This window comes from Pseudomonas sp. FH1, from assembly GCF_000510895.2.
Classification (GTDB): domain Bacteria; phylum Pseudomonadota; class Gammaproteobacteria; order Pseudomonadales; family Pseudomonadaceae; genus Aquipseudomonas; species Aquipseudomonas azotoformans_A.
Genome location: NZ_AOHM01000058.1, coordinates 227084 through 416177, shown reverse-complemented (window position 1 = coordinate 416177; position 189094 = coordinate 227084). Strand labels below are relative to the sequence as shown.

At 61.3% G+C, this 189094-nt stretch carries 164 protein-coding genes, 1 tRNA gene and 2 pseudogenes (1 of these 167 only partly in view); 84 read left to right on the top strand and 83 right to left on the bottom strand.

The features are described 5' to 3' along the window. Positions 1-391: pseudogene (locus tag H096_RS34130) on the top strand (hypothetical protein); the annotation flags it as partial. 111 nt (positions 392-502) lie between these two features. Here the strand turns inward: H096_RS34130 and H096_RS19790 are convergent. Next, entirely contained in the window at positions 503-2341 is a 1839-nt protein-coding gene (locus tag H096_RS19790) for an ATP-binding protein (protein ID WP_033901073.1), read from the bottom strand. Positions 2342-2477: 136 nt separating this feature from the next. Further along, positions 2478-3389: a tetratricopeptide repeat protein gene (locus tag H096_RS19785; protein WP_082461667.1), complete on the bottom strand. Its 912-nt coding sequence runs from the start codon at positions 3387-3389 to the stop codon at positions 2478-2480. Positions 3390-3605: 216 nt separating this feature from the next. Here H096_RS19785 and H096_RS19780 point away from each other — a divergent pair, with 216 nt between their 5' ends. From H096_RS19780 to H096_RS19770, 3 genes are all read left to right on the top strand, one after another. Then, positions 3606-3905 carry a hypothetical protein gene (locus H096_RS19780; RefSeq protein WP_025999745.1) on the top strand — a complete coding sequence of 100 codons (300 nt, stop codon included), beginning with the start codon at positions 3606-3608 and terminating at the stop codon, positions 3903-3905. 25 nt (positions 3906-3930) lie between these two features. Then, entirely contained in the window at positions 3931-4293 is a 363-nt protein-coding gene (locus tag H096_RS19775) for a hypothetical protein (protein ID WP_033901071.1), read from the top strand. 69 nt (positions 4294-4362) lie between these two features. Then, positions 4363-5610: a hypothetical protein gene (locus H096_RS19770; protein ID WP_033901069.1), complete on the top strand. Its 1248-nt coding sequence runs from the start codon at positions 4363-4365 to the stop codon at positions 5608-5610. Here H096_RS19770 and H096_RS19765 read toward each other — a convergent pair whose 3' ends face one another. Further along, entirely contained in the window at positions 5611-6198 is a 588-nt protein-coding gene (locus tag H096_RS19765; RefSeq protein ID WP_033901068.1) for a TetR/AcrR family transcriptional regulator, read from the bottom strand. Between the two features lie 108 nt (positions 6199-6306). Between H096_RS19765 and H096_RS19760 the strand changes: the two genes are divergently transcribed. Continuing rightward, positions 6307-7545 carry an epoxide hydrolase gene (locus H096_RS19760; protein WP_033901067.1) on the top strand — a complete coding sequence of 413 codons (1239 nt, stop codon included), beginning with the start codon at positions 6307-6309 and terminating at the stop codon, positions 7543-7545. A gap of 67 nt (positions 7546-7612) precedes the next feature. After that, the gene (gene solA / locus H096_RS19755; RefSeq protein WP_033901065.1) at positions 7613-8788 is read left to right on the top strand and encodes an N-methyl-L-tryptophan oxidase; all 1176 of its coding nucleotides are present in this window, start codon (positions 7613-7615) and stop codon (positions 8786-8788) included. Positions 8789-8800: 12 nt separating this feature from the next. Here solA and H096_RS19750 read toward each other — a convergent pair whose 3' ends face one another. Both H096_RS19750 and H096_RS19745 read right to left on the bottom strand, forming a co-directional pair. Further along, positions 8801-9523: a BPL-N domain-containing protein gene (locus H096_RS19750; RefSeq protein ID WP_033901063.1), complete on the bottom strand. Its 723-nt coding sequence runs from the start codon at positions 9521-9523 to the stop codon at positions 8801-8803. A 116-nt stretch (positions 9524-9639) separates the two neighbouring features. Next, positions 9640-10266, bottom strand: coding sequence for a glutathione S-transferase family protein (locus H096_RS19745; protein ID WP_033901062.1), 627 nt, complete (start codon positions 10264-10266; stop codon positions 9640-9642). A 130-nt stretch (positions 10267-10396) separates the two neighbouring features. On the opposite strand from H096_RS19745, the gene H096_RS19740 reads away from it, so the two are divergent. Continuing rightward, entirely contained in the window at positions 10397-10852 is a 456-nt protein-coding gene (locus tag H096_RS19740) for a VOC family protein (RefSeq protein WP_033901055.1), read from the top strand. Here H096_RS19740 and H096_RS19735 read toward each other — a convergent pair. Beyond that, the gene (locus H096_RS19735) at positions 10830-11456 is read right to left on the bottom strand and encodes a TetR/AcrR family transcriptional regulator (RefSeq protein WP_033901054.1); all 627 of its coding nucleotides are present in this window, start codon (positions 11454-11456) and stop codon (positions 10830-10832) included. The two genes, H096_RS19740 and H096_RS19735, sit on opposite strands and share 23 nt — an antisense overlap. A gap of 136 nt (positions 11457-11592) precedes the next feature. Between H096_RS19735 and H096_RS19730 the strand changes: the two genes are divergently transcribed. Continuing rightward, positions 11593-12033 carry a hotdog fold domain-containing protein gene (locus H096_RS19730; RefSeq protein ID WP_033901052.1) on the top strand — a complete coding sequence of 147 codons (441 nt, stop codon included), beginning with the start codon at positions 11593-11595 and terminating at the stop codon, positions 12031-12033. Between the two features lie 38 nt (positions 12034-12071). Here H096_RS19730 and H096_RS19725 read toward each other — a convergent pair whose 3' ends face one another. The 5 genes from H096_RS19725 to H096_RS19705 form a co-directional block, all read right to left on the bottom strand. Beyond that, positions 12072-13808 carry an OPT family oligopeptide transporter gene (locus H096_RS19725; protein WP_033901050.1) on the bottom strand — a complete coding sequence of 579 codons (1737 nt, stop codon included), beginning with the start codon at positions 13806-13808 and terminating at the stop codon, positions 12072-12074. A gap of 246 nt (positions 13809-14054) precedes the next feature. Next, positions 14055-16112 (bottom strand): methyl-accepting chemotaxis protein, encoded by a 2058-nt coding sequence (locus H096_RS19720; RefSeq protein WP_033901049.1) that lies wholly within the window; start codon positions 16110-16112, stop codon positions 14055-14057. Between the two features lie 220 nt (positions 16113-16332). Beyond that, a complete protein-coding gene (locus tag H096_RS19715; protein WP_033901047.1) occupies positions 16333-16623 on the bottom strand; it encodes a DUF3144 domain-containing protein in 291 nt (96 codons plus the stop codon). 39 nt (positions 16624-16662) lie between these two features. Further along, entirely contained in the window at positions 16663-17358 is a 696-nt protein-coding gene (locus tag H096_RS19710) for a tRNA (adenine(22)-N(1))-methyltransferase TrmK (protein ID WP_033901045.1), read from the bottom strand. After that, complete coding sequence (locus H096_RS19705) at positions 17355-18074, bottom strand: FadR/GntR family transcriptional regulator (protein WP_033901044.1); 720 nt, start codon at positions 18072-18074, stop codon at positions 17355-17357. Before H096_RS19705 ends, H096_RS19710 begins: the two co-directional genes overlap by 4 nt. 339 nt (positions 18075-18413) lie before the next feature. Between H096_RS19705 and H096_RS19700 the strand changes: the two genes are divergently transcribed. Next, the gene (locus H096_RS19700; protein WP_033901042.1) at positions 18414-19775 is read left to right on the top strand and encodes an MFS transporter; all 1362 of its coding nucleotides are present in this window, start codon (positions 18414-18416) and stop codon (positions 19773-19775) included. 19 nt (positions 19776-19794) lie between these two features. Continuing rightward, the gene (gudD, locus tag H096_RS19695) at positions 19795-21120 is read left to right on the top strand and encodes a glucarate dehydratase (protein WP_033901040.1); all 1326 of its coding nucleotides are present in this window, start codon (positions 19795-19797) and stop codon (positions 21118-21120) included. A gap of 1 nt (position 21121) precedes the next feature. Here the strand turns inward: gudD and H096_RS19690 are convergent, their stop codons facing one another. The 3 genes from H096_RS19690 to H096_RS19680 form a co-directional block, all read right to left on the bottom strand. Beyond that, a complete protein-coding gene (locus tag H096_RS19690; RefSeq protein WP_033901039.1) occupies positions 21122-21487 on the bottom strand; it encodes an addiction module antidote protein in 366 nt (121 codons plus the stop codon). Position 21488: 1 nt separating this feature from the next. Continuing rightward, the gene (locus H096_RS19685) at positions 21489-21791 is read right to left on the bottom strand and encodes a type II toxin-antitoxin system RelE/ParE family toxin (protein WP_033901037.1); all 303 of its coding nucleotides are present in this window, start codon (positions 21789-21791) and stop codon (positions 21489-21491) included. Positions 21792-21930: 139 nt separating this feature from the next. Beyond that, on the bottom strand, positions 21931-22854 hold the full coding sequence (locus H096_RS19680; protein WP_033901036.1) for an ABC transporter substrate-binding protein: 924 nt from the start codon (positions 22852-22854) through the stop codon (positions 21931-21933). A gap of 241 nt (positions 22855-23095) precedes the next feature. Here H096_RS19680 and H096_RS19675 point away from each other — a divergent pair, with 241 nt between their 5' ends. Beyond that, complete coding sequence (locus tag H096_RS19675; protein WP_033901034.1) at positions 23096-24340, top strand: acyl-CoA dehydrogenase family protein; 1245 nt, start codon at positions 23096-23098, stop codon at positions 24338-24340. Here H096_RS19675 and H096_RS19670 read toward each other — a convergent pair. The 8 genes from H096_RS19670 to H096_RS19635 form a co-directional block, all read right to left on the bottom strand. Further along, entirely contained in the window at positions 24334-25233 is a 900-nt protein-coding gene (locus tag H096_RS19670) for an MBL fold metallo-hydrolase (RefSeq protein WP_241495518.1), read from the bottom strand. The two genes, H096_RS19675 and H096_RS19670, sit on opposite strands and share 7 nt — an antisense overlap. A gap of 102 nt (positions 25234-25335) precedes the next feature. After that, complete coding sequence (argE, locus tag H096_RS19665; protein ID WP_033901030.1) at positions 25336-26493, bottom strand: acetylornithine deacetylase; 1158 nt, start codon at positions 26491-26493, stop codon at positions 25336-25338. Next, on the bottom strand, positions 26490-27164 hold the full coding sequence (locus H096_RS19660; protein ID WP_033901029.1) for a DUF1028 domain-containing protein: 675 nt from the start codon (positions 27162-27164) through the stop codon (positions 26490-26492). The genes argE and H096_RS19660 overlap by 4 nt, the downstream gene beginning before the upstream one ends. Before the next feature lie 9 nt (positions 27165-27173). Continuing rightward, a complete protein-coding gene (locus H096_RS19655) occupies positions 27174-27905 on the bottom strand; it encodes a class II aldolase and adducin N-terminal domain-containing protein (protein WP_033901027.1) in 732 nt (243 codons plus the stop codon). Between the two features lie 54 nt (positions 27906-27959). Beyond that, positions 27960-28790, bottom strand: a complete 831-nt coding sequence (locus H096_RS19650; protein ID WP_033901024.1) for an ABC transporter substrate-binding protein — start codon at positions 28788-28790, stop codon at positions 27960-27962. 26 nt (positions 28791-28816) lie between these two features. Then, positions 28817-29689, bottom strand: coding sequence for a phytanoyl-CoA dioxygenase family protein (locus H096_RS19645; protein ID WP_033901023.1), 873 nt, complete (start codon positions 29687-29689; stop codon positions 28817-28819). A gap of 26 nt (positions 29690-29715) precedes the next feature. After that, the gene (locus H096_RS19640) at positions 29716-31233 is read right to left on the bottom strand and encodes an amino acid ABC transporter permease/ATP-binding protein (RefSeq protein ID WP_033901021.1); all 1518 of its coding nucleotides are present in this window, start codon (positions 31231-31233) and stop codon (positions 29716-29718) included. Positions 31234-31447: 214 nt separating this feature from the next. After that, the gene (locus H096_RS19635; RefSeq protein WP_033901019.1) at positions 31448-32422 is read right to left on the bottom strand and encodes a LysR family transcriptional regulator; all 975 of its coding nucleotides are present in this window, start codon (positions 32420-32422) and stop codon (positions 31448-31450) included. Positions 32423-32604: 182 nt separating this feature from the next. On the opposite strand from H096_RS19635, the pseudogene H096_RS19630 reads away from it, so the two are divergent. From H096_RS19630 to H096_RS19610, 5 genes and pseudogenes are all read left to right on the top strand, one after another. Then, positions 32605-33027: pseudogene (locus H096_RS19630) on the top strand (RidA family protein). A 17-nt stretch (positions 33028-33044) separates the two neighbouring features. After that, on the top strand, positions 33045-33491 hold the full coding sequence (locus H096_RS19625; protein ID WP_033901017.1) for a type II 3-dehydroquinate dehydratase: 447 nt from the start codon (positions 33045-33047) through the stop codon (positions 33489-33491). 20 nt (positions 33492-33511) lie between these two features. After that, positions 33512-34762: an NAD(P)/FAD-dependent oxidoreductase gene (locus tag H096_RS19620; RefSeq protein ID WP_033901015.1), complete on the top strand. Its 1251-nt coding sequence runs from the start codon at positions 33512-33514 to the stop codon at positions 34760-34762. Positions 34763-34907: 145 nt separating this feature from the next. Then, positions 34908-35423 (top strand): hypothetical protein, encoded by a 516-nt coding sequence (locus H096_RS19615; protein WP_156717502.1) that lies wholly within the window; start codon positions 34908-34910, stop codon positions 35421-35423. 24 nt (positions 35424-35447) lie between these two features. Further along, positions 35448-35894 (top strand): hypothetical protein, encoded by a 447-nt coding sequence (locus H096_RS19610; RefSeq protein WP_033901011.1) that lies wholly within the window; start codon positions 35448-35450, stop codon positions 35892-35894. A gap of 54 nt (positions 35895-35948) precedes the next feature. Here H096_RS19610 and msrA read toward each other — a convergent pair whose 3' ends face one another. Then, a complete protein-coding gene (gene msrA, locus H096_RS19605; RefSeq protein WP_033901009.1) occupies positions 35949-36455 on the bottom strand; it encodes a peptide-methionine (S)-S-oxide reductase MsrA in 507 nt (168 codons plus the stop codon). A 132-nt stretch (positions 36456-36587) separates the two neighbouring features. Here msrA and H096_RS19600 point away from each other — a divergent pair, with 132 nt between their 5' ends. Genes H096_RS19600 through H096_RS19590 form a run of 3 tightly spaced genes read left to right on the top strand, consistent with a single transcriptional unit; the run spans position 36588 to position 39586 of the window. Beyond that, positions 36588-37628, top strand: coding sequence for an alpha/beta fold hydrolase (locus tag H096_RS19600; RefSeq protein ID WP_033901007.1), 1041 nt, complete (start codon positions 36588-36590; stop codon positions 37626-37628). Positions 37629-37666: 38 nt separating this feature from the next. Beyond that, positions 37667-38185 carry a DUF2569 domain-containing protein gene (locus H096_RS19595; protein WP_033901006.1) on the top strand — a complete coding sequence of 173 codons (519 nt, stop codon included), beginning with the start codon at positions 37667-37669 and terminating at the stop codon, positions 38183-38185. Between the two features lie 6 nt (positions 38186-38191). After that, complete coding sequence (locus H096_RS19590) at positions 38192-39586, top strand: PLP-dependent aminotransferase family protein (protein WP_033901004.1); 1395 nt, start codon at positions 38192-38194, stop codon at positions 39584-39586. Here the strand turns inward: H096_RS19590 and panB are convergent. Next, positions 39574-40389, bottom strand: a complete 816-nt coding sequence (gene panB / locus H096_RS19585; RefSeq protein ID WP_033901002.1) for a 3-methyl-2-oxobutanoate hydroxymethyltransferase — start codon at positions 40387-40389, stop codon at positions 39574-39576. The two genes, H096_RS19590 and panB, sit on opposite strands and share 13 nt — an antisense overlap. A 139-nt stretch (positions 40390-40528) precedes the next feature. Here panB and H096_RS33410 point away from each other — a divergent pair, with 139 nt between their 5' ends. Next, positions 40529-40690 carry a DUF2986 domain-containing protein gene (locus tag H096_RS33410; protein ID WP_080642368.1) on the top strand — a complete coding sequence of 54 codons (162 nt, stop codon included), beginning with the start codon at positions 40529-40531 and terminating at the stop codon, positions 40688-40690. Position 40691: 1 nt separating this feature from the next. On the opposite strand, the gene H096_RS19580 is transcribed toward H096_RS33410, so the two are convergent. The 3 genes from H096_RS19580 to H096_RS19570 all read right to left on the bottom strand — a co-directional run bounded on the left by H096_RS19580 (position 40692) and on the right by H096_RS19570 (position 44082). After that, a complete protein-coding gene (locus H096_RS19580) occupies positions 40692-41903 on the bottom strand; it encodes a YeeE/YedE family protein (RefSeq protein ID WP_033900999.1) in 1212 nt (403 codons plus the stop codon). 72 nt (positions 41904-41975) lie between these two features. Next, positions 41976-42770 (bottom strand): DNA/RNA non-specific endonuclease, encoded by a 795-nt coding sequence (locus H096_RS19575; RefSeq protein WP_033900997.1) that lies wholly within the window; start codon positions 42768-42770, stop codon positions 41976-41978. A gap of 94 nt (positions 42771-42864) precedes the next feature. Continuing rightward, on the bottom strand, positions 42865-44082 hold the full coding sequence (locus tag H096_RS19570) for an MFS transporter (protein ID WP_033900996.1): 1218 nt from the start codon (positions 44080-44082) through the stop codon (positions 42865-42867). Positions 44083-44203: 121 nt separating this feature from the next. Here H096_RS19570 and H096_RS19565 point away from each other — a divergent pair, with 121 nt between their 5' ends. Then, entirely contained in the window at positions 44204-44866 is a 663-nt protein-coding gene (locus tag H096_RS19565; RefSeq protein WP_033900994.1) for a TetR/AcrR family transcriptional regulator, read from the top strand. On the opposite strand, the gene H096_RS19560 is transcribed toward H096_RS19565, so the two are convergent. The 7 genes from H096_RS19560 to H096_RS19530 form a co-directional block, all read right to left on the bottom strand. Next, positions 44811-45734 carry a LysR family transcriptional regulator gene (locus H096_RS19560; protein ID WP_016976427.1) on the bottom strand — a complete coding sequence of 308 codons (924 nt, stop codon included), beginning with the start codon at positions 45732-45734 and terminating at the stop codon, positions 44811-44813. The two genes, H096_RS19565 and H096_RS19560, sit on opposite strands and share 56 nt — an antisense overlap. A gap of 36 nt (positions 45735-45770) precedes the next feature. Then, the gene (locus tag H096_RS19555) at positions 45771-47612 is read right to left on the bottom strand and encodes a peptide transporter (protein WP_033900992.1); all 1842 of its coding nucleotides are present in this window, start codon (positions 47610-47612) and stop codon (positions 45771-45773) included. Continuing rightward, positions 47609-50482, bottom strand: coding sequence for a filamentous hemagglutinin N-terminal domain-containing protein (locus H096_RS19550; RefSeq protein WP_033900990.1), 2874 nt, complete (start codon positions 50480-50482; stop codon positions 47609-47611). Before H096_RS19550 ends, H096_RS19555 begins: the two co-directional genes overlap by 4 nt. A 10-nt stretch (positions 50483-50492) precedes the next feature. Continuing rightward, positions 50493-53522, bottom strand: a complete 3030-nt coding sequence (locus H096_RS19545; protein ID WP_033900989.1) for a porin — start codon at positions 53520-53522, stop codon at positions 50493-50495. Between the two features lie 45 nt (positions 53523-53567). After that, the gene (locus H096_RS19540) at positions 53568-54620 is read right to left on the bottom strand and encodes a hypothetical protein (protein ID WP_033900987.1); all 1053 of its coding nucleotides are present in this window, start codon (positions 54618-54620) and stop codon (positions 53568-53570) included. Between the two features lie 99 nt (positions 54621-54719). Further along, on the bottom strand, positions 54720-56045 hold the full coding sequence (locus tag H096_RS19535; RefSeq protein WP_033900984.1) for an MFS transporter: 1326 nt from the start codon (positions 56043-56045) through the stop codon (positions 54720-54722). Between the two features lie 187 nt (positions 56046-56232). Continuing rightward, positions 56233-56886 carry a GntR family transcriptional regulator gene (locus H096_RS19530; RefSeq protein WP_033900982.1) on the bottom strand — a complete coding sequence of 218 codons (654 nt, stop codon included), beginning with the start codon at positions 56884-56886 and terminating at the stop codon, positions 56233-56235. A 172-nt stretch (positions 56887-57058) separates the two neighbouring features. On the opposite strand from H096_RS19530, the gene H096_RS19525 reads away from it, so the two are divergent. From H096_RS19525 to H096_RS19515, 3 genes are all read left to right on the top strand, one after another. Further along, positions 57059-57928, top strand: coding sequence for an NAD(P)-binding domain-containing protein (locus tag H096_RS19525; protein ID WP_033900981.1), 870 nt, complete (start codon positions 57059-57061; stop codon positions 57926-57928). 28 nt (positions 57929-57956) lie between these two features. Beyond that, positions 57957-58598: a 4-carboxy-4-hydroxy-2-oxoadipate aldolase/oxaloacetate decarboxylase gene (locus H096_RS19520; protein ID WP_016976423.1), complete on the top strand. Its 642-nt coding sequence runs from the start codon at positions 57957-57959 to the stop codon at positions 58596-58598. A gap of 186 nt (positions 58599-58784) precedes the next feature. Then, positions 58785-59603, top strand: coding sequence for a DUF3800 domain-containing protein (locus H096_RS19515; RefSeq protein WP_241495517.1), 819 nt, complete (start codon positions 58785-58787; stop codon positions 59601-59603). A 34-nt stretch (positions 59604-59637) separates the two neighbouring features. Here H096_RS19515 and H096_RS19510 read toward each other — a convergent pair whose 3' ends face one another. Both H096_RS19510 and H096_RS19505 read right to left on the bottom strand, forming a co-directional pair. Further along, positions 59638-61089, bottom strand: coding sequence for an aspartate/glutamate racemase family protein (locus tag H096_RS19510; protein ID WP_033900979.1), 1452 nt, complete (start codon positions 61087-61089; stop codon positions 59638-59640). Next, positions 61086-62348 (bottom strand): dicarboxylate/amino acid:cation symporter, encoded by a 1263-nt coding sequence (locus H096_RS19505; protein WP_033900977.1) that lies wholly within the window; start codon positions 62346-62348, stop codon positions 61086-61088. The genes H096_RS19510 and H096_RS19505 overlap by 4 nt, the downstream gene beginning before the upstream one ends. Positions 62349-62521: 173 nt before the next feature. Here H096_RS19505 and H096_RS19500 point away from each other — a divergent pair, with 173 nt between their 5' ends. The 9 genes from H096_RS19500 (at position 62522) to H096_RS19460 (ending at position 68986) form a co-directional block, all read left to right on the top strand. Then, positions 62522-63442, top strand: a complete 921-nt coding sequence (locus H096_RS19500) for a LysR substrate-binding domain-containing protein (RefSeq protein ID WP_033900976.1) — start codon at positions 62522-62524, stop codon at positions 63440-63442. Positions 63443-63564: 122 nt separating this feature from the next. Next, positions 63565-64140 carry a reactive chlorine resistance membrane protein RclC gene (gene rclC / locus H096_RS19495; protein WP_033900974.1) on the top strand — a complete coding sequence of 192 codons (576 nt, stop codon included), beginning with the start codon at positions 63565-63567 and terminating at the stop codon, positions 64138-64140. A 16-nt stretch (positions 64141-64156) separates the two neighbouring features. Beyond that, a complete protein-coding gene (locus tag H096_RS19490) occupies positions 64157-64387 on the top strand; it encodes a DUF2790 domain-containing protein (protein ID WP_033900972.1) in 231 nt (76 codons plus the stop codon). A 90-nt stretch (positions 64388-64477) separates the two neighbouring features. Next, positions 64478-64780: a metalloregulator ArsR/SmtB family transcription factor gene (locus tag H096_RS19485; protein WP_033900970.1), complete on the top strand. Its 303-nt coding sequence runs from the start codon at positions 64478-64480 to the stop codon at positions 64778-64780. Between the two features lie 61 nt (positions 64781-64841). Further along, entirely contained in the window at positions 64842-65822 is a 981-nt protein-coding gene (locus H096_RS19480; RefSeq protein ID WP_033900968.1) for a zinc-dependent alcohol dehydrogenase family protein, read from the top strand. Next, on the top strand, positions 65819-66115 hold the full coding sequence (locus H096_RS19475; RefSeq protein WP_033900966.1) for an antibiotic biosynthesis monooxygenase: 297 nt from the start codon (positions 65819-65821) through the stop codon (positions 66113-66115). The genes H096_RS19480 and H096_RS19475 overlap by 4 nt, the downstream gene beginning before the upstream one ends. A gap of 218 nt (positions 66116-66333) precedes the next feature. Further along, positions 66334-67317, top strand: a complete 984-nt coding sequence (locus H096_RS19470) for a DUF1852 domain-containing protein (protein WP_033900964.1) — start codon at positions 66334-66336, stop codon at positions 67315-67317. Between the two features lie 27 nt (positions 67318-67344). Further along, positions 67345-68373: a methionine synthase gene (locus H096_RS19465; protein WP_191983014.1), complete on the top strand. Its 1029-nt coding sequence runs from the start codon at positions 67345-67347 to the stop codon at positions 68371-68373. A 100-nt stretch (positions 68374-68473) separates the two neighbouring features. After that, entirely contained in the window at positions 68474-68986 is a 513-nt protein-coding gene (locus tag H096_RS19460) for a flavin reductase family protein (protein ID WP_033900960.1), read from the top strand. A 78-nt stretch (positions 68987-69064) separates the two neighbouring features. On the opposite strand, the gene H096_RS19455 is transcribed toward H096_RS19460, so the two are convergent. Together H096_RS19455 and H096_RS19450 are read right to left on the bottom strand one after the other, a co-directional pair. Next, positions 69065-69140, bottom strand: a tRNA-Asn gene (locus tag H096_RS19455). Between the two features lie 60 nt (positions 69141-69200). Then, positions 69201-70097 (bottom strand): LysR family transcriptional regulator, encoded by an 897-nt coding sequence (locus H096_RS19450; RefSeq protein ID WP_033900958.1) that lies wholly within the window; start codon positions 70095-70097, stop codon positions 69201-69203. Between the two features lie 101 nt (positions 70098-70198). Here H096_RS19450 and lldD point away from each other — a divergent pair, with 101 nt between their 5' ends. Then, positions 70199-71329 carry an FMN-dependent L-lactate dehydrogenase LldD gene (gene lldD, locus H096_RS19445; RefSeq protein ID WP_033900956.1) on the top strand — a complete coding sequence of 377 codons (1131 nt, stop codon included), beginning with the start codon at positions 70199-70201 and terminating at the stop codon, positions 71327-71329. On the opposite strand, the gene H096_RS19440 is transcribed toward lldD, so the two are convergent. From H096_RS19440 to H096_RS19430, 3 genes are read right to left on the bottom strand one after another with little or no spacing between them, the layout of a single operon-like run. Next, entirely contained in the window at positions 71326-72558 is a 1233-nt protein-coding gene (locus tag H096_RS19440) for a CaiB/BaiF CoA-transferase family protein (protein WP_033900954.1), read from the bottom strand. The two genes, lldD and H096_RS19440, sit on opposite strands and share 4 nt — an antisense overlap. Positions 72559-72584: 26 nt before the next feature. Next, on the bottom strand, positions 72585-74114 hold the full coding sequence (locus H096_RS19435; RefSeq protein WP_033900952.1) for a 3-hydroxyacyl-CoA dehydrogenase: 1530 nt from the start codon (positions 74112-74114) through the stop codon (positions 72585-72587). 2 nt (positions 74115-74116) lie between these two features. After that, complete coding sequence (locus tag H096_RS19430) at positions 74117-74902, bottom strand: enoyl-CoA hydratase (RefSeq protein WP_033900950.1); 786 nt, start codon at positions 74900-74902, stop codon at positions 74117-74119. 249 nt (positions 74903-75151) lie between these two features. Between H096_RS19430 and H096_RS19425 the strand changes: the two genes are divergently transcribed. The 4 genes from H096_RS19425 (at position 75152) to H096_RS19410 (ending at position 79796) form a co-directional block, all read left to right on the top strand. Then, entirely contained in the window at positions 75152-76009 is an 858-nt protein-coding gene (locus tag H096_RS19425; protein ID WP_033900948.1) for an IclR family transcriptional regulator, read from the top strand. A gap of 69 nt (positions 76010-76078) precedes the next feature. Next, a complete protein-coding gene (locus H096_RS19420; RefSeq protein WP_033900947.1) occupies positions 76079-77233 on the top strand; it encodes an acyl-CoA dehydrogenase family protein in 1155 nt (384 codons plus the stop codon). Between the two features lie 54 nt (positions 77234-77287). Further along, positions 77288-78562 (top strand): MFS transporter, encoded by a 1275-nt coding sequence (locus H096_RS19415; protein WP_033900945.1) that lies wholly within the window; start codon positions 77288-77290, stop codon positions 78560-78562. Positions 78563-78869: 307 nt separating this feature from the next. Further along, entirely contained in the window at positions 78870-79796 is a 927-nt protein-coding gene (locus H096_RS19410; RefSeq protein WP_016976404.1) for a GGDEF domain-containing protein, read from the top strand. A 21-nt stretch (positions 79797-79817) separates the two neighbouring features. Here H096_RS19410 and H096_RS19405 read toward each other — a convergent pair whose 3' ends face one another. The 7 genes from H096_RS19405 to H096_RS19375 all read right to left on the bottom strand — a co-directional run bounded on the left by H096_RS19405 (position 79818) and on the right by H096_RS19375 (position 87514). Then, positions 79818-80618 carry an iron-containing redox enzyme family protein gene (locus tag H096_RS19405; protein ID WP_033900943.1) on the bottom strand — a complete coding sequence of 267 codons (801 nt, stop codon included), beginning with the start codon at positions 80616-80618 and terminating at the stop codon, positions 79818-79820. A 46-nt stretch (positions 80619-80664) separates the two neighbouring features. Beyond that, entirely contained in the window at positions 80665-83127 is a 2463-nt protein-coding gene (locus tag H096_RS19400; protein ID WP_033900941.1) for an EAL domain-containing protein, read from the bottom strand. A 71-nt stretch (positions 83128-83198) separates the two neighbouring features. After that, positions 83199-85001 (bottom strand): ABC transporter ATP-binding protein, encoded by a 1803-nt coding sequence (locus tag H096_RS19395; RefSeq protein WP_033900940.1) that lies wholly within the window; start codon positions 84999-85001, stop codon positions 83199-83201. Beyond that, a complete protein-coding gene (locus tag H096_RS19390) occupies positions 84994-85596 on the bottom strand; it encodes a DsbA family protein (protein WP_191983017.1) in 603 nt (200 codons plus the stop codon). Before H096_RS19390 ends, H096_RS19395 begins: the two co-directional genes overlap by 8 nt. A 36-nt stretch (positions 85597-85632) precedes the next feature. Next, entirely contained in the window at positions 85633-86574 is a 942-nt protein-coding gene (locus H096_RS19385) for a rhodanese-related sulfurtransferase (protein ID WP_033900937.1), read from the bottom strand. Between the two features lie 118 nt (positions 86575-86692). Further along, on the bottom strand, positions 86693-86989 hold the full coding sequence (locus tag H096_RS19380; RefSeq protein ID WP_033900929.1) for a BolA family protein: 297 nt from the start codon (positions 86987-86989) through the stop codon (positions 86693-86695). 6 nt (positions 86990-86995) lie between these two features. Next, on the bottom strand, positions 86996-87514 hold the full coding sequence (locus H096_RS19375) for a DUF2059 domain-containing protein (RefSeq protein WP_010567461.1): 519 nt from the start codon (positions 87512-87514) through the stop codon (positions 86996-86998). A 193-nt stretch (positions 87515-87707) separates the two neighbouring features. Between H096_RS19375 and H096_RS19370 the strand changes: the two genes are divergently transcribed. Beyond that, positions 87708-89090, top strand: a complete 1383-nt coding sequence (locus H096_RS19370; RefSeq protein ID WP_033900918.1) for a class II fumarate hydratase — start codon at positions 87708-87710, stop codon at positions 89088-89090. On the opposite strand, the gene H096_RS19365 is transcribed toward H096_RS19370, so the two are convergent. From H096_RS19365 to pap, 3 genes are all read right to left on the bottom strand, one after another. Next, entirely contained in the window at positions 89087-90043 is a 957-nt protein-coding gene (locus H096_RS19365; RefSeq protein WP_033900910.1) for a DMT family transporter, read from the bottom strand. The two genes, H096_RS19370 and H096_RS19365, sit on opposite strands and share 4 nt — an antisense overlap. A 70-nt stretch (positions 90044-90113) precedes the next feature. Then, the gene (locus tag H096_RS19360) at positions 90114-91298 is read right to left on the bottom strand and encodes a thiolase family protein (RefSeq protein WP_033900908.1); all 1185 of its coding nucleotides are present in this window, start codon (positions 91296-91298) and stop codon (positions 90114-90116) included. A 91-nt stretch (positions 91299-91389) separates the two neighbouring features. Then, positions 91390-92907, bottom strand: a complete 1518-nt coding sequence (pap, locus tag H096_RS19355) for a polyphosphate:AMP phosphotransferase (protein WP_033900906.1) — start codon at positions 92905-92907, stop codon at positions 91390-91392. A gap of 141 nt (positions 92908-93048) precedes the next feature. Between pap and mnmC the strand changes: the two genes are divergently transcribed. Continuing rightward, positions 93049-95037: a bifunctional tRNA (5-methylaminomethyl-2-thiouridine)(34)-methyltransferase MnmD/FAD-dependent 5-carboxymethylaminomethyl-2-thiouridine(34) oxidoreductase MnmC gene (gene mnmC, locus H096_RS19350; protein ID WP_033900905.1), complete on the top strand. Its 1989-nt coding sequence runs from the start codon at positions 93049-93051 to the stop codon at positions 95035-95037. Here the strand turns inward: mnmC and H096_RS19345 are convergent, their stop codons facing one another. After that, on the bottom strand, positions 95038-99651 hold the full coding sequence (locus H096_RS19345; protein ID WP_082461665.1) for an NEL-type E3 ubiquitin ligase domain-containing protein: 4614 nt from the start codon (positions 99649-99651) through the stop codon (positions 95038-95040). It lies immediately after the preceding gene. On the opposite strand from H096_RS19345, the gene H096_RS33985 reads away from it, so the two are divergent. The 5 genes from H096_RS33985 (at position 99650) to H096_RS19320 (ending at position 105204) form a co-directional block, all read left to right on the top strand. Next, positions 99650-99823 carry a hypothetical protein gene (locus tag H096_RS33985; protein WP_156717501.1) on the top strand — a complete coding sequence of 58 codons (174 nt, stop codon included), beginning with the start codon at positions 99650-99652 and terminating at the stop codon, positions 99821-99823. The genes H096_RS19345 and H096_RS33985 overlap by 2 nt on opposite strands. A gap of 375 nt (positions 99824-100198) precedes the next feature. Next, positions 100199-101971 (top strand): N-acetylglutaminylglutamine amidotransferase, encoded by a 1773-nt coding sequence (locus H096_RS19335; RefSeq protein WP_033900903.1) that lies wholly within the window; start codon positions 100199-100201, stop codon positions 101969-101971. A gap of 3 nt (positions 101972-101974) precedes the next feature. Continuing rightward, positions 101975-103708 (top strand): N-acetylglutaminylglutamine synthetase, encoded by a 1734-nt coding sequence (gene ngg / locus H096_RS19330; protein WP_033900902.1) that lies wholly within the window; start codon positions 101975-101977, stop codon positions 103706-103708. A 24-nt stretch (positions 103709-103732) separates the two neighbouring features. Then, positions 103733-104917, top strand: coding sequence for an osmoprotectant NAGGN system M42 family peptidase (locus H096_RS19325; protein ID WP_033900901.1), 1185 nt, complete (start codon positions 103733-103735; stop codon positions 104915-104917). Between the two features lie 59 nt (positions 104918-104976). Continuing rightward, positions 104977-105204, top strand: a complete 228-nt coding sequence (locus H096_RS19320; protein ID WP_003192759.1) for a YheU family protein — start codon at positions 104977-104979, stop codon at positions 105202-105204. An 8-nt stretch (positions 105205-105212) separates the two neighbouring features. Here the strand turns inward: H096_RS19320 and csrA are convergent, their stop codons facing one another. Both csrA and H096_RS19310 read right to left on the bottom strand, forming a co-directional pair. After that, a complete protein-coding gene (gene csrA / locus H096_RS19315) occupies positions 105213-105416 on the bottom strand; it encodes a carbon storage regulator CsrA (protein WP_033900900.1) in 204 nt (67 codons plus the stop codon). Positions 105417-105544: 128 nt separating this feature from the next. After that, a complete protein-coding gene (locus H096_RS19310; RefSeq protein ID WP_033900899.1) occupies positions 105545-106360 on the bottom strand; it encodes an SDR family oxidoreductase in 816 nt (271 codons plus the stop codon). Positions 106361-106688: 328 nt separating this feature from the next. Here H096_RS19310 and H096_RS33405 point away from each other — a divergent pair, with 328 nt between their 5' ends. Beyond that, complete coding sequence (locus tag H096_RS33405; RefSeq protein ID WP_015885095.1) at positions 106689-106841, top strand: DUF3309 family protein; 153 nt, start codon at positions 106689-106691, stop codon at positions 106839-106841. Between the two features lie 52 nt (positions 106842-106893). Here H096_RS33405 and H096_RS19305 read toward each other — a convergent pair whose 3' ends face one another. From H096_RS19305 to H096_RS19285, 5 genes are all read right to left on the bottom strand, one after another. Beyond that, complete coding sequence (locus H096_RS19305) at positions 106894-108981, bottom strand: LTA synthase family protein (RefSeq protein WP_033900897.1); 2088 nt, start codon at positions 108979-108981, stop codon at positions 106894-106896. A gap of 319 nt (positions 108982-109300) precedes the next feature. Continuing rightward, positions 109301-109492 (bottom strand): PLDc N-terminal domain-containing protein, encoded by a 192-nt coding sequence (locus tag H096_RS19300; protein ID WP_003172956.1) that lies wholly within the window; start codon positions 109490-109492, stop codon positions 109301-109303. 68 nt (positions 109493-109560) lie between these two features. Beyond that, positions 109561-110091, bottom strand: a complete 531-nt coding sequence (locus tag H096_RS19295) for a hypothetical protein (protein ID WP_033900894.1) — start codon at positions 110089-110091, stop codon at positions 109561-109563. A gap of 41 nt (positions 110092-110132) precedes the next feature. Then, positions 110133-110648, bottom strand: a complete 516-nt coding sequence (locus tag H096_RS19290; RefSeq protein WP_033900893.1) for an ankyrin repeat domain-containing protein — start codon at positions 110646-110648, stop codon at positions 110133-110135. A gap of 109 nt (positions 110649-110757) precedes the next feature. Next, positions 110758-112584, bottom strand: a complete 1827-nt coding sequence (locus H096_RS19285) for a long-chain-acyl-CoA synthetase (RefSeq protein ID WP_033900891.1) — start codon at positions 112582-112584, stop codon at positions 110758-110760. Between the two features lie 352 nt (positions 112585-112936). On the opposite strand from H096_RS19285, the gene H096_RS19280 reads away from it, so the two are divergent. After that, on the top strand, positions 112937-113215 hold the full coding sequence (locus H096_RS19280) for a DUF3509 domain-containing protein (RefSeq protein ID WP_010208870.1): 279 nt from the start codon (positions 112937-112939) through the stop codon (positions 113213-113215). 60 nt (positions 113216-113275) lie between these two features. Here the strand turns inward: H096_RS19280 and H096_RS19275 are convergent, their stop codons facing one another. The 4 genes from H096_RS19275 to aroC all read right to left on the bottom strand — a co-directional run bounded on the left by H096_RS19275 (position 113276) and on the right by aroC (position 116547). Beyond that, the gene (locus H096_RS19275) at positions 113276-113545 is read right to left on the bottom strand and encodes a helix-turn-helix transcriptional regulator (protein WP_033900889.1); all 270 of its coding nucleotides are present in this window, start codon (positions 113543-113545) and stop codon (positions 113276-113278) included. A gap of 212 nt (positions 113546-113757) precedes the next feature. After that, entirely contained in the window at positions 113758-114288 is a 531-nt protein-coding gene (locus H096_RS19270; protein ID WP_033900887.1) for an acireductone dioxygenase, read from the bottom strand. Continuing rightward, positions 114285-115445: an MFS transporter gene (locus H096_RS19265; protein WP_033900884.1), complete on the bottom strand. Its 1161-nt coding sequence runs from the start codon at positions 115443-115445 to the stop codon at positions 114285-114287. Before H096_RS19265 ends, H096_RS19270 begins: the two co-directional genes overlap by 4 nt. Positions 115446-115455: 10 nt before the next feature. Beyond that, on the bottom strand, positions 115456-116547 hold the full coding sequence (gene aroC, locus H096_RS19260) for a chorismate synthase (protein WP_016976377.1): 1092 nt from the start codon (positions 116545-116547) through the stop codon (positions 115456-115458). A gap of 143 nt (positions 116548-116690) precedes the next feature. On the opposite strand from aroC, the gene H096_RS19255 reads away from it, so the two are divergent. Further along, complete coding sequence (locus tag H096_RS19255; RefSeq protein WP_033900883.1) at positions 116691-117653, top strand: alpha/beta fold hydrolase; 963 nt, start codon at positions 116691-116693, stop codon at positions 117651-117653. 99 nt (positions 117654-117752) lie between these two features. Further along, positions 117753-118559 carry a hypothetical protein gene (locus H096_RS19250; protein ID WP_033900881.1) on the top strand — a complete coding sequence of 269 codons (807 nt, stop codon included), beginning with the start codon at positions 117753-117755 and terminating at the stop codon, positions 118557-118559. 56 nt (positions 118560-118615) lie between these two features. Here the strand turns inward: H096_RS19250 and prmB are convergent, their stop codons facing one another. After that, positions 118616-119524, bottom strand: a complete 909-nt coding sequence (gene prmB, locus H096_RS19245) for a 50S ribosomal protein L3 N(5)-glutamine methyltransferase (protein WP_033900879.1) — start codon at positions 119522-119524, stop codon at positions 118616-118618. A 239-nt stretch (positions 119525-119763) separates the two neighbouring features. Here prmB and H096_RS19240 point away from each other — a divergent pair, with 239 nt between their 5' ends. From H096_RS19240 to H096_RS19220, 5 genes are all read left to right on the top strand, one after another. Continuing rightward, positions 119764-120354: a cysteine hydrolase family protein gene (locus tag H096_RS19240; protein ID WP_010208860.1), complete on the top strand. Its 591-nt coding sequence runs from the start codon at positions 119764-119766 to the stop codon at positions 120352-120354. Positions 120355-120495: 141 nt separating this feature from the next. Further along, positions 120496-120816: a hypothetical protein gene (locus tag H096_RS19235; protein ID WP_033900878.1), complete on the top strand. Its 321-nt coding sequence runs from the start codon at positions 120496-120498 to the stop codon at positions 120814-120816. A 75-nt stretch (positions 120817-120891) separates the two neighbouring features. After that, on the top strand, positions 120892-121449 hold the full coding sequence (locus H096_RS19230; RefSeq protein ID WP_016976371.1) for a Smr/MutS family protein: 558 nt from the start codon (positions 120892-120894) through the stop codon (positions 121447-121449). Between the two features lie 78 nt (positions 121450-121527). Next, positions 121528-122073 (top strand): GTP cyclohydrolase I FolE, encoded by a 546-nt coding sequence (gene folE, locus H096_RS19225; RefSeq protein WP_003442011.1) that lies wholly within the window; start codon positions 121528-121530, stop codon positions 122071-122073. Positions 122074-122174: 101 nt separating this feature from the next. Further along, a complete protein-coding gene (locus H096_RS19220; protein ID WP_033900875.1) occupies positions 122175-122546 on the top strand; it encodes a glutathione S-transferase N-terminal domain-containing protein in 372 nt (123 codons plus the stop codon). Positions 122547-122550: 4 nt separating this feature from the next. On the opposite strand, the gene H096_RS19215 is transcribed toward H096_RS19220, so the two are convergent. The 3 genes from H096_RS19215 to H096_RS19205 are packed head-to-tail and all read right to left on the bottom strand — an operon-like array spanning position 122551 to position 125481. Further along, complete coding sequence (locus H096_RS19215) at positions 122551-122865, bottom strand: hypothetical protein (protein ID WP_033900873.1); 315 nt, start codon at positions 122863-122865, stop codon at positions 122551-122553. After that, positions 122862-124187, bottom strand: a complete 1326-nt coding sequence (locus H096_RS19210) for an acyclic terpene utilization AtuA family protein (RefSeq protein ID WP_033900870.1) — start codon at positions 124185-124187, stop codon at positions 122862-122864. Before H096_RS19210 ends, H096_RS19215 begins: the two co-directional genes overlap by 4 nt. Position 124188: 1 nt before the next feature. After that, on the bottom strand, positions 124189-125481 hold the full coding sequence (locus H096_RS19205; RefSeq protein ID WP_033900869.1) for a citrate:proton symporter: 1293 nt from the start codon (positions 125479-125481) through the stop codon (positions 124189-124191). 111 nt (positions 125482-125592) lie between these two features. Between H096_RS19205 and H096_RS19200 the strand changes: the two genes are divergently transcribed. Beyond that, positions 125593-126477 (top strand): LysR family transcriptional regulator, encoded by an 885-nt coding sequence (locus H096_RS19200; protein ID WP_033900868.1) that lies wholly within the window; start codon positions 125593-125595, stop codon positions 126475-126477. On the opposite strand, the gene H096_RS19195 is transcribed toward H096_RS19200, so the two are convergent. Further along, a complete protein-coding gene (locus H096_RS19195; protein ID WP_016976364.1) occupies positions 126478-127080 on the bottom strand; it encodes a glutathione S-transferase family protein in 603 nt (200 codons plus the stop codon). Between the two features lie 10 nt (positions 127081-127090). Beyond that, positions 127091-128257 (bottom strand): PLP-dependent aminotransferase family protein, encoded by a 1167-nt coding sequence (locus H096_RS19190; RefSeq protein WP_033900867.1) that lies wholly within the window; start codon positions 128255-128257, stop codon positions 127091-127093. An 81-nt stretch (positions 128258-128338) separates the two neighbouring features. On the opposite strand from H096_RS19190, the gene H096_RS19185 reads away from it, so the two are divergent. The 3 genes from H096_RS19185 (at position 128339) to H096_RS19175 (ending at position 130947) form a co-directional block, all read left to right on the top strand. After that, positions 128339-128770 (top strand): MarR family transcriptional regulator, encoded by a 432-nt coding sequence (locus H096_RS19185; RefSeq protein WP_033900866.1) that lies wholly within the window; start codon positions 128339-128341, stop codon positions 128768-128770. 177 nt (positions 128771-128947) lie between these two features. After that, entirely contained in the window at positions 128948-130294 is a 1347-nt protein-coding gene (locus tag H096_RS19180) for an NCS2 family permease (RefSeq protein ID WP_033900865.1), read from the top strand. Positions 130295-130305: 11 nt separating this feature from the next. Beyond that, positions 130306-130947 (top strand): LysE family translocator, encoded by a 642-nt coding sequence (locus tag H096_RS19175; protein ID WP_033900862.1) that lies wholly within the window; start codon positions 130306-130308, stop codon positions 130945-130947. On the opposite strand, the gene H096_RS19170 is transcribed toward H096_RS19175, so the two are convergent. Further along, positions 130922-136099, bottom strand: a complete 5178-nt coding sequence (locus H096_RS19170) for a DUF6543 domain-containing protein (RefSeq protein WP_033900860.1) — start codon at positions 136097-136099, stop codon at positions 130922-130924. The genes H096_RS19175 and H096_RS19170 overlap by 26 nt on opposite strands. A gap of 147 nt (positions 136100-136246) precedes the next feature. Beyond that, positions 136247-136600, bottom strand: a complete 354-nt coding sequence (gene uraH, locus H096_RS19165) for a hydroxyisourate hydrolase (protein WP_033900857.1) — start codon at positions 136598-136600, stop codon at positions 136247-136249. A 345-nt stretch (positions 136601-136945) separates the two neighbouring features. On the opposite strand from uraH, the gene puuE reads away from it, so the two are divergent. From puuE to H096_RS19130, 8 genes are all read left to right on the top strand, one after another. Then, positions 136946-137872: an allantoinase PuuE gene (gene puuE / locus H096_RS19160; protein ID WP_033900854.1), complete on the top strand. Its 927-nt coding sequence runs from the start codon at positions 136946-136948 to the stop codon at positions 137870-137872. Beyond that, positions 137869-138384: a 2-oxo-4-hydroxy-4-carboxy-5-ureidoimidazoline decarboxylase gene (gene uraD, locus H096_RS19155; protein ID WP_033900851.1), complete on the top strand. Its 516-nt coding sequence runs from the start codon at positions 137869-137871 to the stop codon at positions 138382-138384. The genes puuE and uraD overlap by 4 nt, the downstream gene beginning before the upstream one ends. 41 nt (positions 138385-138425) lie before the next feature. After that, a complete protein-coding gene (alc, locus tag H096_RS19150; protein ID WP_010208835.1) occupies positions 138426-139421 on the top strand; it encodes an allantoicase in 996 nt (331 codons plus the stop codon). An 81-nt stretch (positions 139422-139502) separates the two neighbouring features. Beyond that, positions 139503-140006 (top strand): ureidoglycolate lyase, encoded by a 504-nt coding sequence (locus H096_RS19145; RefSeq protein WP_028617272.1) that lies wholly within the window; start codon positions 139503-139505, stop codon positions 140004-140006. A 51-nt stretch (positions 140007-140057) separates the two neighbouring features. Next, complete coding sequence (locus tag H096_RS19140; RefSeq protein WP_033900850.1) at positions 140058-141359, top strand: urate hydroxylase PuuD; 1302 nt, start codon at positions 140058-140060, stop codon at positions 141357-141359. 116 nt (positions 141360-141475) lie between these two features. Beyond that, entirely contained in the window at positions 141476-142822 is a 1347-nt protein-coding gene (locus H096_RS19135) for a nucleobase:cation symporter-2 family protein (protein ID WP_016976352.1), read from the top strand. A gap of 44 nt (positions 142823-142866) precedes the next feature. Continuing rightward, the gene (locus H096_RS33980; RefSeq protein WP_156717500.1) at positions 142867-143235 is read left to right on the top strand and encodes a hypothetical protein; all 369 of its coding nucleotides are present in this window, start codon (positions 142867-142869) and stop codon (positions 143233-143235) included. Positions 143236-143258: 23 nt separating this feature from the next. After that, entirely contained in the window at positions 143259-144044 is a 786-nt protein-coding gene (locus H096_RS19130) for an outer membrane protein OmpK (RefSeq protein ID WP_028617274.1), read from the top strand. 3 nt (positions 144045-144047) lie between these two features. Here H096_RS19130 and H096_RS19125 read toward each other — a convergent pair whose 3' ends face one another. Together H096_RS19125 and H096_RS19120 are read right to left on the bottom strand one after the other, a co-directional pair. Continuing rightward, positions 144048-145172, bottom strand: a complete 1125-nt coding sequence (locus tag H096_RS19125; RefSeq protein ID WP_033900847.1) for a patatin-like phospholipase family protein — start codon at positions 145170-145172, stop codon at positions 144048-144050. A 30-nt stretch (positions 145173-145202) separates the two neighbouring features. Then, a complete protein-coding gene (locus tag H096_RS19120; protein ID WP_033900846.1) occupies positions 145203-146138 on the bottom strand; it encodes a lipid A biosynthesis lauroyl acyltransferase in 936 nt (311 codons plus the stop codon). Positions 146139-146257: 119 nt separating this feature from the next. Here H096_RS19120 and minC point away from each other — a divergent pair, with 119 nt between their 5' ends. The 8 genes from minC to H096_RS19085 all read left to right on the top strand — a co-directional run bounded on the left by minC (position 146258) and on the right by H096_RS19085 (position 154158). Further along, complete coding sequence (minC, locus tag H096_RS19115) at positions 146258-146995, top strand: septum site-determining protein MinC (RefSeq protein ID WP_033900844.1); 738 nt, start codon at positions 146258-146260, stop codon at positions 146993-146995. Between the two features lie 166 nt (positions 146996-147161). Next, positions 147162-147974 (top strand): septum site-determining protein MinD, encoded by an 813-nt coding sequence (minD, locus tag H096_RS19110; protein WP_003175251.1) that lies wholly within the window; start codon positions 147162-147164, stop codon positions 147972-147974. A gap of 3 nt (positions 147975-147977) precedes the next feature. Beyond that, entirely contained in the window at positions 147978-148232 is a 255-nt protein-coding gene (gene minE / locus H096_RS19105; protein WP_003175252.1) for a cell division topological specificity factor MinE, read from the top strand. 96 nt (positions 148233-148328) lie between these two features. Further along, complete coding sequence (locus H096_RS19100; RefSeq protein WP_005789965.1) at positions 148329-148964, top strand: RluA family pseudouridine synthase; 636 nt, start codon at positions 148329-148331, stop codon at positions 148962-148964. A 45-nt stretch (positions 148965-149009) separates the two neighbouring features. Further along, positions 149010-150299 carry a M18 family aminopeptidase gene (locus H096_RS19095; RefSeq protein ID WP_033900839.1) on the top strand — a complete coding sequence of 430 codons (1290 nt, stop codon included), beginning with the start codon at positions 149010-149012 and terminating at the stop codon, positions 150297-150299. 100 nt (positions 150300-150399) lie between these two features. Continuing rightward, the gene (locus H096_RS34260; protein ID WP_010208820.1) at positions 150400-150576 is read left to right on the top strand and encodes a hypothetical protein; all 177 of its coding nucleotides are present in this window, start codon (positions 150400-150402) and stop codon (positions 150574-150576) included. Positions 150577-150628: 52 nt separating this feature from the next. After that, positions 150629-152794 carry a mechanosensitive ion channel domain-containing protein gene (locus H096_RS19090; RefSeq protein WP_033900837.1) on the top strand — a complete coding sequence of 722 codons (2166 nt, stop codon included), beginning with the start codon at positions 150629-150631 and terminating at the stop codon, positions 152792-152794. 17 nt (positions 152795-152811) lie between these two features. Next, complete coding sequence (locus tag H096_RS19085; protein ID WP_033900836.1) at positions 152812-154158, top strand: amidohydrolase; 1347 nt, start codon at positions 152812-152814, stop codon at positions 154156-154158. Positions 154159-154209: 51 nt separating this feature from the next. Here the strand turns inward: H096_RS19085 and H096_RS19080 are convergent, their stop codons facing one another. The 5 genes from H096_RS19080 to H096_RS19060 all read right to left on the bottom strand — a co-directional run bounded on the left by H096_RS19080 (position 154210) and on the right by H096_RS19060 (position 158949). After that, a complete protein-coding gene (locus tag H096_RS19080) occupies positions 154210-154434 on the bottom strand; it encodes an MbtH family protein (RefSeq protein WP_033900834.1) in 225 nt (74 codons plus the stop codon). 82 nt (positions 154435-154516) lie between these two features. Continuing rightward, positions 154517-155911 (bottom strand): aspartate aminotransferase family protein, encoded by a 1395-nt coding sequence (locus tag H096_RS19075; RefSeq protein WP_033900832.1) that lies wholly within the window; start codon positions 155909-155911, stop codon positions 154517-154519. A gap of 141 nt (positions 155912-156052) precedes the next feature. After that, the gene (locus H096_RS19070; protein WP_033900827.1) at positions 156053-156826 is read right to left on the bottom strand and encodes an N-acetylmuramoyl-L-alanine amidase; all 774 of its coding nucleotides are present in this window, start codon (positions 156824-156826) and stop codon (positions 156053-156055) included. A gap of 123 nt (positions 156827-156949) precedes the next feature. Further along, positions 156950-158272, bottom strand: a complete 1323-nt coding sequence (locus tag H096_RS19065) for an ATP-binding protein (RefSeq protein ID WP_033900826.1) — start codon at positions 158270-158272, stop codon at positions 156950-156952. Next, positions 158269-158949 (bottom strand): response regulator, encoded by a 681-nt coding sequence (locus tag H096_RS19060; protein ID WP_010208813.1) that lies wholly within the window; start codon positions 158947-158949, stop codon positions 158269-158271. The genes H096_RS19065 and H096_RS19060 overlap by 4 nt, the downstream gene beginning before the upstream one ends. 161 nt (positions 158950-159110) lie before the next feature. On the opposite strand from H096_RS19060, the gene dsbD reads away from it, so the two are divergent. Genes dsbD through dsbG form a run of 3 tightly spaced genes read left to right on the top strand, consistent with a single transcriptional unit; the run spans position 159111 to position 162421 of the window. Continuing rightward, positions 159111-160838, top strand: coding sequence for a protein-disulfide reductase DsbD (gene dsbD, locus H096_RS19055; protein WP_033900824.1), 1728 nt, complete (start codon positions 159111-159113; stop codon positions 160836-160838). After that, a complete protein-coding gene (locus H096_RS19050; RefSeq protein WP_033900822.1) occupies positions 160839-161684 on the top strand; it encodes a TlpA disulfide reductase family protein in 846 nt (281 codons plus the stop codon). Beyond that, positions 161660-162421, top strand: a complete 762-nt coding sequence (gene dsbG, locus H096_RS19045; RefSeq protein WP_033900819.1) for a thiol:disulfide interchange protein DsbG — start codon at positions 161660-161662, stop codon at positions 162419-162421. Before H096_RS19050 ends, dsbG begins: the two co-directional genes overlap by 25 nt. A 351-nt stretch (positions 162422-162772) precedes the next feature. Here dsbG and H096_RS19040 read toward each other — a convergent pair whose 3' ends face one another. From H096_RS19040 to H096_RS19030, 3 genes are all read right to left on the bottom strand, one after another. Further along, positions 162773-165475 (bottom strand): hypothetical protein, encoded by a 2703-nt coding sequence (locus H096_RS19040; protein WP_156717499.1) that lies wholly within the window; start codon positions 165473-165475, stop codon positions 162773-162775. Positions 165476-165604: 129 nt separating this feature from the next. Next, entirely contained in the window at positions 165605-178495 is a 12891-nt protein-coding gene (locus tag H096_RS19035; protein WP_033900818.1) for a non-ribosomal peptide synthetase, read from the bottom strand. A gap of 54 nt (positions 178496-178549) precedes the next feature. Continuing rightward, positions 178550-179302 (bottom strand): alpha/beta fold hydrolase, encoded by a 753-nt coding sequence (locus H096_RS19030; protein WP_033900816.1) that lies wholly within the window; start codon positions 179300-179302, stop codon positions 178550-178552. 302 nt (positions 179303-179604) lie between these two features. Between H096_RS19030 and H096_RS19025 the strand changes: the two genes are divergently transcribed. Next, positions 179605-180156 (top strand): RNA polymerase factor sigma-70, encoded by a 552-nt coding sequence (locus H096_RS19025; protein ID WP_005789991.1) that lies wholly within the window; start codon positions 179605-179607, stop codon positions 180154-180156. A gap of 46 nt (positions 180157-180202) precedes the next feature. Here the strand turns inward: H096_RS19025 and H096_RS19020 are convergent, their stop codons facing one another. Then, complete coding sequence (locus tag H096_RS19020) at positions 180203-180991, bottom strand: transporter substrate-binding domain-containing protein (RefSeq protein ID WP_033900813.1); 789 nt, start codon at positions 180989-180991, stop codon at positions 180203-180205. Between the two features lie 94 nt (positions 180992-181085). After that, a complete protein-coding gene (locus H096_RS19015) occupies positions 181086-181709 on the bottom strand; it encodes a TetR/AcrR family transcriptional regulator (RefSeq protein ID WP_033900811.1) in 624 nt (207 codons plus the stop codon). Between the two features lie 153 nt (positions 181710-181862). On the opposite strand from H096_RS19015, the gene H096_RS19010 reads away from it, so the two are divergent. The 6 genes from H096_RS19010 to H096_RS18985 all read left to right on the top strand — a co-directional run. After that, on the top strand, positions 181863-183641 hold the full coding sequence (locus tag H096_RS19010; protein WP_033900810.1) for an acyclic terpene utilization AtuA family protein: 1779 nt from the start codon (positions 181863-181865) through the stop codon (positions 183639-183641). Positions 183642-183654: 13 nt separating this feature from the next. Then, on the top strand, positions 183655-184527 hold the full coding sequence (locus H096_RS19005) for an SDR family oxidoreductase (protein ID WP_033900808.1): 873 nt from the start codon (positions 183655-183657) through the stop codon (positions 184525-184527). Positions 184528-184530: 3 nt separating this feature from the next. Next, on the top strand, positions 184531-186147 hold the full coding sequence (gene atuC, locus H096_RS19000; protein ID WP_033900807.1) for a geranyl-CoA carboxylase subunit beta: 1617 nt from the start codon (positions 184531-184533) through the stop codon (positions 186145-186147). Positions 186148-186160: 13 nt separating this feature from the next. Further along, positions 186161-187318, top strand: coding sequence for a citronellyl-CoA dehydrogenase (gene atuD / locus H096_RS18995; RefSeq protein WP_033900806.1), 1158 nt, complete (start codon positions 186161-186163; stop codon positions 187316-187318). Next, positions 187315-188076 carry an enoyl-CoA hydratase-related protein gene (locus H096_RS18990; protein ID WP_033900805.1) on the top strand — a complete coding sequence of 254 codons (762 nt, stop codon included), beginning with the start codon at positions 187315-187317 and terminating at the stop codon, positions 188074-188076. Before atuD ends, H096_RS18990 begins: the two co-directional genes overlap by 4 nt. A gap of 365 nt (positions 188077-188441) precedes the next feature. Further along, positions 188442-189094, top strand: the 5' end (the start) of a protein-coding gene (locus H096_RS18985) for an acetyl/propionyl/methylcrotonyl-CoA carboxylase subunit alpha (RefSeq protein WP_033900804.1). Its footprint extends 1231 nt past the window's final position; 653 of the gene's 1884 nt are visible here — the first part of the coding sequence; its start codon is at positions 188442-188444; the stop codon falls past the right edge of the window.

Genomic DNA, 189094 nt, shown 5'->3' with positions numbered 1-189094 from the left:
GGCGGCTATTTCACCAAATCTGAAAGTCTTTTTCAGAGTTTCCTTAGGTAATTTACAAAAACTATTCTTAAAGGTTCAGAAAGGCCAGCTTACTCCTGATCAAGCAATGATCGCGGCCGAGGTCATTCTTGGCGATGACGTGCTAGACTCTCCAGAATTCATGGCAGAGCTCAAAACATCATTAAAGGAAGTTCCAGCTCTAGCAAAACAATTAACATTGCCATTGGATATTTTTGAGCAAGACACCCTTAGCATTAAGACCATCAACCACGAAAACAAGCCTCGCTTACCCCGTCCTAAACCAGAACCACGGCTAACTCAACAATTTAGAGTAGAAGTTTGGCGCGAATCAAAAAATAAAAAACGTAAATTTCGGATAGTGGAACTGTAAAATATATTTAAAGCCCCTTACAAAAACAGTCATATTAGATTAAACCCAGCAACAAACTTTAGTTACTAACACTATTTTTATTCATGAGCCGAAGTACGCAGAACCAAAAGCCTACCTCCCCAACAACTCCCTAACCCTCCCCCCCAACACCTCCACCGCAAACGGCTTCGTCAACACCCCCATCCCCGCCCCCAACTGCCCATACCCCATCACCGCATTCTCCGCATATCCCGTAATAAACAACGTCTTCAACCCCGGCCGCAATTCCATCCCCGCCTCCGCCATCTGCCGCCCATTCATCCCCCCCGGCAACCCCACATCCGTCACCAGCAAATCAATATGCACATCCGACCTCAACAGCTTCAGCCCTGCCGCGCTGTCGGCCGCTTCAATCACGGTGTAGCCCAGTTCACCGAGGACGTCGGCAAGCAGCATGCGCACCGTGGACTCGTCGTCCACCAACAGCACGGTTTCGCCGTGTTGGGCGACTTCAATATCCACTTGCCCTGGGGCCAATTCATCCCCCGGTGCGGCGCCGTGGTGGCGTGGGAGGTAGAGGGACACGCAGGTGCCTTCGCCCTCGGTGGAGTGCAGGTGCACTTGGCCGCCGGATTGTTGGGCGAAGCCGTAGATCATGGACAGGCCCAGGCCGGTGCCTTGGCCGATGGGTTTGGTGGTGAAGAAGGGTTCGAATACGTGGGCCATGACGTCGGGGGACATGCCGGTGCCGGTGTCGGTGACGCTCAGGCGCAGGTAGGGGCCTTCGGCCAGGTCGTAGGCGCGGGCGGCGGTGGCGTCGAGCCAGTGGTTGCTGGTTTGCAGTTGGATGCGGCCGCCTTGGGGCATGGCGTCGCGGGCGTTGATGCACAGGTTGAGCAGGGCGTTTTCCAGTTGGCTGACGTCGACGAAGGCGGTCCAGGCGTCAGGGGCGCCGGTGGTTTCGATCTGGATGCCGGGGCCGGCGGTGCGTTGGATGAGTTCGGCCATGCCGTACATCAGGGTGTTGACGTTGGTGGCGCGTGGCTCCAGGGTTTGCCGGCGCGAGAAGGCCAGCAGGCGTTGGGTGAGGACGGCGGCGCGTTTGGCCGAGCCTTGGGCGGCGACCATGTATTTGTCGACGTCGCTGAGGCGGCCTTGGGTGATGCGGCGGTTCATCAGTTCCAGCGCGCCGGAGATGCCGGCGAGCAGGTTGTTGAAGTCGTGGGCCAGGCCGCCGGTGAGTTGGCCAACGGCTTCCATTTTCTGCGATTGGCGCAGTTTTTCTTCGGCCTGCATGAGCATGGCGGTGCGTTCGGCTACACGCTGTTCCAGGGTTTCGTTGAGGGCGCGCAGTTTGGCTTCGGCTTCGCGCAGGGCTTCGTCGGCGATGGTGCGTTCCAGCAGGTCGGCGGCTTGGCGGGCGAGGATGTCGAGCAGGCGCAGGTCGCGGTCGGACGGCTGGTGCGGCGTGCTCCAGTGGGTGGAGATCATGCCAAGCAGGCGACCGTCGCGGGACAGCAACGGGGTGGTCTGGGCCGAGCGGATGCCGGTGTTGCGGAAGGCTTGCAGGTCGTCGGTGCCGGCGATGTCGGGCCATTCTTCGAAGTCGGGGATGATGGCGCGCTGGCCCAGTTGCAGGGCCATGGTGCAACTGCTGTAGGCCATAGGGCTCACCCATTGCCAGAACCCGACCGCTTCCGGTGGCAGACCGCGCGAACACAAGAGCTGCAACTGGCCACCATGGCCGGACGGGTGCCCTTCGGGGCACAGCAGCTGCATGGTGCCGAACTGCGAGCCGGTGATGGACACGGCGGCGTCGACGATCTTGCCGTAGAGGGCTTCGAGGTCTTGCTCGCCGATCAGGTCGAGGCTGATGCGGTGCAGGAATTCGATGTCCGACAGGGCGGTTTCCGAGTCACGAGAAACGCCAAGGGGGAAAGCGGCCGGGAAGGCGGTGCGTAGGGTTTTCATGGGGCTACCAAGGGAATGGCATTGAGCTATTAGCAGGTTATCAGCAAAGCTGTGACCACGCGCAATGGGCAGACGTTCGGTGGCGATCGCTGCCAAGTGCCGTTAGTTCACTGGCTTGACGGTCAGGCGTCGATTATCAGCGCGACTTCAAGTGGACATCCGCCAGCACTTCCCAGGTCTTGCGCCCTTGAGGCAATAGCGGCTCGCCCGCAAATCGATATTCGCCCAGCCCCTTCAGCACCGCCTGGTCCATCGCGCTATCACCCGAACCGTGCTCGATGGACAACTGAGGCAACGCAGAACCCTGCTGGTATTGCACTTTCACGATGACATGCCTGGCCTCCGGCCCAGGCTTGAAGACGGCTGACACCTCGTCTTGAACACGCCACATCCTGCGCTTGAGCCGACTCTGCGCGATCCCGACCCAGACTTGGTTGTAACGTTGCTCTTGCTCGGCGCTGAGTGTTACGCCACTCGCGCGTAACCGCTGAATACCCTCCCAGGCTTCGCCGAAACTGGATCGGGTCGCGCTCAGGTAAAGCGCCAGTGCGCCCTGCTGATCTTGCGGGCCGCCCTTGCCTTCTTCCATCAGCTTGGCCAAGCCGAGCTCCGCACTGGCGCTGTCCTTGATGGCCGCTGCGCGCCGGTAAAACTGGCGGGCTTTCACATAGTCCGGCGGCCCGTCGAGACCGCTTTGAGCGAGATCAGCCAAGAAGAGGTAAGCCTGTTCATCGACGTCGGCCACCGCCTGGTAAAGCGCCTTGGCTTTCGGGATGTCTCGCGACACGCCATGACCTCTTTCATAGAGGTTGCCGAGCACGATCTTGCACTTCAAGTTGCCTTTGTCGCTGCGGTCCTGGATGTAGTCAACCTGCTCGCGCGTGATGGAGGCTTCATCCCGGAAGGCCCAGCAACGCAGGCCAGCCATAGGATCATCCTGGGTACTGGTGCTTTGGCAGCCACTCATCAGCGTGGCGAGTGCCAGCAAAACCAAGGGGAAGCGAACGCCAACCCCGAGAACAGCGACGCGATTGATCCAGCGATGCAAGGCTCATCTCCTTATACTTGCGTGAAATTGATTGCATTGTGCCATCTTTCAGCTGATTGGCCTTACCGGAATGTGTGCCTTTGGGCGGCCTTGTCCGCAGCGCGGCGCTCCCTTTCATCCATACGCAGGACCGGGCGTGCTTTCACAGCGCTGAAAAAATAGCCTGGCGGTGTTGTAGACTTCCCGGCCTTCAACCCCCTACTTGAGAACATGGACGTGAAAAAACTACTGCTGCTCGGCTGCATCACCGCAACCCTGACTGGCTGCACCTTCACCGGCGCCAACGAAGTGGCACCGGGCGAATACATGATCACCAGCCATGGCAGCATCTTCAATTCCCGTGAGGGCCTGCTGGAAAACATCAACCAGAAAGCCGCGAAAGTCTGCGACGGCAAGCCGTATCACCTGGAAGGCGACAGCGGCGCGAACATGGTGGTGAGTACCACCACGCATATTGGGCAGACGCCCACGACCGTGCTGGGCTTGAAGGCGGTGTGCGAAGGTCGCAAAGAATAGCGCTCGTCTTCTTTCGGAGGTTTCCATGGCTCAATCCAAACGCGACAGCACCCGCATCGAGCGCCGCCTTGTCGCCACGCTCACCGACGCTTGCGAAACCGCCAAAGCCGAAATCCCAGGGTTTGAATGGCTGACCCACACGGTCAATTACGCCGACTTCCCAGGCAGCCTGCGTATCACCTGGGTCTTCGACACTCGCGCCAGCCAGGCGCAGGCCGTGGCGGCGGGGTTGGACGCGCGTATCCGCGAGTTGACCGCCACCGCACTGCAGGATGCCGAGATCCCGCCCGTGCAATTGGCGCGCTGCGTTCACTTGGACTCGGAAGAAGCCTGCCACGCCCAGCACGGCGGCAATTGGCGTTTGCGCCTGATGCGCTCAGCCAACTAGAGACTGACACCCAACTGCTGGATAATGCCCCCGCCCTGTTCCTCGCCTGTCGATAAGGAAGTCCCTCCAATGAAGTTGCCGTTTTCCGCTGCCCTGCTCGCGTCTGCCCTGCTGGCGCCGTCCTTTGCCCAGGCCGACGATGCCGCGTTGGTCGACACGCTCAAGGCCTTCACCCGTTGTGACGAGACGTTCTTCAGCCGCCTGAACACCCATCGTGACGCCTGGCAGGCCTATGCGCCGCTCAAGCAGCAAAAGGACTTCACCTGGATCGCAGTGCGCGACCGCACCGAACCCAAGGCCTCGGCCGTGCCGGTGAGTGCGCCGGCCATCGCGGGGTTGAAGCTGCTGTCCTATAACGATGAGGTCAGCGATCTTGGCCCGTTGGGCCTGTATTACTTCTGGGGTTTCACGGTGGACGGCACCATTGATGAAGTTGCCCCGCGCCTCGCGGCGTTGCTCGACCAACCCGCTGCGCTGCAAAAAGGCGAGGGGCAATACACGCGCAGCGAGCTGAAAGTGGGCAACAGTTGGCAGGCGATCAAGCCGATGCCGGGCAAGGCGCCGGGGCTGCGCAATGTGGAGCGGGTGCTGATCGTGGAGCCGGAGGGCAAGTATTCCCGTGTGAGCTGTTCGGTGCAGGGTGGCGTGAATGCCGGGCTGCTGGCGCTGTTGCGGCCGGACATCGCGCCAGTGGACTACCCGCGCACCGTGGCTGAAACCAACCTAGGTGATGTGCCGGTGCCACCCAACGTACTCCAGGGCCTCGACGCACCACTGCTGCAACCCAAGTTCAAGACGTTGAGCTACAGCTACCTGTCGAAGAACGCCGCGGGCAAAGACGCGCCGATCACCATCCGCTTCAAGGCCGAAGACGGTTTGCTGGTGAAGAACGAAGCCTACGGCGCCGCCTTCAATGTGGACCGCCTGATGCTGGCGGACCTGATCCAGTTGAAATCAAAAATGAACGGCGTGGGCGAAGGCCAGGTCCTGCAGACACGTGAGGCCGAGGTGAAATTGCCGACGAGTTGGGCGCCGGGCCAGACCCTGAGTGCGCACTTGAAGATGGCCAACGTGCCGGTCAAGCCCACCGACAAACCGCTCGAAACCACCTTGACCTGCAAGGTCGGCGAGCGCTTCCCGGCGCGTCAGGTGTTTGCGTCGCTGACGGGCGATGCCATTCGGTTGGCCTGCGAGCAGGATGGTTATTCGTCCAATCGCGCGTTTATCGAGGACCTGGGCGTGGCGCTGACGCTGGAGTCGACGTCGAGCCAGACCCACTATGTGAATGAAATCCAGACGCTGGACGTGGTGCGCTGACTAAAGCCCCTGCCCCTGCAAAAACGTGTCGACCTGGCGTTCGAAGCCAGTTCGCTCGAACTTCACCAGCGCCATGCGCCACAGGCCTTGCAGGTAGGTAAGGATCACCGTGGCGGTCACCTGCGGGTCGAGGGATGCTGGCAGCAGGCCCTGGGCCTGATCCTCACCCAGGCGCTCGGCCATGATGCCGCGCACCGCTTCCAACCCCTGCTCGGCGCGCTCGCGCAGTTCCGGGTCTGACAACACCACGTCCGTCACCATCGCGGCCACCATGCACAGGGGCGATGGCATCTGTGCGCCTTCCAGGTCATCAAGGATCACGCTGAAAAATGCGCGAATACCCTCGGCCGCCGTGGGCGCCGATACCAGGGCTTCCAGGCGCCGCGCCACCACATCGTCTTCGTAACGCTGCACGCAAGCCAGGTACAGCTGCTTCTTGCTCTTGAGCGAGTTGTAGAAGGAGCTTTCGCCGATGTCCATGACCTTGAGCAAGTCGCGCAGGCCAGTGGCGACGTAGCCGCGCTGCCAGAACAGCACCTTGGCCTTCTCGACGGCCTGGTCGTAATCAAACGCAATTTTTCTCGCCATGGGTCACCTGCCAATTCTGTATCGGCCGATACAATATCATTGACGAGGGATTTCTGCTCAGGCTATTTTGTAGCGATCGTTACAAACCATTGATCCCTGGAGACAGAAATGCCCGCGACATTCGATTTTTCCGCCCATCGCCCCTTGGTATTGCCGCCGGCCACGGAGGCTGTCACCCCGTTTGAGGTACACGTGCCCCAGGCCGCCATCGAGGATTTGCAACTGCGTTTGCGCATGGCCCGCTGGCCTGATCAGGAGTTGGTGGAGGACTGGTCGCAAGGTGTGCCGTTGGATGCCGCGAAGTCGCTGGTGGACTACTGGCTCAACGGTTATGACTGGCGCACGTTTGAAGCGCGCTTGAACAGCTTCCCGCAGTTCCGCACGCGGATCGACGGCGTGGGTATTTACTTCATTCACGCACGCTCGCCGCACCTGAACGCTACGCCAATTCTGCTGACCCACGGTTGGCCCGGCTCGGTGCTGGAGTTCCTGAATGTGATCGAGCGCCTCACCGATCCGGTGGCGTTCGGCGGCAAGGCTGAAGATGCGTTTCATGTGGTGGTGCCGGCGATTCCCGGCTACGGCTTTTCCGACAAACCCACCGAGCAAGGCTGGAACCCGGCGCGCATCGCCCGCGCCTGGGCGGTGCTGATGACGCAGCGGTTGGGTTACAAGCACTGGGTGGCCCAAGGCGGCGATTGGGGCGCGGCCATCACCACCGCACTGGCCGGCCAGGCACCCGAGGGCCTGATGGCGGCGCACGTCAATTTGCCGATGGTGGTGCCGGCGCAATTACCCGCCAACCCGACCGAAGAAGAGCGTCAGGCCCTTGAGGACATCGAGCGTTACGTCAGCGACAAGGCCGGCTACGCCAACCAGATGAACACCCGCCCGCAAACCATCGGCTATGCCCTGAACGATTCGCCGGTGGCCCTGGCCACGTGGATGTATGAAAAATTCTGGGAGTGGACCGACAACAACGGCCGCCCCGAAGACGCCCTCACCCGCGACCAGATGCTCGACGACATCTCGTTGTACTGGTTCACCGGCACCGGCACGTCCAGCGCGCGCCTGTATTGGGAAGGCGTGGGCGCGACCATTCGTGGGGCGGACTTTTTCTCGTCGGCGCGGGGCGGCGTGGAGCGTATCCAGGTGCCGATGGGCGCGAGCATTTTCCCCGCTGAAACCTTCAAGCCGCCACGGGCGTGGGCAGAAGCGGCGTGGGCCAATCTGTTCTATTGGAATGCGGTGGACAAGGGCGGCCACTTTGCGGCGTTTGAACAACCGCAGGTTTTTGCCGAGGAATTGTGGAAGGCGTTCCGGCCGTTTCGCGCAACCTCAGGCTGATCGGCCCCTTGTGTTTTAGCCGTGGCTGCACTCAACTATGTGCCCTCCCCTCTAGCGAGTATCGACATTGGAACGTTATGAATCGCTGGTCATCGGCTTGGGCGCCATGGGTGCCGCCACGGTGTACCAACTGGCCAAGGCCGGCGTGAAGGTCGCCGGGATCGACCGTCATCACCCTCCCCACACGCTTGGTTCCAGCCATGGCGATACGCGGATCACGCGGTTGTCGGTGGGTGAAGGCGCGCAGTACGTGCCCATCGTGCGTAATTCCCATCGCATCTGGCGGGAGTTGGAGGCGCTGTCGGGGGAGTCGCTGTTCGAGCAGTCGGGGTTGCTGGTGCTCACCTCCCGCGAGGACTTCGACCCCAGCGATGCAACCGACTTCACCTTGCGCACCATCGGCCTGGCGCAAACCTACGGTATCGAGCATGAAGTGCTGGACGCGGCGCAGATTCGCCAGCGCTTTCCCCAGTTTGCCCAGGTGGCTGACAGCGCCATCGGCTACTACGAACCGGGCGGCGGGTTTGTGCGGCCCGAGCGCTGCATCGAGGTGCAACTGCGCCTGGCCGAGCAACAGGGCGCGACGTTGTACAAGGGCGAAACCGTGACCCACATCAGCTCGGACGAGCACGGCGTGATGGTGACCACTGACCAACGCACCCTGCTGGCTGACAAGCTGGTGGTCAGCGCCGGTAACTGGGCCGGTGGCTTGCTGGGGGCGCCGTTTGATCGGCTGCTCAAGGTGTATCGCCAGCAGCTGTTCTGGTTCGAAACGGAGCCGGATGCAGCGCTGGTCGGCGCGTCTCCTACGTTCATTTTTACCCATGGGCCGGGCGAGAGTGATACCAACTACGGCTTCCCCGCGTTGCCCGGTGAAGGCAGTTTGAAAGTGGCGACGGCGCAGTACCACACCCCAACCACGCCGCAGACGCTGGACCGCACCGTTTCGCCCGCCCAGGAGCGCGAGATGTACGAGCAACAGGTGCAGGGCCGCATTGCCGGGCTGACGGCCAAAGTGGTCAAGTCAGCGGTGTGCGCCTACACGGTGACGCCGGATCACCACTTCATCATCGACCGGCACCCGACGTTGCAGCACACCTTGGTGGTGTCGCCGTGTTCGGGGCATGGTTTCAAGCATTCGGCAGCGCTGGGTGAGGCGTTTGCGCAGTGGTGCGTGAAGGGCGAGAGCGAGTTGGATCTGTCGTCGTTTTCGTTGAAGCGTTTTGAAGGGCAATCGTTCTAAGAACGAGGGGCTTCAAAAGCTGCGGATCAACGAACCAAACAGATCACCCTCGGGCATTTTGCTCACTGGGATCTCGGCATTCTCGAACCACTGCTGGCTGGCCTCAGGGTGCGGGCCGCTCAGGACCACGACGCCCTTTTCATAGGTATACCGCGCCGCCGCGACGTCACCGTTGCGGTAGGTGGCGATGGTTTTATACGACCCTTTCGGAAAGTAGGGCCCGTCCTGGAAGAAGACGTGATCAGCCTTGCCCGCCCACGTGACTTGTACGGCGGCGTCGGCGCTGCCAGCCACCTCAAAGCCAGGGCGGCCGGCTTCGCCGTCGAGGTCCTGGGGGATCAGGCCAAGGTTGTTGTCATCCGCCAGGTAGGCGCCCATGCACAAGCCCAGGTAGCGGCCACCGTTGGCGACGTAGCCGCGGATGGCCTCGCTGCGCGCATCACCCAGGCTGCGCAGCGCTGCGGGAATGTCCTGGCCGCCGCCAGGTTGTACGTAGAGGTCGTAGCGCGCCAGGGTTTGTGGCGTGATGTCGATCGACTCATCCGCGCCCACAAAATCGATGTGATAGTTGGGATTGAGTCGTTGCAGGGCTTTCGCCACGTTTTCGGAACAGTCATCACAACCCGCCGGGCCCCGGTAGATGGCGACGTGGGTGATAGGCGTCGCGGCCTCGGCCGGTGACGGCAGCAGCAGCGCAAAAGCAAACAAGGTGGCGGCGGTGGCTCGCAGGTTCATGGCGATGGGCTCCAGGGCGGACACCCCAAAGCCTATAGCGATTGCGCCGTTCAATCCGTTAACAGTTGTAAAAACTCGGCGCCTTGCTACCGCCTTAAGGCGTCACGCCAGTGGCTTCATTGGGCAAACGCATACGTCCCGCCCTGCTCCACCGCCTTGCGATACGCAGGTCGCGCCTGGAATTTCTCCACCCACGCCGCCAAGTTCGGGTAGGCCTGCAACTTGCCCTGGGCCCTGGCGATTTCACCGATAAAGCTCATCTGAATATCCGCGCCGCTCAGCTCATCGCCGAGCAGGTAGGCTCTGCCCGCGAGCACGTCGTTCAGGTAACCGAGGTAGTTGGCGACTTCCGATTCGATCCGCGGATGCAACGGTGCGCCTGCCTCGCCCAGGCGGCCGACGTAGAGGTTGAGCATCAACGGCAACATGGCCGAACCTTCGGCAAAGTGCAGCCATTGCACGTAGTGGTCGTAGGTGGCGCTGGCAGGGTCCGGTTGCAGACGGCCCTGGCCGTGGCGGCGGATCAGGTAATCGATGATGGCGGCGGACTCGATCAGCACCAGGCCGCCGTCTTCGATCACCGGGGATTTGCCCAGCGGGTTGATCGCCTTGAGCTCCGGCGGTGCGAGGTTGGTTTTCGGGTCGCGCTGATAGCGCTTGATCTCGTAGGGCAAGCCGAGTTCTTCGAGCAGCCACAGGATGCGTTGCGAGCGTGAGTTGTTGAGGTGGTGGACGATGATCATTGAAGGCTCCGCAGGGCGAGAGGGGTGTCTTGGAAACAGACTACGCCAGCCTTCGGGAGTGCCGACAAATAATTTTCTGCGTGACGGACGCCGTGGTTACCATGGGGATCGATTCGAAAGGAGGCACAGCATGGATCTGAAATTCAGCCACGTCGACATACTGGTCGAAAACCTTGAAGAGGCCTGTGCCTATTACGCACACATTCTCAAGGCACGCATTTCCAAGACATTCGTGTGGGAACGCGGCGGCCTACACGTGCGGTATGCCGTGGTGCTGATGGGGCAAGAACGCTTCATGCTGGTCCAGCCGATCGCCGGCAACCTGCGCGAGCTATTGGACGCCCACGGCGAAGGCATGATTTACCGCCACTGTTACACCACGCCGGACATCGAGATCGCTTATGACGAACTGATCGCCGCTGGTGTGCAGCCGGAGAACGAAAACGGCGTGCCCCTGGCCCGCGAGAACCTGCAATCACCGTCCGGGGGGCGCATTATCTGGCTGCCCAAGCGCTTCGGGCATTTCTCCATGGAGATCCTCGAAGAGGCGACCCTGGAGGCGTTTATTGTGGAGGCGTTTGGCTGATCGAGGCCCACGCCGCCTGCGCCAGCAACGCGGCGTAGTGATTCGGGCTGTGCTTGACCCGGCCGGATAACCACGCACGGGCATAGCTTTCGGCCGCGCCGATGATCAGCGACAGCAGCAGTTCTGCCGGGATATGGCTGAACGCCTCACGGCGGCCTTCGTCGCTCATCCACTCGGTCAATTGCGCGTTGCGCTGTTTGTTACGGGTGAGCAGTTCGTCCTTGTGCGGGCCGTTGGCCACGGCGAAACGGCTCTGGAACATAAAGCGCGCCCATTCGGGTTGCGCATCCACCCACTCCACATAACTGCGCACCAGCGCTTCCACACCAGCCTGGGCGGTTTGCGCCTGTTTGAGGTGTTGCTCCCGCAATGCGGCCTGATCTTCCAGCGCAGCAAAAAACAGCGCGGCGACGATGCCTTCCTTGTTGCCGAAGTGATGGTAAATGGCGCCCACGCTGGTCTCGCACCGCGCACGGATGGTTTCGATATTCGTCGCTTCAATACCTACGTCGTTAAAGCTGGCCAGGGCCTCGCGCAGGATGCTGCGCTTGAGGTCGCTGCGCCGGCCCGGGAAGGTGCGCTCGATCAGATCAGGTGCGTGCATGAAGTGGCTCGCCAAATGTACGGAGTCTATATGGTACGGCCGCCCGCAGAGAAGGCACGGCTTGACATGGCTGGATTTTACGGAATATTGTTCCGTTACAGAATATTATTCTGCAAATCCATTATGAGGACAATCCATGAGCCAGTTTCTCAGCATGTTCAACAGTGTAGGTCCTGCAGCGTTCAGCCAAATGGCCTGCCAGGTGGCGCCCTACTTCAGCACTATCAACCCTGAAATTGCCGAACTACGCCCTGGGCATGCCGTGGTCAACGTGCCGTTTCGCAAGGAAATCACCAACCACCTGGCCTCCGTGCATGCCATTGCGTTGTGCAACGCGGCGGAATTGGCGGGTGGGACGATGACGGACGTGTCGATCCCACAGGGCGCCAAATGGATCCCCAAGGGCATGACCGTGGAATACCTGGCGAAGGCCAAGTCGAACATCCGCGCCGTGGCGGATGGCAGCGGCATTGATTGGTCCACCGCAGGGGACAAGATCGTGCCGGTGGATATTTTTGATGAGGGCGACGTGAAGGTGTTCACCGCGAGGATCACCATGAATGTGAAGATCGCCTGAGGCCCCGGCGGCAGGCTCGGCAACTGCCGAGCCACGCTTCAGTGCACCATCGACCACAGTGAAGCACCTACGCCGGTGATGCTCTCCCCCGCAATCAAGCCGGCGGCGGCAGTAATCGCAAAGCGCTCGGTGAGGCTCGGCCAGCGGCAGCTCACCAACCAGGTCAGTATCGCGCCCAGGGCCATCATCAGCGAGACCGAGGCCGGTAGCACAAAGGCCAGGCCCAGGGCGGCGGCACTCGGGAGGAAGCGGGCACGATGGGCAGGCAAGGTGCTGTCCAGCACACCGAGCAGCACACCCACCAGGCCGCCGATGGCAATTGCCCAGCGGATGCTGGTAGACAGTGAATCCAAGCCATGGGTGAGGGTTTGCGCCACGGCTTTCCAGGTAGCGACCGCCGGGGCCGGCCACTCTTCGGTGAGCAGCATGGTTTGCGGATCCGGGATCAACGCCAGGTAGGCGAAGACACCAACGATACTGCCGATGAAAATCCCCAGGATCTGCGCGATCACCTGCTTATGCGGCGTGGCACCAATGGCCTTGCCCACCTTGAAATCATTCATCAAGTCGGTGCACTGCCCGGCCGAGCCACCGGCCGTGTTGGCGCTCATCAGATTGATCGGTACCTGCCCCGGCGCGACGATGCCAAAGCTCAGCTGAGACAGCTGCCCGATGGCGCCAATAGGCGGAATGCCGGTGGCACCCACGACGCGCGCAGCGACGGCGGCGAGGCAGGTCGCCAAGGGAATGGTGAGCAAGGCCATGCCGAGATTGATGCCGAACAGCAACGCCTGCAAGCTCACCACCAGCACGATCGCCAACGCAAAACCGGCCGCCGGCCCTGGTTTTGGCACCGTCCAGCTTGATCCGCCGCTGGCGTGAGTGGACCGGTACAACGCCCACAAACGAATCGCCAGCGAGGCCAAGGTGGAGCACACCATCAGGCTCACACCCGGCCACAGCAACCACTCCACCAACGCGGCGAACTGCGGGCCGCTGCTGCCCGCCGGCAAGGTCACCAACTGTTGTGCCAACAGCCAGGGGCCCAGGCCACCCCAGGCGAGCAAGGCGCCGAGCAGCAAGGTCAGGCCCACGCGAATGCCGATGATGCCGCCAAACCCCACCAGCAATAGCGAAGGGTCGGCAGTAAACGTCAGACGCTCCAACGGGGCGCTTGGCGACCAGCGCGGGAAGGCCCACATGAAGGTATCCACCCACTTGACCAGCCCGGAGAGCAACGCGGCGCTGAGCAGCACCTTCAAGCGCGTCGCGGCTTCGCGTCCGTGATTGTAGATGTGCAACAGGGTTTCCAGGGTGGCCATGCCCTCGGGGAATTTCAGCGCCTTGTCATTGAGCAGCGAGGGCCGTAGATACCAGGCGATCCAGATGCCCAGGAAACTCACCGAGAACACCCAGGCGATCATCGGGATGGCGTCCAACTGGTTGCCGGTCAGCAAGGTATAGGCCGGGATCGGCGCCACCAACCCACCCGAAATAATCGACGCGGCGGCTGACGCGACGGTCTGGTTGATGTTGCTTTCGTGCAAGGTCCACGGCAGGTGGTCGGTGGAACGCTTGGCCACGCCTTGAAAGATGGCGTAGCCGATCAGCAGCGCGATGATCGACATGTTGAACGACCAGCCGATCTTCAACCCGGCGTACACATTGGACGGCGTGAGCAGGATGCCGAGTACGCTGCCGGTGATGACGGCGCGCAAGCTGAGTTCGCGGGTGACGGGGCCGTGCGGGAGGGTCGTTGGCGGGGCTGAAGTCATGCGGAGTCCTTTCGGCGACGAAACAGAGCGACCTAGTAAGTGAGCCCTGTAGAAGCCGAAGGTTCCTGTGGTGGGAGAGCTTCCTGTGGTGAGCGGGCTTGCCCCGCGTTGGGCTGCGAAGCGGCCCTAAATTCTGGCGACTCGGTTTAACTGACGATGCGCGGTGTTTTTAATGGGGCTGCTTCGCAGCCCAGCGCGGGGCAAGCCCGCTCACTACAGGAAGCCTGATAGCCACAAAAAACCTGCTCAACCCAGGCGAAACCGCGCAGTATTGTCGCTCAATGCCTGGCTGCCTTTGCTCAAGGTGTCGGCCGCCCGGTTCACTGCCCGTGCGCCATCAAGCAAACGCCCGGCCGCCTGGTCCACTTGCTGGATATTGCCGCTCACTTCATCCGCCGTCGCCGCTTGCTCTTCAACAGCGGTGGCGATCTGCGCCAAGGTGTCGGTGACGTGCTGCACCGCACCGGCAATCTCGCCCAAACGCGTGCCCAACCCGGTGACGGATTCAGCATCCGTCAGTGCCTGTTCACACGCGGCGCCCATCAACGTGACCGCCTGGCTGACCGTGGCGCGCAGGCTGTCGACCGTGCCAGCTATCTGCGCCGTGGACGCCTGGGTGCGTTGCGACAGGCTGCGCACTTCATCAGCCACCACGGCAAACCCTCGGCCCTGCTCACCGGCACGGGCGGCTTCGATGGCGGCGTTGAGCGCCAGTAGGTTGGTCTGCTCGGCAATACCACGGATGGTGTCGACCACCGATTGAATCTGCTGGCCCTGCTGGCTGACCTGCTCCAGCGCATCGGCGGTGTCGGTCAGGCGCAGGTTGAGTTGTTGGATGCTGGCCGTGGTGCGCTGGCTGTCGCGGCTGCTGTCTTCGGCGATGCGCCGGGTCTGCTGGGCGCTGCCGGAAGCTTGTTCGCAGCTCTTGGCAACACCCAGGGACGTCGCGGCCAACTGGGTGGCCGCAGCGGCAATCTGGCTGATTTGTTGTTGCTGGTCTTCGACTTCGGTGAGGGTGCTGCCCGACTGGGAGTTGAGGGTCAGTACCGCCGAACCCAGTTGCTGCGTCTCGTGATTGACCCCCAATAGACTGGTGCGCAACTGCACCACCGCCACGTTCAACGCGGTACTGATGGCCGCGAGCTCATCGCGCCCTTCCACCGCCACCTCGACGCACAGGTTGCCGTCCCGCAGCGACTCGGCCAGGGTGGTGATGCCACTGGCGCTACGGCGGATCGAGGCTTGCAGGCAGATGAACAGGTACAACGCGGCCAGCGCCAACAGGCTGAAGGTCGCCGCCACCGGCACGAACTTCTGCAACGAGCGATCACGGTAGTGACCCAGGCGCGCATCCAGCGAATCGAGGGATTGATTGCGCAGCGCGCCCAGGCTGTCGAGCATACCGTCGACACTGGTTTCGAAGGCCGCCGTGTCGAGCTTGATGGTGCCGCCAAACACGCCGTCGTCGAGTACTTTGAGCTCATTGTCCAGGCGTTGCAGGCTGTTGTCGTACTGCACAGTCCAGGGTTCCAGCCCGGCATACTGCTTGGCCTTGAGCGAGGCCGCGGCCTTGACCAACTGGTCCCGCGCATCACCGATGCGGCCGCGCAGGTCACGCATCTGCAAACGGCTCTGCAAGGTGAACTGCCCCGAGGCAATGGACGACTGGCCGACACTGGCCATGCGGCCAATGCGCTCGATCAGGTCGGGGGTGTGCTGGGTGGACATCTGCATCAGCAGGTAGGTTTCCAGCCACGGGTCGAGGATCAACCCGGCGTCCAGGGTGATCTGCTCGCGAAGGGTTTGCATCGCGGTCAGGGCCGAGGTGAAACGGTCGTAACCGTCCGGCCACCAGCCCACGGTGCGCAGGGATTGGGAGTCCATGCCCTTGACTGTCGCCTGCAAGGCGTCGAAGCGCGCGAGGATATCGGCACTGGCGTGCTGGGCTTTGAGCGAATCGCCCAGGGCTTGCAGGCTTTGCAGGATCACCGGGAAGTTGGCGTCGACCTTGTCCATCGCCGCCTTCGCCGCTGGCGTGGGTGCGTGCAGGATGTCCGCCGCCTTCCAGCGTGCGGCCAGGTTGCGCTGGGCTGTCAGCTGGCCATCCAGCACATCCAGGGCCAACAGTTGCCGGACGCCGGACTGCTCGCTGGAAATCACGGTTAATTTGTCGCGATAGTCCGAGCCGATCATCCACAGGCTACCCGCCAGGGGCAGCATGAACAGGAAGAACAGCATCTGGAACTTGCGCGCAAAACCAAAACGCCCCAGCAGGCGAATACCCGGTGACAAAAGGCTGTGCATGTCCGACCACTCCCCAAAAACGACCCACGCGGTGCACCGCGGGGTGAAGCCTTGAAATGACTGACGGCAAAATGCCATGTCATTGATTAGCTTGGCTCAAGCAAGATACGGGCCGCTGTCGGCGTGCCCAAGATAGGCGGCGCGGGAAGCAATCGCGCACGTAACGTGCGCGAAAATGGGGCAAAAGCACTCAAGGTCTGTGCAGAGCTGTAACAGTGGCTTATCGGGTCGACATGTACCGGTCGAAATTATTGATGTGATCATCCAGATTATCCTCAAGCATCATCCGGTACTGGTCACAGAAGTACTTCAACATCGCCTCCCGCGCATCGGCCATTTCCGCGCCGGACTTGAAGTTGCGCGCACTGGCCCAGGCATTGAAGCGCGTGGTGCCGAACATCATCGAGGCGCTGACCTGGCCGAGGTTTTCGTGAACCTGAAGTTGCTCGTTCGACAATTCGATGTGCGCGTCGGCGCGATCGTAGAAGGTGGGGTCAGTGGCGTCGGCCATGGTGGGTGTCCTAGGTCATCAGGTTTGAATGAAGGGGTATCAGGCCAGTAACGCGGTAATCCAGTTGGCCTGCTGGGCAATCTCTTGTCGCTTCTCTTGCGGCACGGCCTGCCGAGCTTGTTCGAAACTGGCCAGGGTCTTGTGCTTTTGGCGCAGCATACGTTGCCACTTCGCGATGAACGCCGGGCTGCGCGCCTGCATTTGCAGCGGGCCGAAGTACAGCTGCTCAGCGGTGTAAACCACCGGCCCGGTGCGCTCGGCGACGATGATTTCGTAGTAGAAGCGGTTCTCGCGCAGCAGCTCTTCACTGAGGATCGAGTAACCGTTGTCCATCAGCCATTGGCGCAGCGGCTGCTCACCGCCATTGGGTTGCAGGATCAACCGTTCCCTGCCACTCAAGTGCCGCTTGCCGCTTTCGAGAATGTCGCGAATCGTCTCGCCGCCCATGCCGCAGACGCTGATCGCAGTGATGCCGTCATGGGCTTCGATGGCCGCCAAGCCATCGGCCAGGCGCACGCTGATCTGTTGCTCCAGGCCGTTGTCGCGCACGGTGCGTTGCGCCGCATGAAAGGGCGTGGTCGCGACCTCCCCCGCCACTGCCGCCGTGATCAGGCCGCGACGCATCAGCGCCACCGGCAAATAACCGTGATCGGAGCCGATATCGGCCAGCCGCGCGCCCGTTGGTACGTTGGCGGCGACGCGCTCCAGGCGCAGGGATAAGGTGTGTTCGTTCAACGCCCCTGCTCCCCCGAAAAACGGTCCCGGCTGTTGGTCAGGTGCAGCACCATGGCGGCGCGGGCGGCGTCCGGGTCCTGGCGTTTGATCGCGTTGAAGATCGCCTCATGTTCCAGGTTCGCCAATTGACCCAACTGGGCAAAGTCGGCGCCGCCACGCTCATCGCCTTTCACCTGGGTACGCGGGATCATCGCATTGCCCAGGTGCAGCATGATTTCGGTGAAGAAGGTATTACCGGTGGCCTCGGCGATCAGTTGGTGGAAGCGCTTGTCTTCCTCCACGCAGCTGTCGTTGTTGGCCAGGGAGGCCTGGTAGTCGTCGAGTGCCTGGCGCATGTGGGCCAGTTGTAGGTCGGTGCGGCGTACGGCGGCCAGTGCGACGGCTTGCACCTCAAGACCCAGGCGCAGTTCGAGCATGTTGCGCACGCTGGCGACCGTGTCCACATGCAGGCGCAAGCCCTGCTGCGCCTGTTGCGCCAGCACAAAGGTGCCGATGCCGTGACGGGTCTCGACCAATCCCGACGCCTGCAATTTGGAGATCGCTTCGCGCACGACGGTTCGGCTCACGCCGTGCTCAAGCACGATGGTGGATTCCGACGGCAGTTTTTCGCCGGGTTTCAACTGGCCGAGCAGGATGCGCTGGGTCAGCGCATCGACCACGCCCTGGGCCAGGTTGGTGGAGCGTTTACGCAGGGGGATTCCACTTTCAATGGGCATTGCAACAGGTCCACGGGGTTGAGCTGGGGGGAGCTTACCACCCAGCCCGGCGTCAGGCCTGGGTTGATTGAAAAAACCCTCAACTTGTATGACAACCAAACTTAACCCCCTCTCTCACAGATACCCCTCTCACGGTACCCACTGGCAAGATCCTCGCTCAAAAATCGGCATAAACCCCAATATATACAGCTTAAATAACCGAAATATCTGTTCTGCACACCGCGTTATAAGAAGAAAAACACTCACCCCCGGATTGCGATCTTGAGAAGCCTACTTGTATGATGTCTATCAACAAGACGCACAAGCCCGCATAAAAATAATCAGGGGGAGTTTTGAATTGTGACCCATTCAATCCAAGTATCTGCCGCACCCGAAAGTGATCCCGTCCTCGCGCGCGCCGTGAGCAAAGTGAAGCGCCATGTGCTCCCACTGTTCGTGATCATGTTCATCCTCAACTACATCGACCGGGTCAATATCGGCTTTGTGCGCACGCACATGGAGCATGACCTGGGCATCGGCGCAGCCGCCTATGGCTTCGGCGCCGGGTTGTTCTTCATCGGCTACGCCCTGTTCGAAGTGCCCTCCAACATGCTGCTGCAGAAGGTCGGTGCGCGTATCTGGCTGACCCGCATCATGTTCACCTGGGGCATCGTCGCCACGCTGATGGCGTTCATCCAGAACGAAACCCACTTCTACATCCTGCGCTTCCTGCTGGGGGTGGCCGAGGCCGGTTTCTTTCCCGGGGTGATCTACTACTTCACGCGCTGGCTGCCCGGCGTGGAGCGCGGTAAAGCCATCGCGATCTTCTTGAGTGGCTCGGCGGTTGCGTCGCTGATTTCCGGCCCCCTGTCAGGCGTGCTGTTGCAGATCGAAGGCTTTGGCTTCCACGGCTGGCAATGGATGTTCGCCATTGAAGGCTTGGCTTCGGTGGTGATTGGCTTCTTTGTATGGTTCTGGCTGGACTCCAAGCCCCACGACGCCCAGTGGATGACCCGCGACGAACAGGACGCGCTGGTCAATGCCATCGACCAGGAACAGCGCGACCGTGAGGCCCTCACCACGGTCAAACCGACCCTCGGCAAGCTGCTCAAGGACCGCCAGATCCTGCTGTTCTGCGCGCTGTATTTCTGCATCCAGCTAACGATCTACGCCGCCACCTTCTGGCTGCCAAGCATCATCAAGAAGATGGGTGACCTCAGTGATGTGCAGGTCGGTTTCTTCAACTCGATCCCCTGGCTGATCTCGATTATCGCCATGTACGCCTTCGCCTCGTTGTCGGGCAAATTCAAGTTCCAGCAGGCCTGGGTGGCGGCGGCGCTGTTGATTGCGGCAGCGGGCATGTTCATGTCCACCACGGGCGGGCCGGTCTTTGCCTTTGTGGCGATCTGCTTTGCGGCCATCGGGTTCAAGTCGGCATCGTCGCTGTTCTGGCCGATTCCCCAGGGCTACCTGGATGTACGTATCGCCGCCGCCGTGATCGCGTTGATCAACTCCATCGGCAACCTGGGCGGTTTCGTTGCGCCCACCACGTTCGGCTTCCTGGAACAGACCACCGGTTCGATCCAGGGCGGCCTCTATGGCCTGGCCGGCACGTCGGTGCTGGCCGCGATCCTGGTGTTCTTCGCCAAGACCACGCCCTCTGCCGTGTTGGCTTCACCGAGCGCTGCGCCCAGCCGCGCAGCCCTCAGCAAACCTCTTTAAGCTTATTCAGGAACTTGCCATGACTACGCCCGTCGTTACTCACTTCCAGGTCATCCCCGTCGCCGGCCACGACAGCATGTTGCTCAACCTCAGCGGCGCCCACGGCCCATACTTCACACGCAATATCGTCATCCTCAAGGACAGCTCCGGCAATACCGGCGTGGGCGAAGTGCCCGGTGGCGAACGCATCCGCGAAACCCTGGAAGATGCCCGCAGCCTGGTGATCGGCCAACCGATCGGCCAGTACCAGCGCATCCTCAACCAGATGCGCAGCACCTTTGCCTCTCGCGACGCCGCCGGCCGTGGCTTGCAGACCTTTGACCTGCGCATCACCATCCATGCCGTCACCGCCATGGAAGCGGCGCTGCTCGACCTGCTGGGCCAATTCCTCGAAGTCCCGGTGGCCGCCTTGCTCGGTGAAGGCCAGCAACGCGATGCGGTAAAAATGCTCGGCTATCTGTTTTATGTCGGCGACCGCAGCGCCACCGACCTCGCTTACCGCAACGAAGCCGACAGCGACGATGAATGGTTCCGGCTGCGCCACGAAACCGCCCTGACGGCCGACGCCGTGGTGCGCCTGGCTGAAGCTGCCAGATCCAAGTACGGTTTCAATGACTTCAAGCTCAAAGGCGGCGTATTGAGCGGCGACGAAGAAATTGAAGCCGTCACCGCCCTGGCCGAACGCTTCCCGGATGCGCGCATCACCCTCGACCCGAACGGCGCCTGGTCATTGAAGGACGCCATCCGCCTGTGCCGAGACCAGCACCACGTGCTCGCCTACGCCGAAGACCCCTGCGGTGCCGAAAACGGCTACTCGGGCCGCGAAGTCATGGCTGAATTCCGCCGTGCCACCGGCCTGAAAACCGCCACCAACATGATCGCCACCGACTGGCGCGAAATGGGTCACGCGATCCAGCTGCAATCGGTGGACATCCCCCTGGCCGACCCACACTTCTGGACAATGCAAGGCTCGGTACGCGTGGCGCAGATGTGCCATGAATGGGGCCTGACCTGGGGCTCGCACTCCAACAACCACTTCGACATTTCCCTGGCGATGTTCACCCAGGTGGCGGCCGCAGCCCCGGGCGACATCACCGCCATCGACACCCACTGGATCTGGCAGGACGGCCAGCACCTGACCAAGGCGCCACTGAAAATCGAAGGGGGTTATGTGAAAGTGCCGAGCAAGCCAGGCCTGGGAGTGGAGATCGACATGGACGCGGTCGCCCAGGCCCATGAGGTGTACAAAGGCATGGGCCTCGGCGCGCGGGATGACAGCGTGGCGATGCAGTTTCTGATTCCAGGGTGGCGGTTCAACAACAAGCAGCCGTGCCTGGTGCGCTGATTCAGATTTTTGTAGGGGCGGGCTTGCTCGCTCCTACAATCGGCCGCACAGTCAACTCAACCCCTAACGCCAGCATCAGCTTCTGGATCGTTTCATAGCGTGTCTTCGAGCCCCCCTTCAAGGTTTTATACAGGCTCTCCCGGTTCACCCCAGCCGCTTCCGCCACCTTGTTCACACCTTGGGCCTTGGCAACCTCGGCAAGCGCCTTCATGAGTACCTGCGGGTCTTGAGACTTCATGCTTTGCGCCAGATACGCACTGATGGTTTGCGGACTGTCGAGGAAGCGCGACGCTTCATAGACGCTAGTGCCGGACGTATCCAGATCGAGGATCGGCATGTCCTCGGGTTTGAATTTCGATTCGCTCATATCATCTACCTCTCAGGGCATCAAGAATCTCTTTAGCCCGCTTGATTCCTCTTTTCTGGTCGGTTTTATCGCTCCCCCACAACATCAGGTAGGCAGTGACTCCCGTACGCACGAAATACATCCTGTAGCCGGGCCCGACAAACACACGCATCTCACTCAGGCCGTCACCTACGGATTCACAATCCCCAAAATTGTTTTCCTCCGCCCGGTCCAAGCGAGCAAGAATCGCCGTTTTCCCCCAAATATCCCGCATACCGTCGAGCCATGTATCAAACTCCGGCGTCCTGCCGATTGAATTAGTCACAGTATCACTTGTAGCCTACTGGCTACTCCTTGTCGATGCCAGTGGAATTTTGTTTCCGGTGAGCGCCGGAGTCAAAAATCCTAGTTCAGCACCTGTACAAACAGCCCGTGGATACTGTGAGCGCTTATTTCCCCCGCGTTTAAAGCACCCGATCAAACAACGGCGCCACGTCATACCGCTGCTTCAACATCTGTGCATCCACCAGAAAATCCGCCGTGGCCTGGGCCTCGCTGATGATCGTCGGCGAAATCGGCAGCACCTTGATCGCATCGCGCTTGAACCACACCTTGGCGATTTCCGGCGCCGATTGGTTGGCCTTGGACCAGGCTTCGGCGTACTCATCCACGTGCGTGTTGCTCCACACCCGAGCGCGCGTCAGGCGGGCGATGAAGTCCTTGATGATCGCGCTTTTCTGCGTCAGGGCCGGCTCGTAGGCGACGATATAGGTCGGTGCGCTCATCAGGCCCTTGGCGTTGCGGATCAGGGTGCTGCCTTCTTTTTCCTGCAGCGACACGTAGGGTTCCCAGGTGCCGAAGGCGTCGATGTCGCCCTGGGTCAGCGCCAGGCTGGCCTCGGCCGGCAGCAGGTATTTGAAGTGGACGCTGCTGCGCGGCACACCGGCTTCATCCAGCGCCTTGTACGCCAGTTGCTGGCTCCACGAACCGTTCCAGATGGCAACGGTCTTGCCCTTGAGATCGGCCACCGACTGAATGCCCTTGCGCGCCACAATGCCCACGCCGTCGAGGCTGGTCTGGGTGCTGGCGACGACTTTGACCGGCGCGCCATTGGCGGCCAGGCTGATCACCGGGGTATCGCCGACGATGCCTACATCCAGCGCACCGCTGGCCACGGCCGAGGCCACCGGGGAGCCGGTGTTGAAGCGTTTGAAGTCGATTTTGTAGGGCAAGTCTTTCAGCTCGCCCGACAGCTCCAGCACGATACGGTTGGAGAAGAACTGGTCCCCCACAGTGAGGGTCAGCGGTTCGGCGGCGCTGGCCGAGGGGCCGTACAGTGCAAGAGAGGCCAGGCCCAGCAAGGACAGCAGTGTTCGACGGTTGATCATGGAAAATCCCACAGGGTTGGAGGGTTGGTTCAACCATCTGTGGGCGTGCAGTCTGGTCGTTTTCCGTAGAAGCTAACGCAATAAAAGCGCGGGGTTTAATACTGTTGGGCACTATCGATAGAACCGTCGTACAGGTCGCTAGCTGCTTTTCGTATTAAAAACTTCGCCGCGCCTGAGTTAGGGTGAGTTCACCAGACCACTGGACCCCAGCACCTGAACCATTTTCTGCAAGGTCCATTGCATGTCGATTCCCGCTTTGAACATCTGGGGCGCACCGCCCACTGCCCGCTACGAACAACTGGCCGCGCCGTTTCGCCCGCTCTTTGCGCAGATTCTCGCGCAGGCGGCCGTGGCGGATCAGACACGCGGCAGCCTCGCCACCGTGATCCAGCAACTGAACACCTTGGGCTTGCCGCGCTGGCGCCTGCCAGCCAGTTACGGCGGCCAGGATGCAACGTTGGTCGAGCTGCTGGCGTTGCTCACGGAACTGTCCGCCGCCGACTCCAACATCACCCAGGCCCTGCGCGGGCACTTCGGTTTCTGTGAGGATGTGCTCAGCGCCAAGGACCTCGACTGGCGCGCCAAGTGGCTGGACCGTCTTGGCCAAGGTGCCCTGCTCTCCCCCGGCAGCACCGAAGTCGGCAACCAGACCCGTGGCGATTTCGAAACCCGCCTGCACCGTGACGAAGCCGGCGCCTTGCGCATCAGCGGCAGAAAGTTCTACACCACCGGCGCGCTCTACAGCGACCTGATCAACACCATCGCCACCGGCGAAGACGGCACGATCTACAGCGTGGTCGTGGACCTCAAGGCGCCCGGCGTGCAAATCGTCGATGACTGGAACGGCTTCGGCCAACGCCTCACCGCCAGCGGCACCTGCCTCTTCGACAACGCGCCTGTGGTGGACGACGAGGTACGCCTCACCCAACAGCGGTTTGGCCACGGCCAGTCGTTCTTCCAGCTCTACCACCTCAGCACCCTCGCCGGCATCGCCCGCCGCGCCGCCCTCAGCGGCGCCGAAGAACTCAGCCAACGCGCGCGCACCTTCACCACCGGCAATGCCGACACCGCCGGCCAGGACGTGCAACTGCTGCAAGTGATCGGCGAAGTCGCCAGCCAGGCCTACGCCGCGCAAGCCATCGCCCAGCAAGCGGCTCAGCGGCTGGAGTTCACCGCGCGGTATGTGATCGCCCATGACCAGCCGTTGCACGATGACGATCCGCAAGTTGCGCTGGCTGAATTGGAAGTGTGCCTGGCAGTGAACCCAGTGGTGGATGCAACACTGGCGGCCACCACGGCGCTGTTCGATGCACTGGGCGCCAGTGCCACCGCCAGCAACAAGGCGCTGGACCGGTTGTGGCGAAACGCGCGGACCTTGGCGAACCACAACCCGCGCGTGTACAAATCGCGGATTGTGGGGAATTACCTGGTGAATGGGATTTTGCCGCCTGCGCAGTGGCGGGTGGGTGTGGCCAAGGATCAGTAATCCCAGAATGCAGCCACCCAACGAAACGCATCCCCCTCCACCACCACCCGCCCCACGGACGGAAACGGCAGGTGGGTAGCCACGAACAACTCACCGCTCGCCGCCGCTTCGTTCATCAGCCGGACGCGCACGCGCACTGACTCTTCGGGGTCGTGTTCGAAACCGTTATGCCAATCCGGATGTTCAAAGGCGACGGGAAACAGCGCGTCGCCGGCAAAGGTCAACCGCTCGCCGCCAGAGGTCACGTACACCACGCTGTGCCCCGGCGTGTGGCCGCCGGTGAGCTTGGCGACGACACCCGGCGCGACTTCATGCTCATCGTCGAAGGTATGCAGATTGTCCTTGTACAACCCCATGAATTGCTGGGCCGTAGCCCGTAGCACGTCCGGCACCGGCGCAGGCATGTCGGTATAGGTGAAGTCCGGCGACGCCCAGAAATCGACCTCGATGGCCGCCACATGAATGCGCACGTCCGCACGCAACTTGCGTTTCACCTCGTCCACCAGCAGGCCGCCGATATGGTCCATGTGCATGTGGGTGATCACGATGTCGGTCACCGAGGACAACGGGATACCGGCCGCTTCCAGGCGCTTGGGAAACTGCCCGGCCCGCGGAAAGCCGGGGAACTGCCCACCCAGGCCGGCGTCGACCAGAATCACCTGCTCGCCACTGCGCACCACCAGCACATTCAGCGCCCAGTCGAACGCGTCCGGGCCGAGGAACATCTCCTTGAACCAAGCCGCGCGGGCGGCGGGGTCGGCGTTGGTGGACATGGTCTGGGTCGGCAGCGGCAGCACGCCGTCACTGATCACCAGCACATCAATTTCGCCGACGCGCACTGCGTAGCGCGACGGCACCAGTTCTTCGGTCGGGGCTTTCATTAGGGTTGTCATGGTCGCTCTCCTGTTGTTTGAAGGCGAATGCATCGCCTGCCAAACAGTGTGCGACGGGGCTACAACGCTCGGAATCCTACCTGGGTATGGGCCGTGTATACCTTAGTTTGAAGGCTGGCTCACAAACCCCAGCACCCGCGCCAGCATCCGATCACAGGCCTGCAACTGCGCCACGCTGATGAACTCGTCCGGCTTGTGCCCCTGCTCCATGCTGCCCGGCCCGCACACCACCGTTGGAATACCGGCTTGGTCGAACAGCCCACCTTCAGTGCCAAACGCCACGGTGCCGAATTCCCGCGAGCCGCAGAACTGCGCCACCCACTCGGCGGCCTGGCTTTCCAGCGACGTGGCCAAACCCGGATAGCTGGACAACTCGCTGAGGCTGATCGCCGCTTGCCCGCTCACCGCCCGCATCGCCGGCAGCAGGGTTTGCTCGGCGTATACCTGCAATTGCTGGACAACCTGCCAGGGATCCTGGGCCGGCAAGGAGCGCACTTCGAAGTCAAAACTGCAATCCTGCGGGACGATATTCAGGGCCTTGCCACCGTTGATCAGGCCGGTCTGCACCGTGGAAAACGCCGGATCAAAGCGTTGATCCAGATGCTGCGGCGCCTTCAGCGCTTCGCCGAGCCGCACTAGCTCGCTGATCAAGCGCGCGGCGTATTCAATGGCATTCACCCCCGCCGGCGCATAGGCCGAATGGCACGCTGCGCCGTGCACATGGCAACGCATTGCCAGCTTGCCCTTGTGGCCGAGCACCGGCTTGAGTTCAGTGGGTTCGCCGATCACGCACAACAAGGGCTTGACCGGCTGATCATGGAATCGCTCGATCAGCGAGCGCACACCCAGGCAGCCGACTTCTTCGTCATACGACAGCGCAATGTGCACCGGCATGCGCAGCGAGGCCTTCACCAAGGCCGGCACACACGCCAACACACACGCGATATAACCCTTCATGTCCGCCGTGCCACGGCCGTACAACTTGCCGTCTTTCTCGGTGAGGTCAAACGGCGCCACGCTCCAGCGCTGCCCATCCACCGGCACTACGTCGGTATGCCCGGACAACACAATGCCGGGCATTTTTGCCGGGCCGATGGTGGCGAGCAGATTGGCCTTGCTCTTGTGTTCGTTGTACACCAGCTCGCAGGCCACGCCGTGGCCCTGCAAATACGTACGCACAAAGTCGATCAAGGCCAGGTTGGATTCGCGGCTGGTGGTGTCGAAACGCACCAGTTGCGCCAGCAGGTCGCGGCTGTTCATCGGTCGTCTCCCGGTACGGCGTAGCCGGGGGCGATCTGTGGGTTGATGGCGCGATCGATGTAGGCCTGCAACTGCCCGCGATAGGCCTGCCAGAGTTGATCGAGGGCGCCGATGGGGTCTTCATCGGCCCAGTCCACGCGCAGATTGACGATGGGCCACAAGAGGTCATCCACCACCACCAGCGCCGCCGAATGCACCGGCCCCGCTTCACCACCGCCGGCCAGACCGGCGTGCATCGCCGCCAGCAGGCGGTCGGCCAGAGGCCCGGAGGCCTGTTCGAAAGCCGCCACCATGGCGTCGATCACAGCAGATTGGGCGAGCATATTCCCCGCCGCCACACACTGCTCGCCACTCACCGCATGGTGGATGCCCAGGGTCTGCGCGCCACTGAAATGTGCGGTGCGGCCCTGGTTATCAATCACCGTGACCTGGCGGTACTCACTGTGATCCTGCCCAGCCAAGGCGGCCAACGCCTCACTTGGCGCCAAGCCCTGCTCCAACAAGTCCAGCACCTGCGGCCCCAGGCTTGGCAAGGTGATGTTCTGCGACGCCACCGCCCCCACGCCGGGCCGCAGCCACGGGCAACGCGCGCCCACGGCAATGCTCGATGAACTGATGGCGATGCCCAACTGGCCCGTCTCGGCGCAGCGGGCGACAACGGAAAACGTCATGTGGAGTCCTCAGTCGAGCACCGAAGGGTCAGCGTCGATCATCAATTGCTTCATTTCTTCAAAGTGCTGGCGCGAGAAATCGGCAATGCCTTCCCAGCCCCGCGCGGTTTTTTCCGCCACTTCATCCGACAACACCCGCAACGGCTGCCCGGTGGACCAGGCGGTGACGAGGATCTGGCAGGCGCGTTCCAGGGTCCAGATATCGTCAAAGGCTTCGCCGATGGAACCCGCCGTGACCATCACGCCGTGGTTGCCCATCAGCAGCCGGCTCTTGCCATCCAGCAACCCGGCCAGGCGTGCGCCTTCGGCCTCGGTGTCGGCCATGCCGCCGTACAGTTCGTCCACCGCCACGCGGTTGAAATAGCGCGCGGTGTTCTGGTCGATCGGCGGGATATGCGGCTTGGCCAGGCACGCCACAGCCGTGGTGTAGACCGGGTGCAAATGCAGCACCGCGCGGGTCTGCGGCAGCAGGCGATGGATCTGCCCGTGAATCGACCAGGCGGTGGCGTCCACGTTTGGGTGATCGGCACAGGACGCATCGTCGGCGTTCAACAGCAGCAGGTCGCTGGCGCGAATGCGCGAGAAGTGCTTCCACTTCGGGTTGAGCAAAAACTGTTTGCCATCGGCCGACACGGCAGCGCTGAAGTGATTGGCCACTGCCTCATGCATGCCCAGGTGCGCGATGATGCGAAAGGTCGCCGCCAAGTCGATGCGCGTCTGTTCTTCGTGGGATAACGCCATGAATCGGTCTCCGCAGGGCGCGGCCGCACGGGTATGCGGCACGCGCTGATGGGTTTACTTCGGCATCAATGCCGCGATGTCGGCATCGGTGGGTGCCTGGAAGTTGTACTTCTTGAGCAAGGCGGCGTATTCCGGCGTGGCGCGGTATTTTTCCAGGCCCTCGATCAGGGCCTTTTTCACCGTGTCATTGCCCTTCTTCACGCCGAAGCCGTTGAGCACCGGGTAGATCAGGGTGTCGGAGGAAATCACCACGCGGCTGCCGAGTTTGTCGATCACGCCACGGGCCACGGCGGCGTCGGTGATCTGCGCTTCAACCGCGTGGGCCAGCAGGGCCTGGGTGGTTTGCGGGTCGGTGCTGTATTCGCTGATCTGGATCGGCTTCAAGCCTTTAGCCACGCAGTACTCGGTGGAAAGTTTGTTCATCTGCGCCAGCCAGGATGTGGCGCCCATGGAGCCGATCTTGTGGCCGCAGAACTCTTCCGGGGTCTTGGGCTGGAAGCTGCTGTCCTTAAGGGTCAGGATCGACTCGCCGCTCTTGAGGTAAGGGATCATGTCGATGACCTTGAGCCGCTCCGCCGTGATGTACATCGACGAGTTGGTCACATCGAAACGCCCGGCTTGCAGGCCGGTAATCAGGTTGGGGAACCGCGTGTCGAGGGTCTCGACCTTGCGCCCCATGACCTTGCCCAGGCCGTCCATGAACTCGATGTCAAAGCCTGCGGGCTTGTTGTTATCCATGTACTCATAGGGGAAGAACGTTACGTCGGAACCGGCGATGATCTTGCCGTCCTGCTGGAACGCCGAAGCCGCCAACGAAGTCATCGCAACCGCTGCGCCCAGCAGGCACACGGCAAGGGGACGAACACTTTTACGAAACGCTGTCATGGTGATTACCTGCAAGGTTTAGGGGGTTAGGCAGTGGCGCAATCTTGTCCCGCCTGTTGCACGAAGAACGAGGCGCCACGCGGCTTTTGCGGCAAGCGCATGTGGTTTTCGGTGGAACGCACCAAGCCGCTTTCTTCACCGGCCACCAGCAGGCCGGCATGTGCACTGGGCAGAGGGTTTTCGCCGAATGGCAGCGCGTCTTCAGCGGCATATACGCTGATGAAGAGGGTGCGCGGCAGTTCGGTCTCGTTGGGGCTGGAAGCATGCAAAAGACGGGTGTGCATGAAGCACACGGAGCCCGCGGGGCCGTAGCAGGCCACCGGTTGCTGGCAGTGTTCTTCGACGACCGCGTCGTCCACCGAGCCGGTGAACCGCTGGTGCTGCCAGTGCGACCACAACGGGCCCTTATGGCTGCCGGGGATCACGTTCAGCGGGCCGTTTTCCGGGGTCACTTCGCTGACCATCAGCAAGGCGGTGACGATGTCGTCGTTGCTGTGGGGCGTGAACAGGAAGTCCTGGTGCCACTTCACCTGGGTCGCGGTGTGGGGCAGTTTCGAGTTGATCTTGCTGTGGTGAAAGCGTGTGCCATGGGCGCCGATCAACTGCGCGGAAATCGCCGCCATGCGTGAGTGCAACGCTATGCGCTCATAGGCCGCTGAAATCTCGGTGGGCGAACTCACCCGGCGCAGCGACGGGTGATCGGCGCGGTGATCGCCCTCCAAGTCAAAGCGCTCGCGGCCATCGACGGTGGCACCCCAACCCTGCTCATGGCTGCGGCTTTCTTCGACCCACTGGTCGAAATCGTGTTGCAACGCGGCCACTTCCTCCGGCGACAACACGCCTTCGACCACCAAGAAACCGTCACGCTGGAATTGTTCGATGTGCGCTTGCTCGATCATTGTGTTTTTCCTGAACGTTGAGGGGGTCACGCCAGCGAGACGTCCTTGAGGAACGCCTCCACGCGTGGGTTGTGGCCGCTGCGCAAGGCGCCCGGCGTGTCGTCGCAGACCACGCGGCCCTTCTCCATGAACACGATGCGGTCGGAGACCTTGAAGGCGAAGTTCATCTCGTGGGTGACGATCACCATGGTGATGCCCTCCTCGGCCAGGGCTTCGATGACTTGCAGCACTTCGTTGACTTTCTCTGGATCGAGGGCCGAGGTGGGCTCGTCGAACAGCATGATCTGCGGGCGCATCATCAGGGCGCGGGCGATGGCCACGCGTTGCTGTTGGCCGCCGGACAGCTGGTGCGGGTACTTCCAGGCGTGATCGAGCATGCCGACCTTGTGCAGCAGCGCGTAGGCCTGTTGCTTGAGCTCGGAGGTCGCGCCCAGGCGATGGTATTTGGGCGCCATCAGCAGGTTGTCGAGTACGCTCAAATGCGGGAACAGGTTGAAGCTCTGGAACACCATGCCGATGTTCAGGCGGTGCTCGGCGTGCTCGATGTACTGGGGTTTCTGCGCGCCGACTTTGTTCAAGTGAATGAATGGCTGGCCATTGATCCTGATCTCGCCGTTGTCCAGTTGCTCAAGGCCATTGAGCAGGCGGATCAGCGTGGTTTTGCCAGAGCCGGAAGGGCCGATCACCGACACCACTTCACCGGGCTGGATCTGCAGGTTGACCGAGCCCAGCACCTCGATATCGTTGTAGGCCTTGTGCAGCCGCGCGGCCTGCAACGCAGGTTCGCCGTTGGTGGCCGGGCGCGCCAAGGCGGTGCGCTGTTGGGTGGCCAGGGCCAGCACCGCCGCATCGGGAACACGGGACACGTTGCGCTGGTTGACGTCGAGAAAGCGCTCCAGGCGTTTGAGCAGGAAGTCGAACACCGTGACGATGAACACGTAGAAGAACGCCACCGCCGCCATGGTCTCGATCACCAGGAAGTTCTGCGAATACAGGCGCTGGCCGACCATCAGGATCTCGGTCAGGGAAATCACCGACACCAACGAGGTGAGCTTGACGATGGAAATGTATTCGTTGGCCAGCGACGGCAACGCCACCCGCAACGCCTGGGGAATCACCACGCGCCATTGCGTGCCGAAGAACTTCAGGCCCAGTGCCCGCGCCGCTTCGCCCTGGCCCTTGGGAATCGAGAGCAGGCCACCGCGATGGATCTCGGCCACGTAGGCGGTCTCGCAGATCACCAGCGCCAGCAGGCCGGACCAGAACGGGTCGGCCAGGACCGCCGAGGTGCCGGGCAACGCTTGGGGCAGGTTGTAGATAAAGATCAGCAGCACCAGCAGCGGCAGGCTGCGGAACAGCCAGATGTAACCGCGCGCCGGCACGCTGAGCAGGCCATGCTTGGACTGCTTGGCCAGCGCCAGCAGAAAGCCCAGGCCGATGCTCAAGACCCAGGTCAGGGTGCTGAGCTTGATCACCGTCCACGTCGCACGCCAGAACTCGGCATCGCCCAGCAAGCCAAACATGTAATTCCAGTCGAATGTCATCGTCGCTGTGCCCTGAGAAGTTGATCTACATCGATGGGTTCAGAGTCGTGGGGGGAGGCACTTAGGGTCAATTCGTAAAAGCCGGGGCACTGGGTAGGCAGAACCTATGCAGCCCAGAAGGCTGTGTGTGACGAGCGGGCTTGCCCCGCGTTGGGCTGCGAAGCAGCCCCAAAAAGACCCGTTCGCCACTTTTTGGTGCGAACACCTGAGGAAATCAGCTCACCCCACTCAAGACCCGCACCGCATGCGGATCAAAAAAGCTCGGCGGCGCCATGCCGGGGATGTACTGGTCGGACACAAACATGCGGCAGCGCTCGGCAAACGCCGACACCACCCGCGACGGCTGCGTGTTGCAGGCAGTGGCGTAGCCCAAGCGCATCGGCCGGTGTGAACCGGCCAGGCGCAGGCGGATCACCCGTTTGCCGTCCTGGGACAGGTTCGATTTGGGCCGCGCATTCGCGAAGGAATAGCCGATGCCGTTGCCCACCATGGCGCGCACCGTTTCGAGGTTGGTGGAGCGCATGATGATGTTCGGCGTGGTGCCGGCCTGGATAAACAGGCTAAGGAAATAGTCGCGGCTCCACGGCGTGTCGAGCAGCACCACCGGGTAAGCCTCAAGGTCTTGCATGCTGACGGCCGGCGAGTTCGCCAGCGGGTGATACTCGCCGACCATCACATACGGCGGCAGCTGGGCCAGGGGCTGGAAGTCGATGTCCGGGCTGGTCACCAGGTCGTAGGTGAGGGCGATATCCAGCTCACCACTGCGCAGCTTTTCCAGCAGTTCCTCATGGTTGCCTTCGGCTTGCGTCAGCCGCACACCGGGAAACGCACGGCCGAAACCAAACACCAGTTCCGGCGTGATCATCGGCGCCAGCGACGCCAGGCAGCCGACCCGCAACGGCCCGCGCACGGTGTTCAAGGACTCCGAGGCGATGGTGTAGAGGTTGGTCATCTGCTCCAGGATCAGCTTGGCTTCCTGCATCACCAGGCGCCCTACCGCCGTGAGGGAAATGCCCTGGGCGTGGTGGCGGATAAACAGCTGGATGCCCAGTTCGGCCTCCATATGGGTGATCGCCGCCGAAATCGAAGGCGACGACACATGGATGCGTTCAGCGGCCGCACTGATGCTGCCCGCCTCTCCCGACGCAACGAAATACTCCAGTTGACGCTGAGTAATACGACTGAGCATCACGCCTGCCCCTCAACAATGACTGTACCGGGTGCGTTGCAGGGTTCGTGCCGGGTCACGCGCAAACCGATGACCTGCACGGGCTTCGGTTTTTCCTAAGCACTACCCCGCGCAAATGCTGGTTTCGTTGCAATCAGGCCGGTGTGAAGCTGGCTGCATCCCGTTTCCCACGAGTTGCCGTTATGCCGACCCACACTCGCATCCGCATGTTCAACACCCAACAGACCTACCCCAACCAGGCGCTGGACAATGACCTGTGCCAGGCCGTGCGCGCCGGCAACACCATCTATGTGCGCGGTCAGATCGGCACCGATTTCGACGGTAACCTGGTGGGCTTGGGCGACCCGCGCGCCCAGGCCGAACAGGCAATGAAGAACGTCAAGCAACTGCTGGAAGAGGCGGGTTCTGACCTGTCGCACATCGTGAAGACCACCACCTACCTGATCGACCCGCGCTACCGCGAGCCGGTGTACCAGGAAGTCGGCAAGTGGCTCAAAGGCGTATTCCCGATCTCGACCTGACTGGTGATCTCAGGCTTGGGCCAGCCGGAGTGGTTGATGGAAATCGACGTGATTGCGGTTGTGCCGGATGACTGGCAGCCCTGAATAACCTGGAGTACGCCATGACCCACTCTGTGTTTTTCCTCAACGGGCCCAACGCCAACCTCTACGGCCTGGACAAAACCGGCACCTATGGCAGCGAGAGCTTCTCCAACATCGAAGCCCGCTGCCAAGACCTCGCCGCGACATTGGGCCTGACCCTGGACTTTCGCCAGAGCAACCATGAAGGCGTGCTGGTGGACTGGATTCAAGAGGCACGCTTGAACGCCGACGCCATCGTGATCAACGCCGCCGGGCTCAGCTACAGCTCGGTGCCGATCCTGGATGCGCTGCTGGCCTTCGACGGCCCGATTCTCGAAGCGCACATGAGCAATATCTGGAAGCGCGAAAGCTTTCGGCACCACTCCTACGTGTCCAAGGCCGCCACCGGTGTGATCGCCGGGCTGGGGGCGCTGGGTTACCAACTGGCACTGACGGCCGTGGCCGAATTGCTGGACCAAACCGCCTAATGACTGTGCAGGAACCGCCTATGTCCGTCGAAAAAATCAACACCCTGGTCGTCGGCGCAGGCCAGGCCGGCGTCGCCATTAGCGAACACCTGTCGCTGATGGGCGTGCCGCACATCGTGCTGGAACGCCACCGCATCGCCGAACGCTGGCGCTCGGAGCGCTGGGATTCCCTGGTCGCCAACGGCCCGGCCTGGCATGACCGGTTTCCCGGCCTCACATTCGAGGGCATCTCGCCGGAAGCCTTTCCTCCCAAGGAACGCATGGCCGACTACTTCGAAGCCTACGTGGACAAGTTGCAGGCCCCCGTGCGCACCGGAGTAGAAGTACAGCAGGTAGAACGTCATGTGGGGCGACCCGGCTTCAAGGTGACGACATCGGACGGCGTGATCGAAGCCGCCAATGTGGTAGCAGCCACCGGCCCGTTCCAGCGCCCTTCCATCCCAAACATCGTTCCGACCACCGCGCCGCTGCACCAACTGCACTCGTCCAGCTACAAGAACCCCGGTCAACTCCCTGAAGGCGCTGTACTGGTCGTCGGCGCAGGGGCCTCCGGCTCACAAATCGCCGAAGAACTGCAAAAGGCCGGCAAGACCGTGTACCTCTCGGTGGGCGAACACTACCGCCCGCCCCGCGCCTATCGCGGCCGTGACTACTGTTGGTGGCTGGGTGCGTTGGGCCTGTGGGATGAAGTCAAAATCCAGCCGAAGAAAAAACACGTGGCCTTTGCAGTAAGTGGCTATGAAGGTGGCAAGACCGTCGACTTCCGCCGACTGGCCCACCAAGGGATTCACTTGGTGGGCGTCACCCAGGATTGGAAAGACGGCGTCATGACCTTCCAACCGGGCTTGGCCGGGAACGTGGCTGAAGGGGATCGCGCCTACTTTGATGTGCTGCGCGATGCAGACGCCTATATCGAGGCCAACGGCTTGCCGTTTCCGCCGGAGCCGCAAGCCTGGGAGTTGTTGCCAGATCCTGAGTGCCTGGTGAATCCGATGTTGAGCCTGGATCTGGCTGAAGCGGGCGTGACCACGATTCTCTGGGCCACTGGCTTCACGTTCGATTTCAGCTGGTTGAAGGTCGATGCATTCGATGAGAAAGGCGAGCCGTTCCACAAACGCGGGATCTCCGCGCAGAGCGGCATCTACTTCCTGGGGTTGCCGAATCTGGTAAACCGCGCATCGTCGTTTATCTATGGGGTTTGGCACGATGCGAAGTACGTGGCGGACCATATCGTGCTGCAGAACGAGTACAGGGCGTACGAAAAGCGCTGATCCCCCATCACTGCGAAGCCGTTTCTTCGGTTAAAGCCCTGTTTGTGTCAACATTGCGCACTGCGCCACTGCCCTGCCAAAGCTGCGCTATGCCCGGCCTCAATGGCCAATGGATTTACCTGGGAAACACCCCAAGGACGTCTCGATGCGAATCACCCTTTCTCTGCTTACGCTGGCCGTGGTTGGCAGCCTCCTCAACGGCTGTGCATCGACCTCGACGCCTCAGGCCCGTTATTTAAGTTCTGCGCAAAGCGTGGTCTCCGATCGAGCGGATATGGACTTCAAGGATGGCAACGTCTATTTCAAAGTGCCTCACAACGTGTCTTCCGCTACACAGTTCAGCGAAAGCCTGAACACCTGTGTTCAATTTCAGGTCGCTACTTACCAAAAGAATGGCCAGGGTGTGCAGGTCTTTCGCTCCCTGGGCTACACCGAAGCGCAAATCATCAATCAGGGCAGCCGCCTATGCATGGAAAGCAAAGGCTGGGCGCTCTACACAGTGGTCAACAACCAAGTGCAACACGTTGACCGCAGTGAGCGGGTTTATGCCGCCATGTCCGAGCGAGAGCTCGAACTCGCCCGCGACCTGCTTGTCGGTCAACGTGCGTGGTACCTCCAATATGCACCGCAGGTCCTGGCCGTCGGGGATTTAGGGAAATAAGTGAAGGGTCAAGGAGACGATAACGTGGCAACAGAAAAAACCAAGAAAGTGTTTTGGTATTCGGCGTGGGGTTTGCTGTTTGTTGGTTTGGCCGGCGTGCTGATAAAACAGGCCTTCGAAGAAACACCTGAGCCTAGTAAACCCAGCTACCTCAGCGACCTGATCATCCTGACCGCGCGAACGACGGCTCGTAATTGGATGGTCAACGAGGACATCAGGTTCGACCGGGCGGAAGCGGCTAACAGCCACGCGATAAAGTTCTATTACACGCTGGTCAATTACGATACCCAGCCCGATAGCTTTGACCTGGACGCGACATTCTCCGACATCACCCAGGTTGTTTGCGCCGCGCAGATGTCTAAAGGCTCGCCAATCCTCACGCTGGGCGGCACCTTGATTTATATTTTTGGCAGCAAAAACGAAAAAGAAGTCGGGCGGTTCGAAATCGACAAGCAGACCTGTGCTGGCTGACCGTGAAGGGGACGGATTGATTCGTCCCCTTTGTTGTTCTGCCGTTGCGCTGTCTTAACCGCGCTTGGGCAACTTCCAGTTCGGCCGGATAAAGTGGCAGGTGTATCCATTGGGAATCCGCTCCAGGTAATCCTGGTGCTCCGGTTCTGCCTCCCAAAATGGCCCCGCTGGCTCAATCTCGGTCACCACTCGGCCCGGCCATAACTTCGAAGCATCCACATCCGCTGCCGTATCCTCGGCCACGTCCCGTTGCTGCTCACTCAGGTAATAGATCGCCGAGCGATAACTCGGCCCACGATCATTGCCTTGTCGATTCGGTGTGCTCGGGTCGTGGATCTGGAAAAAGAACTCCAGAATCTGCCGATAACTGATTACCGCCGGGTCAAACACGATCTCGATGGCTTCCGCATGGTTGCCGTGGTTGCGGTAGGTGGCATTCGGCACATCGCCGCCGGTGTAGCCGACGCGGGTGTGCAGCACGCCGGGGTAACGCCGCAACAGGTCTTGCATGCCCCAGAAGCAGCCGCCGGCGAGGATGGCGGTTTCGGTTGGGTTGGTCATGGTCGGTTCTTCCGCGCAATGAATACAGGCAAGTTATGGGGCTGTATTGGCAAATACCAAGGGTAAAGGGGGGTACCCAGACGATCGGTTTCAGGTAATGATGCGCGACCAAAATCAAGGAAGATAACAACAATGAAAACCGCCTTGCGCGCCCTGCTTGTGTTTTGCCTGACCACGCCCGCCCTCGCGGCCGAAAGCCCCGTCGGCTTCAAAACCACCACCCTGCCCGACGCGCAGACCAGCCGCCCGCTGGAAATGGTGGTCTGGTATCCCGCTGCAAGCACCGCCAAACCCCAACTGATCGCCGACAACGGGGTGTTCATCGGCGCCCTCGCGGTGACAGATGCACCACCAGCTGCCGGTGAGCATCCTTTGGTCGTGCTCTCCCACGGCTACGGCGGTAATTGGGGCAAACAGGTGTGGTTGGCCAGTGCATTGGCGCACAAAGGGTACATCGTGGCGGCGGTCAATCACCCCGGCACCACCACCAAGGACCGTAGCCCGCAGGCCGCCGCTCAGTTATGGAAGCGCCCGGCCGACCTGAGTCGCGCCATTGACGCGGTCCTGGCCCAGCCCAAGCAATTTGGCGCGGTGGCAAACAATCGCATTGCCGCCGTCGGCCACTCCCTCGGCGGCTGGACCGTGCTGGAGATTGCCGGCGCACGCTTCGATCCCGACCTGTTCACCCAAGCCTGCAACGCACACCCCAAGCTCGGCGGTTGCATTGGCTACCATGAGATGAACCCCGCTGGCACGCCCGAAGGCAAAGCCCACCTGGCCGCTGACTTGAGCGACAAACGCGTCACCGCCATTGTGTCCCTGGACCTGGGCCTCGCACCTGGCTTCACCGACGCCAGTCTCGCCGCCCTTCCGGTGCCGGCTCTGGTGATTGCGGGTGGCGTGCCCACAGAGGACATGGACCCTAACCTGGAGTCCGCCGCGTTGGTCAAGCGCCTGCCCAAAGCCTCGACTCAGTACGTGGAGATCGGCGATGCCACTCACTTCACGTTCATGTCGATCTGCAAGCCGGGCGGCATGGAGTTGATTGAAGAAAGCTCGCCGGGCGATGGCATGATTTGCCGGGATGGTGAGGGCGCTCGGCCGAGGGCGCAAATCCAACAACAGGTAATAGAACTGATCACTGCGTTTCTGCGCCAATCGTCCAGCCATTGATCAATTATTCGAAACGTTAGTCACCCACGGAGCGCGACATGCAAGATAGCAAAGATTTAAAGGGGCTAAGCGGCTGGCTCATATTGGTCGGGATAGGTCTGTTCATCTCGATTATCCGCCTGAGCTTTAACCTCCTCACCATTTATTACCCGATTTTCACAAATGGCACATTCACCGCCGTCAGTACGCCGGGATTGCCCCTATATAGCCCACTGTGGGGGCCGATCCTGATTTCAGAAACGCTGATCAACGGATTGTTTGTGGCCACCTACGCTTATTTGGTCTATCTGTTCTTCACCAAGCATTACCTGTTCCCCAAGGTTTATATCGCCACGGTGATTGCATCGGTTGTGTTCGTGCCTCTTGATGCCTGGGCGTGCTCCTTCGTTCTGGTGGATAAACCCATCTTCGACAACGACACCGCAAAAGAAATGGCACGGGCATTGTTCGCCTTGTTTGTATGGGTGCCTTACATGCTGGTATCCAAACGGGTAAAGGCAACGTTTGTCATGCATAAGCCGCAGAGCGCTGACGCGCACGCGACCGTCACCTCTTGAACACGCATGGCTAACCCCAAGCACACCGCTTTCGCCTATCAAGCGGTGTATCGCTACCTCGTCGAGTTGATCGAGGTCAGCCCTGCGCAAACCGAGCAAAAACTGCCGTCGCTGCGCCAATTGGCGCAGCGCCTCGGCGTATCGGTGTCGACGACCAAGTACGCCTATTCGCTGCTGGAGGATGAAGGCCGAATCGTCGCCAAGCCCAAGCTGGGTTATTTCACCCTTTTGACGCCCGCGCCTCTGTCGACTGAACGCTCAGCTAATCTGCTCGATCAGGTCTTCGCCACCTCCCGCCAACCGGGCATGCTGGCCCTGAGCGCCGACGTCCCGGCCATCCTGCTGTCGCTGGAAAACCCGTTGCTGATGATCGAGCGGGAACTGGCCCGCCACTACCCGCGCGCCCTCACACCGCAGTATTTGCCCTTCGGCGAGCCCGAGTTGCGCGCGGCATTGGCCGAACGCTACACCCGTGCCACGGACAACTACTGGCAGGCCGATCAGGTGTACATCGGCGCAGACCTGCACAGCGTGCTGGAGCTATCGCTCAATGCTCTGGACCTGGCGGGCAGCGTGGCGCTGGTGGAGTCACCGTGTTCGTGGGCGATCCTGCGCCAGTTGCAGGCGGCGAACATCCGCGTGATCGAACTGCACCTCGACGCCGACGGCCGCTTCGACCTGCGCGTGCTCAATGAACTGCTCGAACGTGAGCCCATCCGCCTGGCGGTACTGTCATCCACCGTGAACATTCCCCACGGCAGCCGCATGCCGGCCGAGGATAAACAGCAGATCTGCCGGTGGCTGGCGGCACGGGCTATCTGGTTGTTCGAAAACGACACGTACGGCGACTTGTATTTCGCGACCCCGCCGGCGCGCTACCGTGACTTTGCCGATCCGCAGAAACTCTTGGTTTTCTCGACGTTCGACAAGGTGATCGGCTCGGAGGCCCCCTACGGTTATGTGCTGTGCCGTGGGTGTGGGCCGCAGTTGCAGCGTGTGTTCCTGGAGCGGGCGTTTCGCCTCTCACCGATCCGTCAGAAAGCGATCGCCAAGCTGTTCACGTCCAAGCGCATCGACGCGCACCTGCACAAACTGAGGGCCTTGTTGCACGACTGCATGACCCGCATGAAAGCCCTGCTGGACGAGTACGCCAATGGCGCGTTTGAGGGGACGATTCCACAGGGCGGCGCATGCTTCTGGCTTGAGGCCACGCACCCGGTCGACATGCCCCGGGTGTTCGAACGCCTGCTGGCCGAGCGCATCGTGATTGCCCCTGGTGAACTGTTCAGCCAGCAAGGCAGCTGGAAACAGCACCTGCGCCTGAGCTTCACCCTCGATTGGAGCAAGGATATTGCCCAGGCCGTCGAACAGTTGTCGCAGGCGGTTCGTCAGAGCCCGTAGCAGTGCCGCGCCTCAGGGAAACGGCCATGGCGCACGTCTTCGGCAAACCGCTCGCAGGCGTCGCGGATCACTGCTCCCACATCCGCGTACTGTTTGACGAAGCGCGGCAGGTGTTCACCGCCCAGGCCCAGCACATCTTCAGTGACCAGCACTTGGCCGTCGCAGGCCGGTGACGCGCCGATACCGATGGTGGGCATTTTTGAGTCGAGGGTGATCTGACGGGCCACACCTTCAGCCACGCCCTCAAGCACCAGGCTGAACGCACCCGCCTGCAGATTGGCCCGCGCGTCCTCGGCAATCCGCGCGCCGGTTTCGGCGGTGAGGCCCTGGGCCTTGAAGCCGCCCATCACATTGACGAACTGCGGCATCAGCCCCACATGCGCCATGACCGGAATTCCCCGCGCCACCAGGAACTCGACGGTCCCGGCCAAGGCCTGGTTGGCCTCCAGCTTCACCGCATCGCAGCCGGTGCGCGCCAACACCTGCGCGCAATTGCGAAAGGCCTGCTCGTTGGATTCCTGATAACTGCCAAACGGCATGTCGGCAATGACACACGCCAGGCGCGTGCTGTCGACCACAGCGCGGGTGTGGCCGATGATTTCTTCAAGCTGCATGCTCAAGGTCGAAGACCGGCCGTAACCGACCATGGCCGTGGAATCACCGATCAGGATGAAATCGACCCACGGGTCGATCAGCTTGGCGATGGTGCTGGAGTAGGCCGTCAGGGAAACGATCTTCTGCTGGCCCTTCATGGCGACCAATTGCGGGACGGTCAGGCGTTTGGTGCGGGTGTGGAGGCTCATCGAGTGTCTTCCGTTGTGCAGTGGAACACCCGATTATTGGCGAAAGGACAGGCGATTCAATGCACAGATCGGCGCTAAAAAGCGACCCAGTGGGCGAAGCTGGTATCATCCCGAGCCTGAACAACCCGGATAGAACCCCATGAACCGCCAGAAAAAACTCCAGCAGCTCTTCAAGGAAAAAGCCAAGAAGGCCAACGCCAAATTGGCGCCGAAGAAAAAGGATAAATACATCAGCAAGGCGGACCGGGAAAAGCTGGCGGCTGAAGCGGCTCAGGCGCCAGACAGTTCCGTTCAGGACTGACTCAGCAACCGCTTAACGCCACCTGCGGCCGCTCACCCGCGAAGAAAAACGGCCGCAACCGCACGCCCACGCTGTTACCAATGAACGCCGCCACCAGCCATACCCAGCCATGCAGGCTGCCCGAGGCGATGCCACTGAAGTACGCGCCGATGTTGCAGCCGTACGCCAGGCGTGAGCCGTAGCCGAGCAACAGGCCGCCGATCACCGCTGCCACCAGCGAACGCGCCGGAATCTTCAGGCTGGGGGCGAAACGCCCGGCCAGGCCGGCGGCCAACAGCGCGCCGAGGACGATGCCGATGTCCATCACGCTGGTGATGTCTTCCCACACCGGCGCAGCCAGCGCCTTGGCGTTGCCCGGCATCTGCCAGAACGCCCAACTGGCCACGTCCACACCCAGGCCGCTGGCAACTTTGGCGCCCCACAACGCAAACGCCGAGGTAATGCCCCATGGCCGACCCGCCAGTGCCAGGGTGGCGTAGTTGAGCAAGGCCAGGCCGATGGCGCCCCACACCAATGGCCACGGGCCGCGCACGAAGCGGCGCAGGCCTTGATGCTCGCTTTTCACCCCCTCTTCCAATTGACCATGACGAGCCTTCTCCAGCCGCACGGTCACCACTGCAATGATCGCAAACACCACCAGGCTCAGGCCCATCGCCGGCACCACGCCGAAGCTCTTGACGATGGACACCGCCGGGAAGGCCGGCAGCGCAAACCACCAGTCCACGTGGTGCGTAGCGATCAGCGAGCCACAGATAAAGAAGAACAACGTCACCAGCATGCGCGCATTGCCGCCGCCCACGGTGAACAGCGTGCCCGACGCACAGCCGCCGCCCAACTGCATGCCGATGCCAAAGATGAACGCCCCAAACACCACCGACACCCCGGCCGGCGCCACCAGCCCGACCACCGGCTGCCCAAACAAACTGCCCGCCCCCAATGCAGGGAAGAACAGCATCACCGCAATCGCCAGCATCACCATCTGCGCACGCAAGCCGGCGCCACGGCGATCATTGATGAACACGCGCCAGGCCGAGGTGAACCCGAAGGCCGCGTGATAGAGGGTCAAGCCGAGTGCCGCGCCGACCACCAGCAACAACACCTGGTGCGAGCCGACGCTGTTTTGCAGGAACAGGGCACCCAGCACCAGAATGATAAAGGCCACCAACGGCGCGACGGGCGTGCGCGCGGGAGCGAGAGGAACAGAGGTGTTCATGGGATATCTCGGTAGATTTGAATGGGCGCGAGTATAAACCCCAAGGCAAGACATTGTGGTGAGCGGGCTTGGTCAACTCCGCCCCACGGACCCCAACACCGGAAGATCCCCCAACAACCTGAGCCCGGTGCTCTTAACAAACGTCTCATAATCCATCGGTTTTTGAATGCGCGTCTCGGCATTGGGCAGCACATACGCCCAGGCACGTTTGCTGGAAGCGTCGTACACCAGCTTGAACAGGCGCGTCGGCACCCAGACCTTGTTGGCGCCGATGGTGCCGTAGCCAGGGTCGAACAGCGGGCCGGTAAACACGTACACATCGCCACCGGCGCGCAAGGCGAACTTGCGCACGTCAGCCTCGACCTTGCTCCAGATCTTGCGGTTGTTCGTGGGGTCCTGGGGCACCATGTTCGACAGCGCGAACGACTGCGCCATGGCGTTGGCATTCGGCGCGTCGGCGGCTGGGGATTGGTGGCCACGGTCCACGGCGGGATGCTGGGCGCGGTAGTCGCTCAACTCTGCACGGCCACCTTTGGGAATGCGCGGATCGGCGTAGAACTGGTTGGTGCGCTCCTCGCCCTTGGCGTCTTTCAGGAGTGCAGCGTTCAAGCGTTCGACCACCACCAAGGGCGTCTTGCTGGTTTGCGAGTAGAGCACGGCGAAATGGTCGGAACACAGGGCCAGGGGTTTCATTGCGGCCGGCACGGTGGCGGTCTTGATCGGGTCGGCGGGGAACAGGTCGGCGCAGCTGTCGAAGCTGAGCTGTTTTTCCTGCTTGGAATAGAGGTCCGGCAAGCTTCGGGCGTTGGCCCCAGAGGAAAGCAAAACAAGGGCGGTCAGCCCAACGGCAATTTTGCGTAGGTACATGCATTAAATCTTCGAAAGGAAGTGAAGCGACTGGCTCCGCCGAGCGGAGCCAAGTGGATGATATTGCGAGGATTATTGACTAACGAATGTCAGATTAGTGCCCGACCGCTGTAGGTTTTCCCGCATCCCGCGCGCCCGGCGTGAAGCCGTGGGCACTGGCCCCCCAGGCGATCACCAGTGATACGCCGATCAACACCAGCATGGCCCACGGAAACGACGCCACGCCCCAGGTGTCCAGCAACACGCCGCCGACCACACCGCTGCCGGCAATCGCGCTGTTCCACGCCACCACATTCAGCGACAGCGCCACGTCCGCGCCATCCCCCGCCGCATCGGCCAGGGCGGTCTGCAGCAGGGTCGCGGCGCCGCCGAAACTCAGGCCCCACACCGCTACGCCGAAATAGATCACCTCGGGCACATTGCCCAGAAAACCGAACACCAGGCTTATCGCCGCGAAGGTCACCAGGCTCACCAGCACGGTCTGGCGCAGCAGTGGCTCGACCAACTTGGCCGTGAGCCAGATCCCCGCCAACGCGGCCACCCCGAACACCAACAGCACCAGGTCAACCCGCTCTGCCAATCCGGCAGGCGCTACGAACGGCGCGATGTAGGTGTAGAGAATGTTGTGCGCCAGCATCCAGCTGATCACCACCGCCAGCACCGGCCGCACGCCCGGCGTGGTCAACACTTTGCCCAGGGACAGCCGTTGGTGCGCCGGTTGAGGCGCGTAGTCCGGGACTTTCACCAGCACCCACGCAATCAGCACCAGGCTTGCCGCCGACATCAGGCCAAAGGTCGTGCGCCACCCCACCAGCCCACCCAGCCATGTGCCCAACGGCACACCCAACGACAACGCAATCGGTGTACCGACCATCGCCAGCGCGAGTGCCTTGCCCTGTTGGTGTGGCGCAACCATGCGCCGGGCGTAACCGGCCAGCAGGCTCCAGGCCAACCCCGCCGCCACACCGGCAAAGAACCGCGCCACCAGTGTCACGCCGTAGTGAGACGACAACGCGGTGATCGAGTTGAACAGCAAAAAGCCGACGATGGTCAGCAGCAACACATTGCGCCGCCGCCAGCCACGGGTGGCGATGGTCATGGGGATCACTGCCAGCACCGAGCCCAACGCATAGGCCGTGACCATCTGCCCGGCCATCGACGGCGAAATCGCCAATCCTTCGCTGATCAACGGCAACAGGCCCGCCGGCAGGGTTTCGGTGACGATGCAGATGAAGCCGGTCATGGCCAGGGCGAGCAAAGCGCCGATGGGCAAGCGGTCGGATGACGCCGATAACGTAAGTGAGGGTGTCACGGGAAACTCCTTGAGCGGGACTTAGATACTGATCGATATAAATGTTGCAGGCGCGCACATCACGTTGTCAACGACTTATGTATCGACTAGTATTTATCTCGCTATCCACCGGAGACCTGACATGGCACAGATGGGCCGCCCCCGCACTTTCGACCGCGAACACGCCGTGGACCAGGCCTTGCACCTGTTCTGGCAACACGGCTACGACGCCACCTCCCTCGCCCAGCTCAAGGCCGGCCTGGGTGGCGGCATCTCCGCACCGAGTTTTTATGCGGCGTTCGGCTCCAAAGAGGCGCTGTTCGACGAGTGCGTGCAGCGTTACCTGGCGACCTACGCCCAAGTCACCGAATGCCTGTGGGACGAAAGCCTCTTACCACGGCAGGCGGTTGAAACAGCGCTGCGCCAGTCGGCGCGCATGCAGTGCGAAGACGGCCACCCCAAGGGCTGCATGGTGGCGCTGGGGGTGATGAGCGCGCCGAGCCCGGAGAACACAAGGGTGGCGGATGGGTTGACCCAGTCGCGGCGACGCACCCGTGCGGGGATTGTGGCGTGTGTGGAGCGGGCGATCCGTCTGGGGCAATTGCCGCAGACGGTCAACCCGGCGGTGATGGCGACGGTGTTTGACAGCTTCCTGCAGGGAGTTTCGATCCTGGCGCGGGACAACGTGCCCCATGTCACTATCGACGCGGCAATCAGCCAACTCCTGCTGACCTGGGATATCGCGGCCTCTACGGCGCCGCCCATTCGTCCCGACACTGCATCAGGAAATCCACAAACGCCCTAACCCGATGCGGCACATAGCGCCCATGGGGATACAACAAGGTAAACGGCCGCGAACGCCCGCCAAACGGTTGCAATACCTCCACCAGGCTACCGTTTGCCAGTTCCTGTTCGACGATGAACTTGTAGGTCTGAAACAACCCCGCGCCATGCTTGGCCAGGGTCACGCCGCCGAGCACATCGTCGGAACAACTGTACCCCGCCTCCCCCGCATACTCTTGCGGCTTGCCATCCACCTGGAACAACCAGGAGATGCGCCGGCCATTGCTCGGCAGTTCGTACTGGATACATTCGTGGGTGGGCAAATCTTCCAGCGTCTGTGGGATGCCGGCGCGCTTCAGGTAAGACGGCGATGCCACTACTACCAGTTCGCCGTCTTCCAACAGGCGGGCAATCAGCGACGAGTCCGGCTGGGCGCGCACACGGATGGCCAGGTCGTACCCTTCGGCGACAAAGTCGATATTGCGGTTGCTGATGTGGATATCCACCGTGACTTGCGGGTACAGCGCGCGAAACCTGGGCAGCAGCGGCAGCAAGCGGTGATGGGCGTAGGTGGTGGGAATGCTGATACGCAGCAAGCCCGACGGCACGGCCTGCGCGCCCATCACTTCCTGTTGCGCCTCCACCAGTTGGGTCAAGGCCTGGCGGCATTGCTCGAAAAAGGTCCGGCCGCTGTCGGTAAGACGGATGCTGCGGGTAGTGCGCACAAACAGGCGTGAACCCAGGCGTTCTTCCAGGCGCGAGATGCTGCGGCTCACGGCCGCCGGGGTGACACCCGCCACCTGCGCGGCGGCGGTGAAGCTGCTGGCTTCGGCGGCGAGGCAGAAGAGTTCGATACTGCCCAGCTGCAAATCTTCGAAATGGCGCTTCATAGGGGTGACACCGGGTATCCGCTCAAGCCTGCAAAACTATAGCAAGCCCGGCAGGTTGGCCAACAGCGCGTCACTCAAGGCATGGGGCTCACCGCCGAACAGGCGCTGCAGTGGCGCGTCTGTTCCCAGGTGCCGGTATAAATCGGCGCGCTCGGTGTAGTCGCCCGCCAACCGCACCGCCGCCTGCACATAGTCTTCATGGGTGCGCGCTACCGTCCAATCGGGCAACCCCACCCGCCGAAACAAGCCCTCATCGATATGCTCGAACACCTCCGGCCCGGTCTTGCACACACCGGGCAGACCCGCCGTGAAGGCATCGATGATGCCGTTGGTATTGCCGAACGGGAACGGGCTCAGGAACAGGTCGCAGCGGTTCAGGGTGGCCATGTAGTCAGCATAGGGCTGGTGCGGGTACACCGTCGCATCGCCCACATAACGCTCGATCAAGCGCACCAGTTGCGGGAACAACAGCCCTTGGGCCTGGCCTACCAGGAAGTGAAAGCGCACGCGTTTGCCGTAGAGGTGCAACGTGCGCACGGCGATCGCCTGGCAGGCGCGCAGGAAGGTGGGGTTGAGTTTCATCGTGGTGGCGGCGATGGCGATGTTGACCCAGGCGTGGTCTTCACGCGTGACTTGCGGCAAGTCGATGGGGATGGCGGACGGCCGATACGGCTGACCATTGGCCGGCAGTTGCAACAGGCGCTCGGTAAAACACGCCGGGTCACCGACAAAATCTTCCTCCACGCTGATCAGGTCGATATGCCGCGACGCCGTGGTCGCCGGATGCCCCAGCGCGGCCACCTGCAACGGCGCAAAACGCAGGTTACTGGCAAACAGCGTGATCTGGAACATGCCGACGCTGGGCATGTAGAACACCTCGGGGCGGCGTGCGCTGGCAAGCGCAGTGAGCTGGCGCAGGCACGCGAACAGGTCATCCGGCTCGCGCAGCTCGATAAATTCATCGAACACCTCGCGACCCAGCGCATCCACATTTGCCGCATACCCCACGGCCACCACCTGGAAATCCCGACGCGCCGCCTGCAGCGTCAGCGAATGGGTGCGGTAGATCGAATGCCCGCCGGAGAACCATTCCAGCAGCACCAGCATCAGCGGCTTGGCGCGCGGCGGCGCCACGGCGACGGGCACGCTGTGGATGCCCAGGCTGGCGAGCTTGCGTTCGATCAAGGTATTGATCGACGCCTTGATGCGATGGCGCTCGGGCAAGTCGGCGTAACTGCAATGCATGTACACGTCATGCAGCACATTGAGCGGCAGTGCATCCAGGCTGTCGAGTTGTTCCAAACGCCCCGGCAACCACGCCAGCAATGCCTCGCGTTTGGAGTGCGCCGCCGGAGTACCGAGAAAGCGCGGCGACAACAATGCCATGAACAGGGCCGCCGCCAACGTCGGGTTCTGCGCCCACAGCAGGTCAACATCCAGCGGTAACTGGGATTCCGGCGAGTACAGCAGGCAGAACTTCACCAGATTCTGCTCGGTGATGCGGTAGTCGCTGCCCTGCGGCCCGAGCAGGTTCAGCGAGCGCAGGATGTGGTCGCCGTTGATAAAGGCACTGGCGGCAAACAACGACGACAGCCAGCGCTGCAAGTTGATCAACTGGCCAAAGCCTCCGGGGCTGAGGCTGAACGTCGGGTCGGAGAACAGCGCCGTAATGGCGCAGGTCAGCCGCGTCAGCACGTGGCTTTCCAGCTCTCCCGGTGTGAGTGCGGGCGACACGCTCAGGGAAAACTGTTCGGACAACTTGCCGTAGTTGCGGTCGATCAATTGCAGCAGGCGCACGAGTTCGCGCGCGCCGCCTTCGTGGTCGCGGCTGTAGCAAAGGAATTCGAAGGCTTCCAGGGAAAAGGGTTGGTCGGTCATAGCGGTTGCACCACGTCGATGCTCACCTCGTCGGTGGCCGTGGGCTTGAGCACCTGGCTCCAGGTTCCGCCGACCATCTGGCCCTGATGATACTGGCGGGTCGGTTCGCTGGTCGCCTCCAGCAAGCCGTTGTGGATCAACCCGCCCCGATTGATCAACACCGCGCCATTACCGGTGGCGGTAATCGACGAGGTGCCGTTGCTCTGGCTGATGTAATTGCCCGCTGGCGCCTCCAGGTCCAGGCGCAGGGTGCCGTCCACCACTTGCAGGGTGTTGGTGCCGTTGTCGAAGCTCAATGCCGCGCCCCCGGCACTGCGCGCGGTGACGGTAAGGTTGCCGCTGCCGCCGGTCATCACGTTGTTGAAGCCCCGCGCATTGGTGGCGTTGAACGACACCCCCGCCCCCACTCCCAGCGCTGTGCCTTGCAGGCGGATATCACCGCTGCCGGACAGGATATTCACCCCATTGCCCGCCCCGGAGGCGCCGCTGCGGATGCTCAGGCCTGGCGCACTCGACGCCGCGCCGGCCGTGCCGCTCAGGGACAAGCTGCCATCCTGCGTTGTCAGGTTGATCACCGAACCGGTGCCCGTGGAATTCACCACCGTGCCGGAGTCGCCTGCGCTGAAGCCGTCGACAGCGAGAGTGCCACCCGCCCCTGCGCTAAGGGTCACCACGCCCGTGGTGGACGCCGCCAGGAACACGCCCTTCCCGGAATCGGCGGTGCCTTGCACCGTCAAGGTGCCGCTGCCTACGCTCAAGGTTTGCGTCGAACTCGTTGCCGTCGAACACACCAGCACGCCGCTGCCCGACACCGCACTGCCGCGCAGGGTGAGGTTGCCGCTGCCGGTGGCGGCGATGGTGTTGCTGGTGCTGAAGATCCGCGTGCCGTTGCCGCTGCCCAGGTTGGTACTGTCGACGCTGATGGAACCGGCACCCGAGGTTAGAATGTTGCTGCCGCCCGTCAGCACAAACGCATCGCCACTGCCGGTGCTGCTGGCCTGCACGGCGGTGATGCTGATGTTACCGCCGCCCGCGTCCAGGGTACTGCGGCTGATGTTGATTGCGGTGGCCGTGGAGCCTGCGGCCAGGCTCGACGAAGTGGCGCCACGCAAGGTGATGTCGCCGCCGCTGGTACTGATGCGCGTGCCGTTGGTCATCGAAATGCCCACGCCATTGCTGACGTTGGTGCTCGCCCAGGACGTCGCCGGATCCACCGCGCCGCTGATGGTCAGGTTACCGCCGTTGGTGCTGATGCTCGCGTTGCTCAACGCCACCGAGCCGTTGCCGCTGTTGTTGAAGTTGGACACCAGCGACACGTTCAGCGTCTTGCCGGTGCCATTGCTGATGCTGGTGTTGGTCATCACGATATTGCGGTGGGCCTGCAACGTCAGGGTGGCGTTGCCGACGCCCTTGACGTTGGACAGCACGTTGATATCCCCCGAAGTGCCGGCGCCCGACGACGTCGTCACGAGGATATTTGCGCCTTCGGACAACGATGCATTAAGGGTCGCCGAACTCAGGTTGGAACTGGCCCCGGCATTCGGCGTGAACGGCGAACTGGTGGAGGTGCCGGTGCTGGCGCCGTTGGTGATATTGATGTTGAACGGGTCGATCAACCAGCTGCCGCCCTGCCCCGACACCGCACTGAGGTCGACAATACCGGCCACATCCAGCGCATGCCCGGAGGTTTCCACCAGCCCGCCACGCCCCTGGCTGCCGGCGCCGCGCACGCTGATGTCGCCGTAGAACCGGGTGCTGTCCTTGGACCACAGGATGACCTTGCCGCCATCACCGCGGCTCAGGGCATTCGCGCTGATGCGCGCATCGCTGCCCATGAAAGTGCTGTCGGCCTGATGCAGGTTGCCACTGCCCTGGTAGTCGCCGCCCATCAACACGGTGCCGCCGCCAATGTCGCCATCGGCATCGATACGGCCGCTGTCGAACAGGCCGACGTATTGCCCAGTCATCGTCACGTTGCCGCCGCGCTCACCGCTCTGTTTACCCGAGACATCCAGCACGCCGCTGTTGACCACCACGCCACTGTCGCCGCCATCGAGGATGATGCGGCCGTTGCGCTGTTGCAGGCTGCGTGCCTCGATCACACCTTCATTGTTCACCACGTTGCTGAGCATGGCCTGTGAGTCGCGGGCGGTCAGGGTCACCGCGCCGCCGTTGGCACTCAGCAGGCCACGATTGATCACGCTGGCGCCGATGGCCGGGTCGTTGACCTCGACATTGATCAGGCCGTCCCCGGTGAAATCCAGGGTGATCTTTTCCCCACCGCCCAGCACCACCGAGCCCAGCCGCGCGACCACCGTGCCTTCGTTGCGCACCTGGGCGCCGAGCAACGCCACGCTGCCGCCGTCCCGCGCACTGATCGTGCCTTGGTTGACCACCGCACCGCCGCCCTGGCCGGCGAACACGTTTTTGCCGGCCATGAAATCGCTGTTGGAAATGTTCAGCGAACTGGCCACCAGCCCACCCACATCCACCATGGAGCCGGCGCCAAACAACACGCCTTGGGGGTTGATCAGGAATACCTGGCCATTGGCATTCAGGTGCCCAAGGATCTGCGAACCGTCGCTGCCGGTCACGCGGTTGAGCGCCACCGACGACGCGCCCGGTTGCAGGAAATTCACCTGGGCGTTCTTGCCGATATTGAAGGTGTCCCAGGTGGAGATCAGGCGGTCGCTGCCCTGGTTCACCGTGAGAACATTGCCGTTGCTGCTGATGACGCCACTGCCGGCAACCACTTGGCCATTGGTGGGCAACGCGTTGTTGTCCAGCGCCAGCGCGGGCATCGGCACCAGGCCGTAGAGGGCGCAGAGCACGGCAAACGTCAGGGGTTTGAGAACATGGGATTGGCGCATGACCGGCTCCTCAGAACGAATAGTTGATGCCAGTGCCAACGGCGCTGATGGTGGTGCCCACGCCGGGCGAATAGCCGGTGGCGGCGGTCACGCCGGTCAAGGCGAAGTTGTAGTTGGCCAGGGACTGGTTCTTCAGCAACACGTACTGGGAGAACAGGTCGATGTTCTTGGTCAGCTTGTAGTTGAAGCCCATCGCGTACTGGGTGGTGCCCATGCCATGGGTGTCGCACTCCACCGGGGTGGCGCGGATCATCTCGCACTTGCCCGCCAGGGCCTTGCCGTAGCTGGCTTTCAAGGTCCAGGCGCCGATCTTGTGGGTCGCGCCCAGCAGGTAGGCGCGGCGACGATAGTGGGACAGGTCGCTGGTGGCCGTACTGTTGTTGATCACGCCATCTTCGGAGTACGACAGGTCATCGGCGATCACCGAGAGCTTGGTCGCACCGAAGTCATAGGCCAGGCCGTAGCGGAAGCTGAAGTCATCCGAAGAAGTACCGTCGGTGACATGGGTGGTGCTGCCCAGGCCACGGGCGTTGCGCCCCAGGTCGGCAATGCCGAAGTAATTGATGTGCCGCTCGGCCGCGACCACCGCCGTGAAGCCGCCGTTGTTGTAGGTCAGGCTGCTGCCGTAGATATAGCCCTTGTCCACATCGCTGGCGGCGCGCATGCCGTTGTTCGAATACGCCAGTTTGAGTTGCAGGCCGTTCCACACCGGCGTCCAGTATTCCACCACGCCAGCCTGGCGCCGGTTGAACGCCGCGTCGCCGTTGACGGCCGTGTCGTTGTAGCTTTGCGGGCCGTTGACGTTGGTCGACAACCCGGCACTGAACCCCGGCGAACCAATGATATTGAAGTACGCCGCGCTGGTCTTGCCGTTGAACGGATCAAGACTGGTGGTGGACTCTTTCATCGGCATGTCCCACACCCCATACAGCAGCGTGCCGTAGTCGGTGTTGTTGAACGCCGCACCGGTGTTACGCAGCTTGGTGCTGGGCGATGCCGAGGTGTTCAGTGTTTTGTCGTTGCTCTCGATGTAGTTCATCGAGATCCCGTATTCGAGCTGCCACAGCAGTTTCCAATCGTCGGTCAAGCCATAGCCGCCGTGCACGCCGATGGCCGAGACGTTGTCGCGGGCCCGCCAGAAACTGGCCATGTTGCGCCCGTTGGGAGTGGCGAGACGGCTCTGGTCGGCGGGCGCGGCCGGGGTTGAGCCATGGCGGTCGACGTACTCCGGGATAATGCCGATATTGCCGTAGATCACGGTATCGGTCTCGGCGACTTCGAAGTCCTCGCCCTTGGAACCGATGTCACTGGCCAACCCGGCAAACGCTTGGGGCGAGCCGGAAATGGAGAACCACAGGCGCTTGGCGGCGCGGTCGTCGCTGGTGGGGTCTTCGCCGGGCGAGAAGGCCAGGCTGGCGTTCATCACCAGGTCGCGGTGGTAGAGGTTCAGGCCCACGCCGTAGCCGTAGCGCGTCAGGGTGTTTTCGCTGTTGTCCCAGGGGTTCTTGTTGACCGTGACCTTGCCTGCGTCCGCAAACAAGGTGCCCTCGGCTATCGCGCCTTTGAAGCGCCCGAGGTATTTGCGCAGCTCCAGGCGGCCGAGGATGCCTTCGTCACCGGCCACTTCACCCACGGGATAGGCGCGCACGCCATTGGGGCCGCCGAGACTGAGTTTTTCCGACGAATCAAGGTTTTTGTCGGCCCACTGACCGGTCAACGAACCAAACAATGAATAGCCGTTGCCCAGGTATTGCAGGCGACTGAAATTGGCATTGGCTTTCTTGTAGCGTCCGGCTGCATTGGCGGTGAGCGCATCCAGCGCGGCGTCGGCGGCGGTGTTTTTATCCAGGTCGCCGATGCCGTAGGCCAGGCTCCAGCTGTTGTTGCCCTGCCAGGCATCACGCCAGTTGCCATACAGCGTGGCACTGCGAAACACCGCAGATTTGTTCACCGTGAAACCGCCCGCCGAGTCCTCGAAACGCCGATGGTCTTCGGCCAGGTTGAGGCTGATGTTGCTGTCCCGCGAGCGCAGCAAGGCGCTGTTGATAAACACCGAAGACACTTCGGCCGTGCCGTCCGCATCCAGGCCCTTGAGGTTCTTGCCGATGTTGTATTCCAGCTCGGCATAGTTGGCGCCCACCGAGATGCCGGTGGCGCCCAGCGGCTGCTGGTAGCCGACGCCCTTGATGTCCAGGCCTTCGAAAGAGTTCTGTGAGGTGACGGTGAAACTGTCGCCAATCCCCAACGCGTCATTAAGGCTGACGCTGGAGGTCAGGCGGTTGGCGCCAGTGTAGTAGTTGCCGTAGTTGTCGATGGCGGCGCGGGCGGTCCAGGCGGTCATTTCGCTGAGCTTGAGCACGATGTCGGCGGCGCCCGGTTGTTGCGACGGACGCAGGATGGCGTGTACCGAAACCCCGGTGATGTCCGACAGGCGCAGCAGCACGCGCTCCAGGTCCTGCTCGCGAATGATGGTGCCCGCCGGCAAGGCATTGACGAACTGCTGCTGCACGCCAGGACGCAGGCGCACATTGGAATCCGGCAAGGTGCTGACCTGGCCAATCACCCCTTCGGAAACCGCCACGACGACCTGGCCGTTTTGAATATCCTGGGCTGGCAGGTAGGCCCGCGCCACCAGGTAACCCCGCGCCCGGTAAAGCACGGTGACCTGCGCCGCGGCCTCGCGCAGTCCTTCAAGACCCAGCGTCTTGCCCACATAGGGTTGCAACGCCGCCTGCACTTGCCCGTCGTTGAGTTCGCGATTGCCCTTCACCACGAAGCGCTTGACCTGCAGTTGCAGGCTTGAGGTGCTGGCTGTGGGCGCGGGTTCATCACCCTGGCTTTCGATGCGTACGCTGCCGGGGGCCGCCGGTTGCACGTTGTCCGTGGGGCGCAGTACCGAGCGGCTGTTATCGAACAAGGTGCCGGACGAAGGCAGCGTATCGGCCTGGGCCTGGGCAGCGATCAGGGCAGCGGCCAGCAGCGACAACGCGCCAGGCCCCCAGGCGCGGGGCGCCCGGGTGGAGGGGAAGTGTGGGCTCATACAGTTCTCTTATTGTTTTTATCGAGACGCAGCGTGGGGCTAGGCTTAGGGAAACAGCATCCGTGCAACGGCTTTATCGCCGAGCAATCGCGCCGCGTTATGGCCGATTCCGGGGAGGGTGTGCTGTGGATGGCGCAACGGAATCTGCCACTGGCGGGACAGGAACTGCTCGTAGCTCACGTAGTTGAGCTGGCGATCCAACCGCGTCGCGCCTTGGTAATTGGCACCGCAGGAACTATCGAGTACGCGGCTGGTGGGGTTGTTGTCCTGGGCGCCGACCAGGTAGGTGATGTCGCGCGCGGCATAGCGGGCAAACAACTGGCGGCTGCTGAGGTGCTGGTTGAGCAGGTACGCGGGGGCGCCGTCGATACCGTAGCGATAGCGGCTGTAGCTGGGGCACATCACGGTCACGACGGGCTTGAACACGCCGTCCTGCAGGCGGCTTTCTTCGAAATACACGTAGCTCGACGGGCTGGCAACGACGTAGCGGATGCTCAAGCCGTGGGCCTTGAGGCCGCCATCCAGATCATTCACCACCGCGTAGCGCTGCATCAATTGCGCGCCCGCCGAGTGGCTGACCATCACGATTTCCTTCAGCGCCGGGTAACGCTGGCGGTCAGACAGGTAGGCGACCACATCGTCCAGTACCTGGAAGGCCGGGATGCCCTTGTGACCGAATTGGGACTCGATGCCGTGCATCCATTTGTCGCGGGGCCACAGCGGCATGTCGTCGCTGACACCGGCGTCGGTGGGGGTGAGGAAGTTCGGCGCCAGCAACAGGGTGTTTTGCAGGTGGGCGTTGCCGAGCAATTTGCGCCCGGTCTTGAAGTACTGGTCACCGTCACGTTGCACGCCATGCACGATCACCACCGCGCGCTCTATTGTGTTGGGCGGGTTGTAGAGATCAGCGTTGGCGTACACCAGGAACGGGTAGGCACTGCCATCGTGGCCCAGGCGCAGGACCTGACGGGCATCGGCCTCGGGTTTGTCGGCGCTTTCGCTATGCACGTCGACCTTGGCGCAACTGGTCAGCGTGCCCATCAAGGCCAAGGTAGCCAGCAATGTGGTGAAGGGTTTGGTGGACAGGCTTATCGACATGGCCGGGCGCTTCTCTTGTTTTTTTACGAGCCTACCAGTGCTGTCCATCTATGAAAAATATCTAAATAACGGGGTTTGGATACTTTAAAAATATGACTCTCATTGGCTCACCGGCACCGGCTCGGCAATGGTCAACAGCACCAGGAAACTGGCAAAGGAGCCGATCGCCATGAACAGGAACACCTGGGACCAGCCATAACTGTCGAGCAGCAGCCCCACCAGAAACGGCGCTGCCGCACCGCCTAACTGCCCACCCATGTTGACGATGGAACTGGCAATCGGAAAGGTCTTCTTGGTGGCCAAGCCCATCGGGTAAACCATGTAGGACGAGTAACCGATGCTGATCAAGGTGCCGGTGAGGAACAGCAGCGCGGCGTACAAGGTCGGGTCATTCGGTGAGTTGATCAGCGCGTACATGGTGCCGACCGTGGCCAGCGCCGAGAGCATCATGCCGGGCTTGCGCCGCTTGCCCAGCACGCGGTCGGACAGGATGCCACCGAGCAGGTTGCCGCAGATCGCCCCCACCCACGGCGCGGCCGAGACAAAGCCCATGTTCATGATCGAGAACTGCTTGACCGTCATCAGGTAGGTGGGGATCCACGACAACAGCACCATGGTGATGCCCACCTGAAAGCTGTAGCTCAGGGCGCAACCAACCACGTTCCAGGACCGAAACAGCCCGCGACTGGTGGCGATAGGCTCCACCGGCTTGACGCGGATAAAGGCGTCCAGGCGCTTGAAGTGCCGTTGCGCGCCTTCGGTTTTCTGGGTGATTACATTGTTGGTTTCATCAGTGATATGCGCCAGTTCGCCGGCATTCACAAAGCGGCTTTGCGCCGGCTGGTTGGCCACCAGGAAGTACCAGGCAATGGACAACACAATGCCCGGCACGGCGAAGATGTAGAAGATCTCGCGCCAGCCCCACATCGCCACGATCGCCACGCACAACGGTGGCACGATCACCGGGCCGAACTTCACCGCGGCCAGGAAGATACCAGTGGCGGTGCCCTTCTCTTTGGCCGGAAACCATTGGTTGATGGTCGACGCGATACCAATCGGCAGCGGGCCTTCGGCAATCCCCAGGGCAAAACGGTAGATTTTCAAGGCCAGCACCGAATTGACCGTGCCCATCAAGGCGGTGAACACCGAGGTGGCAATCATCGAAAACGAGAAGATCTTGCGCACCCCGAAACGGCTGGAGGCAAAACCCGAGGGAATCTGCGCCAGGGCATAGGCCAGCAGGAACACACTGAGCAAGGCGCCGGCTTCGGCGTTGGTCATCGGGTATTCCTCGCGGATAAACGGCAAGGCCACGCCCAGGTTGGCGCGGTCGGCCGAGGCCACGGTGTACACGAGAAAAAACAGCCCTGCGACGATCCAGCGGAAACGCGACGGTTTTTCAGCGGCGGGGACCTGAATACTCATACGGGATACCTGGTTTTATTATTGGAATGTGCCGTGTGTGTCGAATCCGGGGTGCAGGCTCCCGCTGAGGCAGGTTCAGCCGCCTCAGGTCTGGTGTTTCTTGGGGTCCTTGTGAACGTCAGGCAGGAGTCATTGCCCGGTCTCGTGGCGCCGACTCTAACGCATATTGTTTTAGTTTTGTATTTTTTTATCGACGAACGGGCGACTCACTGCGCCGCGCCATGAAGCGCAGGTAGGCCATGCGGATATGGGTTTGCATGGCGCGCTGGGCCAACTCGCCATCGTTCTGCTCGATGGCATAGGTGATGTCCAGGTGCTGCTGCAGGCTGCGTTCCAGGTCGGCCGGGCGGTAGAGGAAAAACGAACGGGTGATCACCGGCATGTCGATCAAGGTGGCGAGCATCGACTTGAGCCGCTGCGAGCGGGCGATCTCCAGCACCTGGGCATGAAACGCACGGTTGGCCTCCTGCACGCGCAGGGTCACGTCCGGCCCTTTGCTGGCGATGGCGTCCGCCATCAGCGCGTTGATACGGTGCAGTTCAGCCAGGTCCTGCGGGGTCGCGCGCTGGGCGGCGAGCAAGGCTGCGTGGGGTTCGAGCAGCTCGCGCAAGCTGAACATTTCTTCCAGGTCCCACTGGGTCCAGCCAGCGACAAACACCCCACGGTTGGCCTCGATCACCGCTAGGCCGTCGTCCACCAGCTTCTTCAGCGACGCGCGCACCGGCGTGCGGCTCAGACCGAACTCCTTGCCCAGCGGCTCTTCCTTGAGCTGCGTACCGGGCTCGTACTGGCCGGCGATGATGCGGTTTCTCAAGGTCTCGTAGATGAGATCGTTGGCCATGTTTGCCTTCTGTGTCGGGGTGGGTCAGGGCTCTGCCCCGGGGTGTCAACAGCGGATTCTGAGGCTTGTCGCACACCAATGACAGTGTACCGTCCGCGCATTTTGTACAAAAATCGTTTGCAATCACCTAAATTGTATTTTAATTGTATTGCCACCTGAATCCGGAGGCGACATGAAAATAACAATCATAGGGCTCGGCGAAGTCGGCCGTTGCTATGCCCAGGCCTTGGCGTCCAATAGCACCGTGAAGTTGCTGCTCTGCGAGCAACGCATCGCACCGGCGGCACAACGGTTGGCGGACGAATTGGGTGTACAGATCCACCTGGGTGTAGGCGACTGGTTGGCCGAATCGGACTGCGTGCTGTCCTGCGTGGTGGGCACCCAGTCCCTGGAAGTGACCCGCGAATGCCTGGCGTACCTCAAGCCCGGCACGCTGTTTGCCGACCTCACCACCGCCGCCCCCGAGCGCAAGCGCCTGGCCGGTGCCGAGGCCGCACAGCAACGGGTCGACTACGTAGATGTGGCGATCATGGGTGCTATTGCCTACCTGCGCGAAAAGACTCCGCTGCTGTGTTCCGGCGCCAAGGCGGATGCCTTTGTCGAACTGTTGCTCAGCGCCGGGGCCACCGCGCGCGCCTTGCCCGCCAGCCAACCCGGCGATGCAATCACGCTGAAAATCCTGCGCAGCGTCTTCACCAAAGGCATGGAAGCACTCGCGGTGGACGTATTGCTGGCGGCCGAACGTCAACAACTGCGCCCTGCCCTCTATGAAGTGCTCAAGGATATCGACCAGGCACCTCTGCCCGCCTTCCTGGAAATGCTTGTGTCCACCCACGTGGTGCACGCCACACGGCGCTTGCATGAAGTCGAGGATGCCCAAAGGCAGTTGGCGCTGCTCGGCATGGCCAGCAGCGTACTCGGCGGCGTGCGCCAGCGCTTCAGCCACAGCAGCGAAGGCCTGGTGCTGGAACCGATCACCGAAGAACAACCGAGCCTTGCCCAAGCATTGGATTGGCTCGGCCGTCACACCCCAACCGCTTGAACAGCCCTTATAAAAACGGAACGCCACCATGCCTGTTACCCAAGACCAACTCGACACCCTCAAACAACTGGGCACCGCCACCATCCACGAAGCCCAGGGCCAGAAAGGCGCCCTGGACAGCGGCCTGCGCCCGGTCGACCCGAGCCTGCGCCTGGCCGGCCCGGCCTTGACCGTAGACTGCCGCCCCGACGACAACCTGGCCATCCACTATGCCCTGACCAAAGCCAAACCCGGCGATGTGCTGGTGGTGGACGCCAAGGGCTTCATGGAGGCCGGCCCCTGGGGCGACCTGCTGACCCTGGCCTCACAGAAGCTCGGGATTGTCGGCCTGGTGATGAACGGCGCCGTGCGCGACGCCAATGCCATCATCGAAATGGGCTTCCCGACCTTTTCCCGCGGCCTGAGCATCAAGGGCACCAACAAATGCCAGCCGGGCAAAGTCAACGTGCCCATTGTGATAGGCGGCGTGAACATCAACCCGGGCGACATCATCGTCGGCGACCGCGATGGGCTGGTGGTGGTGGAACAGGATCGCGTTGAAGAAGTGATCCGATTGAGCCGTAGTCGGGAAGATAAGGAGGATGGGATTCGGGCGGGGCTGGAAGCTGGGAAAAGTACGGTTGACCTGCTGGGGTTGGCGCCGACGCTGGAGAAATTTGGGATGCGCTGATGCAAGCAGGGCAATTTCCCGATCACGTGTAGGATCTGCCTGATTCTCATCAAACGACTGGAGCCCGCGCCACTTTTTCGCTAGATTCCTTCCCAACGCATATGGGCAACCATGTGCCCACCTTCCGAGGCCCGTTGCGAGAAATCGCACGGGCTTTCGTGTTTCCCATGGATGGGGAAATCGAATTTGACTCAATACATTGCTTATCTGGATGAGTTTGGCCACGTGGGCCAATATGTTTCTCGAAAACATCCGATGTACAAAACCAGCCCTGTATTCGGTCTGGGCGGCATGCTGATTCCCGCCCAAGAGGTTCGCGAATTCGCGATCTACTTCTACAAGCTCAAGTGCCAGTTGCTCGCCTGGGATCTCAAACACAAAAACCCACAACATTTACCGGCCTACCATTGGGAAAAGAAGGGCTCTGCGCTGTTTACTGTGGACAATGTAAGCAAATATAGAGAGCTGAGAAGGTCTTCATTTCGCCTCCTGAGTCATATCCGCAAAATTGGCGGACACATTTTTTACACCGGTGAGCACAAGCCTACCGAACCCAGCGAACACAACTCGACCGAGACATTCAAGCGAGCGCTGCTCCAGTCCATCCGAAAAATCGATCGCTTTTGCACGTTAAACAATGCCTCGTTCATCGTCCTGCTGGATGAGCAGAAAGCCGGAAATGAATGGCGCGAACGAAACGTTGAAGCTTGTACCTTGGCGATGTTTGAAGACCCGTCGGAAAAATGCCGCACACTCATAGAGCCGCCACTTCAAGGTGAGAGCTATCTATTTCAAACCTTGCAATGCGCTGACTGGCTGTGTGGATTGATTGGCCGACTGACGACTTTTACCGTCGCGCCCGACGAGTTCGAAGACTGGCAGCTCTTCGACATGTATTTCGCCGCGCGCATCGCAGACGTAGCCCTGCCCGGCAGCGGTCTGGAACAAAAGAAATGGGTTAAACTTTCCGAGCGGCTCCCTCAGCTGTCAGCAAATGACTGTTAATCATTGGGCGCCCTAACGGCGCCTACCCCAGGTTTCACACAGTGTTGCGACCATCTGAAGACAGACCGATGCAACGTCGCGCAAGAATTGTGGTGGGGTCCACCAAGGCAACGCGATAGTTGCCGACCCCGAACGACTCACTGTGCGCCAACACCAACGGCAACTCCGTACACCCCAAAATCAACACCCTCGCCCCCTGCTCACACAAATGCTCTGCCGCCAGCAGCAATTGCTCGCGGCAGACGCCCTCGGTAAATCCAGCCTTGATACCCCGCTCGCCATAAATCGCTTCCATCACCAGCGCCTGGTAATCGAAACCGGGGGTGATGAGTTGCAACCCCGAACGCCGCGCCGCCTGGTGGTAGACCTGGCTTTGCAGGGTGCCGGAGGTCGCCAGCAGGCCAACCGCCTGGCCACTGCCGTAGGTGCTTACGATCCACTCCACCGTTTCGCTGAGCATGTTGACGATGGGCACGCGCAAGTGCGCCTGGATGCGTTCGACAAACGCATGGGCGGTGTTGCACGGGATCGCGATGGCTTGGGCGCCAGCACTTTCCAGGCGTTTGCAGGTGGCGTACAGCGCCAAGGTGGGGTCGGTTTCGTCGCGCAACAGGTTGGCGGTGCGGTCAGGGATTTGCGGATTCTGCTCCACCACCATCTTGATATGGTCCTGGTCCTTGCCCGCCGGTGTGTGGGCGACCACCTTGCCCATGAAGTCCACGGTGGCCGCAGGGCCGACGCCACCGACGATGCCCAGTTTGAACGGCGGCTGGCGTGTCGGGCCGTCGGCCTGGGTGGCGAACTCGGCATAGATCTGGTTGATGTCGAGCACACTGATGCCGCGCCGCTGCAGGTCGCCGCACACCAGCGACAGCTCGGTCATGCCCGGCACGATCACCGTGGCGCCCTGCCCTTGCAATGACAGGCACGCCTGGTACACCGACTCCAGCGGCACACCGTCGAGGTGGCCGTCCTTGATGCCATTGACGCCATACATTGCCTCCATCAACGCGACCTGGGCGTGGTCCTCCGGATACACCAGGTTGAAGTGCTGGCCGAGGTGTTTTTCAAACAAACCAGCGTGGCGCACGAAGTCCGATGCAATCACGCCCAGGGTGGCACCCGGTGCGACACTGCGCAGGATGTGCCGGACGAGTGCCTGCATCATGTCCAGCACGGGAATCCCCAACTCCTGCTGAATTTCCTCGCGGAAAGTCTGGCTGGCGAAACACGGCAGCAGTACCGCATCCACGCCACTGTCTTCAAAGGTCTTGCACACCTGGAACACATAGAATTTGCGCGCGGTCATGCTCGCGTGGCGGTCCAAAGGCAACAACACATCCTTGAAGGGGTGCTGCTCGAACAGGAAGTGATAGCGGCCCTGGTCCTCCAGCACGACTCTGGATTTGACCAGTTTGTAGAACAGATCGCCGCCCGCCAGCGAGCCGAGCCCGCCGACGATGCCCAATCGAGAAGTGGTGGTCATGTGCGCACCCTTTGCGGCAGCTCAACAGGCTCTTCCTCAGTCTCGGATTTCGCCACCACCGCCGTGGCGATGCTGTTGCCGACCACGTTGGTGGCGGTGCGCGCCATGTCGAGGAACTGGTCGATGCCAATGATCAGCAGCAGCCCGGCTTCAGGCAGGTTGAACATCGGCAAGGTCGCCGCTACCACCACCACCGAGGCCCGCGCCACGCCGGCCATGCCTTTGCTGGTGATCATCAGCGTCAGAAGAATCAGCAGTTGCTGGGTGAAACTCAAGTCGATGTTGTAGGCCTGGGCGATAAACATGATCGCGAACGCCTGGTACATCATCGAGCCGTCAAGGTTGAAGGAGTAGCCCAGCGGCAACACGAAACTGGAGACGCGCTTGGGCGCGCCGAATTTCTCCAGGGCCTCCATGGTTTTCGGGTAGGCCGACTCGCTGCTGGCCGTGGAGAATGCCAGCAGGATCGGCTCGCGGATCAGCTTGCCGAGGGTGAACACCGAACGCCCAAGAAACAGGTAGCCAGCGGCGAACAGCAACACCCAGAGCAACGCAATCCCCAGATAAAACTCGGCGATGAGCTTGGCGTAATCCGCCAGCAGGCCCAGGCCGTTGGTGGTGATTGCCGAGGCAATGGCGGCAAACACACCGATTGGCGCGAAGGCCATGACGTAATCGGTGATCTTGAACATCACCTTGGCCAGTTCGTCGACGGTGTCGGTGATGCGCGTGTAACCGGCACGCTTGACGCCCGCCAGCGCGAAGCCGAAGAACAGCGAAAACACCACGATCTGCAGGATCTCGTTGTTGGCCATCGCCTCGGCAATACTGCGCGGGAACACGTGACTGATAAAGGTCTTGAGACTGAAGTCCCCGGTGTTGACCGGCACCGCCGCCGTGGCGTGTTGCACCACCTGCATGTTCAACCCGGCACCCGGCTGGAACAGGTTGACCAGCGCCATGCCGAGCATCAGCGAGACCAGCGACGCCGTGACAAACCACAGCATCGCCCGCACCCCAATACGCCCCACCGAACGCGAACTGCCCATGCTCGCGATGCCGCCCACCAAGGTGGCGAACACCAGCGGCGCAATGATCATCTTGATCATGCGCAGGAAGATGTCGGTCACCATCGAAAAGTACCCGGCCAGCGCCTTGGCGGCCTGCTCGCTGCCGGCATAGTGGTGACACGCCCAACCCACCAGCACGCCCAGGGCGATGCCGACTGCAATGCGACGGGGGAGTTTGTTCTTGTTCACAGGTACGGCCCTCGGATGGCTTTTGTTGTATGCCGGGGATTCTAGGGACAGCCCCCGACCACCATGATGAGTAATCCGGCTAACCCCATGCGCTTTTGGAATAGTTTGCAAAAAGCCCAGCCCCGCCTGGGCGCTGCGGCATACACTCAGGGCTCATCGCCTGGAGAGCCAGCATGCAGATCAAATGGTTGGACGACCTCTTGGCCATCGCCGAGTGGAAGAACTTTTCCCGCGCCGCCGAAGTGCGCTGCGTGACGCAATCGGCCTTGTCGCGGCGTATTCGCTCACTGGAAGAATGGGTGGGTGTCGAACTGGTCGACCGTGGCACCTATCCGGTGCAACTTACCGCTGCGGGCGTCGCCTTCTGCAGCGAAAGCCGCGACGCCCTCGCCGGCCTGATGCGCCTGCGCGCCAGCCTGCGCGAAGTGGAACGCATGCCGGGGCGCTCGATCCAGGTGACCGCCGGCCACAGCCTGTCGATGACCTTCCTGCCCAAGTGGCTGGCGCAGTTCCAGCGGCACACTGAGCAATTCAATGCACGGGTGGTGGCGGCGAATATTCATGATGCGGTGATTGCGCTGGAAGAGGGCAGCTGCGACCTGATGATCGTCTACCATCATCCGCTGGCGCCGATCCTGCTGGACGCGGAACGCTTCGGCAGCCTGGCCTTGGGGCATGACGCATTCATCCCGCTGTGCGCCCCGGACAAGCGTGGTCGGCCGCTGTATCGCCTGCCGGGCCACACAGGCAAACCCGTCCCGCATCTGGCCTACACCGCCACCACGTTCCTGGGGCGAGTGGCGGAAATCGTAATCAAGAACGGCCCTGCGCCCGCTGTGCTGGAGCGCTGCTACGAAGCCGACATGGCCATGCTGCTGATGCGCATGGCCATCGAGGGCTATGGGGTGGCGTGGCTGCCCCAGAGCGCGGTGGTGGATGAGTTGGAACGTGGGCTGCTGGTGCGTGCTGGGGGAGAGGAATGGAGTACACGGTTGGAGATTCGCTCGTATTGCGCGGTTGAAAACCAGAACCCGACGATGAGGAAGTTGTGGAGGACGCTGGAAGGTTGGCGCGCAGGAGCGCCCGACACTTGATACGCCCCCATCTTTGAGACGATCAGACAAAAACCTGAGCCTTACGCAACAAGGCTCCCCCCGGCAAAACCGCACACTTCTCCCAAGTTCTCACACACCGTGGAATGACTGGAGAAGTCCTCATGTTGCATTCATTCAACGCCGGCCTGCGTGCGGTCGGCAAGCTCGACACCCTCGGCACCCACCTGATGCGCCTGGCGATTGGCATCGTCTTCCTGTGGATCGGCGCGTTGAAGTTCGCCCCCTACGAAGCCGACAGCATTACTCCTTTTGTCGCCAACAGCCCATTCCTGTCGTTCTTCTACCAGCAGCCGCAGGACTATAAGACACACCTGACTCACGAAGGTGAGCTGGACCAGGACAAACGTGCCTGGCAAACGGCCAACCACACTTACGCCTTCTCTTACGGGCTGGGCACGGTGGAAATCCTGATCGGCCTGCTGGTGCTCTCCAACCCGCTCTCGCGCAAGACCGGCCTGCTCGGCGGCGCCCTCGCCTTTGCCACGCCGCTGGTGACCTTGAGTTTTCTGATCACCACCCCTGAAGCGTGGGTAAGTGCGGCGGGCGATGCCCAGCACGGGTTCCCCTACCTCTCTGGCGGCGGCCGGCTGGTGCTCAAGGATGTGCTGATGCTCGCCGGCGCCCTGCCCATCATGGCCGATTCCGCTCGGCGCTTACTGCAAGAACATTCCCTTTGAATCCTGGAGTCTCCTCATGAAAATGTTAGCCGCGCTTTCCCTTGCTTTCGTATTCAGCAACGCCTTCGCCGCACCTGCCGTCGAAAGCGCCCAGACCGGCGTACCGCTGGATGTGGCCAAAACCATCAGCGTCACCGACACCAGTCAGGCCTGCGGCGTGGTTCCCGTGGAGTGGATCTACGATGACTCGCAGGGTGTACGGCATATTGCGAGCTATCTGGTGATGGGGAGCGGATGTACAAACTGAAGGAATCAGGGAAATCCTAGAGGCCTGCATCATTGCAGGCTTTCTACATTTCCAGATTGACATATCGGTAAATCTCGATATCCTCACGCCATGGACCTACTCGAAATATTCAAAGCCCTCTCAAACCGGACTCGACTTGAAATCCTGAAAGGTTTGAAGGACCCCGAAAAGAACTTCCCTGCCCAAGATGAAGGGGACGTTCATACGGTGGGCGTTTGCGTCAGCAGTATTCAGGAAGGCGTCGGGCTGTCGCAGTCGACCGTGTCCGATTACCTGGCAACGCTGCATCGAGCCGGCCTGATCGAAACCCGGCGCATCGGCCAATGGACCTACTACAAACGAAACGAAGCAACCATCAGTGCGCTTGCCGAGATCATTGGCAAGGAGCTGTAATTTTTTAACCCAGGATATCGATAATTCCCGATATCCCTTTTTACCGAAACGAGGTAATGCAATGAAAGCGATGAGGCTTAAATCATTTGGCGGCCCGGATTCGTTCGAACTCTGCGAGGTGCCCACGCCGGTGCCGCACACGGGACAGGTCCTGGTGCGGGTACACGCCACTTCCATCAACCCGCTGGATTATCAGGTACGACGCGGCGACTACTCCGACCTGGTGCCCCTCCCCGCCATCACCGGCCATGACGTCTCCGGCGTTGTCGAGGCCGTCGGGCCCGGCGTGACGAACTTCGTGCCAGGCGACGAAGTCTGGTACACCCCGCAGATATTCGACGGCCCCGGCAGTTATGCCGAATACCACGTGGCGGCCGAAAACATTGTCGGGAAAAAACCGCCCACGCTTAGCCACCTGGAAGCGGCCAGCCTGAGCCTTGTAGGCGGAACGGCATGGGAAGCGCTGACCGTGCGCGCAGCGCTTCGGGTGGGAGAAAGCATTCTGATCCACGGCGGTGCGGGCGGTGTGGGCCACGTCGCGATCCAGCTGGCAAAAGCCATCGGTGCCAGGGTGTTCACCACCGTGCGTGAAGCCAACGCTGAGTTCGCACGAAGTCTGGGCGCCGACGTGATCATCGACTACGAAAAGGAAGACTACGTCGACGTGATCATGCGGGAAACAGAGGGGCGCGGCGTCGATGTGATATTCGATACCCTCGGCGGCAACACGCTGTCGCGCAGCCCTGACGCACTGGCGCAACTGGGCCGCGTGGTGTCGATCGTCGACATTGCCCAGCCACAGAACCTGGTGCAGGCCTGGGGCAAGAATGCGAGTTATCACTTCGTGTTCACCCGGCAAAACCGCGGCAAACTCGACGAGTTGAGCACATTGGTAGCACGGGGTCAGTTGCGTCCACACGTCGGCGCCGTCTATGCACTGGCTGACATCGCACTCGCCCATGCCCGGTTGGAGAGCCCCAACAACGGCCTCCAAGGCAAAATCGCGATCGCCATCGAGCCCACCGCAGGAGCCAAGCCATGATCTACGAGATCGCCTTGCTCCCCGTTCACAAAGAACAGGTTGAAACGTTCAGACAGGCGTTTGCCGAGGTCGCGCCTCTGCTCACCCGCGCAAAGGGCTACCTGGGCCACATGCTCGCCCAAGGGATCGAAACACCTGAGCGCTTCAACCTGATCGTGCGCTGGGCGTCGCTCGAAGACCATACGCCAGGATTCGAAGCCAGTGACGATCACCAGGCATTCATGCAGGGCCTGGAGGCATACTTTTCTGCAGAACCGCAGGTCTACCACATTGAGGGCACGGCCTTCGCCTGAATAAGCCAACAGTAAAAAAAGCCTGCCGCACGGCAGGCTTTTCTTTATCCGCTGTCTCGTCATGAGTAGGGCTAACGATTCAGTGAAATCAATTCATTTTCACTCAAGCAACCCCTCAGCCTAAACTGTTTGTTAATTAAAGACACTGTAAAGACCTCTGAGTAAAACCAGGCGAGACGTTCTTTCAGGTTTATCTCAGACATCAGGGCGCCAGGGTTATGAGCAAAGCATTCACGTTCAGCATTAAGCGAATTCGTTTCGACGAACATTATCAACCGTCCGAAAATACGCGCATCACGACCAACTTTGCCAATTTGGCGAGAGGCAAGCGTCGTCAAGAGAATCTGCGCAATACCTTAAGGATGATTGACAACCGCTTTAATGCCCTGGCGCATTGGGACAACCCCAAAGGCGATCGCTATACGGTCGAACTTGAAATCATTTCTGTTGAGATGAATATCGATGCCAGCTGCACGGGCAACGGCATCCCCCTGATTGAAATATTGAAATCAAATATTATTGACCACAAGACCCATGAACGTTTTGAAGGCATCGTAGGTAACAACTTCTCCTCCTACGTGCGTGATTATGACTTCAGCGTGGTGCTGTTGGGGCACAACAAGGATCAAGCCGAATTCAGCACGCCGGATAACTTTGGCGATTTGCACGGAAAGCTATTCAAGTGCTTCGTCAACTCCGACACCTACAAACAAAACTTCAATAAACCGCCGGTTATCTGCCTGAGTGTTTCAAACACCAAGACCTACCACCGGACTGAAAACCAGCACCCTGTCTTGGGCATTGAATACCAGCAGGATGAATACTCCTTAACGGATGAGTACTTCAATAAAATGGGGCTGAAGGTTCGCTACTTCATGCCGTCCAACAGCGTTGCGCCGCTGGCATTTTACTTTTCCGGTGATTTGCTCAGTGATTACACCAATCTTGAGCTGATCAGCACCATCAGTACGATGGACACTTTCCAAAAGATCTACCGGCCTGAGATTTACAACGCCAACTCGGCAGCCGGGCAATCCTATCAACCGAGCTTGAAGCATCAGGACTATTCATTAACCCTGATTGTTTATGACCGCGAAGAACGTAGCCAACTGGCTATCGAGCAAGGAAAGTTTGTCGAAGAACACTTCATCAAACCGTACCAGGCTGTTCTTGAGCAGTGGTCCGCTCACTGCGCGCTTTGACTTATTTAGAATACAAGGTCACCCATCGTGAAAAAATTACTACCGACTTCAACGGCTGGCAGCCTGCCTAAACCTGCTTGGCTTGCACAACCTGAAACGCTATGGTCCCCCTGGAAACTGCAAGACGAGGAACTGGTTGAGGGCAAACAGGACGCTTTGCGTTTGTCGTTGCAGGAACAACAACAAGCCGGCATTGATATCGTCAGCGATGGCGAACAAACACGCCAACACTTCGTCACCACCTTTATTGAACACCTTGACGGCGTTGATTTTGAAAAGCGTGAAACCGTCCGGATTCGTGATCGCTATGATGCCAGCGTACCGACGGTTGTTGGCGCGGTTTCTCGCCAAAAGCCCGTGTTTGTTGAAGACGCCAAGTTCTTGCGCCAGCAAACCAAGCAGCCGATAAAGTGGGCGCTGCCAGGCCCCATGACCATGATCGACACGCTGTATGACAACCACTATAAAAGTCGCGAAAAACTGGCGTGGGAATTTGCCAAGATCCTCAATCAAGAAGCCAGGGAACTGGAGGCCGCGGGTGTCGACATCATCCAGTTTGACGAGCCGGCCTTTAACGTCTTTTTTGACGAGGTGAATGATTGGGGCGTTGCCACCCTGGAAAGGGCCATTGAAGGCCTTAAATGTGAAACCGCGGTGCATATTTGCTATGGCTATGGCATCAAGGCCAATACCGACTGGAAAAAGACGCTGGGTTCAGAGTGGCGCCAATACGAAGAAGCCTTTCCAAAGCTGCAAAAGTCCAGCATCGATATCATCTCGCTGGAATGTCACAACTCCCATGTCCCCATGGATTTGATCGAACTCATTCGCGGCAAAAAAGTGATGGTAGGCGCCATTGACGTGGCCAACCACACCATTGAAACGCCCGAGGAAGTCGCCAATACCCTACGCAAAGCGCTTCAATTTGTGGACGCCGACAAGCTCTACCCTTGCACCAACTGTGGCATGGCCCCGCTGCCTCGCCAGGTAGCCAGAGGCAAGCTGAACGCGCTGAGTGCAGGTGCGGAAATCGTTCGAAGAGAGCTCTCGAACTAGTGCTGGGCGAAGGCCGGAAGTGGAGCATGGCAGGGAAGAAAATGCCGCACCACTTTAGGCCTTCACGCTTTCGAACAGCACTCACTATTCAGGATTGACTATGTCACGTCCCAATACCGCTATCGAGCCATTGAGCTTTCGCGAAGCGCTCGGACACTACGCATCCGGTATCACGGTGATCACATCCCATGTGGATGACGAGCCCATTGGCTTCACTTGCCAGTCGTTCTATAGCGTGTCAATGAACCCGCCACTGGTGTCATTCAGCGTCATGTCCAACTCGGCCAGCTATCCCAAGATCCGCCAGGCAGGAAGGTTCGCAGTCAATATCCTGTCAGCTGAGCAGGTCAGGATTTCCAACCAGTTCGCCCGTCGAGGCACGGATAAATGGCACGGCATCGAATGGCAGGTATCGCCGCTGGGTAATCCGGTCATTGCCGGGAGCCTGCACTGGCTGGATTGTGAAATCCACGCCGAGCACGTCGCGGGTGATCACCTGATCGTGATTGGTGAAGTGAAAGCGCTGGATTTAGCCAAAGAGGCTGTTGCGACGCGGCCATTGCTGTATTTCAAAGGGCAATATTGCAACATCGCCACGCATGGCGTGGTTTGAATGGCTAACTAGGCTGCTCTCTTTTTTCAACGCAAAAAAAAGCCTGCATCTCTGCAGGCTTCTCTTTATGTTGCTATCTGGCTCCACGACCTGGACTCGAACCAGGGACCCAATGATTAACAGTCATTTGCTCTACCAACTGAGCTATCGCGGAATGCGCCGTATGTTACTGATTAAAAAGGATAAGTCAAGCCTTCTCCGGCATTTGGCGTGATTAAACCGGATGGTCGGTTGAATCGGCGTGTTCCCTGGCCAACTCCAGCCACGCCAGCGCGGCCGGTGGCAGGTGGGCGCTGGTGCGCCAGGCCAGAGCGATGTGCCAGTCGGTGTGGGGTTCGTCCAAGGGAATCAGGGCGATGCCCGCGTGTTGATGCTTGTACGCCAGCATGCGTGGCACAAAGGCCACGCCCAGTCCGGCGGCGACCAGGTCGATGATGAAGTCGATCTGCCCGCTGCGTGCGGTCACCTTGGGGCTGACGCCTTTGCGCTCGCAGGCTGCGAGGATCTTGGCGTTGAGGGCGAAGCCGGCTTCGAACAAGATGAAAGGAGAATCCGCCAGGTCGGTGAAGTCGATGCGGCTGCGTTGGGCCAACGGATGACTGATGGGCAACACGGCCATCAAAGGTTCATTGCGCACGGGCTGGTAATCGAAATCTTCGTCTACCGGCAGCAGCAGCGCCGCCAGGTCGACCTCCCCCGCCTCCAGGCACTCGCGCAACTTTTTGCTGCCGTACTCGGTGAGTTCGATGTCGATATCCGGGTAGCGGCTGCGGTAGGTCGCAAACATCGTCGCAAACAGCACACCGCAACCTACGGGCGGCAGGCCGATGCGCAGCACGCCACGTTTTAAACCACGCAGGTCGTTGATCTCGGCCACCAAATCGTTGCGCTCGGCGAGCAGCACCAAGGCGCGGCGGTAGGCGATTTCGCCGGCGGCAGTGAGTTCGTTGCGATGGCCCAGGCGATTGAGCAGCGGCGTGCCCAGTTCATCTTCCAGGGTCTTGACCGCCTTGCTGACGGTGGATTGGGTCAGTGACACCACCTCGGCAGCCTGGGAAAAACCGCCCTGGCGCACCACTTCGACAAAGGCGCGCAACGTTCTGAGGTTCATCAGTATTCCTTTGGCGACTGGCTGCCAGCGATAAAAGTTGTTTTTATCATGCCAGAGAATTGCCTATCCTGAACCCACCTTGCCTTGTGGAGCCCCCAATAATGATCATCTCGTCCGCCTCCGACTACCGTGCAGCCGCCAAGCGCAAGCTGCCGCGCTTCCTGTTCGACTACATCGACGGCGGCGCCTACGCCGAACACACGCTGCGCGCGAACAGTTCGGACCTGGCCGAGATCAGCCTGCGCCAACGCATCCTGCGCAATGTTGACAATCTGAGCCTGAAGACCACGCTGTTCGGCCAGGCGCTGGACATGCCGGTGATCCTCAGCCCGGTGGGCCTGACCGGCATGTACGCACGACGTGGCGAAGTGCAGGCGGCCAAGGCAGCGGCGAACAAAGGCATTCCGTTCTGCCTGTCGACGGTGTCGGTGTGCCCGATTGAAGAGGTGGCATCGCAGAGCGCGCAGGCGATCTGGTTCCAGCTGTATGTGCTCAAGGACCGTGGTTTCATGCGCAATGCGCTGGAGCGCGCCCAGGCTGCCGGCGTGACCACACTGGTGTTTACCGTGGATATGCCCACGCCCGGCGCGCGTTATCGCGATGCGCACTCGGGCATGTCCGGCCCGTTCGCAGCACAGCGGCGCATGCTGCAAGCCGTCACCAAGCCGCAATGGGCCTTCGATGTAGGACTGATGGGCCGTCCCCATGACCTGGGCAATATCTCCAAGTACCTGGGCAAACCCACACACCTGGAAGACTACATCGGCTGGCTGGCGAACAATTTCGACGCCTCCATCAGTTGGAAAGATCTGGAGTGGATCCGCGAATTCTGGAAAGGCCCGATGATCATCAAAGGTATTCTCGACCCGCAGGACGCCAAGGACGCGGTGAGTTTCGGCGCCGATGGCATCGTGGTCTCCAACCATGGCGGTCGCCAGTTGGACGGCGTGCTGTCCACTGCCAAAGCCCTGCCCCCGATTGCCGATGCGGTGGGTGACGACCTCACGGTGCTGGTGGACTCCGGCATCCGCTCCGGGCTGGACGTGGTGCGCATGCTGGCCCTGGGCGCCAAGGCCTGCCTGCTGGGTCGCGCCACGGCCTACGCGCTGGCCGCCGACGGCCAACACGGCGTGGAAAACCTGCTGGACATCTTCGCCAAGGAAATGCGCGTGGCCATGACGCTGACCGGCGTCACCTCCATCGCGCAGATCGACCGCTCTACCCTGGTCTAACCCTGCTGCTCGACGATCCCACGGGCCTTGAGTTGGGCCAGTTGCTCCGCCGACAAGCCCAACCGCTCACCGAGGATATCGTCGGTGTGCTGCCCCAGCCTCGGCGCCGGCCGCACGTATTCCACGGGCGTGCCGGACATTTTTATCGGGCTGCCGACCATGGCGAAATCCGGGTTCTGCGGGTGTGGAATCTTCACCATCAGGTTACGTGCGATCACCTGGGGTTCTTCCAAAGATTGCGCAATCGAGTTGATCGCCCCCACCGGCACCTTCGACGCATGGATGCACGCCACCCACTCATCGGCGCTGCGCCCCAGGAAGTGGGCCGAGAGCAACGCAACGATCTCTTCGCGATGGGCCACGCGGTCGGCATTGCGACAAAAGCGCGGGTCCTGCGGCAAGTGCGGCAGGCCGATGCTCTGGCACAGGGCGATGAACTGGCTGTCATTGCCGCAGGCGATGATGAAGTCACGGTCAGCGGCGCGGAACACCTGGTAAGGCACGATGTTGGCGTGGGCATTGCCGTAACGCTGCGGCACCTTGCCTGATGCCAGGTAGTTCATGCTCTGGTTGGCCAACGTGGCGACCTGCACGTCCAACAACGCCATATCGATGTATTGGCCAACGCCGGTGCGCTCACGGCTGAGCAATGCGGCCTGGATTGCCACGGTGGAATACAGGCCGGTCATCAGGTCGGAAAACGCCACGCCAACTTTTTGCGGGCCGCCGCCCGGCAAATCATCACGCTCGCCGGTGATGCTCATTAAGCCGCCGATGCCCTGGATGATGAAGTCGTAACCCGGCTCTTCGGCACGCGGCCCGGTCTGGCCGAAACCGGTGATGGAGCAATACACCAAGCGCGGATTGATCTCGGCCAGGGTCGCGTAATCCAAGCCATAACGGGCCAGGGAGCCGGCCTTATAGTTCTCGATCAGTACATCCGAGCTGGCCGCCAATGCGCGTACCAACTCCTGACCTTCGGGCGTGGCCATGTCGATGGCCACGGATAACTTGCCGCGATTGGTCGACTGATAATAAGAAGCCTCACCGGACGATTCGCCGGTGTCGGTCTTCATCCAGGGCGGCCCCCAGGCACGGGTGTCGTCACCGCTTTTCGGGCGTTCGATCTTGACCACTTCCGCGCCAAGGTCGGCCAACACTTGCCCACACCAGGGGCCGGCCAACACACGACTTAAATCCAGCACCCGCAAACCTGTCAATGCACCCATTGTTCTTATCCTGTGAGGTTGGGAAATCAGCCGGCTGTCGGCTCTTCATGGCGCAGGGAAACCCCCAGCATCGCCCGCCGCCGCAGCCAGGGGCTGGGACGGTAACGCGGGTCATGGGTGAGTTCGCTCATGCGCTGCAAAATCGTGAGAATGCGCCGAGGCCCAAGCGCATCGCCCCAAGCCAGCGGACCCTTGGGGTAACCGAGGCCGAGTTGCACGGCCTGGTCGATATCTTCGACGCTGGCGATGCGCTGCTGGGCAATGTCACAGGCCAGGTTGACCACCATCGCCAGGGTGCGCTGGGCGACGAAGCCAACGCTGTCGCCAATCACTGTGACGCCCACGCCGTCCGACGCCAGCAAGGCGTGAGCCGCATCGCGCATGGCGGGCGATGTCAGCGGGTTTTGCATCAGCGTGCGATGGCGCGACAGGTCCGTCAGCAGGTCGATGCACAGGGTGCGCGCAGGGTCGGTATCGAAGCGCACGCAGGCGCTGGTGGCGTCGCGGCCATACGGGGCCAGCAGGCACAACGCCTCGGGCGAAGGTTGCGCAGCGTGTTCCAGGTGGGCGCCCAGGTTGATCACCAGGGCGCTCAAGCGTTCGTAGTCTTCACTGTTTTCCGTGGCGATCCATACCGGCGGTTGTTGTTGCACCGTGGGCACTGGCTGGGGTTGCGGGCCGTTGATGAGCTGGCCGTTTTCATACTGATAGAACCCGTGGCCGGTCTTGCGGCCAAGGCGGCCGCCCACCAGCATCTGCCGGGTCAGGGACGAGGGTTTGTAGCGCGGTTCCTGATAGAACTGGTTGTAGATCGACTCCATCACCGGGTGCGACACATCCAGGCCGGTGAGGTCCAGCAACTCCAACGGCCCCATCCGGAACCCGGCGCCGTCGCGCAGGATGCGGTCGATATCACCGCGCTCGGCAATGCCCTCATCCAGCATCTTCAAGGCTTCGGTGCCATAGGCACGGCCGGCGTGGTTGACGATGAAACCCGGCGTGTCCTTGGCGCGCACACCGCGATGGCCGATGCGTGCAACCAGGGCCAGCAGCGCGTCGCCCACCTTTGGCGCGGTGGCCAAACCATCGATCACCTCCACCACGCGCATCAGCGGCACCGGGTTGAAGAAGTGCAGCCCGGCCACGCGTTCAGGGTGTCGGCAACCGGTGGCGATGGCCGTGACAGACAGCGAGGAGGTGTTGGTGGCGAGGATACAGGTCGGGCTGACGATGCCTTCCAGCTGTTGCAGCAGGCCGCGTTTGGCGTCGAGGTTTTCCACGATGGCTTCGACGACCAGGTCGCAATCGCCCAGGTCATCAATCGCCTCGGCAACCCGCAGGTTGGCCAGCGCCGCCTCCATCGCGGCCTGGCTGATCTTGCCCTTGCTCACCAATTTGGCAAAGGTGCCGCTGAGATTATCCCGAGCCGATTGCGCAGCGCCTTCACGGGCATCGAACAGACGCACCACCACACCGGCCTGGGCTGCGATTTGTGCGATGCCGGCGCCCATGACGCCAGTGCCCACCAGCCCCATCGTATTCAAGGTGTCGGTCATGCTTATTCCCCCCGATAATGCGGCGTGCGTTTCTCGAAGAACGCCGCGGCGCCCTCCTTCTGGTCCTTGGAATCGAACAGCAATTGGAATGCCTTGCGTTCCAGCACCAAGGCGCTTTCCAGCGGCAGGTCGGCGCCGGCCAGCATCACCTCCTTGATCTGCTCCACCGCCAGCGGCGGCAATGCGGCAATCTGCGCGGCCAGCTCCAGGGCGCGGGGCAGTGTCTGGTCGTCGCTGACCATTTCGCTGAGCATGCCGATGGCCAGTGCTTCTTTCGCGCTGACCATGCACCCAGTGAGCGCAATGCGCATCGCCTGGAATTTACCCACCGCGCGGATCAGACGTTGAGTGCCGCCCGCGCCAGGCATCAAGCCGAGCTTCACTTCCGGCTGGGCAAATCGTGCCGACTCGCCCGCCACGATCAGGTCGCAATGCATCGCCAGCTCGCAGCCACCGCCCAGGGCAAAACCGTTGACGGCGGCAATCACCGGCTTGGGGCAACGGCTGATGGCTTCCCACAGGTATTCCGTATGGCGGCGGTACATATCGATCGCGCCCGCACTGGCGAACTCCTTGATGTCCGCGCCGGCCACGAAGAATTGCTCGCCACCGGTCAGCACGATGGCGCGTACATCCTGGCGTCGGGACAACGCGCGGAAGTGCTCGGCGAGGGCTTCGCGCACCTGGGCGTTGAGGGCGTTTTTCACTTCAGGGCGGTGGATACGCACCACGGCCACGCCATTGTCATGGACGTCGAGGGTCACCACGGGTGGGTTAGCGCTGGTCACATTCACTCCTGCTGCACGGTTCTTGTTAGTTGGACTGCATGAGTTTCGCTGTGCGAAATAACATTCCGTATTTGTCGATTAGCATAAGTACCGACCCCGCAGGTGTAAACGAAAAAACCCGAGCAACGCTCAAAACATCGACTAACTCGCTGTTTCAAAGGGATTTATCCTTGGAGAAAATCACAAATCAAAAGGTTGATTAGTTTCGCTGTGCGGAATAGTATTTTGTTTTGTTGATTTTATAAAAAAATGAGGATTACCATGCGCCGTCGAAACCCCGAGCCGGACAGCACCGAAGTTTCCGCTTTCGAGCACGTGTTGATCGACCCGATGAACAACGATGAGGAGGAAGACAAGGACCGCCAGTTCGTCACCGCGCTGGCCCGAGGCCTGGAACTGCTGCGCTGTTTTACGCCGAGCGAGAGCGTATTGGGCAACCAGGAACTGGCGCGCAAGACCGGGTTGCCGAAACCGACGATCACCCGCATGACCCACACCCTGACCCGCCTGGGTTACCTCAAGCACCTGCCGCAGTCGGGCCGGTACCAGTTGGATGTGGGCGTGATGGCCTTCGGTTACGCGATGTTGTCGAACCTGTCGATCCGCGCCGTGGCGCATCCGTTGATGGAGACCATGGCCAAGTACGCCCAGGCGGCCGTCGCGATGGCCACTCGGGACCGCCTCGACGCGGTGTACCTGGACGTGGTCCAGGGCGAAGCGAACATGACCATGCGCCGCCAGGTCGGCACACGGTTGCCGTTGCACTTGAGTTCAGCAGGCCGCGCCTGCCTGGCAGCGATGCCGGAAAACGAGCGGGAGTTCATTCTCGACCATATCCGCCAGCGTCATCTGGAGGACTGGCCGAACATCCGCAAGGGGCTGGAACGCGCCTTCCGGGACTACACCGATTTCGGCTATTGCATGTCGATCGGTGAGTGGCACCGCGATGTCAACGCCATCGCCGTGCCCCTGCGACACGCACAACACGGCTTGCTGGCGTTCAACTGTGGCGGACCGAGTTTCCACCTCTCCCGGGAGAAACTCGAAGACGACATCGGCCCACGCCTCAAGCACATGGTGAACAATATCGAGGCCGCCACCCGCTAGCTGGACCGGTGCATGGCCTCGGCAGATTGACGATAACAGGCCCGCCGAACGGGCCGCTGAGGAATGCACATGATCCGAGACGCACAAACGCTTCATATCCTGGTGGACGCCATTGCGCAGTTCGTCGACGAAGCGCTGATCCCACGGGAAAACGAAGTCGCCGAGACCGATGAAATCCCGGCGGACATCGTCAGCCAGTTCCAGGACATGGGCCTGTTCGGCCTGACCATTCCCGAAGCCTACGGCGGCCTGGGCCTGACCATGGAAGAAGAGGTGACCATCGCCTTTGAACTGGGGCGCACCTCCCCGGCCTTCCGTTCCTACTTCGGCACCAACAATGGCATCGGCTCCATCGGTATCCTGCTGGATGGCACCGACGCCCAGAAAGAACACTACCTGCCGCTGTTGGCCAGCGGCGAGCTGCTCAGCTCGTTCTGCCTCACCGAGCCGGATTCGGGCTCCGACGCCGCCTCGCTGAAAACCACCGCCGTGCGCGATGGCGACCACTACGTGATCAACGGCACCAAGCGCTTTATCACCAACGCGCCCCACGCCGGGATTTTCACCGTAATGGCACGCACTGACCCGGCGATCCGTGGCTCGGCCGGAATCAGCGCGTTCATCATTGAACGTGACACGCCCGGCCTGTCCCTGGGCAAGCGCGACCACAAGATGGGCCAACAAGGCGCCCACACCAGCGACGTGATCTTCGACAACATGCGTGTGCCCGCCAGCCAATTGATCGGCGGTGTGGAGGGCGTGGGTTTCAAGACTGCCATGAAGGTCCTCGACAAAGGCCGCCTGCACATCGCCGCCGTCAGCGTGGGTGCTGCCGAGCGCATGTTGAACGACGCGCTGAACTACGCAATCGAACGCAAGCAATTTGGCCAGCCGATTGCCGAGTTCCAGTTGATCCAGGCCATGCTCGCCGACAGCAAGGCCGAGATCTACGCCGCGCGTTGCATGGTGCTCGACGCCGCCCGCAAGCGCGACGAAGGCCAGGATATCGGCACCGAGGCGTCGTGTTCGAAGATGTTCGCCACCGAAATGTGCGGCCGCGTCGCTGACCGTTGCGTGCAGATCCACGGCGGCGCTGGCTATATCAGCGAGTACGCCATCGAACGTTTCTACCGGGATGTGCGCCTGTTCCGCCTGTATGAAGGCACCACGCAGATCCAGCAACTGGTGATTGCCCGCAACATGATTCGCGCGGCGCAACGCTAGGACTCACCGCACCACCATACCCAATGCCCTAACAACTACAAGCAAGGTATCGCTATGGAAGTCGCCGCATCGGCGGGCGCGTTGTCGCCTGCAAAAAGCAAACTGTGGATCGTCGTTTTCATCTTCTGCTTCCTCGGCCTGTTGATCGATGGCGCGGACCTGATGTTGCTGTCCTACAGCCTCAGCAGCCTCAAGGCCGAGTTCGGCCTGACCAGCGTCGAAGCCGGCAGCCTGGGCAGCTTCACCTTGGCCGGCATGGCCATCGGTGGTATCTACGGCGGCTGGGCCTGTGACCGTTTCGGCCGGGTGAAAACCGTGGTGTGGAGCATCGTGCTGTTCTCCGTGGGCACGGCCATCCTGGGCATGACCCACAGCTATTGGCAGTTTGCAGCCACCCGGTTTTTCGCCTCCCTCGGTCTGGGCGCGCTGTATGTGGCGTGCAACACCTTGATGGCCGAATACGTGCCGACCCGCTACCGCACTACTGTGCTCGGCACCCTGCAAGCCGGTTGGTCGGTGGGCTACATCGTCGCCACCTTGCTGGCGGGATGGATTCTTCCGGAGCACGGCTGGCGCTGGTTGTTCTACGTGGCCATCATCCCGGTGATCCTCGCCGTGCTGATGCAGCGCTTGGTGCCTGAGCCTCAGGCCTGGTTGACCGCACGCGCCGAGCGGGCGAAAGACAAAGCCAACGGCAGCCAGCACGCCCTGAAGAAAAAGCCCGACGGCATGTTCAAGCTGATCTTCAGCGATCCCAAGGCCAGCCGCATGTTCCTGCTCTGGGCCCTGACCGCAGGCTTCCTGCAATTCGGCTACTACGGCGTGAACAACTGGATGCCGTCGTACCTGGAAAGCGAATTGGGGATGAATTTCAAGTCGATGACCAGCTACATGGTCGGCACCTACGCGGCGATGATCTTCGGCAAGATCCTCGCGGGCCTGGCGGCGGACCGCCTTGGACGTCGCGCGGTGTTCGCGTTCGGCGCCCTGGGCACCGCGATCTTCCTGCCGGTGATCGTGCTGTTCCAGAGCCCCGAGAATATCCTGTGGATGCTGGTGGTGTTCGGCTTCCTGTACGGAATTCCCTACGGCGTGAATGCCACCTACATGACCGAAAGCTTCGAAGCGAAGTTTCGCGGTTCGGCGGTGGGCGGTGCGTACAACATCGGTCGTATCGGCGCAGCGGTAGCGCCGGCGGCGATCGGTTTCCTGGCGTCCCATGGCTCCATCGGCATGGGCTTTTTGGTGATGGGCGGTGCGTACTTTATCTGCGGTGTCATACCTGCGTTGTTTATTCGCGATAAGCAGTTCGATCCGCAGAAACAGTAAGGCCACCGCTGAGTTGCCAAATAACTGGCGTCATCGTTCAGCGACTGTTTTTAGCGATAAAAACAGTCGCTTGATTTATAAGGCTTTTTATTAATTTTAAGCCATTTGGCATGAATCTCGCTCTAACCTCATTCAAGCAGGTTAAGCGATGACAAGACGTGCGGCAGCGCCCAGGGGTTATAACCCATTGCAAAGCGGTCTAAACTGTTACTCATGTTTTACGGAACTGACGGAACAGTAAGACGCTTGGCACTCGCCACTCTCATCGAGCCTGTAAGACAGCCAAGTGCTTAGAGGCCGATCGCTTATGAAAACACCTACCCAGACCAACGCAATTGACTTTGACAGTGCCAAATTGCAACGCCTGGGGTTTGGTCAGCCATCCCTCCTCCCACGCCGCCCTACTACCCTTGCTCAACTTCGCCAGCAGTTGGGCCTGCAATTGCAGACCAGCCTGGAGCCGGAGCGCATCCTCGGTGTGTTCTTCCGTGAGATCCAACGCCTGGTGCCCCTGGATGCCTTGCAATACCGTCATCAAGCCAGCGACTTGCGCCTGGAATTCGGCCATCGCGGCCACCACTCAGTGAGCTATAGCCTGAGCCATGAAGGCGAGCACCTGGGCGAGCTGATCTTTCGTCGCAACCAGCGCTTGGCAGAAGAAGAACTCGGCCAACTCGAATCCTTGCTGGCCACCCTGCTCTACCCGATGCGCAACGCCCTGCTCTACCGCGCCGCCACCCGCAGCGCCTTGCGCGACCCGCTGACCGAGACCGGCAACCGCATTGCCATGGACCAGACCCTGCAACGGGAAATCGACATGGCGCGCCGGCACCTCAACCCGCTGTCTTTGCTGATGCTGGACATCGATCACTTCAAGACCATCAACGACACTTACGGCCACGCCGCTGGCGATAAGGTGCTGCGCGCCGTCGCCGGGGCGATCAAGAGCCAGTTGCGTAACGTGGATATGGTGTTCCGGTTTGGCGGGGAAGAGTTTCTGATCCTGCTGTCCAACACGGGTCGCGATGCGGCGGCGATGGTCGGTGAACGACTGCGCCAAGCGGCACAGGCCCAGGACTATTGGGCGGATGACACGCGGATCGAATTGACGGTGAGCCTGGGTTGCTCGACCTTGCTGGCCGCCGAGTCCGCCGAAAGCCTGCTACGCCGGGCCGACAGCGCCTTGTACGTGGCCAAGCGAGAGGGTCGCAACCGCCTGGCAATGGCGGGGTAAAGCCCCGCCACTCCCGTTACATCACGCTTCGCTGGCGACCCGCGCCTGGCGCTCGCGCGCCACGGCTGGGGCTTTTTCTTTCTCCAGGCGCATGCAGCTTTCCAGGAACAGGTACATGTAGTCGTAGCTCTTGCACACGGCCTGGCGCAGCTCGGTCTGCAGTTCCTTGGTCGGGTTCATGCCGGCCAGGGTGCAGATGATTTCCAGCGCTTCCCACGGGTGGGCATCATCGTACTGCGCGTGCATCTTCAGCCACTTCATCGCACGCTTGCGCTCTTCCTCTGGGAAGGCCGCCGCATAGACACCGGTAGAACACACCACGGCAGACCATTCCCCGGTAGCCCCTTCGATCGCATAGTTGGTCGCGGCGATGGCCATGATCAGCGAGTCGGCAGAGCTGGTGTGCCAGCACCAATGGCTCAGTGCATGCAATTCCGGCGGTACGTTCTGGGACTGCAATTCCTCGAGGCTCACGCCGTGGGCACGGGCCCAATGCACCCAATAGTCGGCGTGGTTGAGTTCCACACGAATATTGCGCATCAGCCAGCGGCGCGCCATGTCCTCCCCAGGATGGCGGGCAAATTTGGTCTTGGTGAGGTTCTGTGCCATGTACAAGGCAAACTGTTCCACCACGGGCCATCCACCAATCAGGTAGTGGCGCATGGTCTTGGCGCTGAGGGTGTTGTCGCGCATACGCTGGTACAGTTCATGTTCGACAACGCGGCGCTTGCTCTCGCTACAGTCCAGGATCAGTTTCTGAGCCCAGGCGGGGTAACTGGAGGCTTCCATAAGCGGGCCGGTTCTGATGAATGTGTCGATCACTGTTAAGGCTCCTTTTTAAGTGTGATTGTACAGACCAGCAAATGTTTCAGCGGAATGTGCCGGGCGCCTTGAATAACAGAGGCTGCGGCCGCACAGGTCGACATTGCAAGCTATCAAAGGTAAACAATTGCGGTCGTTCAATCAGGTAGCCCTGAGCGTAATCCACACCAATTTCGAGTAATGCCTGTTCGATTTGCGGTGTCTCGACAAATTCAGCAATTGTGCGCTTACCCATGACATGGCCGATGTGGTTGATCACTTCGACCATCGCGCGGTTAATCGGGTCGTCCAGCATATCCTTTACGAAACTTCCATCGATCTTCAGGAAGTCTACAGGTAAATGTTTAAGATAGGCGAATGAGGACATTCCGGCACAAAAGTCATCCAACGAGAAATGACAGCCTAAGGCTTTGAGTTCATTAATAAAGCGGATCGCACTGCCTAAGTTTGCGATAGCACTGGTTTCAGTTATTTCAAAACAGATCATGCCCGGCGGAATACCGTATGTATGAAACTTCTCACGTAAAAACCCGAGGAAGTCATCGTCACCAATAGTGATGCCTGACAAATTGATCGCACACATGGCCATGGGGCGCCCCGGCCGCTCCTGCATGCATCGGTTGATGATCTTGAACACATTCTCGACCACCCAACGGTCCAGGGACGTCATCAAGCCATAACGCTCGGCCGCCGGGATAAAGCTGTCGGGCAGGATGATGCGACCCGCCTCGTCATGCAGGCGCAACAGGATCTCGATATGCCCATTGCCCGCGTCGGTATGCCCCAGGGGCGAAATCTCCTGTGCGTACAGGCAGAAGCGGTTCTCCTCCAACGCCATGTGCAGACGCTGCACCCAAGCCATTTCGCCAAACCGCAGGGACAGTTCCGAGTCATCGGCGTGGTAAACCTGCACGCGGTTGCGGCCTTTTTCCTTGGCCATGTAGCAGGCCATGTCGGCGGCGCGCAGTGAGGTTTCCAGCGTCGTCGGGGTTTGCCCCAGATGCACCAGGCCAATGCTGACGGTGGTCATGAACGGCCGCCCCTTCCATACAAAGTGCAGGCTTTGCACGGTATGGCGCAGGCTCTCGGCGATCTTTTCCGCCACCGCTGCCGGGCAGTTCTCCAGCAGGATGCCGAACTCATCACCGCCCAGCCGCGCCAGGGTATCGCCCTCGCGCAGGTCCGACTGCAGCAGCGCACAGATATGCCGCAGCAATTCGTCACCGGCCGCGTGGCCACAGGTATCATTGACCAGTTTGAATTGGTCCAGGTCAAGAAACATCAACGCATGCCGCTCGCCCAAATGCTGCGCTGTGGGATGCAGCACCTGTTCCAGACGGAATTCGAATTCGCGGCGGTTGGCCAGGCCGGTCAGGGCGTCGTGGGTCGCCTGCCAGGACAGGTTGGCGATGTATTGACGCTCCTGGGTCATGTCATGCAATACCAGCACCGCCCCCGTGACCTTGCCGGCGCTGCGGATCGGCGCACCCACCAGCGTCACCGAAACCGTGCTGCCATCCAGGCGCTGGATGGTTTTGGAATGCTCGCTGCCGCCACTGAGCTGGCCCTTGACGATGTGTTCAATAAGCGTAAAGCCGTCGGGCTGGGCATTGTCATCCAGCAGGTTGAACAGCCCCGCCAGGGGCAGCCCATGGGCCTGGGCCGAATTCCAATGGGTCAGCGCCTCGGCCGCAGGGTTCATGTAAGTGATGGCGCCGTCGACATCGGTGGTGATCACCCCATCGCCAATCGACTCCAACGTGATCTGCGCTCGCTCCTTCTCTTGCTGCAAGGCGTCGGCAAACGCGTGACGCTGGGTCAGCAGCTTATGGGTACGCAGCAGCGCCAGTACGATCAGGCCCAGAGCCGTGGCCAGGTTGGTGGTGAGCAGCAACCGCAGGATCATCCGCGAGCCTTCGCCCAAGGCATCACTGAACGCCTTGGCCGCCGGTGTCACGCCTTCGTTGATGGCGGTGATATGGGCTTTCCACTGGCGCACGTCGTTGGCGCTCACCTGGTCGCGGGTGATCGCGCCGTGCATCTCACGGGCGAGGTCATCCAGTTGCACCAGGTAGCCATCGCCGACTGTCCATAGTTCGATGGCTTTTTCCAGGTAGCTGAAATGACGGAAATTGAGGTACAGCCAGATCAGGCTGGAGACATCGTCCGGGTGGTTGCCACCTTTGAGGATGCCCAGGCGGGCAGCGCTGAGGTCTGGTGTGGGTTGGTCCAGCGCAACCCGCAATTCATGCCCGCCCTGGGGCACGGCAATCGCCTGCTGGTATTTGAGGTAGGTGGTTTCGTCACGGTTGTCGGCGTAGAGCGTCAGGTAATAGATGGCATCTTTCTGGCCCTTGGACCACAGACTTTCACCTGCCACATAGCCGCGCACTGCCGAGAGCACGTAGAGACTGACGCAGCCTAACAATGCCTGGAACAGTACGACGGCGATAAAAGGCCAGACAATGCCCAACAGCCGTGGCGTTCCGAGAGTCCGCTTTTGCTTCATGAAGCCCCTTGCACATGCACCGCTGGATACGCACGCGAAACACCGCTTCCGATAGCTCAGCCTAGGCTAAATCAACGAACTTGTTGCAAGTGCCCATAAAGTTTGGCGTACAAACCACCGTCAGCGATCAATTGCTGATGGTCACCGTCCTCGGCAATGTGACCGCCGTCGAACACCAATACTCGGTCAGCCTGCTTAACCGCCGACAGACGGTGGGCGATGATCAGTGTAGTACGGCCATTGAGGAACCGCGCCAGTGCCTGGTGCAGGTTGTACTCGGTGGCAGCGTCCAGGGCGGAAGTTGCCTCGTCGAGGATCACCACTTTCGGCTCGGCCAACACCATGCGCGCAATCGCCAGACGTTGGCGCTGCCCGCCGGAAAACCGCACGCCGGAACGCCCCACCACACTGTCCAGGCCCATCGGCAATGCCTTGACGGTAGCATCCAGCTGAGCGATTTCCAGTGCTTGCCAGCAGGCCTGGTCACTGCGTTCGCGCCCCATGGTCAGGTTGGCGCGCACGGTGTCATTGAACAGTGCCGGGTGCTGCAGCACCACGGCAACGTTTTCGCGAATGGTCTCCAGGCCGATTTCCTGCTGGGTGGCACCGCCAAAGCGAATAGTCCCGGCCTGGGGCGTGTAGAGCCCGAGCAACAATTGCACCAGGGTACTTTTGCCGCCGCCGCTGGCGCCGACGATCGCGACCTTTTCACCCGGCGCGATAGCCAGGTTCAACTGATCCAGCACCAAATCTTCGCCATAACCGAAATTGAGGCCGCGCACTTCGATGCCGACGGTCTCACGCCCCACGAAGGGATCTTCGCCCCCGGCGTACTGCGGCTCATCGGCACGCGCCAGCAGTTCGTTGATCCGCGTCAGCGCCCCACCCGCCGCGTAATAGGCGTATTGCAGGTTCAACAACTGCTCCACCGGACCGATCATGAACCACAGGTAGCTGAACACCGCGAGCATCTGGCCGATGGACAGGTCGGAGAACAGCACGGTGAGCATGGCGGCTGCGCGGAAAATGTCGATACCGAACTGAAACAGCAAACCACTGGCGCGGCTGGAGGCGTCGGTTTTCCACTGGGAATGGATAGCGTAGTCGCGCACTTCCTGGGCGCGTTGGCCCAGGCGTCCGAGAAAGAAGCCCTGGCGGTTGCCGGCGCGGACTTCCTGGATCGCGTCCAGGGTTTCAGTCAGGGCCTGGGTAAACCGTGAGGTGCTGTCGTTTTCCAGCTTCTTCAGGTGTTTGACGCGCTTGCCCAACTGCACCGTGGCGTAGATCACCAGCGGGTTGAACAACAGGATCAGCAGCGCCAGTTGCCAATGCATCCACACCAGGATCGCCGAGGTGCCCACCAGTGTGAGCATGGCCACCAGGAAGCGGCTGAGGGTTTCGCCGACGAATTTGTCCAGCGTGTCGAGGTCGGTGACCAGATGAGTCGTGACCGTGCCGCTGCCCAGGCTTTCGTACTCGCCCAGGGAAATGCGCTTGAGTCGCTCGATCAGGCGCACACGGATGCGGTACACAATGTCCTTGGCCAATCGCGCAAACAAGCGCGCCTGCACTACGTTGAACACCAACGCACCACAGCGCAGGAACAGGGTCACCAGCAGCATCAGGCCGATATAGCCAGCCGCCTTCTGCCAGCCCAGCGGCAATGCATGATTCATGACCTTGAGCGCAGCGTCGCCATGGCCCAGCAGGACTTCGTCCACCAGCAGCGGCAACAGCAACGGGATCGGCACGCTGCACAGGGTCGCCAGCACGGCGACGCCATTGGCGATCCACAGGGATTTCTTGTGACGCAGGGCCAGGCGGCGAATTTCCGCCCAGGTCAGGCGATCGGTGCGCTGGGCGGGTTCATGCACAGGTGGCTCGCTCCAGCCATCGGCCCAGTAGAGGCGATAGCTCGGACAGCGGCTGGTAACCGTTGGTCAGCAAGGCCAATTGACCATTGCGCTCGGCCAGCAGCGTCGGGAAACCAGCGATGCCCAAGTCCTGCACCCAGGTGAAATCGGCCGCCGTAGCCGCATGCTGCTCAGCGCGGTCAAACTCGCCAGCAAACTCGATACGCGGGATACCCGCTTGTTCCGCCAGTTCCACCAGCACGCTGGCGAGGGTCACGTCGCGGCCTTCCACATAGAACGCACGCTGGATCAGCCCCAGCAGCTTCCAGGCGCAGTCCGGCGCCAGGCTGCGGGCGGTGACAATGGCCCGGCACGCCGGCTCCGTGTCATACACAAAACCGTCGGGCAACGCGCCTTCGCGCTTGAACGGCTGGCCGGTGGCGTCGGTGACTGCCTGCCAATGTTCCAGGATATAGCGCCGAGTGGTCGGCTCCAGCGCCGCGCCGCTGCCGGTGCGCAAGCCGCCCACCACCAGGTGCACTTCCACGCCGGCCGCCTGGGCCTGCTCCACCAACGCCTCGGCCACCGGGGCAAACCCCCAGCACCAGGAACACATCGGGTCCATTACATAGAGCAGGCGCGCGGACATGGGTCAGGCCTCGGAAGGAGTTTGCTTGTAGTTGAAACCAATCGGGTGCGGCATGTTACGGGCCTTGGCCAGCTCGATCTGCTTCTGGCGGTCGATCGCGCTGCGACGGGTCTTCTCCGGCAGCTTATCCCAGCAATGCGGGCAACTGATGCCAGCCACATAGTGCTCGGAGGCACGGTCTTCGACACTGACCGGTGTGCGGCAAGCATGACATTGATCGTAGTCGCCTTCGCTCAGGTCGTGGCGCACGGTCACGCGATTATCGAAAACAAAGCAGTCGCCCTGCCATTTGGTTTCGGCCTGCGGCACCTCTTCGAGGTACTTCAGGATGCCGCCCTTGAGGTGGTAGACCTCATCGAAGCCTTCGCTGAGCATGTAGCTCGACGCCTTCTCGCAGCGAATACCGCCGGTGCAGAACATCGCGACCTTCTTGTGCTTGGCCGGGTCGAAGTTGGCTTTGATATAGTCGGGAAATTCGCGAAAACTGGTGGTTTTAGGGTCGATCGCGCCTTCAAAGGTGCCGATGGACACTTCGTAATCGTTACGGGTGTCGATCAACAGCACTTCCGGGTCGCTGATCAGCGCGTTCCAGTCCTGCGGGTCGACATAGGTGCCGACTTTCTTGTTCGGGTCGACGCCTTCGACGCCCAGGGTCACGATCTCTTTCTTGAGCTTGACCTTGGTGCGGTAGAACGGCTGGTCGTCGCAGTAGGATTCTTTGTGGTCGATGTCGACCATGCGCGGGTCGTTCTTCAACCAGGCCATCAGGCCGTCAATGCCTTCGCGGCTGCCGGAAACGGTGCCGTTGATGCCTTCTTCGGCGATCAGCAAAGTGCCTTTGATGCCGTTGTCGACCATCGCCTGCAGCAGTGGCTCGCGCAGGGCGACGTAGTCTTCGAGGGTGACGAACTTATACAGTGCCGCCACGACAATCGGTTGAGTCATGGGTGTTCTCTCCAGGTGGCTACCCTCGTAAAGGGTGAACCGGATGCAAAAAAAACGCGCCGGCTAAGCGGCGCGTTGCGGATTCTAACAAATGCCCGGTGTCAGAGACACCCGATCATCAGTCATGTCCGCCAGCGCAGGTCGGCGAGGCCGGGGCTGCGTCGATTTTCGCCCATTCCTCAGGCGTGTAGGTATGCAGCGCCAGCGCATGAAATTCGCTCATCAGGTCACCCAGGGTGGCGTAGACCATCTGGTGGCGCTTGACGCGGTTGAGCCCCTCGAACTGCGGACTGACCAGCACGGCCTTGAAGTGGGTCTGCAACCCACGGCTGTGCATATGGCTTTCGTCCAGCACGCTCAAGTGGTCGGTGCCCAGGGCGGCAAGCGCCGTTTCGATACGCTGTTGCATGGTCATTCCTGCTTACTTCTTCTTGGCCGGAGCGGCGGCTTTAGGCGTCAGCTCGTTGGTCATGTCTTCGAGCAGCTTGTTGACCACTGGCACGGCGCTTTCCAGCTTGGCTTGGGTCATCTGGGCCGATTGCTGGGTCAGCTGCGGCATTTTTTCCAGGACTTTCTTGCCCAATGGCGACTGGTAGAAGGCAACCAGGTCCTTGAGTTCGGATTCGCTGAAGTTGCTGGTGTAGAGCTTGACCATGTCCGGTTTCAGCTTCGGCCAGCCGATAGCCTGGTCCAGGGCGGCGTTGGCCTTGGCCTGGTAGCTGTCCAGTACGGACTGCTTGGCGGCAGGCGCCTTGGTCTGCTCGAAACGCTGGGCGAACATTTGCTGCACTTGCATGTACACCGGGGTACCCAGCTTGTCGGCATGGGCCAGGGTAAGGAAGGCTTCGGCACTGGCGTTGTGGCTGGCGGTATCGGCAAAGACTTGGCCGCTGGCGCAAACCAGAGCAACCGCGGTACAGATGGCACGAAGACGAGTCATCGAGTTTCCTTTTCTAGCAGGCGAGGTCGAACCCCAAGGGCGCCCATTCTGCGCCTAAAAAACCTTATGGCTCAACCCCAAGCCATGTAGGACAAGGATTCTCGAGGGATGAACCCGATGAAAAGTCTTTTAGGGAACCCCACCGGTCGATCAAGGCCTAAACTGCGCAAACAGACCTGAAGGAGTGTGCCCGATGAGCCGTATCGAAACCGACAGCCTGGGAGAAGTCCATGTCCCGGATGACGCTTACTGGGGCGCCCAGACCCAACGTTCGCTGGTGAACTTTGCCATTGGCGAACAGCGCATGCCGCTGGCGGTGTTGCACGCCCTGGCCCTGGTCAAGAAGGCCGCAGCACGGGTCAACGACCGGAATGGCGACTTGCCCGCCGACATCGCCCGCCTGATCGAACAAGCCGCCGACGAAGTGCTCGACGGGCAACATGACGACCAATTCCCCCTGGTGGTGTGGCAGACCGGCAGCGGCACCCAGAGCAACATGAACGCCAACGAAGTGATCGCCGGCCGCGCCAACGAACTGGCGGGCAACAAACGTGGCGGCAAGAACCCGGTGCACCCCAACGATCACGTCAACCGTTCCCAGAGTTCCAATGACTGCTTCCCCACCGCCATGAGCATCGCGGCGGTCCAGGCTGTGCATCAGCGTTTGCTGCCGGCGATTGCCACGCTTTCCGGCGGCCTGGCTGAACAAGCTGCCAAACATATGAAGCTGGTGAAGACCGGCCGCACCCACATGATGGATGCCACGCCGATTACCTTCGGCCAGGAACTCTCGGCGTTCATCGCCCAACTTGATTACGCTGAACGCGCCGTGCGCGCCGCCCTGCCCGCCGTGTGCGAGCTGGCCCAGGGTGGCACTGCGGTCGGCACCGGGCTGAATGCGCCCCACGGTTTTGGCGAGGCGATTGCCTCCGAGCTGGCTGCGTTGTCGGGGTTGCCGTTCGTCACCGCGCCAAACAAATTCGCCGCCCTTTCCGGCCACGAACCGTTGGTGACCCTGCACGGCGCGCTGAAAACCCTGGCCGTGGCCCTGATGAAAATCGCCAACGACCTGCGCCTGCTCGGCTCCGGCCCACGCACCGGGTTGGCCGAAGTGAGGCTGCCGGCCAACGAGCCCGGCAGTTCGATCATGCCGGGCAAGGTCAACCCGACGCAGTGCGAAGCACTGTCAATGCTGGCCTGCCAAGTGTTGGGCAACGACGTGACCATCGGCATCGCCGCCAGCCAAGGGCACTTGCAGTTGAATGTGTACAAGCCGGTGATCATCCACAACCTGCTGGAATCCATCCGCCTGCTGGCCGATGGCTGCAACAACTTCCAGGAACATTGCGTGGCCGGGCTTGAGCCTGACCCTGTGCAGATGGCCGAGCACCTGGAGCGCGGGCTGATGCTGGTGACCGCGCTCAACCCGCACATCGGCTACGACAAGTCGGCGGAAATCGCCAAGAAGGCCTACGCCGAAGGCTTGACCCTACGCGAGGCAGCACTGGACCTGGGCTACCTCACCGATGCGGAGTTCGACCAGTGGGTTCGCCCGCAGGACATGCTCGGTGCCTAGGAGGCCATGCGCAACCGTCGGGCCTTGAGCCCGGCGAGCAACGACGGCGCAAGCGCCACGGTCGCCGAGCCCAACACCACCACAAACGCCCCGGCATAGCCCAGGGCGTTGATCTCTTCGGCCTGCACATAGTCAGGCCACAGCCACGCCGCGAGGGCCACCGCCACGAAAGTCACCAGGGGTGTCAGCGCCAGGGTCGCACTGACCCGCGATGCTTCCCAGTGGGCCAACGCTTCGGCAAAGGCGCCATAGGCCACCAGGGTATTCATGCAGCACGCCAGCAACAGCCAGCCTTGCAGCGGGCTCAGGTCCAAGGCCTCAAGGGGATGCGCCCAAGGCGTGAGCAATAAGGCGCAGGTGAGGTAGATCACCATCATCACTTGCAGCGAATTCCACACCGTCAGCAGTTGCTTCTGGCCCAGGGCGTAGAACACCCAGATCGAAGTGGCCAACAAGATCGTCAGCACGCCGGCGGTATAGGCGCCAAGGGACGTCAGTAACTCCTCCAGGCGCTGGTTGAAGAACAGGCCAAAGCCTGCGATCAACACGAACAACCCGAGCACCTGCCCGCGACTGAACCGCTCCTTGAACACAAACACACTGGCGATCATCAAGAAGATCGGCCCCATCTGCACTACCAGCTGCGCGGTGCCGGGGCTGAGCATCTTCAGGCCCACCAGGTACAACACGTAGTTGCCCACCAGGCCGCACACCGCCATGCCCACCAGCCAACCGCCCTTGGGGCCCAATACCTTGCGGCTGGGCAAGCGTTTGGTCAGCGCCAGGTAGATAAACAGACAACTGCCGGCCACGATCAGGCGAAACCAGGTGACGGTGATCGGGTCCATCACCTGCAGCACTTGCTTGAGTTTGATCGGCAGAATGCCCCAGAGCAGCGCGGTCAGCAGGGTCAGGAGAAAACCGTAGACCCAGCGGCCGGAAGAGATGTGCATGAGTGCCCCAGAAGCCAGAGGAAGTGGAGCCGCATTCTAGGGGCACCCGACGCACTTTGTGTAGCGAAGATCAGCGCACCGCTTCGAACAACCCGGTGGCGCCCATGCCACCGCCCACGCACATGGTGACGATGCCGTAACGCAGATTGCGCCGCTGCAACTCACGTACCAGATGCCCCACCTGCCGCGAGCCGGTCATGCCGAATGGGTGGCCGATGGAGATCGAGCCGCCGTTGACGTTGTACTTGGCGTTATCGATTTCCAGGCGATTACGCGCATACAGACACTGGGACGCGAAGGCTTCGTTGAGTTCCCACAGGTCGATGTCCGCCACTTGCAAGCCCTTGGCCTTGAGCAACTTGGGCACCGAGAACACCGGGCCGATGCCCATCTCGTCCGGCTCGCACCCGGCTACCGTGAACCCACGGAAAAATGCCTTAGGCTTGAGCCCCAATTCCAGGGCTTTTTCCAGGCTCATCACCAGGGTCATCGAGGCGCCGTCGGACAGCTGCGACGAGTTACCCGCCGTCACCGAACCGTCCTCGGCAAACACTGGCTTCAGGCCTTGCAGGCTGGCCAGGGTGGTGTCCGGGCGGTTGCAGTCGTCACGGTCAACCACGCCTTCGAGCACCTGCACTTCACCGGTGTTCTTGACTTCAACCTTGTACTTGACCGCCATCGGCACGATTTCATCGTTGAACAAGCCGTCGGCCTGGGCCTGGGCCGTACGTTGCTGGCTTTGCAGGGCGTAGAGGTCCTGCTCTTCGCGGCTGACGCTGTAGCGACGCGCGACGATCTCGGCAGTCTGGCCCATGGGGAAGTAGATACCCGGCACCTGCTCTTTCAGCAGCGGGTTGATCAGGTTGTCGGTGTTGACGCTTTTCATCGTCAGGCTGATGGACTCGACGCCACCGGCAACGATGATGTCGCTGCAGCCCGACGCGATCTGGTTGGCCGCGATGGCAATCGCCTGCAAGCCCGACGAGCAGAAACGGTTGAGGGTCATCCCGGCCGTGCCGGTGCCCAGTTGCGACAACACTGCCACGTTGCGCCCGATGTTGTAGCCCTGTGCGCCCTCGTTGGAGCCGGCGCCGACGATGCAGTCCTCCACCGTCGCCGGGTCGATGCCATTGCGGGTCAGCAGCGCGTTGACGCAATGGGCCGCCATGTCATCCGGGCGGGTCTGGTTGAACTTGCCGCGAAAGGATTTGGCCAGGCCGGTTCGCACGCTGTCGACGATCACTACTTCACGCATGGGCTACCTCGATCTTGTGATTGTTGGGAGATGGATCGAGGATAGATCCAGCTTTCGTCAACCGCGACGATCATTCACCCTGTGGATAGCCCTACTTCTTCTTGCCTTTCTTGTCGTGCTTGTCGGATTTGTCGAACGCGTCCTCCAGCGCCCGGTTGATGGTGCGCAGCACCTTGACCCGGGCCCAACGCTTGTCGTTGGCTTCCACCAAGGTCCAGGGTGCGATTTCGGTGCTGGTGCGGTCGACCATATCGCCCACGGCGGCGCGGTAGTCGTCCCACTTGTCGCGGTTGCGCCAGTCGTCTTCAGTGATCTTGAAGCGTTTGAATGGGATTTCTTCGCGGGCCTGGAAACGCTCCAGTTGGGTCTGCTTATCGATGGCCAACCAGAACTTGACGACGATCACACCCGCATCACGCAGTTGCTCTTCAAAGTCGTTGATCTCGCCATAGGCGCGCATCCAGTCCGCCGGGGTGCAGAAGCCCTCGATGCGCTCCACCAGCACGCGGCCGTACCAGGAGCGGTCGAACACGGTGAACATGCCCCGCGCCGGGATCTTTTGCCAGAAACGCCATAGATACGGTTGAGCGCGTTCATCTTCACTCGGCGCGGCAATCGGCACGATGTGGTACTGCCGCGGATCCAGCGCCGCCGCCACCCGACGGATAGCCCCGCCCTTGCCCGCCGCGTCGTTACCCTCGAACACCGTGATCAGCGCGTGCTTGCGCATGCGTTTGTCGCGCATCAGCCCGGAGAAACGCGCCTGCTCGGTGATCAGTTGTTCTTCGTAATCGTCCTTGTCCAAACGTTGCGTCAGGTCGAGGCTGTCCAGCAGGCTCTTCTTGTCCACGGAGGCGATCAACGGCGCCGGGTTCATGCCGCTGGCCTTGCCCTTGGGCAGCTTCAGCGCATTTTGCAGGCCTTCGAGCAGCAGCTTGCCCACGGTAAGGCTGCGATAGTTGCTGTCCACCCCTTCGATCACATGCCACGGCGCATAGTCGCGGCTGGTGCGGCGCAACACGCGCTCGCCGAAATGCACGAACTTGTCGTAGGTCTCGGACTGCTGCCAGTCCAACGGGCTGATGCGCCAGCTGTGCAGCGGGTCGTCAGCCAGGGCCTTGAGCCTTGCCTTCATCTGCTTCTTGGAGAGGTGGAACCAGAATTTGAAGATCAACGCGCCTTCATCGCAGAGCATCTTTTCCAGGCGCTCGGCACCGGCAATGGCCTGGTCGAGTCTTGCGTCCTTGATCTGCCCGTGCACGCGGGCCTGCAGCATCTGGCTGTACCAATTACCGAAGAAAATCCCCATGCGGCCCTTGGCCGGCAGTTGCCGCCAGTAGCGCCAGGCCGGTGGCCGCGCCAGTTCTTCGTCGGTCTGCTGGTCGAAAGTGCGCACTTCGATCAGGCGCGGGTCCATCCATTCATTCAGCAGCTTGACGGTCTCGCCCTTGCCGGCGCCTTCGATGCCGTTGATCAGGATGATCACCGGGAAGCGCTTCTGCTGTTGCAGTTCGTACTGCACCTCTAGCAGGGCCTCACGCAGGGCCGGCACTTCGGCGTCGTAGGTGTCTTTGTCGATGGCGTGACCGATTTCGGCGGATTCGAACATGGGCAGCTCCGTTTCAAGATGGCTCAAGACTAGCGGATTGGGCAGCAACACGCGGGAGGAAATTCCATCGGCGCTTGCCGTGGGTCAATTCATTGCCGGTTGATCGGCTAGAATGGCCGCCTTGTGTTTACCGAGCCGCCCATGAACCCCATCACCCACGCCCAGCTCGACTGGGATGACCAAGGTCGCCCGCATTCGCGGGTGTTTGACGACGTGTACTTCTCCGATAAGTCGGGCCTGGAAGAAACCCGTTATGTGTTCCTCGAACAAAACCGACTGCAGGAGCGTTTTGCCGCCTTGCCGGTGGACGGGCGGTTGGTGATTGGCGAGACCGGTTTCGGCACCGGATTGAATTTTCTGTGCGCCTGGCAACTGTTCGAACAGCACGCGGTGGCGGGTGCGCGCCTGCATTTTGTCAGTGTGGAAAAGTACCCGCTGAGCCACGCCGACCTGCAACGCGCCCTCGCCCTCTGGCCAGAGCTGCAATCCTTTGCCGAACAACTGCTGGCGCAGTACATCGCGATCCATCAAGGCTTCCAACGCCTGGTACTGGATAACGGTCGCGTGACCCTGACCCTGTTGATCGGCGACGCCCTGGAGCAACTGCCACAACTGGACGCGCAGGTCGACGCGTGGTTCCTCGACGGTTTCGCCCCCGCGAAAAACCCGGATATGTGGACCGCCGAACTGTTCGCCGAACTGGCACGCCTGGCCGCGCCGGGTTCGACCATCAGCACCTTCACCAGTACCGGTTGGGTGCGACGGCTGATCAACGCCGCAGGCTTCAAGATGAAACGCACGCCGGGCATCGGCCACAAGTGGGAGATCCTGCGCGGCGAGTTCCTCGGTTGGCCCGCCGAAACACCTGCACCGGCCGCCGCCAAACCCTGGTTTGCGCGGCCACCGGCGATTGAAGGTGAGCGCCACGCCATGGTCATCGGTGGCGGCCTCGCCGGTTGCGCCACCGCGGCCAGCCTCGCCGCCCGGGGCTGGCGCGTCAGCCTCCTGGAGCGACATGCCGCACTGGCCCAGGAGGCTTCGGGCAACCCCCAGGGCGTACTCTATTTAAAGCTCTCGGCCCATGGAACGGCGTTATCGCAGTTGATCCTGAGCGGTTTCGGCCACACCCGGCGCCAGTTGGAACACCTGCATCGCGGGGTCGACTGGGATGGTTGCGGCGTGCTGCAACTGGCCTTCGATTCCAAGGAAGCCGAGCGCCAGGCAAAACTGGCCGAAGCCTTTGCGCCTGAGTTGCTGCACGTGTTGGATAAAGATCAGGCCCAGCAACGTGCCGGTATCCAACTGGAACAGGGCGGGTTGTTTTTCCCCGAGGGCGGTTGGGTGCATCCGCCGGCGTTGTGCCAATGGCAAACAGCGCACCCTATGATCAGCGTGCTTCCCCATCACCACGCGGTTGAGCTGCGGCACGTCGATAACCAGTGGCAAGCCCTCGACGGCAATCGGCTGTTGGCCAGCGCCCGCGTGGTGGTGCTGGCCGGCGCAGCCGACATCAAGCATTTTCCGGCGAGCAGCGAGCTGCCGCTCAAGCGCATCCGCGGGCAAATCACCCGATTGGCGCAAACCCCGGCGAGCGAAGCACTGGCGACCGTGGTCTGCGCCGAAGGCTATGTCGCCCCGGCCCGCTTGGGCGAACACACTCTCGGCGCCAGCTTTGACTTTAACAGCGACGACCTCACGCCCACCGCCGCTGAACACGCCGGCAACCTGGAGATGCTGCGGGACATCTCCGAAGACTTGCTGGTCCGCCTGGGCGCCGACCACCTCGACCCCGAGGGGCTGGAAGGCCGCGCCGCCTTCCGTTGCACCAGCCCCGACTACCTGCCCATTGTCGGGCCGCTGGCCGATCTCGCGCTGTTCAACCAAACCTATGCCGTGCTGAGCAAGGACGCCCGGCAAGTGCCGGACACGCCCTGCCCCTGGCTGCCAGGCCTGTACATCAACAGTGGCCACGGGTCGCGCGGACTGATCACCGCGCCGTTGTGCGGCGAATTGGTTGCTGCCTGGATTGATGCTGAACCGCTGCCGCTGCCGGCCAGCGTGGCCGAGGCGTGCCATCCGAATCGGTTTGCCTTGCGCGCGTTGATCCGGGCCAAGTCGACCGCATCTTGATCAACCCGCCGGCGCTTCACACACATGCTGGTCGTCACTGCGCAATGCGCCCTTGGTCAGCCGCTCGATCTCGACGGCTTCGGCCTGCTCCCTTTCCAGCCTGATCTGATTCATCAGGCGCTGGAATTCGGCGCTCGACAGCTCTTCACGTTGCTCATAGACCTCATCGGCGCGCAGGCTGAAGGGGGCGTTCAACGTGTCAAAACGGCTGGCAAAAGCGAGTTTCAGGTAGTGCTCCCAAAACGGCAGCTTGACGATATAGGCCAGTAACTGTGGCGATAATTCAGCACGCTTGAGTTCCAGCTCTGCTTGACTGAGCTTCACTTCGGTGACGCCTGCCAGGTCCGGGAACAACATGCCGCTTGGCTGGCCTGGCAAATAGACCTGACGTGCCAGGCCTGCACGGTAAGCCAGCTCCACTTCCAAGGGGTCGTAGGTCGGATTTTCGCTACTGTGGCGAGCCGCAATTTTGCGCAACTGGTCGAGGCGAAAAAGCCCCTTGGCAACTTTCAACCGGGATCGGGCAGCCAATGGCTCACTGGCGTTCTCGCGGGAAACCTCATCGATCTCCACCAGCACTTCCAGATCACTGAAGTTCATCGCGGTCGAATCGTCGCAATTGAACGGTGCACCGGCCCGCTCAAACACCTCTTTGCGCAGCGCTGCATGGGCAGCCGTGGCATTCAGTACCCGCCATACCCGCCGCTCCAAATCATCACGCACTTTGGTGGCATCCGCGGTATTGACCAACTCGGCGAGCAAATTAAACAGCTCCCCACTGTCTGGCTCATTCTTCAGTCCGGTCCATACCCGGTTCTTCTCGACATAGTCAGCGACACGCTCATCCGCCAACCAGTTCTCCCGCGCCCTCTGTTCGGTCAAACGGGGTATGTCGTCCTCAAGAAACCCCATGCCAACGCCCACGCGGTCAAGATAAACCTTCAGGGCCGCTGCGCTTTCACCCGACAACGCGTTTAGGCGCAGGTTGTAGGCCTGCCCAGCCCGGCGAGGCAGCAGAAACAGCCAATCGGGCAATGTGGTGATCAAATTGCCGCGCAAGTCCACAAGATCCAGATACTGCAGGCCCCCGACACCGACAGGAAACTCCTTGAGCCCGCAATCGCGCAACCGCAACCGGCGCAAATCATGCTGATGCGTCACATCGGGCGCATTGAGCAAAGGGTTATGGGCCAGGTTCAGGGTTTTGAGCCGACGTATCTCACCGAGTTTCTTGCGTGTGTGTTCGGTGAGTTGCAAGCGATTGCGCGGCAAATACAAATATGTCAGGTCAGGCATCAACGACAGGGCTTCGGGCAAGCGCGTGATTTGGTTGTGCGACAGATCAAGGGTGTGCAGATTGTTGAAGTGCTTGAGAAAATACGCCACCTCATCGTTCAAGCCCATGTTACGCAGAGACAACTGTTTGACCTTTTCGAAGCGTATCTGGGCGGGCAAAGTCGGCAGTTTTCCCACGGCCATCTCGTCCAACGCCAGGCTGGGGACACTGCGCTGCTCTGGGTCCCTGAGCATAGTCAGCCCGCGCCAGCTGCATTCGATGGCCTCCCGGACCTGGGAACGGCTGAGGCGATAATCCCAATAAGGGATGACCTCAGGCACATAGTCCGTACGGTCACTGACCCAGCGTTTCAGCGCCTGCTGAAGTGCCTTGAACTCCTGTTCAAGCGCCTTGACCGCCTTGGCACGGCTCAAGTGGTCGGCGCCCGCGTCCTGCAGAAAATGTAAGACTTGCGCGCCATCCATCGCCGGGTAGAGCTTTCTGACTTTGCGCACCAACGCCATTGAAAAATCCGCAAGTACCGGTGCGGCCAGTTCCCGCACCTGCGCGGGTGCGCAAGCCGGCAGTTGCTCCTCTACGGTCGGACGCTGCGTTCGCAAGTAGCGCCGCATACGCGGACGTTCGTCCTGACTCTTAAAGCGTAACTGGCTGCGCAGGCGGTCCACTGCTTGATCGCCCTCCATGCCCATCCGCTTCCTTTGCGCAGTCGACAGGCAATCCACCACCGCCCGAAGCAATCCATCAGGGCCGCTGACACGGGTATTCACATCCTTGCCTTGCTCATCGAAGGCCTGAAAACCCTGTTCATCTCGAACGATGGTGCGTTGCACCGAAGCGCCAGAAGTCCCAACCTGCTCAAGGACATCCCCGGTCACGCCACCTTCACGTAGTTGTATACATATATCCTGCGGCCAATGCGCCAGCCCCCCGAGCAAGCCGAAGATCACGCGTCGCGTTCCGCTACCGGCCAGGGGCGGCCAGGACAAACCCATCAGGGCGTCGTCTTCGTCCATCTGCTCAATCGCTTCGCGACAGCGCTCTTCTAATGTCAACGACACACGATTGTCCTTGCGCAAATAGCGGCGATCCAAGGTGCGCGCTTCGGACAGTTGCTCCCACGCAAATCGGCGCGGCAAGCCCGGAAAGCGCGCGCACAGCGGCGCCAGGTCACCGGTGGCGACGCCGTTATAATCGTCATACAACCGCTCATAAAGGACGCGATGCTGTGCATTCACAGCCTCCAGCAAACGACGCTTGAGCAGCGGCTGGGCGTCCTCTAGCGGTACGCTGGCGCCAAGCAACGTGCTGCGTTCTTCCTCGCCCAAGGCTTGCAGCAACGTCTCCATCACTTGGCCATCCTTGAGTTGCTGCTCGGTGATATGAATGCTCAGGTCTTCATAGTTGAGGGGAGACAGATCCGGGTAGCTCTCAAGGAGGTTGCCGTCAGCGTCCAATAGCTCGAAAAAGCGCCCTTTGGGCCAACTGGGTATCAGCGGCAAGGCGAGCATCTGGCTGCGGGCGGTGGCGGGTGTGAGAGCCTGCTCGGGCTCCAGCGCCTGGATCAGGTCAAGCATTTTGCGGTGCTGGCGAAACCGCGCCACCCCGTCCTGGAAGCGTTCCGGCAGGGCTGTGTGCGCCTGAGCCAGCTGGCGCAACATAGGCAGGTCCATTTGATTAATGGCAGCGATACTTCGTAGGTCGTCCGACGGCACCTCGGCCAGGCCAGGGTCAATGCGATGGAGAATGTTCAACGGCTCAGCCCATTCCCGCGGATGCTCATAATCATGTTGCCAGCCACCCTGGAAATTATGTTGCAACGGCGGCCGATACGCGGTCGGCCGTTGAGGGTGGATGATTCGCCATCGCCCGAGGTTGGCGTCAAAAGCAATGGCATACGGCTCGCCCGCCAGTTGGATATAGAGGCTTTCGTTGGCCAGGTACACTCCCTGCGAATTACGCGTCACCGAATCGGTCATCTCCATCGCTTGGCGATAGGCCGCCAGCCGTGGCCGCCACAACCTTGGTTGGGAATCACGTAGCTTGACGGCCTCGACTTTGTCGAAAAACTCTGCCGACGAGGCCAACTTGCGCTTGAGCGACCCCACCACGCGCCCGCCTGCCGCGAACAGCACCATGGCGGCAAGGTTTTCCGCCACATTGACCAGATGCTTGAGCGCCTCGGCGTTGTCGCCATGCCTCCAGTCCTCGACCCCGTCGAACACCTCCCCCAGCAGTTGACCGATGGCAACACCCATCATCAGTTGCCCGAGTACCGGCACCACGAAGGCTGCAACATTGAGGACATCCAGCCCGAAGTTGAGGTAATCCCACAGGCGCTGTTGCCGCGCGTCTTCATCCACTTGAGCCTTGGGCACGGCCAATACCCGCGCATCCAACTGGACTTTGCCGACGCAGGCGCGGAAGAAAAAATCGCTGAAATTGTCGTTTACCGGTATTGCTTGCAGCGAACCCAGCGCACCACCGGCTTGAAAGTGGTTGAGAAAGTCCACGCGCTCGGATTCATCCAGATAGCGTACGAACGCCTGCCGGTAGGACGCCACTTGCAACTTGAACGTGAGGTAGCGCTTGAAGTCCGCCAGGGTCGGGTATTCGTACCAGGGACGCAGCGGTTCGTCGGGCATGTAGACGATCAGGCTATCCTCGGCCAGCTCACCGGCCTGCGCCTCAGAAAACACCAACACACTCCACAGGCAGGCCTTGTCCAGGTTAAGGCCCTGCCAGATCAGGCGTTTCTGGGTGAACTCCGAATCGGCATGCCGGGCGGCTGGCAAGTCGGCCTTGATCAACTTGAGCAGACGAGCATGGGTGGCCTGGCTGATAGCTTGCCTGGCCAGGGCAAGGTGCAGGTCTGTCAGCATATCGGCGCGCTTGCCCCGCCCCACATCCAGTGCGGCAAGGTTGTAGCTCAGGGGCAGCGCCGATTCGCCTGGGGCAGGCAGGCTGAAGATGTCGCGTAAATGCGCCTGGTAGGCGTTGCCCAGATCCAGATCACGGCAATAGCCCACGAATTGATGCGCAGTGAGACCCGACACAACGCTGTCGTCAGCTCCCCGGCGAATCAGGGACTTTTTAGGCAAGCCGTCGGGTTCGGCCTCGGCTTCGGAAAAATTCTGCATGGCCGCCTGCACCAGGCTGTGTTTTTCCAGAGTGGTCGAAAAAATCGGAATACCGCTCACGTTAGGCGCAATTTCGAACGGTTCGCTCCTGGGGCGCTCCAGATAGTCCTGGCGAACATTCAGCCCCGCATGCCCTTTTGCCGACCAGATATTCCTGCAGTTTTGCCGTGCAGAACTCATGCAACGGCTGCAGCCGGCCAAGGCGCTGCTCAAGGCGTTGGCGCGGGGCCTCACTGTCGAGGTAGGCCTGCTCGACGGCCGCCAGGCTGCCCGGCGGCGCGTCGAGCATCCAGTGCGGCAACGTCTGGTGCAACACCTGTACCTTATCCAGATCGCCGGTCATATCGAGTAAGGCGGCGTCCAGCTCATCGCGCGTTACGGGGGCAACCTCTTCATATAAACCCTGTGTTTCAGTCATTCCAACCCTCCCTGATGCAATCAATGATGGCTGGAGACGATAAACCCGCGGCCCGTGGAAAAAGGTTCAAAAACCGCAGCATTCAAGGGCTGAAACGCCGCAGATTTTGCGGCGAAACCGGCTTCTTGTACCACCACTGGCACGCAGCCCGCGCACGGCCGACAGAGTCCACGCCGAGATTGCGGCTATTTGCCTTATAACTTATCGGTCTAAAACTCCACGAATAGCCCCGTGTCAGTTTCTGGGTACGCGCCCTTCAGGGCGTATTGAGTGTTTCCCCTCCCCAACGGAAAAACCGGTAAGGAATTTATGTGCGGATTAGCTGGAGAATTACGTTTCGATGCCCAACCTGCCGACCTGGCAGCCATTGAGCGCATCACCCATCACCTGGCTCCCCGTGGCCCAGACGCCTGGGGTTTCCATGCCCAAGGGCCGATTGCACTCGGCCACCGGCGCCTGAAAATCATGGACCTGTCGGACGGCTCAGCCCAACCGATGGTCGATTCGCAGCTTGGCCTGTCATTGGCCTTCAACGGCGCGATCTATAACTTCCCGGAACTGCGAGAAGAGCTGGAAGCCCTGGGCTACGCCTTCTATTCCGGAGGCGACACCGAAGTGCTGCTCAAGGGCTACCACGCCTGGGGCGAGGCACTGCTGCCCAAGCTCAATGGCATGTTCGCGTTTGCCATCTGGGAGCGCGATGCTCAGCGCCTGTTTATCGCCCGTGACCGGCTTGGCGTGAAGCCGTTGTATCTGTCGCGCACCGGTCAGCGTTTGCGCTTCGCCTCGGCCTTGCCGGCACTGCTCAAGGGCGGTGATATCAACCCGATCCTCGATCCGGTGGCGCTTAACCATTACCTGAACTTCCACGCGGTGGTGCCTGCGCCGCGCACCTTGCTGGCCGGCATCGGAAAAATGCCGCCCGCCAGTTGGATGCGCATCGACGCCAGCGGCAAGACCGAGCAGAAAGTGTGGTGGACCCTGCCCTACGGCCCACACGACGACGAAAAAAACCTGACCCTGGAAGACTGGACCGATCGCGTGCTCGACAGCACCCGCGAAGCCGTGGCCATTCGCCAACGTGCCGCCGTGGATGTTGGCGTGCTGCTGTCCGGTGGTGTCGATTCGAGCATGCTCGTGGGCCTGCTGCGCGAAGTCGGTGTACAAGACCTGTCGACGTTTTCCATCGGCTTTGAAGACGCCGGCGGCGAAGCGGGCAACGAGTTCCAATACTCCGACCTGATCGCCAAGCATTACGGCACCCGTCACCACCAGTTGCGCATCGCCGAAAGCGAGATCATCGAGCAACTGCCCGCCGCCTTCCGTGCCATGAGCGAGCCGATGGTCAGCCACGACTGCATCGCCTTCTACCTGCTGTCGCGGGAAGTGGCCAAGCATTGCAAGGTGGTGCAGAGCGGCCAGGGCGCAGATGAGCTGTTCGCCGGGTACCACTGGTACCCGCAGGTGGACGGCGCCAGCGATCCGCACGCGGCCTATCGCGATGCGTTTTTCGACCGCAGCTACGACGATTACGCGGCGACTGTCGCGCCAAAATGGCTGACCGCCAATGACGCCGCCGGTGACTTCGTGCGCGAGCATTTCGCCATGCCCGGCGCCGACGCTGCGGTGGACAAAGCCCTGCGGCTGGACAGCACGGTGATGCTGGTGGACGACCCGGTCAAACGCGTCGACAACATGACCATGGCCTGGGGCCTGGAAGCGCGCACGCCGTTTCTCGATTACCGCCTGGTGGAACTCTCCGCGCGGGTGCCGGGTAAGTTCAAGCTGCCCGATGGCGGCAAACAGGTATTGAAAGAAGCCGCGCGCCGCGTGATCCCAAGCGAAGTCATCGACCGCAAAAAAGGCTACTTCCCGGTACCTGGCCTCAAGCATTTGCAGGGCGACACTCTGAACTGGGTGCGTGAACTGCTGCTCGACCCGAGCCAGGATCGCGGCCTGTTCAACCCCGCGATGCTTGACCGTTTGCTCACCGACCCGCAAGGCCAATTGACTCCGCTGCGCGGCTCCAAGCTGTGGCAACTGGCGGCGCTGAACCTGTGGCTCAGCGAACAAGGAATCTGATTGATGAAACCCCATGCAGCGGCTTACAGCCAACGTTTGCTGAAGGGCCAGGCACCGTCATACGAGCGTCTGCAAGCCCGGCTGGCGGAAGATGGCAGCCCATTGGCGGCCGAACCGATTGCCGTGCATTGCGGTTGGGGCCGGTTGTTGATCGGTCATACCTTTCCAGACCCTGCCAGCCTCGCCCAGGAGTTGCTCAACGAGCAGGCGGGCGAGCGGGATATCGCGCTTTACGTCGCGGCGCCCCAGCAGATCCTGGGGATCGACCCGCAGCAATTGTTCCTCGACCCTTCCGACACCCTGCGCCTGTGGTTCACCGACTACCGCCCCGCCACTCGCGTGTTCCGCGGCTTTCGCATTCGCCGGGTGCAGACCGAGGCGGATTGGTTGGCGGTGAACCAGTTGTATCAGGGACGGGGCATGTTGCCGGTCGACGCAGAACGCCTCACGCCGCGCCATCAAGGTGGCCCGGTGTATTGGTTGGCGGAAGACGAAGACAGCGGCGCGGTGATCGGCAGCGTCATGGGTCTGAATCACCAAAAAGCCTTTCACGACCCGGAAAACGGTTGCAGCCTGTGGTGCCTGGCGGTCGACCCGCAATGCACGCGCCCCGGCGTGGGCGAAGTATTAGTGCGCCATTTGGTCGAGCACTTCATGAGCCGAGGCTTGAGCTACTTGGACCTGTCAGTGCTGCACGACAACCGTCAGGCCAAGAACCTCTACGCCAAGCTTGGCTTTCGCGCGCTGACCACCTTTGCGATCAAGCGCAAGAACGGCATCAACCAGCCGCTGTTTCTCGGCCCGGGCCCGCAGGCGGGGTTCAATCCCTATGCGCGGATCATTGTCGAAGAGGCGCATCGTCGTGGTATCGACGTGCAGGTGGATGATGCGGATGCCGGGTTGTTCACCCTGAGCCATGGCGGGCGTCGTGTGCGTTGCCGTGAGTCCTTGAGCGACCTGACCAGCGCCATCAGCATGACCCTGTGCCAGGACAAAAGCCTGACTCACAAAGTGCTGAAAGCGGCCGGTTTGAAACTGCCTTCACAGCAACTCGCGGGCAGCGCGGATGACAACCTGGAGTTCCTCGACGAACACCAGCGCATCGTCGTCAAGCCGCTGGACGGTGAGCAAGGCCAAGGCGTGGCAGTGGACCTGCAGAGCATCGAAGAGGTGCAGCAGGCCATCGAAGCGGCGCGGCAGTTCGACAGCCGTGTGCTATTGGAGAGCTTTCACGAAGGGTTGGACCTGCGCATCCTGGTGATCGGTTTCGAGGTGGTCGCCGCTGCGATTCGTCGTCCTGCCGAGGTGACCGGTGACGGCCACCATTCCATCGGCGCGCTGATCGAAGCCCAAAGCCGGCGCCGCCAGGCCGCCACCGACGGCGAAAGCAAAATCCCGCTGGATGCCGAAACTGAACGCACCTTGAAAGCCGTCGGCGTCGACTACAGCAGCATCCTGCCCCGTGGCCAGACCCTGGCCGTGCGCCGCACCGCCAACCTGCACACCGGCGGGTGCCTGGAAGATGTCACCGGCATCCTCCACCCGACGCTGGTGGACGCCGCCGTGCGCGCCGCCCGCGCCCTGGACATCCCAATGGTGGGTCTGGACCTGATGGTGCCCGCCGCCGATCAACCCGAATACGTGTTTATCGAAGCCAACGAACGGGCCGGCCTGGCCAATCATGAACCGCAGCCTACCGCGGAGAAATTTGTGGATTTGCTGTTTCCCCATAGCTGAACGATCCGAACCCCAGGAGTCTTTATGAGCCGAAACATCCCCGAACCGGATCTGAATTACCTGCAAAAAGTCCTGCTGGAAATGCTCGCCATTCCCAGCCCCACCGGGTTTACCGACACCATCGTGCGCTACGTGGCCGAGCGCCTCGAAGAGTTGGGCATACCATTTGAAATGACCCGGCGCGGCACCATCCGCGCGACCTTGAAAGGCCAAAAAAACAGCCCCGACCGCGCCGTGTCCGCGCACCTGGACACCATCGGCGCCGCCGTGCGTGCGATCAAGGACAACGGCCGCCTGAGCCTGGCGCCGGTGGGCTGCTGGTCGAGCCGCTTTGCCGAAGGCAGCCGCGTCAGCCTGTTTACCGACAATGGCGTGATCCGCGGCAGCGTGTTGCCGCTGATGGCCTCCGGGCATGCCTTCAACACCGCCGTGGATGAAATGCCGGTGAGCTGGGACCACGTGGAGTTGCGCCTCGACGCCTACTGCGCGACCCGTGCCGATTGCGATTCCTTGGGGATTGGCATCGGTGACTACGTGGCCTTCGACCCGCTGCCCGAGTTCACTGAGAGCGGGCATATCAGTGCCCGCCACCTGGATGACAAAGCCGGTGTCGCCGCCCTGCTCGCGGCGCTCAAGGCCATTGTCGACAGTGGCGAGCCTTTGCTGATCGACTGCCACCCGCTGTTCACCATCACCGAAGAAACCGGCAGCGGTGCCGCCGCCGCCCTGCCTTGGGACGTCAGTGAATTTGTCGGCATCGATATCGCCCCGGTCGCCCCCGGCCAGCACTCCAGCGAGCACGCGGTGAGCGTGGCGATGCAGGATTCCGGCGGGCCGTATGACTATCACCTGTCGCGGCATCTGCTGCGCCTGGCGTCTGACAACGAATTGCCAGTGCGTCGCGACCTGTTCCGCTATTACTTCAGTGATGCGCACTCGGCCGTCACCGCCGGCCACGATATCCGCACCGCCTTGCTGGCGTTCGGTTGTGATGCGACCCACGGCTACGAGCGCACCCATATCGACAGCCTCGCGGCGTTGAGTCGTCTATTGGGCGCTTACATCCTCAGCCCGCCGGTGTTCGCCAGCGATGCACAGCCGGCCCAGGGCTCCCTGGATAGGTTCAGCCATCAGATCGAGCACGAGACGCAGATGGAGAGCGACACCCGCGTGCCGTCGGTGGACAGCCTGGTAGGCAACAAGTCCTGAGGCTGGCAACTATGATCCCGGCGCAGTAGCATCGCCGGGATCCATCACCCGAGGCCTGTATGCTGATTCCCTACGACGCACTTGAAGTCGACACCCTGACCCGCCTCATCGAAGACTTTGTCACCCGTGACGGCACCGACAATGGCGACGACACGCCCCTGGAAACCCGTGTGCTGCGGGTGCGCCAGGCCTTGACCAAGGGCCAGGCACTGATCGTGTTCGACCCGGAAAGCGAGCAGTGCCAGTTGATGCTCAAGCACGATGTGCCCAAGCATCTGTTCGACTGAGCGGGTTTTCAGGGGTTGGGCACAGGCACCGGATGGGTTCCGGCGGCTTGGCGTTCGAGAATCTTCTGGTACACATCTGCGCGGTGAACATGCACCCCGAGCGGCGCTTCAACGCCGAACTTCACCTGGTTACCGTTCAACTCAAGGATGTGCACGGCGATGCCATCGCCAATGGAGATGACTTCGCCTACAGCGCGGCTTAAGACCAGCATGGCGGTTGTCCTTTTAACAGTGAAAGGACCTTGACCATGCCCGCAGGGGTGGACCACAGCAATGGCTTGCGGCGAAAACAGGCACCACCTACAAACGTAGGTAAATTGCCTGACAGACTGCTACCTGACTAGCCCTTGGCCGCCTGCGCTTTAGCGCGCATTTTGTCAGCCATGGTGGTCATCTCGTCATAGAGCAGCTGCGGGTTCTTCTGCTTCAACGCCCACGCCATCCGCCCTTGTTCATGGGGCAGGATCATGAACTCGCCTTCTGCCACGCGCTGGTAGATGTAGTCGGCAATGTCCGCCGCAGAAATCGGCGAGCTCTCAAGCAACTTGCCTACCTGGGCCTTCATCGCCGGGGTCGGCCCACGGAACGAATCCAACAGGTTGGTCTGGAAGAATGACGGGCATACCACGTGCACGCCGACTTCCTGGTGCTTGAGTTCCACCAGCAGGCTTTCCGACAGCGCCACCACACCGGCCTTGGCCACGTTGTAATTGCTCATCGCCGGGCCCTGCATCAACGCCGCCATGGACGCGATGTTGATAATGCGGCCCTTGCTCTTTTCCAGCAGCGGCAGAAACGCTTTGCAGCCCTTGACCACGCCCATCAGGTTGATTGCGATCTGCCAGTCCCAATCTTCCAGGGACAGTTCGGCAAAAAACCCACCGGAGGCAACACCGGCATTGTTGACGATCACATCGATGCCACCCAGTTTCACCTCGCAAGCCTGGGCAAACGCGGTGAGCTGGCTGTAGTCGCGCACGTCGCAACGCTGGATAAACCCGTCGCCACCGGCCTCGCGTACTAGCTTGAGGGTTTCCTGCAAGCCGGGTTCACTGACGTCCGACAAGGCCAACTGCCACCCTTCACGGGCCCAACGCAAAGCGATTTCGCGGCCCAGGCCCGACCCGGCGCCAGTGATCATCATGCGATTTTGCATAGGAAGTAGCCTTGTGGTTCACGGAAGAAGTGACCGGCAGTGTAGCGAAGGTCTTTCCTGCCCCCATCCACCATCAGATTGCTGAATGCCCCTGGCAAACCGTCAGCCGGGTCGGAGGTTCGCGTATAGCCTAAGTTCAATATTTTTCAACTAACAACGTATATTTGCGAACGCATTAAAAGAAATAAGCAAGTGTGCGAAATGCTTTAAAAAAATACTGAATTTTCCGCAGCGGGCAACAGTCGGAGTTGTTAAGGCGTTCGTGAATCAACTAGCGGGCCTATCGTTAATAACCGGTCTTTGCAGAAGGCCAATAAGGAAAAAAACCATGAGCCTCATTCTGATCATTATCCTGATCCTCCTGCTGGTCGGTGGTCTGCCAGTATTCCCTCACTCACGTAACTGGGGTTATGGCCCGTCGGGTATTCTGGGTGTTGTGCTGGTCGTCCTGCTGGTGCTGTTGTTGCTCGGCCGGATATAAAAGGCGGACAAAAAAAGAGGCCTTTAAAGGCCTCTTTTTTATTGCCGGTTAATTAGTCCGGCTTTCCGTCAACCACGCCAGCGGTGTTATCCAACAGGCTCTTGGTTGCCGTCTGCAGGAACGACTCCAGTTTCTGCCTTAATGCACCTTCGTCCGGCGATTCTGCGATCACCTTACCGTTCGGGTTGGCGCCCAGCTCATATTCCCACAGCTTCGGCGGCATCTCCTTCGGCAGCACCAGGATGCGATCGCCGGTGACCAGCGCCACCGTCTGGTCGCTGCCCGACGGTTTGATCACGCCAAAGCCCTTGTCGCCTTCCGGCAGGTTCAGCAGGTCGCGGCCCCAGCACTGGTGAAGGGTCTCGCCACCGAGGCGGCCCATGATGGTCGGCACGATGTCGATCTGCGTACCTACGGTGTGGTCACGCTCGCCGAACTTCTCCTGCATGCCCGGTGCAATCATCAGCATCGGCACATTGAAGCGACCCAGGTCCATTTCAGTAATTTGCTGCTCGTTACCAAAACCATGGTCGCCCACGATGACAAACAGGGTTTCCTTGAAGTACGGCTCCTTGCGCGCCTTTTCAAAGAACTGGCCCAGGGCCCAGTCGGAGTAGCGCATCGCCGTCAAATGCTCGTCGAGGCTGCCACGGCCCGTGACCTTCTCCACCGGCAATGGCGTCGGCAAGGCATACGGCGTGTGGTTGGACAGGGTTTGCAGCAAGGCATAGAACGGCTTGCCGCCTTCGCGGGCCTTCAACTCTTCCAGGCCACGGTTGAACATATCCTGGTCGGATACGCCCCACGTCGGGTCGGAGAACACTGGGTCGACGAAGTCGTTACGCCCGATAAAGTTGGTCATGCCCTGGTTGCTGAAGAAGCCCGACTGGTTGTCCCAGGCAAAATCGCCGTTGTAGACATACACGTCGTCAAACTTGCGCGCGCTGAGCAACTGCGGCAGGCCCGACAGCTTGTGGCTGCCTTCCGGGGTCTGCATCAGGTATTCGAACGCCGGCAGGTTCGGGAAGCACGCCATGGTGGCGAACATGCCTTGGTGGGTGTGCGTGCCGTTGGAGAAGAAGCGGTCGAACAGCAGGCCTTCCTTGGACAGTTTGTCGAAGTACGGCGTGATATTACCCGGACGCCCCAGGGCGCCGACCGAGTGACCGGCGAAGCTTTCCATCAGGATCACGACGACGTTCTTGATCGGCAGGGTTTTCTCGGCCGGCGGGGTGAACTCGCGGCGCACGGCGGCGGTGTCGGTATCCACCAGTTTTTCGGTCGGCAGCACCAGCATGTCACGTACGGTCTGGGTTGCCAGCGGCTGCTCCAGCGTGGCTTTCCAGGTGTTATCACGGTGCTCGGAGAAACGTGCCTTGGCCGCGCCGATCAACGACAGCGTGCCATTGAGGCCCAACTGGTTGGCGAAGTTCGAGTCGGTGGTGTACACGTCACCCCAACGCAGCGGCGGGCCCTGGCGCAGGGTGCCGCGAATGGCGACCACGGCGATCAGCAGGCAGACCACAAACACCGCAATACGCGTGTACCACGGCGCCACTTGGCGGGTGCCGATGCTGCCACCGCTGAACGGGCCACGCGGGCGCGTTGCACGGTCGGCGCCTTTGAAGGCGATGCTCAGGATCAGCGTACCCACGGCCCAGGCCAGCAGGTAGCGCACCACCGGGAAACCGTACCAGAGCATGCTCATCACGGTTTTCGGATCTTCCTTCACATACTGGAAGACCAGGCCGTTGAGGCGCTGGTGGAACTCGCGATAGAAGTCCATTTCCATCAGGCCCAGAAACAGGGCAATGCTGGACGCGACGGTCAGCCACAAACGGAAGAACCCACGCGCAGCCATGGCGCGGACGCTGAACAGAGCCAGCAGCAGCGGAACCAATGCGTACATCACAAAGCGGATGTCGAAGCGCGTGCCATTGCCGAACGCTTCCAGGAAGGTCGAAGCCGGCGTGTCAAGGATCATTTCGCGGTTGTACACCAGCAGCGCGAGGCGCAGCAGGGAGAACATCACCATCATGACCAGTGCGCAGAGCAGCGTGTACGCCAGATGGGATTTGACGGTCGGTTGCAGCAAGCGATTTGAAGCGCGCTGCTGATTCAGGGCGTCCGGGTTTGCCATGTCGTTTTAGGACCCATTGGAAGTTTAAGTTGCGAAATATTGCAGCGGCATCCTGCCCACGCCCAAGCGTGTAGGAACAGGGGGGTTAGCGCGTTGGCGCAAATGGTGCCCGATGAATGCCATCAACGCTATTGATTACTGAGGGAAAACACGTCTTTGTGGTGCTTTTCCAGGCCTTTGACAGACCTATCCTACAAGGAAGCAAAGCGAAGGGAATTGTCCAAAACGCTGTGTGAAAATTCTGTGTAGCGAATATTTGGACACAAAAAAATGTGGAAGAAGGCTTGCCCCTCTTCCACATCGATTAAGCGTTGCGGGGTCAGATCCGCACGTTACCGCGCGGCCCGGCGATTGCCCAAATGATCAAGCCCAGCACCGGCAACAACAGGATCAGCAAAATCCACAGCACCTTGGCGCCCGTGCTCGCGCCGCTTTTGAACACGTTGATGATCGCCCAGATATCCAGGGCCAGGATGATCAGCCCGATCAAGCCATTAAAAGTGGAACCCATGGTGTCGCTCCTAAAGTGGGGGCATGCACTTGTAGGATAGCCAGCCCTGGTGGGGGTTCCGTTTTATTTCAGACGTGAACGGCGATCTTCAGCGCTTCCAGGGACGGCTCGCCCTTGATGCCCACCTCGGCGCACAGTTCCAGCACACGCGGCAAGTCGTTGCCATAGACCAGCACGGCCTGGATCTCGTCATCCAGCAGTTGGCTGAAGTTGAGCAGCACATAGCCGCCATCTTCCGGGCTCAGGGCACTCATCTGGATCTGGATGCGGTTCAGCGCCGTGAGGTCCTCAGTCTTCGCCAGCTGCTTGGGCTTGAGGTTGAACGCTACGCCAGGACCGAACGAGGCGACGATTTGCGCGAACAGATCGCCATAGGTGTCGGCCTGGAACAGCACGGTCTCCGGCAGGCTGCCGACGACGACCCACTCGCCCAACGGAATCGGGAAGCTGTCGTCGTAGTTGATATCCGGGTTGGCCGCCAGAAACGCCGCAGGGTCCGCGTAGGCCTGGGTCGCTTCATCGGCAATGCGCGCCACGTCGTCCTCGCTCATGACACCCGCGCTGATTTTGCTGATGAGTTCGACGAGGGCGGTTTTCATGGGTGTGGTCCTGTGGCGGGCGGTTTTCGAGGGCGCGTAGCCTACACCAGTTTTTGCAACTTCGCCGCCGTATCCACTGCACCCATGGTGTGTGCCGCCGCCAACGCGGTTGCGCCTTGGGCGTCAGCGGCCTTGGGATCGGCGCCCTGGCCGAGCAGATAGTCGAGCATTTCCACGCGGTTGAACATCGCGGCCATCATCAGTGCCGTACGGCCATCGGAGGACGACGCGTCCACTGGCACACCGCCTTCGATCAGTGCCTTGACCACCTCCAGGTTGCCTTTGAACGCCGCGCCAGCCATTGGCAGCTGGTTCTTGTCGTTGGCAATCAGCGGGTCAGCCTTGAACTCCAGCAACACTTTTACTGCCTCGACATGACCGTGGTAGGCCGCGAGCATCAGCAAGGTGTCGCCATTGTGATTACGAAAGTTGGCTGGCAAGCCCTTGGCCAGCAGCGCGGCAAGCATGGCGGCGTCGCCTTTGCGGGCGACGTCGAACACCTGTTCGGCAAATTCTGCGGCTTCGTCATCGGTCATTTGTTTGGCTTGGTCTGACATGTGGGGCTCCTTGTCTGGTCCTCTATATGGTGCCCAGTGTCGCGAGGGAGTTCCCACCTGTCATGGCTTTTTTGTCAAAAGCCTCCATAGGCATATTCAATAGCCCGGCCTAATAACGAAAGTGTCCGCCCTGGATCTGCGCCAATAGCTGTCCAGTGACCGGCACATAGCAGTCCGAACCTGGCAACCAGGCATAGACCGGATCATTGCCTGCCCTCTCCGGATCGAATGCCTCCTCCTTGAGTTTCACCTTTTGGTATTTGAACGTGCCGGTGGTCTCCATCTTGACCTTGATGCGCAGGAACAGCGGCACCGCGTAATGCGGCAACTGGCCGTGGGCGAATTGCAGTAACTCGCGCATATCCAACGAGGCCAGCGATTCGCTCGGGGTGATGGCAACCATCCCGGCGCGGCCGTTGGTGTTTTCGATTTCCACACCGTAGGCCACCACTTCAGCGATCTGCGGATGTTGCAGCAGCACGTTCTCCACCTCGGTGGTGGAGACGTTTTCACCCTTCCAGCGATAGGTGTCCCCCAGGCGGTCGACGAACTGCGCATGACCGAAGCCGATGCTGCGCACCAGATCGCCGGTATTGAAGTAGCGGTCGCCTTTCTCGAATACGTCGGTGAGGATCACCTTGCGGTTCTTTTCCGGGTCGGTGTAGCCATCATAGGGCGACTTTTCATCGATCCTGGCCAGCAGCAAACCTTGCCCGCCAGTCTTCACTTTGTGCATGAAGCCATCGCGGCCACGAATCGGCTCGCCGGTGTCGTGGGCGTAGTCCACCAACGCCCAGTGCTGCAGGCAAAAGCCGACGGTGTTGTCGAAGTTCAAGACGTTGGTGAAGCCGATGTTGCCGTCGCTGGCTGCATACAACTCGCAGACATGCTCAACCCCATACCGCGCCTTGAACTGCGCCCACACGCCGGGACGCAGGCCATTGCCGACCATCTTGGTCACGCGGTGATCGCGGTCGTTGAGGTTGGCGGGTTGATCGAGCAGGTAACGGCACAATTCGCCGACATAACCGAGGGTGGTCGCCTTGAAGCGGCGAGCGTCATCCCAGAATTGGCTGGCGCTGAACTTGCGCCGGATGGCGAACCCTGACGCCCCGACAATCGCCGAGCCCCAGCACACGCAAAGGCCGGTGGCGTGGTAAAGCGGCAAGGTGCAATAGAGGACGTCGTCCGGGCCCATGTCCAGGGCGATGCTGCCGAAGCTGACGGCGGTCTTGGTCCAGCGGCCATGTTTCATGATGCCGGCCTTGGGCAAGCCGGTGGTACCAGAGGTGTAGATATAGAAGCAGGGATCGTTGAAGAAGATCTGCGCGCTGCTAACCGGGTTATCCACCGGGGCGTCGGCGCTGGCGGCCATCAGGTCGACATAACCCTCTGGCGTCACAACGGCCTGCGGCTCCGGGATAAACCAGGACCGTGCAGTGGGAATGTCCACTTGATCGCGTACGGCATCATAGGCAGCCACCAATTCCGCGCCCACTACAATCGCCACCGGGCTCACCAGGTTCAGGCTGTGCACCAGCGCCGCTTGGGTCTGCGCCGTATTGAGCATGGCGCAGATGCCGCCCAGCTTGGCCACGGCCAGCACGTTCAGCAGCAACTCGGGACGGTTTTCGATAAACATCGCCACTACATCGCCCTTGCGGATGCCCTGGGCCTGCAAGTGGTGGGCGATACGGTTGGCGGATCGGTTGGCCTCGGTGTAGCTGAGCACGCGGTCGGCGTACAACAATGCGGCGCCATCCGGATTGCGCTGGGTGGCTTGCTCGAAGTGCCAGCCCAGGCCGCAGGGCTGCTGAGGGTCGGTAACGTTGGCGGCACGCATGCCGCGCACTACCCGTGGCAGGGCGCGAACAATGGCGGGCACCTTACGCAGCATCATGCCCCAGGTAATCATGTCGTTTGGCGATTGGCTCATGGGAACATCCTTTTTCTTATTCTTCGTAAACCTTGCAGGAAAGTACGTCAGCCTCTCTTCGGCTGTACACGCAGGATTTGAAAAGTTTTGTATCCCGATGAACGACCGCCGAAAAAAGGAATTCAGCGACGCCAGGTCAGTCTGTAGGAGTAATGGCGGGCCCGTTCGACCCCGTCGGGCCACGCAAAATGCAGGATGCATGATGGCCATTCATGCAAATTGCACGAAATCGAAAATTTGCATTTTTTATATCTTATTGATTTATAACGATATTTTATAAAACCAATAGCTGGCACAATCACTGCACCTATCACTCCATGCTTGCCAACTTGAGCCAACGGAGCTGATAGACATGAGCCTGATCCAAGATAAATTCGCTTCAGTATTCTCCAACTACGACGTCACCACCCAGCCACGTCCCGACGGTGGCATCCTGTTGACCCTGCGTAATAGCGAAGGCAAGCAGGTCAAGCGTTCGATCTCGTACCAGCAGTTGCACACGGCCGACCAATTGACTTGGGTGATCAGCGCCATCCGCCGCGACTTGGCCGAACAAGCCAGCGACCTGCCACAGATTTCGATGCTGCAAAGCCAGAACCGCTTTGCCCTGCCGACTTACCATTCGGCTTAAGTACCTGATAAAGAAAAGGGCCGCGACACACACGGGTGTCGCGGCCCTTTTTTCATGCATTCAGCAAAGCCCCTTGCGCGCCGCTTCATTCATTGCCTGGACGCGGTTACTGACTTCCAACTTGCCGTAGATATTGCGCAGGTGGAATTTCACCGTGGCTTCGGACGTGGCGCGTATCTGGCTGATCTCCCACACGGTCTTGCCTTCCGAGGCCCAACGCAGTATTTCCAGCTCCGTGCGCGTCAGGCTCTTGCCCGCCAGATTAATGCGCCGCCTGACAGCGTTGGGCACCGTATACGGTGCCAGAAACGATTCCCTTGGGCCTCTCATTAGTTTCTCTCCTTTATTATTGGCTGACGCCCTATCACCCTTCGGATTCCTCCTATTGACGGATGATATAAACGCTATTGCCGAAGAGAGTTACATAAGGCGTGGGATTAAGGCGCACCCATGAGAATAAACAGCAAGCCCCTACATAAGCTTAAGTTTATTCCCACAATAACTTCCAACATGCGGGGGTTGAAGTTTCTGATAGCTCGCGATTAATCATCCAATCCGGGAAAACGCCGGGCGATATCGTCACCGGTGAACTCGGGCACCCACCCTTTCTCGGTGTTGTATAAACGCAACGCCACGAAGTGCGGGTTCTCACCCATGTCGAACCAATGCATCACACCGGCCGGGATCACCAGCAGGTCGTTTTTCTCGCAACGTATGGCGTATACGTAATCGCCAATGTGCAGCGCGAACAGGCCCTGGCCGGCAAGGAAAAAACGCGCATCGTCTTCGCTGTAGCGGCGCTCATAGAGAAACTGCCCACGTAATTCGGCGTTCTGCGCGGGGTCGCCGGCATCCCTCATCACCCCGGCTGCGCGGTAGCCGAGCTGATCAATTTGCGCCTGGCAGGCGGCAATCAACTCGCTATCGCTGGCGCCCTTTTCGACCGGGCCGGGCTGCCAGCGCTCAAAACGCACGCCCTGCTCGGCCAGGGTGGCGGCGATGTCGTCAAAATGGGTCAGGACCTTGTTCGGCGTATCCGGTGTAGCGACGGAGTAGACAGCGACATAACTCATTGAAGGGTTCCTTGGTTCTGCTCTTGCAATCGAAAACCGATGATAACGGCGGCTGCCAGGGCGGCGACGCTGGCGATGCTGAAGGTCAGGGTCGGCCCCAACAGGTTCCAACTGTAGCCCGAATACAGGGCGCCCAATGCGCCACCGGTGCCGGCCAACGCGGCATACAGCGCCTGGCCCTGGCCTTGTTGCTTGTCGCCGAAACTGCGCTGCACAAAGGCAATCGCCGCCGCATGGAAACTGCCAAAGGTAGCGGCGTGCATCACCTGCGCCAGCAACAGCACCCAGAAAAACTCGGCAAATGAGCCCAGCAGCAGCCAGCGCAGCGCCGCCAGCAGGAAACTCGCCAGCAGCACCCGGCGTACCGAAAAGCGCGAAAGGATGCGGCTCATGGCCAGGAACATCAGCACCTCCGCCACCACGCCCAACGCCCACAACATCCCGATCACACCGCGGCTGTAGCCCAAATGTTCAAGGTGCAGGGTGAGAAAGGTGTAATACGGGCCATGGCTCATCTGCATCAGCGCCACGCAGGCATAAAACGCCAGAACGCCGGGGCTACGCAACTGTTTGAGGAAGCCCTCGCCCGCCAGGCGATTGCCGTGGCTGGCAGGTTGCGCATTCGGCACCCACAGGCTGGCTCCGATGATGCCGGCCATGATCACCACGACCACCACCGGGTAGATGTCCAGGCTCAGCCAGTCGAATAGGCGACCCATGATCACCACGGTAAGGATGAAACCGATGGAACCCCACAGGCGGATCTGGCTGTAGCGCGAGGTTTGTTTTTGCAGGTGCGCCAGGGTGATGACTTCAAACTGCGGCAGTACCGCATGCCAGAAGAACGCATGCAGGGCCATGACCAGGGCCAGCCAGGCGTAGGTATGGCTGATGAAGATCAGCGAAAAACTCGCCAGGGTGCACACCGCGCCAAAACGTACGATGGCCAGGCGCCGGCCGGTGTAGTCACCCAGCCAGCCCCACAGGTTGGGCGCCACGCAGCGCATCAGCATAGGGATGGCCACCAGCTCGCCGATGCGCGCGCTGGAGAAGCCCAAGTGGTCGAAGTACAGCGCCAGGAAGGGTGCGGTTGCACCCAGGAGGGCGAAGTAGAAGAGGTAGAAGCTGGAGAGGCGCCAGTACGGAAGGGCTGTCACAGCCGAGCCGTCACAGCTGGCCCAGCACCGGCGTACTCACGCGAACATCGGCATTCTGCCCACGATTGCGCAGCAGGTGGTCCATCAACACGATGGCCATCATCGCTTCGGCAATCGGCGTGGCGCGGATGCCGACGCACGGGTCGTGGCGACCCTTGGTGATCACGTCCACCGGGTTGCCGTGCACATCAATCGAACGGCCCGGCGTGGTGATGCTCGACGTCGCCTTGAGCGCCAGGTGCGCCACAATCGGTTGACCCGAAGAAATACCACCGAGGATGCCGCCCGCGTTGTTACTGAGGAAACCTTCCGGGGTCAGCTCGTCGCGGTGCTCGGTGCCACGCTGGGACACACACGCAAAACCGGCACCGATTTCCACGCCTTTCACCGCGTTGATGCTCATCAGCGCATGGGCCAGTTCCGCGTCGAGGCGGTCGAAGATCGGTTCACCCAGGCCAGGTTTCACGCCCTCAGCGACCACAGTGATCTTGGCGCCAACGGAGTCCTGGTCGCGGCGCAACTGGTCCATATAGGCTTCCAGTTCCGGCACTTTGTCCGGGTCGGGGCTGAAGAAGGCGTTGTCTTCGACGCTGTCCCAGGTCTTGAACGGGATTTCAATCGGGCCCAGCTGGCTCATGTAGCCACGGATCACAATGCCTTGGGTCGCCAGGTATTTCTTGGCGATGGCACCGGCCGCCACGCGCATCGCGGTTTCGCGCGCCGAGCTGCGGCCGCCGCCACGGTAGTCGCGCTCGCCGTATTTGTGGTGATAGGTGTAGTCGGCGTGGGCCGGGCGGAACAGGTCCTTGATCGCCGAGTAGTCCTTGGACTTCTGGTCAGTGTTGCGGATCAGCAGGCCGATGGCGCAACCGGTGGTGCGGCCTTCGAACACGCCGGAGAGGATCTCGACTTCATCGGGCTCCTGGCGCTGGGTGGTGTGGCGGCTGGTGCCGGGCTTGCGGCGGTCGAGGTCACGCTGCAGGTCTTCCAGGGACAGCTCGAGGCCGGGCGGGCAGCCGTCGACAATGGCGACCAACGCCGGGCCATGGCTTTCGCCCGCGGTGGTGACAGTGAACAGCTTGCCGAAGGTATTGCCGGACATGCAGGGCGCTCCGTGAAATCAGTTGAATCAAGTCAACCGTAATAACTTAAGGCGGCCAGTATACGCAGGCTAACCGAGTAGTTCATCCTCGAAACCTTAGCGGTAGACCTTGGTCCAACCGGCACCTTCCCAATGATGGCGCGATGATGCTGCGAGTTCTGCTTTTGACCCTCACCCTGTTTTCCAGCCTGGGCTTCGCCGCCTCCCCCGTGGTGTTGCAACGGCCTATCAGCCTGGACACCGGCAGCGGCGAGCTGTTTGGCTCACTCTTGTTGCCTAAATCCGACAAAACCGTGCCGGTGGTGTTGATTATCGCCGGTTCCGGGCCCACCGACCGCAATGGCAACAGCGCCGACGGTGCGCGCAACGACAGCCTCAAGCGCCTGGCCTGGGTGCTGGCGCGGCATAACATCGCCAGCGTGCGCTACGACAAGCGCGGCGTGGCGGCCAGCCTGGCTGCCACCCCCGACGAGCGCAACCTGACCCTGGACGCCTACGTCGCCGACGCCGTGGCCTGGGGCAAACTGCTCAAGGCCGACAAACGCATGGGCCCGCTGATTGTGTTGGGCCACAGCGAAGGTGCACTGGTGGCCGCCCTCGCCGCGCCGCAGCTGGACCCGGCAGGCGTGGTCTCGTTGTCCGGCAGCTCGCGCCCGGTGGATCAAGTGATCCGCCAACAGTTGGCCGATCACCTGCCCCCTGCCCTGCTGCTGCGCAGTAACCAAATCCTCGATCACCTCAAGGCCGGCCAAGTGGATGCGGATGTGCCTGGCCCGCTGGAAGGCATTTTCCGACCCAGTGTGCAGCCATATCTGATCAGCCTGTTTCGTGCCGATCCGTCGGCAGCCTTTGCCAAATTGAACATGCCGGCACTGATCATCCAGGGCACCAACGATATCCAGGTCGGTGTGGGCGATGCCCAGCAACTTAAAAAGGCCAAGCCCGACGCGCAGCTTGTGCTGATTGAGGGCATGAACCACGTGATGCGCATCGTGCCCAACGATGTGAAGCAGCAATTGGCCTCCTACAACGACCCGCAACTGCCCCTCGCCGCCGAGCTGGGCAACCGCCTGGTGCCCTTTATCGACGGACTTCAACCCCGTTAAGCGACAATTTGCCTCCAGTCCTGGGGAAAGCGGCCGATAAGCCCAGAGTCGACAGTAAAAAGACTGTCGACTCGCTGGGCTTGGACAGGATCGCGCCGCATGACAACCACTGAAGCAACACCGGAATCCACCGCCGACACCCCGGCTGACAAAACCGAGGCCGTCGACCCGGCGCCCCTGCCGTGGGCGGATGTCCAGGCTGAGCATTTCAAGATGCTGCGCCTGGCGCCCCTGGCCACCGACCGCGCCACGGGCGTGCGGCCTTTGCGCTTCGTGCAGTTCGGCTATGCCGAGCGCAACGACAAACACCACAGCCTGCTGCGCATGGTCATCCAGTTGCCCGGCCAACGCGTGCGCCGTGAACAGAATCACCTGGATATCTGGGTTGACCACGATAAACATCGTGTGCACTTCGGCCCCGGCAACAGCCTGGAAATCGAACCGGCAAACCGTGGCATCGGGCGCTTCCTGGTGGCCCAAGGCGCTGCCTGGGCGAAAAAGAAATGGTCGCACTACCGCGTCGACGGCGTTGACCTGGCCAACAAAGATGCACTGAACGAAGCCACCCGCCTGCGCCGCGATCACTTCCTGCGCATCCAGGGTTTTGATGTGGCTTACGCCGATGTGCAGCACCTCAAGGGTAACGTGCAGCCGGGCAAGGTCAGTGATGTGCTGGACAGCTGGAACACCGAGAAGGTGCAGTTCGTAGAAATCCTGGAAGCGGCGCAGATGCTGCAACAGGCAGAACAGAACCTGGCAGAGCAGGAAGTGAAGCTGCGCAAGGAAGAGGAAAAGGTCACCAAGTTCAAGCGTGAGGACAGCGGATTGCGCTTTACCATCACCTGTCTGGTGGCATTTACGGTGTTTCAGGCGGGGTTGTTGATCTGGATTGCAACTCACCGCTGAAACACATTCGCACTATGAAATGCGGTCATTGACCGCACTCCTACCGCTAGTACAGGTTAAACGCGGGCAGCAAATGCAGCCTGATGTTGACGGCACTGCTCAGCCGTCAACATGAACACCCCATGGCCGCCGCGCTGGAAGTCCAGCCAGGCAAAGTCCACTTCCGGGTACAGTGCCTCGACGTGCACTTGGCTGTTGCCCACTTCAACAATCAGCAACCCCTTCTCGGTCAGGTGGTCCGCCGCTTCGGCCAGCATGCGCCGCACCAGGTTCAAACCGTCGTCGCCACAGGCCAGGCCCAGCTCAGGTTCGTGCTGGTATTCGTCAGGCATATCGGCGAAGTCTTCGGCATCCACATACGGCGGGTTGGACACGATCAAGTCAAAGCGCTGGCCCGGCAGGCCGTCGAAACCGTCACCCTGCACGGTATAGACACGCTCATCGACGCCATGGCGCTCGATGTTCTGGTTGGCCACTTCCAGGGCTTCGAAGGACAAGTCCCCCAGCACCACTTCGGCGTCCTGGAACTCATAGGCGCACGCAATGCCGATGCAACCGGAACCGGTGCACAGGTCGAGGATGCGTGCCGGTGGCTGCGCCAACCAGGGTTCGAAGCGGTTTTCGATCAGCTCGCCGATCGGTGAGCGCGGGATCAGCACGCGCTCATCGACGATAAACGACATGCCACAGAACCAGGCTTCACCAATCAGGTAGGGTGTCGGCACGCGTTCGTGGATGCGGCGGTGCAACAAGCGTTGCAGGTGGGCGACTTCCTCTTCTTCCAAGTTGCAGTCGAGGTAGCTGTCGGCAATTTCCCACGGCAAATGCAAGGCACCGAGCACCAGTTGCCGGGCATCGTCCCAGGCATTATCGGTGCCATGGCCAAAAAACAGGTCTTCCCCATGGAAACGGCTGACAGCCCAACGGATATGGTCGCGCAAGGTGCGCAGGCGGGAAGTGGTCACGGGGGCAAGCTCCTGGAAAAAACGACTGGCGATTCTAACAGCCTTCACCTGTACCGACGATGTACGAAAACCCGTCGCCACCCGTCGGATTTCATCCAAATTGCCATCATTGTGTTAAACAGGCCCACCTCTTGACATGGCTGCACGTCAACAACGGCGTACCTTACGATGGTAGCGATTCACAGAACCGCTCAGCCAGTGGACAATGTCGCAAAAGCCCCCCTCACAGGAGCCCCAGAATGTCCGTTCCAAAGACGATGTTTCAACTCAGCGGTCGTGGTTACGCAGCAGCGAACCTCAGCCATGCGACCCTCGTGATCATCGACGCCCAGAAGGAATACCTCAGCGGCCCCCTCGCCCTCTCGGGCATGGACGCGGCCGTCGGCAACATCAAGCAACTTGTGTCCGCCGCCCGCAACGCTGGGCGTCCGATTGTACATGTGCGTCACCTGGGCACCGTGGGTGGCCTGTTCGACCCACAGGGCGAGCGTGGCGAATTCATTCCAGGGCTTGAGCCTGAAGGCGACGAAACCATCATCGGCAAGCTGCTGCCCAGCGCCTTCCATGGCACCGGCCTGGAAAAACACTTGCAGGACCTCGGTTCCCTGGACCTGATCGTCTGCGGTTTCATGAGCCACTCCAGCGTCAGCACCACCGTGCGCGCCGCCAAGAACCTGGGCTTTCGCTGCACCTTGGTGGAAGACGCCTGCGCCACACGTGACCTGCCTTACAAAGGCGGCATCCTCAGCGCCGAGCACGTGCAGCAGACCGAAATGGCCATCATGGCCGACAATTTCGCCACCCTGGCGCTGACCAAAGATCTGATCTGATCAACCTTCTGATGAGCGGCGCAGCCTGTTTACGGCCCCGCTCATCCGCAGAGCCCTCTCATTTGGCGCATTTACCCCTCCCCCCGGAACAACCTGTGTATTGTCCGGTCGAAGGGCCGATACCCTGGAGGAAAGGTCGGAATGAAGATATCCGATGGTTTTGACGCTCGTCGCTTGCGCCCCAAGGGCCCGAGCAATTGGCGTCTGCGCCTGGTGGCCGGCATTGCCGCGTTGCTGGCGATAGTTGGTGTGCTGTTGGCTGGCGCTGGTGGTGCCGGTTTGTTGGGTCACTCGCCGGCCCTTGGTGAATTGAATGCCAGTCCTGGTGGCTCGGCGATTCTGTTGGTGATCGGGCTGCTGGTGCTGTGGTTGGGCGTATGGTTATGGCGGCGCAGCCGTCGGAAAATGCGTCAGCCGTTGTCGCTGAACATCGCTTCTCACCTGATGAAAAAGCACGACTGATGGCGCTTGGATAGCGTTTCCTGCGCCCTGGCCGCCGCGATTTAGGTAAACTGCCCGCCCTTCGCGGAGGCCAACATGCAAGACGACGATTTTTCCCTGTTCAAAAACGAGCTGCGCGGCGTCAAGCCGATCAAGCACGACCGCGCCGACACCGGCAAACCCAAGGCCGACCGCGCGCAGATCGCCAAGCTGCGCCAGGCCGCGACCGTGCGCACCGATGCCACCACCGTGGACGGCCTGTCGGACCAGTTCGTGATCGATGTCGGCCCTGAAGACGAGCTGATGTGGGCCCGCGATGGCGTGCAGGAAAGCCAGATGCGCAAGCTCAAGGCCGGCCAGATCCCGTTCGAAGGCAGCCTTGACCTGCATGGCATGAACGTGGAAAAAGCCCGGGAAACCCTGTGGGCCTTCCTGGCCGAAGCCACTAAATTCGAAATCCGCTGCGTACGCGTCACCCACGGCAAGGCCGTGCGGCTGGACGGCAAGCGCCCGATGATCAAAAGCCACGTCAACACCTGGCTGCGCCAGCATGCCCAGGTCCTCGGCTTTACCTCATGCCAGGCCCGCCACGGCGGCGCGGGGGCGGTGTATGTGATGCTCAAGCGTACGATGATGGAAGGGCGCGACGAGTAACAACTGCCATCGTCAGGCTTGCAGCGATGTGCCCGCCACCGTAACCTTGCGCTTTGCGAAAATCCCACAGGTAGTTTCATGTCCCTGGAACAGAATTACACCGCGATCCTCGGCCAACTCGGCGAGGACGTTTCCCGCGAGGGCCTGCTCGACACGCCAAAGCGTGCCGCCAAGGCGATGCAGTACCTCTGCCGCGGCTATGAGCAGACTCTGGAAGAAGTCACCAACGGTGCCTTGTTCAGCTCCGACAACAGCGAAATGGTGCTGGTCAAGGACATCGAGTTGTACTCGCTGTGCGAACACCACCTGCTGCCGTTCATCGGCAAGGCCCACGTCGCTTATATCCCAAGCGGCAAGGTGCTGGGCCTGTCCAAGGTTGCGCGGATTGTCGACATGTACGCCCGCCGCCTGCAGATCCAGGAAAACCTCAGCCGCCAGATCGCCGATGCCGTGATGCAAGTGACCGGCGCCCTGGGCGTGGCCGTGGTGATCGAGGCCAAGCACATGTGCATGATGATGCGCGGTGTGGAAAAGCAGAATTCGTCGATGATCACCTCGGTGATGCTGGGTGAGTTCCGCGAAAACGCAGCCACCCGCAGCGAATTCCTCAGCCTGATCAAGTAACCGGCTGCGGACGAAAAAACCGGCGTTCATCGCCGGTTTTTTTTCGCCTGCAAAATTGAGGTAAGCTGCGGCCCCTTCTTCATGGGCAAGAGGTTTCAGCCATGTTCGTCAAAGCACTTCGAGTGGGCCTCGGCCACGTCATCATCGCGGGCGACTTTCTTACCCGCCCACGCAAAAAGCAGCGTTCCGCCGAGCAACAGGCACAGGTGAATGCAGCGGCCAAGGAGCTGACGCTGTATCAGTTCCACGCTTGCCCATTCTGCGTGAAGACCCGCCGCACCCTGCACCGCCTGAATGTGCCCGTCGCGCTGAAAGATGCGAAAAACAACGAACAGGACCGCCAGACCCTGCTTGAGCAAGGCGGCAAGATCAAGGTGCCGTGCCTGCGTATCGAAGAGAATGGCCAGACCACCTGGATGTACGACTCCAAGGTGATCATTGAATATCTGGACAAGCGTTTCGCCGGGGTTTGACCGCCTACTGCTGAATCGACAGTTCCAGTAGCGCCGAGCCCAGGCACTTGCCATGGGCATCCAGCGCCAGCGAGCGGGTGACTCCACCGCGCAGGATACCCGGCAACACGAAGTTCAGCGCCTGCACATTCGGCAATTCATAGCGCCGCACAGGCGCTGCGTCGGGCTCACGCAACCCCGCGAAAAATTCGGCCACACGTTCGGCGGTCAGTTGCTCGCACAGCAATGGGTAGTCTTCAGCACGATAGGCAATGATCGAAATGTTCGACGTGTCGCCTTTATCCCCAGTGCGGGAATGGGCCAGCCTCTGCAGCTTCATGCTTCGATCCTCGGGTTGACCACATCACGCGGCAGCAACAACGACGCCACCGCTACCACTTGCCGCACGCTTTTGCTCGCGCCGCCGCCGCCCGACGGGCCGTTGGTGTAGAGGGTTTCCACTTCATTGCCGACGCGCACCGCCTCATCGCGCGCCTCACAGCGCGCCGCCACGCGCAGGCGCACTTCCCAGGGCTCGACCGCGCTGCGCGGGCCGTGAAGCGAGTCCATGCCGATCAGTTCGGCACGCACGTCCTGCATCTTCACGCCCATCAACTCAAGGCGCTTGAGGACCACATCCCGCGCCAGTTGCGCCCGTGCGATAGCGCCGGGACCGCCGTAGGACATCTGCCCTTCACCAATCCAACCGTCCAGATAGCCGACGCTGACCTTCAGCTGTTCGGGGCGCGCGCGACCGTCTGCACCTTGGGCGCGAACGCGATCAACGCCCTCCTCCACAAACCCCACCTGGGAAAAGTCCGCCGTCACGTCAGGCGTGAGGTACGCCGCCGGGTCGTGCACTTCATAGATCAGCTGTTCAGTGCAGGTCGCACGGCTGACCCGCCCGCCGGACCCAACCACCTTGGTAATCACTGCCTCACCGTCCGCAGTGATCTCGGCCAGAGGGAAGCCCAGGCGCGCCAGGTCTTCCACATCCTTGAAACCCGGATCGGCGAAATAGCCGCCGCTGACTTGCCCGGCGCATTCAAGCAGATGCCCCACCAGCGTGCCACGCCCCAAACGCTGCCAATCGTCCGCTGCCCAGCCGAATTCAAACATCTGTGGCGCGAGGAACAGCGAAGGGTCGGCCACGCGCCCGGTGATCACCACGTCGGCATCCGCGTGCAATGCCTGCAGAATGCCGTCGACACCCAAGTAGGCATTCGCGGAAATCAGCCGCTCGCCCAAGGAACCGACGGTCTGGCCGTTATCCAGCAGAAAGTCAGGCTTCAACACCTCCAACACGTCATCGCCGACCACCGCGACGACCTTGAGCGCAAGGCCCAGTTCACGCGCAATTCGCCGCACCTCACTGGCCGCCGACACCGGATTGGCCGCGCCCATATTGGTGATCACCCGCAGGCGACGACGCCCGGCCCTTACGCCCACAAACGGCAGCACGCGGCGCATGCGCTCACTCAGCAGCGGGTCGTAACCGCCCTCTGGATCGCTGATGCGCGCCTGTTGCGCCAAGGCAATCGTGCGTTCGGCCAGGCATTCGAACACCAGGTAATCCAGTTCGCCCTGCTCGGCCAGTTCCACGGCAGGTTCGATACGGTCGCCGGAATAGCCGGCGCCGGAACCGATGCGCAAGGTTTTCATTTCAAATTACTCCCAGGAGCAACGCGGTCAGGGTCATCAACACCGACGCGGCAAACAGAAACGGAATGGTGAAGCGCTGGTGATCGGCCAGTTCGATCTTGCACAGGCCCACCAGCAGGAAGGTCGCGGGGGTCAGCGGGCTGACCGGGAAGCCGGTGGTGTGCACACCCAGCAACGAGGCCTGGGCCACTTGCAGCGGATCGACGCCCAGAGCCTTGCCGACTTCGGCGATCACCGGCATCACGCCGAAATAGTAGGAATCCGGGTCAAACAACATGCTCAGCGGCATGGAGATAAAGCCCACCACCGCCGGGATCAACTTGCCGTGGCCGGCCGGAATCTGCGCCACCGCCACTTCGGCAATCGCCTTGAGCATGCCGGTGCCCTGCATGATCCCGGTGAACACCCCGGCGGCGAGCAAGATGCTGGCCATGGTCAGGGCGGTCTTGGCGTGGGCGTCGATGCGGGCGCGCTGAGCGTCGACGTTCGGGTAGTTGATGCACAGCGCCACCACGGTGCCGAGCATGAACATCACCACGGGGTCGACCCAGCCGGCAATCATCACCACCATCACCAGCACGGTCAGGATCAGGTTGACCCAGAACAGGCGCGGGCGACGCAGCTTGATGTCGTCGTCACTCAGTACCCGTTGCGGCACAGCGTCCACGGTGGAGCCGGCGCCGAGGCCCAGGCGTTTTTCTTCGCGACGGCCGAGCCACCAGGCGCAGGCGAAAACGAAGACCAGGCCGACGATCTGCACCGGGATCAGCGGTTGGAACAGGTCTGCCACCGGCACGTGCAGAGCCGCCGACGAGCGCAATACGGGCCCGGTCCACGGCAGAAAGTTGACCCCGGCTGCCATCGCGCAAACACAGGCCAGGATGCGTTTATCGATACCCAGTCGTGTATACAGCGGCAGCATCGCCGGCACCGTCACCAGAAAGGTCACCGCGCCGGAACCGTCCAAATGCACCAGCAGCGCCAGGGTCGCGGTGCCTACGACAATGCGTGTAGGACGCGTGCCGACCGTGCGCAGGATGCGGTCAATGATGGGATCGAGCATGCCGGCATCGGTCATGATCCCGAAAAACAGGATCGCAAACACAAACATGCCCACCACGGGGGCGACGTTCTTGATACCGGTGATGATGAAGGCACTGGTTTGCAGGCCGAACCCACCGAGCAACGCGGCGATGATCGGCAAGGCGATCAGGGCCACCAGCGGCGAGAGGCGTTTGCTCATGACGGCAGCGAGCAGGCACAGGATGGTGATGACACCCAGGGTAGCGAGCATGGGTTACTCCAGAGCGGCCTTGATGGCCGGTTATTGTTTTCCCTGGAGTATTGGAAGCGGGTTAGTCTTTGTAAATTGGAATATTCACCCGCTAGTGTTCGGAAAAACAAAATGAAGAACAGTATCCAACACATTCAGGCATTTCTTGCCGTGGCTCGCACTGGCAGCTTCACCAAGGCTGCCAATGAGCTGCATCTGTCACCTTCGGCGCTGACGGTGCAGGTGCAGCAACTGGAAGACTGGCTCGGCGTCGCCCTGCTCGACCGCAGCCCGCGCCACGTCAGCCTCACCGCCGCCGGCCAGGACGCGCGCGGCCCCATGGAAAAACTGCTGCTGGACCTGGACAACATCGTCACCGGCTCCCGCGACCTTGCCGCCTTGCGCCGGGGCGTGGTCACCATCGCCGCCCTGCCCTCGGTGTGCGCCGGCAGTTTGCCGCCGGTTCTACGCTTGTTTCGCGAGCGCTTTGCCGGAATCGAGGTGCGCCTGCATGACCTGGTGGCCCATCGCATTCATGCCCAGGTGCGTTCCGGCGAGGTGGATTTCGGTATCGGCGTGCGTGCACGGCTCAGTCATGGCCTGGAATTCGTGCCGGTGTTGAACGATCGCCTGTGTGCGTTTGTACCGGTGGATCATCCGCTCACCCGCCATCGCCAACTGACCCTGGAGCAATTGGCCGACCAGCCGATCATCCTTACCGGTCGCGACAGCAGCGTGCGCGAGCAAGTGGATGCACTGTTCGATGAGACGCGCCTGACAATGAACGCCGGGATGGAGGCCAACTACATGTCGACGGTATTGGCCCTGGTGCGCCAGGGGCTGGGAATCAGTGTGCTGCCGGAGTCGGCGGCGGACAGTTTGGAGGGATTGAAGCGCATCAACATCGATCATCCCGGCGTAAACCGGGAGATCGGCTTGATCAGTCGCAGTGGGATGGGCTTGAGCCCGGCAGCGCAGCGGTGTTTCGAGTTATTGAGCAACGAATTGCGCGGGTGATCAATCCAGCATCGCCACATGTTTGGGATGGCTGGCAACACGCTTCAACCACGCCTGCACACCCGGATAAGCCTCCAACTCAAAACCACCCTCATTCGCCACATGGGTGTAGGCATACAAGGCCACATCGGCGATAGAGAACTGATCGCCCACGAGGTAAGGCGTCAGCTGCAATTGGCGCTCCATGACCTTGAGCGCTTTGTAACCGCCCTTGTGCAGCTTCTTGTATTCCTCCAGGCGATCCTCGGGCAGCCCCAGGTAAAACTGGATAAACCGCGCCACCGCAATGTACGGCTCGTGGCTGTACTGCTCGAAGAACTGCCATTGCAGCACTTGGGTGCGCAGGCGCGGCTCGGACGGCAGGAATTCACTGCCATCGGCCAGGAAATTGAGGATCGCGTTGGACTCCCACAGGCAGGTGCCGTCTTCCAGTTCCAGCACGGGGATCTTGCCGTTGGGGTTCTTCGCCAGGAATTCGGCGGTCTGGGTGTCACCCTTGAGGATGTCCACATCGATCCATTGATACGGGATGCCCAGCAGGCTGAGCATCAATTTGATCTTGTAGCAGTTGCCCGACTTGTAATCGCCATAAACCTTGTACATGGGGCTCCCCTTATGCCGCTTGCGCGTGCTGTGCTTGACGGACCACCGCGGCCAGGCGCTTGAGACCTTCGTCGAGGCGGGCCGGGTCGATATGGCTGAAATTGAGGCGCAACGAACCGTGATGGTGGTCCGGCTCGGAAAAGAACGGTTCACCGGGCATGAACGCGACGTTCTGCTCCAGCGCTTGCGCCAACAAGGTGCGGGTGTCGAGTGGCTGTTTCAAGGTCAGCCAGAAGAATAATCCACCTTGGGGCACTTGCCAGTCGGCCAGATCGGCGAAATGACACTGTAGCGCCGCCTGGAATGCATCGCGGCGCTGGCGGTAAAAACTGCGCAGTTCCACCAGGTGCTGCTGGTATTTTTCGCTGCCGATCCACTGCATCGCCTGCCATTGGCCGACGCGGTTAGTGTGCAGGTCAGCCGATTGCTTGAGCTTGAGCAGGTGCGGGAACAGGTCCGGGCTGGCGATCAGGTAGCCGACGCGCAGGCCGGGCAACAGGGTCTTGGACACGGTGCCGGTGTAGATCCAGCTGGCCTTCTTCAGGCGCCCGGCGATGGGTTTGGCACTGCCGCCGTCGAAGGTCAGTTCGCGGTAGGGCTCGTCTTCGATCAGGGTCACGCCGAACTCATCGAGCAACGCGGCGACGGCTTCGCGCTTGGCTTCGCTGTAGCGCACGGCCGACGGGTTCTGGAAGGTCGGGATCAGGTAGATGAACGCCGGGCGATGGCGTTCGAGGCTGGCACGCAACGCGCTCAGGTTCGGGCCGTCGGCCTCCAGTTGCACGGTGAGGCAATCGGCGCCGAACAGTTGGAAGATCTGCAACGCAGCCAGGTAGGTCGGGCCTTCCAGCAGGATCTGCGTGCCTTTGTCGATGTACAGCTTGGCCGCCAGGTCCAGGGTTTGCTGGGAGCCGCTGACCACCAGCACCTGGCTGGCCTGGCACGGCACACCGAGTGCGCGGGCTTCGGCGGCGAGCTGTTCACGCAACTGCGGCTCGCCTTCGCTCATGCCGTATTGGCCGATATTGAGGGGCATGTCGTCCCAGTTCAGCGCGGGCAGCATGGCTTCGGCCGGCAGGCCACCGGCGAACGACATCACTTCCGGGCGCTGGGCTGCCGCGAGGATTTCACGGATCAAGGAGCTTTTGAGGCGCGTAACACGTTCAGAGAAGGCCATAAGGTCACCGGTAGCAAAGCCTGTGGGAAATACGTCAAACTGGTTGACCGAAATTACGACGACTCACACGGATACGTCAATATGCTTGACCTTAAAAAACCCACCGCCCAGCAAACCGCCATGGAAGCGTTCTTCTTCGGCTACCAGGCGTTTACCGCCAAGGCCGATGAGATGCTTGAGCGCCGCGGCCTGAGCCGGGTGCATCAGCGCATCGTGTTTTTTATCGCGCGCTACCCGACCTTGAGCGTGAAGGAACTGCTGGAATTGCTCGGTGTGAGCAAGCAGGCGCTGAACATCCCATTGCGGCAACTGCAGGAAATGCACCTGGTGAACAGCGTTGCGTCCGAGACCGACAAGCGCAAACGCCTGCTCGAATTGACTGAGGAAGGCCTGCGTTTCGAACAGTCGTTGCGCCGTGAACAGGTAAAACTGTTGCAACGTGCGTTCAGCGAGGCGGGCGAAGAAGCGGTGGCAGGATGGCTGGCGGTCAATCAGGCATTGAGCGCGAACTAGCCCTTCGCACCGCTATTCGAAAACATTATTTGCTTTATTTGTATACAAAAGCATAATTCGCCTCGTGCGAGTTCCTGACCTATTGGTCAACAAAACCCGCCAGTACCTCAAAGCGCTGTTGCCCACATCCGTGACCGGCGCTGGAAATAACAATAAAACTCTTGAGGAGTACTCGCTGTGGATAGCCGCAAATCCGAAGCCCCTACGCTGGACATCGCCCCGCCTAATAACAGTTGGCTAGAACGCCTGTTCAAGCTCAGCTTGCATGGCACCACAGTGAAGACCGAGCTGATCGCCGGCCTCACCACCTTCATCACCATGGCCTACATCATCTTCGTCAACCCCAACATCATGGCAGACGCTGGCATCGACCATGGCGCGGCATTTGTCGCCACCTGCATCGCCGCCGCGCTGGGTTGCCTGCTGATGGGGCTGTACGCCAACTGGCCAGTGGGCCTGGCGCCGGGCATGGGCTTGAACGCGTTTTTCACCTACACCGTGGTCGGCACCATGGGCTACACCTGGGAAACCGCGCTGGGTGCGGTGTTTATCTCTGGCGTGCTGTTCATGGGCCTGACCCTTTCCCGCGTGCGCGAATGGTTGCTCAACAGCATCCCCGTGAGCCTGCGTCATGCCATGGGCGCGGGCGTGGGTTTATTCCTCGGGGTGATCGGCCTGAAAACCGCCGGGATCATCGTCGAGAGCCCAGCCACGTTGATCAAGCTCGGTTCGCTGCATGAGCCCGCGCCACTGCTGGCGGCAGTGTGTTTCCTGCTGATCGCCATCCTCAGCTACCACCGCGTGTTCGGCGCGATCCTGATCAGCATCATCGCCGTCACCTTGGCTGGCTGGGGCCTGGACCTGGTGCATTACAACGGCATGGTGTCTACACCGCCGAGTCTGGCACCGACCTGGATGGCCATGGATATCAAAGGTGTATTCAATGTCAGCATGATTAGTGTTGTATTTGCATTTCTTTTTGTACACATGTTCGACACCGCAGGTACACTGATGGGCGTCGCGCAACGGGCCGGGCTGGTCAATGCCGATGGCAAGATCGACAACCTGTCCCGCGCATTGAAGGCCGACAGTGCCTCCAGTGTGTTTGGTGCGATGGTCGGTGTGCCACCGGTGACGAGTTATGTGGAAAGTGCGGCTGGCGTGGCCGCTGGCGGGCGCACCGGGCTCACTGCCGTGACCGTGGGCGTGCTGTTTGTGGCGGCGATGTTTTTTGCGCCGCTGGCAGGGATGATTCCGGCGTATGCCACTGCGGGCGCGCTGATTTATGTCGCGATGCTGATGATGGCAAGCATGGCCCATATCAATTGGGATGAAGCCACCGACAGCATTCCGGCGATCGTCACCGCGATCATGATGCCGCTGACCTTCTCGGTTGCCGACGGTATCGCCCTGGGCTTTATCACTTACGTGGCGCTCAAGGCCGGCACCGGCAAGTACCGCGAGATTTCCGTCAGCCTGTGGGTGCTGTGCGCGATCTTTATCGCCAAATTCATATTTCTATAAAGGAGTAACGGATGAACCTGGAAACCTGGCTACTGTTCAGCGGCGCGGCATTGGTGGTGATCCTGATCCCGGGACCCCTGTCATTGCTGATGATCAGCAACAGTCTCAACTACGGCCTGCGCCGCTCGTATCCAGCGTTTCTTGGTGGGGTGTTTGCCTCGATCTGCCTGTTGAGCGCCTCGGCCCTGGGCCTGGGCGCGCTGCTGCTGGCGTCAGAGCAATTGTTCAGCGCCTTGAAGATCGTCGGTGCGGTGTACCTGTTCTACCTCGCGTGGCAGAGCTGGCAGCAATCACGGCAACCGTCCAAGGCGGCAGAGGTGCCCTACAGCGCACCGGTGCCACGCTTTCGTGCGCTGTTTGGCCGAGCCTTTGTACTGGGCGCCAGCAACCCCAAGGACATCCTGTTTTTTGCCGCTTTCCTGCCGCAATTCCTCAACAGTGACCAGGCCTTTTTGCCGCAGTTGCTGATCATGATCGCCACCTGGACCGCACTCGACCTGCTGTGCAAATTGTTCTACGGCCTGAGTGCCCATGGTGCGGCGCGTTACCTGCGCAGTGGCAAGGGCCAGGGTTGGTTCAACCGCGTCAGTGCCGCCCTTTTCGCAGGGGCAGGCATGATGGCGCTGCTCAAGGCCAGGTCGGGCTCACTTTGACAAAATAGACACTGGGTTCGACGTTGCGCTCGCGAGCCCATTGAATGCCCGCCATGATGCGCTCCAGACGCCCCTCTCGCATGGCGCGCTTGACGCCCGTGAACAGGGGCTTTTGCAGGTTTCTCTCGATAGCGACATTCACCCAGCTATCAACCAGCCGAGTGTCGATGGCGAACGACGGCCTATCAAACCAATGGAGTGCGACGTAGTACATTTTATTGGAGGGTGATTCGGGGTGAACGGCGATCAATTCATAGGTAAAGGTTTTACCCCGCGTCATTGGCACTTCATGAACAATGAAGCCTTGCCCTTCCAACACTTCTCTGACTGCTGCGCGCTGCACCGTGTCTCTCACATCCGTAACCGCTGCGTTGCCGATATTGGACCGCAACGAGCGGTCCAATTTCGGCGCCTTGAAGTCGACGCGGGTAAAGCCCTCTGTCGTACCGTCGTAACCGATATACAGGGCTCTGCCCTTCCTGTGGAGGGACGTTAGCATTTTCAGCAAGTCATCCGTTTGCCCCACCCCCTTGAGCGTGCGGGTCAACCAATTGTCCAGCGTTGCCCGTATGGTGAGCAGATGAGTGGCCGTTGGGTAGCGCGATGAGTTTGCCAGTTGAACCAGCCTGGCGACGACTGCCGCTCGGCTGGCAGTCGTCATGGTGGGGAAAGCTGTTTTTACATACTGCTCCAACGGTTTTTCGAACAGCGGCGTATGCAGTTGCCACTCCCCCGTCAGCGTGCGTGATACCGGGATGGGCTGCTCCGTACGTGCGGTGGTTGTCCAACGTTCAATCTCCAAAAGAGCGGGTAAATCCATCGATTTATCCCTGGTGATAAACGCGATGCCGCTGTGCGGTGCGTTGTCACCTTGCGCAAGCAACCTGTAATACCCGATGCCCGATGCCGTTACAGTGTCGTAGGTTGTACCCACTAAGATGACATTGTAGGAAGCCCCTGGGGGAGCCACCTGCACTTTGAATACCCCTTCATCCGAAAACGTCGATAAACGCTCCGTGGAAACGTCAGCTCTCCATTCAAACCAATAGTTAGCCGGTGCAGAGGACCTGCGAATGCTGCTTTCGGTGCCCGCACGTATTGTGGGTGGCTGCCATTCCCGAAGCACTGGCACCGGTTCGCGCCAAGGGTTGAGCGCGCCCGAACTGGGCCCCGGTTGAGGTGCATCGGCGCCCAGCGACCATTCGCGGTCTTCCCGGATGTAGAGCAGCAGTTCTCCCTCGGCCTCGCCACCCGGGCTCTTTACTCGTAACGCCGACTCATCGCCACGTCGATACACGGGATAGCGGTGCTCGCCGTCAACCAAAAACAGCTCGCCGTTTTTTACATACACGCCCTTCTCTCCCAGCCCTTGCAGCGGTAAGGCGCCTTCGGTGGAAAGGGGCTTGCTGAGGCGCTCCAACACCTTGACCGGGCGCGGCGCCGGCGGCAGTGACAAGTGGCTGCCCCGTCGATGCAGCTGGTTCAACCCACTGCGCACGCCTGCGGTCTTGGACGTTTTGGGCCCCGGTACGAATAAGCTCAGCAGGTCGATAAACACCATCAACGTCAGGAACGCCACTTCCACCGCGTCCTCGGGGCGCCGGCTGTGGTGGTAGCGCTTGGCGGCCAGAAACAGTTCATACAGCCCGATCACCGTGCCAAGCAGTGGCACAAAAGACAGAATGCCACGCAACGAGGCGTTCCATTGATCGCCAAGGCGCTGTTCACGGTAACGCGCCAGCGTCGCACTGGACGTGGCGCGGGCATGGGCGCGTTGTTGGATTTCGAGCATGTGGGCGTGGGCGAGCAGTGCCTGGATATCGCTGTGTGCGGCTGGAACGAAATCCAGCCATGCCGTGGGGGCAGCGTCGATTTGCTCCTGGATATGAGCCTCGATGGCCTGCACGTCGGCAACGGGCAGCGTGTGTTTGATCTTGAATTCGCGGAAAAGCCGGCCAATCGCCTCGACTGCCGCGAGTACGCTGTCGTGAGCCTCAGGCGTGGGCAGAAACCTGGTCAAGTGCCTTGAAGGCATGGGCAAGGCCCCGCGCCCCGGATAACTGGCAAGCGCCTCATGCTCCCAGCCGGGCGCCACCCTCCTTGCCAGGTCTTTGATACCACCAGGCATGGCATTCAATTGATGCAATGCCGTCCTCGCCCGCTCCCACGTGCTGAATTCGGCCAGCACCGGAAAAACCGTCGCAGCCGGCCAATACACCAGACACAGCAGGTTGAGCTGATCGATGATCACCAGCACACCGGCGATATGCCGATCATGTTCCATCGTGTAGCCGCGCAGGCGCACAAAGGACAGGCTGATCTGGTGGCCGTTTTTGTCTAGGTCGGCAGGTGAACGTGCCGACAATCCCGTGTTGAACAGGCTTTGGCCTGCCGACGAGAGGCCTCGCCGCGCGGTCGAATACACCTGCATATAAGCCAGGTGCTGCGTAGCGCGGTCAATCAACGGCCGGAAAAGCCCGGTGGGCGCCGGACTGAATGCGCGCTGGATCAATGCGTCGTAGTGGCCACCAATGTCCAGTGCCGACAATGTCCTGATCAAATAGCGCGGATTCAATCGTTCTTTCCACTCAGGCTGCAGGTAGCGGGCCCGGTTCAAACGCCATTCCGTCCAGGGCGCCAGGGCATCGAGATTATGCAGGGCCAGTTCCATCAGACTAAAGGTGGTGTGTTCAGAGCTGACGATCTTTTTGACGTGACGATCACCCACCACGCATTGACTGGAAAACCAGCCGCAGTATTGAGCGCCGACATCGTCGGGCATATCCAGCAGAGGCTTATCCACATCCAGTTCCGAGAAACCATCCTGTTTGAGTTGGGCCATCAATAACCCGCGAGCAAACGCATGCAACGGCGGCAGGATTTGCCAAAGGCGGCTTTCCAGCGCCAGCGCGCTGGATACATAGCGGCGCTGCAAGCGCTTATAGGGTTTACGCTGGTCCGCCGTGGCGGTGGCAAGCCACGCCGGTTGGCTTTCCCCCTGCTCGGCGGCGAACCGCATGAACGCCACATTGGCCAGGGCCCGCGTGCGGCTCTGATTGATCGGTACGCTCAAATGCTCGCGTAGCTCTTGTGCCAAGAGCTGTCGCCCGAGGGCCACGTCACTCACCTCACTGAACAACCGGCCAGGCTCATCCAGGCGTTTGTGCAGCCGGGCATGGTGTTCGACCTGTGCCTTGAAATCCTCATACAGCACATCGTGGTCCACAGCGCTGTAGCCCACGTGCACCGACTTGGCCAGGCTAAAGCGTGCGGCAGAACGTACATCTCGTCCGATGTAACGCCACAACACCGAACCGTCACGGCTACCGAAGCTGGCGCGCAGCCCTTGGGACAAACGCTCCAGATGCTCGAATACCGCCAGCCCGCCGAACTCGCCGCCCACCACCAGCATGACCGGCTGGCGCAGGTTGGGCTCGGCCAGGGCACGGACAGTGGTGACCACAAACACGCTCATCAGGCGGTAGGCATTGTCTGGATGATTGCCCACTGATACCTGCAACACCCGCGTGTCACTGTTGCCGCGCTGCGTCGCCAAGGGTGTGTTGAGCACCTCCAGCAACCGATCCAGATGCGTCTGCTTGATCAATCCCAATCGGTGTTCAAGTTGCGCCGCTTGACGCAATGCCCGCCGCTGGGCGTTCAGGATCAGTAATGCGCGCTTATGGGTACCGCTGGGGCGCTCAAGCCAGAAGCTCACGTTGAATAACTTCACGTCTTCGCACTGGAGCCATTGGTTCACGATCTCAGCCTGGGCCTGGTGGTCTTTTTCAAGGGCCAGGATGGCTTGGTAGGCCTCGCTGGGCTGGCGCAGATCATTGTTTACCCACAGCGCCAGCACCGCGCTTGCATAACGGCGCAGCTCTCGATCACACGCCTTGAGCGGCAGGTCAGAGGACTGGCTCCCCAATACAATCTCGTGCTGACGGCGCTGGCGGTCCCACTCCAGCAAGGCATCCAGACTCTTTCCGAACGGCAGGCCACGGCTCATGCGCTTGCGGCCCTTTTCGATAAACCCCAGCAACCGTGAGGCCCTGCGGCTCGGCAGCGGGGTTCCCGGCGCTGACGGCGCGGTGTAATCGAGCGACAACACCGCCCCCCATTCATTGTTCCATTGCTCGTCGAGCAAGGCTTGCGCACTGTGCGCCAGGGCGTCCCCCTGCACCATCACACCCGGCTGCAGCGGGATGTTCGCCTGACGCTTGAGCGGCAGGTAGTGCCAGGACTCACTCAGCAACGACCTCTGCACCCGTTCAGGCAAGTCCTGCTGTGCCTGACGCCAGGAACGGAACTCATGAAACGCACACAGCAACCCCGGCAGGTAAATAACCTGGGGCCCGTCCGCCGCCCCCGTTCGGTAAATGTGCAACGCTCCGGGAATCGCCAGCGCACCGACGCTGGCATGGGGCCAGGCCAGCGTCCCCACTTGCACCGTGGCCCAGGCGCCGCCCGCACGCTGCCGCGCTTCGGCGCTGGGCGCGTCCACCAGTTGCTTGACCATCGCGTAGCCAACTGTGGAGAGTTGAAACACCTGGTGGGCGAGAAAAGCCTGGTCGGCAAACGCGGTCTTGCGCAATTCAGCCCAGCGCTCCCCACGTGAGCGCCAGGAGCCAGGGGCAAGATGCTCCCAGTAACCTTTCATGGCGGCGTTGGTCCTGGCTGGCAGATTGAGCTTGCTGACACGGGACAGCGCCTCCCAGGCATTGAAGGGCAATGCGCGCTCGGGATCACCGGCAAGGCTCAGCGCCGTGAAGTGATGGAGGTTGATCGGCACACCTGGGTCACGAAACAGTGCCAGGGTTCGATCCATCAGGTTGTCGACCTGGCGCGCGGGCTGCGGCGGTAGCGGCTCGCGAAACAGCAGGGTGTCCGGGTCCAGGGCAAACGCTTCGCGCAAGGCGTGGCGGATCACCGAGATAATGCGCGGCGCCCGCCCTGCCAGCTCACCCAACTGTTTTGTGGTGTGCAGATAGCGCGCCTGGGTGGCATGCCACTGATTGATCGAGCGACTGGGCTGGGCCGCGCTGTCCGGGCGCCGCGTCAACCGCGTGCGAATCGCCGTCAGGCGTTCGTCCTGGGTAATGTCAGGGTCGTCGAAATCAAAGGGCGCAGGATCGGGTGTTTCGGTGCTCATGGCGGCATCTTCACGGCTGAAAAAAAACCGAGCCTAGGTAATCACCGTTTTGTCGGTGCGTTACATAAGTGCCAGACGAAAAAAAGCCCGCAGTGTGGGCGGGCGAAAAACCAACGAAGAGCTTTGGGGGTGTGAAGCGAGGTGACGCTAGCTACCGCGATAGGTGGAGTAGCTGTAGGGCGAAATAAGGAGCGGGACGTGGTAGTGATCCTGTTCGGCGCTGATGCCGAAGCGCAGAACCACTACATCCAGGAAGGCCGGTTCGGGCAGCTGCACACCACGGGCGCGGTAGTAGTCACCGGCGCTGAATTGCAGTTGGTACACGCCGCTGCGGTAATCATCGTCTTGCAACAAGGGCGCGTCGCAGCGGCCGTCGCTGTTGGTCAGCGTGGTGGCGACCAGTTCCAGCTGCGCGCCTTCAACGCGATACAGCTCAACCTTGATCGCGCTGCCGGGGCAGCCATGTGCGGCATCCAAAACGTGTGTGGTCAAACGTCCCATGGCGTCTACGCGCCTCCCGTAGTCAGTAGAAGAGTGATCCGCACTTTTTCAGGGCAGCGAAAAAGCCGGCGATGACTGATTAAGACACTTTTTAAAAAAATTGTACACAATAAAAATCACAAACCTTTGAAGTCTCCCGGCGCCATTGCTTAATGGAGCAATCGGCCAGTCATCCTTGCTTTTAAACGACCTTTTGTCCATTAGCTGACCAACCAGGCAAGTTTCTTGCTACACCAGTCATCTAGAGCCTTGCAGAAAAAATGCAGAAATGTAGGCTTACAAAGTGCGCGATAAGTTGTATACAATCACTCATCGCTAACACGACGAACAAGAAGGAAGACTGCAGTGAGCGCTGACTACCCACGCGACCTGATCGGTTACGGCAGTAACCCTCCTCACCCCCACTGGCCGGGCAAGGCGCGTATTGCGCTGTCTTTCGTACTCAACTACGAAGAAGGTGGCGAGCGCAATATCCTGCACGGCGACAAAGAATCTGAAGCCTTCCTGTCGGAAATGGTTTCGGCCCAGCCGCTGCAAGGCGCACGCAACATGAGCATGGAGTCACTGTACGAGTACGGCAGCCGTGCCGGCGTGTGGCGCATCCTCAAGTTATTCAAAGAATTCGATATCCCGCTGACCATCTTCGCCGTGGCCATGGCCGCCCAGCGTCATCCGGATGTAATCCGCGCGATGGTCGAGGCCGGTCATGAGATCTGCAGCCACGGCTACCGCTGGATCGACTACCAGTACATGGACGAGGCCCAGGAACGCGAGCACATGCTCGAAGCCATCCGCATCCTCACCGAGCTGACCGGCGAACGCCCACTGGGCTGGTACACCGGCCGCACCGGCCCGAATACGCGCCGCTTGGTGATGGAGGAAGGTGGCTTTCTCTACGACTGCGACACCTACGACGACGACCTGCCCTATTGGGAACCCAACAACCCCACCGGCAAGCCGCACCTGGTGATCCCCTACACCCTGGACACCAACGACATGCGCTTCACCCAGGTGCAGGGCTTCAACAAGGGCGATGACTTTTTCGAATACCTCAAAGACGCGTTCGACGTGCTCTACGCCGAAGGCTTGGATGCACCGAAGATGCTTTCCATCGGCCTGCACTGCCGCCTGATCGGCCGCCCGGCACGCCTGGCGTCGTTGAAACGCTTCATTGAATACGTCAAAGGTCACGAACAGGTGTGGTTCACTCGCCGCGTGGACATTGCCCGTCACTGGCATGACACCCACCCTTTCAAGGGAGCCGCCAAATGACTGCGTTCCAGACCCTGAAACCCTCGACCCTGAGCCGCGACGAATTCGTCGCAGCCTTCGCCGATATCTACGAACATTCGCCATGGGTGGCCGAAAAGGCCTTCGACCTGGGCCAGGATGCTTCGATCGACCAGATCGAAACCCTGCACCAGCGCATGAGCGACATCCTGTTGAGCGCCGATCATGCCAGCCAGCTGGCCCTGATCAACGCTCACCCGGACCTGGCCGGCAAAGCTGCCGTCCAGGGCCAACTCACCCAAGCCAGCACTGATGAACAGGCTGGCGCGGGGATTCACCAATGCACGGCCGAAGAGTTTTCTCGCTTCACCGAGCTGAACGATGCCTACAAGGCCAAGTTCAAGTTTCCCTTCATCATGGCGGTAAAAGGCAGCAACCGGCACCAGATCCTGGCCGCATTCGAAACGCGCATCCACAACTCGGTGGACACCGAGTTCAAGTGTGCACTGGCCGAGATCAACAAGATCGCGTTGTTCCGCTTACTGACCCTCTAAACGACCATCCCCAGCCACTCTCTTTAAGGCAGACAAGAAGAATGAAAGCTTACGCCGTACCTTTCGAAAAGTTCGTCAACCTGGCCGACGCCCGCCTGGGCACCAAGATCATTTCCGTCACCGATGACTGGTTCGCCGACGCCAACCGCCTGTTCCAGCCGACCCCGGCCGTGTGGAAGGAGGGCGTTTTCGATGACAACGGCAAGTGGATGGACGGCTGGGAGTCGCGCCGCAAGCGCTTCGAAGGCTACGACAGCGCTGTGATCCGCCTGGGTGTGCCGGGCAGCATCAAAGGCGTGGACATCGACACTTCATTCTTCACCGGCAACTTCCCGCCGTCGGCTTCCCTGGAAGCTTGCTTCCTGGCTTCGGGCGAGCCGGATGACAACACCCAGTGGGTGGAAGTGCTGTCGGCCGTCGAGCTGCAAGGCAACAGCCACCACTACCACGAGATCAACAACGACCAGGCATTCAGCCACCTGCGTTTCAACATCTACCCGGATGGCGGCGTGGCCCGTCTGCGTGTGTACGGCGTGCCGTTCCGCGATTGGTCCTCGGTGGGCGACAACGAACAGGTCGACCTGGCTGCTGCACTCAACGGTGGTCGCGCCCTGGCCTGCTCCGATGAACACTTCGGCCGCATGAGCAACATCCTCAACCCAGGCCGTGGCATCAACATGGGCGACGGCTGGGAAACCGCGCGTCGTCGTACACCAGGCAATGACTGGGTGATTGTCGCCCTGGGCCATCCGGGCGAGATCGAGAAAATCATCGTCGACACCCTGCACTTCAAGGGCAACTACCCGGACACCTGCTCGATCCAGGGCGCTTTCGTGAAAGGCGGCACCGACAGCCAGATCGAAACCCAATCGCTGTTCTGGCGCGAACTGCTGCCGGCGCAGAAGCTGGAAATGCACGCTGAACACACCTTCGCAGAGCAGATCAAGGCACTAGGGCCGATTACCCACATCCGCTTGAATGTGTTCCCGGATGGCGGTGTGAGCCGCCTGCGGGTCCTGGGCAAGGTCGCCAAGTAAGCGGTGAACCCTGTGGCGAGGGAGCTTGCTCCCTCGCCACAAAAGCACAACCAACAACAGCATTCGGATAAGAAGACAGCCATGCGCACACTGATGATCGAACCCCTGACCAAAGAAGCCTTCGCCCCTTTCGGAGACGTTATCGAAACCGATGGCAGCGATCACTTCATGATCAACAATGGGTCGACCATGCGCTTCCACAAGCTGGCAACGGTGGAAACCGCCAAGCCTGAGGACAACGCCATCATCAGCATCTTCCGCGCCGACGCGCAGGACATGCCGCTGACTGTGTGCATGCTGGAACGACACCCGCTGGGCAGCCAGGCTTTCATTCCGCTGCTTGGCAACCCCTTTCTGATCGTGGTCGCGCCACTTGGCGATGAACCTGTATCGGGCTTGGTCCGCGCCTTCGTTACCAACGGCAGGCAGGGCATTAATTACCATCGCGGCGTCTGGCACCACCCGGTGCTGACGATCGAAAAGCGGGATGACTTCCTGGTGGTTGATCGCAGTGGCACAGGCAATAACTGCGATGAGCATTTTTTCAAAGAGGATGAGCGTTTGATCCTCGCCCCCCACCAATAAGAGAAGGTCTGATCACCCGACAACAAGGGTGACAGGCGAGAGGTAAAGACTGTGGAAGCACATTTGATGGAATGGCTGAACCTGAGCGTGCGCTGGGTTCACATGATCACGGGCGTCGCGTGGATCGGCGCTTCTTTCTACTTCGTCTGGCTGGAAAACAACCTCAATCGCGTCAACCCCAAGAGCGGCCTGGCCGGTGACTTGTGGGCGATCCACGGTGGCGGTATCTACCACCTGGAAAAATACAAACTGGCCCCGCCGACCATGCCGGACAACCTGCACTGGTTCAAATGGGAAGCCTATTTCACCTGGATGTCCGGTATTGCGCTGCTGTGCGTGGTGTTCTACTGGAACCCGACCTTGTACCTGCTGGCTCCGGGCAGCAGCCTCAGTGGTCCGGAAGGCGTGTTGCTGGGCATTGGCTCACTGTTCGCCGGCTGGTTCATCTACTCCTTCCTCTGCGACTCGGCCCTGGGCAAGCGCCCTGCCCTGCTCGGTTTCATCCTGTTCGTGCTGTTGATTGCCGCCGCGTACGGCTTCAGCAAAGTGTTCAGCGGCCGTGGCGCCTACCTGCACGTGGGTGCAGTGATCGGCACCATCATGGTCGGTAACGTGTTCCGCATCATCATGCCGGCGCAACGCGCGTTGGTGGCGGCGATCGCGGAGAACCGCACGCCGGACCCGGCACTGCCGGCCAAGGGCTTGCTGCGTTCGCGCCACAACAACTACTTCACCTTGCCGGTGCTGTTCATCATGATCAGCAACCACTTCCCGAGCACCTACGGCAGCCAATACAACTGGCTGATCCTGGCCGGTATCGCGGTGGCGGCCGTGTTGGTACGGCATTATTTCAACACCCGTCACAACAGCCAGAAGTATGCGTGGACCTTACCGGTAGGCGCGTTGGCGATGATCAGCCTGGCCTACGTCACCGGACCAAAACCGGTGTCGACTTCGCCAGAAGTCGCCAAGGCGCCTGCCGCCATCGAGTATCAGCCATTGCCGGAAACGGCGTTGGGCGGTGGCTTGAAACCTGCTGTGCCTGCCGCACCCGCCGCTCCTGCGGCTGAACCGGTACCGGCCCAGGCCAGCACGGATTTCGGCCAGGTACACAGCGTGATCGAGCAGCGCTGCACCGTGTGCCATTCGGCCAAGCCCACCAGCCCGCTGTTCAGCACCGCGCCGGCCGGAGTGATGTTTGATACACCGGCCCAGATCCAGCAACAGGCCGCGCGTATTCAAGCGCAGGCCGTGGCGAGCCAGATCATGCCGTTGGGCAACATCACCCAGATGACCCAGCAGGAACGGGATTTGATCGGCACCTGGATCAACCAAGGAGCCCGTACTAACTAACGATGTCCTGTAGTGAGCGGGCTTGCCCCGCGCTGGGGGGCAAGCCCGCTCACTACAAAAGCTCCCCGCTACACAATTGTTGAAACAACAAAAATAAAAAAGATCCGAGGTGTTGCATGACCGAGTTAGCCGAACCGCAGATTCCTGCCGCGCCCGCCATGGTGCGGCTGCCCCTCTTGCAACTGATTCTGGTAGGCCTGCAACACGTCTTGCTGATGTACGGCGGCGCCGTCGCCGTGCCCCTGATCATTGGCCAGGCCGCCGGCTTGAGCCGTGAAGAAATCGCATTCCTGATTAACGCCGACCTGCTGGTGGCCGGTATCGCCACCATGGTGCAGTCGTTCGGCATCGGCCCGGTGGGCATTCGCATGCCGGTGATGATGGGCGCCAGCTTCGCCGCCGTCGGCAGCATGGTCGCGATGGCCGGCATGCCGGGCATCGGCTTGCAGGGAATCTTCGGTGCGACCATCGCCGCCGGGTTCTTCGGCATGCTCATCGCGCCCTTCATGTCCAAGGTCGTGCGCTTTTTCCCGCCATTGGTGACCGGCACCGTGATCACCGCAATTGGCCTGTCGCTGTTCCCCGTGGCCGTGAACTGGGCCGGAGGCGGCAGTGCTGCCGCCACATTCGGCTCACCGATCTACCTGGCAATTGCCGCACTGGTACTCGCCACCATCCTGCTGATCAACCGCTTCATGCGCGGCTTCTGGGTGAATATCTCGGTGCTGATCGGCATGGGCCTGGGCTACGCCTTGTGCGGTGCGCTCGGCATGGTCGACCTCAGTGGCCTGGCCATGGCGCCGTGGGTGCAGGTGGTGACGCCGTTGCACTTCGGCATGCCCAAGTTCGAGTTGGCGCCGATCCTGTCGATGTGCCTGGTGGTGGTGATCATCTTTGTCGAGTCCACCGGGATGTTCCTCGCCTTGGGCAAGATCACCGGCCAGGATGTCACACCAAAGATGCTGCGCCGTGGCCTGCTGTGTGATGCCGGCGCGTCGTTCTTCGCGGGTTTTTTCAACACCTTCACCCACTCCTCGTTCGCCCAGAACATCGGCCTGGTGCAGATGACCGGTGTGCGGTGCCGCTCGGTGACGATCATGGCCGGGGTCTTCCTGATTGTGCTGAGCCTGTTGCCCAAGGCCGCCTACCTGGTGGCGTCGATACCACCAGCGGTGCTGGGCGGCGCGGCCATCGCCATGTTTGGCATGGTGGCGGCGACTGGGATCAAGATCCTGCAGGAAGCCGACATCGCCGACCGTCGCAACCAGTTGCTGGTGGCAGTGAGTATCGGCATGGGCCTGATCCCCGTGGTGCGCCCGGAGTTCTTCGCGCAGCTACCGCTGTGGATGAGCCCGATTACCCACAGTGGCATCGCCATGGCCACACTCAGCGCGTTGTCGCTGAATATCCTGTTCAACATCCTGGGCGGCGCTGAACGCCCTGAAGTCGCTCATACGCATTGATTCCTTCGTTCAAACAAAAACAATAACGAAACGGGAATAACCACATGCACACCCTTCACCTGGGGCCGGCCACAAGCCGTGCCCCATTCTCGCCCCACGCGCTCTTTAACAGCGCACTTGAGCCACGGCATAAGAGCCAGTATTCTCCGCGCCCGCTCGAATCGACTCAAAAAAAAACAGCGAATGTAAAAGCTGACTGCAAGGCCAACTTATCCCGGCCTTATGTCTGCGGCCAAAGTGCGCAAACGTCCTCTGAATTCGACTGCATCCGATGCAGCCGACGGGGATTTTTTGGCTTTTTAAACACCTTGGCGCAGCTCTTGCTAAAAGCACTAAAGCTGACCGAACAGACGATTTTTGCAGCGAACCAAAAGGCGCCACACCAGAGCGCCTGCGTAGAAGAAAAACCATAAAACTTTAACTCGGGAGCAACCGAATGAAACCTATGTTCAAAGGCCTGATGCTGGCGGGATCCCTGCTGGCCGGAGGCCAAGCCGTGGCCGGTGACCTGTTGCAGTGGCAGAACAACAGCCTGACTTACCTGTGGGGCAAGAGCTTTACCGTCAACCCGCAGATCCAACAAACCGTCACGTTCGAACATGCCGATGCCTGGAAGTACGGCGACAACTTTATCTTCGTCGACCGCATCTTTTACAACGGCAAGGAAGACGGCAACGTCGGCCCCAGTACTTATTACGGTGAAATAAGCCCGCGCCTGTCGTTCGGCAAGATCTTTGATAAAGACCTGTCGTTCGGCCCGATCAAAGACGTGCTGCTGGCATTCACTTATGAGTTTGGCGAAGGCGATAACGAGTCGTACCTGCTCGGCCCAGGCTTTGACCTGAACATTCCCGGCTTCGACTACTTCCAGTTGAACTTCTACCAGCGCCAGACCGAAGGCAATCGCCCGGGTGACGGCGTCTGGCAGATCACCCCGGTCTGGTCCTACACCATCCCCGTGGGCAACTCAGACGTGTTGATCGACGGCTTCATGGACTGGGTCACGGACAACGACAAGAACGCCCGTGGCACTTACCACGCCAACCTGCACTTCAACCCACAGGTCAAATATGACCTGGGTAAAGCGCTGCATTGGGGCGACAAGCAGCTGTATGTCGGCTTCGAATACGACTACTGGAAGAACAAGTACGGGATCGAAGATTCGGGCGCGTTCAAGACTAACCAGGACACCGCGAGCTTCCTGGTCAAGTATCACTTCTGACCGTCAGGCCAGGCCGAGGAATTTCGACAATTCCTCGCGCTTGGCCAACGCGTCGCGGCGCCCCAACTCGATCAACTCGCTGCAATACCCCGCCTCGAACAGCAAGTAACTCAAGACCCCCGCCCCACTCGTCTTGGTCGCCCCCGGCCCACGCAAAAACAAGCGCAATGCCGCCGGCAATTCCTGACGGTGCCGCGCTGCGATTTCGTCGATCGGCTGGCTGGGCGCAATCACCAGCACTTCTACCGCCGCAACGCCAGGCGCGGCATGGCTGAACTGATTCAAGCGCTCCAGCAACTCGATATCGCTTTCCAGGCTGTCAATGAACGTGCTGTTGAGCATGTGCCCACCAATCTGTGCCAACGTCGGCTCTTGCCCGGTAAAGGTACGTTGCGCCGCCGGCTCATTGCCGCGCGGGTTGCCACTGACCCCAACCACCAGCACACGGCTGGCGCCCAGGTGCAACGCCGGACTGATCGGCGCCGACTGCCGCACGGCGCCGTCGCCGAAATATTCCTGGTCGAGTTTAACCGGGGCGAACAGCAAGGGAATCGCGGAGCTGGCCAGCAGGTGTTCAACCGTCAATTGAGTGGGCATGCCGATACGACGATGGCGCAACCAGGCGTCGATGGTGCCACCGCCCTGATAGAAGGTCACTGCCTGGCCGGACTCGTAACCGAAGGCCGTCACCGCCACCGCGTGCAGATGTTTGTTGCGGATGGCTTCGTCGATGCCGGCCAGGTGCAGTTTGTCTTTGAGCAGCGCCTTCAGCGGCGTGCTGTTGAGCAGCGCCACCGGCACCTGCGCGCCAAGACCGAGCAGGCTGTGAATAAAGAAGCGGCTCGCCTGGCGAATCACCCCCGGCCAATCACTGCGCAGCACCAAGTGGCTGCGAAAGCCCTGCCAGAAGGCGGTCAGGCGTTGGATCGCGGCCCTGAAGTCCGTGGCGCCACTGGCCAGGCTCACCGCATTGATCGCACCGGCCGAGGTGCCGACAATCACCGGAAACGGATTGGGCGCCCCCGGCGGCAACAGCTCGGCAATCGCCGCCAACACCCCCACCTGATACGCCGCTCGCGCCCCGCCGCCGGAAAGAATCAAGCCTGTAACCGGTTCAGCTGGGCGCATTGCGTCACTCCATGTGGGGAAATGTCTGTCTTATCGACGGCGTTTTTCGTACAACTTTGGCTCACCCGGTGGCCGGCTCTTGAAGCGGCGATGGGTCCACAAGTATTGCTCCGGGCATTCACGCACCGAGGCTTCGACCCACTGGTTGATGCGCAAGCAGTCGGCTTCATCGCTCTCGCCGGGAAAGTCGGTGAGCGGCGGATGGATCACCAGGCGATAACCGCTGCCATCGGCCAAGCGTTGTTGAGTAAACGGCACCACCAACGCCTTGCCCAGCTTGGCGAACTTGCTGGTGGCCGGCACGGTGGCGGCCTGGATGCCGAACAGCGGCACGAAGATACTTTGCTTGGCGCCGTAGTCCTGGTCCGGTGCGTACCAGATCGCGCGACCGGCGCGCAGCAGCTTGAGCATGCCGCGCACGTCTTCACGCTCCACGGCCAGGGAGTCGAGGTTGTGGCGTTCGCGGCCACGGCGCTGGACGTAGTCGAACAACGGGTTGCCGTGCTCGCGGTACATACCATCAATGGTGTGCTTCTGCCCCAACAGCGCAGCGCCGATTTCCAGGGTAGTGAAGTGCAGGGCCATGAGGATCACGCCCTTGCCATCCAGTTGGGCCTGCTTAAGGTGTTCCAGGCCTTCGACGTGGGCCAGGCGCGCCAGGCGCTGGCGCGACCACCACCAGCTCATGGCCATTTCAAAGAAGGCGATGCCGGTGGAGGCAAAGTTTTCCTTGAGCAGTTGTTTGCGCTCTTTGGCGGATTTTTCCGGGAAGCACAGTTCGAGGTTGCGCGCGGCGATGCGGCGACGTTCGCCGGCCACGCGGTACATGCCGGCACCCAGCAGGCGACCAATGGTCAGCAGCGCGCGGTACGGCAGCTGGGTGACCAGCCACAACAGGCCGAGCCCCAGCCATAACAGCCAGAAACGCGGGTGAAAAAATACAGCTCGAAAACGCGGGCGATCCATTACAGATTCCGGTAAAGACAAGGGCCGCGCATTCTACAACGGTTCGACTCGGCTTGCGGCGGGTGAGTGTTCTCGTTATAAGTCTCGACACTTTTCGTGACAAGCCGCTTTTGCCGACCATGAGCCAAACCGAACCGCTAGACCAAGATCCCGTGTTCCAGCTGAAAGGCAGCATGCTCGCCATCACCGTGCTGGAACTTGCCCGTAACGACCTCGACGCCCTGGACCGCCAGCTCGCCGCCAAGGTCGCCCTGGCCCCCAACTTTTTCAACAATGCCCCGCTGGTGCTGGCCCTGGACAAATTGCCCGCCGGCCAGGGCAGCATCGACCTGCCCGGCTTGATGCGTGTATGCCGCTCCCACGGTCTGCGCACCCTGGCGATTCGCGCCAGCCGTATCGAAGACATTGCTGCGGCGATCGCTATTGAACTGCCAGTACTGCCACCGTCCGGTGCGCGCGAGCGTCCGCTTGAACCATTGGTCGGTGAAGAGAAGAAAAAACCGGAAAAACCGCCTGAGCCTGCGATCAAGCCTACAAAGATCATCACCTCGCCCGTACGCGGCGGGCAGCAGATTTACGCCCAGGGCGGCGACCTGGTAGTGATCTCCTCGGTCAGCCCAGGGGCGGAACTTCTCGCCGATGGCAACATCCATGTATACGGCCCGATGCGCGGACGTGCCCTCGCCGGCATCAAGGGTGATACCAAGGCCCGTATTTTTTGCCAGCAGTTGACCGCTGAGCTAGTGTCCATCGCAGGCCAGTACAAGGTTTCAGAAGATTTGCGCCGTGATCCGCTGTGGGGGGCTTCGGTGCAGGTCAACCTGTCGGGCGATGTGTTGAACATCATCCGTCTTTAACGGATACTGCCGCATTTTCCAAGCATCTCTAGACTCTGATAGCACAGCGAAACCGGCATTACTTATGTAGGAATTATTTTTTCCTACAAGGCTGTCCGCCTGCAGCGAGTTCCAAGAGATGTTTTTCAGGGACCGAAACGTCCTTCTTCCTTAGGGGTGAAACACCTTGGCCAAGATTCTCGTGGTTACATCCGGCAAGGGTGGTGTGGGTAAGACCACCACCAGCGCCGCTATCGGTACCGGTCTCGCTCTGCGCGGCCACAAGACAGTTATTGTCGACTTCGACGTCGGCTTGCGTAACCTCGACCTGATCATGGGCTGCGAACGCCGCGTGGTGTATGACTTCGTCAACGTGGTCAACGGTGAAGCCAACCTGCAACAGGCCCTGATCAAGGACAAGCGCCTTGAGAACCTGTACGTGCTGGCTGCCAGCCAGACCCGTGACAAAGACGCGCTGACCAAAGAAGGCGTGGGCAAAGTCTTGGCCGAGCTGAAGGAAACCTTCGAATACGTGGTCTGCGATTCGCCGGCCGGTATCGAAACCGGTGCTCACCTGGCCATGTACTTCGCGGATGAAGCCATCGTCGTGACCAACCCGGAAGTCTCCTCCGTACGTGACTCGGACCGCATGCTGGGCCTGCTGGCCAGCAAATCCAAGCGCGCCGAAGAAGGCCAGGACCCGATCAAGGAGCACTTGCTGCTCACCCGCTACAACCCTGAGCGCGTCAGCAACGGCGAAATGCTCGGTGTTGAAGACGTGAAGGAAATCCTCGCAGTGACCCTGCTGGGCGTGATTCCAGAATCCCAGGCGGTCCTGAAGGCTTCCAACCAGGGTGTTCCGGTGATTCTTGACGACCAGAGCGACGCCGGCCAGGCGTACAGCGATGCCGTCGATCGCCTGCTGGGCAAGACCGTGGAACATCGCTTCCTCGATGTTAAGAAGAAGGGATTCTTCGAGCGTATCTTTGGAGGCAACTAAACAATGAAATTTCTCGACTTCTTTCGCGCCAACAAAAAGCCAAGTACCGCGTCGGTAGCGAAAGAGCGTCTACAGATCATCGTGGCGCACGAACGCGGCCAACGCAGTACACCGGATTACCTGCCAGCCTTGCAGAAGGAACTGGTCGAGGTGATCCGCAAGTACGTCAATATCGGCAACGATGACGTGCATGTCGCCCTGGAAAATGACGGCAGCTGCTCGATTCTGGAACTCAATATCACTCTGCCTGATCGTTGATCGAACAGGCGGCCGCCACGGCGGCTCGTTCACCCTGATCCCTTTTTGGGGACCGGGTGGGCGAGCCGCCGTTGGCGTTTGTTACGAGGCTGTTTAATGCCGCTGTCCAATATTCATATCTTGCATCAGGACGATGCCGTCCTGGTGGTGAACAAGCCCACCCTGTTGCTCTCGGTGCCTGGCCGCGCCGACGACAACAAGGACTGCCTGATCACCCGCCTGCAGGAAAACGGCTACCCCGAAGCTCGCATCGTGCATCGCCTGGACTGGGAAACCTCAGGCATCATCCTGCTGGCCCGTGACGCCGACACCCACCGCGAACTGTCCCGCCAGTTTCACGACCGTGAAACCGAAAAGGCCTACACCGCCCTGGCCTGGGGCCAACCGGAACTGGACAGCGGCAGCATCGACCTGCCCCTGCGCTACGACCCGCCGACCAAACCACGGCATGTGGTGGACCACGAATTCGGCAAGCACGCGCTGACCTTCTGGAAGGTGCTGGAGCGTTGTGGGGATTGGTGCCGCGTGGAGCTGACGCCGATTACCGGGCGTTCGCATCAGCTGCGCGTGCACATGCTTTCCATCGGCCACCCCTTGCTGGGTGATGGCCTGTATGCCCATGAGCAAGCCCTGGCTGCCTGGCCGCGCCTGTGCCTGCATGCAAGCATGCTGAGCTTCACCCATCCGCAAAGCGGCGAGCGTTTGCGTTTCGAGTGCCCTGCGCCGTTCTGAAGAATAAATACGGTAAACTCGCGGCACTGCTGTTTGGAGCTATTTATGCGCGAAGCGTTGAATCAAGGCCTGATCGACTTCCTCGAGGCCTCCCCTACTCCTTTTCATGCCACTGCCGCCCTGGCCCAGCGCCTGGAAGCGGCCGGTTACCAGCGTCTCGACGAGCGCGAGACCTGGACCACCGAGGCCAACGGTCGCTATTACGTGACCCGCAACGATTCGTCGATCATCGCCTTCAAGCTCGGCCGTCATTCGCCGCTGCAGGGTGGTATCCGTCTGGTCGGCGCCCATACCGACAGCCCGTGCCTGCGGGTCAAGCCCCAACCTGAGCTGCAACGCCAGGGTTTCTGGCAACTGGGCGTGGAAGTCTACGGCGGCGCACTGCTGGCACCGTGGTTCGACCGCGACCTGTCCCTGGCCGGCCGCGTGACCTTCCGCCGCGACGGCAAGGTCGAAAGCCAACTGATCGACTTCAAGCTGCCCATCGCTATCATCCCCAACCTGGCCATTCACCTGAACCGTGAAGCCAACCAAGGTTGGGCGATCAATGCCCAGACCGAGCTGCCGCCGATCCTCGCGCAATTTGCCGGTGACGAGCGCGTGGACTTCCGCGCCGTGCTCACCGAGCAGCTGGCACGGGAACATGGCTTGAACGCCGATGTGGTGCTCGACTACGAGCTGAGCTTCTACGACACCCAAAGCGCTGCGGTCATCGGCCTGAACGGCGACTTCATCGCCGGCGCGCGCCTGGACAACCTTCTGTCGTGCTACGCCGGCCTGCAAGCCTTGCTCACCAGCGATAGCGAAGAGACCTGCGTGCTGGTGTGCAACGACCACGAAGAAGTCGGCTCCTGCTCGGCGTGCGGTGCCGATGGCCCGATGCTGGAACAGACCCTGCGTCGCCTGTTGCCGGAAGGGGATGAATTCGTACGTACCATTCAGAAATCCCTGCTGGTGTCTGCGGACAACGCCCACGGCGTGCACCCGAACTACGCCGAGAAGCATGACGCCAACCATGGCCCCAAGCTCAACGCCGGCCCGGTGATCAAGGTCAACAGCAACCAGCGCTACGCCACCAACAGCGAAACCGCCGGGTTCTTCCGCCACCTGTGCATGGCCCAGGAAGTACCGGTGCAGAGCTTCGTGGTGCGCAGCGACATGGGCTGCGGCTCCACCATCGGCCCGATCACCGCCAGCCATCTGGGCGTGCGCACCGTGGACATTGGCCTGCCGACGTTTGCCATGCACTCCATTCGTGAACTGTGCGGCAGCCATGACCTGGCGCATCTGGTCAAGGTGCTCGGCGCGTTCTACGCGAGTCACGACTTGCCCTGATGTGGCATGGGGTTGATGTGTTTCTGATACACATCAACCCCACTTCCTGCAATCCGACCTAGACTTGTCAGTATTCCCACTCCGACAAGGCCGTCGCACCATGATCTCCATGTCCTCCTTCCACGCCATGCTGATCCCGATCCTGATCGGCATGATCATGCTCGCCGTGGGTTTCAACTTCCGTGACAAGCCCCTCGGCGTATTTGGCATGTGGATCGGCATGCTGCTGATCCTGGGCACTGTGGTGTACAAGATCCTCGCAAAACTGGCTGAATGACGATTGCGCTCGTACACTCGGTCAACTCGTCGTTTCCAAGGTTGACCGCCTCGTGCTTTCCCGCCTGTTTGCCCTGCCCTGCTATTGCTTGATCGCCCTGCTGACGCTGCTGCCGCTGACGCCTGCCCATGCCGTGGGCTTGCCCGGCCTGCTCGGCAACACCAACAAGACCCAGCCCCAGGCCGAAGTGCCGCTGGGGCAGTCGCTGGACGAGGTGATCAAGACCCTGGAGAACGACCAGCAACGTACCCAGTTGCTAAGCGACCTGAAAAAGCTGCGCGAAGCCACGAAAAAAGCCCAGCCGGCCGCCGAAGAAGGCGTGCTGGGGTTGATCGGCGGCACCCTGGCCAACCTGGAAGCACAGTTTTCTGGGGCCGATAGCCCACTGGGGCGCTGGTCCAATGAAATCGACCAGGCCAAGGAAGAACTCAGTGCGCTGATACTGCCGGCCAACGAATGGCTTCCGATCATTTTCGGTTTTGCCCTGATCCTTGCCGTGTGGAGCCTGCTCGCCGCCGCGCTGATCTGGCTCAGCCACCGCGTACGCGAACGCTTCGGCCTGCCCGAAGAATTGCCGCAACACCCGCGTACCTGGGACATGGTGCGCTTTGCCCTGCGTAAACTTGGCCCATGGCTGATTGCCCTGGTGATCACGGTGTACCTGAGTTATGCCCTGCCTTCGTCCCTGGGCAAATCCCTGGCGATGGTATTGGCTTATGCGTTGGTGGTGGGCACCTGTTTCTCGGCGATCTGCGTGATTGCGTTTTCCGTGCTCGACGGTCCGCATCGCCATCGTGCGTTGTACATCCTGCGTCACCAGGCGTTCCGCCCGCTATGGTGGATCGGCAGTTTTGCCGCCTTCGGTGAAGCCTTGAGCGACCCGCGGCTGGTCGCAGCACTGGGGCAGCACTTATCCCATACCGCCGCGACCATCGCCAATGTGATGGCGGCGTTGTCCACTGGCGTGTTCATCCTGCGCTTCCGCCGCCCCATCGCCCACCTGATCCGCAATCAGCCGCTGTCGCGCCGCCTCACACGCCGCGCCCTCAGCGACACCATCGAAATCATCGGTTCCTTCTGGTACATCCCCGCGCTGCTGTTGGTGGGTATTTCGCTATTCGCTACCTTCGTCTCGGCGGGCGATACCAGCACGGCATTGCGTCAATCGCTGCTGTGCACGGTGCTGCTGGTGCTGTGCATGGTGATCAACGGCCTGGTCCGCCGTCACGCCCTCAAGCCGCAACGGGGGCACAAGCGTCATGCGCTGTACTCCGAGCGCCTGAAAAGCTTCGTCTACACCCTGGCCCACCTGGTGGTGTGGCTGGTGTTTATCGAGCTGGGCTTGCGGGTGTGGGGGCTGTCGCTGATCCGCTTTACCGAAGGCGACGGCCATGAAGTCAGCGTCAAGCTGTTCGGCCTGGCCGGGACCCTGCTGTTTGCCTGGTTGATCTGGATTCTCAGCGACACCGCGATCCATCACGCCCTCACCCGCTCGCGCAAAGGCCTGGCCAATGCCCGCGCGCAGACCATGATGCCGCTGATCCGCAACGTGCTGTTCGTGACCATCTTCATCATCGCCGCCATTGTCGCCCTGGCGAACATGGGCATGAACGTCACGCCGCTGTTGGCGGGTGCGGGTGTGATCGGCCTGGCCATCGGTTTCGGCGCGCAGTCACTGGTGGCGGACTTGATCACCGGCCTGTTCATCATCATCGAAGACTCCCTGGCCATCGATGACTACGTGGATGTCGGCGGTCACCTCGGCACCGTCGAAGGCCTCACCATCCGTACCGTGCGCCTGCGTGACATCGACGGCATCGTGCACACCATCCCGTTCAGCGAGATCAAGAGCATCAAGAACTACTCGCGGGAGTTCGGCTACGCGATCTTCCGCGTGGCGATCCCCTACAACATGGAGATCGACGACGCCATCAAGCTGATGCGCGATGTCGGCCAGAAGATGCGCAACGACCCGCTGCAGCGCCGCAATATCTGGTCGCCGCTGGAGATTCAAGGCGTGGAGAGTTTCGAGTCGGGCAGCGCGATTCTGCGCGCACGTTTCAAGACCGCGCCGATCAAGCAGTGGGAAGTGTCGCGGGCGTTCAACCTGTCCCTCAAGCGCCATCTGGACGAGGCCGGGCTGGACCTGGCCACGCCGCGCCTGAGCGTGCAGGTGGTAACCGCTGGCACTGTGCAGGAGAAAGATCAACAACAATAAACTCAGGAGAGGTCCTTATGCGTTTAACCGGTCTGACACACCCGTGGATTTTTGGCATGTTGTGCGGGGTCGCCAGCAGTGCCGTGATAGCCGCCAGCAGCGGCCAGGACAGCGCCCGGGAGGAAATTGCCGCGCAGGCAAAAGCCCTTGAGCCGGCGCTGCTGGAAACCCGACGTGACATCCACGCCCACCCGGAACTGGGCAACACCGAAACCCGCACCGCCGAGCTGGTCGCGAAACAATTGCGCGACCTGGGCCTTGAGGTAAAAACCGGCGTCGCCCGTACGGGCGTTGTTGCTGTACTGAAAGGCGCCCTGCCCGGCCCCACCGTCGCCCTGCGCGCCGACATGGACGCGCTGCCGGTGAAGGAAGTCGCCGACCTGCCCTTCGCCTCCAAAGCCAAAGGCACCTACCTGGGCAAGGAAGTCGACGTGATGCACGCCTGCGGCCACGACGCCCACGTCGCTATCCTACTGAGCACTGCGAAAATCCTGACCGGCATGCGCGAACGCTTGCCGGGCACCGTGGTGTTCTACTTCCAACCGGCCGAAGAAGGCCCGAGCGATTTCATCCCCGACGGCAAAAACACCTGGGGCGCCAAAATGATGGTGCAGGAAGGCGTGATGAAGGCGCCCAAGCCGGACGCGGTGTTTGGCCTGCACGTGTGGGCCGGTGTACCCGCCGGCCAGATTGCCTACCGTCCGGGACCGACCCTGGCCAGCTCGGACGATTTGCGCATCAAGATCCTCGGCAAGCAGACCCACGCCGGCCGCCCTTGGGATGGCATCGACCCGATCACCGTGGGCGCGCAGACTATTGTCGGCCTGCAGACCGTGGTCAGCCGCCGCACCGATATCTCGTCATTCCCGTCGGTGGTGAGCATTGGCACCATCAATGGCGGCACGCGCTACAACATCATTCCGGAGTCGGTGGACATGACCGGCACCATTCGCTCCTACGACTATGGCATCCGCCAGAAACTGCACGCGGACGTACGCCAGACCGTGGAGAAAATCGCTGAAAGTGGTGGCGCCAAGGCCGAAGTCACCATCATCGAGAAGTACGATCCGACCATCAACAACCCGGCGCTGACCGAGAAGATGTTGCCGAGCCTGCGCTGGGCGGCCAAGGATGACGTGGTGCAAGGCCCGCTGGTGGGCGGTGCCGAGGACTTCTCGTTTTATGCCAAGGAGGCACCGGGGCTGTTTGTGTTCCTGGGGGTGACGCCGAGGGATCAGGACATGAGCAAGGCAGCGCCGAACCACAATCCGGGGTTCTTCGTGGATGAGTCGGCGTTGGTGGTGGGAGTGAGGACGTTGGCGTCGTTGGCGACGGATTACTTGTACACCAAGCAGCCACTGTAAAGCTTTTCTGTGGGAGCGGGGTTGCTCGCTCCCACATTGGATCGAGGTGTATCAGCTGGCCACTGCAGCCCCATCCATCTTCTGGCGCAAGCTCAACGGACGCATATCCGTCCAGACTTCTTCGATGTAGGCCAGGCATTCTTTCTTCAGCCCGCTCTTGCCCACGGTGCGCCAGCCTTCTGGTACGGCCTTGTAGTCGGGCCAGATGGAATACTGTTCTTCGTGGTTGACCACTACCTGAAACAGGATGTCGTCGCGGTCAAATACTGAGGTCATTGCTGTTCTCCATCGCTGAAAGACTGGCTGCGCACCGCGCGCAGCACTGATATCTGTAGAAACGTACCAAGCGTGCAAAAAATTAGAGGCTGGCGACCGCCGCCGCCAACGCGCGCCCGAAGATGTCCGCCACCTGGTCGACTTCAGCCGCAGTAATTACCAGCGGCGGCAGGAAACGCACCACGCTGCCGTGCCGGCCACCGAGTTCCAGGATCAAGCCGCGCTTGAGGCATTCACGCTGCACCAGTGGCGCCAGTTGGCGGTGCACGGGTGGATGGCCCTGGATGTCTAGTGGACCATTCGGGTCTACCAGTTCCACACCCAGCATCAGCCCACGACCGCGAATATCGCCCAGCTGTGGAAAGTCGCGTTGCAGGATGCGCAGGTGTTCGCCCAGGCGTTCGCCCATGGCGGCCGCGTGACCGGCCAGGTCGTGATCCTTGAGGTAGCGCATCACCGCCGAGCCTGCCGCCATCGCCATCTGGTTACCCCGGAAGGTCCCGGCGTGGGCGCCCGGCAGCCAGGTGTCGAGCCAGTCGCGATACACCACCACCGCCAACGGCAAGCTGCCGCCGATGGCCTTGGACATCACCACCACATCCGGAATGATGCCGGCGTGTTCGAACGCAAACATCTTGCCGGTGCGACCGAAACCGCTCTGAATTTCATCAACGATCAACGCCACGCCCGCCTGCTCGGTGATACGGCGCAGGCCGCGCAGCCAGTCGAGATCCGCCGGAATCACACCGCCCTCGCCCTGCACCACTTCGACGATCACCGCCGCCGGCAATAGCACGCCCGCTTCGGGATCGTTCAGCAGGTTTTCCAGGTAATGCAGGTTGACCCGCACGCCTTCCGCGCCCCCCAAGCCAAACGGGCAACGGTAGTCGTAGGGGTACGGCAAAAACTGCACGCCATTGCCGAGCAAGGCGCCCAAGGGTTTTTTCGGCCCCAGGCTGCCCATCAGGCTCAACGCGCCCTGGCTCATGCCGTGGTAACCGCCCTGGAAAGACAGTACGGTGCTGCGCCCGGTGGCGGTGCGCACCAACTTCAACGCGGCTTCCACCGCATCCGTGCCAGTAGGGCCGCAGAACTGGATTTTCGCTTCCCGCGCCAACGCAGGCGGCAACAGACCGAACAGGTCCTGTACGAACTGATCCTTGACCGGTGTCGTCAGGTCCAGGGTGTGCAGGGGCAATTCATCGGCCAGCACTTGCTGGATCGCCTCGATCACCACCGGGTGGTTATGCCCGAGCGCCAAGGTGCCCGCACCGGCCAGGCAGTCAATGAAACGGCGGCCTTCCACGTCTTCCACATAGAGGCCCTTGGCGCGTTTGAGTGCCAGGGGAATGCGTCGCGGGTAGCTGCGGGCGTTGGATTCCTGCTGGCGCTGGCGGGCGAGCAGCGGGGTTTCGTCGAACTGGTAAAGCGTTTCATGCACCTGGACGTCTTCGATACGGCTGGTAGCGACTGACATTTCTCGATCCCTCAATACGCTGATGATGGTGACCAAACTGCCGATCCGCTGGCGTCTGGCCCAAGGGGCATGCGCACGGATTTCCTGTTCTGGAAACGCACCAGCGTCAGGAGGATTTACTCCTCCGGTCGCGAAAATCCCTCAACCGCATAGCCCCTGGTACTTTTCATTCAACGCATAAAGAATCGCGCAGGTTTCAGCATCCAGAAACCCACGATAATCCCGTGGACGAAAGTGCATCTGAAACGCTCGCGTGCGCTGTTCAAAGCCCTGCCGATTCTTCGCCGGCGCATACCCGTAGCGCTGAAACGCCCGCTCCACTTCGACTTCCGACGGCAGCCCCAGGCAGAAGCGGCGTTGATACATCGTCTGGGACGTCTCATCAAACCAGGCCCCTACTCCGGCGTCATACAAGCGCCGCCACGGCAGTTGCGGCCCTGGATCGCTCTTACGGCTGAACGCCACGTCCGAATGCCCGAGAATGTCGGTAGGCCCAATCTGTGGATAACGTCCGAGAATGTCGCGCACCAGGGCAATCAACACGTCGACTTGTTCCTCACCGTAGGCGGGAAAGGTGAACACACCGCCGTCATCCCTTGCCAGGTTGACGATCTCGATACCGACCGAGCGGCTGTTGAGGTTGTCGCGCCCTGCCCAATGACTCACCCCGGCATGCCAGGCGCGCTTGTCCTCTTCCACCAACCGGAACACCCGCAACTCTTCGTAGCCTGCGGCGCGGTAGCTGGGGTCGCCGGGGTCGGGCAGCAGGTAGTGCGCACTCACGCCATCCTGGGTCAGGGTGCGCAGGGAGGAGCCAAAAGGTGCCGCGGTGTAATGCAGGATCACCTGCCGCACGGGCTCGCCGTTGCGTTCGTTGAAGCCTTTGGCAGGGAAGCTTGTATCGATGACCAACATAAGAACCGTCCTTTTCAATACAGGCCGAGTCGTTCAGCCCGTTCAAGCGCAAAAAATTACCGCCATCCTGAAGGCTTGATCCTCAGGAGGGCGGTAACTATGTGGCACTTGAAAGAAAAGTGATCAGCGCCGCAGCGGCATGCCCAGGTCGACGCGCAGGCCATCCGGCTGGCTGTCGAACTTCAGCGAGCAGGAGCAGCGCTGCACGATTGCTTGCACAATCGCCAGGCCCAGGCCGCAGCCTTCGCTGCTGCCATTGCGCCAGAAGCGTTGGGTCAGGTACTGCAGGTCCTCCGGCGAAATCTGCTGGCCGTGGTCACGCACGCGGAACACCACGTTATCCGCCTCGATCAATACGCGCAGTTCCACCCGTGTGTCCGCAGGCGTATGGCGCAGGGCGTTGTCCAGCAGATTGCGCAGGGCTGCGACCGCCAGGCCCACCGGCATTTCCACCGGGGTAGCGGACAGATTGTCCGGGAGGATCAGGTCGATACGCGCGTTATCGCCGGCATTGGCATCCTGGATGGCCAGCCGTGCCACGTCCTCGGCACTGGAGTGCATGCCATCGTCAAATGACAGGTTGCCCTCCACCCGCGCCAGCAGCAGCAATTGCTCCAGGGTGCGATGCAGGCGGTCGGCGCCCTCCTCGGCGTGGGCCAGGGATTGGTCGCGGGCTGCGCCGTCGGTCATGCGCGCCACTTGCAGGTGGGTCTTGATCGCTGTCAATGGGCTGCGCAGTTCGTGGGCGGCGTCGCCGGTGAGGCGGCGTTCGCGCTCGATGGTCTTGGCGATGCGTTGCAACAGTTGGTTCTGGGTGTCGAGCAGCGGCTTGAGCTCGCTGGGCAACGGGTGGATCTGCAAAGGTTCCAGGGAATCGGCACTGCGCCGCATTAAGGCGTCACGCATGCGGTTGAGCGGCAGCAGGCTCTGGCCGATGCCCAGCCACAGCAGGCACAGGCAGCCAAGCATTGCCACGCCGACCGGCACCGAAGCGGCCAGCAGGATCGACAGATTCAACGCCTCACGCTCCACCTGACGGTCGGCGGTGGTGATCAACAGGTCACCACGGGACAGGGTGAAACTGCGCCAGTTCACACCATCGATCACCTGGTCACGAAAGCCACTCTGGCGCGACTCCAGGCCTTCATCCGGCGTGGCATGACTGCGCGCCAGCACTTCGCCACGCAAGGAGCTGACCTGACACGCCATGCCACCTGGCACATTCAGTTGTGCCCCATGGAAATGCGCACCGCCGCTCACACTGGCCAGGCCCGGCATCTGCTCGGTCAGCCCAGCCACCATGCGCGCCGACGCCACCAGGCGTTGGTCGAGGGAGAACATCATCTGGTTGCGCAGGTCGTTGAGCATCCAGGCGGCCGCCAGCGCCCAGATCAACACAAAAGCGGCGCCCAGCTTGAACGTCAGGCGCAGGCGCAGGCTTTTCACGATGCGTCCTCGCCCCCGTCCGCCGGGCCCAGGCGATAGCCCAGGCCGCGCACGGTCTCGACGATGCCGTTGCCCAATTTGCGCCGCAGGTGGTGGATATGCACGTTGAGGGCGTTGCTTTCCAATTCGTCATTGAAACCGTAGACGCTGTCCTTGAGCTGTTCGCTGGACAGCACCCGGCCTTTGTTATGCAACAGGGCCTGCAACAGCGCCTGCTCGCGGCGCGACAGGTCCACCGGCTCGCCGCCCAGGAAGGTTTCGCGGCTGCTGGGGTCGTAGGCCAGGCGGCCATGTTCGATCAGGTTGACGCTGCGCCCCGCCACCCGACGCAGCAGGGTTTGCAGACGGGCGGCGAGTTCGCGCAGGTCGAAGGGTTTGAGCAGGTAGTCGTCGGCGCCGGCCTGCAGGCCGTCGACACGGTTGGTCACTGAGTCGCGTGCGGTGAGGATCAGCACCGGAATCTCCAGGCCCTGGCTGCGCTGTTGCTGCAACAGCTTGAGGCCGTCCTCGTCCGGCAGGCCGAGGTCGAGCACCATGATGTCAAACGTGGCGGCCCTGAGCATCGCGCGCGCGGCACCGGCCGAGGCCACGCGCTCCACGGTAAAACCCTGGGCGGTCAGGCCGGCCACGATGCCGCTGGCGATCAGTTCGTCGTCTTCACAGACCAGTACGTGCATGGTGAACCCTTCATGAAAGATGGGGTGATTAAAAGTGCCGTGGATTAACTGCAGATTATGCCGCTAACCCCCCCACACTCAATCTAGAATAGCCTCGGTTAATCATCGGTTAATCAACGCCACACATTGTGTGCCTACTTGCATCGAACTAAGGCTTGACCATGCGGCATCTGTTTACCTTTCTGCTGGTGTTGTTCGCGGGGTTCGCCCAGGCCGCGCCGGGCAATCCGTTTGAGACCAAACCCGATTTCCTTCCGGTGGGCAAAGCCTTCACCTTTACCTCCGAACGTCTTGAAAGTGGCGAGACCCAGCTGTATTGGCAGATTGCCGACGGTTACTACCTGTACAAGCAGCGCATGAAATTCGATGGCCTGGCCGAAAAGCCCGTGCTGCCGCAAGGCGAGGCCCATAGCGATGAATTCTTCGGTGACCAGGAGGTGTATCGCCAGGGCCTGGAGGTGAAGATCCCGGCCGGCGCCACCGGCCAGGTCAAGCTCGGCTGGCAGGGCTGTGCCGATGCGGGCCTGTGCTATCCGCCGCAGTCGATGACCGTGGACCTGGGGGGCAACCCGGCCGTTGCCGCGACCGCCGAAGCCCAGGATCAGAGCCTGGCCAGTGGCCTGCAACAACGCAGCCTGGGTTGGAGCCTGCTGCTGTTCTTCGGCCTCGGCCTGTTGCTGGCATTTGCCCCCTGTTCGCTGCCGATGCTACCGATCCTCGCCGGCCTGGTGGTTGGCAGTGGCGCCAGCCCACGTCGCGGGTTTGCCTTGGCCAGCAGCTATGTGGTGTGCATGGCGCTGGTGTATGCCGCACTGGGCGTAGTGGCCGCGCTGCTCGGCAGCAACCTCGCCGCGCTGCTGCAAACCCCTTGGATCCTCGGCAGTTTCGCCGCGCTGTTCGTCATTCTAGCCCTGCCGATGTTCGGTTTCTTCGAACTGCAACTGCCGGCCTTCCTGCGTGATCGCCTGGACAACGTCAGCCGCCAGCAAAGCGGCGGCAGCCTGGTAGGCGCTGGGATTCTCGGCGCCTTGTCCGGCCTGCTGGTGGGCCCGTGCATGACCGCACCCCTGGCCGGCGCGCTGTTGTATATCGCCCAGAGCGGCAATGCCTTGCACGGCGGCCTGATCCTGTTCGCCATGGGCATCGGCATTGGCATTCCGCTGTTGCTGTTGGTGACCGTGGGCAATCGCTTCCTGCCCAAGCCGGGCACCTGGATGAACGTGCTCAAGGGCGTCTTCGGCTTCCTGTTCCTCGGCACCGCCGTGCTAATGATTCGCCCAGTGGTCGATGAAAGCCTGTGGATCGGCCTGTGGGGCGCACTCGCGTTGGTGATGGCCTACTGCGGCTGGAGCCTGGCCCGCGAATACGGCCTGGCGGCCAAAGTGTTTGGCGCCGGTTCCCTGGTACTCGGGCTATGGGGCGCGGTGCTGGTGGTGGGCGCAGCCGGTGGCAGCGATGACCTGTGGCAACCGCTGAAGGTCTACAGCGGCTCGCGGACCGCCGCCGCACCGAGCGCTCACGACGCCTTCATGACCCTCAGCGACCCCACTGTGCTGCAAAGCCAACTCGACAGCGCCAAGGCCCAAGGCCAGTGGGTGCTGGTGGATTACTACGCCGACTGGTGCGTGTCGTGCAAGATCATGGAAAAACAGGTGTTCGGCAAACCCGAGGTGATAGCTGCCCTGAAAGACGTGCGCCTGCTGCGCCTGGACGTCACCGCCGACAACGCCGCCAGCCGCGAGCTGCTCGGCCGCTACAAAGTCCCTGGCCCGCCGAGCTTCGTGTGGATCGGCCCGGACGGTGAAGAACGCCGCGCCCAACGCATCACCGGCGAAGTGGATGCCGCCGCTTTCCTGCAACGCTGGACGCAAACCCGGGACGCCCTCTGAATGCTGACCCTGACCATCGGCACCTTCGCCATCGCCCTGAATCACATCCTGCTGATCAGCGCGCTGATTCTCGCCACCCTGGTGGGCTGGCGCGTGGCCAAGCGTGGTGGTGAAAACCCGGAATCGGTGCTGTTCAGCCTGTTCCTGCTGGGCATGCTGGTGGCCCGCGTCAGCTTTGTGCTGATGTACTGGAGTGACTACAGCCACGCGCCGCTGCAGATGGTCGACCTGCGCGACGGTGGTTTCCTCGCCTGGCCTGGCGTGATCGCGCTGATCCTGGGTGCGCTGCTGTACGGCTGGCGCCGCCCGGCCCTGCGCACGCCGCTGGGTGCCGGGGTAATCACCGGCCTGGTGTTCTGGGGCCTGACCAGTCTGTCCCTGAGCCTCTACGACAAAGGCTCGCAGCTGCCAGACATCACCCTGCGCAACGCCAATGGCGACGTGGTGCAACTGACCGATTACAAAGGCGGCCCGCTGGTGATCAACCTATGGGCCACCTGGTGCCCGCCGTGCCGTCGCGAGATGCCGGTGCTGGAACGTGCCCAACACCAACGCCCCGACGTGACCTTCCTGTTCGTCAACCAGGCCGAAAGCATGCAGAGCGTCAGCACCTTCCTCGCCACCCAGGGCCTGACCCTCGACAACGTTTTATTCGATGCCAGCGGCCGTCTCGGCCAGGCCGTGGACTCGATGGCCTTGCCGACGACGCTGTTCTATAGCGCCGAAGGACGCCTGATCAACAGCCACCTCGGCGAACTGTCCCAAGCCAGCCTGGCCCGTGCCATGGAACCCTTCGACACCGCCCCACAAAGGAAACCGACATGCCTCGCCTCCGCCACCTGCTGACCCTGCTGCCGCTGACGCTCGCGGCCACCCTGGCCCAGGCCGAAGACTGGCCAGCGCCGATCAAACAGATCGAGGCCAAGGGCGCCAAGATCCTTGGCAAATTCGACGCACCCAGCGGCCTTACCGGCTACGCCGCCCAGTACCAGAACCGTGGCATGGCCCTGTACCTGACCGCCGACGGCAAAAGCGTGATCGCCGGCAACCTGTACGACGCCCAAGGCAACGACCTGAGCAGCGCGCCGCTGGAAAAACTGGTGTACGCGCCGATGGCCAAGGAAGTCTGGGCCAAGATGGAAAAAAGCAGCTGGATCCAGGACGGCGACGTAAAAGCCCCGCGCATCGTCTACCTGTTCAGCGACCCCAACTGCCCTTACTGCAACATGTTCTGGGAACAGGCGCGTCCGTGGGTAAAGGCCGGCAAAGTGCAGCTGCGCCACATCATGGTTGGCATCATCCGCGAAGACAGCCCAGGCAAATCCGCCGCGCTGTTCGCCGCCAAGGACCCGCAAAAAGCCCTGGAAGAACATGAGGCTGCCGGCAAAGGCAGCAAGTTGCAGGCGCTGGACAAGATCCCGGCCGATATCGAGGCCAAGCTTGATAGCAACATGAAGTTGATGGATGAGCTGGAATTGTCAGCGACGCCGGCGATCTTCTATCTGGATGACAAGGGAGGGTTGCAGCAACAGCAAGGGGCGCCTTCGCCGGAGAAGTTGGGGAAGATACTCGGGGCGAGGTAAATAAAGTTAACAAAATCCAATTACAAAAATGCCCGCACGAAGCGAGCATTTTTGTATATCACCACTTCAACTTATTACAGTTCCTTTACTCGAATGTTGTCAATGGCGTAATCATTCCCTGCCCCGTAGCTACGTGATTGTAAAGTGCTAATAACACCGTCGTTGCACCCACAAAGCAATCTGCGTGGTCAACAACGAATCTTGCCCAGTTTTACGTAATACCAGGCAGGCATGGCAGTGCGACTGGCGAATGTCACCCTTCGCGATGCAGATTTGGGGCGCCGAAATAATTGCATCTGGTCCGAGTGACTTTGAAACGCCCATGTATCTCACATGGGCGTTTTTTTGTAGTTACAACCAGAATGTGAAGAAGTCAAAAAACATGTAGTCCCCACAGACTATCTCTATCCTTCCGACTTTTGAGTTTGCGGGTGCGCTGAAGTCCACCCAGCCCTGAAGCGCCCCCCCCTGATTGGCCCCAGTCAGGTTCACAGCCCCCAAATAGACACCCGACGCACTGTAGAACGTGAGTTGAGTAGGAAGGTGACTCCACGTGTAAGCGAACTTCACTCGCACGCATTCAAAAGCCAAGTCCAAACGCAGATGTTGTTTCGGATTTTGGTCAGAGCCTTGGCACAACACAATTGCTTGCCCCTCCAGCAGCCCGGGAGTTGGATAGTATGAATCGATACCGGCTGGACCAGGGCCGGAGAGGAACGTGATCTGCATAGTCGACGTACTAATACTCTGACCTGCCGAGATAAGCTTGGTGGGCTCTCCAGTGAAGTTCTCATAACGAATCTCAGGTGGCGCAACCACGTTCAACATCCGCGTTGGACATACCACATTCGCAGTCGAGCTACCGTCCGTTGCGACGCTGAATGTAAGGGAACAACTGGTTTTATCCATTAGCTTATCCAACTCGGGTCGCAGAACAGGCCCCGCCACCCCCGCGGTCTCCTCTGCTGCCGTAATGGTTCTGGCCGAGTACACGTAGAACGAGTAGGGGTTGCCGTCTTTGCCCGTCCCGTCCACGCGCAACCAGCACTTCTGCCCAGCCCGCAGGAACCACATCGGATCTTCGAGCGAATCGGCATCCCCAATAAATGTTCTAAGGTCCAGCACGGCATTTTGAGTCCTAGGCGGTGTTGCCTCCAGCACGTTCGGCGTTTCCAGTCGCACCGGCAAACTGATGTTCAAGTTCAAAGGCGATGAGGTCTGCACCTTGCAGGCGGTGGTGACGGTGTAAATGATCTCCACCACCTTACCCATGCTCTCGATCACGGCTTCCGGCGGTAGAGTAAAGATGACCGACCCCGAAGCACTGCCGGGCTTGGATGCCAAAGGCCAGCAAGTACCATCAGGCTTTTTCCAGCAGACGCTGAGGGTGTGCTTGGGGTTATTGCCGACATAATTCACTTCAACATGTACGCCATTGCGCCCGTTGTAAGCGGTCAATTGGTCAAGCACCGCTTCCGTCACTTTTGGCTCAACCAGTACCAGAGGTTCCTGCTCTATTTTGAATCCCTGGGTTGGGAATTCAATCGCAGTAGCCCGATTGCATTTGCCATCAAAACCCACAGCGAAATGCAGTTGGAACTCAGTGCAATCCGCCAGTGCCTTCAGCTTAGCCCTTGAGATTAACGTATCGACGCCCTTCGCCACCCAGTCTGCGGTAAGCGGTTCATCTCCCAATATATCGAACTGATAGACGCTGCCATTCTCAAGCTCACCGGTTACCCACATCCAACAGCATTGACCCTCAGCGGCGTAGTCAAAGATCGGAACGCTACCTGTGGCGTCACCGACAAATGTGCTGAGGTCCAGCGTACCCGAAGTTGCTTCTTCAATGTTCGTCCGTGGAAGCTGGGGTGCCAGCACGTCGATGTTTCGCTGAGGCGAAGACTGCGGCGCGTAATGATTGAATTGCAGGGTGTAATCTAGCGTCAGCGTCTTATTGAATAGCGCAGCGAGGACCTTGGGAGGGACGTCAAACGACAAGCTGCTTTCACCCGCTTTCACTTTCTGACAACCGAGCGCTATAGGCCCATAGTTGCGTCCTTGGGCCTGGGCGCAAACCAGATCGCCTTCAGCCATGCCGGCATAATTGACGACCGCATGCCCGCCCTTGACGGTGTTGGTTGGGTTGACCTGCCAGTGACCGGGAGGCAGCTCGACCGACTCTAGCAGATGTGAAGGATTCAAATCCTGGTACGGGTCCACTTGCAGCAGCGTGGTGGTACGCAAGTGGAAATCCTGGGCGTTGATAGGCAGTGGGTTTTCAAGTAGAGGGTCGCCTGCATCAGGGTAGACAGGGCTGGTTCCATCCCAAATGACACCCAGGTGGGCCGTCAGCGCCGAATAGTCATCCAGCCTGGACATCCATGGGCGTGAAAGAGGGAACCTGAAGACATAACCCGTATGAGCCTCATGGGGCTGTACCACATGATCCAGCGCAACCCAGATGAATCGGTATGGCGCGGTGTGCTGGTTACCGGCGACCGTGATAAACAACCGTTGCCCAGGAAAGATAAAGGGCCAGGCCTCGACTTCGACCGTTTCATCACCAGCAAAACTCTGCATCCTCAGCCACCAAGTGTTCCACTCGTTCTTGGAGTGCTTAAACACAGGCCTCGATACAACCAGATCCTCCTCCCTCAATAACTGAACTTCCAGCTCCAGCACCAGGGAAGTTTCCTCCTTTGCGCCCGCGAACGCCGTGCACCACATCAGCACCGTATGCCCAATCATCAAACTGAGTAACTGCGCAGAAATCGGTACTACATCATCGCCATCCTCAACAAAGATGGGCTCAAATGCAGGCTCGGCCTGGCCCTTGATCGCGATGAAAAATGTGCAGTCCGTCGCCCCCGCAGGCAGTGTCAGCTTGGCTTCAGTCCCATTGATCGCCTCCATGGGGTAAAGCACGCTGTTATTGGCTGCGAACTTGACAATAGGAAAGGGAAATTGCGCCTTGGGCTTTTTCGGCGGGCGAGGCGGAGTTTTGGCGGGTTGGAGAGACGAGGTTTTTTTAGAGATCGGTTTTTTAGCCACGATAAGACTCCTGTCCAACGTTAGATAACCGTCGAGGCTGGCCATGCCAGCCAAAAACTTCGGTTATCTAACGCTCGGATCAGAAATCTTGCCTACTGTCAGATCTGACAGTTCTGACAAGTGGCGCGCTTAAAGTCCCTCCAACTCCGCCATCAAATCACTCAACCGATCCACCTTCTCGGCACTGATCTCATTCGCTCCCAGCCCATCGATATACTCAGCCAACTCCGCCACCGTGCTGCACTCGAACATCGCTCGTAGCGGCACATCCCGCTGCAAGGTTTTTTGCACCCGCGAGGCAATCTGTGTGGCCAGCAACGAATGCCCACCCCGTTCGAAGAAGTTGTCTTGCACCCCGACCCTTTCGACTTTCAGCACTTCGGCCCAAATCCCGGCCAAGGTGCTTTCCAGTTCGTTGCGCGGCGCCAGGTAGTCCTGGCTGTGCAGCTGGCCGATCTCCAGGGCCGGCAGCGCCTTGCGGTCGAGTTTGCCGTTGGCGTTGAGCGGCAGGCGGTCGAGCCAGAGCCAGTGCAGCGGCACCATGTATTCCGGCAGTTCGGCGCGCAGGCGCTGCTTGATGCGATCCAGGCGTTCGCTTGGGTTCAGTGCATCATCCGCCGCCACCAGGTAGCCGACCAGGTGCTTGCCATTGACGCCTTCATGCACACCTACCGCCGCGTCGCGCACTTCCGGTTGTTCGTGCAGGCGCGCTTCGATTTCACCCAGTTCGATGCGGTAGCCACGAATCTTCACCTGATGGTCGACACGCCCGACGTACTCCAGCACGCCGTCGCTGCGACGGCGTGCGAGGTCGCCGGTGCGGTACAGGCGTTCGCCCGGAGCGCCGAAGGGGTTGGGCACAAACAACGGCGCGGTGCGCAGCGGATCGCTGACGTAGCCGCGACCGACACCGGTGCCTGCGACGCACAACTCACCCACCGCGCCTTGCGGTACCAGTTCCAGGGCGCCATCGAGCAGGTACAAACGGTTGTTGTCGGTCGGCGTACCAATCGGCAGATAGGTGCCACGGGTCGACGCCAGGTCGACACGGTAGAACGCCACATCGTCCGAGCATTCCGCCGGACCATAAGCGTTCACCAGCCCAATCTGCGGATAACGCAGCAACCACTGATGCGCCAATTCCGGCGGCATCGCTTCACCGGTCGGCAGCATCCAGCGCAAGCCATCCAGGCCGATGCGCTCCTGGGCCAGCATGCCCTGGATCAGCGACGGCACGCTTTCCAGCACGGTGATGCCTTGAGCCTGGACATGCTCCAGCAAGCCCTGAGGATCATGGGCGATGGCGTTCGGCACGATATCCACCCGTGCGCCAAACAACGGCGCAGCGAGGAACTGCCACACGGAAATATCGAAGCTCTGCGAAGCGGTCTGCGCAATCACATCCGCGTCGCTCAAGGCCAGGTACGGCACCTTGCTCAACTGGTTGTTGAGCATGCCGCGCTGTTCCACCATCACACCCTTGGGCAGGCCGGTGGAGCCCGAGGTGTAGATCACGTAGGCGAGGTTGTCCGGGCCACTGTAGAGGCCAGGGTTTTCGCCACGTGCCGGTATCTCTTCCCACACCAGCAACTGGCAGTCGAAACCCTCCAACAACTCGATGGCCTGCTCGCGGGATGCCTCGGTGCAGACCAGCAATGGCGTGCGACTCAGGTCGATGATGCTGCGCAGGCGCTGGCTTGGCAGGCCAGGGTCCAGCGGCAGGTAACCGGCACCGGCCTTGAAGCTGCCGATGATCATGCCCAGCAGGTCGAGATTACGTTCGGCGAGCAACGCCACCGGCTGATCCAGGCCGACACCCGCTGCGATCAGCGCGTGGCCCAGGCCGTTGCTGCGGCGGTTCAGTTCCTCGTAAGTCCACTGCTGGTCTAGGCAATTGGCGGCAATGCGTTGCGGGTGCGCGGCGACCTGCTCTTCGAACAGTTCGATGTAGCTGCGCTCCAGCGGGTAAGCATGCTCACTCTGGTTGCAGCCCTCCACCAGGAACCCGCGCTCCTGCTCGCCAATCAGCGGCAAGTCGGCCATGTCGCCATGGAAGCCTTGGACCAACGCCAGCAGCAGGCGCTTGAACTCACCGAGCATGCCTTGCACGGTGGTTTCGTCGAAGTAGCGCTGGTCGTAGGACAGGTGCAGGCCCAGGTCATCGCCCGGATAACACACGGCCGTCAGCGGGAAGTTGGTGTGGGTACGGCCGGAATCCGAGGTGGCATTCAGGCTTTGTGCGCGGTCCAGCACCGAGACTTCCACCGGGGCGTTTTCGAACACGAACAGGCTGTCGAACAGCGGCTGGCCCTTGGGCAGTTCGCTGTGTTCCTGGATCGTCACCAGCGGCAGGTATTCGTACTCGCGCAGTTGCATATTGCTGTCGAGCAAGCCGCTCAGCCATTGGCGCACGCTGCAACGCTGGTCATCCTCGGGCAGTTTCACCCGCAGCGCGATGCTGTTGATGAACAGGCCGACGGTGCGCTGCATCTCCGGCATTTCCACCGGGCGCCCGGCCACGGTCACACCGAACAACACGTCGCGATCACCGCTCAGACGGCGCAGCACCAGCGCCCAGGCCGCCTGAGCGAAGGTGTTGACGGTCAGTTGGTGAGCCTGGGCCAGTTCGCGCAGTTGCGCACCGTCGCGGGCATCGAGGCGGGTGTAGCAATCGCCCACCACCATGCCGCCGCTGTGGCCCGCGTGTTCACGCAGGAACGGCCGGTCGCTCGGGATCGGCGTGGTGCGCTCGAAACCTTGCAGGTTCTGCTGCCACCACTGGCGCGCTTCGTTGAGGTTCTGGCGTTGCAGCCAGGCGATGTAGTCGCGATAACGCGGCGGTGTCGCCAGTTGCGCGTCGCGGCCTTCACCCAGGGCCATGTAGAGTTCGAAGAAGTCATTCATCAGCAACGAACGGCACCAGGCATCGATAAGGATGTGGTGGTTGCTCATCATGAACCAGTAGCGCTCGGCACCGACGCGGATCAGGCGCAGGTGGAACGGTGCCTGGTTGAGCAGATCGAAACCGGCTTCGCGCTCTTGCTTGAGCAGCGCTTGCAGACGCGGTTCCTGTTCGCTTTCCGGCGCGTTGCTCCAGTCCAGGTATTCAATCGGCGTGCTGCCCGGTTTGTGGATCACTTGCAGCATGTCTTCGCCGACGTTCCAGCAGAACGAGGCGCGCAGGGCTTCGTGGCGGGCGATCACCGCCTGCCAGGCCTGGGCGAAACGCTCCGGGTCCAATGCGCTGTTGATGCGGTAGCGGTCCTGCATGTAGTAGAGGCCGGTGCCGGGCTCCAGCAGGGTGTGCAGCAGCAGGCCTTCCTGCATCGGGGTCAGCGGGTAGACGTCTTCGATGGCGCTGGCGGCAATCGGCAGGCTATCGAGTTGCGCTTGGGTCAGGTGCGCCAGCGGGAAGTCGGACGGCGTGAGGCCTCCGGCATCGTCCTGCAGGCAATGCGCGACCAGGCTTTGCAGCTCAGCGAGGTAGGCATCCGCCAGTTCATGGATGCTCTGTTGATCGTGACGCTCGCGGCTGAAGGTCCAGCGCAGCACCAGTTCACCGCCGTACACCTGGCTGTCGACGCTCAACTCGTTGGGCAGCGGCGCGTCCGGGTCATGGGCCAGGCCGGCGGACTCGTCCAGCGGGTGGAACAAGGCATCGGCACCGAAGCTCTGGTCGAACTGGCCGAGGTAGTTGAAGGTGAGCTGCGCGCTCGGCAGCGCGGCCATGGTCTGCTTGCACAGGTCATCGGCCAGGTAGCGCAGCACGCCATAGCCCAGGCCTTTATGCGGTACGGCGCGCAGTTGCTCCTTGATCGCCTTGATCGAATCGCCCTGCCCGGCGTGCGGGGTCAGGCGCAGCGGGTAAGCACTGGTGAACCAGCCGACGCTGCGGGTCAGGTCGATGTCATCGAACAGGGTTTCACGGCCATGGCCTTCCAGTTGGATCAGCGTCGAAGCGTGGCCGCTCCAGCGGCATACCACGCGGGCCAAGGCGGTCAGCAGCAGGTCGTTGACTTGGGTGCGGTAGGCGCTTGGCGCCTGTTGCAGCAACTGGCGGGTGTGTTCGGCATCCAGGCGCACGCTGACGGTGTCGGCGTCGCGGTTGCGCAGCGAGCCTTGTGGACGGGCCACTGGCAATACGGTTTCCGGCCCAGCCAATTGGTCTTGCCAGACGCTCAACTCTTCACGCAGGGATTCGCTGCCGGCATAGGCCTGCAAACGTGCGGCCCAATCACGCAAGGCGCTGGTCTTGGCCGGCAGGCTGACGGACTGGCCTTCGCTGAGTTGGCGGTAGACGTTTTGCAAGTCTTCCAACAACACGCGCCAGGACACGCCGTCTACCACCAGGTGATGGATCGCGATCAACAGGCGTTGCTGTCCCTCGGGTCCGTCCACCAGCAAGGCGCGCAGCAGCGGGCCGTGTTGCAGGTCGAGGCTGCGCTGGGTGTCGGTGAACAGCGCGGTGCACTGCGCCATGTCACGCACTTGCGCCTGCATCAGCACGCCGCCGTGCGGCACGGCTAAATGCTCGGCGTGCCATTGCGCGTCGCGCTGGCAGAAGCTCAGGCGCAGGGCGTCGTGGTGTTCCAGCACCGCCAGCAGTGCTTGTTCCAGGCGATGGGGGTCGAGCAGTTGCAGTGGTTTGAGGACCAGCGCCTGGTTCCAGTGCTGACGGTTCGGGATCTCGGTGTCGAAGAACCAATGCTGGATTGGCGTGAGGCCCGAGCTGCCGGTCAGCACGCCCTGCTCTGCCGTGACCTGCTCGGAGCGCGTGGCCACGGCGGCTAGGGTCTGCACGGTTTGGTGCTGGAACAGGTCACGGGGGCTGAAGTGAATCCCGGCCTGTCGCGCACGGCTGACCACCTGGATCGACAGGATCGAGTCGCCACCCAGCTCAAAGAAGTTATCGTCCAGGCCGACTTGCTGCACGTTCAGCACGGCGCACCAGATCGCCGCCAACGTCTGTTCAAGCTCGTTGCGTGGCGCCACATATGTTTGGCGGTTTGCCTCAGGATCCGGTTGCGGCAAGGCACGGCGATCAAGTTTGCCGTTGGCGGTCAGCGGCATGCTGTCCAGCACGATCAGGTGCGCGGGCACCATGTAGTCCGGCAGTTGCGCCTTGAGATGGGCCTTCAGCGCGTCACGCAGCGCGCCGTGCTCGGCATCGCTGACCAGATACGCCACCAGCTGTTTGCCGCTCGGCGAATCCAGCGCCAGCACCACTGCTTCGCGCACGGCAGCGTGTTCGAGCAGGCGGGTTTCGATCTCGCCCAGTTCGATACGGAAACCACGGATTTTCACCTGATGGTCGATCCGCCCCAGGTACTCCACCAGGCCATCGGCGCGTTGGCGCACCAGGTCACCGGTGCGGTACAGGCGCCCGCCGTTGCGCGCAAACGGGTCCGCGACAAAACGTTCTGCGGTCATGCCCGGACGCTGGTGATACCCCTGCGCCAGGCCCGCCCCGCCGACGTACAACTCGCCGGTCGCGCCTTGCGGCACCAGGGCCAGGTCGGCGTCGAGAATGTAAGCCACGCGGTCACCGATGATGCTGCCGATCGGCACGCTGGCGGCGCCCTCCTCCAACTGCTCCGGCGCGAGGCTGGCCAGCGGCATCACCACGGTTTCAGTCGGGCCATAGGCGTTGAAAAATACCTGCGGCTGGAACGCGGCACGGATGCGCTGCAAATGTTCGCCGGTCAGGGCTTCGCCGCCGGTGATGCACATGCGCACCGGCAAGGTTTGTTGTTGAGTCGCCAACCACTGCGCCAACTGGCTGCCGTAGCTCGGCGTGAAACCCAGGATGTTGATGCCATGGGTGCGGATCAGCCCGCAGATTTCTTCTGCATCCCACTGGCCCTGCGCCCGCAACACCACCTGCGCACCACTGAGCAGCGGCACCAGCAGGCGCTCGGTGGCGGCGTCAAAGTTGATCGAATAGAAGTGCAGCTCGCAGTCCTCCGCGCGCATGCCAAACCGCTCGATCACCGCCGCGCAATGCATGGCGATTTCACCGTGGGACACCACCACGCCTTTCGGCTTGCCGGTGGAACCGGAGGTGTAGATCAAGTACGCCTGGTGTTGCGGCAGGCTGATAAATGGCAGCGCATCAGCCGGGTAGTTGGCCAGCACCGGCAAGTCATCTTCCAGGCACCAGCACGCCACGGTGGCCGGCAACTCGCCGAGGGCTTCGAACATCGCCGCATCGCTGAGCAGCAGGCCGATGCCGCTGTCTTCGATCATGTAGTGCAGGCGGTCCAGCGGGTATTCCGGGTCCAGCGGCACATAGGCGCCGCCGGCCTTGAGGATCGCCAGCAGGCCGATGACCATTTCCAGGGAGCGCGGCAACGCCAGGCCGACACGCACCTGCGGGCCGACGCCACGTTCGCGCAGCATCCAGGCCAGGCGGTTGGCGCGTTCGTCGAGTTCGCGGTAGCTGAGGGTGACGCCAGCAAAGGTCAGCGCCGGCGCATCGCCACGCACTGCGGCCTGTTGGCTGAACAGTTGCTGGATGCACTGGTCGAGACGGTGCTCACCTTTCTCGACGCCCAGGCTGTCTTGCAACACGCGCTGTTCTTCGGCGCCCAGCAACGGCAATTCGCTGAGACGCTGCTGCGGGTTGGCGATCAACGCTTCCAGCAGGTTGCGCCAATGCTCGGCCATGCGCGCAATGCGCGGCTCGTCAAACAGGTCGGTGCTGTAGGTCAGGCAGCAACCCAGGCGATGGTCGAGGTCGGTGACTTCCAGGTTGAGGTCGAACTTGGTCGCGCGGGCATCGTTGGCCAGGTATTCAACGGTCATGCCGGCCAGTTGGCGGCTCTGCTGGAACTCCCAGCGCTGCACGTTGCACATCACCTGGAACAGCGGGTTGTACGCCGCGCTGCGCGGCGGTTGCAGCGCTTCCACCAAGTGGTCGAAGGGCAAGTCCTGATGGGACTGGCCCTCGATCACGGTGTGACGTACCTGCTCGAAAAGTTCAGCAACGTTCATCTGCCCATTGAGCTGGCAACGCAGCACCTGGGTGTTGAGGAACGCGCCGATCAGGCCTTCGCTTTCCGGGCGAATGCGGTTGGCCACCGGAGCGCCGATACGCAGGTCGGTCTGGCCGCTGTAGCGGTAGAGCAACACGGCCAGGGTGGCGGTCATGGTCATGAACAGGGTCAGGCCGCGCTCGGCATTGAAAGCACGCACGCGGGCTGCGAGATCGTCGCTTAAATCGAAACGGTACAGCTCGCCCTGGTGGCTTTGCACGGGTGGGCGTGGACGGTCGCCGGGCAGTTCCAGCAGCGGGTGTTCATTGCCCAATTGTGCGATCCAGTAATCCAGCTGGCGCTGACGCTCGCCGGATTCCAGCCACTGGCGCTGCCACACGCTGTAGTCGAGGTATTGCACCGGCAGCGGCGCCAGCGGCGAGTCGCGCTCGTCGATAAAGGCTTCGTACAAGGCACTGAGTTCACGGGCAAAGATGTCCATGGCCCAGCCTTCGGTGACGATGTGGTGCAGGGTCAGGACCAGGTAGTGTTCCTGCTCGCCGGCCTTGACCAGGCACGCACGCAGCAGCGGCCCGGTTTCAAGATTGAATGGCGTGTGCGCCTCGTGATCGGCCAGTTGTTGCAGGCGCAGTTGGCGTTCGGCTTCGCCCAGCGCGGAGAAATCCTGCCAGTCCATGCGCAAGCCGGTCTGCGGCGAGACCTTCTGATAGGCCACACCGTCGACGCTCGGGAAGGTGGTGCGCAGGGTTTCGTGGCGCATGATCAGCGCTTGCAACGCCGCCTCGAAACGCCCCACATCCAGCACGCCGCGCAAACGCGCCATGCCGCCGACGTTGTAGGCCGGGCTGTCCGGCTCCATTTGCCACAGGAACCACATGCGCTGCTGGGAATAGGACAACGGCACCGGTTGGCTGCGGTCGACCTTGGCGATGGCAGTCTGTTGGTTGCGCTGGCCTGAAGCCTGGATCAGGCCGACCTGCTCGACAAACGCTCCCAACTCACTGGCTTCAAACAAGGTGCGCAACGGCAGCTCGACGTCACAGGCCTGGCGGGTGCGGGAGATGATCTGCGTGGCCAGCAACGAGTGACCGCCGAGGGCGAAGAAATCATCGCGCAGGCCAATGCCTGGCAGGCCGAGGACTTCGCGCCAGATGGCGGCGATCTGCTGTTGCAGCGGGGTTTCGGGTTCGACATGTTCACGCACTTGCCACACCGGTTCGGGCAACGCGCGGCGGTCCAGCTTACCGCTGGGGCTCAGCGGCATGGCGTCCAGGCGCATCAACAGCGCGGGCACCATGTACTCCGGCAATTCGGCGGCCAACGCAGTTTTGACCTGCTGTTCGTCCAGGCTGCCCTGGGCGGTGAAGTAGCCGATCAACTGCCCGTCACGCACCTGCACCACCGCTTGGGCGATGCCCTCCAGGGCGAGCATGCGCGCTTCGATTTCTTCCGGTTCCACACGGAAACCGCGCAGCTTGACCTGCTGATCGAGGCGACCGAGGTACTCGATCACGCCGTCGGCATTCCAACGCGCGCGGTCACCGGTGCGGTACAAGCGTGCGCCGGCCTCACCAGAGGGATCGGCAACAAAACGCTCCGCCGTCAGCCCGGCACGCCCGAGGTAACCGCGGGCCAGGCCGATGCCGCCGATGCATAGCTCACCCGGCACGCCCAACGGCACAGGGTTGAGCTGTTCATCCAGCACACGGCAGATTACATTGCCCAGCGGCCGACCAATCGGCGAGCGCTCGCCGTCTTCGGCGCTGCAGTGCCAGTGGGTCACGTTTATCGCGGTTTCGGTCGGGCCATAGCGGTTGTGCAACTGCACCGCCGGCAACTGTGCCAACACACGATTACGCAACTCGGCGGGCAAGGCTTCACCACCCGAGAACAGGCGACGCAGGCTGGTGCATTCGGCCACCAACGGCTCGTCGATAAACAACTGCAACAGCGGCGGCACAAAGTGCAGCGTGGTCACGTCGTGTTCCTGCACCAACTGTGCGATGCGATGTGGGTCGCGATGCTCACCAGGGCCAGCCAGCACCAGACGGCATCCGGTAATCAGTGGCCAGAAGCATTCCCACACCGACACGTCAAAACTGATCGGCGCCTTTTGCATCAGCACGTCGGTTTCATTGAGTTGATAAGTGGCCTGCATCCACTGCAAGCGCTCGGCCAACGCGGCGTGCGTATTGCCCACGCCTTTGGGTTGGCCGGTGGAGCCGGAGGTGTAGATCACGTAGGCGAGGTTATCGCCGTGCAGGTGCAGGCCGGGCGGCTGGGTCGGCCAGCTATCGAGGTGCAGGCTGTCCATGGCGATCACGCAAACGCCGTCGCTACTCGGCACCTGTTCCAGCAGCGCGATCTGGGTCAGCAACAGGTGAACGCCACTGTCCTTGAGCATGTAGGCCAGGCGTTCGGCGGGGTAATCAGGGTCCAGCGGCACGTAGGCGCCACCGGCCTTGATGATCGCCAGCAAGCCGATCAACAGTTGCGGCGAACGCTCGGCGGCGATGGCCACGCACACGTCCGGGCCGACGCCCTTGTCACGCAGGTAATGGGCCAAGCGGTTGGCCTGGGTGTGCAGCTGGGCGAAGCTCAGGTTGCCGCCATCCCAGACCAGCGCGGTGGCGTCCGAGGTCTGCTGGTTGAGCAGTTCGGGCAGCCACACTTGGGCCGGTGCGCAGGGTGCTTCGCTGTAAAGCGCCTGTTCGTCGTGCTGCGTCAGCGCAAGGTCGCCGATGGCTTGCTGGGGCTGCTCGCAGACGGCGTGCAACAGGTTGATGTAGTGCTCGGCCAGGCGCTGGAGGGTCGCGTTTTCGAACAGTTCATCGGCGTAGTCGAACGACAGGCTCAGGCGCCCGTTACGGTCTTCTTCGGTGTGCAGTTGCAGGTCGAACTTGGCTTCGCGGCTGTGCCACGGCAATTCGTCAGCGAGCATGCCGGGCAGGCGGCGCAAGGCGCTGAGGTCGCGTTGCTGATGGTTGAACATGACCTGGAACAGACCCTGTTCGCGGGCCTGCGGGAAGGCTTCGAGCAGTTGTTCGAACGGCAGGTCCTGATGGGCCTGGGCACCCAGCGCCGCCTGACGTGTCGCGGCCAACAGCTCGTTGAACGGCAGGCGTGCGTCCAGCTCGGCACGTAACACCAGCGTGTTGATGAAGAAGCCGACCAGGCCTTGGGTTTCCTGGCGCGGGCGGTTGGCGTTGGGCACGCCGATGCGAATGTCGCGCTGGCCGCTGTAGCGATGCAGCAGGCTCTGGAACGCTGCCAGCAACAGCATGAACGGCGTGGATTCGTTGGCCTGGGCTGTCTGGCGAATCGCTTCGCTGAGGCTCGCGCCAAGGCGCACGGTGTGGCGTGAGGCACTGTGGCGGTGGTGTGCCGAGCGCGGGTGGTCGGTCGCCAGGCTGAGGGTGGGATGCTCTTCACCCAGCTGTGCTTTCCAGTACGCCAGTTGACGCTGGCCTTCACCTTCGGCCAGCCATTGGCGCTGCCAACTGCCGTAGTCGGCGTATTGCAGGGCCAGGGGCGGCAGCTCCAGGGTTTGGCCCTGGGCTGCGGCGGCGTACAGGCGCGAGAATTCATCGATCAAAATGTTCAGCGACCAGCCGTCGGCGATGATGTGGTGCAGCGTCACCAGCAGCTGGTGATCTTCATCGTCCAGGCGCACCAGGGTCACCCACAGCAGCGGGCCTTTTTCCAGGTCGAACTGAGTGCGTGCTTCGTCTTCGCGGATCTGTTGCGCACGGGCTTCGCGCTCGGCAACAGGCAGGTCGCTGAGGTCGATGACTTGCAGGTCGAAATCCGCCTTGGCGTCAACACGCTGGAAGGCCTGGCCGTCGCGCTCGTAGAAGCGGGTACGCAGGGCTTCGTGGCGCTGGATCAGTTGCTGGAAGCTGGCGCGCACGGCGTCTTCATCCAGCTCGCCGCGCAGGCGCAGGGCGCCGGGGATGGTGTAGGCGCTGCTGTGCGGGTCCAGTTGCCAGGTGATCCACAGGCGGTTCTGTGCCAGGGATTGAGGCAACTCCTCTTGGCGTGACAGGCGCTGAATCGCGCCTTGGGCGACGCCACCGTCTTGCTGCAACTGCGCAACGTTGGCGGCAAAGCCTTCCAGGGTCGGCGCTTCGAATAGCATGCGCAGGTTCAGCTCCAGGCCGAGAGTTTCGCGCAGGCGTGCGACCACCTGGGTGGCGGTGATGGAGTTGCCGCCGAGCAGGAAGAAATGATCATCGGCAGCAACGCTGGCGACTCGCAGTTGTTCACACCAGATCGCCGCGATCTGGCTGTGCAACTCGGATTCCAGCGCACCTTCGCGCACCTGCGTTTGCAGGTCGGGGAACTGCGCATAGCTGTCCAGGCTGCCGTCCTTGTGGCGCAGCGCACAGGCTGCGCGCTGTACTTTGCCGCTGGAGGTCTTGGGCAAGGCGCCGGGGTTGAGCAGTACCACTACGCTTGGCGCCTCTTGATACGCCTCGGCAACGGCTTGGCGGATCGCCTTGATCAACGCTTCGGGCGGCAGGATTTTCTGCACGCTGCGGCTGATTTCGGCGGCAATGCCGATGCCTTCCAGGCCCTGCTCAGTCACCGTAAATGCAGCGACCCGGCCTTTGCGCACCACTTCCACTTCGCGCTCGATGGTCTGCTCGATGTCCTGGGGATACAGGTTGTGGCCGCGCACGATCAGCAAGTCCTTGAGGCGACCAGTGATGTACACCTCGCCGTCACGAATGAAACCCAGGTCGCCGGTGCGCAGCCAGGTACGGCCGGCGTGCTGCACGAAGGTCTTGGCGGTGGCTTCGGGGTTGCGCCAGTAGCCGTGGGCGATGCTCGGGCCAGTAGCCCAGAGTTCGCCGACGCTGTTGTCGGGCAGCTCGGTGAGGGCCTGCGGGTCCGCGATCAGCACCGCGTGTTCGGGCTGGCTGGTGCCGCAGCTCATGATCGCACTGCCCTGCCCCGGTTCGGCGCGGTTGGCGGCCAAGGCTTGCTCGTCGACGCGCAGCGCCGGGATGCCATGACCACGGGCGCCACCGGCGACAAACAGGGTCGCCTCGGCCAGGCCGTAGGAGGCAAAGAAATTGTTCGGGGTAAAACCGCAGGCGGCGAACTTCTCGGCGAAGCGCTCCAGGGTGTCGAGGCGGATCGGTTCGGAACCGGAATAGGCCACGCGCCACCGGCTCAGATCCAGGCGCTCCAGGGCTGAGTCGCTGACCCTTTCGCTGCACAGGCGATAAGCGAAATCCGGGCCACCGCTGATGGTGCCGCCGTATTCGCTGATCGCTTCCAGCCAGCGCAATGGCCGACCCAGGAAGTAGGCCGGCGACATCAACACGCAGGGCACGCCACTGAAGATCGGTTGCAGCAAGCCGCCGATCAGGCCCATGTCGTGGTACAGCGGCAACCAGCTGACGATCACATCATCCGGGTTCAGGTCGATGCCGAAACCGCGACGGATCAGTACTTCGTTGGCGACCAGGTTGCCGTGGCTGACCTGCACGCCCTTGGGTAATGCGGTGGAACCGGAGGTGTATTGCAGGAAGGCGATGTCGTCCGGGCGCAGGTCGGGGGCGACCCAATGGCCGAGGTTTTCCAGGCGATCGACGCTCAATACCGGCGGCGCGTTTTCGATCTGTGACAAGCCATCGGCGAGGCTGGCGATGGTCAGCAACAGGCGCGGCTCGGCATCGCTGATGATCGACAGCAGGCGCTCCTGGTGATGACGGCGGGTGGACTCCGGCGGATAGGCCGGCACCGCGATCACACCCGCGTAGAGGCAACCAAAGAACGCCGCCACGTAATCCGGACCGCTGGGAAACAACAGCACGGCACGGTCGCCCAGGTTCGCATTGGCTTGCAAGGCGGCAGCGATGGTGCGGGCGCGCTGGTCCAGGTCGCGGTAACTGAGTACGACGCTGTGCTCGGCGGATTCGGCGAGGAAGCGCAGGGCGACCTGGTCCGGGGTCTGCGCGGCGCGACGTTGAAGGGACTGGACCAGGGTGCGGGGAAGTTCGAAGGCGTCCATCATGGGGTTCCTGCCTGAAATCGGCTTACGGGAAATTCAACAATTCGGGGGGCTTGCTCAGCCGACGGCGAGTGGCCGTGCCGCGCCATTGCGCCAGCGGGCCAGGTGTTCGTCGGCGTAACGCCGCATGCAGCGCAGCACGGCGCTTTCGTGTTGCATGAGGAAGAAGTGGTGACCGTCGAACATGTCCAGGGAAAAGCCGCTGGCGGCGTCGAGCTGCCAGTCGAGCAACTGGTCGGCGCGCACGCTGTCCTGCTTGCCACCGAACACATGGATCGGCATGCCCAACGGTGCGCGCTCGCCGTAGGTGAAGCTGCCGCACAGCAGGAAATCGGCGCGCAGGATCGGCAGCATCAACTGCATCAACTCGGGGTTGGCCAGGGCTTCCTCGGCGGTGCCTTGCAGTTCGCGCAGGCGGGCGATCAGCTGTTCGTCAGTTTTTTCGACGGCGTATTCGCTGACGTCGCGACGCGCCGGCCCGGCCGTGCCGGAAGCGAACAGGGCCAGTGGCGGCGGCACATTGCGCGCACGCAATGCATGCGCCAACTCAAAGGCCAGCAGGCCGCCGAGGCTGTGGCCGAACAAGGCGTAGGGGCCGTTCAAGTCGCGGCCGATTTCGTCCGCAAGCTGGGCAGCCAACACCTTGATATCGCGCTGCAGCGGCTCGTCCATGCGCATGCCACGCCCGGGCAGTTCAAGCGGGCACACCTGCAACCACTCAGGCAAAGAGCGGCGCCAGCGCGCGTAAACCATGGCGCTGGCGCCCGAATAGGGCAGGCAGAACAGGCGCAGTCGGGTCGGCGTACTCATCGAGTGACGACTCCAAACTGAAACACGCTGTATGCACGATAGAAACCCATTTCGTCCTCCTGCGGGTGCTGATCCTTGGCCGTTTCGCTAACGGACCTGTCACCCAGAAGAACGGACGGCACCGGCAAATAATTAGTCGCCGGCTACGCGCGAGACGTGGTTCACACCTAACAAGAAAGCATAAGATTAGTTCGCCTTCTCATTTGACAATCATTATCATTCAGCATAATTTGTTGCCCGATGTGTAGGAGGCCTCAGCAAGGACGCCCTCCCCTAACCTCTTTTGCGACAAGGTGATTTCCATGACGGAACAAGTATCCACAGGCAGGTGCGACTCACCGCTTCTCCAGGCATTCGTCGATAATCGGCTGATTCTGGTGAAGATCGCGGCACGCATTACCGGCTGCCGCTCCCGCGCCGAAGACGTAGTGCAGGACGCCTACTTCCGGTTGCAGTCGGCGCCGACGATCACGTCATCGTTCAAGGCGCAATTGAGTTATCTGTTCCAGATCGTGCGCAACCTGGCCATCGATCACTACCGCAAGCAGGCCCTGGAGCTCAAATACTCAGGGACGGAAGAGGAAGGCTTGAATGTGGTTATTCACGGCGCTTCACCGGAAACCTCGCACATCAATTTCAACACTCTGGAAAACATCGCCGACGCCCTGACGGAGCTGCCGCAACGCACCCGCTACGCGTTCGAGATGTACCGCCTGCACGGCGTGCCGCAAAAGGACATCGCCAAGGAACTCGGCGTGTCGCCGACCCTGGTGAACTTCATGATCCGGGATGCGCTGGTGCACTGCCGCAAGGTGTCGGGCAGCCATAGTGATACTTTTGCGCGACGGGTGTGACACACCGCTGTAGGAAATGTGGGAGCGGGCTTGCTCGCTCCCACACTCAGGGCACCGCCGTCACATCAATGCGATACGGCTCGAAAATCTTCAGCATCTCGCCATCATCGCGCAAGCGCTTGAGCAACGCGGCAAACGCCTCCCCCGTAATCGGCGCTTTCGGGCGCAACAGCGCAAAGTGGTGATACACCTGATCGATGCGTTCCGACACCAGGAACTGCCCGGCCATGTCCGCGTTGCGCACCATGAAATCACTCAAGTACGAACGCGTCACCAGGGCGATGTCGGCACGCCCGCGCGCGACCATCAGCAAGTTGCTGTCATGGGAATAGGTCAACGTGGCGTTGAAGTGCTCGGCCATGTACTTGGGGTCGGGGTTGAAGTTGGCGAAGGCGTAGTGATAACCACTGAATACCGCCAGGCGCTTGCCGTTCAGGTCAGCGAAATAAGCCTGGTCACGGCCGGGCTCACGCTGGGCGACGAAGATTTCGGCGTCTTCCAGGCCCATGTCGACGCTGGTGTGGGGAATCTTCTGCCAGCCCCAGGCGGGGTTTTCGAAGATGGCCATATCGACTCGGCCCTGCTCGAAATCGCGGAAACGCCGAGGGATTGAGGTGGGCACCAACACGAACTGGTAATCGGTTTGCGCGGCGTTCAACGCCTCGACCAGTTGCGGCAGCAAACCGGTATCGGCGCCCTGCTCCGGGCGCACGGTGTAGGGCGGAAAGTGCGCCGCGCCGATGCGCACCAACTGCGCAGCCGACGCCGGCACCCACCACGCGGTGCCCAGTGCCCAAAAGGTAAGTCCTGCAGCCAGCCGCCATGGCAAAAACATCAAGGCACACACCGTTCAAAAACGCTAATGGCGATAAGCTAGGCGTTTTTGTCTGGCGAGACAACTTTCTACCGGCAAATTAATAGCTTGCACCTCAATCGGCTTTCAGAACCATGAGCAGGGCTTCTTCGGCCAATTGCTCAAGCGTCAGGCTGCCCTCGGCGCGAAACCAAGTGGTGGTCCAGGACAGGGCACCGGTCAGGAAACGTCGCGTAATAAATACGTCGCCACGGATATAGCCAGCGTCCTTGGCCTCGCCCAGCACTTGCAGCCAGAGCGCCTCATACACGTCACGCAGGGCCAGCACCTGGGCCTGGCCGTCGGCCGACAGCGAACGCCATTCGTACACCAGCACCGCCATCGCCTCACCGCTGCCGCCCATGATCGACTGCAATTCGCAGCGGATCAGCGCCAGCACCCGCTCGCGTACGTTGGTGGCTTCCTCAAGGGACGCGCGCATCATCGCGGTGTTGTAGTGGATGGTTTCTTCCATCACTGCGCGCAGGATCTCATCCTTGCTCTTGAAGTGATGAAAGATGCTGCCGGACTGGATACCCACGGCGCTGGCCAAGTCGCGCACGGTGGTGCGCTCGAAGCCCTTGTTGCGAAACAAGTGGGCCGCGGTCTGCAGCAGCTTGCCCCGAGCGCTGTCGGGGTCGGTCAATTGGCCGCCGTCGACCATGGTGCGCATCACCCGCAGGGCTTTATGCTCATCCATGCCTCTCTCCTCTACTTCCACGGACGTCTTGGCCGGCAATTTAGGCCGTGGCGGCCACCCAAGCAAGCGCTTGGCTAAAACTTGTGACTGGAGTTTACAAACCAAGCGCTTGCTTGGTAGTCTCGCCCACAGCCATTCGAGGAAGGATTTCTCATGAGCAAGACGGTTCGTATCGGCTGTGCCAGCGCCTTCTGGGGCGACACCTGCACCGCCGCCGCCCAACTGGTGCACGGCGGCACACTGGATTACCTGGTGTTCGACTACCTGGCGGAAGTCACGATGTCGATCCTCGCCGGCGCGCGCATGAAGGATCCCCAGGCGGGTTACGCCACGGACTTTGTCGACGTGCTCACGCCGTTGCTGGCAGATATCCAGCGCCAGGGCATTCGCGTGATCAGCAACGCCGGCGGGATCCATCCCCAGGCCTGCGCCGCCGCACTGCAAGCGGCCTGCGATAAAGCCGGTGTCGAACTCATAATCGCCGTGCTGCTGGGCGATGACCTGCTGCCCCAACTCAAGCAACTGCACGGCATCACCGACATGTTCAACGGCACGCCGTTGCCGCCCGCGTGCGTGTCCGCCAATGCCTACCTCGGTGCGCCGGGCATCGCACAGGCGCTGGCATTGGGTGCGGATATCGTCATCACCGGCCGCGTGGTCGACAGCGCCGTGGTCAGCGCGGCGCTGGTGCATGAATTCGACTGGTCCTGGCAGGATTACGACCGCCTCGCCCAGGCCGCCTTGGCCGGGCATATCATCGAATGCGGCGCGCAGTGCACCGGCGGTAATTTCACCGATTGGCGCGACGTGCCGGACTACGCACACATCGGCTTTCCCATCGTCGAAGTCAGCGCCGACGGGCAGTTCACCGTCAGTAAGGTCGACGGCACCGGTGGGTTGATCAGCGAACTCAGCGTCGCCGAACAGTTGCTATATGAAATCGGCGACCCGCGCTCCTATCTGCTGCCGGATGTGATCTGCGACTTCAGCCAGGTCAAGTTGCAGCAGCAGGGCAAAAACTGCGTGCGCCTGCACGGCGCCAAGGGGTTGCCGCCCACCGATCAGTACAAGGTCAGCGCGACCTACCCGGACGGTTTCCGCTGCACCGCCAGTTGCCTGATCGCCGGAATCGATGCGGTGGCCAAGGCCGAGCGGGTCAGCCACGCAATCATCGACAAGACCTCGGAGCTGTTCAGCCAACGCGGCTGGGCGCCGTACAGCGAGGTGAACATCGAACTGCTCGGCAGTGAAGCGACCTACGGCGCCCACGCAAGGCGCCAGGACTGCCGCGAAGTGGTGGTGAAACTGGCGGTGCGTCACCCGAGTAAGCCGGCGCTGGTACTGTTCGCCCGAGAGATTGCCCAAGCTGCCACTGGCATGGCGCCGGGCCTGACCGGGATCGTCGGCGGACGGCCGAGCGTGTACCCGGTGATCCGGCTGTTTTCGTTCCTGATCGATAAATCCGCCTGCGAGCTGCTGATCGACTTCCAGGGCGAACGCCATGCCTGCACCCTGCCGATTGCCGACGCCCCCGCCCTGCCCGAAGCATCGATTGACCCGCCCAAACCCCAAGGCCGCGCCGACGCCAGCGTGCCGCTGGTGAAACTGGCCGTGGCGCGCTCCGGCGACAAGGGCAACCACAGCAATATCGGCGTGATCGCCCGCGATCCCGAGTATTTGCCATGGATCGCCGAAGCGCTGACCCCGGAAGTGATCGTCGACTGGATGAGCCACGTGCTGGACCCCCTACACGGTCGCGTCGAGCGCTGGTATTTGCCCGGCAGCCACAGCCTCAACTTCCTGCTGGAAAATGCCCTGGGCGGCGGCGGTATCGCCAGCCTGCGCATCGACCCGCAAGGCAAGGCCTTTGCCCAGCAACTGCTGGAAATCCCCATCGCCGTGCCGCAGCACATCGCAGATTCACTCACCTGACAGGAGCCTTGCCGTGGCCTTCGACTCGATCTTCAAAGCCGACCTGTTCCAAGGGCATACCATGATAGTCACCGGCGGCGGCAGCGGTATTGGCCGCTGCACAGCCCATGAACTGGCGGCCTTGGGTGCCAAGGTGATTCTGGTGGGACGCAAGCCGGAAAAACTGCAAAACGTCGCCATCGAGATTGCCGAAGATGGCGGCAGCGCCGCGTGGCAGGCCTGCGACATTCGCGATGAAGAGGCGGTCAAGGCGCTGGTCAAACATATCATTCATGAGCACGGCCCGATCCACGGCCTGGTCAACAATGCGGGTGGCCAATACCCGTCGCCGCTGGCCGCGATCAATCAAAAAGGCTTCGAAACCGTGCTGCGCACCAACCTGGTCGGCGGTTTCCTGGTGGCCCGCGAAGTGTTCAACCAATCCATGAGCAAGCACGGCGGCGCCATCGTCAACATGCTCGCGGACATGTGGGGCGGCATGCCCGGCATGGGCCACTCGGGTGCAGCGCGCGCCGGCATGGACAACTTTACCAAGACCGCCGCCTTCGAATGGGGCTACGCCGGGGTGCGGGTCAACGCCGTGGCGCCGGGCTGGATCGCCTCCAGCGGCATGGACACCTACGAAGGCGCGTTCAAGGCGGTGATTCCGACGCTGCGCGAACACGTGCCGCTCAAGCGTATCGGCACCGAATCGGAAGTCAGCGCGGCCATCGTGTTCCTGCTCAGCCCCGCCGCTGCCTTTATCAGCGGCAGCACCCTGCGCATCGACGGCGCAGCCAGCCTGGGCAGCCGCGCCTGGCCGCTGCACAAGGCGCAGGCGCCGAGCGAGCCCTTCAATGGCTTTCACCGCGCCTACTTGCCAGATGTGCTCAAGGCGGAGCAGTAGACCATGCCGGTAATCGAGTCCTTGATCGACGCCCACAGCGCCCAGTTCGCACAAAACCGCGAGGCGATGCTCGCGGCCATCGCCCAGCTTCACCAGTTGGAATCCAACCTGCTCGCCAAGGCTCAGGAAGCCAAGCCCAAGTTCGACAAACGCGGCCAACTGCTGCCCCGTGAGCGCCTCAACTTGCTACTGGACCCCGGCGCGCCATTCCTGGAACTGGCCAGCCTGGCCGGCTACAAGCTGCACGACGACAAGGACGGCAGCGCCGCCGGCGGTGGGTTGATCGCCGGCATCGGCTATGTCAGCGGCGTGCGCATGCTGGTGGTGGCCAACAATAGCGCGATCAAGGGCGGCACCATTTCCCCCACTGGCCTGAAGAAATCCCTGCGTCTGCAACAGATCGCCCTGGAGAACAAGCTGCCGGTGGTGACCCTGGCCGAAAGCGGCGGCGCCAACCTCAACTACGCCGCCGAGATTTTCGTCGAAGGCGCGCGCAGCTTCGCCAACCAGGCGCGGATGTCGGCCATGGGCTTGCCGCAGATCACCGTGGTACATGGCTCGGCCACGGCCGGCGGCGCGTATCAGCCGGGGCTGTCGGATTACGTGGTGGTAGTGCGTGGCCGGGCCAAACTGTTCCTCGCCGGGCCGCCACTGCTAAAGGCCGCGACCGGTGAAGTAGCGACGGATGAGGAGTTGGGCGGCGCCGAGATGCACGCACAAATCGCCGGCACGGCCGAATACCTGGCGGAAAACGATGCGGACGGCGTGCGCATCGCGCGGGAGATCGTCGGCCTGTTGCCCTGGAATGATCGGCTGCCACTGACGCCAAAACGGACCTACGCAGAGCCGCTGTATCCGATTGAGGAAGTGCTGGGGCTGATCCCCGACGACCCGAAAAAACCCTACGACGTCCGCGAAATCCTCGCGCGCCTGGCCGACGGCTCGCACTTCCTCGAATTCAAAGGCGAGTTCGATGCCCACACCGTCTGCGGCCACCTGCACATCCAGGGCCGCGCCGTCGGTGTGATCGGCAACAACGGCCCCATCACGCCCAAGGGCGCGAGCAAGGCCGCGCAATTTATCCAACTGTGCGACCACAGCCGCACGCCGCTGCTGTTTCTGCACAACACCACCGGCTTCATGGTGGGCACCGAGTCGGAGCAGCAAGGGGTGATCAAGCACGGCGCGAAGATGATCCAGGCAGTGGCCAATGCACGGGTGCCTAAACTGACGATAGTGGTGGGCGGTTCTTATGGGGCTGGCAACTACGCAATGTGCGGGCGCGGCCTGGACCCACGCTTTATCTTCGCCTGGCCCAACAGCCGCACGGCGGTAATGGGCGGCGCGCAGGCGGGCAAAGTCCTGCGCATTGTCACCGAGGCCAAGCAATTGAAGGATGGTCTGGTGCCGGATCCCAAAGTGCTCGACATGCTGGAACAGGTCACCGCGCAGAAGCTCGACAGCCAGTCCACCGCACTTTATGGCAGCGCGAACCTGTGGGATGACGGGCTGATTGATCCACGGGACACGCGGACCTTGCTGGGCTTTCTGCTGGATATCTGCCACGAAGCCGAGGTGCGTGAGTTGCAGGCCAATACCTTCGGTGTAGCGCGTTTTTAGGAGAACCATAAAAATGATTCTTACCCAGGAACACCAGGAATTGCGCCGCACCGTCCGCGCCTTTGTCGACCGCGAGATCAACCCCCATGTGGACGAATGGGAAAAGGCCGGACGCTTTCCCATCCACGATATTTTCCGCAAGGCCGGTGACCTTGGCCTGCTGGGCATTTCCAAGCCAGAGCAATTCGGCGGCATGGGCCTGGACTACAGCTACTCCATCGTCGCCGCCGAAGAGTTCGGCACCATCCGCTGTGGCGGCATCCCCATGTCCATCGGCGTGCAGACCGACATGTGCACCCCCGCCCTCGCCCGCTTCGGCAGCGATGAACTGCGCGACGAATTCCTGCGCCCGGCCATCAGCGGCGAGCAGGTCGGCTGCATCGGCGTCTCGGAAACCGGCGCCGGCTCCGACGTGGCCGGACTCAAGACCCACGCGCGCAAGGACGGCGACGACTACGTGATCAATGGCAGTAAAATGTGGATCACCAACTCGCCCAGCGCCGACTTCATCTGCCTGCTCGCCAACACCTCCGACGACAAGCCGCACATCAACAAATCGCTGATCATGGTGCCGATGAACACCCCTGGCATCAGCATCAGCCCACCCCTGGAAAAACTCGGCATGCACAGCTCCGAGACCGCCCAGGTGTTCTTCGACGGCGTGCGGGTACCCCAGCGCAACCGCATCGGCCACGAAGGCGCGGGGTTCATGATGCAGATGCTGCAATTCCAGGAAGAACGCCTGTTTGGCGCGGCCAATATGATCAAGGGCCTGGAGCATTGCATCGACAGCACCATCGAATACTGCAAGGAGCGCCAGACCTTCGGCAAAGCGCTGATCGACAACCAGGTCATCCACTTTCGCCTGGCTGAACTCGCCACCGAAATCGAATGCCTGCGCGCGTTGGTCTACCAGGCCACCGAGCAATACATCAAAGGCCAGGACGTGACGCGCCTGGCCTCCATGGCCAAGCTCAAGGCCGGGCGCCTGGGCCGCGAAGTCAGCGACAGTTGCCTGCAATATTGGGGCGGCATGGGCTTCATGTGGGACAACCCCGTGGCCCGCGCTTACCGGGACGTGCGCCTGGTATCGATCGGCGGCGGCGCCGATGAAATCATGCTGGGCATCATCTGCAAATTGATGGGCACCTTGCCGGGTAAAAAATCATGAATACCCTGCTGCTTGAACCGCATAACGGCGTATTGCACATCACCCTCAACCGACCGGAAAGCCGCAACGCGATGAGCCTGGCAATGGTCAATGAACTGCGCAGCGTGCTGGCACAGTTGGACAGCCAGACGCGGGCCGTGGTGATCAGCGGCGCGGGCGGGCACTTTTGCGCCGGGGCGGACGTGAAGGACCTGGTCACCGCAGGCAATCAACTCCAGGCACTGAACCGGGCGTTTGGCACCTTGCTGCAGGCAGTGGAAGCCGTGCCGCAGGTGGTGATCGTGGTCCTGCAAGGCGCGGTGCTGGGCGGCGGTTTTGGCCTGGCGTGCGTGAGCGATATCGCCATCGCCGATCACCAGGCGCACTTCGGCCTGCCAGAAACCAGCCTGGGCTTGTTACCGGCGCAGATTGCGCCGTTTGTGGTCAAGCGAATTGGCCTGACCCAGGCACGCCGCTTGGCACTGACCGCCGCGCGCTTTGATGGCGTAGAAGCCGAGCGCCTGGGGGTCGTGCACTTTACCGAGCGCGATCCACAGGCGCTGGCAGAACGATTGGATGAAGTGTTGGGCCAGGTGCTGAAGTGCGCGCCAGGCGCGAATGCACGGACCAAAGCGCTGCTGCTCGCGAGCGTGGATGAGCCGCTTGAGGCGGTGCTGGATCGCGGAGCGCAGTGGTTTGCCGAGGCGGTGAGGGGCGAAGAAGGGATTGAAGGGACGCAAGCGTTTGTGCAGAAGCGAAAGCCACGGTGGTGCAGATGACGTTATCGCCGGCAAGCCAGCTCCTACAAGGGACCGCGTATCCACGATGCGAAGCGAGTCGCTCTTGATCTTGCTTTGGCTTTTGATCTGAGGCGCCCCGTCAAACACGCTGGCCGAACGCAGGCTTGAATCCGTGGGTAACCCGGCAGGACGCCGGGTTAGCCGCGCTGGGCCAAGGATGGCCCATCGCGGCGGCCCACGGATTCAAGCCTTCGTTCGGGCACACCGAGCCTAGGCGAGGTGCCGAGTGTTGGGGCGAAGGCCTTTTGGTTACTTTTGGGCCTTTCCAAAAGTGACCCGCTGTAAGAGCGGAACCGCCAGCAGCCGTTACCGCAGAATTGGATATGTACCCGAGGACCGCAGCAATGCCGCAGCTAACAAAAATCCTAATCGCCAACCGCGGCGAAATCGCCTGCCGCATCCAACGCACCGCCCAGGCCTTGGGCTATCGCACCGTCGCCGTCTACAGCGAAGCCGACACCCAAGCCCTGCACGTCCAAATGGCCGACGAAGCCGTCCCCATCGGCCCCTCAACAGTCCAGCACTCCTACCTCAACATCGAAGCCATCATAAACGCCGCCAAACGAACAGGCGCCGACGCCATCCACCCCGGCTACGGCTTCCTCTCCGAAAACCCCGACTTCGCCCGCGCCTGCCAACACGCCGGCCTCACCTTCATCGGCCCCAGCGTTGAAGCCATCGAACTGATGGGCAGCAAACGCCTGTCCAAACTCGCCATGCTCGACGCCGGCGTGCCCTGCATCGCCGGCTACCAAGGCAGCGCCCAGGACGACCTCACCCTGCAACAGGAAGCCGACCGCATCGGCTACCCGCTGATGATCAAGGCCAGCGCCGGCGGCGGCGGTCGCGGCATGCGCCTCGTGCACCAATCGAAAGACCTGCTGGACAACTTGCACACCGCCCGCTCGGAAGCCAAAAACGCCTTCGGCAGCGACGAACTGATCCTCGAACACGCCCTGGTCGACCCGCGCCACGTCGAAATCCAGCTGTTTGGCGA

Excerpts from the sequence above, each read along its gene's own strand:
- H096_RS19790 (WP_033901073.1), bottom strand. The coding sequence starts at position 2,341 with ATGAAAACCCTACGCACCGCCTTCCCGGCCGCTTTCCCCCTTGGCGTT.
- H096_RS19775 (WP_033901071.1), top strand. The coding sequence starts at position 3,931 with ATGGCTCAATCCAAACGCGACAGCACCCGCATCGAGCGCCGCCTTGTC.
- H096_RS19770 (WP_033901069.1), top strand. The coding sequence starts at position 4,363 with ATGAAGTTGCCGTTTTCCGCTGCCCTGCTCGCGTCTGCCCTGCTGGCG.
- H096_RS19765 (WP_033901068.1), bottom strand. The coding sequence starts at position 6,198 with ATGGCGAGAAAAATTGCGTTTGATTACGACCAGGCCGTCGAGAAGGCC.
- H096_RS19760 (WP_033901067.1), top strand. The coding sequence starts at position 6,307 with ATGCCCGCGACATTCGATTTTTCCGCCCATCGCCCCTTGGTATTGCCG.
- H096_RS19750 (WP_033901063.1), bottom strand. The coding sequence starts at position 9,523 with ATGAACCTGCGAGCCACCGCCGCCACCTTGTTTGCTTTTGCGCTGCTG.
- H096_RS19745 (WP_033901062.1), bottom strand. The coding sequence starts at position 10,266 with ATGATCATCGTCCACCACCTCAACAACTCACGCTCGCAACGCATCCTG.
- H096_RS19740 (WP_033901055.1), top strand. The coding sequence starts at position 10,397 with ATGGATCTGAAATTCAGCCACGTCGACATACTGGTCGAAAACCTTGAA.
- H096_RS19735 (WP_033901054.1), bottom strand. The coding sequence starts at position 11,456 with ATGCACGCACCTGATCTGATCGAGCGCACCTTCCCGGGCCGGCGCAGC.
- H096_RS19730 (WP_033901052.1), top strand. The coding sequence starts at position 11,593 with ATGAGCCAGTTTCTCAGCATGTTCAACAGTGTAGGTCCTGCAGCGTTC.
- H096_RS19725 (WP_033901050.1), bottom strand. The coding sequence starts at position 13,808 with ATGACTTCAGCCCCGCCAACGACCCTCCCGCACGGCCCCGTCACCCGC.
- H096_RS19720 (WP_033901049.1), bottom strand. The coding sequence starts at position 16,112 with ATGCACAGCCTTTTGTCACCGGGTATTCGCCTGCTGGGGCGTTTTGGT.
- H096_RS19715 (WP_033901047.1), bottom strand. The coding sequence starts at position 16,623 with ATGGCCGACGCCACTGACCCCACCTTCTACGATCGCGCCGACGCGCAC.
- H096_RS19705 (WP_033901044.1), bottom strand. The coding sequence starts at position 18,074 with ATGCCCATTGAAAGTGGAATCCCCCTGCGTAAACGCTCCACCAACCTG.
- gudD (WP_033901040.1), top strand. The coding sequence starts at position 19,795 with ATGACTACGCCCGTCGTTACTCACTTCCAGGTCATCCCCGTCGCCGGC.
- H096_RS19690 (WP_033901039.1), bottom strand. The coding sequence starts at position 21,487 with ATGAGCGAATCGAAATTCAAACCCGAGGACATGCCGATCCTCGATCTG.
- H096_RS19680 (WP_033901036.1), bottom strand. The coding sequence starts at position 22,854 with ATGATCAACCGTCGAACACTGCTGTCCTTGCTGGGCCTGGCCTCTCTT.
- H096_RS19675 (WP_033901034.1), top strand. The coding sequence starts at position 23,096 with ATGTCGATTCCCGCTTTGAACATCTGGGGCGCACCGCCCACTGCCCGC.
- H096_RS19670 (WP_241495518.1), bottom strand. The coding sequence starts at position 25,233 with ATGACAACCCTAATGAAAGCCCCGACCGAAGAACTGGTGCCGTCGCGC.
- argE (WP_033901030.1), bottom strand. The coding sequence starts at position 26,493 with ATGAACAGCCGCGACCTGCTGGCGCAACTGGTGCGTTTCGACACCACC.
- H096_RS19660 (WP_033901029.1), bottom strand. The coding sequence starts at position 27,164 with ATGACGTTTTCCGTTGTCGCCCGCTGCGCCGAGACGGGCCAGTTGGGC.
- H096_RS19655 (WP_033901027.1), bottom strand. The coding sequence starts at position 27,905 with ATGGCGTTATCCCACGAAGAACAGACGCGCATCGACTTGGCGGCGACC.
- H096_RS19650 (WP_033901024.1), bottom strand. The coding sequence starts at position 28,790 with ATGACAGCGTTTCGTAAAAGTGTTCGTCCCCTTGCCGTGTGCCTGCTG.
- H096_RS19645 (WP_033901023.1), bottom strand. The coding sequence starts at position 29,689 with ATGATCGAGCAAGCGCACATCGAACAATTCCAGCGTGACGGTTTCTTG.
- H096_RS19640 (WP_033901021.1), bottom strand. The coding sequence starts at position 31,233 with ATGACATTCGACTGGAATTACATGTTTGGCTTGCTGGGCGATGCCGAG.
- H096_RS19635 (WP_033901019.1), bottom strand. The coding sequence starts at position 32,422 with ATGCTCAGTCGTATTACTCAGCGTCAACTGGAGTATTTCGTTGCGTCG.
- H096_RS19625 (WP_033901017.1), top strand. The coding sequence starts at position 33,045 with ATGACCCACTCTGTGTTTTTCCTCAACGGGCCCAACGCCAACCTCTAC.
- H096_RS19620 (WP_033901015.1), top strand. The coding sequence starts at position 33,512 with ATGTCCGTCGAAAAAATCAACACCCTGGTCGTCGGCGCAGGCCAGGCC.
- H096_RS19615 (WP_156717502.1), top strand. The coding sequence starts at position 34,908 with ATGCGAATCACCCTTTCTCTGCTTACGCTGGCCGTGGTTGGCAGCCTC.
- msrA (WP_033901009.1), bottom strand. The coding sequence starts at position 36,455 with ATGACCAACCCAACCGAAACCGCCATCCTCGCCGGCGGCTGCTTCTGG.
- H096_RS19600 (WP_033901007.1), top strand. The coding sequence starts at position 36,588 with ATGAAAACCGCCTTGCGCGCCCTGCTTGTGTTTTGCCTGACCACGCCC.
- H096_RS19595 (WP_033901006.1), top strand. The coding sequence starts at position 37,667 with ATGCAAGATAGCAAAGATTTAAAGGGGCTAAGCGGCTGGCTCATATTG.
- H096_RS19590 (WP_033901004.1), top strand. The coding sequence starts at position 38,192 with ATGGCTAACCCCAAGCACACCGCTTTCGCCTATCAAGCGGTGTATCGC.
- panB (WP_033901002.1), bottom strand. The coding sequence starts at position 40,389 with ATGAGCCTCCACACCCGCACCAAACGCCTGACCGTCCCGCAATTGGTC.
- H096_RS33410 (WP_080642368.1), top strand. The coding sequence starts at position 40,529 with ATGAACCGCCAGAAAAAACTCCAGCAGCTCTTCAAGGAAAAAGCCAAG.
- H096_RS19580 (WP_033900999.1), bottom strand. The coding sequence starts at position 41,903 with ATGAACACCTCTGTTCCTCTCGCTCCCGCGCGCACGCCCGTCGCGCCG.
- H096_RS19575 (WP_033900997.1), bottom strand. The coding sequence starts at position 42,770 with ATGTACCTACGCAAAATTGCCGTTGGGCTGACCGCCCTTGTTTTGCTT.
- H096_RS19565 (WP_033900994.1), top strand. The coding sequence starts at position 44,204 with ATGGCACAGATGGGCCGCCCCCGCACTTTCGACCGCGAACACGCCGTG.
- H096_RS19560 (WP_016976427.1), bottom strand. The coding sequence starts at position 45,734 with ATGAAGCGCCATTTCGAAGATTTGCAGCTGGGCAGTATCGAACTCTTC.
- H096_RS19555 (WP_033900992.1), bottom strand. The coding sequence starts at position 47,612 with ATGACCGACCAACCCTTTTCCCTGGAAGCCTTCGAATTCCTTTGCTAC.
- H096_RS19550 (WP_033900990.1), bottom strand. The coding sequence starts at position 50,482 with ATGCGCCAATCCCATGTTCTCAAACCCCTGACGTTTGCCGTGCTCTGC.
- H096_RS19545 (WP_033900989.1), bottom strand. The coding sequence starts at position 53,522 with ATGAGCCCACACTTCCCCTCCACCCGGGCGCCCCGCGCCTGGGGGCCT.
- H096_RS19540 (WP_033900987.1), bottom strand. The coding sequence starts at position 54,620 with ATGTCGATAAGCCTGTCCACCAAACCCTTCACCACATTGCTGGCTACC.
- H096_RS19535 (WP_033900984.1), bottom strand. The coding sequence starts at position 56,045 with ATGAGTATTCAGGTCCCCGCCGCTGAAAAACCGTCGCGTTTCCGCTGG.
- H096_RS19530 (WP_033900982.1), bottom strand. The coding sequence starts at position 56,886 with ATGGCCAACGATCTCATCTACGAGACCTTGAGAAACCGCATCATCGCC.
- H096_RS19525 (WP_033900981.1), top strand. The coding sequence starts at position 57,059 with ATGAAAATAACAATCATAGGGCTCGGCGAAGTCGGCCGTTGCTATGCC.
- H096_RS19520 (WP_016976423.1), top strand. The coding sequence starts at position 57,957 with ATGCCTGTTACCCAAGACCAACTCGACACCCTCAAACAACTGGGCACC.
- H096_RS19510 (WP_033900979.1), bottom strand. The coding sequence starts at position 61,089 with ATGACCACCACTTCTCGATTGGGCATCGTCGGCGGGCTCGGCTCGCTG.
- H096_RS19500 (WP_033900976.1), top strand. The coding sequence starts at position 62,522 with ATGCAGATCAAATGGTTGGACGACCTCTTGGCCATCGCCGAGTGGAAG.
- rclC (WP_033900974.1), top strand. The coding sequence starts at position 63,565 with ATGTTGCATTCATTCAACGCCGGCCTGCGTGCGGTCGGCAAGCTCGAC.
- H096_RS19490 (WP_033900972.1), top strand. The coding sequence starts at position 64,157 with ATGAAAATGTTAGCCGCGCTTTCCCTTGCTTTCGTATTCAGCAACGCC.
- H096_RS19485 (WP_033900970.1), top strand. The coding sequence starts at position 64,478 with ATGGACCTACTCGAAATATTCAAAGCCCTCTCAAACCGGACTCGACTT.
- H096_RS19480 (WP_033900968.1), top strand. The coding sequence starts at position 64,842 with ATGAAAGCGATGAGGCTTAAATCATTTGGCGGCCCGGATTCGTTCGAA.
- H096_RS19475 (WP_033900966.1), top strand. The coding sequence starts at position 65,819 with ATGATCTACGAGATCGCCTTGCTCCCCGTTCACAAAGAACAGGTTGAA.
- H096_RS19470 (WP_033900964.1), top strand. The coding sequence starts at position 66,334 with ATGAGCAAAGCATTCACGTTCAGCATTAAGCGAATTCGTTTCGACGAA.
- H096_RS19460 (WP_033900960.1), top strand. The coding sequence starts at position 68,474 with ATGTCACGTCCCAATACCGCTATCGAGCCATTGAGCTTTCGCGAAGCG.
- H096_RS19450 (WP_033900958.1), bottom strand. The coding sequence starts at position 70,097 with ATGAACCTCAGAACGTTGCGCGCCTTTGTCGAAGTGGTGCGCCAGGGC.
- lldD (WP_033900956.1), top strand. The coding sequence starts at position 70,199 with ATGATCATCTCGTCCGCCTCCGACTACCGTGCAGCCGCCAAGCGCAAG.
- H096_RS19440 (WP_033900954.1), bottom strand. The coding sequence starts at position 72,558 with ATGGGTGCATTGACAGGTTTGCGGGTGCTGGATTTAAGTCGTGTGTTG.
- H096_RS19435 (WP_033900952.1), bottom strand. The coding sequence starts at position 74,114 with ATGACCGACACCTTGAATACGATGGGGCTGGTGGGCACTGGCGTCATG.
- H096_RS19425 (WP_033900948.1), top strand. The coding sequence starts at position 75,152 with ATGAGGATTACCATGCGCCGTCGAAACCCCGAGCCGGACAGCACCGAA.
- H096_RS19420 (WP_033900947.1), top strand. The coding sequence starts at position 76,079 with ATGATCCGAGACGCACAAACGCTTCATATCCTGGTGGACGCCATTGCG.
- H096_RS19415 (WP_033900945.1), top strand. The coding sequence starts at position 77,288 with ATGGAAGTCGCCGCATCGGCGGGCGCGTTGTCGCCTGCAAAAAGCAAA.
- H096_RS19410 (WP_016976404.1), top strand. The coding sequence starts at position 78,870 with ATGAAAACACCTACCCAGACCAACGCAATTGACTTTGACAGTGCCAAA.
- H096_RS19400 (WP_033900941.1), bottom strand. The coding sequence starts at position 83,127 with ATGAAGCAAAAGCGGACTCTCGGAACGCCACGGCTGTTGGGCATTGTC.
- H096_RS19390 (WP_191983017.1), bottom strand. The coding sequence starts at position 85,596 with ATGTGTTCCTGGTGCTGGGGGTTTGCCCCGGTGGCCGAGGCGTTGGTG.
- H096_RS19385 (WP_033900937.1), bottom strand. The coding sequence starts at position 86,574 with ATGACTCAACCGATTGTCGTGGCGGCACTGTATAAGTTCGTCACCCTC.
- H096_RS19380 (WP_033900929.1), bottom strand. The coding sequence starts at position 86,989 with ATGACCATGCAACAGCGTATCGAAACGGCGCTTGCCGCCCTGGGCACC.
- H096_RS19375 (WP_010567461.1), bottom strand. The coding sequence starts at position 87,514 with ATGACTCGTCTTCGTGCCATCTGTACCGCGGTTGCTCTGGTTTGCGCC.
- H096_RS19370 (WP_033900918.1), top strand. The coding sequence starts at position 87,708 with ATGAGCCGTATCGAAACCGACAGCCTGGGAGAAGTCCATGTCCCGGAT.
- H096_RS19365 (WP_033900910.1), bottom strand. The coding sequence starts at position 90,043 with ATGCACATCTCTTCCGGCCGCTGGGTCTACGGTTTTCTCCTGACCCTG.
- H096_RS19360 (WP_033900908.1), bottom strand. The coding sequence starts at position 91,298 with ATGCGTGAAGTAGTGATCGTCGACAGCGTGCGAACCGGCCTGGCCAAA.
- pap (WP_033900906.1), bottom strand. The coding sequence starts at position 92,907 with ATGTTCGAATCCGCCGAAATCGGTCACGCCATCGACAAAGACACCTAC.
- mnmC (WP_033900905.1), top strand. The coding sequence starts at position 93,049 with ATGAACCCCATCACCCACGCCCAGCTCGACTGGGATGACCAAGGTCGC.
- H096_RS33985 (WP_156717501.1), top strand. The coding sequence starts at position 99,650 with ATGCAACGGCTGCAGCCGGCCAAGGCGCTGCTCAAGGCGTTGGCGCGG.
- H096_RS19345 (WP_082461665.1), bottom strand. The coding sequence starts at position 99,651 with ATGAGTTCTGCACGGCAAAACTGCAGGAATATCTGGTCGGCAAAAGGG.
- H096_RS19335 (WP_033900903.1), top strand. The coding sequence starts at position 100,199 with ATGTGCGGATTAGCTGGAGAATTACGTTTCGATGCCCAACCTGCCGAC.
- ngg (WP_033900902.1), top strand. The coding sequence starts at position 101,975 with ATGAAACCCCATGCAGCGGCTTACAGCCAACGTTTGCTGAAGGGCCAG.
- H096_RS19325 (WP_033900901.1), top strand. The coding sequence starts at position 103,733 with ATGAGCCGAAACATCCCCGAACCGGATCTGAATTACCTGCAAAAAGTC.
- H096_RS19320 (WP_003192759.1), top strand. The coding sequence starts at position 104,977 with ATGCTGATTCCCTACGACGCACTTGAAGTCGACACCCTGACCCGCCTC.
- csrA (WP_033900900.1), bottom strand. The coding sequence starts at position 105,416 with ATGCTGGTCTTAAGCCGCGCTGTAGGCGAAGTCATCTCCATTGGCGAT.
- H096_RS19310 (WP_033900899.1), bottom strand. The coding sequence starts at position 106,360 with ATGCAAAATCGCATGATGATCACTGGCGCCGGGTCGGGCCTGGGCCGC.
- H096_RS33405 (WP_015885095.1), top strand. The coding sequence starts at position 106,689 with ATGAGCCTCATTCTGATCATTATCCTGATCCTCCTGCTGGTCGGTGGT.
- H096_RS19305 (WP_033900897.1), bottom strand. The coding sequence starts at position 108,981 with ATGGCAAACCCGGACGCCCTGAATCAGCAGCGCGCTTCAAATCGCTTG.
- H096_RS19300 (WP_003172956.1), bottom strand. The coding sequence starts at position 109,492 with ATGGGTTCCACTTTTAATGGCTTGATCGGGCTGATCATCCTGGCCCTG.
- H096_RS19295 (WP_033900894.1), bottom strand. The coding sequence starts at position 110,091 with ATGAAAACCGCCCTCGTCGAACTCATCAGCAAAATCAGCGCGGGTGTC.
- H096_RS19290 (WP_033900893.1), bottom strand. The coding sequence starts at position 110,648 with ATGTCAGACCAAGCCAAACAAATGACCGATGACGAAGCCGCAGAATTT.
- H096_RS19285 (WP_033900891.1), bottom strand. The coding sequence starts at position 112,584 with ATGAGCCAATCGCCAAACGACATGATTACCTGGGGCATGATGCTGCGT.
- H096_RS19280 (WP_010208870.1), top strand. The coding sequence starts at position 112,937 with ATGAGCCTGATCCAAGATAAATTCGCTTCAGTATTCTCCAACTACGAC.
- H096_RS19275 (WP_033900889.1), bottom strand. The coding sequence starts at position 113,545 with ATGAGAGGCCCAAGGGAATCGTTTCTGGCACCGTATACGGTGCCCAAC.
- H096_RS19270 (WP_033900887.1), bottom strand. The coding sequence starts at position 114,288 with ATGAGTTATGTCGCTGTCTACTCCGTCGCTACACCGGATACGCCGAAC.
- aroC (WP_016976377.1), bottom strand. The coding sequence starts at position 116,547 with ATGTCCGGCAATACCTTCGGCAAGCTGTTCACTGTCACCACCGCGGGC.
- H096_RS19255 (WP_033900883.1), top strand. The coding sequence starts at position 116,691 with ATGATGCTGCGAGTTCTGCTTTTGACCCTCACCCTGTTTTCCAGCCTG.
- H096_RS19250 (WP_033900881.1), top strand. The coding sequence starts at position 117,753 with ATGACAACCACTGAAGCAACACCGGAATCCACCGCCGACACCCCGGCT.
- H096_RS19240 (WP_010208860.1), top strand. The coding sequence starts at position 119,764 with ATGTCCGTTCCAAAGACGATGTTTCAACTCAGCGGTCGTGGTTACGCA.
- H096_RS19235 (WP_033900878.1), top strand. The coding sequence starts at position 120,496 with ATGAAGATATCCGATGGTTTTGACGCTCGTCGCTTGCGCCCCAAGGGC.
- H096_RS19230 (WP_016976371.1), top strand. The coding sequence starts at position 120,892 with ATGCAAGACGACGATTTTTCCCTGTTCAAAAACGAGCTGCGCGGCGTC.
- folE (WP_003442011.1), top strand. The coding sequence starts at position 121,528 with ATGTCCCTGGAACAGAATTACACCGCGATCCTCGGCCAACTCGGCGAG.
- H096_RS19220 (WP_033900875.1), top strand. The coding sequence starts at position 122,175 with ATGTTCGTCAAAGCACTTCGAGTGGGCCTCGGCCACGTCATCATCGCG.
- H096_RS19215 (WP_033900873.1), bottom strand. The coding sequence starts at position 122,865 with ATGAAGCTGCAGAGGCTGGCCCATTCCCGCACTGGGGATAAAGGCGAC.
- H096_RS19210 (WP_033900870.1), bottom strand. The coding sequence starts at position 124,187 with ATGAAAACCTTGCGCATCGGTTCCGGCGCCGGCTATTCCGGCGACCGT.
- H096_RS19205 (WP_033900869.1), bottom strand. The coding sequence starts at position 125,481 with ATGCTCGCTACCCTGGGTGTCATCACCATCCTGTGCCTGCTCGCTGCC.
- H096_RS19200 (WP_033900868.1), top strand. The coding sequence starts at position 125,593 with ATGAAGAACAGTATCCAACACATTCAGGCATTTCTTGCCGTGGCTCGC.
- H096_RS19195 (WP_016976364.1), bottom strand. The coding sequence starts at position 127,080 with ATGTACAAGGTTTATGGCGATTACAAGTCGGGCAACTGCTACAAGATC.
- H096_RS19190 (WP_033900867.1), bottom strand. The coding sequence starts at position 128,257 with ATGGCCTTCTCTGAACGTGTTACGCGCCTCAAAAGCTCCTTGATCCGT.
- H096_RS19185 (WP_033900866.1), top strand. The coding sequence starts at position 128,339 with ATGCTTGACCTTAAAAAACCCACCGCCCAGCAAACCGCCATGGAAGCG.
- H096_RS19175 (WP_033900862.1), top strand. The coding sequence starts at position 130,306 with ATGAACCTGGAAACCTGGCTACTGTTCAGCGGCGCGGCATTGGTGGTG.
- H096_RS19170 (WP_033900860.1), bottom strand. The coding sequence starts at position 136,099 with ATGAGCACCGAAACACCCGATCCTGCGCCCTTTGATTTCGACGACCCT.
- uraH (WP_033900857.1), bottom strand. The coding sequence starts at position 136,600 with ATGGGACGTTTGACCACACACGTTTTGGATGCCGCACATGGCTGCCCC.
- uraD (WP_033900851.1), top strand. The coding sequence starts at position 137,869 with ATGACTGCGTTCCAGACCCTGAAACCCTCGACCCTGAGCCGCGACGAA.
- alc (WP_010208835.1), top strand. The coding sequence starts at position 138,426 with ATGAAAGCTTACGCCGTACCTTTCGAAAAGTTCGTCAACCTGGCCGAC.
- H096_RS19145 (WP_028617272.1), top strand. The coding sequence starts at position 139,503 with ATGCGCACACTGATGATCGAACCCCTGACCAAAGAAGCCTTCGCCCCT.
- H096_RS19135 (WP_016976352.1), top strand. The coding sequence starts at position 141,476 with ATGACCGAGTTAGCCGAACCGCAGATTCCTGCCGCGCCCGCCATGGTG.
- H096_RS33980 (WP_156717500.1), top strand. The coding sequence starts at position 142,867 with ATGCACACCCTTCACCTGGGGCCGGCCACAAGCCGTGCCCCATTCTCG.
- H096_RS19130 (WP_028617274.1), top strand. The coding sequence starts at position 143,259 with ATGAAACCTATGTTCAAAGGCCTGATGCTGGCGGGATCCCTGCTGGCC.
- H096_RS19125 (WP_033900847.1), bottom strand. The coding sequence starts at position 145,172 with ATGCGCCCAGCTGAACCGGTTACAGGCTTGATTCTTTCCGGCGGCGGG.
- H096_RS19120 (WP_033900846.1), bottom strand. The coding sequence starts at position 146,138 with ATGGATCGCCCGCGTTTTCGAGCTGTATTTTTTCACCCGCGTTTCTGG.
- minC (WP_033900844.1), top strand. The coding sequence starts at position 146,258 with ATGAGCCAAACCGAACCGCTAGACCAAGATCCCGTGTTCCAGCTGAAA.
- minE (WP_003175252.1), top strand. The coding sequence starts at position 147,978 with ATGAAATTTCTCGACTTCTTTCGCGCCAACAAAAAGCCAAGTACCGCG.
- H096_RS19100 (WP_005789965.1), top strand. The coding sequence starts at position 148,329 with ATGCCGCTGTCCAATATTCATATCTTGCATCAGGACGATGCCGTCCTG.
- H096_RS19095 (WP_033900839.1), top strand. The coding sequence starts at position 149,010 with ATGCGCGAAGCGTTGAATCAAGGCCTGATCGACTTCCTCGAGGCCTCC.
- H096_RS34260 (WP_010208820.1), top strand. The coding sequence starts at position 150,400 with ATGATCTCCATGTCCTCCTTCCACGCCATGCTGATCCCGATCCTGATC.
- H096_RS19085 (WP_033900836.1), top strand. The coding sequence starts at position 152,812 with ATGCGTTTAACCGGTCTGACACACCCGTGGATTTTTGGCATGTTGTGC.
- H096_RS19080 (WP_033900834.1), bottom strand. The coding sequence starts at position 154,434 with ATGACCTCAGTATTTGACCGCGACGACATCCTGTTTCAGGTAGTGGTC.
- H096_RS19075 (WP_033900832.1), bottom strand. The coding sequence starts at position 155,911 with ATGTCAGTCGCTACCAGCCGTATCGAAGACGTCCAGGTGCATGAAACG.
- H096_RS19070 (WP_033900827.1), bottom strand. The coding sequence starts at position 156,826 with ATGTTGGTCATCGATACAAGCTTCCCTGCCAAAGGCTTCAACGAACGC.
- H096_RS19060 (WP_010208813.1), bottom strand. The coding sequence starts at position 158,949 with ATGCACGTACTGGTCTGTGAAGACGACGAACTGATCGCCAGCGGCATC.
- dsbD (WP_033900824.1), top strand. The coding sequence starts at position 159,111 with ATGCGGCATCTGTTTACCTTTCTGCTGGTGTTGTTCGCGGGGTTCGCC.
- H096_RS19050 (WP_033900822.1), top strand. The coding sequence starts at position 160,839 with ATGCTGACCCTGACCATCGGCACCTTCGCCATCGCCCTGAATCACATC.
- dsbG (WP_033900819.1), top strand. The coding sequence starts at position 161,660 with ATGCCTCGCCTCCGCCACCTGCTGACCCTGCTGCCGCTGACGCTCGCG.
- H096_RS19035 (WP_033900818.1), bottom strand. The coding sequence starts at position 178,495 with ATGATGGACGCCTTCGAACTTCCCCGCACCCTGGTCCAGTCCCTTCAA.
- H096_RS19030 (WP_033900816.1), bottom strand. The coding sequence starts at position 179,302 with ATGAGTACGCCGACCCGACTGCGCCTGTTCTGCCTGCCCTATTCGGGC.
- H096_RS19025 (WP_005789991.1), top strand. The coding sequence starts at position 179,605 with ATGACGGAACAAGTATCCACAGGCAGGTGCGACTCACCGCTTCTCCAG.
- H096_RS19020 (WP_033900813.1), bottom strand. The coding sequence starts at position 180,991 with ATGTTTTTGCCATGGCGGCTGGCTGCAGGACTTACCTTTTGGGCACTG.
- H096_RS19015 (WP_033900811.1), bottom strand. The coding sequence starts at position 181,709 with ATGGATGAGCATAAAGCCCTGCGGGTGATGCGCACCATGGTCGACGGC.
- H096_RS19010 (WP_033900810.1), top strand. The coding sequence starts at position 181,863 with ATGAGCAAGACGGTTCGTATCGGCTGTGCCAGCGCCTTCTGGGGCGAC.
- atuC (WP_033900807.1), top strand. The coding sequence starts at position 184,531 with ATGCCGGTAATCGAGTCCTTGATCGACGCCCACAGCGCCCAGTTCGCA.
- atuD (WP_033900806.1), top strand. The coding sequence starts at position 186,161 with ATGATTCTTACCCAGGAACACCAGGAATTGCGCCGCACCGTCCGCGCC.
- H096_RS18990 (WP_033900805.1), top strand. The coding sequence starts at position 187,315 with ATGAATACCCTGCTGCTTGAACCGCATAACGGCGTATTGCACATCACC.